General features: G+C 67.0%; 202 protein-coding genes, 9 tRNA genes, 1 other RNA gene, 9 pseudogenes and 2 riboswitches (2 of these 223 cut by a window edge). Of the genes and pseudogenes, 97 read left to right on the forward strand and 124 right to left on the reverse strand.

Annotated elements, in window-relative coordinates:
• Positions 1-352, reverse strand: the start of a protein-coding gene (locus KZ491_RS06300) for a 3-deoxy-D-manno-octulosonic acid kinase (RefSeq protein WP_222565011.1). 398 nt of this gene lie to the left of the window's left edge; 352 of the gene's 750 nt are visible here — the first part of the coding sequence; it begins with the start codon at positions 350-352; its stop codon lies off the left edge, out of view.
• A gap of 16 nt (positions 353-368) precedes the next feature.
• On the opposite strand from KZ491_RS06300, the gene KZ491_RS06305 reads away from it, so the two are divergent.
• A complete protein-coding gene (locus KZ491_RS06305) occupies positions 369-1,430 on the forward strand; it encodes a glycosyltransferase family 9 protein (RefSeq protein WP_343225588.1) in 1,062 nt (353 codons plus the stop codon).
• 49 nt (positions 1,431-1,479) lie between these two features.
• Here KZ491_RS06305 and KZ491_RS06310 read toward each other — a convergent pair whose 3' ends face one another.
• A complete protein-coding gene (locus tag KZ491_RS06310; RefSeq protein WP_222565012.1) occupies positions 1,480-1,887 on the reverse strand; it encodes a DUF6165 family protein in 408 nt (135 codons plus the stop codon).
• 137 nt (positions 1,888-2,024) lie between these two features.
• Here KZ491_RS06310 and KZ491_RS06315 point away from each other — a divergent pair.
• Together KZ491_RS06315 and KZ491_RS06320 are read left to right on the forward strand one after the other, a co-directional pair.
• Positions 2,025-2,115: transfer RNA gene (locus tag KZ491_RS06315), tRNA-Ser, on the forward strand.
• A gap of 136 nt (positions 2,116-2,251) precedes the next feature.
• Positions 2,252-2,956 carry a PP2C family protein-serine/threonine phosphatase gene (locus KZ491_RS06320; RefSeq protein WP_222565013.1) on the forward strand — a complete coding sequence of 235 codons (705 nt, stop codon included), beginning with the start codon at positions 2,252-2,254 and terminating at the stop codon, positions 2,954-2,956.
• 13 nt (positions 2,957-2,969) lie between these two features.
• Here KZ491_RS06320 and dnaQ read toward each other — a convergent pair whose 3' ends face one another.
• The 3 genes from dnaQ to KZ491_RS06335 are packed head-to-tail and all read right to left on the reverse strand — an operon-like array spanning position 2,970 to position 4,913.
• Positions 2,970-3,689 carry a DNA polymerase III subunit epsilon gene (gene dnaQ / locus KZ491_RS06325; protein ID WP_222565014.1) on the reverse strand — a complete coding sequence of 240 codons (720 nt, stop codon included), beginning with the start codon at positions 3,687-3,689 and terminating at the stop codon, positions 2,970-2,972.
• A gap of 5 nt (positions 3,690-3,694) precedes the next feature.
• A complete protein-coding gene (rnhA, locus tag KZ491_RS06330; protein WP_222565015.1) occupies positions 3,695-4,183 on the reverse strand; it encodes a ribonuclease HI in 489 nt (162 codons plus the stop codon).
• Between the two features lie 7 nt (positions 4,184-4,190).
• Positions 4,191-4,913, reverse strand: a complete 723-nt coding sequence (locus KZ491_RS06335; protein WP_222565016.1) for a methyltransferase domain-containing protein — start codon at positions 4,911-4,913, stop codon at positions 4,191-4,193.
• An 81-nt stretch (positions 4,914-4,994) separates the two neighbouring features.
• Here KZ491_RS06335 and gloB point away from each other — a divergent pair, with 81 nt between their 5' ends.
• The 3 genes from gloB (at position 4,995) to KZ491_RS06350 (ending at position 7,611) form a co-directional block, all read left to right on the forward strand.
• The gene (gene gloB, locus KZ491_RS06340; RefSeq protein WP_222565017.1) at positions 4,995-5,771 is read left to right on the forward strand and encodes a hydroxyacylglutathione hydrolase; all 777 of its coding nucleotides are present in this window, start codon (positions 4,995-4,997) and stop codon (positions 5,769-5,771) included.
• On the forward strand, positions 5,768-6,742 hold the full coding sequence (locus KZ491_RS06345) for a lytic transglycosylase domain-containing protein (protein ID WP_222565018.1): 975 nt from the start codon (positions 5,768-5,770) through the stop codon (positions 6,740-6,742). Before gloB ends, KZ491_RS06345 begins: the two co-directional genes overlap by 4 nt.
• A gap of 74 nt (positions 6,743-6,816) precedes the next feature.
• Positions 6,817-7,611 carry an enoyl-ACP reductase FabI gene (locus tag KZ491_RS06350; protein WP_222565019.1) on the forward strand — a complete coding sequence of 265 codons (795 nt, stop codon included), beginning with the start codon at positions 6,817-6,819 and terminating at the stop codon, positions 7,609-7,611.
• Between the two features lie 88 nt (positions 7,612-7,699).
• On the opposite strand, the gene KZ491_RS06355 is transcribed toward KZ491_RS06350, so the two are convergent.
• The 14 genes from KZ491_RS06355 to KZ491_RS06420 form a co-directional block, all read right to left on the reverse strand.
• The gene (locus KZ491_RS06355; protein ID WP_222565020.1) at positions 7,700-9,670 is read right to left on the reverse strand and encodes a SurA N-terminal domain-containing protein; all 1,971 of its coding nucleotides are present in this window, start codon (positions 9,668-9,670) and stop codon (positions 7,700-7,702) included.
• 187 nt (positions 9,671-9,857) lie between these two features.
• A tRNA-Asp gene (locus KZ491_RS06360) sits at positions 9,858-9,934 on the reverse strand.
• 99 nt (positions 9,935-10,033) lie between these two features.
• Positions 10,034-10,110: transfer RNA gene (locus KZ491_RS06365), tRNA-Asp, on the reverse strand.
• Between the two features lie 26 nt (positions 10,111-10,136).
• A tRNA-Val gene (locus KZ491_RS06370) sits at positions 10,137-10,211 on the reverse strand.
• A gap of 44 nt (positions 10,212-10,255) precedes the next feature.
• On the reverse strand, positions 10,256-10,528 hold the full coding sequence (locus KZ491_RS06375; protein ID WP_222565021.1) for an HU family DNA-binding protein: 273 nt from the start codon (positions 10,526-10,528) through the stop codon (positions 10,256-10,258).
• A 224-nt stretch (positions 10,529-10,752) separates the two neighbouring features.
• Positions 10,753-13,197 carry an endopeptidase La gene (lon, locus tag KZ491_RS06380; protein WP_222565022.1) on the reverse strand — a complete coding sequence of 815 codons (2,445 nt, stop codon included), beginning with the start codon at positions 13,195-13,197 and terminating at the stop codon, positions 10,753-10,755.
• Between the two features lie 230 nt (positions 13,198-13,427).
• Positions 13,428-14,720 carry an ATP-dependent Clp protease ATP-binding subunit ClpX gene (gene clpX, locus KZ491_RS06385; RefSeq protein WP_222565023.1) on the reverse strand — a complete coding sequence of 431 codons (1,293 nt, stop codon included), beginning with the start codon at positions 14,718-14,720 and terminating at the stop codon, positions 13,428-13,430.
• A gap of 188 nt (positions 14,721-14,908) precedes the next feature.
• Positions 14,909-15,535, reverse strand: a complete 627-nt coding sequence (clpP, locus tag KZ491_RS06390; RefSeq protein WP_222565024.1) for an ATP-dependent Clp endopeptidase proteolytic subunit ClpP — start codon at positions 15,533-15,535, stop codon at positions 14,909-14,911.
• Positions 15,536-15,652: 117 nt separating this feature from the next.
• Complete coding sequence (gene tig, locus KZ491_RS06395) at positions 15,653-16,951, reverse strand: trigger factor (RefSeq protein WP_222565025.1); 1,299 nt, start codon at positions 16,949-16,951, stop codon at positions 15,653-15,655.
• Between the two features lie 178 nt (positions 16,952-17,129).
• Positions 17,130-17,214 (reverse strand) — tRNA-Leu (locus KZ491_RS06400).
• A 99-nt stretch (positions 17,215-17,313) separates the two neighbouring features.
• Positions 17,314-17,389 (reverse strand) — tRNA-Lys (locus KZ491_RS06405).
• Positions 17,390-17,429: 40 nt separating this feature from the next.
• Positions 17,430-17,506, reverse strand: a tRNA-His gene (locus KZ491_RS06410).
• 46 nt (positions 17,507-17,552) lie between these two features.
• Positions 17,553-17,629, reverse strand: a tRNA-Arg gene (locus tag KZ491_RS06415).
• Positions 17,630-17,662: 33 nt separating this feature from the next.
• Positions 17,663-17,739: transfer RNA gene (locus KZ491_RS06420), tRNA-Pro, on the reverse strand.
• A 143-nt stretch (positions 17,740-17,882) separates the two neighbouring features.
• Here KZ491_RS06420 and KZ491_RS06425 point away from each other — a divergent pair.
• Positions 17,883-18,638: a Bax inhibitor-1/YccA family protein gene (locus KZ491_RS06425; protein WP_222565026.1), complete on the forward strand. Its 756-nt coding sequence runs from the start codon at positions 17,883-17,885 to the stop codon at positions 18,636-18,638.
• Positions 18,639-18,776: 138 nt separating this feature from the next.
• Here KZ491_RS06425 and KZ491_RS06430 read toward each other — a convergent pair whose 3' ends face one another.
• The 3 genes from KZ491_RS06430 to grxC all read right to left on the reverse strand — a co-directional run bounded on the left by KZ491_RS06430 (position 18,777) and on the right by grxC (position 20,571).
• Complete coding sequence (locus tag KZ491_RS06430; RefSeq protein WP_222565027.1) at positions 18,777-19,784, reverse strand: isocitrate dehydrogenase; 1,008 nt, start codon at positions 19,782-19,784, stop codon at positions 18,777-18,779.
• Between the two features lie 113 nt (positions 19,785-19,897).
• Entirely contained in the window at positions 19,898-20,233 is a 336-nt protein-coding gene (locus KZ491_RS06435; RefSeq protein WP_246606685.1) for a carboxymuconolactone decarboxylase family protein, read from the reverse strand.
• Positions 20,234-20,295: 62 nt separating this feature from the next.
• A complete protein-coding gene (grxC, locus tag KZ491_RS06440; RefSeq protein WP_246606594.1) occupies positions 20,296-20,571 on the reverse strand; it encodes a glutaredoxin 3 in 276 nt (91 codons plus the stop codon).
• Between the two features lie 266 nt (positions 20,572-20,837).
• Between grxC and KZ491_RS06445 the strand changes: the two genes are divergently transcribed.
• From KZ491_RS06445 to ppx, 5 genes are all read left to right on the forward strand, one after another.
• Entirely contained in the window at positions 20,838-22,409 is a 1,572-nt protein-coding gene (locus KZ491_RS06445; RefSeq protein WP_484549421.1) for a M48 family metalloprotease, read from the forward strand.
• A 133-nt stretch (positions 22,410-22,542) separates the two neighbouring features.
• Entirely contained in the window at positions 22,543-23,250 is a 708-nt protein-coding gene (gene phoB / locus KZ491_RS06450; protein ID WP_222565030.1) for a phosphate regulon transcriptional regulator PhoB, read from the forward strand.
• A gap of 29 nt (positions 23,251-23,279) precedes the next feature.
• Complete coding sequence (phoR, locus tag KZ491_RS06455) at positions 23,280-24,650, forward strand: phosphate regulon sensor histidine kinase PhoR (RefSeq protein WP_222565031.1); 1,371 nt, start codon at positions 23,280-23,282, stop codon at positions 24,648-24,650.
• Positions 24,651-24,709: 59 nt separating this feature from the next.
• Positions 24,710-26,818: a polyphosphate kinase 1 gene (ppk1, locus tag KZ491_RS06460; RefSeq protein ID WP_222565505.1), complete on the forward strand. Its 2,109-nt coding sequence runs from the start codon at positions 24,710-24,712 to the stop codon at positions 26,816-26,818.
• A gap of 14 nt (positions 26,819-26,832) precedes the next feature.
• Positions 26,833-28,359 carry an exopolyphosphatase gene (gene ppx, locus KZ491_RS06465; RefSeq protein WP_222565032.1) on the forward strand — a complete coding sequence of 509 codons (1,527 nt, stop codon included), beginning with the start codon at positions 26,833-26,835 and terminating at the stop codon, positions 28,357-28,359.
• Here the strand turns inward: ppx and mdoH are convergent.
• From mdoH to KZ491_RS06480, 3 genes are all read right to left on the reverse strand, one after another.
• The gene (mdoH, locus tag KZ491_RS06470) at positions 28,334-30,256 is read right to left on the reverse strand and encodes a glucans biosynthesis glucosyltransferase MdoH (protein WP_246606595.1); all 1,923 of its coding nucleotides are present in this window, start codon (positions 30,254-30,256) and stop codon (positions 28,334-28,336) included. The two genes, ppx and mdoH, sit on opposite strands and share 26 nt — an antisense overlap.
• An 83-nt stretch (positions 30,257-30,339) precedes the next feature.
• A complete protein-coding gene (locus KZ491_RS06475; protein ID WP_222565034.1) occupies positions 30,340-31,929 on the reverse strand; it encodes an OpgD/OpgG family glucan biosynthesis protein in 1,590 nt (529 codons plus the stop codon).
• A 166-nt stretch (positions 31,930-32,095) separates the two neighbouring features.
• On the reverse strand, positions 32,096-32,746 hold the full coding sequence (locus KZ491_RS06480; protein ID WP_222565035.1) for a GNAT family N-acetyltransferase: 651 nt from the start codon (positions 32,744-32,746) through the stop codon (positions 32,096-32,098).
• A gap of 170 nt (positions 32,747-32,916) precedes the next feature.
• On the opposite strand from KZ491_RS06480, the gene KZ491_RS06485 reads away from it, so the two are divergent.
• A complete protein-coding gene (locus KZ491_RS06485; RefSeq protein ID WP_222565036.1) occupies positions 32,917-33,774 on the forward strand; it encodes a 23S rRNA (adenine(2030)-N(6))-methyltransferase RlmJ in 858 nt (285 codons plus the stop codon).
• Between the two features lie 12 nt (positions 33,775-33,786).
• Here KZ491_RS06485 and KZ491_RS06490 read toward each other — a convergent pair whose 3' ends face one another.
• A complete protein-coding gene (locus tag KZ491_RS06490; RefSeq protein WP_222565037.1) occupies positions 33,787-34,707 on the reverse strand; it encodes a cation diffusion facilitator family transporter in 921 nt (306 codons plus the stop codon).
• A 141-nt stretch (positions 34,708-34,848) separates the two neighbouring features.
• Between KZ491_RS06490 and KZ491_RS06495 the strand changes: the two genes are divergently transcribed.
• The 3 genes from KZ491_RS06495 (at position 34,849) to KZ491_RS06505 (ending at position 39,595) form a co-directional block, all read left to right on the forward strand.
• On the forward strand, positions 34,849-35,400 hold the full coding sequence (locus KZ491_RS06495) for a GNAT family N-acetyltransferase (protein ID WP_222565038.1): 552 nt from the start codon (positions 34,849-34,851) through the stop codon (positions 35,398-35,400).
• 49 nt (positions 35,401-35,449) lie between these two features.
• Complete coding sequence (gene mfd, locus KZ491_RS06500) at positions 35,450-38,989, forward strand: transcription-repair coupling factor (RefSeq protein ID WP_222565039.1); 3,540 nt, start codon at positions 35,450-35,452, stop codon at positions 38,987-38,989.
• A gap of 153 nt (positions 38,990-39,142) precedes the next feature.
• Positions 39,143-39,595, forward strand: a complete 453-nt coding sequence (locus tag KZ491_RS06505; protein WP_222565040.1) for a hypothetical protein — start codon at positions 39,143-39,145, stop codon at positions 39,593-39,595.
• 36 nt (positions 39,596-39,631) lie between these two features.
• Here the strand turns inward: KZ491_RS06505 and KZ491_RS06510 are convergent, their stop codons facing one another.
• Positions 39,632-40,969, reverse strand: coding sequence for a formimidoylglutamate deiminase (locus KZ491_RS06510; protein WP_222565041.1), 1,338 nt, complete (start codon positions 40,967-40,969; stop codon positions 39,632-39,634).
• Between the two features lie 76 nt (positions 40,970-41,045).
• Between KZ491_RS06510 and hutI the strand changes: the two genes are divergently transcribed.
• Entirely contained in the window at positions 41,046-42,338 is a 1,293-nt protein-coding gene (gene hutI, locus KZ491_RS06515) for an imidazolonepropionase (protein ID WP_222565042.1), read from the forward strand.
• 78 nt (positions 42,339-42,416) lie between these two features.
• Positions 42,417-43,628 carry a dipeptidase gene (locus tag KZ491_RS06520; RefSeq protein ID WP_222565043.1) on the forward strand — a complete coding sequence of 404 codons (1,212 nt, stop codon included), beginning with the start codon at positions 42,417-42,419 and terminating at the stop codon, positions 43,626-43,628.
• A gap of 79 nt (positions 43,629-43,707) precedes the next feature.
• Here the strand turns inward: KZ491_RS06520 and KZ491_RS06525 are convergent, their stop codons facing one another.
• Positions 43,708-43,899: a 30S ribosomal protein THX gene (locus KZ491_RS06525; RefSeq protein ID WP_043957379.1), complete on the reverse strand. Its 192-nt coding sequence runs from the start codon at positions 43,897-43,899 to the stop codon at positions 43,708-43,710.
• 135 nt (positions 43,900-44,034) lie between these two features.
• Complete coding sequence (locus KZ491_RS06530; protein ID WP_222565044.1) at positions 44,035-44,442, reverse strand: MerC domain-containing protein; 408 nt, start codon at positions 44,440-44,442, stop codon at positions 44,035-44,037.
• Positions 44,443-44,559: 117 nt separating this feature from the next.
• On the opposite strand from KZ491_RS06530, the gene KZ491_RS06535 reads away from it, so the two are divergent.
• Positions 44,560-46,770 carry a TonB-dependent receptor gene (locus tag KZ491_RS06535; protein WP_246606597.1) on the forward strand — a complete coding sequence of 737 codons (2,211 nt, stop codon included), beginning with the start codon at positions 44,560-44,562 and terminating at the stop codon, positions 46,768-46,770.
• 7 nt (positions 46,771-46,777) lie between these two features.
• Here the strand turns inward: KZ491_RS06535 and KZ491_RS06540 are convergent, their stop codons facing one another.
• From KZ491_RS06540 to KZ491_RS06570, 7 genes are all read right to left on the reverse strand, one after another.
• Positions 46,778-47,269, reverse strand: coding sequence for a GNAT family N-acetyltransferase (locus KZ491_RS06540; RefSeq protein WP_222565045.1), 492 nt, complete (start codon positions 47,267-47,269; stop codon positions 46,778-46,780).
• Between the two features lie 19 nt (positions 47,270-47,288).
• Positions 47,289-47,780, reverse strand: a complete 492-nt coding sequence (locus tag KZ491_RS06545) for a transcriptional repressor (RefSeq protein ID WP_222565046.1) — start codon at positions 47,778-47,780, stop codon at positions 47,289-47,291.
• Between the two features lie 52 nt (positions 47,781-47,832).
• The gene (gene gltX, locus KZ491_RS06550; RefSeq protein ID WP_222565047.1) at positions 47,833-49,239 is read right to left on the reverse strand and encodes a glutamate--tRNA ligase; all 1,407 of its coding nucleotides are present in this window, start codon (positions 49,237-49,239) and stop codon (positions 47,833-47,835) included.
• A gap of 60 nt (positions 49,240-49,299) precedes the next feature.
• Entirely contained in the window at positions 49,300-50,694 is a 1,395-nt protein-coding gene (locus tag KZ491_RS06555; RefSeq protein ID WP_222565048.1) for a sensor histidine kinase, read from the reverse strand.
• Positions 50,681-51,364: a response regulator transcription factor gene (locus KZ491_RS06560; RefSeq protein WP_043957384.1), complete on the reverse strand. Its 684-nt coding sequence runs from the start codon at positions 51,362-51,364 to the stop codon at positions 50,681-50,683. Before KZ491_RS06560 ends, KZ491_RS06555 begins: the two co-directional genes overlap by 14 nt.
• A gap of 157 nt (positions 51,365-51,521) precedes the next feature.
• Positions 51,522-53,711, reverse strand: coding sequence for a bifunctional 23S rRNA (guanine(2069)-N(7))-methyltransferase RlmK/23S rRNA (guanine(2445)-N(2))-methyltransferase RlmL (rlmKL, locus tag KZ491_RS06565; RefSeq protein WP_222565049.1), 2,190 nt, complete (start codon positions 53,709-53,711; stop codon positions 51,522-51,524).
• Complete coding sequence (locus tag KZ491_RS06570) at positions 53,708-54,262, reverse strand: alpha/beta fold hydrolase (protein ID WP_222565050.1); 555 nt, start codon at positions 54,260-54,262, stop codon at positions 53,708-53,710. The genes rlmKL and KZ491_RS06570 overlap by 4 nt, the downstream gene beginning before the upstream one ends.
• 94 nt (positions 54,263-54,356) lie before the next feature.
• Between KZ491_RS06570 and KZ491_RS06575 the strand changes: the two genes are divergently transcribed.
• The 3 genes from KZ491_RS06575 (at position 54,357) to KZ491_RS06585 (ending at position 56,832) form a co-directional block, all read left to right on the forward strand.
• Positions 54,357-54,944: an N-acetylmuramoyl-L-alanine amidase gene (locus KZ491_RS06575; protein ID WP_222565051.1), complete on the forward strand. Its 588-nt coding sequence runs from the start codon at positions 54,357-54,359 to the stop codon at positions 54,942-54,944.
• A gap of 102 nt (positions 54,945-55,046) precedes the next feature.
• Positions 55,047-55,943, forward strand: coding sequence for an acyl-CoA thioesterase II (tesB, locus tag KZ491_RS06580; RefSeq protein ID WP_222565052.1), 897 nt, complete (start codon positions 55,047-55,049; stop codon positions 55,941-55,943).
• A 10-nt stretch (positions 55,944-55,953) separates the two neighbouring features.
• Entirely contained in the window at positions 55,954-56,832 is an 879-nt protein-coding gene (locus KZ491_RS06585) for a hypothetical protein (protein WP_222565053.1), read from the forward strand.
• A 6-nt stretch (positions 56,833-56,838) separates the two neighbouring features.
• Here KZ491_RS06585 and KZ491_RS06590 read toward each other — a convergent pair whose 3' ends face one another.
• Entirely contained in the window at positions 56,839-57,531 is a 693-nt protein-coding gene (locus KZ491_RS06590; protein WP_246606599.1) for an EF-hand domain-containing protein, read from the reverse strand.
• Positions 57,532-57,683: 152 nt separating this feature from the next.
• Here KZ491_RS06590 and KZ491_RS06595 point away from each other — a divergent pair, with 152 nt between their 5' ends.
• Complete coding sequence (locus KZ491_RS06595) at positions 57,684-58,448, forward strand: arginyltransferase (protein ID WP_246606600.1); 765 nt, start codon at positions 57,684-57,686, stop codon at positions 58,446-58,448.
• Entirely contained in the window at positions 58,445-59,728 is a 1,284-nt protein-coding gene (locus KZ491_RS06600) for an endonuclease/exonuclease/phosphatase family protein (protein ID WP_222565054.1), read from the forward strand. The genes KZ491_RS06595 and KZ491_RS06600 overlap by 4 nt, the downstream gene beginning before the upstream one ends.
• A gap of 19 nt (positions 59,729-59,747) precedes the next feature.
• On the opposite strand, the gene KZ491_RS06605 is transcribed toward KZ491_RS06600, so the two are convergent.
• Positions 59,748-60,185: a hypothetical protein gene (locus KZ491_RS06605; protein ID WP_222565055.1), complete on the reverse strand. Its 438-nt coding sequence runs from the start codon at positions 60,183-60,185 to the stop codon at positions 59,748-59,750.
• Positions 60,186-60,238: 53 nt separating this feature from the next.
• On the reverse strand, positions 60,239-61,468 hold the full coding sequence (purT, locus tag KZ491_RS06610) for a formate-dependent phosphoribosylglycinamide formyltransferase (RefSeq protein ID WP_222565056.1): 1,230 nt from the start codon (positions 61,466-61,468) through the stop codon (positions 60,239-60,241).
• A gap of 108 nt (positions 61,469-61,576) precedes the next feature.
• Between purT and KZ491_RS06615 the strand changes: the two genes are divergently transcribed.
• The 6 genes from KZ491_RS06615 to KZ491_RS06640 all read left to right on the forward strand — a co-directional run bounded on the left by KZ491_RS06615 (position 61,577) and on the right by KZ491_RS06640 (position 66,220).
• Positions 61,577-62,512 carry a hypothetical protein gene (locus KZ491_RS06615; protein ID WP_222565057.1) on the forward strand — a complete coding sequence of 312 codons (936 nt, stop codon included), beginning with the start codon at positions 61,577-61,579 and terminating at the stop codon, positions 62,510-62,512.
• Positions 62,513-62,684: 172 nt separating this feature from the next.
• Positions 62,685-63,548, forward strand: a complete 864-nt coding sequence (locus KZ491_RS06620; RefSeq protein ID WP_222565058.1) for an SPFH domain-containing protein — start codon at positions 62,685-62,687, stop codon at positions 63,546-63,548.
• A 6-nt stretch (positions 63,549-63,554) separates the two neighbouring features.
• Positions 63,555-63,731 (forward strand): type II toxin-antitoxin system antitoxin, encoded by a 177-nt coding sequence (locus KZ491_RS06625; protein ID WP_222565059.1) that lies wholly within the window; start codon positions 63,555-63,557, stop codon positions 63,729-63,731.
• A 5-nt stretch (positions 63,732-63,736) separates the two neighbouring features.
• Positions 63,737-63,916: a DUF4177 domain-containing protein gene (locus KZ491_RS06630; RefSeq protein WP_222565060.1), complete on the forward strand. Its 180-nt coding sequence runs from the start codon at positions 63,737-63,739 to the stop codon at positions 63,914-63,916.
• Between the two features lies 1 nt (position 63,917).
• Positions 63,918-65,303, forward strand: coding sequence for an alpha/beta hydrolase (locus KZ491_RS06635; RefSeq protein ID WP_246606603.1), 1,386 nt, complete (start codon positions 63,918-63,920; stop codon positions 65,301-65,303).
• Between the two features lie 59 nt (positions 65,304-65,362).
• The gene (locus KZ491_RS06640; protein WP_222565061.1) at positions 65,363-66,220 is read left to right on the forward strand and encodes a M15 family metallopeptidase; all 858 of its coding nucleotides are present in this window, start codon (positions 65,363-65,365) and stop codon (positions 66,218-66,220) included.
• On the opposite strand, the gene KZ491_RS06645 is transcribed toward KZ491_RS06640, so the two are convergent.
• The 4 genes from KZ491_RS06645 to KZ491_RS06660 form a co-directional block, all read right to left on the reverse strand.
• Positions 66,189-66,599: a DUF423 domain-containing protein gene (locus KZ491_RS06645; protein ID WP_222565062.1), complete on the reverse strand. Its 411-nt coding sequence runs from the start codon at positions 66,597-66,599 to the stop codon at positions 66,189-66,191. The genes KZ491_RS06640 and KZ491_RS06645 overlap by 32 nt on opposite strands.
• 115 nt (positions 66,600-66,714) lie before the next feature.
• Positions 66,715-67,884 (reverse strand): polyketide cyclase, encoded by a 1,170-nt coding sequence (locus KZ491_RS06650; RefSeq protein ID WP_222565063.1) that lies wholly within the window; start codon positions 67,882-67,884, stop codon positions 66,715-66,717.
• A gap of 119 nt (positions 67,885-68,003) precedes the next feature.
• Entirely contained in the window at positions 68,004-68,669 is a 666-nt protein-coding gene (locus tag KZ491_RS06655) for a response regulator (RefSeq protein ID WP_222565064.1), read from the reverse strand.
• The gene (locus KZ491_RS06660) at positions 68,666-69,865 is read right to left on the reverse strand and encodes a sensor histidine kinase (RefSeq protein WP_222565065.1); all 1,200 of its coding nucleotides are present in this window, start codon (positions 69,863-69,865) and stop codon (positions 68,666-68,668) included. Before KZ491_RS06660 ends, KZ491_RS06655 begins: the two co-directional genes overlap by 4 nt.
• 169 nt (positions 69,866-70,034) lie before the next feature.
• Here KZ491_RS06660 and KZ491_RS06665 point away from each other — a divergent pair, with 169 nt between their 5' ends.
• The 6 genes from KZ491_RS06665 to KZ491_RS06690 all read left to right on the forward strand — a co-directional run bounded on the left by KZ491_RS06665 (position 70,035) and on the right by KZ491_RS06690 (position 75,303).
• Complete coding sequence (locus tag KZ491_RS06665) at positions 70,035-70,640, forward strand: GNAT family N-acetyltransferase (RefSeq protein WP_222565066.1); 606 nt, start codon at positions 70,035-70,037, stop codon at positions 70,638-70,640.
• Positions 70,637-71,410: a septum site-determining protein MinC gene (gene minC / locus KZ491_RS06670; protein ID WP_222565067.1), complete on the forward strand. Its 774-nt coding sequence runs from the start codon at positions 70,637-70,639 to the stop codon at positions 71,408-71,410. The genes KZ491_RS06665 and minC overlap by 4 nt, the downstream gene beginning before the upstream one ends.
• Before the next feature lie 157 nt (positions 71,411-71,567).
• A complete protein-coding gene (minD, locus tag KZ491_RS06675) occupies positions 71,568-72,377 on the forward strand; it encodes a septum site-determining protein MinD (protein ID WP_222565068.1) in 810 nt (269 codons plus the stop codon).
• Between the two features lie 2 nt (positions 72,378-72,379).
• Positions 72,380-72,646, forward strand: coding sequence for a cell division topological specificity factor MinE (minE, locus tag KZ491_RS06680; RefSeq protein ID WP_043957401.1), 267 nt, complete (start codon positions 72,380-72,382; stop codon positions 72,644-72,646).
• Between the two features lie 104 nt (positions 72,647-72,750).
• A complete protein-coding gene (locus tag KZ491_RS06685; RefSeq protein WP_222565069.1) occupies positions 72,751-73,239 on the forward strand; it encodes a hypothetical protein in 489 nt (162 codons plus the stop codon).
• Between the two features lie 51 nt (positions 73,240-73,290).
• Positions 73,291-75,303: a M2 family metallopeptidase gene (locus tag KZ491_RS06690; protein ID WP_222565070.1), complete on the forward strand. Its 2,013-nt coding sequence runs from the start codon at positions 73,291-73,293 to the stop codon at positions 75,301-75,303.
• A gap of 113 nt (positions 75,304-75,416) precedes the next feature.
• On the opposite strand, the gene KZ491_RS06695 is transcribed toward KZ491_RS06690, so the two are convergent.
• Entirely contained in the window at positions 75,417-76,682 is a 1,266-nt protein-coding gene (locus KZ491_RS06695; protein WP_343225568.1) for a multidrug effflux MFS transporter, read from the reverse strand.
• Positions 76,683-76,803: 121 nt separating this feature from the next.
• Here KZ491_RS06695 and KZ491_RS06700 point away from each other — a divergent pair, with 121 nt between their 5' ends.
• Positions 76,804-78,669, forward strand: a complete 1,866-nt coding sequence (locus KZ491_RS06700) for an FUSC family protein (protein WP_222565072.1) — start codon at positions 76,804-76,806, stop codon at positions 78,667-78,669.
• A 123-nt stretch (positions 78,670-78,792) separates the two neighbouring features.
• Positions 78,793-78,902, forward strand: a riboswitch (glycine riboswitch).
• 117 nt (positions 78,903-79,019) lie between these two features.
• The gene (gene gcvP / locus KZ491_RS06705) at positions 79,020-81,917 is read left to right on the forward strand and encodes an aminomethyl-transferring glycine dehydrogenase (protein WP_222565073.1); all 2,898 of its coding nucleotides are present in this window, start codon (positions 79,020-79,022) and stop codon (positions 81,915-81,917) included.
• A gap of 128 nt (positions 81,918-82,045) precedes the next feature.
• Here the strand turns inward: gcvP and KZ491_RS06710 are convergent, their stop codons facing one another.
• The 3 genes and pseudogenes from KZ491_RS06710 to KZ491_RS06720 form a co-directional block, all read right to left on the reverse strand.
• A complete protein-coding gene (locus KZ491_RS06710) occupies positions 82,046-82,996 on the reverse strand; it encodes an aspartate carbamoyltransferase catalytic subunit (protein ID WP_222565074.1) in 951 nt (316 codons plus the stop codon).
• 83 nt (positions 82,997-83,079) lie between these two features.
• Positions 83,080-83,562, reverse strand: a pseudogene (ruvX, locus tag KZ491_RS06715) (Holliday junction resolvase RuvX); the annotation flags it as partial.
• Positions 83,559-84,125: a YqgE/AlgH family protein gene (locus tag KZ491_RS06720; protein WP_222565076.1), complete on the reverse strand. Its 567-nt coding sequence runs from the start codon at positions 84,123-84,125 to the stop codon at positions 83,559-83,561. The pseudogene ruvX and the gene KZ491_RS06720, both read right to left, overlap by 4 nt.
• Positions 84,126-84,127: 2 nt before the next feature.
• Between KZ491_RS06720 and KZ491_RS06725 the strand changes: the two genes are divergently transcribed.
• Positions 84,128-84,781, forward strand: a complete 654-nt coding sequence (locus tag KZ491_RS06725) for a DNA-3-methyladenine glycosylase I (RefSeq protein WP_222565077.1) — start codon at positions 84,128-84,130, stop codon at positions 84,779-84,781.
• A gap of 92 nt (positions 84,782-84,873) precedes the next feature.
• Here KZ491_RS06725 and KZ491_RS06730 read toward each other — a convergent pair whose 3' ends face one another.
• Together KZ491_RS06730 and KZ491_RS06735 are read right to left on the reverse strand one after the other, a co-directional pair.
• Entirely contained in the window at positions 84,874-86,028 is a 1,155-nt protein-coding gene (locus tag KZ491_RS06730) for a PilT/PilU family type 4a pilus ATPase (RefSeq protein WP_222565078.1), read from the reverse strand.
• 58 nt (positions 86,029-86,086) lie between these two features.
• Positions 86,087-87,124, reverse strand: a complete 1,038-nt coding sequence (locus tag KZ491_RS06735; RefSeq protein WP_222565079.1) for a type IV pilus twitching motility protein PilT — start codon at positions 87,122-87,124, stop codon at positions 86,087-86,089.
• 301 nt (positions 87,125-87,425) lie between these two features.
• On the opposite strand from KZ491_RS06735, the gene proC reads away from it, so the two are divergent.
• Genes proC through KZ491_RS06750 form a run of 3 tightly spaced genes read left to right on the forward strand, consistent with a single transcriptional unit; the run spans position 87,426 to position 89,603 of the window.
• Entirely contained in the window at positions 87,426-88,277 is an 852-nt protein-coding gene (proC, locus tag KZ491_RS06740; RefSeq protein WP_222565080.1) for a pyrroline-5-carboxylate reductase, read from the forward strand.
• Positions 88,278-88,320: 43 nt separating this feature from the next.
• Positions 88,321-88,797 (forward strand): DUF4426 domain-containing protein, encoded by a 477-nt coding sequence (locus tag KZ491_RS06745; RefSeq protein ID WP_222565081.1) that lies wholly within the window; start codon positions 88,321-88,323, stop codon positions 88,795-88,797.
• 11 nt (positions 88,798-88,808) lie between these two features.
• Entirely contained in the window at positions 88,809-89,603 is a 795-nt protein-coding gene (locus KZ491_RS06750; protein WP_222565510.1) for a cobalamin-binding protein, read from the forward strand.
• A gap of 28 nt (positions 89,604-89,631) precedes the next feature.
• On the opposite strand, the gene pdxH is transcribed toward KZ491_RS06750, so the two are convergent.
• Both pdxH and KZ491_RS06760 read right to left on the reverse strand, forming a co-directional pair.
• Positions 89,632-90,234, reverse strand: coding sequence for a pyridoxamine 5'-phosphate oxidase (gene pdxH, locus KZ491_RS06755; protein ID WP_222565082.1), 603 nt, complete (start codon positions 90,232-90,234; stop codon positions 89,632-89,634).
• A 52-nt stretch (positions 90,235-90,286) separates the two neighbouring features.
• Positions 90,287-90,490, reverse strand: a complete 204-nt coding sequence (locus KZ491_RS06760) for a dodecin family protein (RefSeq protein WP_222565083.1) — start codon at positions 90,488-90,490, stop codon at positions 90,287-90,289.
• 123 nt (positions 90,491-90,613) lie between these two features.
• Here KZ491_RS06760 and KZ491_RS06765 point away from each other — a divergent pair, with 123 nt between their 5' ends.
• The 4 genes from KZ491_RS06765 (at position 90,614) to hemE (ending at position 93,778) form a co-directional block, all read left to right on the forward strand.
• A complete protein-coding gene (locus KZ491_RS06765; RefSeq protein ID WP_222565084.1) occupies positions 90,614-91,165 on the forward strand; it encodes a shikimate kinase in 552 nt (183 codons plus the stop codon).
• Positions 91,162-92,283 carry a 3-dehydroquinate synthase gene (gene aroB, locus KZ491_RS06770; protein ID WP_222565085.1) on the forward strand — a complete coding sequence of 374 codons (1,122 nt, stop codon included), beginning with the start codon at positions 91,162-91,164 and terminating at the stop codon, positions 92,281-92,283. The genes KZ491_RS06765 and aroB overlap by 4 nt, the downstream gene beginning before the upstream one ends.
• A gap of 63 nt (positions 92,284-92,346) precedes the next feature.
• Positions 92,347-92,601 carry a WGR domain-containing protein gene (locus tag KZ491_RS06775; protein WP_222565086.1) on the forward strand — a complete coding sequence of 85 codons (255 nt, stop codon included), beginning with the start codon at positions 92,347-92,349 and terminating at the stop codon, positions 92,599-92,601.
• 109 nt (positions 92,602-92,710) lie between these two features.
• Positions 92,711-93,778, forward strand: a complete 1,068-nt coding sequence (gene hemE / locus KZ491_RS06780) for a uroporphyrinogen decarboxylase (RefSeq protein WP_425493122.1) — start codon at positions 92,711-92,713, stop codon at positions 93,776-93,778.
• A 178-nt stretch (positions 93,779-93,956) separates the two neighbouring features.
• Here hemE and KZ491_RS06785 read toward each other — a convergent pair whose 3' ends face one another.
• A complete protein-coding gene (locus tag KZ491_RS06785) occupies positions 93,957-97,529 on the reverse strand; it encodes a hybrid sensor histidine kinase/response regulator (protein WP_222565088.1) in 3,573 nt (1,190 codons plus the stop codon).
• 133 nt (positions 97,530-97,662) lie between these two features.
• Here KZ491_RS06785 and KZ491_RS06790 point away from each other — a divergent pair, with 133 nt between their 5' ends.
• The 5 genes from KZ491_RS06790 to KZ491_RS06810 all read left to right on the forward strand — a co-directional run bounded on the left by KZ491_RS06790 (position 97,663) and on the right by KZ491_RS06810 (position 101,782).
• Positions 97,663-98,421: a YceI family protein gene (locus tag KZ491_RS06790; protein WP_222565089.1), complete on the forward strand. Its 759-nt coding sequence runs from the start codon at positions 97,663-97,665 to the stop codon at positions 98,419-98,421.
• A complete protein-coding gene (locus KZ491_RS06795) occupies positions 98,418-99,002 on the forward strand; it encodes a cytochrome b (protein WP_222565090.1) in 585 nt (194 codons plus the stop codon). The genes KZ491_RS06790 and KZ491_RS06795 overlap by 4 nt, the downstream gene beginning before the upstream one ends.
• Positions 98,999-99,592 carry a YceI family protein gene (locus KZ491_RS06800; RefSeq protein ID WP_222565091.1) on the forward strand — a complete coding sequence of 198 codons (594 nt, stop codon included), beginning with the start codon at positions 98,999-99,001 and terminating at the stop codon, positions 99,590-99,592. Before KZ491_RS06795 ends, KZ491_RS06800 begins: the two co-directional genes overlap by 4 nt.
• Before the next feature lie 125 nt (positions 99,593-99,717).
• Complete coding sequence (locus KZ491_RS06805) at positions 99,718-101,307, forward strand: N-acetylmuramidase domain-containing protein (RefSeq protein WP_222565092.1); 1,590 nt, start codon at positions 99,718-99,720, stop codon at positions 101,305-101,307.
• A gap of 34 nt (positions 101,308-101,341) precedes the next feature.
• Positions 101,342-101,782 carry a hypothetical protein gene (locus tag KZ491_RS06810; protein ID WP_222565093.1) on the forward strand — a complete coding sequence of 147 codons (441 nt, stop codon included), beginning with the start codon at positions 101,342-101,344 and terminating at the stop codon, positions 101,780-101,782.
• Between the two features lie 57 nt (positions 101,783-101,839).
• Here KZ491_RS06810 and KZ491_RS06815 read toward each other — a convergent pair whose 3' ends face one another.
• Positions 101,840-102,073: a glutaredoxin family protein gene (locus KZ491_RS06815; RefSeq protein WP_222565511.1), complete on the reverse strand. Its 234-nt coding sequence runs from the start codon at positions 102,071-102,073 to the stop codon at positions 101,840-101,842.
• Between the two features lie 74 nt (positions 102,074-102,147).
• Here KZ491_RS06815 and KZ491_RS06820 point away from each other — a divergent pair, with 74 nt between their 5' ends.
• The 3 genes and pseudogenes from KZ491_RS06820 to KZ491_RS12940 form a co-directional block, all read left to right on the forward strand.
• A complete protein-coding gene (locus tag KZ491_RS06820) occupies positions 102,148-102,555 on the forward strand; it encodes a hypothetical protein (RefSeq protein ID WP_222565094.1) in 408 nt (135 codons plus the stop codon).
• A gap of 103 nt (positions 102,556-102,658) precedes the next feature.
• Positions 102,659-104,041: an L-serine ammonia-lyase gene (locus tag KZ491_RS06825; protein ID WP_222565095.1), complete on the forward strand. Its 1,383-nt coding sequence runs from the start codon at positions 102,659-102,661 to the stop codon at positions 104,039-104,041.
• Between the two features lie 81 nt (positions 104,042-104,122).
• Positions 104,123-104,206: pseudogene (locus tag KZ491_RS12940) on the forward strand (hypothetical protein); the annotation flags it as partial.
• A gap of 178 nt (positions 104,207-104,384) precedes the next feature.
• Here the strand turns inward: KZ491_RS12940 and KZ491_RS06835 are convergent.
• From KZ491_RS06835 to metX, 3 genes are all read right to left on the reverse strand, one after another.
• Positions 104,385-105,470, reverse strand: coding sequence for a homoserine dehydrogenase family protein (locus KZ491_RS06835; protein WP_425493124.1), 1,086 nt, complete (start codon positions 105,468-105,470; stop codon positions 104,385-104,387).
• Positions 105,471-105,565: 95 nt separating this feature from the next.
• On the reverse strand, positions 105,566-106,786 hold the full coding sequence (metB, locus tag KZ491_RS06840) for a cystathionine gamma-synthase (RefSeq protein ID WP_222565096.1): 1,221 nt from the start codon (positions 106,784-106,786) through the stop codon (positions 105,566-105,568).
• Positions 106,783-107,844 (reverse strand): homoserine O-succinyltransferase MetX, encoded by a 1,062-nt coding sequence (metX, locus tag KZ491_RS06845; RefSeq protein ID WP_222565097.1) that lies wholly within the window; start codon positions 107,842-107,844, stop codon positions 106,783-106,785. Before metX ends, metB begins: the two co-directional genes overlap by 4 nt.
• A 66-nt stretch (positions 107,845-107,910) precedes the next feature.
• Positions 107,911-108,032, reverse strand: a riboswitch (SAM riboswitch).
• A gap of 128 nt (positions 108,033-108,160) precedes the next feature.
• Here metX and KZ491_RS06850 point away from each other — a divergent pair.
• The 8 genes from KZ491_RS06850 to coaE all read left to right on the forward strand — a co-directional run bounded on the left by KZ491_RS06850 (position 108,161) and on the right by coaE (position 116,707).
• Positions 108,161-109,297 (forward strand): NHL repeat-containing protein, encoded by a 1,137-nt coding sequence (locus KZ491_RS06850; protein ID WP_222565098.1) that lies wholly within the window; start codon positions 108,161-108,163, stop codon positions 109,295-109,297.
• The gene (locus KZ491_RS06855; protein WP_222565099.1) at positions 109,279-110,160 is read left to right on the forward strand and encodes a M23 family metallopeptidase; all 882 of its coding nucleotides are present in this window, start codon (positions 109,279-109,281) and stop codon (positions 110,158-110,160) included. The genes KZ491_RS06850 and KZ491_RS06855 overlap by 19 nt, the downstream gene beginning before the upstream one ends.
• Positions 110,161-110,197: 37 nt before the next feature.
• Positions 110,198-111,055 (forward strand): hypothetical protein, encoded by an 858-nt coding sequence (locus tag KZ491_RS06860; protein ID WP_222565100.1) that lies wholly within the window; start codon positions 110,198-110,200, stop codon positions 111,053-111,055.
• Positions 111,056-111,287: 232 nt separating this feature from the next.
• Positions 111,288-111,737 carry a pilin gene (locus tag KZ491_RS06865; protein WP_222565101.1) on the forward strand — a complete coding sequence of 150 codons (450 nt, stop codon included), beginning with the start codon at positions 111,288-111,290 and terminating at the stop codon, positions 111,735-111,737.
• 197 nt (positions 111,738-111,934) lie between these two features.
• A complete protein-coding gene (pilB, locus tag KZ491_RS06870) occupies positions 111,935-113,665 on the forward strand; it encodes a type IV-A pilus assembly ATPase PilB (protein ID WP_222565102.1) in 1,731 nt (576 codons plus the stop codon).
• A gap of 197 nt (positions 113,666-113,862) precedes the next feature.
• A complete protein-coding gene (locus tag KZ491_RS06875; protein ID WP_222565103.1) occupies positions 113,863-115,122 on the forward strand; it encodes a type II secretion system F family protein in 1,260 nt (419 codons plus the stop codon).
• Positions 115,123-115,150: 28 nt separating this feature from the next.
• The gene (locus KZ491_RS06880) at positions 115,151-116,014 is read left to right on the forward strand and encodes a prepilin peptidase (RefSeq protein WP_222565104.1); all 864 of its coding nucleotides are present in this window, start codon (positions 115,151-115,153) and stop codon (positions 116,012-116,014) included.
• Positions 116,015-116,095: 81 nt separating this feature from the next.
• Complete coding sequence (coaE, locus tag KZ491_RS06885) at positions 116,096-116,707, forward strand: dephospho-CoA kinase (RefSeq protein ID WP_222565105.1); 612 nt, start codon at positions 116,096-116,098, stop codon at positions 116,705-116,707.
• Positions 116,708-116,725: 18 nt separating this feature from the next.
• Here coaE and KZ491_RS06890 read toward each other — a convergent pair whose 3' ends face one another.
• The 3 genes from KZ491_RS06890 to KZ491_RS06900 form a co-directional block, all read right to left on the reverse strand.
• Positions 116,726-117,718 (reverse strand): Nudix family hydrolase, encoded by a 993-nt coding sequence (locus tag KZ491_RS06890; protein ID WP_222565106.1) that lies wholly within the window; start codon positions 117,716-117,718, stop codon positions 116,726-116,728.
• A 75-nt stretch (positions 117,719-117,793) separates the two neighbouring features.
• Positions 117,794-120,538, reverse strand: a complete 2,745-nt coding sequence (secA, locus tag KZ491_RS06895) for a preprotein translocase subunit SecA (RefSeq protein ID WP_222565107.1) — start codon at positions 120,536-120,538, stop codon at positions 117,794-117,796.
• Between the two features lie 159 nt (positions 120,539-120,697).
• The gene (locus tag KZ491_RS06900) at positions 120,698-121,606 is read right to left on the reverse strand and encodes a M23 family metallopeptidase (RefSeq protein WP_222565108.1); all 909 of its coding nucleotides are present in this window, start codon (positions 121,604-121,606) and stop codon (positions 120,698-120,700) included.
• A gap of 7 nt (positions 121,607-121,613) precedes the next feature.
• Here KZ491_RS06900 and KZ491_RS06905 point away from each other — a divergent pair, with 7 nt between their 5' ends.
• Positions 121,614-122,072: a DciA family protein gene (locus KZ491_RS06905; RefSeq protein ID WP_222565109.1), complete on the forward strand. Its 459-nt coding sequence runs from the start codon at positions 121,614-121,616 to the stop codon at positions 122,070-122,072.
• Between the two features lie 190 nt (positions 122,073-122,262).
• Here the strand turns inward: KZ491_RS06905 and lpxC are convergent, their stop codons facing one another.
• From lpxC to rsmI, 17 genes are all read right to left on the reverse strand, one after another.
• Complete coding sequence (gene lpxC, locus KZ491_RS06910) at positions 122,263-123,180, reverse strand: UDP-3-O-acyl-N-acetylglucosamine deacetylase (protein ID WP_222565110.1); 918 nt, start codon at positions 123,178-123,180, stop codon at positions 122,263-122,265.
• A gap of 241 nt (positions 123,181-123,421) precedes the next feature.
• Positions 123,422-124,657 (reverse strand): cell division protein FtsZ, encoded by a 1,236-nt coding sequence (gene ftsZ / locus KZ491_RS06915; protein WP_222565111.1) that lies wholly within the window; start codon positions 124,655-124,657, stop codon positions 123,422-123,424.
• A gap of 111 nt (positions 124,658-124,768) precedes the next feature.
• Positions 124,769-126,019: a cell division protein FtsA gene (ftsA, locus tag KZ491_RS06920; RefSeq protein WP_222565112.1), complete on the reverse strand. Its 1,251-nt coding sequence runs from the start codon at positions 126,017-126,019 to the stop codon at positions 124,769-124,771.
• Entirely contained in the window at positions 126,003-126,725 is a 723-nt protein-coding gene (locus KZ491_RS06925) for a cell division protein FtsQ/DivIB (RefSeq protein WP_222565113.1), read from the reverse strand. Before KZ491_RS06925 ends, ftsA begins: the two co-directional genes overlap by 17 nt.
• A complete protein-coding gene (locus KZ491_RS06930; protein ID WP_343225569.1) occupies positions 126,722-127,711 on the reverse strand; it encodes a D-alanine--D-alanine ligase in 990 nt (329 codons plus the stop codon). Before KZ491_RS06930 ends, KZ491_RS06925 begins: the two co-directional genes overlap by 4 nt.
• Complete coding sequence (gene murC, locus KZ491_RS06935) at positions 127,708-129,150, reverse strand: UDP-N-acetylmuramate--L-alanine ligase (RefSeq protein WP_222565515.1); 1,443 nt, start codon at positions 129,148-129,150, stop codon at positions 127,708-127,710. The genes KZ491_RS06930 and murC overlap by 4 nt, the downstream gene beginning before the upstream one ends.
• An 8-nt stretch (positions 129,151-129,158) precedes the next feature.
• Entirely contained in the window at positions 129,159-130,295 is a 1,137-nt protein-coding gene (gene murG / locus KZ491_RS06940; RefSeq protein WP_222565114.1) for an undecaprenyldiphospho-muramoylpentapeptide beta-N-acetylglucosaminyltransferase, read from the reverse strand.
• Positions 130,292-131,647, reverse strand: a complete 1,356-nt coding sequence (gene ftsW / locus KZ491_RS06945) for a putative lipid II flippase FtsW (RefSeq protein ID WP_222565115.1) — start codon at positions 131,645-131,647, stop codon at positions 130,292-130,294. Before ftsW ends, murG begins: the two co-directional genes overlap by 4 nt.
• Positions 131,647-132,729 (reverse strand): phospho-N-acetylmuramoyl-pentapeptide-transferase, encoded by a 1,083-nt coding sequence (gene mraY / locus KZ491_RS06950; protein ID WP_222565116.1) that lies wholly within the window; start codon positions 132,727-132,729, stop codon positions 131,647-131,649. Before mraY ends, ftsW begins: the two co-directional genes overlap by 1 nt.
• A complete protein-coding gene (locus KZ491_RS06955; RefSeq protein ID WP_222565117.1) occupies positions 132,719-134,119 on the reverse strand; it encodes a UDP-N-acetylmuramoyl-tripeptide--D-alanyl-D-alanine ligase in 1,401 nt (466 codons plus the stop codon). The genes mraY and KZ491_RS06955 overlap by 11 nt, the downstream gene beginning before the upstream one ends.
• Positions 134,116-135,627, reverse strand: coding sequence for a UDP-N-acetylmuramoyl-L-alanyl-D-glutamate--2,6-diaminopimelate ligase (locus tag KZ491_RS06960; RefSeq protein WP_246606690.1), 1,512 nt, complete (start codon positions 135,625-135,627; stop codon positions 134,116-134,118). The genes KZ491_RS06955 and KZ491_RS06960 overlap by 4 nt, the downstream gene beginning before the upstream one ends.
• Before the next feature lie 5 nt (positions 135,628-135,632).
• Positions 135,633-137,492: a peptidoglycan D,D-transpeptidase FtsI family protein gene (locus KZ491_RS06965; protein WP_222565517.1), complete on the reverse strand. Its 1,860-nt coding sequence runs from the start codon at positions 137,490-137,492 to the stop codon at positions 135,633-135,635.
• Positions 137,493-137,569: 77 nt separating this feature from the next.
• The gene (ftsL, locus tag KZ491_RS06970; protein WP_043958208.1) at positions 137,570-137,833 is read right to left on the reverse strand and encodes a cell division protein FtsL; all 264 of its coding nucleotides are present in this window, start codon (positions 137,831-137,833) and stop codon (positions 137,570-137,572) included.
• Positions 137,833-138,807, reverse strand: coding sequence for a 16S rRNA (cytosine(1402)-N(4))-methyltransferase RsmH (gene rsmH / locus KZ491_RS06975; RefSeq protein WP_222565118.1), 975 nt, complete (start codon positions 138,805-138,807; stop codon positions 137,833-137,835). Before rsmH ends, ftsL begins: the two co-directional genes overlap by 1 nt.
• Positions 138,804-139,250, reverse strand: coding sequence for a division/cell wall cluster transcriptional repressor MraZ (gene mraZ, locus KZ491_RS06980; protein ID WP_043958198.1), 447 nt, complete (start codon positions 139,248-139,250; stop codon positions 138,804-138,806). The genes rsmH and mraZ overlap by 4 nt, the downstream gene beginning before the upstream one ends.
• 401 nt (positions 139,251-139,651) lie before the next feature.
• An RNA gene (gene rnpB / locus KZ491_RS06985) (RNase P RNA component class A) lies at positions 139,652-140,030 on the reverse strand.
• A 425-nt stretch (positions 140,031-140,455) separates the two neighbouring features.
• Positions 140,456-141,283 (reverse strand): 16S rRNA (cytidine(1402)-2'-O)-methyltransferase, encoded by an 828-nt coding sequence (gene rsmI / locus KZ491_RS06990; protein WP_222565119.1) that lies wholly within the window; start codon positions 141,281-141,283, stop codon positions 140,456-140,458.
• A 183-nt stretch (positions 141,284-141,466) separates the two neighbouring features.
• Here rsmI and KZ491_RS06995 point away from each other — a divergent pair, with 183 nt between their 5' ends.
• Genes KZ491_RS06995 through KZ491_RS07010 form a run of 4 tightly spaced genes read left to right on the forward strand, consistent with a single transcriptional unit; the run spans position 141,467 to position 145,232 of the window.
• Complete coding sequence (locus tag KZ491_RS06995; RefSeq protein ID WP_222565120.1) at positions 141,467-142,825, forward strand: penicillin-binding protein activator; 1,359 nt, start codon at positions 141,467-141,469, stop codon at positions 142,823-142,825.
• A complete protein-coding gene (locus KZ491_RS07000; RefSeq protein WP_222565121.1) occupies positions 142,812-143,189 on the forward strand; it encodes a YraN family protein in 378 nt (125 codons plus the stop codon). Before KZ491_RS06995 ends, KZ491_RS07000 begins: the two co-directional genes overlap by 14 nt.
• Before the next feature lie 19 nt (positions 143,190-143,208).
• Positions 143,209-144,588, forward strand: a complete 1,380-nt coding sequence (locus KZ491_RS07005) for an FAD-binding oxidoreductase (RefSeq protein WP_222565122.1) — start codon at positions 143,209-143,211, stop codon at positions 144,586-144,588.
• Positions 144,585-145,232 (forward strand): uracil-DNA glycosylase family protein, encoded by a 648-nt coding sequence (locus KZ491_RS07010; protein ID WP_343225570.1) that lies wholly within the window; start codon positions 144,585-144,587, stop codon positions 145,230-145,232. The genes KZ491_RS07005 and KZ491_RS07010 overlap by 4 nt, the downstream gene beginning before the upstream one ends.
• On the opposite strand, the gene KZ491_RS07015 is transcribed toward KZ491_RS07010, so the two are convergent.
• Positions 145,216-145,716, reverse strand: coding sequence for a hypothetical protein (locus KZ491_RS07015; protein ID WP_222565123.1), 501 nt, complete (start codon positions 145,714-145,716; stop codon positions 145,216-145,218). The two genes, KZ491_RS07010 and KZ491_RS07015, sit on opposite strands and share 17 nt — an antisense overlap.
• Before the next feature lie 73 nt (positions 145,717-145,789).
• The gene (sufT, locus tag KZ491_RS07020; RefSeq protein ID WP_222565124.1) at positions 145,790-146,347 is read right to left on the reverse strand and encodes a putative Fe-S cluster assembly protein SufT; all 558 of its coding nucleotides are present in this window, start codon (positions 146,345-146,347) and stop codon (positions 145,790-145,792) included.
• A gap of 97 nt (positions 146,348-146,444) precedes the next feature.
• On the opposite strand from sufT, the gene KZ491_RS07025 reads away from it, so the two are divergent.
• Positions 146,445-146,879: a hypothetical protein gene (locus KZ491_RS07025; protein ID WP_222565125.1), complete on the forward strand. Its 435-nt coding sequence runs from the start codon at positions 146,445-146,447 to the stop codon at positions 146,877-146,879.
• Between the two features lie 61 nt (positions 146,880-146,940).
• Here KZ491_RS07025 and KZ491_RS07030 read toward each other — a convergent pair whose 3' ends face one another.
• Positions 146,941-148,365: an NAD(P)(+) transhydrogenase (Re/Si-specific) subunit beta gene (locus KZ491_RS07030; protein ID WP_222565126.1), complete on the reverse strand. Its 1,425-nt coding sequence runs from the start codon at positions 148,363-148,365 to the stop codon at positions 146,941-146,943.
• A complete protein-coding gene (locus KZ491_RS07035) occupies positions 148,362-148,691 on the reverse strand; it encodes an NAD(P) transhydrogenase subunit alpha part 2 (protein WP_222565519.1) in 330 nt (109 codons plus the stop codon). Before KZ491_RS07035 ends, KZ491_RS07030 begins: the two co-directional genes overlap by 4 nt.
• A 207-nt stretch (positions 148,692-148,898) precedes the next feature.
• On the opposite strand from KZ491_RS07035, the gene KZ491_RS07040 reads away from it, so the two are divergent.
• From KZ491_RS07040 to KZ491_RS07050, 3 genes are read left to right on the forward strand one after another with little or no spacing between them, the layout of a single operon-like run.
• Positions 148,899-149,507, forward strand: a complete 609-nt coding sequence (locus tag KZ491_RS07040) for an RNA polymerase sigma factor (RefSeq protein ID WP_222565127.1) — start codon at positions 148,899-148,901, stop codon at positions 149,505-149,507.
• Complete coding sequence (locus KZ491_RS07045) at positions 149,504-149,953, forward strand: hypothetical protein (protein WP_222565128.1); 450 nt, start codon at positions 149,504-149,506, stop codon at positions 149,951-149,953. The genes KZ491_RS07040 and KZ491_RS07045 overlap by 4 nt, the downstream gene beginning before the upstream one ends.
• Positions 149,950-150,381: a DUF3106 domain-containing protein gene (locus KZ491_RS07050; RefSeq protein WP_222565129.1), complete on the forward strand. Its 432-nt coding sequence runs from the start codon at positions 149,950-149,952 to the stop codon at positions 150,379-150,381. Before KZ491_RS07045 ends, KZ491_RS07050 begins: the two co-directional genes overlap by 4 nt.
• 82 nt (positions 150,382-150,463) lie before the next feature.
• Here KZ491_RS07050 and KZ491_RS07055 read toward each other — a convergent pair whose 3' ends face one another.
• Both KZ491_RS07055 and KZ491_RS07060 read right to left on the reverse strand, forming a co-directional pair.
• Positions 150,464-151,627 (reverse strand): NAD(P) transhydrogenase subunit alpha, encoded by a 1,164-nt coding sequence (locus tag KZ491_RS07055; RefSeq protein ID WP_222565130.1) that lies wholly within the window; start codon positions 151,625-151,627, stop codon positions 150,464-150,466.
• Between the two features lie 107 nt (positions 151,628-151,734).
• Complete coding sequence (locus KZ491_RS07060) at positions 151,735-154,098, reverse strand: DUF1631 family protein (RefSeq protein ID WP_222565131.1); 2,364 nt, start codon at positions 154,096-154,098, stop codon at positions 151,735-151,737.
• A 106-nt stretch (positions 154,099-154,204) separates the two neighbouring features.
• On the opposite strand from KZ491_RS07060, the gene KZ491_RS07065 reads away from it, so the two are divergent.
• From KZ491_RS07065 to KZ491_RS07075, 3 genes are read left to right on the forward strand one after another with little or no spacing between them, the layout of a single operon-like run.
• The gene (locus tag KZ491_RS07065) at positions 154,205-154,825 is read left to right on the forward strand and encodes a nitroreductase family protein (protein WP_222565132.1); all 621 of its coding nucleotides are present in this window, start codon (positions 154,205-154,207) and stop codon (positions 154,823-154,825) included.
• Positions 154,822-155,763: a 5'-3' exonuclease gene (locus KZ491_RS07070; RefSeq protein ID WP_246606608.1), complete on the forward strand. Its 942-nt coding sequence runs from the start codon at positions 154,822-154,824 to the stop codon at positions 155,761-155,763. The genes KZ491_RS07065 and KZ491_RS07070 overlap by 4 nt, the downstream gene beginning before the upstream one ends.
• Positions 155,764-155,796: 33 nt before the next feature.
• On the forward strand, positions 155,797-156,351 hold the full coding sequence (locus KZ491_RS07075; RefSeq protein ID WP_222565134.1) for an NUDIX hydrolase: 555 nt from the start codon (positions 155,797-155,799) through the stop codon (positions 156,349-156,351).
• 37 nt (positions 156,352-156,388) lie between these two features.
• Here KZ491_RS07075 and pip read toward each other — a convergent pair whose 3' ends face one another.
• Both pip and prmC read right to left on the reverse strand, forming a co-directional pair.
• Complete coding sequence (pip, locus tag KZ491_RS07080; RefSeq protein WP_222565135.1) at positions 156,389-157,333, reverse strand: prolyl aminopeptidase; 945 nt, start codon at positions 157,331-157,333, stop codon at positions 156,389-156,391.
• A 72-nt stretch (positions 157,334-157,405) separates the two neighbouring features.
• Complete coding sequence (gene prmC, locus KZ491_RS07085) at positions 157,406-158,230, reverse strand: peptide chain release factor N(5)-glutamine methyltransferase (protein WP_222565136.1); 825 nt, start codon at positions 158,228-158,230, stop codon at positions 157,406-157,408.
• 313 nt (positions 158,231-158,543) lie between these two features.
• Here prmC and ahpC point away from each other — a divergent pair, with 313 nt between their 5' ends.
• The 3 genes from ahpC (at position 158,544) to oxyR (ending at position 162,020) form a co-directional block, all read left to right on the forward strand.
• On the forward strand, positions 158,544-159,107 hold the full coding sequence (gene ahpC, locus KZ491_RS07090; protein WP_222565137.1) for an alkyl hydroperoxide reductase subunit C: 564 nt from the start codon (positions 158,544-158,546) through the stop codon (positions 159,105-159,107).
• A 327-nt stretch (positions 159,108-159,434) separates the two neighbouring features.
• Positions 159,435-161,048: an alkyl hydroperoxide reductase subunit F gene (gene ahpF / locus KZ491_RS07095; RefSeq protein WP_222565138.1), complete on the forward strand. Its 1,614-nt coding sequence runs from the start codon at positions 159,435-159,437 to the stop codon at positions 161,046-161,048.
• 57 nt (positions 161,049-161,105) lie between these two features.
• Complete coding sequence (gene oxyR / locus KZ491_RS07100; protein WP_222565139.1) at positions 161,106-162,020, forward strand: DNA-binding transcriptional regulator OxyR; 915 nt, start codon at positions 161,106-161,108, stop codon at positions 162,018-162,020.
• Positions 162,021-162,048: 28 nt separating this feature from the next.
• Here oxyR and KZ491_RS07105 read toward each other — a convergent pair whose 3' ends face one another.
• On the reverse strand, positions 162,049-162,318 hold the full coding sequence (locus tag KZ491_RS07105) for a putative signal transducing protein (RefSeq protein ID WP_222565140.1): 270 nt from the start codon (positions 162,316-162,318) through the stop codon (positions 162,049-162,051).
• 130 nt (positions 162,319-162,448) lie between these two features.
• Here KZ491_RS07105 and KZ491_RS07110 point away from each other — a divergent pair, with 130 nt between their 5' ends.
• The 4 genes from KZ491_RS07110 (at position 162,449) to KZ491_RS07125 (ending at position 166,773) form a co-directional block, all read left to right on the forward strand.
• Entirely contained in the window at positions 162,449-164,203 is a 1,755-nt protein-coding gene (locus tag KZ491_RS07110) for a glutamine--tRNA ligase/YqeY domain fusion protein (protein WP_222565141.1), read from the forward strand.
• 50 nt (positions 164,204-164,253) lie between these two features.
• Positions 164,254-164,829 carry a nucleoside deaminase gene (locus KZ491_RS07115; RefSeq protein ID WP_222565520.1) on the forward strand — a complete coding sequence of 192 codons (576 nt, stop codon included), beginning with the start codon at positions 164,254-164,256 and terminating at the stop codon, positions 164,827-164,829.
• Positions 164,830-164,831: 2 nt separating this feature from the next.
• Positions 164,832-165,905: a 23S rRNA (cytidine(2498)-2'-O)-methyltransferase RlmM gene (gene rlmM, locus KZ491_RS07120; protein ID WP_043959343.1), complete on the forward strand. Its 1,074-nt coding sequence runs from the start codon at positions 164,832-164,834 to the stop codon at positions 165,903-165,905.
• A 115-nt stretch (positions 165,906-166,020) separates the two neighbouring features.
• Entirely contained in the window at positions 166,021-166,773 is a 753-nt protein-coding gene (locus tag KZ491_RS07125) for an EF-hand domain-containing protein (RefSeq protein WP_222565521.1), read from the forward strand.
• A 28-nt stretch (positions 166,774-166,801) separates the two neighbouring features.
• Here KZ491_RS07125 and KZ491_RS07130 read toward each other — a convergent pair whose 3' ends face one another.
• Together KZ491_RS07130 and ubiH are read right to left on the reverse strand one after the other, a co-directional pair.
• Positions 166,802-168,016, reverse strand: a complete 1,215-nt coding sequence (locus KZ491_RS07130) for an FAD-dependent oxidoreductase (RefSeq protein WP_222565142.1) — start codon at positions 168,014-168,016, stop codon at positions 166,802-166,804.
• Positions 168,013-169,341 carry a 2-octaprenyl-6-methoxyphenyl hydroxylase gene (ubiH, locus tag KZ491_RS07135; protein WP_222565143.1) on the reverse strand — a complete coding sequence of 443 codons (1,329 nt, stop codon included), beginning with the start codon at positions 169,339-169,341 and terminating at the stop codon, positions 168,013-168,015. Before ubiH ends, KZ491_RS07130 begins: the two co-directional genes overlap by 4 nt.
• 41 nt (positions 169,342-169,382) lie before the next feature.
• Here ubiH and KZ491_RS07140 point away from each other — a divergent pair, with 41 nt between their 5' ends.
• The 9 genes and pseudogenes from KZ491_RS07140 to KZ491_RS07180 all read left to right on the forward strand — a co-directional run bounded on the left by KZ491_RS07140 (position 169,383) and on the right by KZ491_RS07180 (position 178,489).
• The gene (locus tag KZ491_RS07140) at positions 169,383-169,958 is read left to right on the forward strand and encodes a DUF6580 family putative transport protein (protein ID WP_222565144.1); all 576 of its coding nucleotides are present in this window, start codon (positions 169,383-169,385) and stop codon (positions 169,956-169,958) included.
• 9 nt (positions 169,959-169,967) lie between these two features.
• A complete protein-coding gene (locus tag KZ491_RS07145; RefSeq protein WP_222565145.1) occupies positions 169,968-170,522 on the forward strand; it encodes a cob(I)yrinic acid a,c-diamide adenosyltransferase in 555 nt (184 codons plus the stop codon).
• Positions 170,523-170,548: 26 nt separating this feature from the next.
• Positions 170,549-171,472 (forward strand): histone deacetylase family protein, encoded by a 924-nt coding sequence (locus KZ491_RS07150; protein ID WP_222565522.1) that lies wholly within the window; start codon positions 170,549-170,551, stop codon positions 171,470-171,472.
• A gap of 109 nt (positions 171,473-171,581) precedes the next feature.
• A complete protein-coding gene (gene lptD / locus KZ491_RS07155) occupies positions 171,582-173,942 on the forward strand; it encodes an LPS assembly protein LptD (RefSeq protein ID WP_425493102.1) in 2,361 nt (786 codons plus the stop codon).
• A pseudogene (locus KZ491_RS07160) lies at positions 173,939-175,289 on the forward strand (peptidylprolyl isomerase). Before lptD ends, KZ491_RS07160 begins: the two are co-directional and overlap by 4 nt.
• Complete coding sequence (gene pdxA, locus KZ491_RS07165; RefSeq protein ID WP_222565148.1) at positions 175,286-176,272, forward strand: 4-hydroxythreonine-4-phosphate dehydrogenase PdxA; 987 nt, start codon at positions 175,286-175,288, stop codon at positions 176,270-176,272. Before KZ491_RS07160 ends, pdxA begins: the two are co-directional and overlap by 4 nt.
• 26 nt (positions 176,273-176,298) lie before the next feature.
• Positions 176,299-177,141 carry a 16S rRNA (adenine(1518)-N(6)/adenine(1519)-N(6))-dimethyltransferase RsmA gene (gene rsmA / locus KZ491_RS07170; protein ID WP_222565523.1) on the forward strand — a complete coding sequence of 281 codons (843 nt, stop codon included), beginning with the start codon at positions 176,299-176,301 and terminating at the stop codon, positions 177,139-177,141.
• 63 nt (positions 177,142-177,204) lie between these two features.
• Positions 177,205-177,588 (forward strand): Co2+/Mg2+ efflux protein ApaG, encoded by a 384-nt coding sequence (gene apaG, locus KZ491_RS07175; RefSeq protein ID WP_043957712.1) that lies wholly within the window; start codon positions 177,205-177,207, stop codon positions 177,586-177,588.
• 13 nt (positions 177,589-177,601) lie between these two features.
• Positions 177,602-178,489: a symmetrical bis(5'-nucleosyl)-tetraphosphatase gene (locus KZ491_RS07180; RefSeq protein ID WP_222565149.1), complete on the forward strand. Its 888-nt coding sequence runs from the start codon at positions 177,602-177,604 to the stop codon at positions 178,487-178,489.
• Positions 178,490-178,540: 51 nt separating this feature from the next.
• Here the strand turns inward: KZ491_RS07180 and KZ491_RS07185 are convergent, their stop codons facing one another.
• From KZ491_RS07185 to nudE, 18 genes are all read right to left on the reverse strand, one after another.
• The gene (locus KZ491_RS07185) at positions 178,541-179,032 is read right to left on the reverse strand and encodes a dihydrofolate reductase (RefSeq protein WP_222565524.1); all 492 of its coding nucleotides are present in this window, start codon (positions 179,030-179,032) and stop codon (positions 178,541-178,543) included.
• A gap of 8 nt (positions 179,033-179,040) precedes the next feature.
• Positions 179,041-179,835 carry a thymidylate synthase gene (locus KZ491_RS07190; protein ID WP_222565150.1) on the reverse strand — a complete coding sequence of 265 codons (795 nt, stop codon included), beginning with the start codon at positions 179,833-179,835 and terminating at the stop codon, positions 179,041-179,043.
• 1 nt (position 179,836) lies between these two features.
• Entirely contained in the window at positions 179,837-180,706 is an 870-nt protein-coding gene (gene lgt / locus KZ491_RS07195) for a prolipoprotein diacylglyceryl transferase (protein WP_222565151.1), read from the reverse strand.
• Between the two features lie 63 nt (positions 180,707-180,769).
• On the reverse strand, positions 180,770-181,258 hold the full coding sequence (locus KZ491_RS07200) for a TPM domain-containing protein (RefSeq protein WP_222565152.1): 489 nt from the start codon (positions 181,256-181,258) through the stop codon (positions 180,770-180,772).
• A 31-nt stretch (positions 181,259-181,289) separates the two neighbouring features.
• Positions 181,290-182,216 (reverse strand): TPM domain-containing protein, encoded by a 927-nt coding sequence (locus KZ491_RS07205; RefSeq protein WP_222565525.1) that lies wholly within the window; start codon positions 182,214-182,216, stop codon positions 181,290-181,292.
• 126 nt (positions 182,217-182,342) lie between these two features.
• Complete coding sequence (locus KZ491_RS07210) at positions 182,343-182,945, reverse strand: LemA family protein (protein WP_222565153.1); 603 nt, start codon at positions 182,943-182,945, stop codon at positions 182,343-182,345.
• A 119-nt stretch (positions 182,946-183,064) separates the two neighbouring features.
• Positions 183,065-183,790 (reverse strand): TerC family protein, encoded by a 726-nt coding sequence (locus KZ491_RS07215; protein WP_222565526.1) that lies wholly within the window; start codon positions 183,788-183,790, stop codon positions 183,065-183,067.
• Between the two features lie 90 nt (positions 183,791-183,880).
• Positions 183,881-184,273 (reverse strand): diacylglycerol kinase, encoded by a 393-nt coding sequence (locus KZ491_RS07220; RefSeq protein WP_222565154.1) that lies wholly within the window; start codon positions 184,271-184,273, stop codon positions 183,881-183,883.
• A gap of 177 nt (positions 184,274-184,450) precedes the next feature.
• A complete protein-coding gene (locus KZ491_RS07225; RefSeq protein ID WP_246606611.1) occupies positions 184,451-185,401 on the reverse strand; it encodes an isoaspartyl peptidase/L-asparaginase family protein in 951 nt (316 codons plus the stop codon).
• A 124-nt stretch (positions 185,402-185,525) separates the two neighbouring features.
• Positions 185,526-186,761 (reverse strand): ABC transporter permease, encoded by a 1,236-nt coding sequence (locus KZ491_RS07230; RefSeq protein WP_222565156.1) that lies wholly within the window; start codon positions 186,759-186,761, stop codon positions 185,526-185,528.
• Positions 186,758-187,456 carry an ABC transporter ATP-binding protein gene (locus KZ491_RS07235; RefSeq protein WP_222565157.1) on the reverse strand — a complete coding sequence of 233 codons (699 nt, stop codon included), beginning with the start codon at positions 187,454-187,456 and terminating at the stop codon, positions 186,758-186,760. The genes KZ491_RS07230 and KZ491_RS07235 overlap by 4 nt, the downstream gene beginning before the upstream one ends.
• Positions 187,453-188,964: an efflux RND transporter periplasmic adaptor subunit gene (locus KZ491_RS07240; protein WP_246606612.1), complete on the reverse strand. Its 1,512-nt coding sequence runs from the start codon at positions 188,962-188,964 to the stop codon at positions 187,453-187,455. Before KZ491_RS07240 ends, KZ491_RS07235 begins: the two co-directional genes overlap by 4 nt.
• Before the next feature lie 76 nt (positions 188,965-189,040).
• Positions 189,041-190,018 carry a sensor histidine kinase gene (locus KZ491_RS07245; RefSeq protein ID WP_222565158.1) on the reverse strand — a complete coding sequence of 326 codons (978 nt, stop codon included), beginning with the start codon at positions 190,016-190,018 and terminating at the stop codon, positions 189,041-189,043.
• 7 nt (positions 190,019-190,025) lie between these two features.
• The gene (locus KZ491_RS07250) at positions 190,026-190,358 is read right to left on the reverse strand and encodes a hypothetical protein (protein ID WP_222565159.1); all 333 of its coding nucleotides are present in this window, start codon (positions 190,356-190,358) and stop codon (positions 190,026-190,028) included.
• A 16-nt stretch (positions 190,359-190,374) separates the two neighbouring features.
• Positions 190,375-191,085: a response regulator transcription factor gene (locus tag KZ491_RS07255; RefSeq protein WP_043957701.1), complete on the reverse strand. Its 711-nt coding sequence runs from the start codon at positions 191,083-191,085 to the stop codon at positions 190,375-190,377.
• Positions 191,086-191,180: 95 nt separating this feature from the next.
• Positions 191,181-191,513: a MazG nucleotide pyrophosphohydrolase domain-containing protein gene (locus tag KZ491_RS12840; RefSeq protein WP_343225573.1), complete on the reverse strand. Its 333-nt coding sequence runs from the start codon at positions 191,511-191,513 to the stop codon at positions 191,181-191,183.
• A gap of 143 nt (positions 191,514-191,656) precedes the next feature.
• Entirely contained in the window at positions 191,657-192,454 is a 798-nt protein-coding gene (gene cysQ / locus KZ491_RS07265) for a 3'(2'),5'-bisphosphate nucleotidase CysQ (protein WP_222565161.1), read from the reverse strand.
• Between the two features lie 42 nt (positions 192,455-192,496).
• A complete protein-coding gene (gene nudE, locus KZ491_RS07270) occupies positions 192,497-193,045 on the reverse strand; it encodes an ADP compounds hydrolase NudE (RefSeq protein ID WP_222565162.1) in 549 nt (182 codons plus the stop codon).
• A 160-nt stretch (positions 193,046-193,205) separates the two neighbouring features.
• Here nudE and KZ491_RS07275 point away from each other — a divergent pair, with 160 nt between their 5' ends.
• Positions 193,206-194,000, forward strand: a complete 795-nt coding sequence (locus KZ491_RS07275) for a 16S rRNA (uracil(1498)-N(3))-methyltransferase (RefSeq protein WP_222565163.1) — start codon at positions 193,206-193,208, stop codon at positions 193,998-194,000.
• A gap of 26 nt (positions 194,001-194,026) precedes the next feature.
• Here KZ491_RS07275 and KZ491_RS07280 read toward each other — a convergent pair whose 3' ends face one another.
• The 5 genes and pseudogenes from KZ491_RS07280 to KZ491_RS12955 form a co-directional block, all read right to left on the reverse strand.
• Positions 194,027-194,548, reverse strand: coding sequence for a chemotaxis protein CheW (locus tag KZ491_RS07280; RefSeq protein ID WP_222565164.1), 522 nt, complete (start codon positions 194,546-194,548; stop codon positions 194,027-194,029).
• Between the two features lie 9 nt (positions 194,549-194,557).
• The gene (locus tag KZ491_RS07285; protein ID WP_222565165.1) at positions 194,558-196,039 is read right to left on the reverse strand and encodes a chemotaxis protein CheB; all 1,482 of its coding nucleotides are present in this window, start codon (positions 196,037-196,039) and stop codon (positions 194,558-194,560) included.
• Positions 196,029-197,936, reverse strand: a pseudogene (locus KZ491_RS12945) (response regulator); the annotation flags it as partial. The pseudogene KZ491_RS12945 and the gene KZ491_RS07285, both read right to left, overlap by 11 nt.
• A 315-nt stretch (positions 197,937-198,251) precedes the next feature.
• Positions 198,252-198,644 (reverse strand): annotated as a pseudogene (locus tag KZ491_RS12950) (Hpt domain-containing protein); the annotation flags it as partial.
• Positions 198,551-199,177 (reverse strand): pentapeptide repeat-containing protein, encoded by a 627-nt coding sequence (locus tag KZ491_RS12955; protein WP_425493125.1) that lies wholly within the window; start codon positions 199,175-199,177, stop codon positions 198,551-198,553. The gene KZ491_RS12955 and the pseudogene KZ491_RS12950, both read right to left, overlap by 94 nt.
• On the opposite strand from KZ491_RS12955, the pseudogene KZ491_RS12960 reads away from it, so the two are divergent.
• Positions 199,064-199,387 (forward strand): annotated as a pseudogene (locus KZ491_RS12960) (pentapeptide repeat-containing protein); the annotation flags it as partial. The gene KZ491_RS12955 and the pseudogene KZ491_RS12960 overlap by 114 nt on opposite strands.
• A 166-nt stretch (positions 199,388-199,553) precedes the next feature.
• On the opposite strand, the pseudogene KZ491_RS12965 reads toward KZ491_RS12960, so the two are convergent.
• From KZ491_RS12965 to pilG, 5 genes and pseudogenes are all read right to left on the reverse strand, one after another.
• Positions 199,554-202,364 (reverse strand): annotated as a pseudogene (locus KZ491_RS12965) (Hpt domain-containing protein); the annotation flags it as partial.
• Positions 202,365-202,440: 76 nt separating this feature from the next.
• On the reverse strand, positions 202,441-204,462 hold the full coding sequence (locus tag KZ491_RS07295; RefSeq protein ID WP_222565167.1) for a methyl-accepting chemotaxis protein: 2,022 nt from the start codon (positions 204,460-204,462) through the stop codon (positions 202,441-202,443).
• 67 nt (positions 204,463-204,529) lie between these two features.
• A pseudogene (locus KZ491_RS07300) lies at positions 204,530-205,087 on the reverse strand (chemotaxis protein CheW); the annotation flags it as partial.
• Positions 205,084-205,449 carry a response regulator gene (locus tag KZ491_RS07305; RefSeq protein ID WP_043957695.1) on the reverse strand — a complete coding sequence of 122 codons (366 nt, stop codon included), beginning with the start codon at positions 205,447-205,449 and terminating at the stop codon, positions 205,084-205,086. The pseudogene KZ491_RS07300 and the gene KZ491_RS07305, both read right to left, overlap by 4 nt.
• A gap of 18 nt (positions 205,450-205,467) precedes the next feature.
• Positions 205,468-205,866, reverse strand: a complete 399-nt coding sequence (pilG, locus tag KZ491_RS07310) for a twitching motility response regulator PilG (protein ID WP_222565168.1) — start codon at positions 205,864-205,866, stop codon at positions 205,468-205,470.
• 193 nt (positions 205,867-206,059) lie between these two features.
• On the opposite strand from pilG, the gene gshB reads away from it, so the two are divergent.
• Both gshB and KZ491_RS07320 read left to right on the forward strand, forming a co-directional pair.
• Positions 206,060-207,013 carry a glutathione synthase gene (gene gshB, locus KZ491_RS07315; RefSeq protein WP_222565169.1) on the forward strand — a complete coding sequence of 318 codons (954 nt, stop codon included), beginning with the start codon at positions 206,060-206,062 and terminating at the stop codon, positions 207,011-207,013.
• Positions 207,010-207,885, forward strand: coding sequence for an energy transducer TonB (locus KZ491_RS07320; RefSeq protein WP_222565170.1), 876 nt, complete (start codon positions 207,010-207,012; stop codon positions 207,883-207,885). The genes gshB and KZ491_RS07320 overlap by 4 nt, the downstream gene beginning before the upstream one ends.
• A gap of 98 nt (positions 207,886-207,983) precedes the next feature.
• Here the strand turns inward: KZ491_RS07320 and tsaB are convergent, their stop codons facing one another.
• Genes tsaB through mrcB form a run of 4 tightly spaced genes read right to left on the reverse strand, consistent with a single transcriptional unit; the run spans position 207,984 to position 213,790 of the window.
• Positions 207,984-208,712, reverse strand: coding sequence for a tRNA (adenosine(37)-N6)-threonylcarbamoyltransferase complex dimerization subunit type 1 TsaB (tsaB, locus tag KZ491_RS07325; protein ID WP_222565171.1), 729 nt, complete (start codon positions 208,710-208,712; stop codon positions 207,984-207,986).
• Positions 208,709-210,838, reverse strand: a complete 2,130-nt coding sequence (yoaA, locus tag KZ491_RS07330) for a DNA repair helicase YoaA (protein WP_222565172.1) — start codon at positions 210,836-210,838, stop codon at positions 208,709-208,711. The genes tsaB and yoaA overlap by 4 nt, the downstream gene beginning before the upstream one ends.
• A gap of 1 nt (position 210,839) precedes the next feature.
• The gene (locus tag KZ491_RS07335) at positions 210,840-211,361 is read right to left on the reverse strand and encodes a hypothetical protein (RefSeq protein ID WP_222565173.1); all 522 of its coding nucleotides are present in this window, start codon (positions 211,359-211,361) and stop codon (positions 210,840-210,842) included.
• A complete protein-coding gene (gene mrcB / locus KZ491_RS07340; protein WP_425493104.1) occupies positions 211,358-213,790 on the reverse strand; it encodes a penicillin-binding protein 1B in 2,433 nt (810 codons plus the stop codon). Before mrcB ends, KZ491_RS07335 begins: the two co-directional genes overlap by 4 nt.
• A gap of 143 nt (positions 213,791-213,933) precedes the next feature.
• Between mrcB and KZ491_RS07345 the strand changes: the two genes are divergently transcribed.
• Positions 213,934-216,036, forward strand: a complete 2,103-nt coding sequence (locus KZ491_RS07345; protein WP_222565174.1) for a glycosyltransferase — start codon at positions 213,934-213,936, stop codon at positions 216,034-216,036.
• A 6-nt stretch (positions 216,037-216,042) separates the two neighbouring features.
• Here KZ491_RS07345 and KZ491_RS07350 read toward each other — a convergent pair whose 3' ends face one another.
• Both KZ491_RS07350 and KZ491_RS07355 read right to left on the reverse strand, forming a co-directional pair.
• Positions 216,043-217,539 (reverse strand): tetratricopeptide repeat protein, encoded by a 1,497-nt coding sequence (locus KZ491_RS07350; protein ID WP_222565175.1) that lies wholly within the window; start codon positions 217,537-217,539, stop codon positions 216,043-216,045.
• Positions 217,523-219,733, reverse strand: a complete 2,211-nt coding sequence (locus KZ491_RS07355) for a RelA/SpoT family protein (protein WP_222565176.1) — start codon at positions 219,731-219,733, stop codon at positions 217,523-217,525. The genes KZ491_RS07350 and KZ491_RS07355 overlap by 17 nt, the downstream gene beginning before the upstream one ends.
• Positions 219,734-219,799: 66 nt before the next feature.
• Between KZ491_RS07355 and KZ491_RS07360 the strand changes: the two genes are divergently transcribed.
• Entirely contained in the window at positions 219,800-220,309 is a 510-nt protein-coding gene (locus tag KZ491_RS07360; RefSeq protein ID WP_246606613.1) for a hypothetical protein, read from the forward strand.
• Between the two features lie 3 nt (positions 220,310-220,312).
• On the opposite strand, the gene hrpA is transcribed toward KZ491_RS07360, so the two are convergent.
• A complete protein-coding gene (hrpA, locus tag KZ491_RS07365; protein WP_222565177.1) occupies positions 220,313-224,530 on the reverse strand; it encodes an ATP-dependent RNA helicase HrpA in 4,218 nt (1,405 codons plus the stop codon).
• A gap of 194 nt (positions 224,531-224,724) precedes the next feature.
• On the opposite strand from hrpA, the pseudogene KZ491_RS07370 reads away from it, so the two are divergent.
• Positions 224,725-225,204 (forward strand): annotated as a pseudogene (locus KZ491_RS07370) (Dps family protein); the annotation flags it as partial.
• 5 nt (positions 225,205-225,209) lie between these two features.
• Here the strand turns inward: KZ491_RS07370 and KZ491_RS07375 are convergent.
• Complete coding sequence (locus KZ491_RS07375; RefSeq protein WP_222565179.1) at positions 225,210-227,636, reverse strand: CshA/CshB family fibrillar adhesin-related protein; 2,427 nt, start codon at positions 227,634-227,636, stop codon at positions 225,210-225,212.
• Positions 227,633-227,799 carry the final stretch of a DUF11 domain-containing protein gene (locus KZ491_RS07380; RefSeq protein ID WP_222565180.1) on the reverse strand. 4,330 nt of this gene lie beyond the right edge of the window, so only the last 167 of its 4,497 coding nucleotides appear in the window; the start codon falls outside the window, past its right edge; the stop codon is at positions 227,633-227,635. The genes KZ491_RS07375 and KZ491_RS07380 overlap by 4 nt, the downstream gene beginning before the upstream one ends.

Raw genomic sequence — 227,799 nt, forward strand, 5'->3', positions numbered from 1 at the left:
CGATCGGCGGCGGTACCGGCACCCCGCGCTCGATCATCGCCCGCGACAGGCGGAACTCGGCGAAACTACGCGTACTCATTGCGCCGCGCCAGACGTAGCGGTCTCGGCTCAGATAGGCCACCAGCCCGCCGCGCAGGTAGCGTCGTAGCACCGCCTGGCCGAAGGGCGCATCCACGAACCAGGCTCCGCCGCGACCGCCGCTCTCGACCGGCCGCGCCTGTTGCTGCCACCAGGACGGGGTAAACCATTCCGGCTCGGCTTGCCGTATCCGGTTGGTGTCGAACAGAATCGCCCCGTAACCGCTGCCGTCGCGGAATGGCGTCAATCCTTCGGCAGAGTCGAACCCCGTCATTCCCCGGAGTCTAGCAATTAGCACGCCCCCTGCACCTGCTTCGATCTGCCTGCTGCGCTTGTCCGCACTGGGCGATGTCACCCATGTGGTCCCGCTGGTGCGAACGCTGCAGACGGCATGGCCGGAGACGCCGCTGAGCTGGATCATCGGCAAGGCCGAGCAGCGCCTGCTGGAAGGACTGCCCGGCGTGGAGTTCATCGAGTACGACAAAAAATCCGGATTCGCCGGCATGCGCGCGCTGCGCCGGCGGTTGAACGCTCGCCCCGATGGTAAATACGACGTGCTTCTGCAGATGCAGGTCGCGGCGCGCGCGAACCTGCTCTCGGCGGTGGTTCCCGCGCGCACCCGGGTTGGCTATGACCGCGCCCGATCGCGCGACGGCCACGGTTTGTTCATCAACCAGCGCATCCCTGCTCGCCAGGGCATGCACGTGCTGGATGCCATCGGCAGTTTCTGCGAACCGCTGGGCCTGCGCCAGAAGGAGGTCCGCTGGGACCTGCCCGTACCGGCGGACGCGCGCGACTGGGCGCGCGCGCAGTGGGACGCGGACCATGTCCCCACGCTGATGATCTCGCCCTGCTCCAGCCACGTCCTGCGCAACTGGCACGCAGAGCGCTACGCCGCGGTGGCGGACCACGCGATCGGGCGCGGCTGGCGGGTCGTGCTCTGCGGCGGACGCAGCGAGCTGGAACGGCAGACCACCGACGCTATCGTGCAGTCAATGCACGGCAGCGCGCTGGACCTGGTCGGCAAGGACACGCTGAAGCAGTTGCCCGCACTGCTGGAGCGGGCCGACCTGCTGATGACGCCGGACTCCGGACCGATGCATATCGCCAACGCGATGGGGACCAAGGTGCTCGGCCTGCACGCGGCCAGCAATCCGGCCCGCAGCGGCCCCTACAGCGACCGCCGCTACTGCGTGGACCGGTATGACGACGCCGCGCGACGTTATCGCGGCAAGCCCGCCGCCGAGTTGCGCTGGGGCGCCAAGATCGAGCAGCCCGGGGTGATGGATCTGGTGACCGTCGACGACGCCGTGGCGGCCTTCGAGCGTTTTGTCACCGACACCGCCGGTTGAGCTGCGACCTGCCTTCACGACGGCAGGTGGCGGAATCGCGTGCCAGCGCCTAAACCGGATCTGCGTTGCGGTAGTCCTGATAGGACTTCTCTTCGACGTAGCTTGAGCCCAGGGCGAGGTTGATCTCGCGCTTGAGGCGCGCACGCTCATCGTTCTCGAAATAGACGCTGCGGGCGAGGCGGATGAACTCCGCATCGAACTCGCCGGCCTTCTCCTTGAGCCGGATATCGTCCTCAATCACCCAAAGGCGCTCGTTGACCGCCTTCAACTCGGCGCGCAACTTGACCACGTCCTTGCCGGCGGCGGGATGCTCCATCCAGGTTTTCTGCAGCGCGCCCAGTTCCTTGTGGATGTTCTCCAGCTTGGCCGCATCGGTCATGCGCTCGGACTTGATGGACAGGATCGCGATCTTGTCGAGCAGTTCTCCAAAGGAGACGGGAACGAGGATTTCGGACATGGGGCACCCGCTGAGATGAAAGCGGACAGTCTACCGCCAGCCAGCTGACGGGCGCAGCTGTGAAACGCTTGTACGGCGCCCGCGGCCACCGTATCATTGCGCCCCCACGACCCCGGTCTCGATGTCGGCGGTTCACCGGAGAGGTGGCAGAGTGGTTGAATGTACCTGACTCGAAATCAGGCAGGCGTTTATAGCGCCTCGGGGGTTCGAATCCCCCCCTCTCCGCCATATTTGTATTCTGGAAAGGCTGCCGTCGCAGCCCTTTTGCATGCCCGTCCGTTCCGCTCCCTTGGCCGTATGTCCACGTGCGCAGCGTTAACGTATGTGAAGAATCCTTCGACTACGTCACCGGCGTGATTTCCTCATGATCGAATTTGGACACCTGACCCACGTCGGCCTGCGTCGCGAACTCAACGAGGACAGCTATTACGGCGACAGCGTCTTGGGCCTGTGGCTGGTCGCCGATGGGATGGGCGGGCACGATTACGGCGAAGTCGCCAGCGCCTTGGCTCGCGAAACGATCGCCCGGGAAATTCGCGACGGGACGCCGCTGGTGGACGCGATCCGCATTGCCGACGAGGAGATCATCCGGACCTCGCGCCAGCGACGCGACGCGCTGCCAATGGGGACCACCGTGGTCGCGGCCCGGGTCAACGGCAACCGGTTCGAGGCCGCCTGGGTCGGCGACAGCCGGGTGTATCTGTGGCGCGATGAGCAACTGGTGCAACTATCCAAGGACCACAGCTACGTGCAGGAACTGATCGCCAGCGGCGCGATCACCCGTGAGCAGGCGCGCAGCCATCCGCACCGCAACGTGGTCACACAGGCACTGGGTGTGACCGATCCGCGCAACCTCAACGTGGCCACGGTCGCCGGCGAGATGCTGCCGGGCATGCAACTACTGCTGTGCAGCGACGGGCTTACCGAGGAGGTCGAGGACGAGCAGATCGGCAAGGTGCTGGCCCTGCGCGACCGGAGCGCACAGGAATGCGTTGACACCCTGATTGCCGCGGCACTCGATGGCGGCGGCTCGGACAACGTCACCGTGGTGCTGATCCGAAGCCACTGAGTCCGCGCAGCCCCTAGGCGCCAGCCAGCTCCGCCAGCTCGTCCCACACCGCGCGTCCGGCCTTCTTGCGCAGGGTCTCCAGGCGCGCCTCGTGCGCAGCCAGCTCCCCGGCGAGAACCACCACCCGCGGTCGTTGCAGGCGAACGTCGGCGGTGTAGGAAGCCTTTGACTCTTCGCCCGCTTCCGGCCCTACTGCCGCGAATCCAATCTCTTCCTGACCCGAGGTCAGCGCGATGTACACCTCGGCCAGCAGCTGGGCGTCGAGCAGGGCGCCGTGCAACTGCCGGTGCGCGTTGTCCACGCCCAGGCGACGGCACAGCGCGTCCAGCGAATTGCGCTGGCCCGGGAAACGATGACGGGCCAGCAGCAGCGAATCCTCGATGCGGCAGCGATCGGCCAGGCAGCCGTACTTCGACCCTGCCAGGCGCAGCTCGTTGTCAAGGAAGCCGACGTCGAACGCGGCGTTGTGGATCACCAGTTCCGCGCCGTCGATGAACTCCAGGAACTCCTGCACCACGTCGGTGAACGCGGGCTTGTCGGCCAGGAACTCCAAGGTCAGCCCGGTGACTTCCTGCGCGCCGGGCTCGAATGCGCAATCGGGCTTGAGGTACTGGTGATACGTGCGACCCGTAGGGCGGCGCTCAACGAACTCCACGCAGCCGATCTCCACCACGCGGTTGCCCCGCTCCCAACTCAGGCCCGTGGTTTCGGTATCCAGGATGACCTGACGCATCGCCATCAGGTCCGCTGCGCCGAGGCGCCGTGTTTGAAACGAATGGCTTCATCGCGGGCGAGCACATCGACGCGCTCGTTGTCCGGATCACCGGAGTGTCCCTTGACCCAACGCCACTCAATCCGGTGGTTCCTGGTTGCCAGGTTCAGGCGCTCCCACAAGTCGCGGTTCTTCACTGGCGCGCCCCCCGCGGTCTTCCACCCACGACGGACCCAGTTCGCCATCCACGTGGTGATGCCCTGTCGGACGTACTGCGAGTCCGTGTGCAGGGTCACCGTGCAGCTTTCCGTCAGCGCCTCCAACGCACAGATGGTCGCCATCAGTTCCATGCGGTTGTTGGTGGTGTCGGCCTCTCCGCCCACCAGCTCGCGCTCGCGACCCTTGCAGCGCAGCAGCGCGGCCCAGCCGCCGGGGCCGGGGTTGCCCAGACAGGAACCGTCGGTGTGGATCTCAACAATGGTGGGGGGCTTGGTCGCGCCGGCGTCTTCAGTCATCGCGCCATTATCGCCGACCCGGCGCCTCCGGTCTCGCCTCGACCTGTCCAGTGGCCATCGGGAGCGGCCACCGGGCGGCCTGCCAGCGCAATTGCCGTAGCGCCGTCGGCGGAATCACCCCCTGCACCTGCTTGCCCGCGCTGAGCGCGAGAACGCTGCGGAAGCGGTCGGAGACGCCAATACCCGAATCCTCCACCCGTTGCTGCCATCTGGGACCCAGCCATTGCGCGCGCGTGGCGGCGGACGGGAATCCCGCCCGCCGCAGCGCCGACTGCCACGCGCCGGCACCCTTCGCCCGCAGACCCGCTCCCGTCCAGCGCGCGCGGTACGGGCTCCAGGGATTGAGCGTCGCCAGCCAGAGCCTCCCGCCAGGAGCGAGCAGACGCGCGCACTCATTCAGCATTTCCTGCACTTCGCGCCCGTCGTCCAAAGCGTGCTGCAGGAAGATCGCCCCGAAGCATTCGCTGGCAAGCGGCAATGGCAGCCCACAGCGCAGATCGCCGGAGAATCCGTCCCGGCCGCGATGCAGCCGGATGCCGCGTGGGGCCTGGGGCGCCACTGCGGCGGCGGCGCCAATCCAGAGCCACGGCAGGGCGGGACACATCGCCATCACCCGTCCCACAGCGGCCTCCTCGCTCGCCAGGATGGCGTTTCCCGCGGGTCCGTGGAACCACTCGAGCCCGGTTTCCGCCGGTACGCCGGGTTGACGGTGGTAGGTAAACGCGGGCATGGTCGCGGGTTATCGCTCGACGGGAAGCGGCGGAATCCCCGATTCTGCGGCAAGCCGCCAGCAATCCCAAGGAGTCTCCGTATGCAGTTGCAGGCCCTGAACGCATTCAGTGACAACTACATCTGGTGCGCCACCGGTGACGACGGGACGGCATTGGTGGTCGATCCCGGGGAGGCAGGTCCGGTGCTGGCGGCTGCCGATGCCGGTCTGCGCCCAAGCGCCATCCTGCTCACCCACCATCACAATGACCACGTCGGCGGGGTGGCGGAGTTGCTGCAGCGCTGGCCCGATCTGCGCGTGTTCGCGCCCGATGATGCGCGTATCACCACCACCACCGATGTGGTCGTCGACGGCGCACGCATCACGGCGACGGGATTCGAGCTGCAAGTCATCGCGGTTCCGGGGCACACATCCAGCCATGTGGCGTACTTCCACGACGCTCCGGATGGCGGCGCGCTGTTCAGCGGGGACACGCTGTTCAGCCTGGGTTGCGGACGACTTTTCGAAGGTAGTCCGTTGCAGATGCACCGGTCGCTAGCGCGCCTGGCCATTCTGCCCGCCTCCACCAAGCTGTATTGCGGGCACGAATACACCCTGTCCAACGCAGCGTTCGCGCGCGTGGTCGAGCCCGAAAATGCCGCGCTTGCGCGCCGCACCCAGGAAGCCAAACACATGCGTGACAATGCCCGCCCCACCTTGCCCACCACGCTGGAAAGCGAACTGGCCTGCAATCCGTTCCTGCGTTGTGGCCAGCCGGCCGTGAAGGACGCCGTCGCCACGCGCCTCGGTCGCGATCCCATCGATGAGGTCGAGGTATTCGCCGAACTTCGGCGGTGGAAAGACGGGTTCAGCGAATGAGTGCCCGCAGTCGGCCGCAGGCGCGATCCGGTCTCGGACGTCGTCTAGCGGTGCTGACCGCCGCGATACTGATCTCCTTACCGGTAGCTGCGCTGGCCAACGACACTGGCGCACCGGCCCCGGCGGTTACCACCGGCGCGGCCTCGTCCGCCACCCAGGCCCCGGCCGCGCCCCGTCGAGGTCTGGAGATCTACCGCCAGTTCCAGCAGGGTCGTGCCGACCAGGAGTGCAGCAGCGATGTCAGCCCGCGCTGGAGCAAGCACTTTGCAGCAGCGCCAAAGCGCCTGGCAACTCCCAGCGACGACACCCTTCTCCTGTTTGGCTATGTACTCGATGCGGTGCGCGCCGCCCATCTTCCCAGCGAGTACGCGCTGATCCCGTTCGTGGAGAGCGGCTACCGTCCCGACGCGCGCAGTCCGTCCGGACCGGTGGGCCTGTGGCAGATGATCGAGCGGACCGCCCGCAACCATAAGGTGCCGATCCGCAACGGTTACGACGGCCGCCTGTCTCCGGTGGATTCCACCCGCGCGGCGGTGCGTTACCTGAAGACCCTGCATGGCATGTTCGCCGGCGACTGGCGACTGGCCGCAATGGCATACAACGCCGGCGAATACCGGATCCTGGGCGCACTCAAGAGTGGCGGTCAGCAGGCCCGCAACGCCGACCCTGCCAGTCTGGCCGGAGTGCCGGCCACCACCCAGGCCTATGTGCGCAAGCTGCAGGCGCTGTCCTGTGTCCTGGGAGATGCCAAGCAGCAGGAATCCTGGATCCGGGCGATGGACCGTCCCGCCCCGCGGCTTGAGGCAATGACGGTGGACAAGCAAACCCGGCGCATCACCGATTGGGCGGACCGGCATGGCCAGGATCCGGCCCGGGTCGGCAGGCTGAACCCGGTCTTCGGCGAGGGTCGCATCGCAGCCAGCGGAGATATCCCGGTACGCCTGCTGGCCCCGGAATTGGGCATCAATTAGGCAGCCACCTCGCGGGTACAATACCCCGGTTGCCCGACCGCGCCGGTCGTGGCTCTGTTGAATGAGGAGCAACCATGGGTTTTCTGCAAGGCAAGCGTGCGCTGATCACGGGCATCGCCAGCGACCGTTCGATCGCCAGCGGCATCGCCGAAGCCATGCACCGCGAGGGTGCGGAGCTGGCATTCACCTATTTGAACGACAAGCTCAAGCCCCGTGTCGAAAAAGCCGCCGCGGCCCTGGGGAGCGACATCGTGTTGCCGCTGGACGTCTCCAGTGATGAACAGATCGCCGATTGCTTCGATCAGCTGGGCAAGCATTGGGATGGTTTCGACATCCTCGTCCACGCCATCGCCTACGCGCCGCGTGAGGCTATCGAGGGCGAGTTCCTGGACGGCCTGACGCGCGAGAACTGGGCCGTCGCCCACGACATCTCCGCCTATTCGCTGGCGGCCATCTCCAAGGCCGCACGGCCGCTGATGGCGGGCCGCGACGGTGCGATCCTGACCCTGAGCTACCTGGGTGCCGTCCGTGCCCTGCAGAACTACAACGTGATGGGCGTGGCCAAGGCCAGCCTGGAGGCGACGGTGCGCTATCTGGCACTGAATCTGGGTCCGGAGGGGACTCGGGTGAACGCGATCTCCGCCGGTCCGATCAAGACCCTCTCGGCAGCGGGCATTGCCAACTTCCGCAAGATGCTGGGCCAGTTCGAGAAGACCTCACCGCTGCGCCGCACCGTTACCATCGAGGATGTAGGCAACACCGCCGCGTTCCTGTGTTCCGATCTCGCCCGTGGCATCACCGGGGAGGTCACGTATGTCGACTCGGGCTACAACATCATGGGGATGAGCGGCGTCGGCAGCGACGACTGACGGCTCAACCGGCACCACCAAAAAAGCCCGGCGATGCCGGGCTTTTTTGTGGGCGTGAACCGGGCGTTGCCACCCGGCGCAAGCTGCCCTAGAGGTTCTGCTCCAGCACCCGGATCTTCATGCTCTTACGCAGGCTCGATATCAGGGCCTGCACATCGTCGATGCCGGCCGCTTGACCGAGCTGCTGCTGCAACATCTCGCGCTGTTCCTGCGGGAATTCGGCGCTGTTGCCGGGGATCACCTTGTCGACGGTGAACAGCACGATGCGACCGTCTTCCAGCACCTTGGTCCCGGCCGCCTTGCGGCCTTCCTTTACCTGCAGGGCAAACATCGCATCCGACACGCCCGGTGCGACCAGCGGCGCGCCACGCGGCACGGCCGTCAACACCTCGGGTTCGCCGAGCGACTCGGCGCCGGCCAGATCGGCAAGCGACGCGCCCTTCTCCAGCCGAGCCTGCAACGCGATTGCACGCTCCCGCGCCGCCTTCTGCATCCGGTCAGAACGGATGGCAGCCACGACCTGGTCGCGAACGGTCTCAAGCGGCTGGGCCTCGGCAGGGGTGTGCGACACCACCCGGATCCAGACGTTGTGGTCGGGGCCGACCTCGATGGGATCGCTGACCGTGCCGTCCTGGATCAGCACGTCGGAGAACGCCGCGCGCTTCACCGCCGGGCTCGCCGCGATCCCCTCAGTGGACCCAGCGTCGAAGGGACCCAGCTTCTGCACTGTCAGGTTGGCCGACTCCGCCGCAGAGGACAGGCCACTGGGGTTCTGCAGCACCGCATCCACGACACGGCTGGACAGGTCGTTGAACATGCTCTCGCGATCGGCCTGGGCCTGCTCACGTGCCAGTGCGTCGCGCACGGCTTCAAAGGGTTCGCGCTCACCGGCTTTCACCTCACGCAGTTTGATGACGTGCCAGCCAAACTCGGTCTTGACCGGGTCGCTGATGTCGCCGGGTGACATTGCAAACACCGCATCCTCCAACGCCCCGGGCATCATTCCGCGGCTGATCCAGCCCAGATCGCCGCCGGTGGACGCGGCGTCGTCACTGTTCTTCCCGGCAATCGCGGCAAAATCCGCACCCTCGGCGCGCGCCTGCTCGGCCAGCCCCGCAGCCTTGGCCTCGGCCGCCTGCACCGTTGCCGGATCGGCATCCGGATCGACCTCCACCAGGATGTGCGAGGCCAACCGCTCCTCCTGCTCGGCGACCTTGTCGGACTGCTGGTCATAGCGCTGACGCAGGGTCGCCTCGTCGGCCACCGGCGGCTCGGGCATATCGGCCGCGTCAAGCGAGATGTATTCGATGCTCACGCGCTCCGGGGCCCGGTAATCGGCCAGGTGGCTGTCGTACCAGGCCTGCACGTCGGCGTCGGCAATTGCATCGCCGCCGGGTTCGCTGCCCGGCACCACCAGCACCGAGACGTCGCGCTGCTCGCCCAGCAGCCGGATCAGGCGGTCCATCTCCGCATCGGTCACGAAATTGGTTTCCGCCAGGGCGGTCATCACCAGCCCCTGCTCCAGGCTTTCGCGCACCAGCTGATCGAACTGCGCGGGTGTCCTGGCAGGCACCTGTGAAGCAAGCGCGAGCTGGTAGCGCTGGGGATCAAAGCGTCCATCGACCTGGAAGGCAGGAATGCGCTGGATCTCATCGATCACCATCGAGTCACTCACCGTCACGCCGGCCGCCTGAGCCGCCATCGCCTGGATCTTCTGATCGATCAGGCTGTCCAGCACCGCGCGCTTGTTCTCCATTTCCTCGAAGGCGCGGGCGTCGAACGCGTCGCCCTGCTCGGCCCGCTGTTGCTGGCGCACCTGCTCGAAGCGGTTGCGGAATTCCTCCGTTCCCACTTCCTCGTGCCGCCACAGCACCGATGCGGGCCAGAACGACGGAGCCGACGACCACCAGGTGGGCGGCGCCTTGATCGAGGCGACCGTGCTGCTGCCACTCTGGACCAGGTACTGATCCAGACCGAACAACGCGAACGGAACGATCAGGATCCCCAGGATCGCCATCGCCACCCAGCCGGTGGTCTTTTCTCGGATTTTTCGCAGCATGATGCAATCTGGTCAGGACGGAAGCCGGACAGTTTACCGTGGATGGGCGGCGCGGGTCCGCCGCGGCAACAACCGGGCCACTACCATGATCGGCAGCAGCGGTGGACCGCCTATTCGGCGCGATACGCCAATGTCCTGAAAAGCAAAACGCCCGCAAATCATCGATTTGCAGGCGTTCTGGATTTACTGGCGGAGCGGACGGGACTCGAACCCGCGACCTCCGGCGTGACAGGCCAGCATTCTAACCAACTGAACTACCGCTCCGCGCTTTGAACTCTTCAAACTGGCAACGAAACCGGCATGCCGGAACAGCGCTGCAGTCTGGATCGGCCGCTTGTATTGCTCAGCAAGCCTGGATGGAACTGGCGGAGTGGACGGGACTCGAACCCGCGACCTCCGGCGTGACAGGCCAGCATTCTAACCAACTGAACTACCACTCCGCACTTTTAAACTTGTAACCCGGCGCTGGTGGGTGCTGAGGGTTTCGAACCCCCGACCCTCTCCGTGTAAAGGAGACGCTCTACCACTGAGCTAAGCACCCGAAATTCAGACCAGGGCAAATGACACTGCCCGGTGGGTAGCCGCTTAGTTTACAGCGTCCTTAAGGGCTTTGCCAGCCTTGAACGCAGGATTGTTCGACGCCTTGATCTGGATGGTTTCGCCGGTCTTCGGATTGCGGCCCTGGCGGGCGGCACGGTTGCGGACCTGGAACGTACCGAAGCCGACGAGCGTGACGGAGTCGCCCTTCTTCAGTGCATCGGTGATCACGCTGACCATCGCGTCGACCGCGTTGGATGCATCGGCCTTGGAAAGCTCCGCAGCCTCGGCGACGGCACTGACGAATTCAGACTTGTTCATTCAATTTGACTCCCTGAGCGGTTTCACCGCGTGTGCTTGAAATCGAAGGGCCAGCGTACATGACAGCCCTTCGATCGACTTTGCCGCTCCGCCCTGCCGCAGGACGACTTTCGCGAAACGGTTGCTGGCCGTTATACCAGTGGGGTTTTCACTGCGCAAGACTGAAACCCAGCAACGACGCGGGTTTCAGCGCTATTTTGCGTTTTCGCGTACGCGTGCGGCGCTCAATGCTTGACCCCGGCACGGGCGCTGCGCTCGCCCTTGCGAGGTGCGGGCAGGTCGGCCTGCCCGGCGGGCGCCAGCGGCGTCAGGGGGCGTTCCAAGGCGATATCGAGCACCTCGTCGATCCAGCGCGCGGGCACGATTTTCAAGCCATCCGTGACCGCCTTGGGCAGATCGACCAGATCCTTCTTGTTTTCCTCCGGGATGACCACCGTGGTGATGCCGCCGCGCAAGGCCGCGAGCAGCTTTTCCTTCAAACCGCCGATGGGAAGCACGCGCCCGCGCAGGGTGATTTCCCCGGTCATGGCGACCTCGGCGCGGACCGGGTTCTTGGTCAGGGTGGAAACCAGTGCGGTCACCATCGCAATTCCTGCGCTGGGTCCGTCCTTGGGCGTGGCGCCTTCAGGCACGTGGACGTGGACGTCATGCTTTTCCAGGAAGCCAAGATCGATGCCAAGCTGTTCCGTGCGCGCGCGCACCACTGACAGCGCCGCCGAGGCGGACTCCTTCATCACATCGCCCAGCTGACCGGTCAGCAGCAACTGGCCCTTGCCCGGCACCAGCGTTGACTCGACCTGCAGCAACTCGCCGCCCACTTCGGTCCAGGCCAGGCCGGTGACCAGACCGATTTCGTTTTGCTCCTCGGCACGACCGAAGTCGTAACGGCGCACGCCGAGATACTTGTCCAGGTTCTTGCTGTTGACCACCAGCGGAGTTTTGCGCGCCTTCGACTTGGGTCCGGCAAGCGCGATTTCCTTGACCACCTTGCGGCAGATCTTGGCGATTTCGCGCTCCAGGTTCCGCACGCCCGCCTCGCGGGTGTAATAGCGCACGATGTCGTGCACCGCCGCTTCGGCAATCGTCAGCTCCTCGGGCTTGAGCCCGTTGGCCGTGAGTTGCTTGGGCAACAGGTAGCGCATTGCGATGTTGACCTTCTCGTCCTCGGTGTAGCCGGGGATCCGGATCACTTCCATCCGGTCCAGCAATGGGCCGGGGATGTTGAGCGAGTTGGCGGTGGCGACGAACATCACCTCGCTCAGGTCCAGGTCGACCTCCAGGTAGTGGTCGTTGAAGGCATCGTTTTGCTCCGGGTCCAGCACCTCCAGCAGCGCTGACGACGGATCACCGCGGAAATCCATCGACATCTTGTCGATCTCGTCCAGCATGAACAGCGGATTGCGGGTGCCGGCCTTGGTCAGGTTCTGTACCACCCGGCCGGGCATCGAGCCCACGTAGGTGCGGCGGTGACCTCGGATCTCCGCCTCGTCACGCACGCCACCCAACGACATGCGCACAAACTTGCGGTTGGTCGCCTTTGCAATCGACTGCCCGAGCGAGGTCTTGCCCACGCCGGGCGGGCCGACCAGGCACAGGATGGCGCCCTTCATCTGCTTCACGCGGGTCTGCACGGCGAGGTACTCAAGGATGCGTTCCTTGACCTTCTCCAGCCCGTAGTGGTCTGCGTCGAGCACTTCCTGGGCCGCCTTGAGGTCCTTGCGCACCTTGCTGCGCTTCTTCCACGGCACACCAAGCAACCAGTCCAGATAGTTGCGCACCACCGCCGCCTCTGCGGACATTGGGGACATCTGCTTGAGCTTGTTCAGCTCGCTCTTGGCCTTCGCCTCGACCGGCTTGGGCATCCCGGCCTCGGCGATCTTGCGGGTCAGCTCCTCGATGTCATTGGGCATGTCATCGATTTCACCCAGCTCCTTCTGGATCGCCTTCATCTGCTCGTTGAGGTAGTACTCGCGCTGGCTCTTCTCCATCTGGCCCTTGACCCGGCCGCGGATCCGCTTCTCCAGTTGCTGGACGTCGATCTCGCCGTCCACCAGGCCGATCAACTGCTCCAGCCGGGCGCCGATGCCGTGGGTCTCCAGCAGGCGTTGCTTGTCGGAAATGCGCACGCCCAGATGCGCCGCCACCGTATCGGCCAGGCGGCCGGGCTCATCGATGCCGGACAAGGTCTGCATCAGCTCGGGCGGCAGCTTGCGGTTGGTCTTGATGTATTGCTCGAACAGGCTCATCAGCGAACGCATGATCGCCTCGATTTCGCGGTCCTCGCGGTCGACTTCGGCAGGGATCTCCTGCGCCCGTCCACGCAACGCGCCATCGGTCTCGACCACCTGGTCGACCTTGGCCCGCGACACACCTTCCACCAGCACCTTGATGGTGCCGTCGGGAAGCTTCAGCAGCTGCAGCACATGCGAGAGGGTACCGACATCGAACAGGTCATCGGCGCCGGGATCATCGGTCTCGGCAGCCTTCTGGGCGACCAGCAGGATCTGCTTGTCGCCTTCCATCGCCGCCTCGAGCGCACGGATGGATTTGTCGCGGCCGACAAACAGCGGGATCACCATGTGTGGGAACACGACGACATCGCGCAGCGGGAGCACCGGAAGGTCGAGTAGTTCCTCGCCGGCAGTCACGCGCTCTGTGGATTTGGTCATTTGGAACTCCGGTCGTTCATGCAGTCACCGCGCAAGACGGGCCGCGAAAAAAAGGAAGGTGCCGGGAACGCCGGCCATGCTTGGATTTATGGGGGCCGTGGCGCGGGGTTGCAAGCGGGTCGTTCATCTGGTGACCACAAACAACGACTGCTGAAACAAAATCAGCCACCTGCACGGGCAAGTGGCTGATCGGTATCGCTCAGGCAGGCCCAAACCGGGCGTGGCGTGACTCAGTCCCCCGAAGCCGCCTTCTGCGGCGCCGCGGAAGGCGCCTCGTAGATCAGGTAGGGCTCGGTCTTGTGCTCGATGACCGACTCGTCCACGACGACCTTGCTGACATTCTCCAGCGACGGGAGCTCATACATGGTGTCCAGCAGCACCGACTCCACGATCGTGCGCAGGCCACGGGCGCCCGTCTTGCGCTTGAGCGCCTTGCGGGCGATGGCGACCAGGGCGTCGGGACGGAACTCCAACTCGACGTCCTCCATCTCAAACAGCTTGCGGAACTGTTTGGTGATGGCGTTCTTGGGCTCGGTGAGGATGGTCACCAAAGCCTCTTCGTCCAGTTCCTCCAGCGTCGCAACCACCGGCAGCCGGCCGACAAACTCGGGGATCAGGCCGAACTTGACCAGATCCTCGGGCTCCACTTCGGCCAGCACGGTACCGATGTCGACCTTGCGGTCGCTGCTCTTCACCTTGGCGCCAAAGCCAATCCCTCCCGCCTCGGTGCTGCGCTGCTGGATGATCTTGTCCAGGCCGGCGAACGCCCCGCCGACGATGAACAGGATATTGCGGGTATCGACCTGCAGGAACTCCTGCTGCGGGTGCTTGCGGCCGCCCTGCGGGGGCACGCTGGCAACGGTGCCCTCGATCAGCTTGAGCAGCGCCTGCTGCACGCCTTCACCTGAAACGTCGCGGGTGATGGACGGGTTGTCGGACTTGCGCGAGATCTTGTCGATCTCATCGATGTAGACGATGCCCTGCTGCGCCTTCTCGACGTCGTAGTCGCACTTCTGCAGCAGCTTCTGGATGATGTTCTCCACGTCCTCACCGACGTAGCCGGCCTCGGTCAGTGTGGTCGCATCGGCCATCGTGAAGGGAACGTTCAGCATCCGCGCCAGCGTCTCGGCCAACAGCGTCTTGCCCGAACCGGTCGGACCGACCATCAGGATATTGGACTTCGCCAGCTCGACGTCGTCGCTCTTCTGGCGGCTTTCGATCCGCTTGTAGTGGTTGTAGACCGCAACGGCGAGGGTCTTCTTCGCCCGCGCCTGGCCGATCACGTACTCGTCGAGGACCGCAAGGATCTCGCGCGGCTTGGGCAGGTGGCTGCGCGCGGACTGCGCCTTCTCCTCCAGCTCCTCGCGGATGATGTCATTGCACAGCTCTACGCACTCATCACAGATGAATACGCTGGGACCGGCAATCAGCTTGCGCACCTCGTGCTGGCTCTTTCCGCAGAAGGAGCAGTAGAGGATCTTGTTGCTGTCGCCGCTGCTGCGGCCCTGTCGGTCATCGGTCATGCGCTTGCCTGGATCGTCTTGGCGGAAACACAGCGCCGGGCACGCCTGGCCGCGACGATGTGTTCCTGCGTGGTTTGGTTTGAGGGTAGCACAGCGAGCGGGTCCGGAAAGTCACGGACCCTTCGCTGAATACCGTTTAAAATCAGCGGCTTGCGCGAAATCGCTTGGAATCCACTGCGGCGTTGGCCTCAGCTCGCCTGGATCGACTCGTCGGGTCGGCGCTCAAGCACCTCGTCGACCAGACCGTAGTCGCGTGCCGCCTCGGCACCCTTGAAGTTGTCGCGGTCGGTATCGCGCGCAATGGTTTCCAGCGGCTGACCGGTGTGGCGCGACAACACCTCGTTGAGGCGCTGCTTCAAGGCAAGGATCTCGCGGGCGTGGATTTCGATATCGGTCGCCTGGCCCTGGAAGCCGCCCAGCGGCTGGTGGATCATCACCCGCGAGTTGGGGAGCGCGTAGCGCTTGCCCTTCGCGCCGGAAGCCAGCAACAGCGCCCCCATGGAGGCGGCCTGGCCGACGCAAATCGTGCTCACGTCCGGCCGGATGTACTGCATGGTGTCGTAGATCGCCATGCCGGCGGTGACCACGCCACCGGGCGAGTTGATATAGAGGCTGATGTCCTTCTCGGGGTTCTCCGCCTCGAGGAAAAGCATCTGCGCCACGATGACGTTGGCGACGTGGTCGTCGATCGGACCGACCAGGAAGATCACCCGCTCCTTGAGCAGGCGCGAGTAGATGTCGTACGCGCGCTCACCACGGCTGGTCTGTTCGACCACCATCGGCACGAGGTTCAGGGCTTTTGTTTGCTTATCCATCAAAACGGCACCTTGGCTGGCATTGCATGGGCTGACCCAATCAACGTGGGGTCGACCGGGCCACGACGCAAGGGCCGCCGGTGCCCGCGGGAGGCGGGAACCGGCAAGCCGGATCGACTACTGGCGGATCGCGTCGGCGAACTCGAGCGGCTGCTCGGTGTGCTCGGCGCGCTCAGCAATCCAGTCGATGACCTGCTCTTCCATGACGCGGCCCTGCAGGCCCCGCATCAGGCCCTGATCATTGCGGTAGAGCTCGATGACCTGCTCGGGCTCCTCGTAGGTCGAGGCAATCAGGTTCAGGGTCTCGTTGACACGCTTGGGATCCAGCTTGAGGTCGTTGCTGCGGGCCACTTCGCCCACCAGCAGGCCGACCAGCACGCGCTTGCGTGCGCTGTCCATGAACGGGAGATGGGCGTCCTCGGGAAGCTCGGCATTGCGACCCTGGCGACGGGCCTGCTCGACGGCCTGCGCGGCCATGTCACGCGCCTCGTTTTCGACCAGCTTCGGCGGCATTTCCACCTCGGCGTAGGCGGCGGCCAGCTGCTCGCTGACCTCGCGGCGCAGACGGCTCATCAGTGCGCCTTTGAGCTCGCGCTCCAGGTTGCTGCGGATCTCGGAACGGAACTGCTCGGCATCGCCGCTGCGAATGCCAAAGCTCTTGATGAACTCGGCGTCGACCTCGGGCAGGTGCGGCTCGGACACCTTGCCGACCTTCAGGTTCACGACGACCGTCTTGCCAGCCAGCGCGGGAACGCGCCAATCGGCCGGAAACTCGACATCGACGTCCTTCTCATCGCCGGCCTTCATGCCCTTCAGCTCGGCCTCGATCGCCGGCAGCATGCCGCCCGAGCCGATCACCGTGGTGCCGCGCTCGGCGCCTTCGGCCGGCATCCGCTCACCCTCGACCGTGGAGAAGGTCTCCAGCTCGACCGCGTCGCCGTCCTGGGCGCCGCGTTCGACTTCGTTCCAGCTGCGGCGCTGCAGCCGCAGGTTCTCGACCATGGTGTCGATGTCCGCGTCCTTCACCTCGGAAGTGTTGCGGACGATCTTCAGGCCGGACACATCGATGTCGCCGAAATCCGGCACGACCTCGAAGGTCGCCACGTAGGCCAGCTCGTCGGCGTTGTCGCTGGCCGGCTCGATCGCCGGGCTGCCGGCGATCTTCAGCGACTGCTCGCGCACCGCGTTGCCGAAGCTGTCCCGGACCAGGGCGTCAAGCACTTCGGCGCGCACCTGCTGGCCGAAGCGCTGCTCGATGACCTTGGGCGGGATCCGTCCGGGACGGAAACCCTTGATCCGCGCCGTGCGCGAGATCTCGCGCAGACGGCCACCGACTTCACTCTGGAAGCGGTCCGACGGGAGGTTGAAGGTCATGCGGCGTTCAAGGGCACCGAGCGATTCGACCGAAACTTGCATATCCACTCCTGCAACCGCGGCGAACACCGACGGCACGTTGATTTGATGTTGGGCCAGCGCTGGCCGCGGCGAGCGGGGCCCGGCGCGGGTCAACGCGATAGTCTGGCGGATTACGACCTTGGCTGCCAGTCTTTTCCCGACCGGGCCGTCGTCACCGCAGCGGCGATCGCGTCCGCGGTGGTGCGAAAGGGGGGACTCGAACCCCCACGCCTTGCGGCACTGGCACCTAAAGCCAGGGCGTCTACCAATTCCGCCACTTTCGCTTGTCGTGACCTGGACCCGGCGACCGCAGGATAGAAGCGAACGCGGGTGCCAGACAATAAAAAGGGCGCCGAGGACTGATCCCTGGCACCCGTTCTATCTGGTGGGCCGTGATGGATTCGAACCATCGACCTATTGATTAAGAGTCAACTGCTCTACCAACTGAGCTAACGGCCCGGAACACGCGGAATTGTACAGCACAATCCCAGAAAAAAAGTGGGGTGGAAGACGGGATTCGAACCCGCGACCCTCGGAATCACAATCCGATGCTCTAACCAACTGAGCTACATCCACCACAGGCAAAACGACAACACGATCATATCCAAAACATTCGGGTGACTGGCGCGCCCGGCAGGACTCGAACCTGCAACCACTGGCTTAGAAGGCTAGTGCTCTATCCGGTTGAGCTACGGGCGCCTGTGGAAATCATACCGACGCCGTGGAACTTGATGGTCGGGGCAGAGGGATTCGAACCCCCGACCCTCTGGTCCCAAACCAGATGCGCTACCAGACTGCGCTATGCCCCGATCCGGGCCTTCGTTGCACGCCAATGCCCCGAAAGGCCGACCATTCTGGCCCGCTGCCCCGGCGCTGTCAACGGTTCAGCGGCAAAGTGGAGAACGCGGTGTATCCTCGACTGCAGACATCCAATTCTGCCCAGGGGGCTTGCATGATTCGCAGCAGCAATCCGGCGTTGAAGGAGTCCAGCTTCCTGGACATCAACAGCGGCACCGTCGTGCGCGGTGGCAATGACGTGATGACCCTCAACGGCACGGTCAACAAGACTGGCATGCTGTTGTTGCTTTGCGTCCTCACCGCCGCGTTCGCCTGGGGCCAGGTATCCACGCCCGCCGGCGTCGTCGGTGCCGCTCCTTACATGTGGGGCGGGTTGATCGGCGGCCTGGTACTGGCGTTTGCCACCATCTTCAAGAAGGAATGGGCGCCGATCACCGCGCCGCTGTACGCACTGCTGGAAGGCTTCTTCCTTGGCGCGATCTCGGCAATGTTCAACCACATGTACGACGGCATCGTGATGCAGGCGGTGTTGCTCACCTTTGCCACGCTGTTCGCAATGCTGTTTGCGTACCGAAGCGGGATGATCAAGGTGACCGAGAAATTCAAACTCGGCGTCGTGGCCGCGACCGGCGGCATCTTCCTGGTCTATCTCGCCAGCATCGTGATGGGGTTCTTTGGCGTGAACATCCCGATGATTCACGAGTCGGGCTTGGTCGGCATCGGCTTCAGCCTGGTGGTGGTCGTGGTGGCGTCACTCAACCTGGTGCTGGACTTCGACTTCATCGAGAACGCGGTGGCGAAAGGCGCGCCCAAGCACATGGAGTGGTACGGCGCGTTCGGCCTGATGGTCACGCTGGTGTGGCTGTACATCGAGTTCCTGCGTCTGCTGTCGAAGTTGCAGTCGCGCTGAGGCTTATCGCTGGCAGCACCGACCAAAGGGCGCTTCGGCGCCCTTTTTTGTTGCGCCGACGTGGCCAAAAAAAACGGAGCGCCATTGGCGCTCCGTCGGGTCCGAAATGCAATCAGCGGACGTAAACAGTTCTGCGGCTCAGACCCGGCTGGCGATCGCCTGGGCAAAGCCCATCGTGGTACCGCTGCCGCCCAGGTCGCCGGTTAGGCTGTCCTTGGCTTCCAGCGTGGCCACGATCGCCTCGCGCAGGCGCGTCGCATCGTTGGGCTTGCCCAGGTGATCGAGCATCTGCGCGGCGCCCAGCAGCAGCGCGCACGGGTTGGCCTTGCCTTGGCCGGCAATGTCCGGAGCGGTTCCGTGGACGGCCTCGAAGATCGCCGCATCGGCGCCGATATTGGCACCCGGAATCAGGCCCAGACCACCGATCAGGCCCGCACACAGGTCAGAGATGATGTCGCCGAACAGGTTGGTGGTTACCAGCACGTCGAACTGCTCCGGGCGCATCACCAGCTGCATGCACGCGTTGTCGACGATCATCTCCTCGCACTCGATGTCCGGGTACTGCGCGGCAACTTCACGCGCGGTCTTCAGGAACAGGCCCGAGGTGGACTTGAGGATATTCGCCTTGTGGACCACCGTGACCTTCTTGCGCCCGGCCGCTCGCGCCAGGTCGAAGGCGTAGCGGACGATGCGCTCTGAACCCTTGCGCGTGGTGCGGGTGATGGAGATCGCGCTCTGGCCGTCGGCGGCGGTTTCCTGGCCTTCGGCGCTGTAGGCGCCTTCGGTGTTCTCGCGCACGGTGATCACGTCCACGTCGGCCGGGAATCGCGTAAGCGTATTGGGGAACGACTTTGCCGGGCGCACGTTGGCGTACAGGTCGAAGCGCTTGCGCAGCTCCACGTTGATCGAGGAAAAACCGCCGCCGACCGGGGTCGTGAGAGGGCTCTTCAGGGCGATCCGGTTCTTGCGGATGGAGTCCATCGTCGCGGCAGGAAGCAGCTCACCGGTCTTCTCCATCGCGACCATGCCGGCGTCGGCGAATTCATACTCCAGGTCGAGCTTCATCGCATCGAGCACGTGGAGCGTTGCATCCATGATTTCCGGGCCGATGCCGTCGCCATGGATGACCGTAATCGTCTGAGTCATGTGGGATTCTCTTCCAGCTGGGGGAGCGCGCTGCGTGCTGCGCGGCGCCGAAGGGTTAGCCCCGTAATTATGCCGGATCACCGGCCGGCCTGCAGGCCGGCGCGGGCGAGGTGTCAGTCGTGGTCGTGGGCCGGCGGCAGCGGGCCGGCGCCCTGCTCCAGCTGGTCGAGGAAGTCGACGGCGCGGCGCAGGTGCGGGATGACGATCGAGCCGCCGACCACCAGGCCGACCGAAAAGGTCTCGAACATTTCCTCGCGCGTGGCACCGGCCTCGTGGCACTGGCCGACGTGGTAGCTGATGCAGTCATCGCAGCGCAGGACCATCGAGGCGACCAGGCCGAGCAGTTCCTTGGTCTTCACGTCCAACGCGCCGGCCTTGTAGGTCTGCGTGTCGAGGGCGAAGAAACGCCGCACGACCTGGTTGGGCTCAGACAGGATGCGGTCGTTCATGCGCTGGCGGAAGCCGGCAAAATCCTCTGCCCCGCGGTTTCCAGGCCGGCCGCCGGACTCGCTCACTGCGCGCCTTCCAGCAACGGCTCGAACTTGCCGGCGCGATGCATGGCCATCATGTCGTCGAAGCCGCCGACGTGGGTGTCACCGACGAAGATCTGCGGCACGCTGGTGCGCTTGGCCAGGGCGACCATTTTCTCGCGCTCGGCCGGATCCAGGTCGACGCGGATCTCCCGCCACTGCAGGCCCTTGCTCTTCAGGAAGTTGGCCGCAGCGACGCAATACGGACAGGTCGCGCTGGTGTAGATCAGGATCTCGGGGGTAGCGGTGGAATTCAATTCGTCTCTCCTGCGGTGAACTCGGGGGGCGGTCGGCGGTCCAACACCAATGTTGACCGCGCGCCAGCGCATGCATGCCGCCTCCACGTGGGACGGCTGACCGCCTACATGGGTCCGCCGCGTGAAAGATTCCAGTCTAATGCGCGCAACACCGTTCCCGCGCTGCGCTGCAGGCGCGGTTAACCCGCAATTAACCCGCCGCGCCATCGCAGCGACCATCCTCAACGCACCGCACCACCCTGCAGCACCGGCACCAGGAGCCTCACTTGCGCCGCATCGTCTTGCTTACCGCCGCCCTCACCCTTTCCTTGGCAAGTGTCTCTGCTCCCGCGCAGGATTCGCTGCCCGACATCGGCTCGTCCGCAGGCGAACTGCTGACCCCGGGCCAGCAGGAGGAATACGGCGCGATGATGCTGGCCCAGCTGCGACATTACGACTACATCCTTGAAGATCCCCTGATCGACAGCTGGCTGGATTCGCTGGGCAGCCGGCTGGGTGCCAGCAGCGATCGCCCGACGCAGCCGTTCACCTTCTTCATGCTCCGCGAGCGCCAGATCAACGCCTTCGCCACCCTCGGCGGCTACATCGGCGTGAACGCGGGCCTGGTCCTGGCGGCCGACCGCGAGGACGAGGTGGCCGGCGTGCTTGCGCACGAGATCTCGCACGTCACCCAGCAGCACGTGCTGCGCGGCGCCGAGCGCGCCCAACGCGACCAGTTGCCGATCCTGCTGGGGATGCTGGGTGCGATCGTGGCAGCGCAATCGGCCGGTGGCAGCTCCTCGGGTGAGGCGACCCAGGCGGCGATCATGTCGGCGATGGGCCTGGCCCAACAGCGGCAGATCAACTACACCCGTTCCAACGAGCACGAGGCCGACCGCATCGGCCTGCAGACCCTCGCCCGTGCAGGCTACGACGCCGGTGCGATGGCGGAGTTCTTCCTCGTCATGCAGGCCCGCTCCCGGGCCAATGCGGCGGGCGCCTACGACATTCCGGACTACCTGATGACCCACCCGGTCACCACGACCCGTATCAGCGAGGCCAAGGAGCGGGCGGAGCGGCTGGGTGCGAGCGTTGGTTCCTTCCGGGTCGGCTCCATTGCGACCGACAACCCGCTGCTGCCCAACGGCTTGATGATCCAGGCCAGTGAAACGCAGGGCACCGGATATTTCGATCTGGCCCGCGAGCGCCTGCGTGTCTTCAGTGCCGAATCGCCGGCGGCGGCGATACGCGAGTACGAGCAGATCGCCAGTCGCGGCGAGCTCGACGAAGCGCAACGCTACGGGTTGGCGATCGCGCGCCTGCGCGCGGGCCAGGCGCCCGCTGCGGTGAAACTGTTGCAGGAGCTGATGAAGGATCGTCCGGCAGACCTGTGGATCAACCTCGGACTGGCGGAGGCGGAATCGCGAAGCGGACGGAAGGCGACCGCCGACACCCGCTTTGAGGCGCTGGTGCAGCGACTGCCGCGCAATCGCGCCGTGGTCCTGACCTACGCGTCCGCGCTGCTGGAGCGCGACGATGTGGAATCGGGAAAGCGCGCCCAGGCGGTGTTGCGGCCCTTGGCCGGCCAATCCGGGAATGACCCCGAGTTCCAGCGCAGTTTTGCGCGTGCCAGCGAAATTGCCGGCGAGCCGATCCGTGCCGGTGAGGCCTACGCCGAGGCGGCGTTCCTCAGCGGCCGGGCCGAACAGGCATTGGTCCAGTTGAACGTGTTGAAGAAGCGACCCGAGGTCGACTATTACGCGCGGGCCCGGATCGAGGCGCGGATCGCCCGGATAACCCCCACGGTACTGGAGCTGCATCGCCAGGGCATCCGCGACGAGGTGCTTGAACGGCGCTAGTCTGCGCGGCGGTCGTCAACGGCGTCGGCGCTGTCATCAAGCGGTCATGAAGCCGTGGTGTACTTCCGTGATCGGACGCTGCCGCATCGCGCGGCGGCTCCGACCCGACCCCTCCGAGGCATTCGAGCATTCCTTGCAAAAACGCATCCTGATTGTCGAAGACGAGCCCGCCATCCGCGACATGGTCGCCTTCGCCGTGTCGCGCAGCGACTACGAGCCGGTGACGGCTGGCGATGCACACGAGGCGGAGGTCGCAATTGCCGACCGCGTGCCCGACCTGATCCTGCTGGACTGGATGCTGCCCGGTACCAGCGGCATCGAACTGGCCCGGCGGTGGCGGCGGCAGACGCTGACCCGCGACATCCCGATCATCATGCTGACCGCGCGCGGCGAGGAGGACGACCGGGTCGGCGGCCTGGAAGCCGGCGTGGATGATTACGTGGTCAAGCCGTTCTCCGCCCGCGAGCTGCTGGCGCGGATTCGCGCGGTGCTGCGCCGCGCGCGCGATGACGATGAAGACGGCAGCATCCGGATCGGCGCCCTGCGCATGGATGGCGCCGCCCACCGGGTATTCGCCGGTGATCCGGGGAATGAGCAGCCGGTCGCGATCGGACCTGCCGAGTACCGCTTGCTGCATTTCTTCATGACACACGCAGACCGCGTGTACACCCGTGCGCAGTTGCTCGATCACGTCTGGGGAGGCAGCGTTTACGTGGAAGAGCGGACCGTGGACGTGCATGTGCGCAGGGTTCGACGGGCGTTGGAGCCGTTCGACCTCGACGGCATGATCCAGACCGTGCGCGGCGTGGGTTACCGCTTCTCCGCCGCCCCGACCACCTGATCCACGCGGGATCTGTTGGATACTGGGCCATGACTCCTGCCGCCCGCTCCGCCTGGCTGCGTACCCTTGGCTTGACCGTTGTTGGCCTGGCGATCACGGGCGTGCTCGGCGTTGCGGTCGGACAGTTCTGGCCCGTGCTGGCGCTGGGAGCTGTGGCCATGCTGGGATGGCAGCACTGGCGACTGGGCCGTGTACTGCACCGCCTCGGCGGACGACGCTGGCCGACACTGACTGCCAAACCCGGGGCCTGGAGCGAACTGGACCGGCTGCACGACCGCGACCAGCGCGAGCGTCGGGTGCGCAAGCGGCGCCTGCTGGAGATGCTGCGCGCCTACCGGGCAGCCGCCGCTGCGCTGCCCGATGCGGTCGTGGTGGTGGAGCGCAACAGCCAGCGAATCCGCTGGTTCAACCAGGCCGCCGCCACGCTGCTCGGGCTGCGTTATCCGGCCGATGTCGGCGCGCCGCTGGTGCCGCGTCTGCGGCCGTTGCCACTGGCGCAGTGGCTCGCCAGCGGCCGGCACGCCGATACCCTCGAGGTTGCGTCGCCGGTCAACCCGGCCACCCGCCTGAGCCTGCGCCTGATCCCCTACTCCGAGAACCTGTGGCTGCTGGTCGCACGTGACGTCACCCGCCTGCTGCAGCTGGAACAGATGCGCCGGGACTTCGTGGCCAACGTCTCCCACGAACTGCGCACGCCGCTGACGGTCATCCACGGTTATCTGGACATGATCGACCCCGACGAGCACAGCGGGCTGGCGCCTGTGCTGGGCGAGATGCAGCGTCAGTCGCAACGCATGGCCCGGCTGGTCGAGGACCTGCTGGCGTTGTCGCGACTGGAGGCCGCCGATGGCGCGCCATTGGAGGAGCGGGTGGCGATGGATGCGATGCTCGACACGCTGCGCCGTGAAGGCCTTGCGCTCGGTCAGGGCAGGCACCGGATCCGGGTGGAAAACACGGCGGACGTGGATCTGTGGGGATCGGGCACCGAGTTGCACAGCGCGTTCTCCAACCTCGTCGGCAACGCGGTACGCCATACGCCGGAGGGCGGCGAGGTGCTGATCCGGTTCCGCCGCGAGGACCCCCGCGGCGATGGGCAGGCCGGAGAACCGGGCGGTGTCGTGCTAGAGGTCATCGACAGCGGCATCGGCATCGCCGCCGAGCACCTGCCGCGAATCACCGAGCGTTTCTACCGCGTATCAAACAGCCGCTCACGCACCAGCGGCGGTACCGGGCTGGGCCTTGCCATCGTCAAACACGTGCTGCAACGGCACCACGCGCGTCTCGAGGTGCGCAGCCGGATCGGGGATGGCAGCATGTTCTCCTGTCACTTCACGGCTGCGCGGGTACGTCCACGTGAGCGCGGCGCCAGCCACACTGCTCCCAGCGAGGCCATGCCATGAATGCCCCCCAACGGCCGTCCTCACCGTCGCCGCCCGCCCTGCAGGTCGAGCTGGAGCAGATGCTGCCCGCCGACGCGCCGCTGGACGTCGGCCTGTACAGCGACAACAAGGCCGATGGCCCGCTGCACGATCCATCGCTGTACTTCAACCGCGAACTCTCGCAACTGGCCTTCAACGTGCGTGTCCTGGCGCAGGCGCAGGACCCCGAGGTACCACTGCTGGAGCGGCTGAAATTCCTCTGTATCAGCTGCACCAACCTGGACGAGTTTTTCGAGATCCGCGCCGGCGCCGCCCAGCACACCCTCGACGTCGGCGGTCCGCTTGCACCCGATGGACTGTCACCGGCCGCGCTGCTGAGCCGCATCCACGACGAGGCCGCTGCGCTGGTCGAGGCGCAATACGAATGCTGGAACACGGTGCTTCGCCCGGCGATGGCCGAGGCGGGAGTGCGCGTTCTGGCCCGCGGCAGCTGGAGCAAACGCCAGACCCGCTGGCTGCGCGCGTATTTCCGCGACGAGATCATGCCGGTGTTGTCGCCACTGGGGCTGGACCCCGCGCACCCGTTCCCGAAGATCCTCAACAAGTCGCTCAACATCGTCGTCGTGTTGAAGGGACGCGACGCGTTCGGTCGCAGCGGCGGGCTGGCGATCGTGCGGGCGCCGCGCTCACTGTCGCGCATCATCCAGGTTCCGGAGCGGGTCAGCGGCGGCCCCAGCGATTTCGTTTTCCTGTCCGCCGTGCTGTCGAGCTTTGTCGATGAGCTGTTTCCCGGGATGGAGGTCCAGGGCGCCTACCAGTTCCGGGTGACCCGCAACTCGGAGTTGTTCGTCGATGAGGAAGAAGTCGACAACATCGCTCTGGCACTGCGCGATGAACTGGCCGGTCGCGGCTACCTGCGCGCGGTCCGTCTGGAGATCGCAAACGCGTGTCCGGAACCGATCGTCAACCTGCTGCTGGAGAAGTTCGCCCTGGCCCCCGAGGCGGTGTACCGGATCAAGGGGCCGGTCAACCTGAACCGGGTCATCCAGGTCTATGACCTGGTCGATCGCCCGGATCTGAAGTTCCCGCCATTCCAGCCGCGGGTGCTGCCCGGCATGGACCGGATGTTCGAGACGATCGCCGCCGGCGACGTGCTGCTGCACCACCCCTTCGATGCCTTCACGCCGGTGCTGGAGCTGCTGCGCCAGGCCGCGGAGGACCCGGCGGTGCTGGCGATCAAGCAGACGCTGTACCGGTCGGGCAAGGACTCGGCGATCGTCGCGGCGCTGATCCACGCCGCCCGCAACGGCAAGGACGTCACCGCAGTGGTCGAGCTGCGCGCACGCTTCGACGAGGAGGCCAACCTGGGCTTCGCCGACCGCATGCAGGAGGCCGGGGTGCAGGTCGTCTACGGCGTGGTCGGCTACAAGACCCACGCCAAGATGATGCTGGTGGTGCGCCGCGAGGGGCGCAAGCTGCGTCGATACGTGCACATGGGCACCGGCAACTACCATGCCGGCACCGCGCGACTGTATACCGACCTGGGCCTGATGACGGCCCATCCGGAGATCGGCAACGACGTCCACCTGATCTTCCAGCAATTGTCCGGCCTGGCGCCATCGATGACGCTCAAGCGCCTGCTGCAATCGCCGTTCACCCTGCACGCGGGAATGCTCCGGCGGATCGACCGCGAACGGGCCCATGCCGAGGCCGGGCGCCCTGCACGGATCGTGGCACGGATGAATGCGCTCAACGAGCCGCAGGTGATCCGCGCGCTATACCGGGCTTCGCAGGCGGGCGTGGAGATCGACCTGATTGTGCGCGGCGCCTGTTCCCTGCGCCCGGGCGTGGCCGGGATCAGCGAGAATATCCGGGTGCGCTCCATCGTGGGCCGCTTCCTGGAGCACAGTCGCGCGTACTGGTTCGCCAACGACGGTGCCCCGGAACTGTTCTGCGCGAGTGCCGACTGGCTGGAGCGCAACCTGCTGCGCCGGGTCGAGACCTGCTTCCCGATCCTCGATCCCGCGGTGGCCAAGCGGGTGTTCGACGAGGCGTTGGGGAACTACCTGGACGACAATCTCAACGCGTGGGAACTGCAGCCCGGCGGCGAATACCGGATCGTTGAACGCACCGATGACGCCCTGCCCCATTCGGCCCAGGCGTCATTGTTGGCCAAACTGTGCGGATGATCGAAACTACCCCGATGACCGAACTCCACCCCGCCTCGCTGCCGTTGCAGGAGGGCGAAATGCTGGCCGCCATCGACCTGGGGTCCAACAGTTTCCACATGGTGGTGGCGCAGTACCTGCTCGGCCAGCTGCGGGTGGTGGACCGCCTGCGCGAGACCGTCCGTCTGGCCGACGGACTGGATGCACGCGGTGGGTTGTCGGCAGAGGCACGCCAACGTGCCTACGCGTGCCTGGCCCGATTTGGCCAGCGCATCCGCGACATTCCACCGCAACGGGTGCGTGCGATCGCCACCAACACGGTGCGCAAGCTGGCGTCCCCGCAGGCGTTCCTGATGCCGGCCGAAAGCGCGCTGGGCCATGCCATCGAAGTGGTCGCCGGCCGCGAGGAAGCGCGCTTGATCTACCTCGGCGTGGCCCACACGCAGCCGTCCAAACGCGGGCGCCTGCGGCTGGTGCTCGACATCGGCGGCGGATCGACCGAATGCATCATCGGCAGCGGATTGGAGACCATCGAGCGCGAGAGTATCCAGTTGGGGTGCGTGGCAACCACGCGCAGGTATTTCAGTGACGGCAAACTCAGCCGCAAACGCTGGAATGCCGCCCTGACCGACGTCGCCACCACGTTCCAGCCGTTCGCCGCGCGCTACCGGGAGTTGGGCTGGGACGATGCCATCGGTACCTCGGGCACCAACAAGGCCATCGGCGATGTCTGCGCAGCGATGAAACTGACCAAGGGCTCAGTGCTCGCCGACGCGCTGCCACAGGTGCGTGATCGTCTGCTGCGTGCCCGCAGCATCGACACCATCGACCTGCCCAGCCTGCCCGAGGATCGGCGGCCGGTCATCGCCGGCGGCCTGCTGGTGCTGGAGGCAGCCTTCCACGCGTTGGGTCTTGAGCGGATGGCAGTGAGCAAGGCGGCGCTACGCGAAGGCGTGCTCTACGACATGCTCGAGCGCGGCGGCGATGACGACCCGCGCGACAGCTCCGTCCTTGCCTTGATGAAGCGCTACGGGATCGACGCGCTGCAGGCCGACCGGGTGGAGGCGACCGCGTTGCGCCTGTTCGATCAGGTGGCCGGATCGTGGAATCTGGAAATCGACGACCGCCTGATGCTGAGCCGCGCGGCCCGGCTGCACGAACTCGGCCTCACCATCGCCCATAGCCAGTACCACGTGCACGGTGCCTACGTCGTCGAGCACAGCGACATCGCCGGTTTCTCGCGCCAGCAGCAGCAGTTCCTCGCCGCCGTGATCCGCACCCAGCGCCGCAAGATTCCCAAACACGTCTTCGACGCCCTGCCCGACCGCCTGCTGCCGGCGGCGCGGCATACCGCCGCGTTGTTGCGCCTGGCGGTGCTGATCCATCGCGCCCACGAAGCAGACCCTATACCGCGGCTCGACGCCCAGGTCGACGATGATCGACTTACGCTGACGCTCGACGAGCGCTGGTTCGACGCCCGTCCGCTATTGAAGGCCGACCTGGACGACGAGCCAGCCAAGATCGCTCCGCTGGGAATCAGCCTGCGGTTGCAGACGCGATAACGCCGTTACCGGCCTGGTGCTCGGGCTCGGCTGCCGGTCGCGCCAGGCCGCTGCGCAGGCCTTGCACGCGGGTCAGGATCGGTGGCGGCGACACTTCCTCGGGGGTGAGGAAGATGCCCCAGCGACGCAGCCGGCTGCCGGCTTCCGGGGCCGCCGTGAGTGCCACCACCGGCATCGACAGCACCAGACCCAGCAACACCGGCGACATCCAGAGCATCAGCGATGGCGACACCGCAAAGCTCCATGCGGCCACGACTACGCCGCACACGGTGACGCCGCCGTAGCGCTGCCACAGCTCGGCACGGGTCAGCGTGCCGTCATCGCGGCGCTGACTCTCCCAGCCCGAATCACGTCCGGCCAGCACCTCGATCACGCCGCGCGACTGCACGTACATCGTCACCGGCGCCATCAGCGTGGTCAGCAGCGTCTCGACGAGCACGCCGGCGGTCAGGCGCAGTGCACCACCGCAGCTCCGTCGCGCCCACGGATCGGTCAGGGCAAGAATGAAGCCCAGCAACTTCGGTCCCAGCAGCAAGGACATGGTGAGCATGAACACCCAGAAGAAGCGCTCCATGCCCTTGGGTCCGGTCCAATCCGACGCCGAGCCGAGGCCCGGAAACACCAGCGAGTCCCACTGCAGGCCCGAGCTGGCCATCGTCATCACCAGCCCGATCAGCATCAGCGCCCCCCAAAGCGGCGCGGTGATGTAGTGGCCAATCCCGGTAAGCAGGTGCCAACGGCTGACCCAGTGCAACCCCCTGGCCGGAATTACGCCGCCGTGCTGCAGGTTGCCCTGGCACCAGCGCCGGTCCCGAACCAGCATGTCGGTCAGCGACGGCGGGCCTTCCTCATAACTTCCGCCCAGCGCAGGCACCAGATGCACCTCCCAGCCGCCACGACGCAACAGGGCGGCCTCGACAAAATCGTGGCTGAGGATGCTGCCACCGAACGGGCGCGATCCCGGCAATTCGGGTAGTCCGGCGCAGGAGGCGAATGCGGCGGTGCGAATGATCGCGTTGTGGCCCCAGTAGTTGCCCTCGGTGCCATGCCACCACGCGTTGCCATGGGCCAGCACCGGACCGTACACACGGCCGGCGAACTGCTGCATGCGGCCGAAGACGGTGCTGCCATTGACCACCACCGGCAGGGTCTGGATCAGGCCGACTTCGGGATGCCGCTCCATGGCAGCGGCAAGCCGGTTGATCGCCTTGCCGGTCATCAGGCTGTCGGCGTCCAGAATCAGCATCTGGGGGTAGGCTGCGCCGAAGCGCCGCACCCATTCGGCGATATTGCCGGCCTTGCGATCGATGTTTTCCGGACGATGCCGGTAATACAGGCGCACGTGGCCACCGAGCACGTCCCGCAGGCGATGGAATGCGGCCAGTTCGCGCTGCTGCAACTCGGGTCGGGTGGTGTCGCTGAGCACGAAGAAGTCGTACGCGTCGGCGCGGCGGGTTTTCAGCACCGACTCGCAGATCGACTGCAACCCCGCCATCAGGCGCTCCGGATCCTCGTTGTAGGTGGGCATCAGCAGCGCGGTCCGGGTGGTCAGCGCGGGCAAGGGGCCGGCATCGACCACACCGAGCCGGCCGCGGCGGCGGTAGCCGTTGACGATCAACCCAAAGCCGGCGAGCGCGCTCATGAAGCCCTGCGCCACCCAGACGAACAGCGCCGCGAACAGCAACAGGCTCAGCCACTCCAAGCCGCTGTGGCCGCCCCCCCGCATGGCCCACCACAGCTGGTAGGTGGCGAGCAGGGTCAGCCCCGCGGTGCCCCCAAGCACGATAAGGCGGCGCCACACGATGTCCACCGGCGTGCCGGACAGACGCGCGGGCGCAGGGGCGGCCTCGTCGAAGGACTGCACGGGCATTTCCAGCGGGGCTTCCACAGGGAGCATCCCCGCGTCCGCGGAACCGGGACGGCGGTCGCCCGCCTCCTTTCGGGGCACGGTGTGCGGGTCTTTGCGGCAGTAAACCTTGCTCATGCGGTCCATCGATACAACCAGGTTTCAGAAAGCGGGGATCCGTCCGTGGCCAGCAAACGCGCGCGCAACTCGATAACCGGCTCGCTGCCGGGATCAAGCTCGAATGCGATGCGCCAGGTGCCGGCCACGGCGCCGGGCTGGGCCACGACGTTGGCGACGCGCCCAGCGCTGGCTTCCACTTCAGCGCGCGGCTCGCGCGCGCCCGCGGCATCCTGAAGGCTGCCGCCGCCAAGATCAATGACGAACCGACGCGCGCCGACTCCGGCGCCGGCAGCTGGCGGCAGCTCCGGCGCGGGCACCACGCCGCCGACCCGGGTGGCTTCCACCCGGGCCAGGGCCGGATTCCATGGATGCCGGTCGCACCAGTGCAGGCGGTAGTCGAAGCGATGCTCGCGACCGGCGTCCAGCGTCTGCCGCGGGCGCCAGAAGGCGACGATGTTGTCGTGGTATTCGTCAGCGGTGGGGATCTCAAACAGGTGCACGGCGCCTTCGCCCCAGTCGCCCTGCGGCTCCACCCACGCGCTGGGACGCAGGTCGTAGCGCGCTTCGCTGTCACCAAAATCGTTGAATGTGCGCTTGCGCTGCATCAGGCCGAACCCGCGGGGCTGGCGGTCCAGGAACAGGCTCTCCTGCACCGACGCCGGATTGCGCAGCGGTCGCCACAGCTGCTCGCCGGCACCGTTCAACAGGGCCAGGCCATCGGAGTCGTGCACCGCTGCCCGATAGTCGTCGATCCCCACCCGGTCGCCGGCGTCGAACTGGAACATGCTGGTCAGCGGCGCGATGCCGGCCTGGGCCAGGTCGACCCGCGGGTACAGCCGCATGCTGACGTCGAAGACCGAGTCGGCGCCCGGGTGGATGACAAAGGCGAATGCAGCCGCAGCGCTCGGACTGTCCATCAAGGCGTGGACACGGATCTGCGCGGCGCCCGGCGCCGGCCGTTCCAGCCAGAACGCCTTGAAGAACGGGAATTCCTCACCGGCCGGGTCGGCCGTGCGCAATGCCAGTCCGCGGGCGGACAGGCCGTAGCGTTGGCCACGCCCGACGGCACGGAAATAGCTCGCGCCAAGGAAGGCGCAGACCTCATCGAAGTAGTCGGGCCGGTTGATTGGCGCATGCAGGCGGAAGCCGGCAAAACCCAGGTCCGTTGCCGCGGGCTTCGCTGCTGCGCCAAAGGTGAACATGTCCGGGCTGTAGGCCAGGGGTCGGGCAACGCCGGCGACCACTTCGTTGATTTCCACACGTTGCGCGTGCAGGAACCCACGGTGGAAGAACTGAGCCTGGAACGGCCGTCCCTCGCCGCGCCACAGTGAATGCGACGGATCAAAGCGGATATCGCGGTACTCGTCGTAGGCAATGCGCCGCAGCGCCTCTGGCAAGTCGCCGGCAGGCGGGCGGAACCTCTGCGCCGCCAGCTCGCGCGCCAAGGCCGGTACGGTCTCGGCGCCGAACGCCGTGCCCGCCGATTGCGCAGCCGTCTGCACACCCTCGTCCAGCAGCAGGGACAAAGGCGATCCCAGCACCGGACGCCCGAGGGCAGCCAGCGGCAGCGACAAACCCGCGATCAGCAGTTCACGACGATCCACACAGATACCGGAAATGGGAAAAACGACCAGCCTAGGCGCTCCCCCATTAATGTTCGGCAACAAGGCGTCGAAGTGCTGGCAAAACAAGAGCCGGCCGACGCGGTTTCCCCAGTCCGGTTTTGAGTGAGTCCGCGTCTTGCACGCCGGACGAAACGCGTGGCTGGTACTAGTAGCCGCGCTCCAGCGGCCGCGTCCATGCGACCTGTCGCGCTGGCGGGAACTCCCCGCTTTCCGGCCCCGCTGGCGGGCCAAGTGGCAACGCCAGACTGCGTGTGTAGCCACGCCGCCGCCAGAACGCCTCGTTGCTGCGGCCGAACGGCGGCCGCCGGGGATCGATGTCGTCGCGCTCAGTCGATGCGAAAACGGTGGTCTCGAAGCCTCCAAGCGACCGCGCATGATTTTCGCGCTCGCTGAAGAAGCGATGCCCCAACTGCCTGCCGCGGTAGGCGGGCAGGAGAACCGAGCCGGCCAGCACGAACGCGGTCGCGGCATCGCGCCCGGCAAGATCAAAGGCCTGGCGGATCGCTCCGTGGTCGTCTTCCAGCGGCAGACCCAGGGCAGCGCCAACGATCTGGTCCCCATCCATCACCAGCACGGCGATGCTGCGCCACGCCCGCGCGCACGGTTCAAGCCGCGCCCGCTCGGCGGACGCGTCGCCATCGTGCAGGTCCGGCCAGGCCTGGAGCACCACCGCCCGCAATCGTGCAATGTCATGGAGCACCGCTGCAACGGCTGAGCCGGTGACGCAGCGCACCTCCAGCGCGCGCTGGCTGGGGTGGCCATCGTGGCGGGAGCGGGATTCCGTAAGTGGGGTCATGCCGGACATGCGGTCGTCCCCGCGGTTGATGGGCGATACCTGACGACGCCGAGTGTAGGTCACGAAAAGCGCTTTTGGTGCGGCGCCACCTGTTGTCCACGGAGCCCGGGTCCCGGCTCGCCAGGCAAAACCGCGCGCAGTCAGCACCGCCGCCGGGATACCCTGTGCGGATGAACTATCGCCACGCCTTCCATGCCGGCAACCATGCCGACGTCCTCAAACACATCACCACCCTGGCCGTGTGCGATGCGCTGCTCGCCAAACCATCGCCGCTGTTTGCCCTGGACACCCACGGCGGACGCGGCCTTTACGCGCTGGACAGCAACTCCGCCCAGCGCACCGGAGAAGCCGAGGCCGGCATTGGTCGCCTGATTGCCGAAGCACCGCGCCATCCGGCAATCAGCCGCTATCTGGCCGCGGTCAAGGCGTGCAGGGCGCAGCACGGCCCCACAAGTTATCCGGGCTCGCCGTGGCTGCTCGCGCACGCATTGCGCGAGGAAGACCGGATCGCGGTATGCGAGCTGTTGCCCGAGGAAGCCGCGCAACTGAAGACCAACTTTGCCGGCGATTCCCGTGTCGCTACCCACACCCGGGACGGCTACGGGGCGATGAAGGCCCTGTTGCCACCTCGTCTGGGCGAGCTGCGCTACAACCGCGGACTGGTGCTGATCGACCCTCCCTATGAAGCGCAACTGCAGGAGTTCGACACCATCATTGCCGCGCTGCGCGATGCGCTGGTGCGCTGGCCCAACGCCTGCTACGCGGTCTGGTATCCGATCAAGCTGCGGCGGTCGCTGAACCAGTTCTTCCGCCGCGCCGCCACGCTACCGGTGAAGTCATCGCTGCTGGCCGAGCTCATGATCCATCCGGACGACTCGCCACTGCGCATGAATGGGAGCGGCATGCTCATCGTCAACCCGCCGTGGCAGTTCGACACTACGATGCGCGAAGTGCTGCCGCTGCTGCAGAAAGCGCTGGCCGGAGGCGACGGGTCGTGGCGGGTGGAGTGGCTGAAACAGGCCGACTGAGGCCACCCGCGCTCATACCCCCGCGCGCACGTCGGGCTCGAAAAAGCTCCAGCGCACCTCGGGAAACGCCTCTTTCATGGCCTTCTCGATCGTGTTGATCTGATCCACCAGCAGCGGCACGTCCTTCTCTTCGCGCATCTGCGCCTGCACCGAGACCATCGCCTCGTTGCCCAGCTGCATGGTGATCAGGCTGATCACCCGGGTGATTTCCGGTCGGCCGTCGAGGAACTGGCGGATCTGGCGCTGACGCGCCGGATCCACGCTCTGGCCAATCAGCATCGCCTTGATCTCGATCGCCACCAGAACCGCAACCACGATCAGCAAGGCGCCAATCCCCAGCGTGCCGAGGGCATCCCACAGCGGGTTTCCGGTGATGATCGTCGCCAGTACTGCCAGCAAGGCAAACGCCAGTCCAACCAGCGCTGCCAGGTCCTCGCCGAAGATCACCACCAGTTCGGCCTGGCGGCTTTCCCGGAACCACCGCCACAGGCTGCGATGGCCGCGCGACTTGTTTACCTCCTGCAGGCAGGTCCGCAACGAAATGCCTTCGGCGATGATCGCGAATACCAGCACGGCCACTGCCCACCACAGGCTGCTCCCGGCTTCGGTTTCGCCGGCACGCAGTTTATGCACGCCCTCGTAAAGCGAAAACATTCCGCCCACCGTGAACAGCATGACCGCGACCAGAAACGACCAGAAGTAGACCTCGCGCCCGTGGCCAAGCGGATACTCCGGCGAGGGTGGCTGGCGGGCCTGTTTCATCCCCAGCAGCAGCAGCAGCTGGTTGCCGCAATCGGCGAGGGAGTGGATAGTCTCGGCCAGCATCGCGCTGGAGCCGGTGAAAAACGCGGCCGCCCCCTTGGCCACTGCGATGGCGAAATTCGCAGACAGGGCGAACAGGATCGCGCGGGTCGAGTCTCCACTTCCGGACATGGCGTCATTTCCCTTCAAGGACGGCGAGTCTAGCACCGGCAAATGCATGCTCAGCGTGGCTTTGCGCGCCTAACCCAGGGCCGGACGCCGAGGTCCGGGTGATGAATGCGGCGTTTACATGCGGTGTGCCACCATCTGCGTATGAGTAGCCGTGAACGACTCCCCCCGTGGCATGAACGCCAGCGCTTGCCCAACGGGCGCGAACTGCTGATCCGCCCGATCCGACCGGAGGATGCGGAGCCCCTGCGTGCGGGCTTCTCGTTGCTCCAGCCCAACGAAATACGCCAACGGTTCCTGCACTCCATGAAGGAGCTCTCGCAGGAGTCGGTGGAACGCTTCACCCGGATCCAGCCGAAAACCGAGTTTGCCCTGGTTGCCGCCGAACCCCTGCCACCCGGCGAGGCGCTGGTCGGCGCCGTGGCCCGGATCTCGATCGACCCCAACGGTCGTGACGCGGAGTTTGCGATCCTGGTCAGCCACTTCATCGCCGGCATGGGCCTGGGACGCTATCTGATGACCCGATTGGTGAAGTGGGCACGCGGCAAGCAAATTGAGCGCGTCTATGGCGACGTGTTCGAGCACAACCTTCCGATGCTCTCTTTGGCCGAGTCGCTGGGCTTCGTGCGCGAGTCCCAACAGGACGGGCTGGTCCGGGTCACCCTGCGACTGAACCCGGCGGACGGGGACCACTGACCTCCGAACCCGTACGCCAGCCGGCACCATCGTCTAAAATGGCCGGCTGATGCCTGCCTCCCCCTCTCCAACACCGCCGCTGCCGAAAGCGGGCCATCTGCGTGCCTGGTGGCGCGCGCCGGCTTCACTCTCGGCCCTCGCCTTCCATATCGCCCGCGCCGCCGCCGCCCATCCCGGGCCGCTGCTGGCAATCGTGCGCGACAACCAGTCCGCGCAGCAGCTGGAAGCGGATCTGCACACCTTGCTGGGTGCCGGCGCGTCGGCCGGCGACGCCGCGCCACCAGGCAGCGACGCGGCATCGCTGCCGGTGCTGCACTTCCCGGACTGGGAAACGCTGCCCTACGACCATTTCAGTCCGCACCCGGAAATCATCAGCCAGCGCCTGGCCACGCTGAACCGGTTGCCGCGGTTGCAGCGCGGCATTGTCGTCGTGCCGGTGCAGACGCTGCTGCAGCGCCTTGCGCCGCTGCGCCACGTCGTCGGCGGCAGTTTCGATGTCACTGTCGGCCAGCGCCTCGATCTGGATGCCGAGCAGCGCCGGCTGCAGTCGGCCGGATACCACCACGTGCCGCAGGTGCTCGACCCGGGCGACTTCGCAGTCCGCGGCGGCTTGCTGGACGTCTATCCAATGGGCGCATCGCGGCCGTTCCGGGTGGAGCTGCTGGATGACCAGATCGACACCATCCGCGGCTTTGACCCGGAGACCCAGCGCTCCGAGGACAAGATCGATGCTGTCAAGCTCCTGCCCGGCCGCGAACTGCCGCTGGACGAGGCCTCGCTGAAGCGGGCGCTGGACGCGCTGCGTGAACGCTTCGATCTGGATACCCGTCGCAGCGGCCTGTATCAGGACCTGAAGGCCGGCACGGCGCCTTCGGGCATCGAGTACTACCTGCCACTGTTCTTCGACCAGACCGCCACCCTGTTCGACTACCTGGATGAGGCGACGCTGCCGCTGCTGGGCGAAGGCGTCAACGAGGCCGCCGACGCGTTCTGGCGCCAGACCGGTGAGCGCTACGAGCAGCGCCGGCATGATCTGGAGCGGCCGCTGCTGCCGCCTGACGCGCTCTACCTGTCGCCGGACGCGCTGCGCGAACGGCTGAACCAGGTCGCGCGCATCGAGGTCTGCGGCGAGTCGCATCCGCAGAGTGCGCGCGCCGAAGTGCTGGCCAGCCAGCCAGCCCCCGCCCTGCCGATCAGTGCGCGTGACCAGGTCCCTGCCGGCGAGTTGAAATCCTTCCTCGACCACTATCCGGGCCGGGTCCTGATCGCCGCCGATTCGGCCGGACGCCGCGAGGCGCTGCTGGAGATCCTGCGCGCAGCGGAACTGGAGCCGGAGGTGCTGCCGGACTTCCAAGCCTTCCTGCGCAGCAATCAGATCACCGCCAACGCAACGACGGGCGCTGCCGGCGACACCCGGTTCGCCATCGCCGTCGCGCCGCTGGAGGACGGCTTCGCCCTGACCGCACCCGCGCTGGCGGTGCTGACGGAGCGGCAGCTGTTCCCCGAGCGCGCCACCCAGCCGCGTCGTCCCCGTCGTGCGGGACGTGAACCCGAAGCGATCGTCCGCGACCTGGGCGAGCTGTCCGAAGGCGCGCCGATCGTCCACGAAGATCACGGTGTGGGCCGCTACCGCGGGCTGGTCACGCTGGAGGCCGGTGGCGAGAAAAACGAATACCTGGAGATCGAGTACGCCAAGGGCGACCGCCTGTACGTGCCGGTCGGCCAGCTGCACCTGATCAACCGCTATTCCGGCGCATCGGTGGAAACCGCGCCACTGCACTCGCTGGGCGGTGAGCAGTGGAGCAAGGCCAAGCGCAAGGCGCAGGAAAAGGTCCGCGACGTCGCCGCCGAGCTGCTGGAGATCCAGGCCAAACGCCGGGCCCGCGCCGGACTGGCGATCGATTTGGACCGGGCGATGTACGAGCCGTTCGCGGCCGCGTTCCCGTTCGAGGAGACCCCCGACCAGCACGCCGCGATCGAGGCGGTGCTGCGCGACCTGCAATCCAGCCAGCCGATGGACCGGGTCGTGTGCGGCGACGTCGGCTTCGGCAAGACCGAGGTCGCTGTACGCGCAGCTTTTGCCACCGCCGCCGCCGGCAAGCAGGTCGCGGTGCTGGTACCGACCACGCTGCTTGCCGAGCAGCATTACCGCAACTTCAGTGACCGCTTTGCCGACTGGCCGTTGAAGGTGGAAGTGCTGTCGCGCTTCAAGACCCCCAAGCAGATCAAGGCTGAACTGGAAAAGGCGGCCGAGGGCACGATCGATGTCATCGTCGGCACCCACCGGCTGCTGCAGAAGGACGTGCGCTTCAAGGATCTGGGTCTGGTCATCGTGGACGAGGAACAGCGCTTCGGCGTGCGCCAGAAGGAGGCGCTGAAGGCCTTGCGCGCCAACGTGCACCTGCTCACCCTGACCGCCACGCCCATCCCGCGCACCCTCAACATGGCGATGGCGGGACTTCGCGACCTGTCGATCATCGCCACCGCGCCGGCCCACCGCATGGCGGTGCAGACCTTCGTGGTGCCGTGGGACGACAGCCAGCTGCGCGAGGCATTCCAGCGCGAGATCTCCCGCGGCGGCCAGGCCTATTTCCTGCACAACGACGTGGAAAGCATCGGCCGCATGCAACGCGAACTGGAAGCGCTGGTGCCGGAGGCGCGCATCGGCATCGCCCACGGCCAGATGCCCGAGCGCGAGCTGGAGCGGGTGATGCTCGACTTCCAGAAGCAGCGCTTCAACGTCCTGCTGTGCTCGACCATCATCGAGTCGGGGATCGACATCCCCAACGCCAATACCATCATCATCAACCGCGCCGACAAGTTCGGTCTGGCCCAGCTGCACCAGTTGCGCGGCCGCGTCGGCCGCTCGCACCACCGCGCCTACGCCTACCTGGTCGTGCCGGACACGCGCTCGATCAGCGCCGATGCGAAGAAACGCCTGGATGCGATCGCGGCGATGGACGAACTGGGCGCCGGTTTCACCCTGGCCACCCACGACCTGGAGATCCGCGGGGCCGGCGAATTGCTTGGCGAGGACCAGAGCGGGCAGATGGCCGAGGTCGGCTTCAGTCTGTACACCGAACTGCTGGAGCGGGCGGTGCGCAGTATCCGCCAGGGCAAGTTGCCCGATCTGGATGCACCCGAAGAACGCGGCGCGGAGGTCGAGCTGCACGTTCCCGCGCTGATCCCCGAGGACTACCTGCCCGACGTGCATACGCGCCTGACACTGTACAAGCGGATATCCGGCGCGCGCGACGCGCACGATCTGCGCGAGTTGCAGGTGGAGATGATCGACCGCTTCGGCCTGCTGCCGGATCCGGCAAAGCACCTGTTCGCAATCGCCGAGCTGAAGCTGCAGGCCACCGAACTGGGCGTGCGCAAACTGGACATCGGTCCCACCAGCGGTCGCTTGCAGTTCGTCGAGAAGCCCAAGGTCGACCCGATGGCGGTGATCCGCATGATCCAGGGCCAGCCGAACCTGTACCGCATGGACGGCCCTGACAAGCTGCGCCTCAGCCTGGAGCTGCCCGAGCCCTCGGCCCGCATTGCTGCGGCGCGCGCGCTGCTGATCGCACTGGCACCGTCGTGATCCGCAGGGCTAAATCACGCAATCGCAATCGCCGATGCAATTCCGCCGGCAATTGTCAATCCCCGCAGCGTGCTTTAAGGTCGGTTGAGCAGTGTGTTGTGATGCATTGCACGGTCCGACGCGGAGAGCTTTCCGCAATCAGGGGAAACACCAATGAACAAGACGGCATTCTTATTGCCGCTGTTGCTGGTCGCCGGTGGCGCTCACGCACAGCAGGCCAGTGGCTGCCCGCAGCTGGACGCGAGTACCGGCCTGACCTGGGAGTACCGCGGCGGCGATGGCGCGGATTTCTGCCGCGCGCTGCGCGCCGACGGCTCCGAAGCGTTTGGCATGTACATCAGCAAGAAGCCGACCTTCTCGCCGCAGCGCAGCAACCGGGTGGAGAACGGCAGCATCGGCGGCCGCGATGTCCAGTGGTACCGGGCTGAACTGGCCGGGCAGCCGGAAATCGAGGCACGCGAGACGCTGCTCAAACTCGACGATGGCCGCAGCGCGCATGTGTGGACGCAGGCACCCTCGAAGGACCAGCTGCAGGAGGTTTTCGAGCTGACCCGCGATATCGACTTCTCGACCCGTCACACCGCAAAGGTGATTGCCGGTCAATAGGCGCCGGCCCGCGTTCGGGATGCGCCTGTCCGTGGGCTAGCTGTCCTGCGCGAGCAACCCGGCAACCGCCTGGTGATAGCGCGCGGCGATCGGGTCGGCATCCACATGCCGGCCGCCATCGACCATGCAGCGACCGTCCACCCAGGTCTGTCGCACCAGCGAGCGGTTGCCACTGAAAATCCAGCGATCCACCGCGTCCGCGTCGGTAGCGCCCGCAAATTGCGGCGCGTCCCCGTCCAGCACGAGCACGTCAGCGCCGGCCGCATCGAGACGATGGCCGGTGGCGTCCGCGGCACTGGACAACACACCCCTCAGCAGGGTTTCGCCCACGCTCGACGTCTCGGCGCCCACCGCGATGTTGCGTCGTCGGGTGACCAGACGCTGTCCGTATTCAAGCCAGCGCAGCTCCTCCACCGGCGATACCGACGAATTGGAGTCCGAGCCCACGCCCCAGTGTCCACCGGCGTCGAGATAGTCGCGCAGCCGAAACAGGCCATCGCCGAGGTTGGCTTCCGTGGTCGGGCAGATCGCCACCGTGGCACCCGATCTGGCTACACCGGCAAGCTCCGCGTCGTCCAGATGGGTGGCGTGGACCAACGTCCACCGCTCATCGACATCCGCGTGGTCCAGCAACCACTGCACCGGCCGCACGCCGCGCAGAAGCAGGCATTCCTCCACCTCGGGAAGCTGCTCGGCGATGTGGATATGGACGCGACTGTCCGCAGGCAGCGCCGCAAGCACCTCGCGCATCGCCTCTGGCGGTACCGCGCGCAGGCTGTGCAGCGCGCAGCCGACGTGCAGGCGCCCGTTTTCTTTTTCCCGCAGCGTGTCCAGCAACCTGAGGTAGGCGTCCACGGTGTGGCCGAAACGTTGCTGGCGCGGCTCCAATGGCCGGCCATCGAAGCCACCGGTCATGTACAGCACCGGCAGCAGCGTCATCCGGATGCCCACGTCGGCCGCGGCGTCCACCAACGCCGTGGACATCGCCGCGGGGTTGGCCCACGACTTGCCGCCCGGGCCGTGATGCAGGTAGTGGAACTCGCACACCGTCGTGTAGCCGGCCTCCAGCATTTCGGCATAGAGCTGCGATGCGACCGCATGCAGCGATTCCGGAGTGAAGCGGTCGGCGAAGCGGTACATCGTCTCGCGCCAGGTCCAGAACGAATCCTCCGGATCGGTCTGCGACTCGGCCATGCCCGCCATCGCGCGCTGGAAGGCGTGCGAATGCAGGTTCGCGATTCCGGGCACCACACGTTGCGGCGTACGCGAACCACCGCGCGCTGGCAGCTGGTCCACGCGGTGGCCACTTTGCGGCAGCGGCCCATCGCGCCAACCATCGGGGTACCAGATCCTGGCGCTCGCATTGCTGTTCATCGCCCGATTGTCGCCTGCCTCGAGTGCGCTGGCGACCTGATCTGGCGGGCGCGTGCGTGTTCCCTACAATGACTCGATGACCATTTCCGCTGAAGCAAGCGACGGTGGCGCGAGGGCGCCTGCCTCCACCCGCTCTCCGGACGCCACCGGTGAGCCCTGGGATGGCCTGATCCTGGGTGCATCACTGGTGACGCTGGTCGGTCCCGAGGGCTACGGCGAAATCAGCGATGGCGCGCTGGGCTGGCGCGACGGCCTGCTCACCTATGCCGGTCCGCGCGAGGGCCTGCCGGGCAAGCCTGGGGCGCTGGCGCGCGATGTCATCACCACCGACGGCTGGATCACCCCCGGCCTGGTGGACTGCCACACCCACCTGGTGTTTGCCGGCGATCGCGCGCGGGAGTTCGAGTTGCGCCTGCAAGGCGCCAGCTACGAGGAAATTGCACGCGCCGGCGGCGGAATCCTGTCCACGGTGGAAGCGCTACGTGCCTGCGATGAGGACGAGTTGCTGCGCCAATCGCTGCCTCGCGCACGCGCCCTGTGCGCCGACGGCGCGACCACGCTGGAAATCAAGTCCGGCTATGGACTGGACTTCGAAGGCGAGCGGCGGATGCTGCGCGTGGCCCGCCGGATCGGCCGCGAGCTGGGCGTCGGCGTGTGCACCACGTATCTGGCAGCGCATGCCTTGCCGGTTGAATTCCAGGAACAGGCAGACGCCTACATCGACGAGGTGATCCAGTGGCTGCCCAGGCTCCACGCCGAAGGCCTGGTGGATGCGGTGGATGCCTTCTGCGAGGGCATCGGGTTCACGCCGGCGCAGACTCGGCGCGTATTTGAGGCCGCGCGCGCGCTGGACCTGCCCGTAAAGCTGCACGCCGACCAGCTCAGCGACTTGGGCGGAGCGGCCCTGGTGGCCGAATTCGGTGGTCTCTCGGCCGACCACGTCGAGCACACCAGCGAGGAAGGCGTGCGCGCGATGGCCGCTGCGGGCGTGGTCGCGGTGCTGCTGCCCGGCGCGTACCATGTGTTGCGCGAAACCCGGTTGCCGCCATTGGCCGCATTCCGGGAGCACGGCGTAGCCATGGCGGTCGCGACCGACTGCAACCCCGGTACATCACCGCTGCTGTCGCTGCGTCAGGGCATCCAACTGGCGTGCACCCATTTCCGCCTCACCCCGGATGAGGCCTTGCGCGGGGCGACCGTCAACGCGGCGCGTGCTCTGGGCCTGGGCGACCGCGGCGCACTGCGGGAGGGCCTGCGTGCCGACTTCGTTCGCTGGAAGATCCGCCATCCGGCCGAGCTGGGCTACTGGCTGGGCGGAGATCTGGCCGGCGGCGTGTGGATTGGCGGCCAGCGCGTGCATCCGCAGTAACGCCGGCGCGGTCGATTGCGGCACTATCGACCGGTCGAACCCCACGCCGCGCAGTCGCGCGGAACCCTTGGAGAGATCATGCACCGCACCCTGCCCTTCCTGCTGCTCGCACTCGTTCCCGCGCTCGGTTTCGCCCAGTCGCCGCCGCAGCCCAAGGCCACCGACGCCGCCCGGGCGCTGGCACAGGATGCGGTGATCGTGGATACCCACATCGACGCCCCCGGCATGCTGACCGATCGCTGGATGGACCTTGGCAGCGATGCACCGGGGCGCGAGTTCGACTATCCCAAGGCCCGCGCCGGCGGCCTGGACGTCGCTTTCATGTCGATCTACACCTCGGCCAAGCAGGACGAGGACGGCGTGGCCTGGCAGGTCGCCAACACCATGATCGATTCGGTCGAGGCACTGGTCCAGCGCCACCCCGACCGGTTCGCGCTCCTGCGATCGCCGGGTGATGTCGAGCGCCTGCGCAAGGGCGGGCGGGTGCTGCTGCCGTTGGGGATGGAAAACGGCGCGCCCATTGGTGATGACCTGGCCAACCTGAAGTTCTTCTTCGATCGCGGGGTGCGCTACATCACCCTGGCCCACAGTGCGGCGAACCGGATCGCCGATTCCTCCTATGCGATCGAGCGCAAATGGAACGGGCTGAGCCCCTTCGGGCGCGAGGTCGTGGCCGAGATGAACCGGCTCGGGATCATGATCGACGTCTCACACGTCTCCGACGAGTCGGCGCGCCAGGTCATCGCGCTGAGCACCGTGCCGGTGATCGCCAGCCACTCCGCGTTGCGTCATTTCACCCCGGACTTCGAGCGCAACATCAGCGATGAATTGGCCAAGGCGATTGCCGACAAGGGCGGCGTGGTCCAGATTCCCTTCGGTACGGCTTTTGTCGATCCTCAGGGTGCAGCGGACACCCAGGCGCACTTCCGCGCCATCAACGACTTCAACCGGCGCAACGCCGAACTCCGGGCGGCCGGCAAGCCGGAACTTGACCGGGAGACGTTCAACCGCGAATGGTCCGAGGCGCATCCGGCGCCGCAGACGCCGATCGACGCCGTGCTGGACCAGATCGACTATGCCGTGCAGCTGATCGGGATCGACCACGTGGGCATCGGCTCGGACTTTGATGGCGTGGACGGGGAGCTGGCCGATGGCCTGCGCAGCGTGGCCGACTTCCCCAACCTGATCAGTGGCCTGCAGTCGCGCGGTCATAGCGACGCGGATATCCGCAAGATCCTCGGCGGCAACCTGCTGCGTACGTGGGCCGCGATCGAGGCCGGCGCGCACTGACCTGCCGGGTCGCGCATCGCGCAAAAAGGAAAGCCCCGCATTTGCGGGGCCTCTGCTCACAACGGCATGACGCCGGTGTTTACTCCTTGGCGACGGTCTTCTTGGCCACGACCTTCTTGGTCGTCGCCTTGCTCGCGGCCTTGCTGGCGGCAGTCTTCTTTGCTACGGGCGCACTGGCGGTGCCGGCGGCCTTGGATACGGCCGAGCGGGAGTTGCCGTAGCTGGAGTTGAAGCGCTTGCCCTTGGCGGTCTTGCGGTCGCCTTTGCCCATGATTTTGCTCCCGGTTGGGTATTGATACGATTGAAAAACCCGCACCTCAGGGGTGGACACCGACTCGTTCTGCCAGTGCCACGCGTGGCGCGGGGAGCTTCAAATCTTAACATGGGCACTTGCCTGCCCGCGTGCCTAGTGGTGGCAGCAGGCGTCGTGCACGTGTCCGTGGTTCAGGCGCAGGTTGATCACATGCGCCACGCCCACCAGCGTGCCGCCAAACGTCATCGCGACGGCATGAGGGACCACGCTGGCGTGCAGCGGCTGATACAGAACCGCCATCCACAGCACACCCAGACCCGTCAATAACAGCCACAGCGCCCGCGCGACGCCGTGCCGCCGGTAACCCTGGAACAGACTGAAGACGCCCAGCAAAGTGGCAAACACCACGAAGGCCTGCTCGAAACGCTCGCTGCCCATGCTCATCAGACCGACCGCCGGCAGGAGCGCAATGGCCACCGGGAGCAGCGCACAGTGCACGGCGCAGATGATGGAACCCGAGGCGCCGAGACGGTCGAGCAATCGATGGGTAAGCGGTGACATCAGGACACCTTCAGTGGATGCATGACTTGTGGGGGACTTGCCGACGGATTGGAATAATATAACATTTCGGTCCCGTGTCACTATTTCTGCAGGCTGCCCGTGTCTCCAGCGTCTCTTTTGCGCCGTAAGTCCCTCTTCCTTGCTTTGCTTGCCGCCCTGGTGATCGCACCGTCCGCGTCTGCCGCCGACACGGCGGCGACGGCGCCGCAGGCGCACGACCCGGACCATGAGCCGGTCGACCTGAGCGCCGTCCAGGTCCGCGCCTCGGTCCTGCCAGGCACGGCCGAGGATCTGGCCCGCCCGGTCGAGATCCTTGCCGGCGAACGGCTGGACGCGGCCAAGGCCAGCTCTTTGGGCGAGACAGTCAACAAGCTGCCCGGCGTGCAGTCGTCCTATTTCGGTCCCGGCGTCGGCCGTCCGATCGTGCGGGGTTTTGACGGGGCGCGGGTCCAGGTGCTCAGCGATGGCCTGGGTTCGGGCGACGTCTCCACGGTCAGCGCCGACCACGCGGTCAGCATCGAGCCCTTCCTCGCCAACCAGATCGAGGTCCTGAAGGGACCGTCCACCCTGCTCTACGGCAGCGGCGCCATTGGCGGCGCGGTGAACGTGATCGACGGACGCATCCCCGAGACGGTCACCGCCGAGCCTTTGCAAGGAAGGGCGGAACTGCGCGGGGGCACGGTCAATGACGAGAAGACCGGGATGCTGCGGCTGGATGGGACGTCCGCCTCGGGCAATCTGGTGTTCCACTTCGATGCATTGCATCGGGAGACCGGCGATTACGCCATCCCGGGATTTGCCGAAAGCGCCCGCCAGTTGGCCGCCGAGGGTGAGATCCCGGAACCCGGAAGCTCGGGAACGCTGGCCAACAGCGCCCTGCGCACCGACAGCGCTGCACTGGGGCTGTCCTGGGTTGGAGGGCGTGGCTTCGCCGGCGTGGGCTACTCGTTGTTCAATACCCGCTACGGCGTGCCGGGCCATTCCCACGGGGACGGTGACGGCGATGGCCACGATGCCGACGATGACCACCACCATGGCGAGGACGCCGTCCACATCCTGATGGACCAGCGACGCACCGAGGTGCGCGCAGGGCTCGACGAGCTGGGGGCGTTCGAGACCCTGCGGATCAAGTTCGCCGACACCCGCTACACCCACACCGAGTTCGAAGGCGAGGCTATTGGCACGGTGTTCGACAACGCCAGCAAGGAAGCGCGACTGGAGCTGGTCCACCAGCCGTGGGCCGGCTGGCGGGGCGCATTCGGTGTGCAGTGGGCGAATCGCACGTTCGACGCCGTCGGCGAGGAGGCGTTCGTGCCCGGCACCGAAGGCAACGACACCGGCCTGTTCTGGATCGGCGAGCGCCGCAGCGGCGACTTCAAGTTCGAGCTGGGGGCGCGGCATGACCGCAACACCATTGACGCCGTCCCGCAGCCACTGGCGCCCCTGCGGTCCAACTCGCGCAAGTTCGAAGCCATCAGCGGGTCTGCGGCCGTCCAGTGGGAGCTCAATGACCGGTTCCACGCCTCCCTCGGGCTGGACCGTTCGCAGCGGGTGCCGACCGCCGAGGAGCTGTTCTCCAACGGTCTGCACGTCGCCACCGGAACCATGGAGATCGGCGACGACACGCTGGGCGTGGAAACCGCAAACCGGCTTGAGCTGGGAGTGCGCTGGCATGGCGAGCGCATCGATCTGGGCGCGGCGATCTACGGGATCCGCTATGCGGACTTCATCTACCAGGCCAGCCCGACGTCGCTGGACAATCCCGGCAATCCGCTAATGGACGATGGCGTGCCCGTGCGCCTGTGGAACCAGGCTGATGCCCGCTTCCACGGGATGGAGGCTGACGCGACCATCGCGCTGGTGGACAACGACCTCGGCGCCTGGGACCTGCGGGTGTTCGGCGATGTCGTGAGGGGCAAGCTCGCCGACGGCGTCGAGCGCGACGTCGACGTGGGAGTTTTTCACGGCGAGCACGTGCACCGGCACGCGGCGCGGATCAGCGAGCGAGGCAACCTGCCCCGACTGGCGCCGTCGCGGCTGGGCAGTGAACTGTCCTGGAGCAACGGGGCGTGGCGTGCATCGCTGGGTGCGGTGCGCTACCTGAAACAGGACCGGGTCGCGGCCAACGAAACCGTGACTCCCGGTTACACGCTCGTCGACGCCCATCTGGCCTGGCATCGTGACACCCCGTCGGGTAACGCATGGGAGGTGTTCCTCGACGGCAGCAACCTGCTCGACCGGGAGGCCCGTCCACACACCTCGTTCCTGAAGGACCTGGCACCGCTGCCGGGCCGTGGCATCGCGTTCGGCGTGCGCGCCTTCTTCTGAGCCAAGCCTAGAGCGCGCGCCCCATATACAGCGCGCCGTCGCCGTATTGCCGGACCTTGCGCGCCAGGTCCGGCGCCACATCCAGCGTCTGGAAGCCCATTCGCTTCCAGAATCCATCCGCTCCAGGCACCGCCACCAGCTCGGCACGCCGCAGCCCGCCGCGCCGGCCCGCCTCCAGGACGGCGTCCACCAACCGTCCGCCCAGCCCGGTTCCCTTGGCGCGGGCAGATACCGAAAGGTCGTGCACATAGAGGATCCGCGGCCCGTCGCCGCTAAGCGGCGACAGGACGGTATCGACGGCCGGCGGCTGCCGGCTGAGCCACGGATGGGCGAGGATATAGCCCACCGCCCGCTGATCGATCTCGGCGACCTGACTACACCCTTCAGCCAGCCGAAGGCGACTGGCAAATGCCTCCAGAGAGTCACGCAGCGCCGGCGGGTAGCTTTCGCCCTGCAACTCGAACAGGGCCGTCAGGTCCTCGCAGCGCGGGGCTCGCACCAACGCCCCCATACCAACCCTACCTGCTCGCTGCATCTGCGCAGGCGGCGCACAGGCCGTGTACTTCCAGGATCTGCGCCCGCGGGATGAAGCCCAGCCCGCGGGCGCGCAATTCCAGCGCCTCCACGATGGTGTCGTCTTCCAGTTCTGTCGCCGACTGGCAGCGATCGCAGATCAGGAACGGCACCGCATGCTGCTCGCCGCCAGGATGGTGACAGCCGACGAAGGCGTTGACCGAGGCCAGCTTGTGGATGAAACCGTGCTCAAGCAGGAAGTCCAGCGCGCGATACACCGTCGGCGGCGCGGCGGCGTCGTGGGTGGCCTTCATCCGGTCCAGCAGCTCGTAGGCCTTCAGCGGCCGCTCGGCATCGGCGATCAGGCGCAGGGCGTTGGAGCGGATCGGCGTCAGTCGTAATCCGCGTTGCGCACACAGGCGCTCCACCTCGAGCACGAAGGCGTCGCCATCGTGGACGTGGTGTTTGGGATCGGTGCAGTCGTGGACAGGGCTCATGTCGGCAGTGTGGCCTGCAACGGGCGCGCGTGAGCGCGCCGTTGCGACCGGTCTAATCCTCCAGCGGAATCCTGGCAAGCGCCGCGTCGATCCGGCGCAGCGCCTCGGCTTGGCCAGCCAGGTAAACGGTATGCGAAATGTCGGGGCTGATCTGGGTACCCGTCATGGCGACGCGCATCGGCTGGGCGACCTTGCCCATGCCAAGCTCCAGCGCGGCGGCGGTGTCGTGCAGCGCGCCGTTGATCGCCTCCACGTTCCAGTCGGCCAGTGCGGCCAAGCGCGCACGGGCATCCTCCAGCGGCGCCCTGGCGGCTGGCTTGAGGTGCTTGGCCACGGCGGCTTCGTCGTACTCCGTCAACGGCCCGAACCAGACCGCCGCGCGCTCGGCCATGTCCTTGAGCGTCTGCACGCGATCGCGCAACGCCAGCACGATGTCCACCGCTGCCGGGCCATTGGCAAGGTCGTAGCCCGCCTGCTGCAGGTGCCAATGCAGGTGTACGGCCACCGCGGCGGGGTCATCGGTCTTGAGGTACTGCTGGTTCAGCCAGCCCAGCTTGGCCATGTCCAGCCGCGATGCGCTGGCATGGACGTTCTTCAGGTCGAACAGGGCCTTCATTTCCTCGATCGAGAAGATCTCCTGATCGCCGTGCGACCAGCCCAGCCGCACCAGGTAGTTCAACAGGGCATGCGGCAAATAGCCGGCGTCACGGTATTCCATGACATCCGCTGCACCGGTCCGTTTGGAGAGCTTGGCGCCTTCCGGGTCCAGGATCATCGGCAGGTGGGCGAAGTGCGGCACCTCGACGCCCAGGGCGCGGTAGATGTTGATCTGGCGCGGGGTGTTGTTGACGTGGTCGTCGCCGCGGACGACATCGGTGATGCGCATGTCCATGTCATCGACCACCACCGCGAAGTTGTAGGTCGCGTAGCCATCGGAGCGGAAGATAACCAGGTCGTCCAGTTCGCTGTTGGCGATCTCGATCCGGCCCTTGACCTTGTCATCCCACGCGACCACGCCGTCGAGCGGATTGCGGAAGCGGATCACCCGGTTGGGGTCGTCGCGAAAACCCGCATTCCGGTCACGGTAGGCGCCGTTGTAGCGCGGCTTGGTGCCGGCCTTGATCGCCGCCTCACGCATCGCGTCCAGCTCGTCGCGGGTCTCGTAGGCGTAATACGCATGGCCGGCGGCCACCAGCTGTTCGGCGACCTCGCGGTAACGGTCCAGGCGATGGGTCTGGTAAACCGGGCCCTCGTCGTAGTCCAGGCCCAGCCAATCCATCGCCGCGAGGATGGCGTCGATCGCCGCCTGCGTGCTGCGCTCGCGGTCGGTGTCCTCGATGCGCAGGACGAACTCGCCGCCGCGGTGGCGCGCCTCCAGCCAGCAGTACAGGGCGGTGCGGGCGCCGCCGATATGCAGGTATCCGGTCGGGCTGGGTGCAAAACGGGTGCGGCAGGTCATGCGGTCGGGCTCGTGCGGGGTGGACCAAGGATGGTACCGCGCCCGCCACTGCCGGGCTGCTCAACTGGCGTTGAAATCCGGGGCGTCGCCAGCATCGGGTAGGTTCTGCGCGTCGAAGGAAAGCGTCGCGATCACCCCGAACTCGCGTCCCGGCTGGACCGAGACGCTCCAGCCGTACAGGGCGCACAGCCGGCGTACGATCGACAAACCGATGCCGCCGCCTTGCGTGTGCCCGGCGTGGGTACCGCGATAACCGCGCTGGAAGATGCCGGCGGCGTCCTCGGCGCTCAGTCCGGGGCCCGAATCGATCACCTGCACCGCGCCCTCCAGCATGCGCACGATGACCTCGCCTTCGGTGGTGTACTTCACCGCGTTGCCAATCAGGTTGCCCAGCGCGACGGCGACCGCCGCCTCGGGCGCATCCACCACCAATGGCCCGGCGTTGTCTTCCAGCCGCAGCACCAGCGGCTTGCCGGCCAGTTGGGTGCGATGGACGTCAAGCGATTGCGCCGCCAGTTTGGCCACGTCGGTGGAACCGTGGCCGCGCTCGTTGCGCGAGAGCAACAGCAGTGCGCTGATCAGGTCGGTGCATTGCTGCTCGGCGCGCTGGATGCGCATCAAACGGGTGCGCGTCTTCTCATCGAGCTGCGGGTTGGACAGCAGCAGCTCGACCGCGCCGCGGATGACCGCCAGCGGCGTGCGCAGCTCGTGACTGACGTCGGCGTTGAACTCGCGATCGCGCTGGACCACCTCGGTGAGGCGACCGGCGTAGTCATCCAGGGCCTCGGCAAGCTGGCCGACCTCGTCGTCAGGGAAATGGTCGGCCAGTGACTCCGAGGCGGCACTGCGCCCGGACTCCTTGAGTCGATTGGCCAGCTCCGACACCGGGCTCATCACCCGCGAGGCCGACCACCAGCCCAGCACCAGCGACAGCAGGGTGAACACCAGCACCGAGGCGTACAAGGCGTGGTTGAAGCGCTCCTCGCTGCGCATGGTCGGGGTCATGTCGTAGGCGAGGAAGAACCACGCCTGCGGCGTCTTGCGCACGGCCAGCTTGTAGGCGAACTCGGTGCCGTCCGGGTCGCTGCCAACCATGCCCGTGATCCCGTCCGACAACGCGTACCACTCCGGGCGGCTGATGCGCACCGACTCGAACTTGTCGGGTGTATAGACGTAGGCGCGGACCTGGTCGAAAGGGAATTCGCGGTTGTTGGGGTCCACCTCGAACTGGTGCGCCGCGTTGGCGAGGTTGCGGTTCATCACATCCTCGATCAACTGGTTCTCCACCCGCGCGCGGGTCCAGTTGGTCGCCCAGGCGAACAGCAGCGTCAGGCTGAAACCCAGCAACACGAACGACAGGATGATGCGGCTGCGCAGCCGCCGCCGGTAACGCATGCGCCGGTTGGGCGCTGGGCCGTTGGGTGCTGGCGCCCGGGGGACCTCAGCTTTCCGCATCGAGCTCGGCGATCCGGTAACCGATACCGTGGCGGGTGTGGATCAGCGAGGTCGGGAACGGCTTGTCGACCACCGCGCGCAAGCCGTGGATGTGGACGCGCAGGCTGTCGGAGTCCGGCAGTTCCTCGCCCCAGACACGCGTTTCCAGCTCCTGGCGCGTCACCACCGCGGGAGAGGACTCCATCAACGACTGCAGGATCTTCAACCCGGTCGGGTTGAGCTGGAGGAGCTTGCCCTGACGACGCACCTCCAGCGTGTCCAGGTTGTATTCCAGGTCGGCGGCGGTCAGCACACGGGTCTTGACGCCACGCCCGCGCCGCGCGAGCGCGTTCAGTCGGACCTCGACTTCCTGCAGCGCGAAGGGCTTGATCAGGTAGTCGTCGGCGCCGGAATCGAACCCGGCCAGCTTGTTGTCCAGGGTGTCGCGTGCGGTCAGCATCAGCACGGGGGTCTGCTTGCGCGCCTCGTTGCGCAGCTTGCGGCAGACCTCCAAACCATCGATGCCCGGCAGGTTGAGATCCAGCACGATCGCGTCGAAATCGTGCACGACCGCCAGATGCAGGCCGGTGATGCCGTCGGCGGCGAAGTCGACCGTGTGGCCGCGGTCTTCGAGGAAGTCGCCAAGGTTGGCGGCAATGTCCTGGTTGTCTTCAATGACGAGGATGCGCATGGAGTCTTCCTGTTTGGGGTGGACGCCGGCCGGGGCCGTGTCGGAACCGGACAGGCGGCATGGGACGCCCGGCGCGGTGGATCACCCGATTCTGCCAGACCGGGACGTTGGAGAATGTCACCGGCAGGCGCCGACGCGCGCGCCGTGCAGCGTTACTTCAGCGTCGCTGCACGCGCCAGCAGCGATGGATGCGGGTGTTGCGGGCGAAATCCGGCGGGATCGTCTGCGCGGTGATCTCTTCGAAGGAGGCAAATTCCGCCACCGCCGCCTCGTCCAGACGGAAGCGTCGGAAATTGTTGGAGAAGTACAGCACGCCGTCGCGGGCCAGCCGATCGACCGCCGCGCGCAGCAGCCGGACATGGCTGGCCTGGACGTCGAAATCGTCCGCGCGCTTGGAGTTGGAGAAGGTCGGCGGGTCGCAGAAGATCAGGTCGTATTCGGCCTGATCGGCCTCCAGCCAGGCCATCGCGTCGGCCTGGACCAGGCGGTGACGGGCGCCGCCCATGCCGTTCTCGGCCAGGTTGTCGGCGCACCATTGCAGGTAGGTCGGCGACAGGTCGACGGTGGTGGTCTGGCGCGCACGCCCGACCGCGGCGTGCATGGTGGCCGCGCCGGTGTAGCCGAACAGGTTCAGGAACCGGGTGTCCTCGGCCTCGGCCGCGATCCGCAGGCGCAGTGGCCGGTGGTCGAGGAACAGGCCGGTGTCGAGATAGTCGAACAGATTCACCCGCAGGCGGGCATCGCCTTCGCGCACGGTGAGGTACTCGCCGCGCTGGTCGAAGCGGCCGTACTTGGAGCCGCCCTTGCCCCGCGAACGGGTCTTCAGCGCGACCTGCTCACGCGGCACATCGAAGACCTCGCGGGCGGCGGCCAGCAACTCGTTCAGACGCCGGCGCTGGAGCGGCTCGGGAATATCGTCCGGCGCGGCGTATTCCTGCACGTGCAGGAAGGTCCGCGGCGTCATCTCGTCCGTCTGGTAGACGTCGATCGCCGCCGAGTATTCGGGCAGGTCGGCGTCATAGGCGCGGAAGCAGGTCACCGCCTCACGCTGGCGCCAGGTCTTCAACTTGCGCAGGTTCTTGCGCAGGCGGTTGGCGACCATCTGCGCCCCATCGGCCAGCGCGGGCGCTTCCTCGCCGGATTTGCGCTCGCGCTGCGGCGGTGCCACCGGATCGACCGTGATCAGGGTGCACTCGATTGCGCCGTTGAACATCTGGTACTTCTTCAGTGCGCGCAGGCCGGTGGCATGGGCCAGCTCGGCGTCGCCGCACAGCAGGCTGGCCCGCCAGTCGGGCACGGCGCGCTTGAGTGCGTCGCCGAGCGCGCGATAGAGCACTGGATCGGCGGCCAGCCGCAGGTCGTAGGGCGGATTGCAGACCACCAGTCCGCCCGGCGTGTCGCTCCCGGCGGGGGCTACCTCGGGCCGCGGCAGTACCGGGATCGACCCCAGACGCAGGCCTTCGACCGCGGCCGTTTCCCACTTGATCACGCCGGTCAGCCCGGCCAGCACTTCGTTCTCCTGCGCCGCGGCAATCGCCTGCGGATCACGGTCACGGCCGAAGAACACCGGGCGCAGCGCGGCGCGGCCGGCGACTTCGCGCTGGCGCGCGTCATCGAGCAGCGACTGCCAGTGCTCCTGGTCAAAGCCCTTCCAGCGGGTCGGCGCGAAACCACCGTGTCGCAGCAGGCCGGGCGCGACGTCGGCGGCCATCAGCGCACCCTCGATCAGCAGGGTGCCGCTGCCGCACATCGGGTCCAGCAGCCCGCCGCCGGCGGTATAGACCTGCGGCCAGCGGCCACGCATCAATACCCCGGCGGCAAGGTTTTCCTTCAACGGGGCCTCGCCCTGCTGCTGGCGCCAGCCGCGTCGATGCAGCGGTCCACCGCCCAGGTCAATGGAAACAATCGCGCGGTCCTTACGCACCACCAGGTTGACGCGGACATCGGGGGTTTCCACATCGACGCTCGGGCGCATGCCGGTGGCGTCGCGCATCACGTCGACGATCGCGTCCTTGACGCGCTGGGCGGCGAAACGGGCATGGGTCAGACCGGTTCCCGAGACGTGCGCATCGACCGCGATGGTGTCGCCCTCGCCGAGCTGAGACGGCCAGTCGATCGCGGCGACGCCGGCGTACAGCGCCTGCTCGTCAGTGCAGTCAAAATCGGCGATGGGCCACAGCACGCGGCTCGCCAGGCGCGACCACAGCACCGCGCGCTGCGCATCCAGCAGGCTGCCTTCCACGTTCACCCCGGCCATGGTCGCGGTCGCCCGGGCGCAACCCAGTGCGAGCATCTCGTCGGCCAACAGGTATTCCAGGCCCTTGCCGCAACTGGCGAAGAACTTCATTGCACGTCTCCGCGATCATTCGTCCGCTGCAGGCTCGACAGCAAACCCGCAAACGCGTCAGCACTGGCCTGCACGTGGCGCGAAAGCCGGTGATCGTCACGGACCATCAGCAGCCGGGCGCGGCGCTCTTGCGCCCAGGCGACGACATCGACGTAGGGGATGAGCTCATCGTCCCAGCCATGGATGATGCTCAGCGGCACATCCGCGGCATCGATCGGATGCGCGGCGTTCATGCGGATCGGCGGCGCCATCAGGAACAGGCCGGCCACCGGAACCTGCAGCGACGCGTGCGCGGAGATGAAGGCGCCCAGGCTGGACCCGGCCAGCACCACCGGTCCGCGTGCGGCGGCGGCGCGGGTCAATCCCAGCAGTCGCTGCAGGCGCTGCTGGACGTCGCCCAGAGGGCTGACGGCGGCACGGGCGTCCAGATCCGTGAAATCGGGACGCTCGCAGGTCCAGCCGAGCGCCACCGCGGCCTGCGCCAGCGCCGTGACCTTGGTCGCGTCGGGCCCGCTCTCGAAGCCGTGGGAAAGGATGCAGTGTCCGCGCATGGCAAATCCGGAAGAAGAAACGCACGGCGGCGGCGACGTGGCGGGCACGGCGCGCGCAGCGGTGTCTGGGGCCCGCGATGCTAGCATCCGGGCCATGCCCACCGAGCCTGACGCCGCTGCTGCCGGCCCCGACATTCACGCAGCTCCGCTGCCCTATCAGCAGCGGCTGGCCGCGCGCGCTCAGACCTCGATCGATCTGGTGGTGATCCACTGCACCGAGCTGCCCGACCTGGCGATGGCGCGCGAGTACGGCGAGCGCGTCCTTTATCCGGACTCCGGCACCGGCAACAGTGGCCACTACTACATCGACCGCGACGGCGCGATCCACCAGTACGTCGATCTGGACCGCGTCGCCCACCACGTGCGCGGCTACAACGAGCGGTCCATCGGCATCGAGCTGGTCAACCGCGGCCGCTACCCCGATTGGCTCGACTCCCGCCACCAGGCGATGGAGGAACCCTATCCCCAGCCCCAGGTCGATGCGCTGCTCGCGCTGCTGGACTGGCTGCGCCGTGCCCTGCCCTCGCTGCGCAATATCGCCGGCCACGAGGACCTGGACACGGAGCTTGCCGTAGCGAGCGACGATCCCGACCTGCAGGTGCCGCGCAAGCGCGATCCGGGGCCGCAGTTTCCATGGGCCGAGGTGCTGACCGCGACTTCGCTGGAACGGCTGCCCAACTGAGCCCAGTAAGGCGGCATCGCGCGACATCCACTACACGCATGTCCGGAACGGACGAGCGCTGCCGCCGGCTATAATTGCCGGTCACCCGCATTGGTCCGCCGCATGACGCCCCCCGTTTCCGAGCTGATCGACCTGCTCTCGCTGGAGCGCCTCGAGGACAACCTGTTCCGCGGCCAGAGCCGCGACATCGGCACCAAGTACGTGTTCGGCGGCCAGGTGCTCGGCCAGGCGCTGTCGGCGGCGCGCGCCACCATGGCAGATCCCCGCGGCGCCCATTCGCTGCACGCCTACTTCCTGCGCGCCGGTGACATCAAGGCGCCGATCGTCTACCAGATCGACCGCACCCGCGACGGCGGCAGCTTCTCGGTTCGCCGGGTGACCGCGATCCAGCATGGCCAAGTGATCTTCTTCATGGCGGCCTCCTTCCAGGCCGAGGAACCCGGGGCCCAGCACCAGTGCTCGATGCCTTCGGTGCCGATGCCCGAGGACATCGAACCCTCGCCCTCGGTTCCCGACAAGGTCATGGCGACGCTGCCCGACAAGATCCAGCGCTGGCTGTCACGCGAGGGTCCGTTCGAATTCCGCCACGTCTATCCGCGTGACGAGCTCAACCCGCCCAAGCGTCCGCCGCAGCAGCAGGTCTGGTTTCGCCTGACCGACCGCGTCGGCGATTCTCCTGACCTGCACCAGGCACTGCTGGCCTACGCCTCCGATTTCCAGCTGTTGGGCACCGCGACCTATCCGCACGGCATCAGCTACTACCAGCCCAACGTGCAGATGGCGTCGCTGGACCACGCGCTGTGGTTCCACCGCCCGTTCCGTGCCGATGACTGGTTGCTGTACTCCATCGACAGCCCCAGCGCGCAGAGCTCGCGTGGCCTGGCGCGCGGCCAGATCTATTCGCGCGAGGGCATCCTGATCGCCAGCACCGCACAGGAAGGCCTGATCCGCGTGGTTCCCGACGCCGACGCTGCGGCCCACGTCCCGGCGCGGAGCTGACCGCGCCACCATGCGCAAGGTATTCAGCAGCCACCGGCTGGAAAACACCGAAGGCGTCGCCGAGCTGCTGCAGCGGGCCGGGATCGAGGTGCGCATCCTCAATGGCCGCTCCTACAAGGGCAACCGCCGCCGCACCTTCAGCTATTCCGACCCTTCCGCCCCGGTGTCGGAAGTCTGGGTGGTGCGTTCCGACGACCAGCGCCTGGCCCGCGAGATCCTCCGCGACGCCGGTCTGATCGACACCACCCGGCCGACCGGGGGCTACACAACGCCGACGTTCCGCAGCGACGCCGAGTTGGCCCAGGCCCGCTCACCGGCGCGGAAACGGCTGCTGCGGGTCAAACTGGGGGTGCTTGCACTGATTGCGGCGGTGGTGGTGGCTGCTGCGATGCACACCCTCAACCAGCCGCCCGCACCGCTACCTGAGGCCCCGCCGCTGGTGGAAGCCCAGCTCGCCTCTCCGCCCTTTGACGGTTCGATCGCCGCGACGCTGGCGCCCGTCGCCCGTGCGGTGTTCGAGAAGACCCTGGCGGATGTCGACACCCCCGTGGCCTGCCTCGGTGTCGACGGTGGCGATGCGCCCATGGCGATGATCGGCACGTTGGCGACATCGCATCCCGATCTGGCATTGGTGCCGGCCACCGCATGCCAGGAGGTCGCCGACGAGGACAAAGGCAGCTTCGAGCGTGCCACCGGGCGACCGGCGACGATAGTCGACGTGCACGTGTTCCGGCCCGCCGGGCAGGAACACGGCACGGTCGAGGTAACCTCGTACCACCACCGCGGCTGGGCCACCTACCAGACGCTCCAGGTCGATCGAGTGGACGAGCGCTGGACGGTGACCCAGGTGATCAAGCGGGTGGAAAGCCGCGGCCTGCTGGGCTTTTAGCCCGGATCAGCGGGCGCGCTTGGGGGTGAGGTCGTCGCGGGTGAGGTAACCATCGCGATCCTCGTCCAGAAACGCGAACATCTTCGCCTTGCCGGGCCAGGCCGCCTCGTATTCGGCGCGACTCAGGCGGCCATCGCCATTGCGGTCGGCTTCCTTGAAGCGCTGGTCGAAGCGCTCGGCCGCCTTGCGCATGAATTCCGCCCGGCGACGCTCACCGTCGGCCTGCAGCTCGCTTCTCACCAGATAGCCGTCCTTGTTGGTGTCGATCTCGGCAAACCGCGTGGCCAGCGGCGAAGCGTCGGCTTCCAGCTTGCTGATCCGGCCATCACCGTCGGTGTCCAGCGCGACATAGCGAGCCATGCCACCATGACCACCCCAATGACCCATGCCGTTGGCGCGGTCGCCAGCATGGCCACCACGGCGCCCACGCTTGCCACGGGTTGGCTGCAACTCGCTGCGCTCCAGCTTGCCGTCGCTGTTGCGGTCCAGGCGGTCGAACATCTCGGCCAAACGGGGGTGCTTGGCCGCTTCGCTGCGATCGATCACGCCATCCTTGTTGGCATCCAGGGTGAGCCAGCGGTCATGGCGCGGGCTCTCGGCACCATCCTTCCCGGTTGCAGCCGGGGGCGCGGCCATAGCGGCGCCGGCCAGCAGCATTGCCACGGCGAGGGCGGACGTGCGGATCATTGGGTGCTTCATGCGGGTTCTCCTGCATCGGTGCCAGTGCGGCACGGTCGCAATGATCAACGTATCGACCGCGCCGCCGTTGACCTGCGGGCCGAACGGCAGATGAACGCCACGGCCACCCCGGACCTGCGCCGTGCACACGCCGACGGACGGAAAGCGGCGCTATGCTGACCGTCATGGGTAGCGACACCGGCCAGGACATCGACGATCTACGGCTGTTCCACACGGCCGAGCATCCCTGCGGGTATTGGCCCCATCGCATCGCCCGCGATCTGGTCATGGACCCGCGCGACCCGCAATTGGCGCGCTGGTATCCACAGGCGCTGCAATGGGGATTCCGCCGGTCCGGCGACATTGTCTACCGTCCGCATTGCCAGGGCTGCCGCGCCTGCGTGGCGGTGCGCATCCCGGTTCTGCGCTTCCGGCCGGACCGCAGCCAACGCCGGTGCCTGGCCCGCAACGCGCAGGTGGTGACGCGGGTGCTCCCGCCCGAACGCACGCCGGAGCAACTCGCGCTCTATCAGCGCTACCTGTCGGCACGCCATCGCGATGGCGGCATGGATGACCACGGACCGAGCGAATTCGACCAGTTCCTGACCGGGCGCTGGAGCAACGGCCGCTTCATCGAATTGCGCGATCCGTCGCCTTCCGGTCCGGGCCGCTTGCTGGCGGTCGCGGTCACCGATGTGGTGCCAGGGGCGCTGTCGGCGGTGTACACGTTCTTCGACCCCAATGAGCCCCGGCGCGGACTGGGTACGCTTGCCGTGCTGCGCCAACTGCGCTGGGCCGCGGAGCAAGGTTATCCGCACCTGTATCTGGGCTACTGGATCAAGGGCCACCCGAAGATGGACTACAAACGGCGCTTCCGCCCGCTGGAAGGCTTCAACGGTCGCAACTGGCGCGACATGGATCCTGGAGACTGCACATGACGCGACCGCGCAACCCCGATGGCTCGATCACTCGCCGCCGAATAGTCCATGGAGTCCGCTCTTTTGCTCTCCTTATGGTGGCGCTGCTGCTCGGCGGATGCGTGCTGGTATCGGTGCACGGAGACCGGCAGGCCTACGAGGAGGCAACTGCGCCGATGACCCACTTCACGCCACTGCTGGTGGCCACCTACAACGTCTCGCTGTACAGCGAGGAGACCGGTGGATTGATCCGCCAGCTCGAGGGTGATGACGCGCAGGCCGGCCAGATCGCCGCGGTTCTGCAGCAGGTGCGTCCGGATATCGTGCTTCTCAACGAGTTCGACTACGACCCCGCCGGGCGTGCCGCTGACCTCTTCCAGCAACGTTATCTGGCGCGGGCGCAACCCGGCGGGGGCGACCCGCTCGCCTATCCGTATCGATACCTTGCGCCGGTCAACACCGGCGTGCCCAGCGGGCTGGACCTGGATCGCAATGGCGAGGTTGGTGGCGACGGCCGCGACCGCGGCAACGATGCCTGGGGCTATGGTCTGCACCCCGGCCAGTACGGCATGCTGGTGCTCTCACGTTATCCCATCGATGCCGCCGCGGTTCGCACCTTCCAGCATCTGAAATGGAGCGCCATGCCCGGGGCGCGCGCGCCGCTGGATCCGGCAACCGGCGCGCCGTGGTACCCACCGCAGGTGTGGTCGCAGCTGCGGCTGTCCTCCAAGTCGCACTGGGACGTTCCAATCACTACGCCGCAGGGGATCGTGCACCTGCTGGCCGCCCACCCCACCCCGCCGGTGTTCGACGGACGGGAGGATCGCAACGGTCGCCGCAATGCCGACGAGATCCGGCTCTGGTCGGAGTACATCAGTCCCACCGGCGACCGGGAATGGCTGTGTGACGATCGCGGACGCTGCGGCGGACTCGCGGCCGATGCCGAATTCGTGGTCGTGGGCGACTACAACGCCGACCCGGTCGACGGCGACGGCGTGCCCGGTGCGATTGCGCAATTGCTCGACCATCCGCGGATCAACGCACGCTTTGTGCCACGCAGTACCGGCGCAGCGCCACGCGCGACCGAACGAGGCATACCGCGCCGCGGTGACCTGACAACCCACACCGGTGACTTCGGCGCGGAAGGCGGCACGCTGCGGCTGGATTACGTGCTTCCCTCGGACGGCCTGCGCGTCACCGACGGCGGCGTGTTCTGGCCTGCGAGCGGCGAGCCGGGCAGCGATATCGCCGACGCCAGCGATCACCATCTGGTGTGGCTGGACCTGGTGCAGGGCGACTGACCGGCAAAAAAGCGCGCGGCTACGCCTGTTTGCCGGCGCCCTTCGCGGCAGGTTTGGATTTCGGCTTCGGCTTCGGCTTCGGCTTTGCCGTCGCGTCCGGCTTTGGCTTGGATGTGGTCTTCGCCCCGGGTCCCGACGAGGCCACCGGCACCACGGCGGCCGCCTGCGCTGCCGGCACCAAGGAGGAGACCGCGATGCGCGGGCCAAATCCGAACGACTCCTCGATCCGCGCCGACACGATCAGCCGGACCATGCTGCCCGGGATCATCACCTCCAGCGCGACGGTGTCGCCGGAAGTGGTCTGACCATCAAGGTCCATCTTGAACATCGCGCCGCCAGTATCGATGGCGCGACACACCAAGTGGGTGCCCGCGGCTCCCTCGCGCAGGAACGGTTTGATCACCTCGCCCAATGCCTCCAGCGCCTGCGGGAAAAAGAACACCGCATAGCCGTTCATGTCCTCCATCCGACCTCCCGTTCTGATTTTGTTCGTGGCTATCGCGCTCACCGTCAGCGCAAAGTGACCTTGAGCTGCGCGGCGGAGCGGCGCGCCTTCGCGCGGGCCTGTTCCACGTCGTCTCCCAGCGCGAGGGTGACCGCCACCCGCCGCTGCCCGTCGACGCGCGGCTTGCCGAACAGACGCAGCTGGGTATCGGACTCGGCGAGGGCCGTATCCACGCCACTGAACTGGGGAATGCCGTGGCCTTGGGCCAACACCGCGCACGACGCCGATGCGGCGCGGGTACGGATCACCGGCACCGGCAGACCAAGAATCGCGCGGGCATGCAGGGCGAACTCGCTCAGATCCTGACCGGCGAGCGTCACCAGCCCGGTGTCGTGCGGTCGCGGCGAGACCTCGCTGAACCACACCTCGTCCCCCTTGACGAAGAACTCCATCCCGAACACGCCCCACCCGCCCAGATCGTCGCTGACCTTGCGCGCGATCGCCTGCGCGCGCTCGAGTGCCAGCGCCGACATCGGCTGCGGTTGCCAACTTTCGCGGTAATCACCCTCCACCTGGGTGTGGCCGATGGGTGCGCAGAAGGTGGTTCCGGCGGCATGGCGCACGGTCAGCAGGGTGATTTCGTAGTCGAAGTCCACGAATCCCTCGACGATCACCCGGCCCGCCCCGGTCCGCCCGCCGGTCTGCGCCACCTCCCAGGCCGGCTCGATGTCGGCCGCGGCGCGCACCAGAGACTGGCCCTTGCCCGATGACGACATGACCGGCTTGATCACGCACGGCAGCCCGATGACGGCGACGGCGGCGCGGTAGTCCTCCAGAGTGTCGACGAACCGGTAGGGCGACGTCGGAACACCCAGTGTCTCCGCGGCGAGCCGGCGGATGCCTTCGCGGTCCATGGTCAGCTGCGCGGCGCGTGCGGTGGGAATGACGCGCGACGCGCGACCTCCGGCGGCGAATTCGCGCTCCAGTTCAACCAGGGTCGCCGTGGCGATCGCCTCCAGCTCCGGGACGATCAGGTCGGGACGCTCGGCGGCCACCACGGCCCGGACCGCGGCGCCGTCCAGCATGTCGATGACGTGGCTGCGATGGGCCACCTGCATTGCCGGCGCATCGGCATAGCGGTCGACGGCAATCACCTCCACGCCAAAGCGCTGCAGCTCGATCGCGACCTCCTTGCCCAACTCGCCCGAGCCCAGCAGCAACACGCGGAACGCGCCCGGCGACAGGGGCGTGCCCAGGGTGACGGTGTCGGCAGTCGGCTCGGGGTTCTCGGTCATGGCGGCGATCAATCCAGTCAGGAAGACACGGCCCGACAGTCTAACTTCGGTGCCAACAATGGGCGCTTCATGCTTACCCCGATGCGGAGCGCGTGCGATCCTTCCCCGATGCCGCTCAACCCGCCCCCCATCCTGCGTTCGCTGCTTCTGATTGGTCTGATTGCTTCCCTGGCGCTGGGCTGCACAGGACGCACGGACGCGGTGGGCGACGCCGACACGCCGGAAGCACGTCTCTCGGGTGTTTTGCTGGACATGCAGATGGACGAGATCAGTGGTCTGGCCGCCTCGCACATCCATCCCGACGTCCTTTGGATGCACGACGACGGCGGCAATCCGGCGCGCCTGTTTGCGGTCAGCTCCAGCGGCCGGCGGCTGGCTACCTTCGGTATCGAGGACGTGGTCAAGACCGACTGGGAGGACATGGACGCGTTCGAGTTCAACGGCAAGCGCTACCTGCTGATCGCCGATACCGGCGACAACGGTGGCCTGCGGCGCACCCTGCAATTGCACGTGGTCGAGGAGCCGACGACCCTGACCAATGCCCGGCTGAAGCCCGCCTGGTCGATCGCCTTCCGTTGGCCCGATGGCGCGCGCGATTGCGAGGCCGTCGCCGTGGACGCCGAGCGCGGCGAGATCCTGCTGATCTCCAAGAAACGCGAGCCCCCGGAGCTGTTCGTCCTGCCGCTGCAACCACCCGACCGAGAGCTGTTGACCGCCACCCGGGTGGGTCATCTGGCAGGCATCCCCGAGCCCGACCCCGAAACCCTGCGCCGCAATCCCAAGCGAGCGCGGCTGGACGGCCAGGTCACCGCCGCTTCGGTATCGCCGGACCGGCGCACGCTGGCCGTAATGACCTACCGCTACCTGCTGCTCTATCCGCGCGGCGCGCAGCAGGATTGGGCCGACGCGGTCGCCGCAACGCCACGCGCCAGCGTGCTGCCTTGGCTTCCCCAGGCCGAGGCGCTGGGCTGGTCCGCCGACGGCAAGAGCCTGTATGCCACGGGCGAATTCATTCCGGCGCCGCTGTACCGCATCACGCCGTGAACCTCCTTCGGCGGTCCCTCGCCGCCGGCTACTGAATGCTGACTGCCCACTGCGGAGCCGGCCTCCTCACGCACTCCCCCACCACAAATCGGGTAGGCAGCCGACACGGAGATGGTTGCGCTTCTGATATCAATTTGATATCACTATTGCAGACCCAATTCCGAGAACCGCCATGAAAGAGAACCCGACCCGCTCGCTGCCCGGCATCCCCGTGGTACTGGTGCTGATCCCCCTGCTGCTCGTCATGGGCTGGCTGGCAATAAATGGCCTGCGCACCCTGCAGCTCTTCCATGTCGGCGTTGCGGCGGTGGTCGCGGCCGGGGCGATCACGATGCTGGTCGGCCTGTACATGGTCGAGCCGAACCAGGCGGCGGTGCTGAGCCTGTTCGGCCGCTACGTGGGCACGGTCAAGGACAGTGGCTTGCGCTGGAACAATCCCTTCTATTCCAAGCGCAAGGTGTCCCTGCGTGTGCGCAACTTCGAGAGCGGCAAGCTCAAGGTCAACGAGTTGGAAGGCAGCCCGATCGAGATCGCCGCGGTGATCGTGTGGGAGGTGGTCGATTCGGCCGAGGCGGTGTTCAACGTCGACGACTACGAGAGTTTCGTCCACATCCAATCCGAGGCCGCGCTGCGCGCGATGGCCACCAGCTATCCCTATGACAGCGATGACAACGGCCTGATCTCGCTGCGCAGCCATCCGGTGGAGATCTCGCACCACCTGCAAGAACAGCTGACCGAGCGCCTCAGCGCGGCCGGCGTCAAAGTGATCGAGGCGCGCATCAGCCACCTCGCCTACGCGCCGGAAATCGCCCAGGCGATGCTGCAGCGCCAGCAGGCCAGCGCGGTGATCGCCGCACGCACCCGGATCGTTGCCGGTGCGGTGGGCATGGTCGAGATGGCCCTGAGCGACCTGCAGAAGAACGGCGTGGTGGAGCTGGACGAGGAGCGCAAGGCATCGATGGTCAGCAACCTGCTGGTGGTGTTGTGCAGCGAGCGCGGTACGCAGCCGGTCGTGAACGCCGGTTCGCTGTACTAGGTCCCGATGGCACAGAAAAAAGGCTACGCACTACGGATCAATGCCGAGATCCTCGCGGCCACGCAGCGCTGGGCGGACGATGAGCTTCGCAGCGTGAACGCCCAGATCGAATATGTCCTGCGCGAGGCACTACGCAAGGCAGGACGGCTCCCCGACAAGTCCAAATCCACGAAAAAGGAGTGAGTGCGATGAGCGATCGCTGGAGCTACAAGGTGTTGGAGCTGAAGCCGAAGCTGTTGGGCGGCTCGGCGAGCGTGCGACTGGAAGACGAACTCAATCGGCTCGGCAAGCTGGGTTGGGAGCTGGTGTCGATGACCCATTCGCATTTTTTGGAGCCCATCCGTTGTGTCCTCAAGAAGGAGAGCTGACATGCACGTCCGATTCCTGCGCGCTGCCATTGCCGTCATGGTCTTCGCCGTTGCACCCGTTGCCGCGGCCAGTGACCCGCCATCGCCCAACCCGGCGGCCGCAGTCGCGCCGGCCGCCAGCGCGCCCGTGGCCATCGCGAACGGCCTGCTCGACCAGCTGGATGCGGGCGATTTCGCCGGCGCCGAAGCCCGCTTTGATGGCCCGATGGCCGCAGCCGTGCCAGCCGCCAAACTGAAGGAGCTGTGGGCTTCCCTGCCGGCCCAGGTGGGCGCTTCCAAGGGACGCGGCGAGGCGACGGTCAGCAACGCGGACGGCTTCCAAGTAGTCGTCATACCGCTGCATTACGAGAAAGCCGAGTTGTTGGCCCAGGTGGCGATCAACGCCAAGGGCGAGATCAGCGGGTTCCTGGTCAAACCGGCACCCGCCCCGCAAGCTGCGGCGCCGGCGGCGGACGCGGCTTTTACCGAGCAGCCATTCAAGGTCGGCACAGCGGAAACCGCCCTTCCGGCGACCTTGGCGCTGCCAAAGGGCACTCCCCCGGCGGCCGGTTGGCCCGCGGTCGTTCTGGTCCACGGCTCCGGACCGCATGACCGCGACGAGACGATCGGCCCCAACCGCCCGTTCCTCGATATCGCCCGGGGACTGGCCGCCCAAGGCATCGCCGTGCTTCGCTACGACAAGCGGACAATGGCGCGGCCGCAGGATTTCAGCGCTGGCGACTACACCGTCGATGACGAAACCACCGACGATGCCGTCGTCGCCGTGGCCGCACTGCGCGGCTCGCGGGACATCGACGCCGCGCGGATCTACGTGCTCGGCCACAGTCAGGGCGCGATGCTTGCGCCACGGATCGCCCGCAGGGTCGCGCAAGCCGGCGAGCCCGTTGCGGGCTTGGTGATGCTGGCCGCCCCCGCCCGCCCGCTGCTCGACATCCTGCCCGAGCAGAACCGGTACCTGTTCCAGGCCGACGGTGACCTGCTCCCCGCCGAGCAGGAGTTCCTGGATGACCTCGACGCGAAGATCGCCCGCGTACGCTCCGGTGCGGATATGGCCGACCGGGATACCCCGCTCGGCCTGCCCGTCGCCTACTGGCGGGACTTCGACGCCATCGATCCGGTTGCCGATGCACTGGCGGTCCCCGTGCCGATGTTGTTGCTGCAAGGTGGTCGTGACTTCCAGGTGGTCGATACCGATTGGCAGCTGTGGCGACGCGCTCTGGCGGGACGATCAAATGCAACGCTCAAGCACTACCCCGCGCTCAACCATCTGGGCATCGCCGGGAGCGGCCCCGGCAGCATGGCCGAGTACCAACAGGCCGGACACGTGGACGCCGCGTTGATCGCCGATATCGCCGCCTGGATCGGCCAACAGCAAGCACAGAAGTAAACCCGTACCGGGCGATCTGCACATTGGCTCCGCTGCCATCCCGGGGATAACCTGAGCGGATGCGCGGACAAATCCCGATCCTGATCAATACCCCCCTCATCAACACGCCCGACATCGAGGTGTGGCCGCACGGTCTGTTGCAGGCCCGCAGCAACCACGATGCCCGCCTGCTGGCACAGTCCCGTCACGTGTTGCGGCGCAAGCGCGATGGCCGTTATCTCGCCGCCGATACCACGACAGGATGGCAGTCATTGCTGCATGGCTGGAAGCGCGAGCCCGGCATCGACATCGCCATGGCGGCACTTTCCGCGCACCGCGCTCCACCGGCAGCCTTCGGATCGCCCGCAGTTGGACTCCCACTGGACCGGCTGCACCGGCTGCTGGACGCACTCGGCATCGACGACGGCTACGGCAGGAATACCGGCCTGCCGCTGGTTGCCGAGCCAGCAGAACTCGCCTTGGCCGGCTTTGACCGTTATGGGCGCGCGTTGTGGCTACGACACGGCGCTGCACTCGCGTGGTTACGCATGCAGTCGGCCGCACTGGGCGACGATGTCGTGCTGGAGGCGATCTCCGGCTACCGCAGCCACGATTACCAGTTCGGCATCTTCCAGCGAAAACTGGCACTTGGGCAGAGCGTCGCCGAAATCCTCAAGATCAACGCGGCGCCCGGCTACAGTGAGCACCACTCAGGCCATGCGTTGGATATCAGCGCACCCGGCGAACCGGCAGCCGAGGAAACCTTCGAGCAGACCGAAGCGTTTGCCTGGCTTAACGCCCACGCCGCCGATCATGGCTTCCACATGAGTTATCCGCGCGACAACACCCACGGCATCGTCTACGAGCCGTGGCACTGGTGCTGGACCACCGGAGTGGACGCCGGCCTTACCGATCGCCGGAGCCACGTCGGCGTCTGACCGAGGCCGCAGCCCAGAGCAGCCAGCCCAGCATCATCAAGCCACCACCTAAGGGTGCCGGTGCGGTCGGCGTGGCGAAGAAGTGCGCGCCGACGAGGCTCCCGGAAAACAGCAGCGTGCCGGTCGCCAGCGACAGCAGCGCGGCCAAGCCGGGCATGCCAACGGCGCGCGGCGCGAGCGCGGTGAGCGCAATCCCGTGGCCGAAGGCAAACCATGCCGCCGACTGCAGGCGCTCCTGGGCGGCCGGGTCCCCGGCATGAACGGCGTAGGCGGCCAAGGCCACCGACGAACCCGCCAACAGCGCGCCGACACAAGAGAGCACGCGCAAAACGGTGGCGGAATCGGAGCCGGACGAATCGCCAGCGCTTTCTGGCTTCATGGCAGTGATCCCCGAGGCAAAAGGAGCGCGACGATAGCAGTCGGCTCGCATACACAAAAAAACGCGCCGCGGGTAGCCGCGGCGCGTTTCCAGACTCAGACGTTACAGGAGCCGATCAACGCAGCATCCAGTACACCCGGAACTCGCCCTTGTCGATGAAGCCGTTCTCGATGCCAGCGTCCCACGCCTCGTACGGGCGGCCGGCGGTCTCCATGCCCTGGGTCAGGACCCAGGCACGCAGCGCGTCACGCACTTTGGGCAGGTTGGCCATGTGGCCACTGAACGGAACCACGGCCACCTGGGCGGATTCCTCGTAGACGTGCTCGACCGGGCCTTCCAGCTTGATCGACAACTTGCCAGCCGGAGCGGGCGCCTGGTCGGCGTCGGCGACCTTGTCCGCTTCGGTCTCCTCGACGCTCGTCGCAGCCGTGTCCTTGGCGTCAGGCTTGGCATCGGCGGCACCGGACTTCTTGCGCACCGGCTGGGCCAGGTCGAAGGAGTAGGTATCGGAGCCAAATTCGTTGGTGATAACCCGCACCGGGCCGTCAGCTTCGAGGTTGTTGGCCTTCATGACCTTCTCGATCCACTGCATGTTGTTCTTCATGGTGCGCTCGACGACGTCGTTGTTGCGCTCCACGGCAGTGCTCACCAACAGCAGGTTGGCGGCCGGACGCTCGACGACGCTCGGAGCCTTGGACGGGTCGTCCTTGCTCAGCTCGGTGTAGTCGAAGTTGGGCACGGCGGCCAGCAGGTTGCTCAGGCGGCCCAGACTCATCTTCATGCTGTCGCCCATCCCGCTGGCGACGTACATGCCGGCGTAACGGCCGAACAGGTTCATGCCGTAATCCACGTCGTAGGTCTGGGTGATGCGCACGTTGCGCTTCACCGAGCCACGGCCGGTGGGCTCCAGCTTGAAGGTGGAGACCTTGTTGGTGCCCGGCTCCTTGTTGGTGATCTCGTAGGTCACGCTCTTGCCGGGAACGCTGTCAACCAGCTTCCAGCTGCCGCTGCCCACCGAACGCTCCTTGGAGCTGAAGTCGAGCTGCGCGCCAGGGCCGGACTTGGGGCCGGAGATCTTGATGTCCATCGCCGGATCACGCAGCGGCAGGACATTCCATTGCTGGAAGCGGGCAAAGCTGTTGAGCGTGTCGTAAACGATCGTCATCTTGCGATTGGTTTCCACCGACTGCTCGATGTGCCGGTGCGAGGGCAGCATGAAACCAACGATGACGAACAGTGCGGCGACGATCGCCAACGAAATCAACACTTCAATCAGACGGGTCATACAGGTTCTCTCCAGGGCCGGACCCGGAACGGGACGAGGGCGCAGACCGGCAATCCTAACAAGGAAACGGCTCCGGCCGCAGCCCGCAGGGATGACTTAATCAGGTCTTTAGGCTTCAGTCACACCAACTGCAGTTCAAATGCCTTCAACACCGCGCGGGTGCGGTCACGCACACCCAGCTTGGACAGGATGTTGGAGACGTGGTTCTTGATAGTGCCCTCGGCCACGCCAAGCGAGTTGGCGATCTCCTTGTTGGAGAAGCCGCCGGCCATCAGGCGCAGGATCTCGGTTTCGCGTTCGGTCAGCGGATCAGGCTTGTCCAGACTGACAAACTCGTTGCGCATGTGCTCCAAGCCCGACAACAGGCGCTGGCTCATCGCCGGCTGCACCAGCGAGCCTCCGCCGGCGACCGTCTGGATCGCCCCGACCAGCTGCTCCAACGAGACGTCCTTGAGCATGTAGCCCTTGGCGCCCGCCTTGATGCCCGCCAGCACCATCTGGTCATCGTCGAAGGTGGTCAGGATGATCGTGGGCGGCAGCTCCCCGGTGCCGGCCAGCGCCTGCAGCGCCTCCAGGCCGGACATCACGGGCATGCGCATGTCCATCAGAACCACGTCCGGGCCGATCCTGGGGATCATCTCCACCGCCTGCCGGCCGTCGCTGGCTTCGGCCACGACCTCAATGCCCTCGGCCAGTGACAGCAACGAGCGCACGCCCTGGCGGACCAGGGTCTGGTCGTCGACAAGCAGGACCCGGATCGGGCCGTCCGCGCGGGTATTCTTCATGTGCCTGTTCCCTGGTTGGTGGCCGCGGCAGATATTGGCAATGCTACCTGCAGCCTGAAGCCGGCCTGGGGCCGGGTGTCGATGTCCAACTCACCGGCGAACTCCGACAGTCGCTCACGCATGCCACGCAATCCGTTGCCGATCACCACCCGGTCGGCGCCGCGACCGTCGTCGCGTGCGTCCATCAGGATACGCCCGCGCTCGCTCCACAGCCGGATCCACAGGTTCTGCGCATTGGCGTGCCGGGCCACATTGGTGATGATTTCCTGCGTGCAGCGCAGCAGGACCTGCGCGCGCTCGGGGTCATCCAGGCTCAGCGGGCGCTCGATGTCCATATGGATTTCCAGGCCGGGCACGTTCTCGGCCAACGGACGCAGGGCGACGCCGACATCGATTGCACCGCCGGTACGCAACTGGCTGACCGCCTCGCGCACGTCCGTCAGCAGCAGACGGGCCAACGTGTGGGCCTGGTTGACGTGCTCCAGCGCCCTGCCCTCGGTCAGGTGGCCTGCGACCTCCAGATTCAGGCTCAACGCGGTGAGGTGGTGGCCGAGCAGGTCGTGCAGCTCGCGGGAAATGCGGGTGCGCTCGTTGACCCGCGCGCTTTCGGCCAGAAGGAGCCGGGTCGCCTGCAGCTCGGCGTTCAACCGGCGCTGCTCTTCGCGTGCCTGCGCCTGTTGCATCGCCACCAGCGCGGTGACGAAGACGAAACTGGAAAAGCCCGCATACAGGAGCGATTGGAGGACGGCGATCAGTGGCGGGAAGTTCCACGGCGCCCCCACGAACACCGGAATAACGGCCATGTTGCTGGCCACCAGCCACGCAACGCCAACGCGCACGGGCAACAACCACGGCAGCAGACCGGCCACCACCATCAACAGCACGCTACCCAGTCCGGTGCCGGAGAAGTAGCTCACTCCGATCGCACATCCGGTCAACACCAGCAACAGGAGGTGATCCACCCAGTTGCGGCGTTGCTGGCCCAGCGACCGGGTGATCCACCAGTACACCCCACCGAAGGTCAGGTAGACCGCCAGCCAGCGCCCGATCACGAGGTTGAACGCCGGATCGTCCGGCCCGCCCTGCTGCAGTGTCGAGGGGTCGAACACGATCGTCACCAGCCAGAAGCCGAGGATCGCCCAGGTAAACAGTCCGGCGTAGCGCAACAGTCGGGTATGGTTAAGGCGTCTCAGCATTCCCGCATGCTACCGGCATCACCCGGCCGACGGGGCCGTCAGAAGTCACGCTAAACAGGGTTTTGAGCGTGTCGACGTCGCGTCCGAACAGTCGCCCGGGTCCCGGCCGCATGCGATAATCGGCCGGCTGAACACTGGCACTGACGCACCAACCTCCTGGAGTATCGGAATGTCGATCGTCGTCCGCGACGTGCAAGAGCACGAACTGGATTCCGTCCTCGCCCTGAACAACGCTGCCGGTCCGGCCATCCTGCCGCTGGACGCCGCGCGGCTGCGCTATTTCTTCGAAACCGCGGAGTATTTCCGCGTCGCCGAGCGCGATGGCACCCTCGCCGGCTTCCTGATCGGCATGGGCAGCCACGCCGATCACGACAGCAGCAACTTCCGCTGGTTCCGCGAGCGTCACCCGAACTTCTTCTATATCGACCGCATCGTCGTGGCCAGCCGCCGCCGTGGCGGTGGCGTGGGACGCGCGTTCTATGCCGATGCGCAGAGCTACGCCGAGCTGCGCTATCCGCACATCGCCTGCGAGGTGTTCCTGGAAGGCACCAATGACCCGGTCCTGCTGTTCCATGGCAGCTTCGGCTTCCGCGAGGTCGGCCAGCACGTGATGCCGGGCACCGGGATCCGCGCGGCGATGCTGATGAAGGAGCTGTGCAGCTACCCGTGGGTCAACGAAACCTACGGACACAACCTGCCCCACGTGCCTTGGGCCGCCGCGCGCGAGTTGCCGGTCCAGCAGCTGTCCGCACGCCCCACCGGTACCGGTCATTGAGTGCGGCATTGGATTACGAGCCGGCGGGTGAGCTGAAGATCGGCCAGGTAGGGATTGCCAACCTGCGCATCCGCAGCCTGGACGTCGAGCGCCTAGCCTCCGAGATGAAGGACCGCGTGCAGCGCGCTCCGAACCTGTTCTCGCGCGCGGCTGTGGTGCTCGACTTCGGCGGGCTGTCGCAGATGCCCGATGCCGCTACCGCGCGCACGCTCATCGATGGCCTGCGCGGGGCCGGCGTGCTGCCCGTCGCCCTGGCTTACGGCACCACGGAAACCGAGCGCCTGGCCGAAGCGTTGCAGCTTCCGCTGCTGGCGAAATTCCGTGCCCAGTACGAGCGCGCCGACGCGGCGGCCACCAGCGCGCCCGAGCCGTCGCCCGCTGCGCGGACGCCGGATCCAACGCCCGCACCAGCACCGCCGCGCGACGACGCCCACGGCCCGGGCTTGCTGCACCTGCCGCTGGTGCGTTCCGGGCAGCAGGTGTACGCCGACAATCGCGACCTGACCATATTGACCGGCGTCGGCGCCGGCGCGGAAGTGATCTCCGACGGCTCGGTGCACATCTACGGACCCTTGCGTGGCCGCGCCCTGGCCGGCGCCAAGGGCAACGAGCACGCGCGCATTTTCTGCCGCGAATTCCATGCCGAGCTGGTCGCCATCGCCGGCCATTACCGGGTTCTGGAAGACATTCCCGCGGAGTTGCGCGGCAGGCCCGTGCAGGTGTGGCTGCACGAAGGCCAGATCCATCTGGCCGCAATGGACGCCGCATGACCCGCGAACCGTGCATGCTGTCCCCCCACGCCACGTCACACACCGCCACAGGCGGCAGTGACGTGGGCTGCGCCGCCCCCGCGCGAGCAGTACCAGCCGGCCACCTGCCGGCGGCGTTTCCCCTTGCGCACCACCCCATCAATTGGAGGATTTGAACTTGGCCGAGATTATCGTTGTCACTTCGGGCAAGGGAGGCGTCGGCAAGACCACGACCAGCGCCAGCCTCGCCTGCGGCCTTGCGCGCCGCGGCCACAAGGTCGCGATCATCGATTTCGACGTCGGCCTGCGCAACCTGGACCTGATCATGGGTTGCGAGCGTCGCGTCGTTTACGACTTCGTAAACGTGGTCAATGGCGAGTCCAGCCTCAAGCAGTCGCTCATCAAGGACAAGCGCTTCGAGAACCTGTTCGTGCTGGCCGCATCGCAGACCCGCGACAAGGACGCGCTGACCCTGGAAGGCGTGGAGCGCGTGCTCAACGAGCTCGCCGCCGACGGCTTCGACTACATCATCTGCGACTCCCCGGCCGGTATCGAGAAGGGCGCTTACCTGTCGATGTACTTCGCCGACCAGGCCCTTGTGGTGGTCAACCCGGAAGTCTCCTCGGTGCGCGATTCCGACCGCATCCTGGGCCTGCTTGCGTCCAAGACGCGCCGCGCCGAGAAGGGCGAGAGGATCAAGGAGCACCTGCTGCTGACCCGCTACAGCCCCAAGCGGGTGGAGTCCGGGGAGATGCTGAGCATCACCGACGTGGAGGAGATCCTCGGTCTGAAGACAATCGGCGTGATTCCCGAGTCCAGCGACGTGCTCAACGCCTCCAACAAGGGCGAGCCGGTGATCCTGGACACCGAGTCCGACGCCGCCCAGGCCTACGACGATGCCGTGGCCCGGCTGCTGGGCGACACCCGCCCGATGCGTTTCATAAGCCCTGAGAAAAAGGGCTTCTTCAGCAAGATGTTCGGAGGATAGTCATGGGTCTGTTCGATTTCCTGCTGGTCAAGAAGCAGACCGCTTCGGTCGCCAAGGACCGGCTGCGGATCATCGTCGCCCACGAGCGCGCTACCCGCGGTGGTCCGGACTACCTGCCGATGCTGCAACGGGAGCTGCTCGAGGTCATCCGCAAGTACGTCAACGTGGATGCCGACGCGGTCAAGGTCGACCTGCTCGGCGAGGGCGACGACAAGGTGCTGGATATCTCGGTATCGCTGCCTGAAAGCGCGGCGGTCGCCAACAGCTGAACGGTGAGGCCGAATCCTTCCATTCCCGCGACGCCTTCATGGGGTCGCGGGAATTTGCGCGTGGCGCGTCAAACGCACCCGCGACAGCGCACGAAACCCGCGGCATGCTAACTCTGTCCGACATCGGATTCGAAGCGCCCGCCCGCCTCCTGGCGGGCTACGGTCTGCGTCTGGTCGAGGTAGCGGATGGCGAGCCAATCCCGGGCAGCTACTGGGGCGATGCGGAGGCCGGACTGATCGGCGAAACCGTGTATGCCCGCCGCGACACGCCTGTGCATTCGCTGCTGCACGAGGCCGGCCACCTGATCGTGCTGCCGCCGGCCGACCGGGCCCTGGTGCATACCGATGCAACCGATTCCATCGAGGAAGAGGACGCGGTATGCGTGTTGCAGGCGTTGTTGGGCGAGGCGCTGCCCGGCGTGGGCTCGGCGCGCATCCTGGCCGACATGGACGCCTGGGGGTACACATTCCGCCTCGGATCGGCGGCGGCCTATTTCCACCACGATGCCGACACCGCCTGGCAGTGGCTGGCCGCCCGAGGGCTGGTGGATCCGCTTACGCGCACGCTTGCGCCCCGCGCGCCCGCGACCTAGCCTTCCGGGATTGGCGTCATCGCGGCGCTCCGACCCCAGAGGTGAGATTCGATGAAGCCCATCCGCGCCGTGCTCGCGCTGAGCATCGCCATTGCCGTTCTCGGCCTGGCCGCCTGCGAGAAATCGCCCACACCCGACTCTTCGACGCCGGCGACCACCGCCACCGCCAACGAGAACGCCGACCAGTTCATCGCCCGCATCAACAGCGAGTGGAAGGCGATGCAGCCGGAGCTGACCAAGCCGCAGTGGCTCTCCAACACCTATATCAACGACGACACCGAGTTCCTCGCGGCCAAGTCCAACGAGCGTTACCTCTCGCAGCTGAACGACTGGATCGAGCAGGCCAAGGGTTTTGAGGGCCAGCAGATGACGCCGGAGACAGCGCGCGCGATCCAGTTGCTCAAGTTGTCCACCTCGATGCCTGCGCCCAGCGACCCCGCCAAGCTGGCCGAACTGGCCGGCATCGCCAGCAAGATGGAAGGCGCCTACGGATCCGGCGAGTATTGCAAGGGCGAGGGCGAGACGCGCAACTGCCGCCAGCTGGGCGAACTGGAAGACGTCCTGCGCACCAGCCGGGACTATGACGCCCAGCTCGACGCCTGGCGCGGCTGGCACACGATTTCCCAGCCGATGCGCAAGGATTACGTGCGCTTCGTCGAGCTGGTCAACGAAGGCGCCGGTGACATGGGCTTCGCCGATGCCGGCGAGATGTGGCGTTCGGGCTACGACATGAGCCCGGTGGAGCTGGCCGCCGAAACCGACCGCCTGTGGGGCCAGGTCAAGCCGCTCTACGAGCAGCTGCACTGCTATACCCGCACCCGACTGGACGCGAAGTACGGCAAGGACAAGGGCGAGGTCGCCGGCGGCCTGCTGCCCGCGCACCTGCTGGGCAACATGTGGCAGCAGGACTGGGGCAACCTGTGGGACGTGCTGGTCCCCTACGAGAACGCCGGTTCAATGGATATCACCGGCGCCCTGCAGGCGCGCTACGAGGAGATCCATCGGCAGAAACTTGCCCAGAACGCGACCGCCCGCAGTGCCGCGCAGCTTGCCCAGCTGGAGGTGGACGCAAGGGACGCCTCAGCGCGCCAGATGACCAAGCGGGCGGAGGACTTCTACCTCTCCCTGGGGATGGCCAAACTGCCCGACAGCTACTGGCAGCACACCCAGTTCATCAAGCCCCGCGACCGCAACGTGGTCTGCCACGCCAGCGCGTGGGACATGGACATGAAGGGCGACGTGCGCACCAAGATGTGCATCAAGCCCAACGAGGAAGAGTTCACCACCATCTACCACGAGCTGGGGCACGTGTATTACTACATAGCCTACAACGACCAGCCGCCACTGTTCCAGACCGGCGCCCACGATGGCTTCCACGAAGCCATCGGCGACACCATCGTGCTGGCCATGACCCCGAAATACCTGGAGTCGATCGGTCTGGCCAGCGCCCAGCAGCAGAGCGAGGAAGCGCTGATCAACGCGCAGATGCGCATGGCCCTAGCCAAGGTGGCTTTCCTGCCCTTCGGCCTGATGATCGACCGCTGGCGCTGGGGCGTGTTTGACGGCTCGATCCAGCCCGACAAGTACAACAAGGCGTGGTGGGACCTGAAGGCCAAGTACCAGGGCGTGGCACCGGTAGAGGCGCGCGGTGAGGAGTTCTTCGACCCGGGTGCCAAGTACCACGTGCCGGGCAACACGCCATACACCCGCTACTTCCTGTCGCACGTGCTGCAGTTCCAGTTCTACAAGTCGCTGTGCGATGCGGCCGGCTATACCGGGCCGCTCAACGAGTGCAGCTTCTACGGCAACAAGGCCGCCGGCGAGAAATTGCAGGCGATGCTGGCCAAGGGCGCGAGCCAGCCCTGGCAGCAGACGATGAAGGAGCTGACCGGCACGGAGCGCATGGATGCCAGCGCGGTGCTGGAGTACTTCGCTCCGCTGCAGGAGTGGCTGCAGCAGCAGAACGAAGGCCAGACCTGCGGCTGGCAGGCGAGCGCGGCAGCCGCCACTCCCGCGCCAGCGCCTAGCAAGCTGGCCCCCGCCCAGGCCAACGTCAAGGGCTGAGCCTGCGCGCCACGGGATGGGTTGCAACATCCGGCCTGGACGCCGTCCAGGCCGAGCCGCTCACGCAGGGGCGGTCAGGCCCTCTGTGGCTCCGGCTCGGAAGGCCCGGCCGCTCAGATCGAATCGCCCGGCACGCGCGTTCCGCTACTGGACCGGCCAGTGAGCGGTCGCGATAAGACCGACTCCCACAGCCAGAACAGCCAGCCGATCAGGACCAGCGCGGCGGCGGCAATCGCCAGGGACAGCGCACTGCCACTGAGCCACGGCGAGATGATGCCGGCGACCACGGCGTTCAGCACCAGCGAGGTGAACGCCTGCAACGACGACGCGGCGCCGCGCATGCGCGGGTACATCTCCAGGATCGCCAGGGTCACGATCGGGAACACCAGGGCGATGCCAAACGCGTTCAGGCTGATCGGGATCATCGCCCAAGGAATCTGCGGGGCGTCGGTCAGCAGGTTGAAGATCAGCCCCAGGGTGACCGCGAAGCCGGATACCGCGAAACCGATCGCCACCAGGGTCGAGCCGCGGATGCGTCCGGCGGCGCGGCCGGACGTGAACGCACCCAGCACCATGCCGCCGATCATCGGGATGAAGAACCAGCCAAAGTCGCCCGGACCCATCGGCTCGCCATTGCGCTGCAGCAGATCCAGCACGAACGCAGGCGCCGATGCGATGAACAGGAACAGCGCAGAGAAGTTGAATGCGGCGCAGGCGGCCAGGCGCTGAAAACGAGGGTTGATCAGGATCGCCTTGTAGTCGCGCAGCAGCCGCGAGGGCACCAGTGGCAGCCGTGCCTCGACCGGATGGGTCTCCGGCAACAGTCGCCAGGTGACCGCCAGCAACACCGTCGAGAACGCCACCAGGAACCAGAAAATCGTCGACCAGTGGCTCCAGCCAAGGATCCAGCCACCGATGATTGGCGCAATCGCCGGGGCAATGCCGAAGATCATCGACACGTGGCTCATCAAGCGCTGTGCGTCGTCACCCTGCAGCACATCGCGGATCACTGCCCGGCCGACGATCAGACCGGTGCCCGCCGACAGCCCCTGCAGCGCGCGGAACACCAGCAAGGTATCCAGTCGGGTGGACATCGCACATCCGACCGAGGCCAGGGTGAAGATCGCCAGCCCACCCAGGATCACCCGTCGACGTCCCCACGCGTCCGAGAGCGGGCCGTGCAGGATGCTGGTGACCGCATAGGCCACCAGATAGACGCTGATGGTCTGCTGCATGGCCAGCTTGTCGGCACCGAACTCCGCACCCATGACCGGGAACGCGGGGAAGATGGTGTCGATGGCGAAGGGGCCGAACATCGACAGTCCGGCCAGGATCAGGGTGAGCCGGGCCAGGCTCACCGGCTTTTGCGATGTGTCCACGAAAATCCAGCGCTGAAACAATGCGCCATGGTAAGGCCTGCACCGTTCGGGTTCGCTCTCCGGCTTCCAGATGCAGAAACCAAGGGGTGCAGTGCACGGCGGCGCAGGCAAGAATCGCTTCATGACTGAAGCGTCCTACTCGTTGCGCGCGACCGCACGCCAACTCTTCCAGCTGCGGCCCGCCACGCCCGGCCGCTGGCGCACGGCGTTGCGCAGCGCCGTGTGCATGGGCATGCCGATCTTCGTCGGCTGGATGGCCGGCGACACGCCGGCGGGATTGATGGCCGCCATCGGCGGCTTCACCAGCATGTACGGCGGCGGACGCCCGTATCTCAGCCGCGCCCGTTTGTTGGCCGTGGTAGCACTGATGCTTGGCGCTGCGCTCAGCGTTGGGCTGCTCGTCGGCGGCCACCCGGCGCTGGTCGTGCTCAGCGTGGCGCTGACCGCGATGCTCGCCACCTGGCTCAGCAACGCCCTGCAGATCGGTGCGCCCGGCGCCTACATGTTCGTGCTGGCGATCGCCACGGGCACCGCCCTGCCCGCCGAGCATCTGAGCTGGCAGCACGCCGGCGCGCTGGTGTTCGCCGGCGGCGCGTTCTCGTGGCTGGTGCACATGTCCGGCGCGCTGTTCCGGCCGCGCAGTCCGGAGAAGAACGCGGTCGTTGCCGCGGCCGACGCGGTGGCCGACTACCTCGCCGCTGCCGGCTCCGAAGAGTCCAGCCGCACACGCCGCCAGGCGGCATTCGCGCTGCACCAGGCCTGGGCGGCGCTGGTCAGCCAGCAGCCCCTGCCCGCCCGCCCCGGCAGCGTGCTGGTCCGGCTGCGCGAGATCAACCGCGAGCTGCACCTGCGCTTCGCCGACGCCATGGCGAAGGAGATCCGCGGGCAGGCGCTGCCGGATGCCTGGCTGGACGAGGTCCGCGCCATGGGCGAGCGGGCGCGCAACCCCGGCCGCGATGAAGTCCCCGACGGCGATTCCAGTGTGGTGCCGCTCGGCCATCCCGGAGCCTTGGCGGCGATCGTGGATGCGCTTCAACCCGGCGCCCATCCGCGACGTGTGATCGTGCGCGTTGGCGTCGCGGCAGTCGTGGCCGGCGGTCTGGGAACGATCTTCCAGCTGGACCGCGCGTATTGGGTGGTTGCCGCAGCCGTGTTGATGCTGCACCAGGGCTTGGACTGGCAACGGATGTTCCAGCGCAGCATCGAGCGCACCGTGGGCACGTGGGTGGGATTGCTGGTGGCCGGTCTGGTGGTGGTGCTGCATCCGCAGGGCCCGTGGCTGGCACTGACGGTGGCGGCGCTGCAGTTCACCATCCAGATGCTGGTGTGGCGCAACTACGCCATCGCCGTGGTCTTCATCACCGGCCTTGCCATGACCATCGCCAGCGGGGGGCAGGCGCTGGATGACCCCGCCGGCTACCTCATCGCGCGTGGCGTGGACACCCTGGCCGGCTGCGTGATCGCATTGCTGGTCTACCGCCTGGTGCCGCCGCGTGCGGCGCGTGCCGCCTTGCCCGACCAGCTGGCCATCACCCTGCGCGCGGTGGCGGCGACCGTCCCCTTCATTGCCGCCGGTGAGGTCACGACGCCTGCCGCCAAGGACGCACGCCGGCATCTTCTTCGCTCCACATTCACCCTGAAGGAGACTTACGACATGGCCGTCGCCTCATCGCGGCGGCAACGCCTCTCCGCCGACCGCGCCTGGCCGGCGATCGCCGCCACGGAACGGCTCGCCTACAGGACGCTGTCGGTGTGCTGGTCGCTGCAGCGACTGGGCAAACCGGCCTCCCTCCAGTCGGCGCAGTCGATGTTTGGTGCGACGGGCGAGCACGACCTGCAGAGCGCACTGGAATTGCTGGTCGCGGCGACCCACGGCAACGAGCCCTGCCCGGTCCTCCCACCCCTGCCCGCCGTTCTGGAGGCCGAGGTGCTGGACGTGCGTGAATGCCTGTGCGGCGAGGCCACCGTCACGGCGAACGCGGGGTGATCCATCGCCTATAATCCACGCAGGTAAATACATCCGGTGGGAGAAGCGGATCGCGCCCTGACAGGCCGTACCGCTGCCGAAGACGCAACGCCCGTAATCGTTCAGGCTCCCGTACCACCGGCTGTGAACCACTCTGGAGAGACCGGTTGAATCCGGCGCCGAAGGGGCACGAAGCGCGGACGCTCTCACGGTCGGCTTTTAAAACTCTCAGGCAAAAGGACAGAGGGGCGCGCGGGGATGTCGAGTGGCGCAAGCCACCAGCCCGCAAGCGCCCGTTGGCCTTGAGGCCGGCGGGTAGGAATGCCCTTCCCCCGATCTTGTACCGCACGCAGCCAACGGACGCCCCTGACATGAGCCACGACACCCCCCTCACCCTGCGCGAGCTTGAGCATCACGATGCCTTCGTTGCGCGCCACATCGGCCCCAACGATGACGAGATCGCGCACATGCTGCGCGTGGTCGGTCACGATTCGCTGGACGCCTTCACCGATGCGATCGTTCCCGCTTCGATCCGCTCGACCGGACCGCTGGCGCTGCCTGCGGCAGTGACCGAGGTGGACGCGCTGGCAAAGATCCGCGAGATCGCCGAGCGCAACCGGGTCTTCCGCAGCTTCATCGGCCAAGGTTACTACGGCACCCACACGCCTAACGTCATCTTGCGCAACATCCTCGAGAACCCGGGCTGGTACACGGCGTACACGCCCTATCAGGCGGAGATCTCGCAGGGCCGGATGGAAGCACTGATCAACTTCCAGACCATGTGCATGGACCTGACCGGCATGGAGATCGCCAACGCGTCCCTGCTGGACGAGGCCACCGCGGCGGCCGAGGCAATGACCCTGGCGCGCCGTTCCAGCCGCGCCAAGACCAACGTGTTCTTCGTCTCCCGCGGCGTGCACCCGCAGACCATCGAGGTCATGCGCACCCGCGCCGAGCCACTGGAGATCGAGCTGGTGATCGGCGATGACGCCGACGCAGCCAACACCGATGCCTTTGGCGTGCTGCTGCAGTACCCGGACACCTTCGGACGCGCCAACGATTACGCCGAACTGGCCGAGGCGGTGCACGCACGCGGCGGCCTGGTTGCCGTCGCCGTCGACCTGCTCGCCCTGACCCTGCTCAAGGCGCCAGGTGAGTGGGGCGCGGATATAGTGGTCGGCAATACCCAGCGCTTTGGCGTGCCGTTCGGCTTCGGCGGGCCGCATGCCGCGTTCATGGCCTGCCGCGACGCCTACAAGCGCTCGATGCCGGGCCGCCTGATCGGCGTCTCGGTGGATGCCGAAGGCAACCCGGCCTATCGCCTGACCCTGCAGACCCGCGAGCAGCACATCCGCCGTGAGAAAGCGACCAGCAACATCTGCACCGCGCAGGTGCTGTTGGCGGTGATGGCCGCGATGTACGCCGTCTACCACGGTCCCGACGGGCTGATCCGAATCGCGCGCCGCACCCACCGCCTGGCGGGCATCCTTGCCGGCATCCTGCGCAATGCCGGGGTGGCGGTTGGCGACAACTTCTTCGACACCCTGCACCTGACCGGCGTGGACGCGGCCGACATGCACCACCGCGCGGCGCAGGCGCACATGAACCTGCGCGTGATTGATGCCGACAGCGTGGGCATCAGCCTTGACGAGACCACCACCCGAGAGGACGTGATCGCGCTGGCCGGCCTGTTCGGCGTGCAGATCGACCTGGACCGCATCGACGAGCTCGACGCCGATACCGTCGACGCCCTGCCGGCCGGGCTGCTGCGCGAATCGAAATTCATGACCCACCCGGTGTTCAACACCCACCACAGCGAGCACGAGATGCTGCGCTACATCCGCTCGCTGGCGGACAAGGACCTGGCGCTGGATCGCACCATGATCCCGCTGGGCAGCTGCACGATGAAACTCAACGCCACCGCCGAGATGATCCCGATCACCTGGCCGGAGTTCGCCAACATCCATCCGCTGGCGCCCGCCGACCAGGCGTTGGGTTACAAGGAGCTGATCGACGGCCTGGAGGCGATGCTGGCGGAGATCACCGGCTATGACGCGGTCAGCCTGCAGCCCAACTCGGGCGCCCAGGGCGAATACGCCGGACTGCTCGCGATCCGCGCCTGGCACCGCGCCAATGGTCAGGGCCAGCGCGACATCTGCCTGATCCCAGAATCCGCCCACGGCACCAACCCGGCGTCCGCCCAGCTGTGCGGCCTGAAGGTCGTGGTGACCAAGTGCGACGCCAATGGCAACGTCGATGTCGAGGACATCCGCGCCAACGCCGAGAAGTATTCCGACCGGCTGGCCGCGCTGATGATCACCTACCCCTCCACCCACGGCGTGTTCGAGGAAGGCGTGGTGGAGATCTGCGAGATCGTCCACGCCCACGGCGGCCAGGTCTACACCGACGGCGCCAACATGAACGCCATCGTCGGCCTCGCCCAGCCGGGCAAATGGGGCTCGGATGTCTCCCACCTCAACCTGCACAAGACCTTCTGCATCCCCCACGGCGGCGGCGGTCCTGGCGTGGGCCCATGTGCGGTGAAGTCGCACCTGGCGCCCTACCTGCCACGCGCGTTCGGCGGCCAGGGCGATGTCGGCATGGTCAGCGCCGCGACCTTCGGGTCCGCCTCGATCCTGCCCATCAGCTGGATGTACATCACCCTGATGGGCCGCGACGGGCTGCGCCGGGCGAGCGAGATCGCCATGCTCAACGCCAACTACGTGGCCAAGCGGCTGGAGCCGCACTACCCGACGCTGTACACCGGCCGCAACGGTCTGGTCGCGCACGAGTGCATCCTGGACCTGCGTCCGCTTGAGAAGGCCACCGAAGTCAGCGCCGAGGACGTGGCCAAGCGGCTGGTCGATTTCGGATTCCACGCCCCGACCCTGAGCTTCCCGGTCGCCGGGACACTGATGGTCGAGCCGACCGAAAGCGAGTCGCTGCACGAACTGGACCGATTCATCGACGCGATGATCCAGATCCGCGAGGAGATCCGGGCCATCGAGAACGGGTCTTTGGACCGCAAGGACAATCCGCTCAAGCACGCCCCGCACACGGCGGCGCAGGTCAGCGCGAGCGAGTGGGCGCGCGCCTACCCGCGCGAGCTGGCGGCATTCCCGCTGCCCTCGCTGCGGCAGCAGAAGTACTGGCCGCCGATTGCCCGCGTGGACAACATCTACGGCGACAAGAACGTGTTTTGCGCCTGCGTGCCGATCAACGAGTACGAAGGCGAGATCGAGGCCTTCAGCGAGCCGATGGTGTCCTGATCGCGTTGGTTTTTACCGGCGCTTGACCGGCTTCCAGTCCAAAAAAAGCCCCGCATCTGCGGGGCTTTTTCTCAGGCTGCATCAGGTGAGGGCCGACCGCATCGCATGGATGCTCGTTTTGTTCAGCGTCAACACGGACGCGCGGGGCCGCCGAGCAGGGTTTCCAGCACCGCCATTCGCGTTGCCACGCCATTGCGGACCTGGCGCAGTACCAGCGATTGCGGGCCGTCGGCCACCTCGTCAGTGATCTCCACCCCCCGGTTGATCGGTCCAGGGTGCATGACCACCGCATCCGGCGCCGCGCGGCGCAGGCGGCTGGCGGTCAGGCCGAAGTCGCGGTGATAGCCCTCCAACGAGGTCACCAGCCCTTCCTCCATACGCTCGCGCTGCAGGCGCAGCATCATCAGCACGTCCACGCCCTCCAGAGCGGCGTCCAGGTCGTGGCTGACGGTGCACCCGGCCAGGGTGTTGTCGCCCGGCAACAGCGAGGGCGGAGCACACACGCGTATTTCCCCGGTGCCGAGCGTACGCAGGGCATGCAGGTCGGAGCGGGCGACGCGGGAATGCTTGACGTCACCGACGATCAGCACTTTCAGGCCGCTGAAGTCGGTCCCCTTTGCCTGGCGCAGGGTCAGCATGTCGAGCAGGCCCTGCGTGGGGTGGTCGCTGCGCCCATCGCCGGCATTGACCAGCGCGGTGCCCGGTCCGGCCGCAGAAGCCAGGGCCGCCACGCTGCCGTCCTCGTTGTCGCGCACCACGAACCCGCGCACGCCCATCGCCTCGATGGTGCGCAGCGTGTCGCGGGCGGTTTCGCCCTTGCGGGTGGATGAGGTGGAGACATCGAAGTTGAGCACGTCTGCCCCGAGCCGCTGCGCGGCCAGCTGGAAGCTGAGGCGGGTGCGGGTGGAAGCCTCGAAAAACAGGGTGCAGATTGCGATCCCGGCCAGCGCGGCCCGGTCCCCTTCGCCGTCGGCATGGGCCTGGGCGCGGTCCAACAGGGCGATCAGTTGCGCACGTGGCAGGTGTTGCAGGCTGAGCAGGTGACGCAAAGGCGCGGGCACTTGGGTCGCTGTGTTCATTCGTTCGTTCCCGGGTCGGGGGCGGCGCTGCTGGAGGCTGTGGAGTGGGTGTCGATGGTGGGCGCGACCTCGCGGATGTCGATGGCATCGCCCGGCGCGCCCATCCAGCGGTCCACGATCACTGCCGCCGCCATGGCGTCCAGGGCCACGGCATCGCGGCGGCGTTTCTGGCCCTGCGCGCGCGCGCGGGCGAAACGCTGCGCCGCTTCCATCGAGCTGGAGCGCTCGTCCACCAGCAGCACCTGCCGGCAGTAACGCAGCTGCAGCTGCCGCGCAAACTCGTGCGCCCGCTCACGCGCGGGCTGGCCGCCGCCGTCGAGGGTCAGCGGGTCGCCGACGATGAAGCCATCGGGCCGCCATTCGCGATACAGGCGCTCGATCGCGGCCCAGTCCGGGCCGGCGCCGTGCACGTCGATCACCGCCAGTGCGCGCGCCTGCCCCGCCAGCGGCGTGCCCAGCGCGACACCGATTCGCCGCGAGCCGACATCGAAACCGAGCACGCTGCCATCGGGCCGGATCGCAGGCAGCGCGTCTGCGGGACGAGCCGGCTCGTCGCTACCGCTCATGCGCGGCCGGAGTAGCCGGCAAGGTGGGCGAAATCCACGCCGATGCGACCGGCCGCGGCCTCCCAGCGCGCTTCCAGCGGCACCTCGAACAGCAGTTCCGCGTCGGCGGGGGCGGTAAGCCAGTCGTTGTTGGTCAACTCCTGCTCCAGCTGGCCGGCACCCCAGCCCGCGCAGCCCAGCGCCACGACGGCGTTGGCCGGTCCCTCACCGCTGGCCATCGCTTCCAGGATGTCGCGCGAGGTGGTGAGCGAGAGCCCATCCGCGATGGGCAGGGTCGAGTCCCAGCGGCTGCCACCGTCGTGCAGGACGAAGCCACGCTCGGGATGGACCGGACCGCCGGCGAGAACCACCCGCGAACGCAGTTCATCGCTGCCGCCGCTGATGCTCATCTGGCCGAGCACTTCGCCCAGCGTGTACTCCGAGGCTCGGTTCATCACGATGCCCATGGCGCCGTCCTCGTCGTGCTGGCAGATCAGCGCGACCGAACGTGCGAACGCGCCCTCCTCCAGCGCCGGCAGGGCGATCAGCAATTGATTGGCAAGGGGTGTGGGGCCAGAATCCATCCATGCATTCTAGCCCGCAGCCCGTGCCTGCCGCGCCACCAAGCTACTGCGACAGCGCACCGGGTCATCCGTTGCACGGCCCTTACCACGACGATGAATACGGCTTCCTCCAGCGCGACGAGGCCGTCCTGTTCGAACGCCTGGTCCTGGAAATCAACCAGGCCGGCCTCAGCTGGCTGACCATCCTGGGCAAGCGCGAGGCGTTCCAGCGCGCCTACGGGGGATTCGATGTCGATCGCGTCGCGGCGTATGGCGATGCTGATCGCGAGCGCCTGCTGGGCGATGCGAGGATCATCCGCAACAAACTGAAGATCAACGCAGCGATCCACAACGCGCAGGTGATCCAGCGCCTGCGCGCGAGCCACGGCGGTTTCAGCCACTGGCTGGATGCGCACCTGACCGACGCCGACGACCGCCGCGACAAGGCCGGGTGGGTACAGCTGTTCAGGCAGACCTTCCGCTTCACGGGCCCGGAGATAACCGGCGAGTTCCTGATGAGCCTGGGATACCTGCCGGGCGCGCATCGCAGCGATTGCCCGGTCCACGCGCGCACGCTGGCGGCCGGCGCCCCGTGGGCCCGGGAACTGCCATCCACATCCCGTTGCAACTCGACTTCACCGACAATCGGCTGTCCCTCAGCAACACCTGCAACCTGATCAACGGCGGCTACCGGCTGGACGATGGAACGCTGAATCTCGAGCCGTGCTCTCCAGACCCGGTGCGCCGAGCCCGCACCGGGTGGCTTCTGCTAGTCGCGCATCTCGGCGACTTCCACCCCGTCCATGCCCGCGGCCAGGGTCTGCGCATTCCCGCCCTGGGCGAGCTTGATGCGCAGGCGCACCTCGTTCTGCGAGTCGGCGAAGCGCAAGGCGTCCTCGTAGGTGATCTCGCCCGCCTGGAACAGCTCGAATAAGGCCTGATCGAAGGTCTTCATGCCCAGCTGGGTGGATTCCTTCATCACTTCCTTGAGCTTGTGGATCTCGCCGTCGCGGATGTAGTCCTGGACCAGCGGCGTCCCCAGCAGGATTTCCATCGCGACCCGACGCGACTTGCCGTCCGGGGTCGGGATCAGCTGCTGCGCGATCACACCCTTAAGGTTCAGCGACAGGTCCATCAGCAGCTGGTTGCGCCGGTCCTCGGGAAAGAAGTTGATCATCCGATCCATCGCCTGGTTGGCGTTGTTGGCGTGCAGGGTGCACAGCACCAGATGGCCGGTTTCGGCGAAGGCGATCGCGTGGTCCATGCCCTCCCGGGTACGCACCTCGCCAATCATGATCACGTCGGGCGCCTGGCGCAGCGTGTTCTTGAGCGCATTTTCCCAGCTGTCGGTGTCGATGCCGACCTCGCGCTGGGTGATGATGCAGCCCTCGTGCTTGTGCACGAACTCGATCGGGTCCTCGATGGTGATGATGTGGCCGGTCGAGTTCTGGTTGCGGTAGCCGATCATCGCCGCCAGCGAGGTGGACTTGCCGGTACCGGTGGCGCCGACGAACAGGATGATCCCGCGCTTGGTCATCGCCAGCGTCTTGAGCACCGGCGGCAGGTTCAGCTCGTCGATGGTCGGGATCCTGGTCTCGATCCGGCGCAACACCATGCCGACCTGGTTGCGCTGGTAGAAGCAGCTGACGCGGAAGCGGCCGACATTGGCCAGCCCGATCGCGAAGTTCGCCTCATGGGTCTTCTCGAACTCCTCGCGCTGCGAGGGGTTCATTACGTTGAGCACCAGGTCGCGGCTTTGCTGCGGTGTCAGCGGGTTCTTGGTGATCGGCTGCAGGACGCCGTTGATCTTCATCGACGGCGGCATGCCGGCGGTGATGAACAGATCGGAGGCCTTCTGGTGCGCCATCAGCTTGAGGAACGACGTGAAGTCGATGGTCTCGTTCGTGCTCTGGGTCGTGTTCATTGCGATATCCCCCGTCCGCAGGCACCCGGCCTGGCGGCGCATTCAGTGGATCGGCCGGTCAATCGAACAACCGCTTGTCTTTGGCGTATTCGCGCGCCTGCGGACGCAGGATCAGCCCGCGTTTCACCAGGTCCTGGAGGTGCTGGTCCAAGGTCATCATTCCGGCGTTCTGGCCGGTCTGGATCGCCGAATACATCTGCGCGACCTTGTCCTCGCGGATCAGGTTCCGGATCGCCGGCGTGCCGACCATGATTTCCCATGCCGCGGTCCGGCCGCCGCCGACCTTCTTCAGCAGCGCCTGGCTGATCACCGCGCGCAGTGATTCGGACAGCATCGAGCGCACCATCGGCTTCTCGCCCGCCGGGAACACGTCGATGATGCGGTCGATCGTCTTGGCCGCCGAGCTGGTATGCACTGTGGCGAAGACCAGATGCCCGGTTTCCGCCGCGGTCAGCGCCAGCCGGATGGTTTCCAGGTCGCGCAACTCGCCGACCAGAATGTAGTCGGGATCCTCACGCAAGGCCGAGCGCAGGGCCTCGTTGAATCCGTGCGTGTCGCGGTGCACTTCGCGCTGGTTGATCAGGCACTTCTGCGAGGTGTGCACAAACTCGATCGGGTCCTCGACCGACAGGATATGGCCGTACTCGGTCTTGTTGATGTGGTCGATCATCGCCGCCAGGGTGGTCGACTTGCCCGAGCCGGTCGGGCCGGTCACCAGGATCAGGCCCTGCGGCTGGTCGATCAGGTCCTTGAAGATCCGGGGTGTCGCCAGGTCCTCCAAGGTCAGCACCTCGGAGGGAATGGTGCGGAAGACCGCGCCGGCGCCACGGTTCTGGTTGAAAGCGTTGACGCGGAAACGGGCCAGCCCCGGAATCTCGAACGAGAAATCGGTCTCGAGGAATTCCTCGAAGTCGCGGCGCTGCTTGTCCGACATGATGTCGTACACCAGCGCGTGGACCGTCTTGTGGTCCAGCGCCGGGATGTTGATCCGGCGGACATCGCCATCAACGCGGATCATCGGCGGCATGCCGGCCGACAGATGCAGATCGGATGCTTTGTTCTTGACTGAAAACGCCAGCAGCTCGGCGATATCCATGCATGTTCCCCTGAACCGTGGATTTCGGAAATCCGCGCCCCGCTCCGCCCGCAGCCGCCGACGGCGCGCAGGCAAATGGTGATACGGATGGCCCCAGCCCGGAGTATAGCCCCCGACAGGTGCCGTCAATCCAGTACCCGATCACAGCCTTCGTCGCCCGCTGCGGGGCCGCCGGCCCGCCTCGCTCAACGCGCTTCCAACCATGCTCCTGGTGCGCGGGAGGCACGCGATGGCCCACCCTCTTACACTGGTCGATCCCGATGCCCTGGCAGGCAATCACCGCAAACCACAGGCAGGTTCCATGAGCGACACAACCCCCTCGACCTCCCCATCCGCCCCGGTCGTCGCCTTTATCGGTGGCGGCAACATGGCCCGCAGCCTGATCGGCGGCATGATCGCGCGCGGCGCCGACCCGACCCGCGTCCGCGTGGCCGATCCAGTGGCCGCCGTGCGCGAGGCTCTGTTCGCCGACTTCGGCGTGCAGGTGTTTGCCAGCGCGAGCGAGGCCGTTGATCAGGCCAGCGTGTGGGTGCTGGCGGTGAAGCCGCAGGTGATGCGCACCGTATGCGCCGAGGTGGTGGATATCGCCCGCACGGCCCGGCCACTGGCGATCTCCATCGCCGCCGGCCTGTCCAGCGACCAGCTGTCGACTTGGCTGGGCGGTGATGCGGCAGTGATCCGGGCGATGCCCAACACACCGTCGCTGATCGGCGCCGGCATGACCGGCCTGTTCGCCAACGCGCAGGTGGACCCGACCCAGCGCGGGCAGGCCGAGCGCCTGCTGGACGCGGTTGGCCCGACCGTCTGGATCGACGATGAAGCGCAAATGGACGCGGTGACGGCGGTGTCGGGCAGTGGCCCGGCGTACGTGTTCCTGTTCTCGGAGGCCCTGCAGGCGGCGGGCATACATCAGGGTCTGTCGCCGGAAACCGCGCGCCTGCTCGCCAACCAGACATTGCTGGGCGCCGCACGGATGCTGACCGAGCGCGACGAGGCGGCCGAGGACTTGCGTCGCAACGTGACATCGCCCGGCGGGACGACGCACGCGGCGGTGGAGACGTTCGAGAACGGCGGCCTGCGTCAGCTGGTCGATCGCGCCGTGGCCGCCGCGGCCGCACGCGGCCGCGAACTGTCCGCCGCCAACGATGACTGACCGCGTGCCGCGGCCCCGACACCCGACTTCCAGGAGCACGACATTGCGAACCCCCTTTTTTTCCATGGTGCTCGGCATGGGCCTGCTGTCCGCGTGCAGCGGTGAACCGGCCGCCCCGGTCCCGGCCGCGACGATGGCCGAATCGCAGGACACGATTGTCACTATCGGTGACGTCACCGCGCGGGCAACGGTGATGCCCACGGCGACGCTTGGCAGCCTGGTTGCCGAGAAGTACGGCATCCGGCGCGCCGATGACCAGGTGATGCTGCTGGTGGGCCTGCGGCGCGGCGAGGGGAGCGCGGAAGTCTCGGTCCCGGCGCGCATCGTGGCGACCGCGAGCGACCTGCGCGGCGGACGGCGACCCATCGAGTTGCGCGAGCTGAGCAGCGGCGACCTGATGGACTACGTCGGCACCCTGCAGGTGAGCCTGCCGGACACGTTGAAGTTCGAGGTCGACATCACCCTGGAGGATGGCGCCCGCAAGACCATGCAGTTCACCCGCGACTTCCAGCCCCAGTGAGCTCGCTGGCCATGGGTCCGCAGCGCATCGTCTGCATGACCGAGGAACCGACCGAGACGCTGTACCTGCTCGGCGAGCAACACAGGATAGTCGGCATCAGCGGGTTCACCGTGCGCCCGTCCCGCGCGCGCCGCGAGAAACCCAAGGTCAGCGCTTTCACCAGCGCCAGGATTGACCGGATCCTGGCCCTCAAGCCCGACATGGTGATTGGCTTCTCCGACATCCAGGCCGATATCGCGGCCGACCTGATCCGCGCCGGAGTGGAGGTCTGGATCAGCAATCACCGCGACGTGGCGGGGATCATCGACTACATCCGGCGCCTGGGTGCGCTGGTGGGCGCAGGCGATCGCGCGGCAGGGTTGGCAGCGACCTTGGAGACCCGTCTGGAGGAGATCCGCAGTCGCGCGGCAACGCTGTCACGCCGGCCGAGAGTCTATTTTGAGGAATGGGATGAGCCGCAGATCTCGGCGATCCAGTGGGTGTCCGAGCTGGTCGGTATTGCCGGTGGCGACGACATCTTTCCCGAGCGCGCGGCGATGTCGCTGGGCCGCGACCGTATCCTCGCCGACCCGCTGGAGGTGGTGCGTCGCCAGCCCGACATCATCATCGGCAGCTGGTGCGGGAAGAAATTCCGCCCCGCGCACGTCGTCGCGCGTCCGGGATGGGAGGAGGTGCCGGCGGTGCGCAACGGCGAGCTGCACGAGGTCAAATCGCCGTTGATCCTGCAGCCGGGCCCGGCCGCGCTCACCGATGGCATCGATGCGCTTGAGGCCATCATCCAGGGCTGGGCGCAGCGCCAGGCGTAAGCACCGCGGCCCATTCCCAGCACGCGGTCTAGGGGTAGAGCATGCGCTTGGTCCAGTTGCCGGCAGGGTCGCACTCGTAAAGGCAACGCTCGTGCAGGCGGAAGTTGCCGCCGTACCAGAACTCGATCGACATTGGCCGTACCCGAAGACCGGTCCACCGCGGCGGGCGCGGGACATCGCGCCCGGCAAATTCCAGCTCGACCTGCGCCACGCGTTCGTGGAACGTCGCCGGCTCATCCAGGGTCTCCGATTGCAGCGACGCCCAGGCGCCGATCTGGCTGCCGCGCGGGCGCGAGGCGAAGTACGCATCGGCTTCCTCGTCGGCAACGATCGACACCCCGCCTTCGACGCGCACCTGCACCCCGTTCTTGACCCGCGGCCAATGGAACAGCAGCGCGGCGCACGGGTTGTCCTGCAACTCCCTGCCCTTGCGCCCATCAAGGTGGGTGTAGAACACAAACCCACGTTCGTCATGCTGCTTGAGCAGCACCATGCGGGTGGAGGGGCGGGCGCCTAGGGTGGCGGTCGCCACGCTCATCGCGGTGGGATCGGGTTCGCCGGCCTGCCGCGCCTGTTCGAACAGCGCGGCAAAGGTGGCGTTGGCTTCGGACAACAGGTCGATGGTAGTCATGCGCCTATTGTGGGCCGGATGCGGCGCTAACCGCACCCGTCCGTGACGCAGGCTACTGGACGATGAAGTTGACCTTCATGTTGACCCGCCATTCGTTGATGTTGCCTGCGTCGTCGGTCACCACCTTGATTTCGTTGACCCAGGCGCCCTTGATGTTCTTGACCGACTCGGCGGCTTTCTTCAGACCACGCTGGACCGCGTCTTCCATGCTCTTGTCCGAGGCGGCGTTGAGTTCGATGACTTTTGCGACTGACATGGTTGATTCTCCTTTGCACCGGTTTGGCGTTATGCGACCGGAAGCTCCAACCCTAGCCAGCGCCCTGTGAAAGACGCGCAACAGGCCAAGACCGCCGGCCATTGGCGTCCTACAATCGGCGTCATGACCGAGCCAGCCCGCGAACCCACCAACATCATCCTCGTCGGCCCCATGGCCGCCGGAAAGTCGCGGATCGGACGCGAGCTGGCCGAGCGCTGCGGCCTGCGCCTGGTGGATGCGGATGCGGAAATCGAGCGCGAGGCCGGCGCCAGCATCGCACTCATTTTCGAACGCGAAGGCGAGGCGGGGTTCCGCAAGCGGGAGCGCGCGATGCTGGCCGGCCTGCTGACACAGGACGGCATGGTGCTTGCCACCGGCGGCGGCGCCGTGCTCGATGCCGGCACCCGCGCACTGCTCTCCGATCGCGGTTTCGTGGTCCATCTGCACGCCAGTCCGGCGACCCAGCTCGCACGCGCGGCGGGGGATACCGGGCGCCCGCTGCTGCAACACCCCGATCCCGCAACGGTCCTGCAAACACTGGCGATCCAGCGTGATCCGCTGTACGCAGCCGTCTCCGCCATGCGCATCGATACCGATGGCCTTGCGCCGTCGCAGGTCTGCTCGCGGATCGTGGCGGGACTGCCGACCTGCCTGGGCATCGGAGCCGACGCATGAGCGCGATCCTCAAGGTCGCCGTCGACGGCGCTCATCCGTACACGATCTCCATTGGCGCGGGCCTGCTGGACGACGGCGCGTTGCTCGCCGATACGATCCGCGGCCGCCATGCCCTGATTGTCAGCGACAGCAATGTGGCCCCGCTGTATGCCGACCGCGTGCAGGCCGCGCTTCAGGACGCCCGCCCCGGTCTGGCGATCGCGCGGCTGGTCATTCCCCCCGGCGAGCACGAGAAGACCCTGGGGCGGTTCGGCGAGGTGCTGGACGCGCTCGCCGCGCTTGGCGCCACCCGCGACGCGGCGGTGATCGCCCTGGGCGGCGGCGTGATCGGCGACCTGGCCGGTTTCGCCGGCGCGTGCTGGATGCGCGGCATCGACGTTGTCCAGGTGCCGACGACGCTGCTGGCGATGGTCGACTCCTCGGTGGGCGGCAAGACCGCCGTGGACCTGCCGGCGGGCAAGAACCTGGTCGGCGCGTTCCACCCGCCGCGAGCAGTGATCGCCGATACCTCGGTGCTGCACACGTTGCCGGACCGGGAGCTGCGCGCCGGATTGGCCGAAGTGGTCAAGTACGGCGCGACAGCCGTCTCGCTGGACCCCGCCGACGCCGGGTTTCTGGAGTGGCTGGAAGCACACGCCGAGGCGCTGCTCGCGCGCGAGCCGGCGATCATCGCCGAGGCCATCGCGCGCTGCTGCCGATTCAAGGCTGCCGTCGTGGGCCGCGACCTGCTCGAGCACGGCGACCGCGCCCTGCTCAACTTCGGCCATACCTTCGGCCACGCCATCGAGGTTGAGCAGGGCTACGCCGGTACCCACGGCGGGGGCCTCAACCACGGGGAAGCGGTGGCGGTCGGAATGGTTCTGGCGATGCGACTGTCCGCGGCACTGGGGCTCGCCCCGGCCAGCGCCGGTGACCGCCTGCAGCGATTGTTGCAGCGTCTCGAACTGCCCACGACGATCCCCATAGGCCTGGCGGCAGATGCGCTGCTGGCCCGGATGCGCTTGGACAAGAAAGCCGACGCCGCCGGCATCCGCTTCATCCTCGCCGACGGCGCGGGCAGCGCCCGGGTCGTGCCCGGGGTCGACGAGGCCACGGTGCTCGCCGTGCTGGCTGACTGAACAGGCCGGGCCAGCGCCCCGGCATCACCGGCTCCCGGCAGCCCAAGCCCGTACAATCAGGGCATGCGCCTGCTCCTGCAACAACGACCCGACGACGCCGAGGCGCCCCGCTTCGTGCAGCTGATGTTGCAGCCCGACCTGCTCGGCGGCTGGACGCTGGTCCGCGAGACCGGCGTGATGGGAGGTCGCAGCCAGGTCCGCCGCGAGCAGTTTCTGGACCATGACAGCGCGATCGCCGCCCTTGAACGGGCTCGAGACCAACAGCTCAAGCGCGGCTTCCAGCTGATGTTTACCCAGGGAGCCGCGGCGCCCCGCTGAACCACACCACTCCTGCATCGGGTGCCGTCCGATCCATTGCGGCACCACCCTGCCGCTTCACCGAGCCCTGCACCGGGCGACGACTTTTCGAGGAACTACAGCCTTGTCCATCCAGCCCCAGAACGACCGTTTCCTGCGCGCCCTGCGTCGCGAGCCCGTTGACCACACGCCGGTCTGGCTGATGCGCCAGGCCGGGCGCTACCTGCCCGAGTACCGCGCCACCCGCGCCCAAGCCGGCAGCTTCATGGGCCTGGCGACGAACCCCGACCTGGCCTGCGAAGTGACCCTACAGCCGCTGCGCCGGTTCCCGCTGGACGCGGCGATCCTGTTCTCCGACATCCTCACCATTCCCGACGCGATGGGCCTGGGCCTGCATTTCGTCGAGGGCGAAGGTCCGAAGTTCGAACGCCCGGTCCGCACTGCCGCCGACATCGCCAAGCTCGGCGTGCCGGACATGGAGAGCGACCTGGGCTATGTGATGGAGGCGATCCGCACCATCCGTCGTGAACTGGACAACAAGGTGCCGCTGATCGGCTTCTCCGGCAGTCCGTGGACGCTGGCCTGCTACATGGTGGAAGGCAGCGGCAGCAAGGACTTTGCCCGGGTGAAGTCGCTGGCGATGAACGATCCGGCCGCCATGCACCAGCTGCTGGACGTCACCACGACCGCGGTCATCGCCTACCTGTCGGCGCAGCGCGCCGCTGGTGCGCAGGCGCTGCAACTGTTCGACACCTGGGGCGGGGTGTTGTCGCCATCGATGTACCGCGAGTTCTCGCTGCGTTACATGCAGCGCATCGCCGCCGAACTGGAGCGTGGTGAGGGCGCGGACCGCACTCCGCTGATCCTGTTCGGCAAGGGCAACGGCGCCTACGTCAGTGAGCTGGCCGACACCGGCGCCGAAGGCGTGGGCGTGGACTGGACGATCGACCTTGGGGATGCCGTGCGCCGCACCGGCGGCAAGGTGGCGATCCAGGGCAACCTGGACCCGGTCACCCTGTACGCCGATCCGGATGCGATCCGCCAGCACGTCGGCCGTGCGCTGGACAGCTACCGCGACGGCAACGGCGGCTCGCGCGAAGGGCACGTCTTCAACCTCGGCCATGGCATGTCCCCGGACATGAAGCCCGAGCATGTCGCCGTGATGGTCGAGGCCGTCCACGAGCTCAGCGCGCGCTGAGTTGGTGGGGGCGGGAACGAACGCCCTTGGATGTGAATGTCCCCCGGCACCGATGAGGCCGGTGCCTCCTCCTTTACTTCACACCCAAGGGCATTCGCACCCGTCGGTCCACCGTCGCGTTCGCTCCAACATCGAAGTGCCCTGCATGCGTTACCTGCGGGCCCATCGCGCGTACCGATCAGCGCGCCGCGGCGAGGGCCTCGCGCAGCATTGCCCCGGTCACCGGCTTGCGCAGGAAGCGATCGAAACCCGCGGCCAGTGCCAGCGGCTCGGCATCCGTGTCGGCACGCGCTGTCACCGCAATCAGCGGTTGGCTGAAGCCCTGCGCCCGCAACTGGCGCGCGAGCGACAGGCCGTCGAGACCTGGCAGGTCAAGATCCAGCAACGCCGCGTCGAAGCGGGTCACGCTCGACTCGGCCAGCGCCGCCAGCCCGTGGCCGGCGTGAACCACCGCATGCCCCTGGCCACGCAGCAGGCCGGCAATCACTTCAGCGACGATGGGATCGTCTTCCACCAGAAGCAGCGACAGGCCGGACGCTTCTTCTGATGCCAGGGTGCCGGTTTGCGCAGACGTCATTTTGGGCGTTGCAAGTGCAGGCGAGTCGGCCGCTTCGCGCAGCGGCTCTTCCGCGATGACCTCCAGCGGGAGGCGGACTTCAAAACTTGCGCCTTCGCCGGGGGCGCTGGTGACCTCGATCGTGCCGCCCATGGCTGCCGCCAGCTCCTGGCAGATCGCCAGGCCCAAGCCGCTGCCGCCGTAGCGTGCTGCGGTGCGCAAGCCGTCGGCCTGCTCGAAACGACGGAACAAGCGCGAGACCTGCTCCTCGTTGAGGCCCGGCCCAGTGTCGCTGACGCACAGGACCACCCCGCCCGCGTCGGCGGGTGCGATTCCCAGCCGGATGGAGCCACGCTCGGTGAACTTCACCGCGTTGCCGATCAGGTTCAGCAGGATCTGCCGGATCCGCACGGCGTCGCCGCGCACCCGGCGCGGGGTCGCAGGATCGCGGTCCACCACGAACTTCAGGCCACGGGCCTCCACCAGGGGCGCGCTCATCTCTGCCAGCTCGTCCATCAGGGCGTGCAGATCAAACTCGTCGGTCGCCAGCTCCAGCTTGCCCGACTCGATCCTGGCCAGATCCAGCGCATCGTTGACCAGTCGCAACAGGTGCTCGCCGGCGCGGTGGATGGAGGTCGCGTAGCTGCGCTGCCGGGTGTCCAGGTCGGTTCCGAGCAGCAGCTCGCTCATGCCCAGCACGCCGGTCATCGGGGTCCGCACCTCATGGCCGAGGGTGGCCAGGAAACGGGTCTTGGCCAGCGACGCCTCATGGGCGACCTCGCGCTCGTGGTCGGCGCGCTTCCACGCCTGCCGCCGCTCGATCCGTCGACGCGACTCCAGCATCACCCACCACGCCATCAGCAGCAGCAGGCAAACCAGCGCAATCCGCGCCTGACCCGTCTGCCACCACGGCGGCTGGACCCGGAAGTGCAGCACCTGTTCCGCCGCCTGGTTGCCGACCGCGTCCTGCGCGCGGGCACGCAGGGTGTACTGGCCTGGCGCCAGGCCGGCAAAGATCCGCTCACCCTGGGCGCCGTGGTCCACCCAGTCGTGGTCATAGCCGTCCAGCATCGTTACATAGGCATTGGCCTTGGGCTTGTCGTAGGCGAGCAGGCGAAGCTGCACGCGCAGTTCGCGATCGCCCGGCGCCAGCGCCAGAGGTCCCTGCAGATCCATCGGCACCCAACGGCCGTCACGCCGCACCTCGAACCCGTCCCAATGCAGTGGCGAGCGGATCGGCGGCAGGTCGTCGGCAAGACTGTCGACCATCACCACACCGCCGTCGGCCAGGGCCGAAACCATCACCCCATCCGGCGTCTGCACCAGCGTGCGATTGACGAACTCCTGGCTGCGCAGGCCATCGAAGAGGCCGAAGTGACGGGTCTGCCCGGTGCCCGGGTCCCAGCGATACAGGCCGCGCGGGGTCGAAAGCCAGACCCGACCCTGCTGGTCGACCTGCAAGCCGGCTCCCTCGACGGGCGGGATGCCCTGCCTCGCGCCGACAGTGTCCACGGCGAACCAGCCGTCACCGCCGCGCCGATAGTGCTCAAGCCCGGAAAGCCGCTGCAACCACAGGTCATCGGCGCCAGCAAACCCCAGCGCAAATACCCGCCCGTCGCCGCCTATACCAGGCACCGGGTTGAAGCGACCTTCTTCCGCGCTCCATCGCAGCACTCCATCGGCGCCAGCAAACCATGGCGCGCCACCGGCGTCGAACGCCATCGCGTGATGGTCTCCCACCCCCAGCCCGTGCGCGGCCCCCGGAGGCACAGTCAGCAAAACCCGTCCCGTGGTCAGCTCACGCTGCTGTACACCGGCGCCGGCGAATGACATCCACAACGTCCCGTCGGGCGCCAGATCCATCAACGTCAATGGACCGGGCAGGGATGCGTCGGGCGAACCGTCCTGCCCCCAGCGCCGGACTGCGCCTTGCCTGTCGACCCGCACCAGTTCGCGACGCTGGCCGATCCACAGACGGCCGGCGGGATCTTCGCAAAGTGCGTATGAGCCCATGCCCTGCAACGCTGCGACGGTTTCGGGCTCTGCCGGTATCAGAAGCCCGTCCCGGTCCAGGCGCTCCAGTTCGGCACGCACTCCCCCCAGCCAGACCCCGCCGTCCCGGGCCGGTGCAATGGCGCTGTACAGGTCGGCCGACAGGTCATCCTGGTCACGGCTGAACTGGGCGATCCGGCGCCAGTCCGGCGGCAGGTAGCCCAGCCCGACCCCCGGCACCGGAATCCAGATCGCGCCGCTGTCCTGCTTGACCATCTCGCCGATCGCAATCGCCGGCCCCTTGGCACCGATCGGCACAGGCACCGGCACCTGACCTTCAACCACGCGCCACACTTGTCGCTGGCTCGAGATCCACAGCTCACCGTCCTCGCCCGGCAGCATGTTCAGGATCGCGTTGGGCTGCTCGAACATCGCCGACCAGAGCGGCTGCTCCCATCCGCCGTCACCGGTGCGACGGAAAACCCCCTCTGCCGCCCCCACCCACAGCCCGCCGTCAAATGCCGTCAGCGAATAGATCAACGGGGTCGCGTGCCCCCCGGGCAGCGCCACGCGCTCGAAATCGGTTCCCGTCCACCGCGCCAACCCCTTGGTGGTCCCTGCCCAGAGCACGCCCTGCTCGTCCACCACCAGCGTCAGGACGATGTCGGCCGGCAGGCTGCGCGGGTTTTCCCCGCTCGCCGTGAATCGGGTGATGGTCCCGTCCGCGGCCATCCGCGATACCCCACCGCCGTAGCCACCCATCCAGAGCGCGCCCTCATGGCTCGCCAACGCCCAGATGTCGTCGCTGCCGATTTCCGGATGAGTGGCCAGGCGGTAGTGGCGGAAGCTTTCATGGGCGCGGTCGAGCACGCTCAGGCCGTGGCCTTCCGGGGCCACCCAGATGCGGCCCTCGGGATCGACGTGGACGAGGGTCACGTAGTTGGCCGAAAGCGAGGCGGGATCGGCCGGATCGTGGCGCCATACCTGCATGCCGACACCGTCATAGCGCGCCAGACCGTCGGTGGTGGCGAGCCAGAGAAAGCCGTCGTCGTCGAACTTCAGGCTCTTGACGGTGCTCGATGGGAGGCCGGCGGCCACGTCGATATGGCGCAGACGCGGAATCTCGGGCACCCGTGCCCCGGCCTCTGATACCGGCAGCAGCCAACATGCGGCCAACAGCAGCCACGCAATGATGTGTCGCATCCATCCCTCCAGTGCGGCGCGCGCGAGCCCCCGCGCCGTGCGTCCCTTCCCCGGACGCACATTCAATGATTGTGGGCGCCGGGGCAAGTCGCGGCCCACCACTGCGACGCGCGACCTGTCTAGAATCGGTCGCATGCACGGCAAACCGCCCACGCCAGACCGCATCGACCCGCGTGTGTCCATCAGCGGCGCGCGGGTTTGGCATGCGCGCACCCTGGCGATTGCGCTGGGGCTCTGCAGCACGCTGACGGTGGCGATTCCGGCAAGCGCGAAGGACGCCCCGAGCTGGGTGCTCGATCCGGTCCACACCCGGGTGATGTTCGCCGTCTCCCATGCCGGCTTCTCGCAGGCACTGGGCACCGTATCGGGCAGCACCGGCACCCTTGTGTTCGATCCCGACGACTGGGGTCTCACCCGGCTGGACGCCACGGTTCCCCTGGAGCGCGTGGATCTGGGTGACCCGTCGTGGAATCGCGCAGTACTTGCGCCACGCCTGCTGGATGTCCAGTCATACCCGATGGCCAGGTTCACGTCCGAAAGCGCGTTCCCGAGCGACGACGGTAACGTCCACGTGTGCGGCCAACTGACGCTGCACGGCGTTACCAGACCGCTGTGCATGGACGTCACCGTCAATGCGGTCAAGCGGCATCCGATGCCACCGTTCCGACGCACCGCCGGCTTTTCGGCCACCGCCGTACTGAGCCGAAGCGACTTCGGCATCACCGCCTGGCCGTCGGTCATTGGCGATGACGTGACCCTCCGGATCGAGGCGGAAGCCGTGCGCTCCCGCGTCGCCGGCGAACCTGTTCACGACGAGGGTGGTGATTCCGGACCGGAGACGGATGCCGAGGTCGAACCCACACCAGAACCCGAACCCGGAGCTGCGCTATGAGCCTGAAAAACCCCGTCGACCGCTGGGGTCCAGTGAGCCAGTTCCTGCACTGGACCATCGTGGTGGTGTTCCTTGTCATGGCCGCCATCGGCCTTTCGCTGGACAGCCTGCCAAAGTCACCGAGCTACTTCTGGGTGTTCAACCTGCACAAGTCCCTCGGCCTGACCCTTCTCACGCTGGTGGTGATCCGTCTGGCGTGGCGGCTGTATGCCGGTGCGCCAATCCCGATCGCAAGCATCCCCGCGTGGCAACGGATGCTCGCGCGCGTCACCCATTGGTTGCTGTACGCGCTGATCATCGCGATGCCACTCTCCGGCTGGCTCTTCGACTCCGCCAGCGGGCTGCGTCCGCTGCGCTGGTTCAACCTGTTCCAGGTTCCCAAACTCATCGCACCCAATACCGGTGTGCGCGAAATCGCCCGCGACGCCCACGGCTGGATCTTCTGGGTGCTGGTGCTGTTGATCCTCATGCACGCCGGCGCGGCGCTCTACCACCACTACTTTGTCGGCGACGCCACGCTGCGGCGGATGCTGCCCGGCCGCCGCACGCCTCCCGCCTCTTCCCAGCGGACTTCCCGATGATCACCGCTTCGGGCCCGAACCGTTCCCGCCGTCGTCCCGGCTTCCTGCAGGTGCTGGCGGCCGGACTGGCCTTCGCCAGCAGCGTCGTACTGGCTGCCGACGATTACGTGCAGGCGCCGGGATCGACGCTGACCTTTGCCTCCAGCTTTGAAGGCGAAGTTTTCACCGGCTATTTCGCCAGCTTCACCACCACCATGCGCTTCGACCCGCAGCAGCTGGAGCAGGCGCGGTTGGAGGTGACCATCCCTTTGGCCAGCGCGACCACGGCCAATCCCGAGCGCGACGAGACCCTGCAGGGCAGTGATTTCTTCAGCAGCAAGCTGTTCCCGCAGGCGCGCTTTGTCGCCACCCGGTTCCGCCACCTCGGCGAGGACCGCTACGCCGCCGACGGCGCGCTGAGCCTGCGGGACGCCAGTCATCCGGTGACCCTGACGTTCACCTGGAAGGACGGCGCGGCGCCGGTGCTCACCGGGCGCGCAAGCGTGGATCGACTGGCATTCGGCGTCGGCGGCGGTGACTGGGCCGACCCGGGCATGATTCCGGCAAAAGTTGCGGTCAGCACGCGGGTCAACCTGATGCCCGCCCCCTGACATCCCTCGACCTCGGGTAAACCCCAGCTGGGGGACGCCCCGAGTGACCGCGACCGGGCGCAGTGTTGGAATGCGCCCATGACCCGCGGTTCGTGGGTTACTGCCCAACTTGCGAGGATCAGGGAATGACTGTTCTCAGTGCAATCTCAGCGGCGCAGCTGCAACGCATCGACGCCGGCCACGGCCGCCAGCACACCGTCCAGCATGGCGACACGCTGTCGGGGATCGCGAAGCAATACGGCGTCAGCCTCTCCGCGTTGCGTTCGGCCAATCCGCAGGTCCTGAATCCCAACGTCATCTATCCCGGCGACCGCATCACGGTGCCTGGCGGCCAGACGCAAGCCGGTTCCGGCCCCGCGCCCGTGCCGGCTGACACCTCCGCGGGAGGCAGTACCGGCGCCAAGGCCGGCTCCACCCAGCTGACGATGGCCGACTATCAGCGCGCGGCCAACGCCCTCGGCGTCGATGTCGCCACCGTGCGCGCCGTGGCCGAAGTCGAGTCCTCCGGCGGTGGCTTCCTCGCCGACGGTCGCCCCAAGATCCTGTTCGAGCGGCACATCTTTGCCCGCGAAACCGGCGGCCGCTTCAACGGTTCCCATCCGGGAATCAGCGGCCCGGCAGGTGGTTACGGCGCCGGCGGTGCACACCAGTACACACGCTTCGAACAGGCATTCGCTCTGGATCCGGTCGCGGCAATGAAGTCGGCCTCCTGGGGCGAGTTCCAGATCATGGGCTTCAACCACAAGATGGTTGGCTACGACAGCGTGGGCAAGTTCGTCGACGCCATGCGCAGTTCGGCCGGCAGCCAGCTGGACGCGTTTGTCAGCTTCATCGAGTCGGCCGGGCTGAAGGGCAAGCTGCAGAACAAGGACTGGGCCGGCTTTGCGCGCGGCTACAACGGTCCGGGCTACGCGAAGAACAATTACGACGGCAAGATGGCGGCCGCCTATGCCAAGTACGCCGGCAGCAATCCGCCGCCGGTGGCCAGCGGCGGAACCAAGCCAGCCACTGCTCCCGCACCGACGGCGCCTGCACCGACCGCGCCGGAGTCCGGCACCGGCACCTATTCGGTGCGCTCGGGCGATACGCTCAGCGGCATCGCGCAGAAGCACGGCGTCTCGCTGTCGGCGCTGGCCGCGGCCAATCCACAGATCCGCAACATCGACCTGATCTTCCCGAACCAGGTGGTCAAGATTCCCGGCGGCGGCAGCACCGGCAATGCGCCCAGGGTCGGCGGCGACAGCAGGATCGACGCCCCGGCTCCCGTGGGCGGCAGCAGCTCCGATGCCGCGAAGATCGCCGAGAAGTACCTTGGCTGGTGGGCCGGCGACCTGAAGGTCAGCGGCCACCTGCCGATGGACCCCAGCGTCCCCAACACGGTCAACTGCGCGAACTTTGTGTCCGCCGTGCTGCAGAAGGCCGGCTTGATCAACTTCCACACCAACCTGGTCACCGGCTCCAACAGCGGCAATCCCCAGGCGCTGGGCACGATGCTGAAGGCCGCAGGCTGGACCGTGGTTCCCGCGTCCCAGGCACGGCCGGGCGACGTAGCGATCGTCAACAACGGCGGTCACGTCGAGTTGGTACACAGCAACAACAACGGCAAGATCACCCTGATCGGTTCCAACAACACCGGTGGCGGATCAGGTCCGCAGAAGGTCAGCTACGGCAACCCGTTCGGCAACGCCTGGTACCTGACCCCGCCACGCAAGTGATAGACCGGTCGCACCGGTCCGTCAGGAGACGCGCATGCGAACCCTGTCATTCTTGATGCTCCTACTGATGGGTTTTGCCTGCATGCCAACCAACCACGCCCAGACACCCGCGTTGCATATTCCCAATCCCGGTTCCCCCGAGCGCGCTGCGATTCTCGACAGCGCGCGGGCGTCCATCGACGGTGAGATCGGCCGCACCGTGCAGTTTGTGGTCGAGCGCCTGGCGATCCAGGGCGAGTGGGCATTCCTGTACGCCCACATGCAGGCCAGCGACGGCGGGCCGGTAGACTACGCGCGCACCCCAATGGCGGAGGCGGCCGAGGCCGGTTTCGTCTCCCAGGTCTATGCCGGCCTGCTGGAGAAGGAAAAAGACCAATGGGTGGTTCGCGCCCAGGCCATCGGTCCGACCGACATGGCGTGGCAGCCGTGGGCCGCGGACTATGGCGCGCCGGAGGCGCTGTTCAAGCTGGATTGAACGGGCGGTTTGGCCGGGCTCGCGCAGCGCCCCGGCCAGGTCCGGCCGGAACGCGCATCACCCGCCTGTGGCCAGCCAGCGCCGGGCGGCGTCCGCGTCGAACGGCCACGCCAGTTCGCGCATCGTGGCCAGGTCGAGCAGCACCGGGACCCGCGCGCCGTAGCACTTCTCCAGATCCGCATCGTCGTCGATGAACACGCTTTCAAAGTCCGGCACCGCGGCCTGTGCCAGCTCCAGCAGTGCGAGGTCGCACAGGTGGCAATCATCACGCTGGTAAAGGATCAGCTGCATCTTCTCGGAGCGCCTCTGCAATGGCCCGGGGGCGGCGGCTATCATAGGCGTTCACTCCGGAGGGCTCCGCAGCCGTGACCAGGTTTCTTCTTTCCGCCGCGCTGATGTTGTCACTGGCTGCCTGCAGTCCCGAGCAAGCAGCCGCCACGGGCGCGCAGGTGGCTGCCTGTGAGGTTGCCGAAACCACCCTGGCCGGCGACTGGCAGCGCACCGGCGAGGCCGGGACCTTCGAGCAGTTTTCACTAGCCATGGAAAACGGCGAACGCCGCTTCGACTCGTGGCTGCACGAACGACCGGAAGTCAGCGGGGGTTCGTGGACCTACCAGCCCGACGACTGCCGTCTCGCCCTCAACGGCGCGGACAGCAACCTGCAGTGGCACTTCAAGGTGTCCGCCGACGAGGCCGGCAACCGGCTCACGCTGAGTCCGCTGGATGCCGGCAGCGGCACGGTTGACGGAACCTACCAGCGCCTCGCCGACTGACCGGCGCACTCGCCGCTGAGCGATCACCCTTGCGCGCCCGATCAACGATCGCCGCAGCTCGAAGCACACCTCCACCCACCGCCGTTTCCAGTACTGGATCTCCATGTCCGTCAGCTGTTTCGACCTGTTCAAGATCGGCATCGGGCCGAGTTCCTCGCACACCGTGGGACCGATGCGTGCCGCCGCACGATTCATCGAGCGCTGGATCGTCGACAACGGCGACCTTGAGCGCACCGCGCGCGTGCGCGCCGAAGTGTTCGGCTCGCTGGCGATGACCGGCCGTGGCCACGGTACCGACAAGGCGCTGATGATGGGGCTGGAAGGCCACTGGCCCGACAAAATCGACCCGGACATCATCCCGGCGACGCTGGAGCGCATCCGCGGCGAGAAACGCATCCGTTTGCAGGGTCGCCATGAGATCGGCTTCGACGAGAAGCACGATCTGATCATGAACAAGCGCCAGAAGCTGCCGTTCCACACCAATGGCATGCGCTTCACCGCCTACGACGCGGCCGGCGACGTGATCGCCACGCGCGACTACTACTCCGTCGGTGGCGGCTTCGTGGTAAACGAGGACGAGGCGGCGGAGGACAGGATCGTCGCCGACACCAGCGTCGTGCCGTACCCGTTCGCCTCCGGCGACGAGCTGCTGCTGCGCGCGCGCGACAGCGGCCTGTCCATCGCCCAGATGATCTACGCCAACGAGCAGGTCTGGCGCAGCACCGACGAGATCGACGCCGGCCTGGACCAGCTCTGGGAGGCGATGAAGTCCTGCGTGGAACGCGGCATCCGCTCTTCGGGCACATTGCCCGGCGGCCTGCGGGTCACCCGCCGCGCACCCGCGCTGCATGCCGACCTGCAATCACGGCCCGATGCCGGCCTGGACGATCCGCTGACGATGCTCGACTGGGTCAATCTGTTCGCACTGGCGGTGAATGAGGAAAATGCCGCCGGCGGTCGCGTGGTCACCGCGCCGACCAATGGCGCCGCCGGGATCATCCCGGCAGTGCTGCACTACTACGATCGCTTCATTCCCGGCGCCAACATCGAGGGCGTGCGGACCTTCCTGTTGACCGCCGCGGCGGTGGGCATCCTCTACAAGGAGAACGCCAGCATCTCCGGCGCGGAAGTCGGCTGCCAGGGCGAGGTTGGCGTGGCCTGTTCGATGGCCGCCGCCGGCCTGACCGCAGCGCTGGGCGGCAGTCCGGAAAAGGTCGAGAACGCCGCCGAGATCGGCATGGAGCACAACCTGGGCCTGACCTGCGACCCGATCGGCGGTCTGGTCCAGATCCCCTGCATCGAGCGCAACGCCATGGGTTCGGTGAAGGCGATCAACGCCTCCCGCCTGGCCATGCGCGGCGACGGCTCGCAGAAAGTCAGCCTGGACAAGGTCATCAAGACGATGCGCGACACCGGCCGCGACATGCAGGACAAGTACAAGGAAACCAGCCGGGGCGGGCTGGCGGTGAACGTCATCGAGTGCTGACGGGTTAGAAGGGTCGCGGCTGCGCAGTCTGCGCGGTCTTGGAGCACGGGAGCGGGTGCCCTTGGGTGCGAATGTCCCCCGGCACCGGTGAAGCCGGTGCCTCCTCCTGTACTTCGCTCCCAACGGCACCCACTCCCGTCGGTGGGGCATCGCGGTGTTCGATAAAGCACAAAGCCGGCCGCCCCGCACACGGCGGGAATAGGCTGACAGACGTGATCTGCAGGGCTTCCGGGCGAAATAAAGGAGGAGGCCTGCGCCGCAGGCGTGGGCCGGGGGACATTCGCCGGGAAGCCCTGCAGGTCGCGTCCTACTCCCCAGACATCGGCGAAGGGCCGGCTTTTCTTCAGTCAGGGGTTGAGCGTGCGATCCGCAGCGCGTCGTCGAGCAAGCCGGCTGCGGTGACTTCCGCGCCCGCGCCCGGCCCCTGGATCACCAGCGGCTGGTCGCAGTAACGGTCCGACCAGATCGCAACCCGATTGTCGGTCCCGGCGCCGCCGGCCAACGGATGCCCGCTCGCCAGACTCTCCAACCCGACACTGGCGCGCCCGTCCTGCAGGCGGGCGATGAATCCCAGTCGGGCGCCGGCGGCCGAGGCGGCCTCGAAGCGCTCGGCCATCGGCGCGTCCAGGCCTTCCAGATCCCCATCAGCTGACGCGCCATCCGCAGCCAGCTCAAGCAGCGACTCGACCTCCACCTCGTCACTGGCCAACGGCACGCCGGCAGCGCGGGCGAGGATCAGGATCTTGCGACGCACATCATCGCCGGACAGGTCCTCGCGCGGGTCCGGCTCGGTATAGCCGGCGTCCTTGGCCTGCAGCACCAGTTTCGAGAAGGGCTGCTGGCCGTCGTAGTGGTTGAACAGCCACGCGAGCGAACCCGACAGCACCCCCGCAATCGAATGGATGGTGTCGCCGCCGGCCTGCAGGTCGCGGATGTTGCGCAGCAGGGGCAGCCCGGCGCCGACGGTCGCGCTGTCGCCGTAGCGCGCACTGCCGCGTGCTACGGCGTCGTTGATCGCCTGCCAGCGCTCCAGCGTCGTTCCCAATCCCAGCTTGCACGCGGTCACCACATGGATGCCCTGCTCCAGCCAATGCGCGTGATGGTCGGCCACCTCGCCGCTGGCGGTCGCGTCGATGACGATGCGATGGCCCGGACCATGGCGGGAGAGCGCCTCCGCGACGCCGGACAGGCAGGCCAGCCCCGGATCGCCCTGCCATGGACTGCCATCCGACAGGTGGCGTTGGATCGCCGCGGGGCAAAGCCGCTCAGCCCGGAGCGCGCCACGGGAATTGCCCGCATGCACCAGCACCAACGAGTCACCGCGCGGCGTTCCTGCCCAGGACGCCAGCCGGGACAACACCGCCGTGCCGACATTGCCGGTGCCCAGCAGGGCGACGCGGGCCGGAGAGGTCACGCGCATACCGCTCACGCGCGGACCGTCCTGCGATCCCGCCGAAGTGTCGGCATCACCGCCCGAGCGCACGAATGCGTCGCGGGTGGACGCCAGAGCGGACACCTGCCCACTCATTGCGCAGCACACGGCGCCAGCTGCGCACGCTTCACACGATCCAGCGCCGCACCAATGTCGGCCAGCAGGTCTTCCACGTGCTCGATGCCAACGGACAGGCGCAGCAGTCCGTCGCCAATGCCGGCCTCCGCCCGCGCCTCGGGCGACATGGCCGAGTGGGTCATCGTCGCCGGATGCGCAATCAGGCTTTCCACCCCACCCAGCGACTCGGCCAGGGTGAAGTACTCCAGGCCGTCGAGGAATGCGCGCACTGCGGCCTCGCCGCCGGCGCCACTGTCCTCCAGCTCCAGCGAGACCATCGCGCCGAAGCCGTCCTGCTGGCGCGCGGCAACCGCGTGCCCGGGATGGCTTTCCAGCCCGGGGTAATGCACGGCGCGCACCGCCGGATGCCGGTCGAGAAGGTCCACCAGTGCCGCCGTATTGCGCTCGTGCACGCGCAGGCGCGCATCCAGCGTGCGCAGGCCGCGCAGGGTGAGGAAACTGTCGAATGGCGAGCCGGTGATGCCCAGACAATTGGCCCACCAGGCCAGGTTGTCGTGCTGGTCCTGCTCCCGCGCAATCACCGCGCCGCCGACCACGTCGCTGTGGCCGTTGATGTACTTGGTGGTGGAATGCACCACCACATCGGCACCGAACGCGATCGGCTGTTGCAGCGCCGGCGAGAGGAAGGTGTTGTCGACCACGACCAGCGCGCCGGCCGCGTGCGCGGCTTCGGTCACGAAACGCAGGTCGGTCACGCGCAGCAGCGGATTCGATGGCGTCTCGATCCAGACCACTGCCGGCCCCAGTGCCAAGGCGTCGGCCAGCGCGCGGGGCGAGGTCAGGTCCACCGTGGTCAGTTCGAACGCGCCCTTCTCGGCCAGCGCGTTGAACAAGCGCCAGCTGCCGCCATACGCATCGTGCGGCACCACCAGCCGGTCACCGGGCTTGAGCAAGGCGTTCAGCACCAGCGCGATCGCGGCCATGCCGGTCGCCGTGACCACCGCGCCGGCGCCACCTTCCAGCTCGGCCAGCGCCTCGGCCAGCAGGTCGCGGGTCGGATTGCCGCTGCGGGTGTAGTCGTAGGTGCGTTTGTCGTTGAAGCCGGCAAAGCTGAAGTTGGACGACAGCACCAGCGGCGGGGTCACCGCGCCGAAGGCCTCGTCGCGGTCGATGCCCGCGCGCACAGCGGTGGTACAGCGACGGGCGGGGCGAGCCCCGGCGTGCTGCGCACTCATGCCAGCGCCTCGGCGTCCGCGTCGGCGGCAATGTCGAGAAGCGCCTCGCGCAGGATGCCGTCGATGGCGCGGGATTCCTTCAAAAACGCGTCATGGCCGAAGCGGGAATGGATGACGTGCAGCCGGGTCTCCCCGCGCAGGCGCTGGACCAGGTCATAGGCATCGGCCAGCGGGACCAGCAGGTCCTCCGCCACGGCCACCACGGTGACCGGCACATGGACGGTTTCGGGATCAACGGCCTGCAGGTCAATGGACTCCGACAGGCGCACGAACGCCTGCGCGGATACGCGGTCGGCGAAACGCTGGCCGCAGTGGTCCAGGTAGTCCTCGGCGGCGACCTGGACACGGCCGTTGACGACCTTGGCGGCGCCGAAGCGGCTGTCGAACTCGTCCGCGGTGCGGTAGCTGAGCATCGCCAGCTGGCGGGCCAGTGCCACGCCCTGGCTGTCGTCGCACTGCAACGCCCCCAGCGCGACCGCACGACGCTGCAGCGCACGCCAGGCGCTGGCGTAGGGATGGGCACGGTGGAAGCCGCTGATCGCGACCAGCCGGCCCACGCGACGCGGATGCAGGGCGGCCAAGTGCAGGCCGACCATCGCCCCGTAGGAGTTGCCGATGAAGGCGCTCAGGCGCGGGATGCCCAGCGCATCCAGCAATGCAACCACCGCCGTCGCCTGGTCCACAGGATCGATCACGGCGTCCAGCGTGCCATCGCCGCCGACCCAGTCGAACGAGAGGATGCAGTGCTGGCTCGGGTCCAGCGCACGGCCGGGGCCGGACTGTTCCTGCCACCAGCCGGCATCGCTGAACTGGTCGCTGGCACCGACGTGGCGGTTCGCGGAAATCCCGCCGACCACGAACAGCACCGGCAAGCTGGGATCGCCGACGCGCTCGTAGCGCAGCGTCACCGACTGGTTGCCGCAGTGGCGCATCGCCAGTTCGACCTCGATCTCGCCGCGCACCGCCATCTTCCGCGCCGCGGCCGGGAACCGCGATACGGCAACGTGGCGAGGCTGGAAAAGGGTTTCGGTAGTGCGGGAAGCGAGTTGCAGGCTCATGACGGCTATCCAAAGTGGCGGGGAGCCATCGAGGGATGGCTGCCAACGCACACTGGACCGTGCCGGCAACCATCTTCCGGCCACCGCTGGAGCGCGGCGCCGCAGGATTTGGCACCCGTTCGCGGCTTGCGCTGCGATGGGTTGCCCCGGCTTCAAAGGGCCTGTCCCTCTGCCGGTCTCGATGGGTGGCAGGCAGTGTGCACACGCTTTTCGAAGATGTCAATCGCTGTATCCGCATAAAGCGATGCCTTGCGGGATCCGGTCGTTCCGCGATGCAGCCGGCTGGCGTGAGCGGGCAGGCACTAGACTGCGCGGCATGACCCTTTGCCGATTCCTCACCGCGACCGGCGTGATCCTCGCCTTGACCGGCTGCGCCACCGCCCTGCAACGCAACAGCGACATCGCCCGCGGGGTTGATGCGAATGCTGCGTCCTTCCCCGTTGATGAGCGGGTGGTGCCCGAGCGCTACGTATCGCCCGCCCACTCCGGCGTGGAACTGGATTCACTCGCCACTTGGCCCGCGCCGGACGGGCGCACCTGGCTGATCGCCAGCGCCAAGACCGCGCACACCCTGATGGTGTTCGACGCCGACACCGGCGAGTGGCTGCAGACCGTGGGCGGCACGGATGACGCCGCGCGCACATTCAAGCGCCCAAATGGCCTGGCCGTCCACGGCGACCGCCTGTTCGTCGCCGAGCGCGACAACCACCGCGTGCAGGTGCTCGCCCTGCCGGGCTTCGCCCCGCTCGGCACGTTCGGCGAAGAGCAGCTGCGCAGCCCGTATGGCCTGTGGATCAACGAGGTCTCGCCGGGCGGGCTGGATGTGTATGTCACCGACAGCTTTATGTACGGCAAGCGCTTCGAGATCGTGCCGCCGCTTGCGGAGCTCGACCAGCGCGTGCGCCGCTTCCACGTCGAGCTGGATGACGATGGCTTCAGCGCCCGCTACCTGGGGTCGTTCGGTGACACCGCCGAGCCCGGCGCGCTGCGGGTGGTGGAATCCATCGCCGGCGACCCGGCCTTTGACCGCCTGATGATCGCCGACGAGCGCTTCCCCGGCAGCTCCGGACGCAACGCATCGACGCTGCGCGAATACACCCTGGCCGGCAGGTACGCCGGTCGCAGCCTGCCCGAGGACACCTTCGCCACCGAAGCCGAAGGCGTCGCCCTGTGGGCCTGCAGCCCGGACACGGGCTACTGGGTCGCGGTTGACCAGCGCGAGACACGCACCGCCTTCTACCTGTTCAACCGCAGCGACCTCGCCCCCGCCGGCAGCTTCCGTGGCACCACCACTGCGATGTCCGACGGCATCGCCCTACACGCCGCCAGCACAGCCGCGTTCCCCGACGGCGCGTTGTTTGCGGTGCACAACGACGAATCGGTGAGCGCGTTCGACCTGGCCGATATCGCCCGCGGCCTGAAGCTCGCAGCGGAATGCACCGGCGCACGCTGAGCCGCAGCTGGCCGCTGCGGGTGGGCATGTGGGCCGTTGCGCTTGCGATCGTCGCCGCCATTGCGCCCGCCGAAGCCGCCACGCCTGCGGCAGACTTCGCCGATAGCGGAGCGGCGCGCGTACGCATCGAGGCCACCGACGACGGCTATCACGCCTGGGCCGACAATCCGCAGCCCGGCCCGATCGAGGTGAGGCTGCGTTACCGCCAGCGCCACAACACCGTGGCCTCACCGGCGCTGCCCGCGCGTGCCACCGTTCCGGCCGGCGGCAGCACAGTCGTCGCCGCTTTCCGTGCCGCCGACCCCGCGCGCGCAGTCGACTTCGATCTGATCCTGGACAGCGTGCCCGGCAACCCGAGCGCGCAGCCGCGCGACGTGACCTATCTACTACCGCTGACAAAAGACACGCCAGTCATGGTCGATCAGGGCTTCGCCGGCAGTTTCAGTCACGACGACGAGGAAAACCGCTACGCCATCGACTTCGCCGTAACGGTCGGCACCGCTGTGCTGGCGGCGCGCGACGGCGTGGTGATGCAGGTGATCGATCGCTACCCCGATGCGGGACGCAGCAACGCAAACCGACGCCCCGACCCCTCATCCGCCGACACTCTCCTGCGCACCGCCAACCTTGTCCGCGTCCTGCATGAGGACGGCAGCATGGCCGTGTATGCGCACCTGCAACAGGGCGGCGCCGTTGTCGCGCCAGGGCAGCGGGTGCGGACCGGCCAGCACATCGGCTGGTCGGGCAACACCGGCTTCAGCACCGCCCCGCACCTGCACTTTGCCGTGCAGGTTAATCGCGGCATGCGTCTGGTGTCGCTGCCGTTCCGGATGGAAGGGGTAGGCGAAACCGCGGCAAACTAGAAGCGAGGAAGCGCGACATCAACCAAGGAGAGGTCCAATGCAGCCTGAAAGCACACCCGAGTCAAACCTTTTCCAGCTCAGTGAGCGTGCACTGGGACAAAAGCCCACAACCGAGGAAGTGACTGGATTCACCACCCTGCTCTGCGCGCAGCAGTTGTTCGTCCGTGGCGTACGCGACCCGGCCGACCCCGACGCATTGCACCTCGGGGTACTCGACCTGGAGGACGGCGACGAGTCCTTTCTCTATCTCGCCACCAGCCGCGATCTGGCTGACTCGCTTCCCGGCGATCCGGACGATGAGGGCTACGAGTTGATCAGCATCACCGGTGAGGTGCTGCTCGGGTTGGCCGCGCAGCGCCGCAACAACGTCGTGATCATCACCAGCGACTCCGAAGATGAGAACATCATCATTCCCCACGGCTCGTTGGAACTGCTCGCCAAGCTCGCCGTGTTGACCGGCGACTGCGCTCCCCAGAACCGGCCCAGCGACGAGGCGATCCGCGCCGCATATCCAACTGCATTCGCGCACTGGCTGTATGAGTACTGTCGCGCCCACTCCGACATCCGCGAAGCCCGCCTGGCCTTAGCGCGCCTCGGCGTCAGCTCCCAGCCGGATGTGGTGGTAGGGCTTGAGGCGGGCGCCGCCTACAGCCATATGGACCGGATCAGTGCCGAATCGCGCCGCCTGCTGAAGCCCGGGCAGGTCTTCTACACGGAAGACCAGATCACCGGAATGGGCCAAGGTGGCTCGTTGGCCGAAGATCTCCGGCGACATCCGCCGCTCTACCGCAAGAACAACCCACAGGGTTGGTGGAGCCGACTGATGCGAAGGCTCAAGCCAGCGCCATTGGTGTACATCAACGTGGAACTGCTCGATGAGGCGCCGCAGCGGTGACCATTTCCGTCACATCGCACGCCAAAACAGACCAATTGCGTCACCTGAAGGATCGAAGTCACCGGCCAAACGTGACTGGCGGTTCAGTTTCGACACCCAAACCACAAAAAACCACACTTGGCACGGGAAATGCGTAGCTTACCGTGCACGTGCCAACCAGCACGGCTGCCCGAGGACCGGAACGCCCGGCTCAGACGGCACGTGAATACTGACCACTCCTAGGGGAAACACCATGAAGAACGTACAGAAAGGCTTTACGCTCATCGAACTGATGATCGTTGTTGCGATCATCGCAATCCTGGCTGCGATTGCGCTGCCGGCTTATCAGGATTACACCATCCGCTCGAAGGTTACCGAGGCATTTAGCTTGGCGTCCGGCGCTAAGCTGGCCGTAGCCGAAACGCAAGCATCCACAGGCACAGCTCCCATTACCAACAGTGCGGCGGGCCTTGCTGCCGCGGCCGATATCAAGGGTAAGAACGTCACTTCTGTCACCGTTGGTGCCGGTGGCGCAATTACGATTCTCCTGAGCAACAACTTAGGTGGTTCCCCTACGATGAATGGTCAGACCATCGTGCTGACGCCAGCTTTTAATGCTGGGTCGGTGGAGTGGACTTGCACAATTGGCGCTGCGGGAGATGCAACTCGAAACAAGTACGTCCCGGCCGAGTGCCGCGCATAACGGCTGGCTCAGTCTCGCTGAGGGATTTTGTTAGACCTTGGCTTTGACTGAACAGAGGCCCCTCTCATGAGGGGCCTTTTTTTCAGCGGAGCAAGTAACAGCAGGGTAAATAACAGCAACAGTACAAAATTATTCCGCGGAAACCAGTTTTAGGCTCGTGTGAAGTAACTTAAAAAATGTATCTGGCAGGATATACGATGAATGCAGCGCAGAACGCGAACCTAGTCGGGATCACCGGCATCGCCCGCCGCCTTGTGCAAGATGGCGCACTCTCCGAATCCGCCGCACGCGAAGCCATGGCCGCCGCCACTGAGCAGCGCAAGCCACTGGCCGCCTACATCATCGAGAAACGACTGGTCGCACCTGCGCACCTGGCTGCCGCCAACTCGGTCGAGTTCGGCGTGCCGCTGTTCGATGCAGCCGCGATGGACCCCGAGCAATCAGCGATCAAGCTGGTCAACGAGGACCTGCTGCGTAAGCACACGGTGCTGCCGCTGTTCAAGCGCGGCAACCGGCTGTTCGTCGGCATCGCCGAGCCGACCAACACGCATGCGTTGGCGGAGATCAAGTTCCAGACCAACTTCACCGTCGAGGCGATCCTCGTCGATGAGGAGAGCATCAAGCGCCATCTGGACCGCTGGCTGGAAAGCGCCGATTCGCTCGGCGATGTCATGGGTGAGGACGATGACGGGCTGGAGAATCTGGAAATCGGCGGTGGTGACGACGACCTGTCCACTGATTCCGGGGTCGACGCCAAGACCGATGACACACCGGTGGTCAAGTTCATCAACAAGGTGCTGGTGGACGCGATCCGCCGCGGCGCCTCGGACATCCACTTTGAGCCCTACGAGACCGAGTACCGCGTGCGCCTGCGTATCGACGGGCTGCTGAAGCAGTCGGCCAAGGTGCCGGTCAAGCTGCAGCCGCGCATCTCAGCGCGCCTGAAGGTGATGGCGCAGCTGGATATCGCCGAGCGGCGGGTACCGCAGGACGGCCGCATCAAGCTCAACCTGAGCAAGACCAAGCAAATCGACTTCCGTGTAAGCACCTTGCCGACCCTGTTCGGCGAGAAGATCGTGCTGCGTATCCTCGACGGCAGCGCCGCCAAGCTGGGCATCGAGAAGCTCGGCTACGAAGACGACCAGCGCGATATCTTCCTCGCAGCGGTCAAGCGCCCCTACGGGATGGTGCTGGTGACCGGCCCGACCGGCTCCGGCAAGACGGTCTCGCTGTACACCGCGCTGAACATCCTCAACGACGAGACCCGCAACATCTCCACGGTGGAGGACCCGGTCGAGATCCGCGTACCGGGCATCAACCAGGTCCAGATGAACGTCAAGCGCGGCATGACATTCGCCGCCGCGCTGCGCAGCTTCCTCCGCCAGGATCCGGACGTGATCATGGTCGGCGAGATCCGCGATCTGGAAACCGCCGAGATCGGCATCAAGGCCGCACAGACCGGCCACATGGTGCTGTCCACGCTGCACACCAACGACGCGCCGCAAACCATTGCGCGACTGATGAACATGGGCGTGGCGCCGTTCAACATCACCTCATCGGTAACGCTGGTGATCGCCCAGCGTCTGGCGCGCCGCCTGCACGACTGCAAACGACCGGTGGAACTGCCCGAACACGCCTTGTTGGCGGAGGGATTCACGGCCGAAGAGATCGCGGCCGACGACTTCAAGATCTACGAGGCGGTTGGCTGCGCCGACTGCACGGAAGGTTACAAAGGTCGTACCGGTATCTACCAGGTGATGCCGATGACCGATGAGATCCAGAGCATCGTGCTCGCTGGCGGCAATGCCATGCAGATCGCTGACGCGGCGCAGCGATCCGGCGTGCGCGACCTGCGCCAATCGGCGCTGATGAAGGTCCGCAACGGCGTCACCAGCCTGGCCGAGATCAACCGGGTGACCAAGGACTGATCAGGCGTCTGTGACCGGCGTTGCTATCGCGACGCACCGGGTCAGGATATGCTGGCGCACGGCATGTCCCGTGGGTTGTTGCGGGCACATGCTGGTGATCCGTAGCCCGGGGACGGCGGCGGATCGTCCGGGGAGGGCGGGCCGAGGCCGGCGCGCCGCGCTGCAGTAATCACCAAGTGACACTGGGGAAACACGCTATGTCTGTCAGCCGCACTGCCGCCAAGAAACCCATCGTGGCTCCGCGCCGCGCCGAAGCGACGCCGCTCTTCGTGTGGGAAGGCACCGACAAGCGCGGCGTCACCATGAAGGGCGAGCAGACCGCGAAGAACGCCAACTTCGTGCGCGCCGAACTGCGCCGGATGGGGATTACGCCCAAGGTCGTCAAGGTCAAACCCAAGCCGCTGTTCAGTGCTGGCAAACGTGTAACGCCGCAGGATATTGCTATTTTTGCGCGTCAGGTGGCCACCATGATGAAAGCCGGCGTGCCGATCGTCGGCGCGCTGGAAATCATCGCCAGTGGCAACAAGAACCCGAAAATGCAGGCTCTGGTCAACTCGATCCGCTCGGAAGTCGAGAGCGGCTCGTCCCTTAGCGAAGCGCTGGGCAAGCACCCGGTCGAGTTTGATCTGCTGTTCCGGAACCTGGTGGCTGCGGGCGAGTCGGCCGGTGTGCTGGAAACCGTGCTGGACACGGTCGCCACATACAAGGAAAACACCGAGGCCCTTAAGGGCAAGATCAAGAAGGCGATGTTCTACCCGGCCGCGGTGGTCGCCGTGGCTTTGATCGTCAGCGCGATCCTGCTGGTGTTCGTGGTGCCGATGTTCGAGGACGTGTTTGCCAGCTTCGGCGCCGAATTGCCGGCGTTTACGATGATGATCATCAAGCTGAGCCGTTTCATGGTCGCCTGGTGGTGGCTGATCCTGATCCTCGCAGTGGCTGCCGTGGTCGCTTTCATCATGGTCAAGAACCGCTCGATCGCGTTCCAGTTCTTCCTCGACCGGATGATCCTGAAGGTGCCGGTGGTCGGCCAGATCATCCACAATTCGGCCATCGCGCGTTTCGCGCGTACGCTGGCAGTCACCTTCAAGGCCGGCGTACCTCTGGTCGAAGGCCTGGACACGGTAGGCGGCGCCACCGGCAACATCGTCTATGAGAAGGCGGTGCACCGAATCCGCGACGACGTGGCCGTGGGCTACTCGGTCAACATGGCGATGAAGCAGGTCAACCTGTTCCCGCACATGGTGGTGCAGATGGTCGCCATCGGTGAGGAAGCAGGTGCGCTGGACACGATGCTGTTCAAGGTCGCCGAGTTCTACGAGCAGGAAGTCGACAATGCGGTGGACGCGCTGTCCAGCCTGCTGGAGCCGATGATCATGGTGTTCCTGGGCGTGGTGGTGGGTGGCATGGTGATTGCCATGTACCTGCCGATCTTCAAGCTCGGCGCCGTGGTGGGTTGAGGCAAAATAGCGCATGGCGAGCACCTGAATGGCATTTCTCGATCAGAACCCCGCAATCGGCTACCCACTGGTCGCCGGTTTCGGCCTGCTGCTGGGCAGTTTCATCAATGTGGTGATCCTGCGCATGCCGCGCCGGATGGAGTGGCAGTGGCAGCGCGACAGCCGCGAGATCCTCGGTGAGCCGGAGGCCTACGATCCGCCGCCGCCCGGCATCGTTGTGGAACGCTCGCACTGTCCGCACTGCAAGCATCAGCTGTCCTGGTACGAGAACATCCCGGTTTTCAGCTGGCTCGCCCTACGCGGGCGCTGCCGCAGTTGCAAGGCGAAAATCTCGGCCCAGTACCCGCTGGTGGAGCTGCTGACCGCGGTGCTGATGGTCGCCTGCGTCGCCCGCTTCGGCTTCGGCTGGCAGGGCTTCGGCGCGATGGTGTTCACCTGCTTCCTGATCGCGCTGTCCGGCATCGACCTGCGGACCCAATTGCTGCCCGACCAGTTGACCCTGCCGCTGATGTGGCTGGGGTTGATCGCTGCGGTGGACAACCTCTACATCGCCGCCAAACCGGCGGTGATCGGCGCGGTGGTCGGATACCTGAGCCTGTGGGTGGTGTGGTGGCTGTTCAAGCAGATCACCGGCAAGGAAGGCATGGGCCACGGCGACTTCAAGCTGCTGGCCGCGATTGGTGCGTGGACCGGCCTGGCGGGCATCCTGCCAACGGTGCTGCTGTCCTCGCTGGTGGGCGCCATCATCGGCTCGATCTGGCTGGCCGCGAAAGGTCGCGACAAGGCCACGCCGATCCCATTCGGGCCGTATCTCGCCGTCGCGGGCTGGATCATCTTCTTTTGGGGCGAGCAGTTGATCGGCGGCTACATGCGGATCTCGGGGCTGGCCTGACGCCGATCGAAGCGGACGGCGTGGCTCCTTTTCCGCTCGCGCCTTGACCCATGAATCCCGCGCCATGACATCCTGCCCCGCATGAGCAACTACATCATCGGAGTCACCGGCGGCGTCGCCGCGGGAAAGAGCGAGGTCACGCGGCGCTTCGAGGCGCTGGGCGTGGTCGTCGCCGATGCCGACGTCGCCGCGCGCGAGGCGGTTGCCCGCGGCTCGGACGGACTGGCCGAGTTGGTCGACGCATTCGGACCTGGAATCCTCACCGCCGACGGTGACCTGGACCGTGCCGCGATGCGCGAGCGGGTCTTCACCGACACCGATGAGCGCAAGCGCCTGGAAGCCATCGTGCATCCGCGCATCCGCACCAAGGTGCGCGCGATGTGCGAGCAGGCGCCCGGCATCTACGCCATTGCGGCAGTTCCGCTGCTGGCCGAGGGCGGCGGACGCACGGCCTATCCGTGGCTGGGGCGCATCCTGGTGGTCGATGTGCCGGTGGCGGTGCAGCACGCCCGCCTGATGCGCCGCGACGGCGTGGACGCTGCGCTCGCCGATGCCATGATCGCCGCCCAAGCCACCCGCGCGCAGCGGCTGGCTATCGCGGACGACATCATCGTCAACGACGGTGGTTTGGAGTCGCTGGATGCGCACATCGCGGCGCTGGACCGGAGCTATCGGGCACTCGCACGTGGATGACGCGGCTTCCGCAGTGCGTCAGTCGGCCCAAAGACCGCGTATCGCCGCAATCCCCTGCGCACCGTGCAGGCGCGCTTGGTCCATCTGCTGGATGCCCAGACCGCCAATCGCGTAGATCGGCATGGACACGTGCTCGCGCATCGCCGCAAACGCCTCCCAGCCAATACCCTTCCTGCCGGGGTGCGTAGCGGTGGGAAGCACGTTGCCGAGCACCACGAAGTTGCAACCCAGCCGCTCAGCCGCGCGTAGGTCGTCCACCGTGTGGCACGAGGCCGCCAGGGGTAGGCCGGGATCGACCGGTCGGTCCCGGTGGGCGCCGAGTTGATCCGAGCGCAGGTGCACACCCGCGCCCAGCCGCGCGGCCAGCTCCAGATCGCCATTGACCAGCACTTCGGCTGAAATGCGCTGGCACAGCTCGACGGCCGACGCGGCAAGGCGCGCCCAGCGCTGCGGATCCGCACTCGGCGCCCGCAACTGGACCCGACTGATCCCCGTAGCCAGCGCCCGCTCGAGCGCATCAAGCCAGGACTGCTCAGCGACCTCGAGTTCCGCACCGGTCAACCCGGCCGTCAGAGGCCCCACATCCGGCGTAACCAGATACCGGTCTGGCTGCTGCAAGGCGGCGACCACCGGCCGATCGGCAGGCGGCATCCGGTAGCGCGCGAGCTTGCGAGGCGGGACCCACAGCAGCGCCTGCCCTTCCCGTCCGCGCGGGTTGCCCTGCCATCGGGTCACGTGGCGAACGTCCAGGGTCAGGCGTTTGTCCGGGTACATCTGGGGCACGGTGATGACCGCCTCGCCGACCTCGGCTTGGATGCCCAGCTCCTCGTCCAGCTCCCGCGCCAGCGCGTGCTCGGGGCTCTCGCCGGGGTCGATCTTGCCGCCGGGAAACTCCCACAGGCCACCCAGGTCGCTGGCGCCGGTGCGCTGGGCCAGCAGGATGCGGCCGCGCGCATCGCATATCACTCCGGCAACCACGCGCACGAAGCGCGTTGGCGGTGTTTCGGTCATCTTCGATGCACCGCCGGGACGTTCATCGTGGCGGATGCAGGTTGCATCCGCGACGTGCTGCGACTGGGGCTCGGCTCAGACCAGCTGACCATGGCAATGCTTGTATTTCTTGCCGCTGCCGCACGGGCACGGCTCGTTGCGGCCGACCCGGGTGACTTCGGCATTTGCCGCGCCACGGGCCAGAGCTTCCTGGGCTTCCGCAGCTTCCTCGTCGGCGCTGTAGCCGCCCGAGCTGGCGTGCTGGAACTGCATCTGCTTGGCCTGCGACTCGGCCTGCGCGCGCTCCTGTGCCTCCAGCGCGGCGACCTCTTCCTCGCTGCGGATGCGCACGCGCGCCAGCAGGCTGATGACGTCGTGCTTGACCTTCTCCAGCATGTTTGAGAACAGCAGGTAGGCCTCCTGCTTGTACTCCTGCTTGGGCTGCTTCTGCGCGTAGCCGCGCAGGTGGATGCCCTGCCGCAGGTAGTCCATCTGGGCCAGGTGCTCCTTCCAGCTCTGGTCGAGCACGTTGAGCATGAAGTGCTTCTCGAGCATGCGCATGGTTTCCGCGCCCAGCTGGCGTTCGCGCTCGGCGACCTGGCGGTTCACCTCTTCCACTACGAACTCGGTCACCGCCTCGTCATCGATCTCCTCGCGGCCACTGACGAAGCCCTGCACGTCGATCTGCATGTTGAAGTCCGAGGCCATCAGGGCCTCCAGACCGGGCAGGTCCCATTGCTCGTCGATCGAGTTCGGCGGCACGAAGCGGGCGATCGCGGCATTGATGACGTCCTCTCGGATGCCCTCGATGTTGTCCTGGATGCTGTCGGCCTCCAGCAGTTCGTTGCGCTGGCCGTAGATCACCTTGCGCTGGTCGTTGTTGACGTCGTCGAAGTCGAGCAGGTTCTTCCGGATGTCGAAGTTGTGGGCCTCGACCTTGCGCTGCGCGTTGGCGATCTGCTTGGACACCAGCGGGCTTTCAATGATGTCGTCTTCCTTCAGACCCATCCGCGCCATCACCTTCTGCACCCAGTCGGCGGCGAAGATGCGCATCAGGTTGTCTTCCAGCGACAAATAGAAGCGCGAGGAACCCGGGTCGCCCTGGCGCCCGGCACGGCCGCGCAGCTGGTTGTCGATGCGGCGGCTCTCGTGGCGTTCGGTGCCGACGATGTGGAGGCCGCCGGCGGCCTTGACCGCCTCGTGGCGCTCCAGCCACTCCGCCTTCAGGCGCGCACGGGTGGCCTCGTCAACCGGCTCGCCGGTCTCGGCCTCCAGCATCGCGATCTCGTTGTCCACCGAACCGCCCAGCACGATGTCGGTACCGCGACCGGCCATGTTGGTGGCGATGGTGATCGCGCCGGGACGACCCGCCTGGGCCACGATGGTCGCCTCGCGCTCGTGCTGCTTGGCGTTGAGCACCTCGTGGTCGATGCCCTCGGCGGTCAATTGCTGGCTGAGCATCTCGGAGACCTCGATGGAGGTCGTGCCGACCAGCACCGGCTGGCCTTTGGCGTGCGCTTCCTTGATCTCGGCGGCCACCGCGCGGTACTTGCCGGCGCGGTTCAGGAACACCGCATCCGGGGCGTCGATGCGCTTGACCGGCCGGTTGGTCGGGATCACCACCACTTCCAGGCCATAGATGCTCTGGAACTCGAACGCTTCGGTGTCGGCCGTACCGGTCATGCCGGCCAGCTTTTTGTACATCCGGAACAGGTTCTGGAAGGTGATCGACGCCAGCGTCTGGTTCTCGCGCTGGACCGGAACGCCCTCCTTCGCCTCAACCGCCTGGTGCAGGCCGTCCGACCAGCGCCGGCCGGCCAGGGTACGGCCGGTGAATTCATCGACGATGACGATCTCGCCGTCGCGGATGATGTAGTCCACGTCTTTCTGGTAGATCGCATGCGCGCGCATCGCAGCGTTGAGGTGATGCACGACGGCCAGGTTCTGCGGCGAGTAGAGGCCTTCATCCTCGTCCGGGCCGAGGATGCCGGCGTCGCGCAGCAGTTGCTCGGCGTGCTCCTGGCCTTCCTCGGACAGGTGGACCTGCTTGCCCTTCTCATCGACCCAGTAGTCGCCCTCGCCTTCCTCGGTCTCCTGCCGGACCAGCGACGGCACAATGCGGTTCACCTTGATGTACAGCTCCGGGGAATCCTCGGCCGGGCCGGAGATGATCAGCGGCGTGCGCGCCTCGTCGATCAGGATCGAGTCGACCTCATCGATGATCGCGAAGTTCAGGCCGCGCTGGTGGCGGTCTTCCTTCGACAGCGCCATGTTGTCGCGCAGGTAGTCAAAGCCGAACTCGTTGTTGGTGCCGTAGGTGATGTCGGCGGCGTAGGCCTCGGCCTTGTCGCCGTGCGGCATGTTGGGATAGACCACGCCCACGCTCAGCCCGAGCCAGTTGTAGAGCTTGCCCATCCACGCCGAGTCACGCCGCGCGAGGTAGTCGTTGACGGTGACCAGGTGCACGCCGTCGCCGGTCAGCGCGTTGAGGTAGACCGGCAGCGTACCGACCAGTGTCTTGCCCTCACCGGTTCGCATCTCGGCGATCTTGCCCATATGCAGGACCATGCCGCCGATCAGCTGCACGTCGTACGGACGCATGCCCAGCACGCGGCGCGATGCTTCGCGGCAGACCGCAAACGCCTCGGGCAGGAGGTCGTCGAGCTTGGCGCCGTCCTTCAGCCGCTGCTTGAACTCCGGCGTCTTGGCCTGCAGCTCGGCGTCGCTGAGCTTCTCCATCTCCGGCTCGAGCGCGTTGATCTTGACGACCGTGCGCTGCAGCTGGCGGAGCAAACGATCATTGCGGCTGCCAAAGACGCGGGTAAGCATGTTGTTGAGCATGGATGGTTCCAGTCGGATGTCATGACGGCGCAAACAAAAACAGGGCGCGGTGCACCCTGTCTTGGCAAACGCCTATTCTAGCGTGGGGGCGGGCGGGCGCCTATCAAGCCCGCCGGGTTTGCGTCCCACGAGCGCAAACTTCCTGTGCGCGCGACCGGGTCAGCCGTGTAGCGGCGACTGCTGGTTGAGGAATTTCTTCGGGTTGACGGCCTGGCCGTTCTGCCACACCTCGAAATGCACATGGGCACCGGTGGAACGACCGCTGGAGCCGGCCTTGGCGACTTCCTCGCCGGCGCGGACCAGGCCGCCGACCTTCAGGCTCAACCGCGAATTGTGCGCGTAACGGGTGACGTAGCCGTTGCCGTGGTCGATCTCGATGGTGTTGCCGTAGCCACTGCGCACGCCGGAGAAGCTGACCACACCGTCGGCCACAGCCATCACCGGATCGCCCACCTGAGCCTTGAAATCAATGCCCTTGTGGAAGGCGCGACCGCCGCGGAACGGGTCGGCGCGATGGCCGAAATTGGACGTGATGTAGCTCTCGATCGGCTCGCGCGACGGCACCGCGTTCATGTCCAACTGGCGGTTGAACAGCAGCGATTCGAGTACCGAGAGCTGCTCACCGGAGGCGCGGAACTGCTCGCCCAGTTCGGACAGGCCCTGGTCCAGTTCGCCCTTGGGCATATCTTCCACCGGACCGACGCCACCCACGCCGACGGGCTCGTTGAAGTCGAACTCGCCGTCCTGCAGCTGGCCGATGCGGGTCAGGCGCTTGCCCAACGCGTTGAGCCGGTTGGCTTCGGCCTGCAGCTCGCCCAGACGTGCAGCCAGGGCATTGATTTCCCGTTGGGCGTCGGCCTGGGCCGAGTTGATCTGCACCTGCTGTTGGGCGACCTGGTCGCGCAAGCTGTGGTTGGCCGCGTAGCCTGTACCCAGGCCAAGCATCAGTCCGCCGCCCAGAAGTACCGCGCCGGCGCCCAGAGGGCGCTGCATGGCGGCCTGAAGCGCGCGGTGGGCGAGTGATGCCCAGGTGCCACGCGATTTATTTAGGATGTCTTGATAGGTCATAAGTCCGATGTCTGAATTCCAACCCAAACCGGCCAGGTCAACGCGCCTTCCTTCGACTCCGACCGCGGCGCTGGATGCGCTGCTGGCGGTGCCTGCGGGTAACACGCTCCGCCGCGCCCTGTGGCTCGACGAACTGGACCGCCGGTTAAGGCCACTCCTGCCGTTCCCGCTGTCCGCGCATGCGCGGCTGGCGAATCACGAGCACGGCAGGCTCGTCTATCTGGTGGATTCCCCGGTGTGGCGGGCCAAACTGCGCCTGCTCGCTCCGGAACTGTTGTCAGGTGCCCGTTCCCTGGGTCTGGACGCGGCGAAGCTCGTCATCAAGACAAGTCTCCCTTCGCGTGCACCGGCCCCTCCGGCACCCGCGAAAACCGTGACCATGTCCGCGGCCGCGAAAAAATCGCTCGAGGCTGCGCTGGCGTCCCTCAACTCCACCGACCCCGATGGGACGGATGACGCCGGATGAACCCTTGGAACGTCGTAGCGCGTTAATCGCCGTGACGAGCAAGTGAACATCGACGGAGCATCCTAAAGCGCAAAAACCCCGGACTTGTTAAAAATCCAGGGTCATCTCGTGTAAAAAACGTTAATTCAGCGTGAAGCAGTCACATTCGTGATGCATGCACGGCTGCCAGGAATCGGGCAGCAGAAGGATCTCAGATCGTCGCCAGACGCCCAAAGGCGGTGGTGATGGCGTGCGGGTCCTCGTCTTCGGTGTAGCTGACGATTTCCCACGCCGACTCTTCGGCCAGCAGCGCCCGCACCAGTTTGTTGTTGAGCGCATGGCCGGACTTGAAGCCTTCGTAGGCGCCAATGACCGCGTCTCCGGCCAGATACAGGTCACCGATGGCATCAAGAATTTTGTGCCGTACGAATTCGTCGGCGTAGCGCAGGCCGTCCTCGTTGAGGACACGGAATTCGTCGAGCACGATGGCGTTGTCCATCGACCCGCCCAGACCGAGGTTGCGCTCGCGCATGTATTCCAGATCGCGCATGAAACCGAACGTCCGCGCGCGGCTGACTTCCTTGATGTAGTTGATGGTCGAGAACTCGACCTCTGCACGCGACTGCGAATCGGGAATCGCCGGATGCTTGAACACCACGGTAAAGCCGACCCGGAAGCCGTCATACGGCTCGAACCGCGCGAACTTGTCGCCGTCACGCACCTCGACCGGGTGCAGGATGCGGATGAAGCGTTTGGCGGCGTCCTGCTCCACGATGCCTGCCGACTGCAGCAGGAACACAAACGGGCCCGCCGAGCCATCCATGATCGGCACTTCCGCCGCGGACAGGTCGATATAGGCGTTGTCGATGCCCAATCCCGCCAGCGCGGACATCAGGTGCTCGACCGTCTGCACGTTGGCAGGGCCCACACTGAGGCCGGTGCACAGCGTGGTCTCGGTGACCAGATCGGCGCGCGCCGGGATGTCGACCACCGGATCCAGGTCGATACGACGGAAAACGATACCTGCGTCAATTGGCGCCGGACGCATGGTGAGGAAGACCTTTTCGCCGCTGTGCAGCCCTACGCCGGTGGCGCGGATCACGTTCTTGAGGGTGCGCTGACGCAGCATGGGAATAGGTGTGCCTGAAGAGGGAAAAACCGGGTAAAGGTACCACGCAGCCGAGTGGCGGCAGATCAATCGGCCCTGAACGGCGTCTCCGCCAGCGCAGGCGGAAAATGACCGGTCGTCGCGCCTGGTGGCGGACGACCGGCCCAAATGCCCCGCGAGGACACCCGCGGGACCAAGACCAAACGGACTACGGCATTACTGCATCACGCCTTGCGGCAGATATTCCAAGCGCACCAGACGATCAGTCCGCCTGGCGACGCAGGAACGCCGGGATGTCGAGGTAGCTGTCGGGACCGAAGTCCGCCGCGCCCGACGCCGTAGCGGGTTCGGATTTGGTGGACTCACCGCGCAGGCTGCTGCTGAAGCTCGGCACCGAGGGTGCGCGCGACTCGGACGACGAGGTCGCCGATGACGAGACCGCGTCCACCGGGAATTCCGGCTGGCCGGTGGTGGCGTTGCGGACCAGCTGGATCGGCGCACGGTTGCCCTCGCCGGTCTTGATCTTGCTGCCCGCACCGCGGTTCAGGCCGGTCGCAACGACGGTCACGCGGACCTCATCCTGCATGTCCGGATCCAGCACGGTACCGATGACGATGGTCGCGTCCTCGGAGGCAAACGCCTCCACGGTGCGGCCTACCTCGTCGAACTCGGCCATGGTGAAGTCGGGGCCGGCGGTGATGTTGACCAGGATGCCGTTGGCGCCCTGCAGGTTGACGTCATCCAGCAGCGGGTTGAGCACGGCGGCCTCGGCGGCGGCCTGCGCACGGTCGTCGCCCTTGGCCGCACCGCTGCCCATCATCGCCAGGCCCATCTCGGACATGACGGTACGCACGTCGGCGAAGTCGACGTTGATCAGGCCGGGACGCACGATCAGGTCGGCGATGCCCTGCACGGCGCCCAGCAGCACGTCATTGGCGGCGCGGAACGCCTGCACCATCGTCGCGTTGCGGCCGAGCACGGTGATCAGCTTCTCGTTGGGGATGGTGATCAGCGAGTCGCAGTGGTGGCTCAGCTCCTCAATGCCCTTGAGCGCGACCTGCATGCGGCGGCGACCCTCGAACGGGAACGGCTTGGTGACCACAGCGACGGTCAGGATGCCCATCTCCTTGGCCAGCTGGGCCACGACGGGCGCGGCGCCGGTACCGGTGCCGCCGCCCATGCCGGCGGTGATGAACACCATGTCGGCGCCTTCCAGTGCATCCATCAGGCGCTCGCGGTCTTCCAGCGCCGCCTGGCGACCGACCTCGGGGTTGGCGCCTGCGCCCAGGCCCTTGGTGACGTTGTTGCCCAGCTGCAGCTGCAGCTTTGCGCCGCAGTTCTTGATTGCCTGCGAGTCGGTGTTGGCGGTGATGAACTCCACCCCGTCAACGTTGTTGCTGACCATGTGGGCGACCGCATTGCCGCCTCCGCCGCCGACGCCGATCACCTTGATGATCGCGTTGGGAGCCATGTTTTCCACCAGTTCAAAATGTGCCATGTCCGTGTCCTCGTTGGTCTAGTTTTGGTTGCTGCCGTGGTCTTTCGTGTTGCTTGCCGCGTTTGTTGTGTTGCCTGTCGTCTCTCGCCTGCCGCTGTCGTGCACCGCTGCTCAGAAGTGGTCGCTGTACCAGCTCTTGAGCTTGTTGAAGAGCGAACCTGCGCGGCCGGTGTTGATCACCGGGCGGCGCGGATTCTCGAATTGACTGCCCATCAGCAGCAGCCCCACGCCGGTGGCGTGGACCGGATTGCCCACCACCTCGCCCAGGCCGGTGACGTGCTGCGGGATGCCCACGCGCACCGGCATCTGCAGCATTTCCTCGGCCAGTTCCACTACCCCTTCCATCTTTGATGCCCCGCCGGTGAGCACCATTCCGGCGCGCACGTGCTGCTCGAAGCCGCTGCGGCGCAACTCGGCCTGGACCATCTCGAAGATTTCCTCGTAACGGGCCTGGACGGCCTGCGCCAGGGAGGCGCGCGGCATCCGGCGCGGCGCGCGGTCACCGACCGACGGCACCTGGATGGATTCCTCGGCGGTGGCCATCTGCGCCAGCGCGCAGGCGTAGCGGACCTTGATCTGCTCGGCCTCCGGCGTCGGGGTGCGCAGCATGTGGGCGATGTCCTCGGTGACCTTGTCGCCGGCAATGCCGAGGCTGGCCGAGTGGGCGATCGCGCCCTGCACGAAGACCGCGATGTCGGTCGTGCCCGCGCCGATGTCGACCAGCACCACGCCCAGCTCGCGCTCGTCGCTGGTCAGCACCGCGTTGGCCGAGGCGAGTACCCCCAGGATCAGGCTGTCGACCTGCAGGCCGCAGCGCTGCACGCACTTGCTCACGTTGGCGGCGGCCGATTGTGCGCAGACCACCAGGTGGGCGTGCACTTCCAGACGCACGCCGGTCATCCCGATCGGGTTGCGGATGCCTTCCTGCGAGTGGTCCAGGACGTAGTCGCGCGGGATCGCGTGGAGGATCTTCTGGTCGGCCGGGATCGCCACCGCCTTGGCCGCGTCCAGTACCCGGTCCAGGTCAGCCAGGCTGACCTCGCCGTCTCGGATCGGGGCGATGCCCTGCGAGTTGCGGCACTGCACGTGGCTGCCGGAGATGGAGGCGTAGACCGAGCGGATCTCGCAGCCGGCCATCAGCTCGGCCTCCTCGATGGCGCGCTGGATGGACTGCACGGTGGATTCGATGTCGACCACCACGCCCCGGCGCAGGCCGCGCGACTCGTGGCTGCCGATGCCGATGACCTCGATCGGGTTGTCCGGGCCGGTGTCGCCGGGGCTGTACTCACCCACCAGCGCCACCACCTTGGAGGTACCGATGTCGAGGCCGACGATCAGATGTTTGTCACCCTTGCGATTCATGGTTTTCCCTGCTGTCGGCCCACACGAGTGCGAAACCGTTGGTGTAGCGAAGATCGGCGCGCGCCAGTACCTGTGCCTGCTGGGCCAGCAGTTGCGGCAACAGGCGCACGAAGCGGTTGAGGCGACCGCGCGCCTCGTGGCGGCCGACGATGACCTCGGCCCCGTTGTCGAGTCGAAGTGTCCAGCTGCCGCGCGGGTCCAGGCGGGCTTCGCGCACTTCCAGCCCGAGCGGAGCGAACATGGCCCGCGTCTCGTTGTAGAGCTCCACCACCTCGTCGATGCGGGTCTCCGGTCCGCCCAGCAAGGGCAGCTCGGCGGGGATATCGATGTTGGCGGCGGGGAACAGCCGACCCTGCTCGGACAGCAGCTGGTTGTCGTCCCAGCGCGCGAACGGGACGTGCTCGGCCAGGTGGACTTCCAGCACGTCGGGCCAGCGCTTGCGGACCTCGGCGTGCTCGACCCAAGGCAGTGCGGCCACCGCCGCGCGCGCCGCGTCAAGGTCAACCGCGAAATAGCCCTGGCGTGCAAACGGCATCAGGGTGTCGCGCAGCAGGGTCTCGTCCACGCGCTGGAATTGCGCGGTCGCGCGCAACTTGCTCAGCGGCCAGTGCTCGGCACCGACCCAGCCGTTGAGCAGACCGACCACCGGCAGGACGACCAGCGCCACCGCAAGCAGCCAACCCAGCAGGCGCAGAAGTGCGTTCACCGGCCGGCCACCTCCGCGAGGGTTCCTTCCAGAACGCGCCAGCACAGCTCCTCGAAGCCGATGCCGAGTTGGGCGGCGGCCTTGGGCACCAGCGAATGGCTGGTCATGCCGGGCGCGGTGTTCACCTCGAGCAGGTGGAAGGCGCCGGTTGCGCGGTCGCGCATGACGTCCACCCGGCCCCATCCGCGGCATTCAACGGCCTCGAATGCGGCCAGGGCGATGCGCTGCAACTCGACCTCGGCGGCGTCTTCCACGCCGGGGCAGAGATACTGGGTGTCGTCGGCCATGTACTTGGCGTTGTAGTCGTACCACTCGCCCTTGGGCACGATCCGTATCGAAGGCAGCGCGCGCGGGCCGGTGCCGTCGTCGAGCACGCCTACGGTCAGTTCGTCGCCGACGATCATCTGCTCCATCAGCAGCTCGCCGTCGTAATCGGCGGCAAACGCCTGCGCGGGGGCGAGATCGGCCTCCTCCAGGATCCGGAACGCGCCGACGCTGGAGCCCTCGCAGGACGGCTTGACGAACACCGGCAGGCCGAGTGATCGCGCCGCGGCGTGCATGTCATCCCCGGCGGTCAGCCGCACGAAGCGTGGCGTCGGCAGGCCGCAGCTGATCCACACCTGCTTGGTCCGGATCTTGTCCATCGACAGGGCCGAACCGAGCACGCCGGAACCGGTGTATGGCACGCCCAGCGCTTCCAGCAGACCTTGGAGTACGCCGTCCTCGCCCCCGCCCTTGTTGCCGTGGAGGATGTTGAAGACGCGATCCACCCCGCCCTCGCGGACGAGGTCGACCAGCGCCGGGATGCCGTCGACGGCAAACGCGTCCACGCCTCGCGCCTGCAGTGCTTCGAGCACGTTGCGGCCGGAGTCCAGCGACACCTCGCGCTCGGCGCTGGTGCCGCCCACCAGCACCGCCACCCGGCCGAAGCGGGCCGGATCGGTGATGCGTTGTGGGGCGATATGCGATGCAGTAGGCGTGCTCACGCGTCACCTTCCTGGGTTGTGGGGAGTCCATCGAGCGCGATCTGTTGCGCGGCGTGGCCGATATCGCCGGCGCCCATCAGCAGCAACAGGTCGCCGTCCTCGAGCACATCGGCGAGGACCTCGGCCAGCTCGCCGACCGGCCCGATCACGACCGGATCGATGCGGCCGCGGGCACGGATGGCGCGGGCCAGTGCGCGTTCGTCGGCGCCGGCGATGGGCGCCTCGCCAGCGGCGTAGACCTCGGTCAGGATCAGCGCATCGACGTCCGACAGGACGGCGGCGAAATCGTCAAACAGGTCGCGGGTACGGCTGTAGCGGTGCGGCTGGAAGGCGACCACCAGGCGACGCTCGGGCCAACCGCCGCGGGCGGCCTGGAACACCGCGGCCAGTTCGTTGGGGTGGTGGCCGTAGTCGTCGACCACGGTGGCCGTGCCGCCCTTGGGCAAGGCGATGTCGGCGAGAACGTTGAAGCGGCGGCCGATACCGGCGAATGCCTCCAGCGCGCGGGCGATGGCGGCGGGCTCGACGCCCAGCTGCCAGCCCACCGCAGCCGCAGCCAGGGCGTTAAGCACGTTGTGCCCGCCGGGGAGCGCGAGGGTGACCGGGCAGCGCTCGCCGCCGGGCAGGCACAGGGTGAAGTGCATCCGCGCACCGGTCTGGGTGACGTCCTCGGCGCGCACGTCGGCCTCTGCCGACAGGCCGTAGGTCATCACGTGGCGTGGCGTGCGCTCAGCCAGCGCGGCGACTTCCGGATCGTCGATGCACAGCACCGCCAGCCCGTAGAACGGCAGCCGCAGCATGAACTCGCCGAACGCCGCCTGGACGTTGGCGAAGTCGCCGCCGTAGTTCTCCAGGTGATCGGCATCGATATTGGTGACCACGGCGATCTGCGGGCTCAGGCGCAGGAAGCTGCCATCGCTCTCGTCGGCCTCGGCCACCAGCCAGTCGCCCCCGCCGAGCTTGGCGTTGGCGCCGGCGGCCAGCAGCTGGCCACCGATCACGAAGGTCGGATCAATGCCGCCCTCGGCCAGCACGCTGGCGGTGAGCGACGTGGTCGTGGTCTTGCCGTGGGTACCGGCGACCGCGATGCCGCGCTTGAAGCGCATCAACTCGGCCAGCATCTCCGCGCGCGGCACCACCGGAATGCGCTGCGCGCGCGCCTCCATCACTTCCGGGTTGTCGGCCTTGATCGCGCTGGAGACGACCACGCAGTCGGTGCCCAGCACGTTGGAGGCGGTGTGGTCGTGGTGCACGGTGACGCCCAGGCGCGTCAGGCGCCGGGTAACCGCGTTGTCGGCGCGATCGGAGCCCGACACCTGGTAGCCCAGCGTGCACATCACCTCGGCAATGCCGCTCATGCCGGTCCCGCCGATACCGATGAAATGGACGCGCGGGAAGGCTTTGGCCAGATCGCCATCGTGTTGCAGCCGGCGGCGCACGGTACTGCTCATGCAGCGGGCTCCTGGGAAGAGGGGTGGGAAGAAGGGCGGTCGCCGCCGGCCGAGCCGGCCAGCACGATGTCGGCGACGCGCTTGGCGGCATCGGGCAGCGCTAGCGCACGCGCTGCGGTGGCCAGGCGAAGCAGGTCGTCGCGCGCGGAGATGCTTTCCACCGCCTCGACCATGCGCACCGCAAGGTCCTCGGCAGGCGCCTGCGGCAGCAACAGGGCGGCGCCACGGTCGACCAGGTAACGCGCATTGCGGGTCTGGTGGTCGTCGACCGCGAGCGGGAAGGGAACCAGCACGCTGCCCACGCCCACTGCGCACAGTTCGGCCAGGGTCAGGGCGCCGGCGCGGCAGACCACCAGGTCCGCCCACGCATAGGCGTCGGCCATGTCGGCGATGAACGGCTCGATGTTGGCCGGCACGCCGGCTTCGGCGTAGCGGCGCTCGGCGTCCTCGACCTGCGCCTGGCCGCACTGGTGGCGCACCTCAAGCGGTCCGATGCGCTCGCGCAGCTGCGACACCGCCTGCGGTACGGCGGTGTTCAGGGCGCGCGCGCCCTGGCTGCCGCCCAGCACCAGCAGGCGCAGCGGTCCTTGGCGGCCGGCGAAGCGCTGTGTCGGCGTGGCGACCTGGAGGATCTCCTCGCGCACCGGATTGCCGACCACTTCCTCATTGGCAAAGGTGTCCGGGAAACCGGTCAACACGCGCTGCGCGAGACGGGCCAGCACGCGGTTGGTCATGCCTGCCGCGCGGTTCTGCTCGTGCACGAACAACGGAATCCGGGCCAGCCGCGCAGCCAGGCCACCGGGGCCCGCCGCGTAGCCGCCGAAGCTGATCACCGCGCGAGGCCGCCGCGAGCGCAGCACCGCCGCCGCGTGCCGCACCGCCGACACCAGCTTGACCGGCGCGGCCAGCAAGGTAGTGAGGCCCTTGCCGCGCACGCCGCGCACCGCGACGGTGTCGATCGGAATTCCCTGCGGGGGCACCAGACGCGTCTCCATGCCGCCCTCGGCGCCCAGCCACGTCACCGGTACACCGCGGGCCGTCAGCTGCCGGGCCACCGCCAGGCCGGGAAAGATGTGCCCGCCCGTGCCGCCAGCGAGGATCATCACCGGACGCGGATCGACGGCGGCGTTCATGCCATCCCTCCAAGCGTCGGTTCGATGCGCTGCTGCAGCCGGCTGGTGCCCCGCCCCGCATCGGCACGCGTGCGGGCAAATGCCGGCGCCGCGGTCGGGCGACTGGGCGCACTCGTGGATGCCGGCCCGGCGACGTGATGTGGTTTGCTGCCCGCGCTGACGGTCGCGTCCGCGTGCAGGTCATCGCGTCCCGCGTCACCACGCAGCCGCGCCATCTGGCGCTTGGCCCGCTCCAGTTCGTAGGACACCCGCAGCAGCAGTCCCATCGCTGCGCAGGTCATCAGCACGCTGGAGCCGCCCGAGGAAATCAGTGGCAGGGTCAACCCCTTGGTCGGCAGCAGGCCAAGGTTCACCCCGATCGAGACGAAACTCTGCAGGCCGATCCACAACGCGATGCCGAATGCCAGATAGGCCGAAAAGTGGCGGCGCATCTCCACGCACTGCAGGCCGATCCAGAACGCGCGCCCCACCAGCAGCGTGTACAGGCCGATCACCACGCACACGCCCACGAAACCGAGTTCCTCGGCGATCACCGCAAGGATGAAGTCGGTGTGCGCTTCGGGCAGGTATGAGAGTTTCTGGATCGAACTGCCCAGTCCGACACCAAACCACTCGCCGCGGCCTGCCGCCATCAGCGCGTTGGTCAGCTGGTAGCCGGAATTGAATGGGTCCGCCCACGGATCCATGAACGAGGTCAGCCGGCGCATGCGGTACGGCTCAAGCACGGCGATGAAGGCCAGCACCGGCAGCCCGACCAGCACCGGCAGGAACATCCGCGGCATGTTGACGCCGCCCAGCACCAGCAGGCCGGCCGTGATCGCCAGCAGCAGCGAGGAAGAACCGAAATCCGGTTGCAGCAGCAGCAGGGCGACCAGTGCCGCCACAACCAGCAGCGGCTTGAGCATCGCGACCCAGGTCGCATTGACCTCGTCGCGGAAGCGCACCAGGTAGCTGGCCAGCCAGATGATGAAGAGGACCTTGACTGCCTCCACCACCTGGAAGTTCGATACCCCGACGTTGATCCAGCGGTGCGCACCCTTGACGCTGACGCCCAGGCCGGGCACGAACACCATCAGCAGCAGGACGAAACAGCCCAGCAGCATCAGTTGGTTGTAGCGCTCCACCGTGCGCAGCTCGACCCGCGTCGCCCACACCGCCAGCACCAGGCCTCCGGCAAGGAACACCAGGTGCCGGGTCAGGTAGTGGAAGGGATCGGGGTGCTGGGAGATCGAGCTGGAGCCGACCATCACCAGCCCCAGCGACGACAGGGCCAGCACCACCGCCAGCAGCCACGGGTCAAAGCGACCCTGGATGTCGTCGATGCGGGTGGCCTGGCGCGCGAAATCGTTCATCAGCGCACCTTCAAGGTAGCCAGGCCGACCAGGACCAGCACTACGGAAATGATCCAGAAGCGCACGATCACGCGCGGCTCCGGCCAGCCCTTGAGCTCGAAGTGGTGATGGATCGGCGCCATCCGGAACACACGCTTGCCGGTGAGCTTGAACGAGGCGACCTGGATCATCACCGAGAGCGTCTCGATGACGAATACCCCGCCCATGATCACCAGCACCAGCTCCTGGCGGACGATCACCGCGATGGCGCCCAGCACCGCGCCCAGCGCCAGTGCGCCGATGTCGCCCATGAAAACCATCGCCGGGTAGGTGTTGAACCAGAGGAAACCCAGTCCGGCGCCCGCGATCGCCGCGCAGATGATCACCAGTTCGCCCGCGCCCGGGACCGGCGGGATCTGCAGGTACTCGGAAAACACCGAGTTGCCGGAGGCGTAGGCGAACACACCCAGCGCGCACGCCACCAGCACCGTGGGCATGATCGCCAGCCCGTCCAGCCCGTCGGTGAGATTGACCGCGTTGGAGAAGCCGACGATCCAGAAGTAGGCGACGACGATCAGGCCCGCGCCCATCGGGAATGCGAGCGACTTGAACATCGGGATGTAGAACGTGGTGGCCGCCGGCACATCAGCAGTCATGTACAGCACCACGCCGGCGGCGAGCCCGAAGATCGACTGCAGCAGGTACTTCCAGCGCGACTTGAGCCCGTTGGGATCGCGATGGACGATCTTGATCCAGTCGTCGTACCAGCCGATGGCACCAAACGCGACCATCACCGCCAGCACCAACCAGACGTACTTGTTGCGCAGGTCACCCCACAGCAGCACCGAGGCCAGCACGGTCAGCAGGATCAGCCCGCCGCCCATGGTCGGGGTGCCGGCCTTGGAGAAATGGCTTTCCGGACCGTCACTGCGGATCGGCTGCCCGCCCTTGTACTGGGCCAGCTTGCGGATCGCCGCAGGCCCCCACCACAACGACAGGGCGAGCGCGGTCAACGCGCTGAGGATGCCGCGGAATGTCAGGTAGTTGAACAGACCGAACAGGCTGTCCAGTTGCTCGAGCCAACGCGCCAGTTCAAGCAGCATCGGTATCGTCCTCCGGCCCCGTGGGGCGTTGCGTGGACAGCAATGCCGTCACGACCTTGTCCATCGCGCTGCCGCGAGAACCCTTCACCAGCACGTTCACCGACGTGCCCTGTACCTGCGCCAGCGCTGTGGCCAGCGCGTCGGCCAATGCCGCGTGGTCGGGATGCACCGTGGCGCCGTCACCGAACGCCGCGGCCGCCGCAGCACTCAGGCTTCCCAGCGCGAACAGCCGCTGCAGGCCTGCGGCCTTGGCCTGGCGTCCGGCCTGGGCATGCATGGCCTCGGCATCGGCGCCCAGCTCACGCATGTCGCCCATCACCAGCCATCCCTCGCCCGGCAGCGCCGCAAGCGTGTCGATCGCGGCCGCCAGCGAACCGGGATTGGCGTTGTAGCTGTCGTCGATCAAGGTGGCGCCGCGGCCCAACGGCTGGGCGACCATGCGGCCATCGACCGGCACTGCCGCCTGCAACCCTTCGGCAATCGCCTCCAGCGATACGCCCAGGCCAACAGCCAGCGACGCGGCCGCCAGCGCATTGCGGACGTTGTGACGCCCTCGCAGCGCAAGCGTCACCGGGACGGTGCCATCCGGCGTGACCAGAGTGAAACGGGACCCGTCCACCCCGGCAACGACATCGCGTGCGGTCACATCCGCGCTGGCATCCAGGCCGAACCGGACCAGCCGGCGGCCGTGTGCACGTTCGGCAAAATAGGGCGCGAAGGCATCATCGGCATTGATCACGGCCACGCCCTGCGGCGGCAGCGCGTCGTAGATCGCCGCCTTGGTGTCGGCAACGCCCAGCAGGCTGCCCATCCGCTCCAGATGGGCCGGCGCGATGTTGTTGACGAGGACCACGTCCGGGCGCGCGATCGCCGCCAGGTAGGCGATGTCGCCGGGCTTGCCCGCACCCATCTCATACACCGAGAAGCGCGCGTCTTCGGGCGCGGCCAACACCGACAGCGGCAGGCCGATCTCGTTGTTGAAATTGCCCGGGTTGGCGTAGGCGGGGGCGACGCGCTCAAGGATCGCGAGCAACATCGACTTCACGCTGGTCTTGCCGTTGCTGCCGGTGATCGCGACGACGTGGCCGGTGCGCTGGCGCTGCACGGCCGCGGCGAAGTCGCCCAGCGCGCGCTCGGTATCGGGCACCAGCACCTGCGGCACGGACACGTCCAGCAGGCGCGACACCAGCACCGCAGCTATGCCGCCCTGCACCGCCGCTTCGATATGCTCGTGGCCGTCGAAGTTTTCGCCCTTCAGCGCGACGAACAACGCGCTTCCAGTGCTCGGCAATGCGCGGGTGTCGGTCGCGATCGCATCGACCGGCACATCCGCGCCGTGCAGGCGGCCGCCGACCATGCGGGTGATTTCAGAAAGTTGCAGCGGCTTCATGTCCGTCGCTCCAGTGCCACGCGGGCGACCTGCGTGTCGTCAAAAGGGTGTTTGACGCCGGCAATGTCCTGGTCGGGCTCGTGGCCCTTTCCGGCGATCAGCACGATGTCGTCCGCCGCGGCGTGGCTGATCGCATGGGCAATCGCGGCGGCCCGGTCGCGCAGCACGACCACGCCCGATGGGTCAGCAAAACCGGCAAGAATGTCGGCAACGATCGCATCGCCGTCTTCGTGGCGCGGGTTGTCATCGGTCACCACGACCGCGTCGGCGCCGGCCTGGGCGATGGCCGCCATTTGCGGTCGTTTACCGCGGTCGCGCTCACCGCCGCAGCCGAAAACACACCAGAGGCGGCCGGTGGCGTGGTCGCGCAGCGACGCGAGCGCCTGTTCCAGCGCATCCGGCGTGTGGGCGAAGTCCACCACCACCAGCGGCGTGCCGTGCGTGCCGCCGAGGCGGTTCATGCGACCGTGGATCGGGCGCAACTGGCTGAGTGTCGCGGCGATGTCCCGCGGCTCGACCTCCAAGCCGAGAAGGGCACCGGCGACGGCCAGCAGATTGTCCACATTGAACCGCCCCAGCAGCGCCGAGCGCACCGCGTACCGCTGCTCGCCCTGCTGCGTACGGAACACGAGCTCGAATGTGGCGCCGTGGCTGTCCAGTCGCACGTCTGCGGCGTGGATGGCCGCGGACGCATTGCCGCGCGAACTCACGCCGATTCCGTGGACGGTCGCGGGCAACCCCGAGTGCATCGCCAGTCCGTGCGCATCGTCGAGATTGACCACCGCCGCCTGCAGTCCCGGCCACGCCAACAGGCGCGCCTTGGCCGCCGCGTAAGTCTCCATGTCGCCGTGGTAATCGAGGTGGTCGCGGCTGAGATTGGTGAACACCCCGACGTCGAAATGGACGCCATCGACGCGACCCTGATCGAGTGCGTGTGAGCTGACTTCCATCGCGACCGCGGTGGCGCCGCCGTCGCGCAGGCCGGCCAGCAGCTCGTGCACCTTGAGCACCAGCGGCGTGGTGAAGCCGGTGGGGACCAGCGAACCGTCGAAGCCGACACCCAGGGTGCCGATGCTGGCGCCGCGCACACCCAGCAGTTGCCAGGACTGGGCCAGCAACTGGACCGTGGAGGTCTTGCCGTTGGTGCCGGTGACGCCGACCACGCGCATCGCCGCGCTGGGTCGGTCGTGGAAGCGATCGGCCATCGCGCCCATGCGCGAGCGCAGGCCCGGCACCGCGATCGCATCCGCGGGCGCCGGGGTGTCGGCGGTAGCCGGGGGCTCATACAGAATGGCGGCCGCGTTCGCGGCTCGCGCCTGGTCCACAAACTTCAGGCCGTGGGTCCCGAATCCGCCAATGGCAACGAAGGCGTCGCCGGCGCGGATTTCGCGGCTGTCCTGGACCAGGCCGGAAATTTCCAGCGAGACCGGAATCCCGGCGACATCCGGCAGCAGCTCGGCCAGCGGCATCCGGCGCGGATGTGCCTGCGGCAGGCGCGGCTTCGGCATGCCACTCATGGCGCGCCACCGGTACTGACCGGCGCGGGCAGCGCAACCGGCTCGAAAACCGGAGGCTCGGGCTCCTGCGACACCTGCGGCAGCACGGGGACCCCCGCCAGCGGCTTGCCGCCATTGGCACGGATCCGCTTGTCGCGTGCCTCCGCCTGCGCCGCCAGCCAGGTCTCGATATCGTCCGGCTGCACGTCCATCAGGCGCAGGGTGCCTTCCATCACGCTTTTGAATACGGGCGCGGCGACCGCACCGCCGCCGTAGCCCTGACCCTTGCTGGCGTCGGGATCGTCGATCACCACGGCCATCGCAAAGCGCGGGTTCTCCACCGGCACCACGCCGGCGAACAGGGCGATGTACTGACGCGAATAACCGCCGGTGCCGCTGAACTTGCGCGAGGTGCCGGTCTTGCCGGCCACGTGGTAGCCCAGAATCGCCGCACGGGTCGCGGTACCGCCGGTTTCGGTGACCGTCTGCATCGCCGTCAGCACTTGGCGCGCGACTTCCGGGCTCATCGCCTGGGTGGATTCGTTGCGCTGGCCCTTGACGAAGGTCGGCGCGATGACGCGGCCGCCGTTGGCAATGGCCGCGTAGGCGACGGCAATTTGCAACGGGGTGGCCGACAGCCCGTAGCCATACGACATGGTGGCCTTGGTCGTGCCGCTCCACTGGCCCGGCGCGGCGAGCAGCCCGGACGCTTCGCCGGGGAACCCGCTACCGGGCTTGTTGCCGTAGCCGAAGCCGTGGATGAACTCGTGGAAATAGGTGTCCGGCAGCGCCAAGGCCAGCTTGGCGGCGCCGACGTTGGAGCTCTTGGTCAGCACGCCGGTGACGGTGAGCGCGCCGTAGTTGCGGAAGTCGCTGATGGTGTAGCGGCCGTTGCGCATGGTGCCGGGGTTGGTGTCGATCACGGTGTCCAGGCTGACCTTGCCGGCGGTCAGAGCGGCGCCGACGGTGATCGGCTTCATGGTCGAGCCCGGCTCCACCACATCGGTGACGGCGCGGTTGCGGCGGGTGTCGCCACCGCCACCATCCAACTGGTTGGGGTTGTAGCTGGGCAGGTTGGCCATCGCCAGCACCTCGCCGGTGTCCACGTCCAGCACCACTGCGGAGCCCGCCGAGGCCTTGGCTTCGTGCAGTGCGTGGCGCAGCTCGCGGAACGCCAGATACTGCACCCGCCGGTCGATGGTCAGGGTGAGGTCGTGGCCAGGCTCAGCCGGGCGGATCAGGTCGACGTTCTCGATGATCCGGCCCTGGCCGTCGCGGATCACCCGCTTGGCGCCCGGAACACCGCTGAGCCAGCTGTCGAAGGCCAATTCCAAGCCTTCCTGGCCGCGGTCGTCGATGTTGGTGAAGCCGAGCACGTGGGCAATCGCCTCGCCCTGCGGGTAGAACCGGCGGAACTCGCGCTGGCTGAACACGCCCGGCACGCCGAGATCGAGAACCTGTTTGGCGCGCTCGGGATTCATCCGCCGGGCCAGGTACATGAACTCCTTGTCGGCGCGTTGGCTGAGCCTGCGCGCCAGCTCATCGGGCGCGACGCCCAACGCCTGCGCCAGCTCGGGAATCCGGTCCGGATGCTTGAGCAGTTGCGGCGGGTTCGCCCACAACGAATCCACCGGGGTGGAGACGGCCAGCGGCTCGCCGTTGCGGTCGGTGATCATGCCGCGCGAGGTCGGGATCGGCAGTTCGCGCAGCGAGCGCGCATCGCCCTGGCGCACGTAGAAATCGTTGTTGAGCACCTGCACGTCCAGCGCGCGCGCCACCAGCGCCACCGAGCAGACGGACAGCGCGCCGCCGACCAGGGCCATGCGATGGCGGATGCTGTAGTTGCTGCGACCGCGCAGCCGTGTCTTGGCTCCCATTCCCAGGCGCTCGCGCATACGAGCCCAGGCCGACGACCCGGGATCGCCGCTGCGGGGACGCTTGCCCGACTGCACACTCATGGGCGGATCACCACGGTTTCCTCACCTTCGGGGAACTTCATCCCGAGGCGATCGCGTGCGACCTGGTCGATGCGGTTGCTTTCCGACCAGGTGGCCTGTTCCAGCTGCAGCCGGCCGAAATCGATGTCCAGCTCATCGCGCGCCTTGTCCAGCTGGTTGAGCTCGACAAACAGCACCCGGTGGCGATGGCGCGCATGCACGACACCCAGCGCGGTGACCAGGTTGGCCACCACCAGCACCGTCAGCAGCAGGCGCAGGATCATGCGGCCTCCGGCTCGGCGAGCTTTTCGGCAACCCGCAATACCGCCGAGCGCGACCGCGGATTGACCGAGGTCTCCGCGTAGTCGGCCTTTTGCGCACCGCCGATCGCCGCCAGCAGCGGGGTGAACTCGATCTCCACCGGCAACCGCCGATTCGAGGGCGGCGCCTTGGCATGACGGTTGATGAACTGCTTGACGATGCGATCTTCCAGGGAGTGGAAGCTGATCACCACGAGCCGGCCGCCGACCTTCAGGCACGCCAGTGCGGCGTCCAGACCTGCTTCCAGGTCGGCCAGCTCGCGGTTGATGAAGATACGGATCGCCTGGAAGCTGCGGGTGGCCGGGTGGATCCGGCTCTTGTCGGACCCCGGCTTGCCGCGCGGCATCACCGCGGCGATCAGCTCGGCCAGTTGCGCCGTGCGCAGCAATGGCTGTTCCTCGCGACGGGCGACGATGGCGCGGGCGATGCGCCGGGACTGGCGCTCCTCGCCATACGTCCACAGCACGTCGGCGATTTCCTGGTCATCGGCACTGGCGAGCCAGTCCGCAGCGCTCTGCCCGCTGTCGGGGTCCATGCGCATGTCCAGCGGTCCGTCCTTGCTGAAACTGAAGCCTCGCTCGGCCACGTCCAGTTGCGGCGAAGACACGCCCAGGTCAAGGAACACGCCATCCAGTCCGGCGCTGGCCGCCTCCCAGCTGCCCATCGCCGCGAAGCTGCCACGGAAGATCGACACCCGAGGGTCGGCACCAAAGTCGCGCTCGGCCACCGCGATCGCATCCGGATCCTTGTCCATCAGCAGCAGGCGGCCATCGGGACCGAGCAGATCGAGCACACCGCGCGCATGGCCGCCGCGACCGAAGGTACCGTCCAGATAGGTGCCCTTCCCGCTGACCTGCAAACCGTCCAGGGACTGCCGGTACATCACGGGGAGGTGGCCGGAGGGCGCTGCTCGCTCCACGCCACCGGCCGTCATAGCTGCAGGTCGAGAAGGTCCTCGCTCAGATCCTCGTCGGACACCGTCTGACGGATCTGCGCGTGGTGGGCCTGCTCGCTCCAGAGTTCGAATTTCTCGCCCATGCCCAGCAGCACGGCCTTGCGCTCGATCCCCACCGCAGCGCGGTGGCTGGAGGGAATCGTCAGGCGGCCGTTGCCGTCCAGTTCGACGAATGCCGCCGCACCCACCAGCTTGAGCTGCATGGCGCGGTTCACACGCTTCGCCTTGGGCAGCTTGTTGACCTGGTCGCGGACGCGCTCCCACGCCTCAACCGGATACAGGTACAGCGAACCGACCTCGAACGGGTTGTAGGTGATCACCAGGCGGTTGCCACAGTCACGCGCGACGTCGTCGCGGAAGGCGGTGGGCACCGCCATCCGGCCTTTCTCGTCGATCGTGATGGCGGTTTCGCCTTGGAACATTGCGCACCCTGGTTTTGGCCCGCCTCTGAGGGCGGTTTACCGGTCGGGCAACCGGGCATTCCCGGCTGCAGCCAAGGAAAACCACTAATAACCCGGCTTTCCCACTGATCACCACCTTAGGGAGAGCCCCGGGCGATGTCAACGACTTTCAGGGGCAAATTCACCAACGGGATCAATGGCTTGCAGAACACTTGAGAGTTCAATTCAAGACTTGGCCACTAAGCGTTGTTTCGTCTCATATTTTGAGACGCAGCGCACTGGACAAGTGAACAAAGCGCAAACTTCGTCTTCACGCAGCCTTAATGCTGCGCTGCAGAAATCTGCGCTGAATGAACAGGGCGGACTCACGCGCACGGCATCGCCGGCGCGATTCCCGGCCGGCGGGAGAAGCAAAGAAAAAGTGGCGGAGCCGGCCGATAAGCCGGGTTCTGTCGTGGACAGTCATTCCTCTAGGCGCATCGTCGCCGATACGCTCAAGCAACCTACCCGGACCCGACGCGGGCCGCGCCATGAGTCCCTATTTGGTCTTGCTCCCGGTGGGGTTTGCCATGCCGGTCTGTTGCCAGACTCGCGGTGCGCTCTTACCGCACCGTTTCACCCTTGCCACGCATCGCGCATTCTTGCGAACACCCGACCGTTCGGCGGTCTGCTCTCTGTTGCACTTTCCGTCGGCTCGCGCCGCCCAGGCGTTACCTGGCACCGTGCCCTGTGGAGCCCGGACTTTCCTCGGCACCGCAACGGATTGCTCCGCTGCGATGACGCGACTGTCTGGCCGACTCCGCCGCGGGCAGTTTACCGGTTGCGGGTGCGCTTCGGTGGCTTGTGCCGTTAAGTACGCACCGGGAGTTCAGCGAGAACTGATGGAAGGCTGGGTGGTTTGCGCGAGCCGACGTCTCGGAATGCGTCTGCTGGGTGCCTTAATCCGCGCTTGGGGGATGTGGCGGAGGCGTTTGATGGCGGCGGGGCGGCGGGGCGGCGCGGAGGAGCTTCATGGATGCGTAGGCGGCGCCTGCCGCGAATCCCGCTCAGCCGCTCCACGATATTCGCTTGGTGAGCGGGACTCCCGACAGGCGCTCTGCTGGATATCGGTTGAGGGAGTCTGTTGATCGGTGATCGGAGTCTATTAAAGGCAACACGGGAAAAGCCGTGCGATTGCCGCGCAGCGGTGATCGGCGGGCACGTGCATGACCGGCAGCGTGCATGCCTCAGCTTTCGCCGCCATACAGTGCTTTGCGCGGGGCGCCGCTGAGCTCAGCGGCGAGCTTGGCGGCGGCCGAAGGCGGCAGGTGCGCAGAAAGCTTCGCGTACAGGCGGCGGCCTTCGATCAGCTGCGACTCTGACTCGTCGGCGACGCCTTCGACCACCAGCACGAACTCGCCCTTGCGCTGGTTGGGGTCGGCCTGCACGCGGGACAGCAATTCGGCGAGGCCGCCATCGAGGACGGTCTCGAACAGCTTGGTCAGCTCGCGTGCCAGAACGGCGCGCCGATCAGGACCGAATGCCGCGGCCATGTCGGTAAGCGACTCTTCGATGCGGTGGGCAGACTCATAGAACACCAGGGTGCGCGGCTCCGCGGCCAAGCGGGCCAGGCGTTCGCGACGCGCACCGGCCTTGGCGGGCAGGAAGCCTTCGAAGGCGAAGCGGTCCGAGGCGATGCCGGCCACGCTGAGTGCGGCGATCGCGGCGCATGCGCCGGGTACGGGCGAGACCCGGATGCCAGCCGCACGCGCGGCGCGCACCAGTCGGAAACCCGGGTCGCTGACCAGTGGCGTTCCAGCATCGGATACGAGCGCCAGCGAGTCGCCTGCCTGCAGGCGTGCGACCAGCTGGCCGGCCTGCGCCTCCTCGTTGTGCTGATGCAAGGCCAGCAATGGCCGTTCCATGGCGAAGTGGGCGAGCAGCTGGCGGGTGTGCCGGGTGTCCTCGGCGCAGATGGCATCGACACTGCCCAGCACCTCCAGCGCGCGCGCGGAGATGTCACCCAGGTTGCCAATGGGCGTAGCGACGATGTAAAGGGTGCCGGGCTTGTCCATCGCACCGATGGTAGGGACGCGCGGGGCAGATGTCGCCCTGGATGACCTCACTCGGGCTCATGCCGCGCACGTTTCAGCCGGGGCCGGACACCCGACGCGAGCCGGAGGCATTCTCCGGTCGCGTCGACAGGTAGAATCGGCCCAACTCCACAGTAAACGCCGCCCCGCGGCGAGCGCTCGCCGATGAACCTTCCTACTCGACGTCACCTGCACGCCTGGCTGCTTGGGCTTGCCACCGCGGCCCTGCTGGTCGGCGGCTGCACCACGATGGAGCCGATTCGCGCTCCGTCCGTGTCGCGCATGGATCCGGTTGTCAGCCAAGCCGCCGCATTGCTGGCAAGCGGTGCGGACCCGGAGCAGGTGGCCGCACTGTTGGGTCAGCTGGACGACGCAACGCTGGCCGCGCAGGCGGCGGCGCTGCCGGCGGGCGACCCGCTCTACAACCACATGGCGCGTGCGCTGCTGGCGCGGGGTTTGCCGTTGCCGCGGCCGATGGACCGCGCCGCATGGGGTTTTGACGCTGGCGGCCGCCCACCGGCGGACCGCGACGGCTACCGGCCCCCGGTCAAGCTGGGCGTGCTGCTGCCGCTGAGCGGCGACATGGCGGCGCCCGCCGCCGCGGTGCGCGATGGCTTCCTCACCGCTTACTACGCCGAGTCACGGCGCCGCCCGGACATCGCGTTCTATGACACCCATGGCACTGCCGGGGGTGCGTTGGGCGCCTACGACCAGGCGGCCAGCGCCGGCAATGATTTCATCGTCGGCCCCCTCTCGCGCGAAGGCGTGGACGCGCTGTTCCGTCGAGGCTCGCTGTCGGTACCGATGCTCGCGCTGAACCAGGGCAACGTCGCTCCACCGGCGGGCAATGTCAGCTTCGCGCTGTCGCCGGAAGAGGAAGGCGTGGCGGCGGCAGACCTGCTCGCCGAGCGCGGCGCGCGCCGGGTGATGGTGGTCAACGCCGGCGACGACAATGCCCGCCGCTCCACCGATGCCCTGCGTGCCCGTCTGGCCGAACTGGGTGGTGTTGTCACCGACGTGGTCGGCGCAGGCATCGCCGATCTGACGCCGTTCGCGCAGAAAGAGGGCGGAGTGGATGCGATTTACCTGGCCATGCGCGGGCCTGCCGCGCGCGAGCTGATGCCGCGCTTGGCGATGGCCGGGCTGTCCGGCAAGCCGCTGGTGGCGACCTCGCAGCTGCTTTCCGGTACCGGCGACGCCGAAGAGGACCGGGTGTTGGACGGCATCGCCTTTCCGGCCGAAAGCTGGACCAGTGGACGCAACGTGCCCGGCCTGCCGTCATCGGCAAGCGTCAGCCCCGGCCTCCCCACAGCGCGCGGCGCGGCCGCACGGTTGTTCGCATTCGGCCACGACGCCTGGCTGCTGACCGCCTACCTCGAGCGACTGGCCCAGTCCCCGGATGCCCACGTCGCCGGGGCTACCGGCGGGCTGGCCATCGATTCCTCCGGCAAGGTCCTGCGCACGCCCGCATGGTCCACCTTTCGCGGCGGGTACGCGTCTCCGCTGACCAGTGCCGGCAACTGACCGCCGCAGTCTCGGCTCGGCGGTCGAGGCCGCCGCGCGCGACCATCTGATCGCTGCGGGACTGCGTCCCGTCGCGGCCAATGCCAACTACCGCCTGGGCGAGCTGGACCTGGTGATGCTCGATGGCGACACCCTCTTGTTTATCGAGGTGCGCTACCGCCGCGACAACCGCTTCGGGGGTGGTGCTGCCTCGGTGGATGTGCGCAAGCAGCGCAAGCTGGTGCGGGCGGCGCAGCTGTTCCTGCAGCGCCATCCGCGCTACGCCAACGGGCCGTGCCGGTTCGACGTGGTCGAAGCCGACGGCGACCCGGCGGCCCCCCACCTGAACTGGCTGCGCGACGCCTTTCGCGCCGACGACTGCTGATGTCCCCGCGGAGCGCGTGATGCCACTGCCTGCCGCACTCCAGCGCGAGATGTCGAGTCTGCTCGGCGACGCTTGGCGGGTCGATGACAGCGAACGGCTCGCCTACGCGTACGACAACTCACGCAGGCTTGCACTCCCCGACGCGGTGGCACTGCCGACCACTGCCGGGCAGGTCCAGGCGCTGGTGCGCGCGTGCCGAAGCCATCGGGTTCCGGTGATCGCTCGCGGCCGTGGCACCAACACCACCGGCGCCGCCGTGCCCATACAGGCCGGCGTCGTGGTGTCGTTCGAACGCATGGACCGGATCATCGACATCGCACCGGGTGACCGCTGCGCCGTCGTCCAGCCCGGAGTGATCAACGGCGACCTGCAAACCGCCCTGGCACCGCACGGCCTGTTCTGGCCGCCGGATCCGACCAGTGCCGGGTTCAGCACCATCGGCGGCAACCTGGCCTGCAACGCCGGCGGCCCTCGGGCGGTCAAGTACGGCGCCAGCCGCGACAACGTACTGGCGCTGACGGCGGTCACCGGCGCGGGCGAGCTGATCCATTGCGGAACGCGCACGACCAAGGGCTCCACCGGCTACGACCTGCAGCGGCTGCTGGTTGGCAGTGAAGGCACGCTGGCCCTGATTGTCGAGGCCTCTCTGCGGTTGACCCCGACACCGGTTTCGCGGCGCGCGCTGCGGGCGATCTATCGCGATGTCGACAGTGCCGCGCAGGCCGTGGCCCGGCTGATGGCCCAACCGGTCACGCCCTCGATGCTCGAGTTCATGGACGCCAGCGCGGTGCGCCTGGCTCGCGAGGTCGGCGGCGCGGACCTTCCCGAATCCGCCGGGGCGCTGCTGATGATCGAGGCGGACGGCGACCCCGCGCACCTGGGCGATGACATCGGCGCGTTGCGACGGGCCGCATCCGGCGACGGCCTCGTTGCGCTGGACGATGCTGCTGACGACGCCGCCCGCGCGCAGCTGTGGGTTGCGCGCAAAGCGCTCTCCCCGGCCCTGCGCACCCTCGCACCGGGCAAGATCAACGAGGACGTCGTCGTGCCGGTCTCGCGCATTCCGGAGCTCGTGCAGGGCGTGCAGCAGTTGTCGGTCGAATGCAGGCTGCCGATCGTCTGCTTCGGCCACGCCGGCAACGGCAACCTGCACGTCAACCTGATGTACGACCCGGCCGACGGTGATCAGGCGGCGCGCGCGGCAGCGACGATGACCCGGGTGTTCGCGCTCGCGGTGGCGCTCGGCGGGACCCTGTCGGGGGAGCACGGCATCGGCCTGGCCAAGCGCGACTTCATGCCCACGGCGATCACGGCACCCACCCTGGCGCTGATGCGGCAGATCAAGACCGCATTCGATCCGGACGCAATCCTCAATCCCGGCAAGTTGCTGCCGCCGTGAACCGTCGCCGCACCGAACCGCGGGCACCGCCTCCCACGACGACGGAAACGACGCTGGAAGAGCTGCTGGTGGACATCCGCGCCTGCCGGATCTGCGAGGCGCACCTGCCATTGGGACCGCGCCCGATACTGACCGCCGCACGCGGGGCGCGCCTGCTGATCGCCGGCCAGGCCCCGGGCCGCAAGGTGCATATGAGCGGGGTACCGTGGGATGACGCCAGTGGTGTGCGCCTGCGCGACTGGCTGGGAATCGACAGCGAAACGTTTTACGACCCGTCCCAGGTCGCGATCGTGCCGATGGGCTTCTGTTACCCCGGCAAGGCGGGGTCCGGCGACGCACCGCCGCGGCCGGAATGCCGCGCCACCTGGCACCCGCGACTTCTGCCGCTGCTGCCGGAGATCCGGCTAAACATCCTGATCGGCCAATACGCGCAGGCCTACTTCCTCGGTCCAAGTCGACCGGGAAATCTCACCGCTACGATGCGCCAGTGGCGCGATTTCCTGCCACGTTACCTGCCCCTGCCACACCCCAGTCCACGCAACGTGGCGTGGTTCAAGGCCAATCCGTGGTTCGAGGGCGAGGTATTGCCGGAGCTTCGCGAGCAGGTGCGCCAGCTGCTGGGCATCCCTACTTCAGCGGCTTGACCGGCGGCACGTCGACTCCGGTGCGGATCGTCATGACCCCATCGACCTCGATGTACTCCACGTCCGGATCAGCCGAGAACCGATCCATCAGTTCGGCCGCGGCCTCGCGGTCCAGCGGCAGGTCGGTCTTGAACACATCCGCCTCCACGCCAAGGCGCCGCAACCATTCCAGCTGCACGCCGGTCAGGCTTTGCATGGCGCCCAGGCGTTCACGGGCGGCGCCAGCGTCCCTGCCCGGGGCGGTCCCGTCCCGGTACTTGACGATGAAACGCTGGAACTGGCTGTCCGCGGGGAGCTGGTCGTAGTGACCCGAGCTGGGGCGTGCACCCGACGCGACCGGCGCGGCGGCCGTTTCCGTGCCTGTGGGCGCCGTGCCGGAGGTGTTGTTGCCGGCGGCCGCGCAACCGATCATGGCGACCACCGCAGCGAAGGCGAGCCATGCGGCGAATCGCCGGTTCGGGAAATTGGTGGGCGTGGCATGCATCCTCTCCTCCAGTCCTTGCAGCGGGTCAAGGACCGATCATGCCCGACGGGAAGTGAACGTCGGTGGGCGTTCCTCAGAACATCCCCACCTCGAGCCGTGCCGCCTCCGACATCATGTGCTGGGTCCAAGGCGGTTCGAACACCAGTTCCACATCGGTATCCACCACCGTCGGGATCAGCTTGAGCTTGTCGCTGACATCGGACACCAGCACCTCGCCCATGCCGCAGCCCGGCGCCGTCAGCGTCATCCGCACCTCGACCAGGCGCTGCCCGGGCTGCTCGGGGTGGGGCAGGACCTTGGCTTCGTAGATCAGGCCCAGATCGACCACGTTGATCGGAATTTCCGGATCGAAACACGTTCGCAACTGGTGCCAGACCAGCTCCTCGACCGCTTCATCGTCGGCCCCTTCGGGCAGCACCAATGGCGGGGTGGGCTCCTTGCCGATCGCGTCGGCGTCCTGACCGGCGATGCGGAACAGATTGCCGTCCACGAATACGGTGAAGCTGCCGCCCAGACCCTGGGTGATGTAACCCACCGAGCCGGCGGGGAGTTCGACCTCGTCGCCCTGCGGGACGAGAACGGCGGGACAATCACGTTCGAAACGGACAGGTTCGCTGCTGCGGGAATACATGCGTTCTGGCTGCTGGTTGAAGTCGTACCATTCTAGTCCAATATGCCGACCGGCGCGCACCCGTTATGCTGGGCAGCTGCCTGAGCCGATTGTTTCAATGACCCCTTCCATGCCTTCCACCGGGCGCGCACGCCGCGCGCCTGCCCGTGTGTTTTCCTTTGTTCTGCTGGCGCTGGGCGTTTTCGGCTTTGCCGCGGCCTGGGTGCTGGTTGCCCTGTCCAGTGGCCACCTGAGCAGCTGGATGGCCGTTCTGGGCGCACTGGACGTGGTGATCGTGCTCCGACTGGGTGGCTGGCGCCCGGGCCCAGCCCGCGCCCTGCTTGCCGCCGCTGCCACGGCGTGCATCGCGGTGTTGGCCAACTGGTGGATCATCGCCGCGCACCTGGGCGCAATGCTTGGCCTCACCCCGTGGGGATCAGCGGTCCGGCTGGGCTTCCATCACGCCTGGACGCTCGCGGGCATCGCGATCGGACCGCTGGACCTGTTCTGGATGGCGGCTGCGGTGCTGCTGGCAGGCATTGCCAGCCGCTGAACGCCCCGCAGCGCCACCGCACGCCGCCCGCCCGCGCTGTCGATCCAAACGACCGCCAGCCTCAGGCATCCAGCGCCTTGAGCTCGGACACCAGCGCACCGACGGCTTCCGCGCCGTCGCCGTAAAGCATGCGGGTGTTGTCGGCGTAGAACAGCGCGTTCTCGATCCCCGCAAAGCCGGTGCCCTTGCCGCGCTTGATCACCACCGTGTTGCGCGCATTCACCACATCCAGGATCGGCATGCCGTAGATCGGGCTGGCCGGATCGGTCTTCGCGACCGGGTTCACCACATCGTTGGCACCGATCACCAGCGCGACATCGGTCTGCGGGAACTCGGGGTTGATGTCGTCCATGTCGACGATCAGGTCGTAGGGCACGCCCGCCTCGGCCAGCAGGACGTTCATGTGGCCCGGCATGCGCCCGGCCACCGGGTGGATCGCGAACTTGACCTTGACCCCACGATCGATCAGCCGCTGCGCCAGTTCCCACACCTTGTGCTGGGCCTGGGCGACGGCCATGCCATAGCCGGGCACGATCACCACGCGCTCGGCGAAGGCCATCATCGAGGCGACGTCGCCGGCCTCGATGGGCTTCTGCGAGCCACTGATCTCCTGCGCCTCACCACCGCCACCGAAGTGCGAGAACAGCACCCCGCTGATCGGCCGGTTCATCGCCTTGGCCATGAGTCGGGTCAGCAGCATGCCGGCCGCGCCGACCATGGTGCCGGCGATGATCAGCGCCTCGTTGCCGAGCACGAAGCCCTCGAACGCGACCGCCAGGCCGGTGAGTGCGTTGTACAGCGAGATCACCACCGGCATGTCCGCGCCGCCGATCGGCAGCGTCATCAGCACGCCCAACAGGAGGGCGAGGACGAAGAACGCGATGATGGCCGGTAACTGCAACGTGGCCACCGCCCAGCCGCCGGCCAGCAGCATCGCCAGGAACACCAGCCCGTTGAGCAACTGTTGCGCCGGGAACACGACACGCCGGTCCAGGCGCCCGTCCAGCTTGGCCCAGGCGATCACCGAGCCCGACAGCGACACCGCACCGATCGCCGCGCCTAGTACCGCCAAACTCAGGGTGAAGGTGGACAGGGTGGGTGCAGTTGCGGCCGTTGCGGTCGAAGCAACGCCGACGATCGAAGCGGCGCGCAACAGCTCTACCGCACCGATGGCCGCAGCGGCACCGCCGCCCATGCCGTTGTAGAGCGCGACCATCTGCGGCATGTCGGTGATGGCGACCTTCTTGCCCGATACCCAGGCCGCCACCGTGCCGATCACCAACGCGGTGACGATCAACCCCAGGTTGTGCAGGTCCGGCAGGAGGAACGTGGCGGCGGTGGCCACCAGCATGCCCGCGCCCGCCCAGCGGATCCCGCTGCGCGCGGTTTTCGGTGATGCCATCCGCTGCAGGCCAAGCAGGAACAACGTGGCGGCGATGAAGTAGCTGGTCGCGGCGACCAGTGACTGCAGTTCGGGCGCGCTCATGGCTGGCTGTCCGGTGCTTTCGACGCATCGTCAGCCGGTCCGCGCTTCACGCTGGGTTTGAACATGTCCAGCATGCGTTCGGTGACCACATAGCCGCCGGCGGCATTGCCCGCGCCCATCAACACAGCGACGAAACCGATCGCTTTTTCCAGCGTCGTGTCGGCGTGTCCGAGCACCACCATCGCACCGATCAGCACGATCCCGTGGATGAAGTTGGAACCCGACATCAGCGGCGTGTGCAGGATCACCGGCACCCGCGAAATGATCACATGCCCGGCGATTGCCGCCAGCATGAAGATGTAAAGCATTGCAAACGCCTGCACCATCAGTCCTTCGCCCATTGTTCCTTCCCCGCGCGGTGGTTCTCCATCATAACCATGCATTCAGTCGCGCCCGCAAAACGATTCGCGATTTGCCGGCGATTGCGTGCGGCATGTCAACCGGCGCCCGCCACGCGCGTTTCCATAGCTGCAGCAACCGCTGCGACCCGACCCGCGACCCGATTGTCGCGAGCGACCGGATGCCGGCCGTATATGCTTGATTTCGTGACCCATGACGCTATCGCACCCACACCGCAGACCGCCGTCGAGCCCTATCCAACGCACGCTGGCGACGCGCCGCCTTTGCGCGAGCCAAAGACGCTGGACGAGTTCCTCGCCCGGCTTGGAACCCGCGCGTTCCGGTTCGCCGAAATCGGACTGCGCCAGCGCGAGGATGCGCTGGACGCGGTGCAGGACGCGATGATGAAGATGATGAACTACCAGGACCGGCCGCCCGCGGAATGGACGCCGCTGTTCTGGAGCATCCTGCGCAGCCGGATCATCGACATCCAGCGCCGGCGGACGTTCCGCATGCGCTGGATGGCACCAGCGATCGAGCGCGACGACGGCAGCACGCCGGACTGGCCCGATCACGGGCCCGATCCCGCGCGCAATCACGAAGGGCGCGAGGGGTACGCGCGGTTGGTCGACGCGCTGCAGCAGTTGCCGCGTCGCCAACGCGAAGCTTTCAGCCTGCGCATCCTGGGAGAGCTCGATGTGGCAACCACCGCCAAGGCGATGGGCTGCAGCGAGGGCTCGGTGAAAACCCATTTATCCCGTGCACGCACGGCGCTGCAGCTGCAGCTGGAGGACTGGAAGTGAACCGTTACCCATCACCGCCGACGCAGGACCCGCGGACCAGTCCGGAGAGCCGCTTCGACGCCCACGCCCGGGCACTTCACGACGACGCGCTGGCGCACGTCTCGCCGCTCGTCCGCAGGCGGCTGCAGCAGGCACGCAACGCCGCGACGCTGGGCGCTGCCAGAAAGCAAAGCCGCCTGTGGGCATGGGCGGGCAGCGCGGCCGTACTGGCGCTCGCGCTGGGCGCGGGCATGCAACTCCAGCGCTCGCCGGACCCGTCGCCGGGCGGCAGCCTCCCGATGGCCGGCACGTCACAACTGCCGGAAGGACAGACCTTGGCCGTGGGGGACGAGGTTGACAGTGAGGTGAGTGGCCTGCTCGCCGCGCTCGACGAAAACCCCGACTTCTATCTCTGGCTGGCCGCCAACGACAGCGCCTTGTCGGCACCCACGGAGCGATACCCATGAACCGTCCAATACGCCTGACCTTTCTCACCCTTCTGGCTGCCGCGTTGTGTGCTCCGGCGCTGGCCTCCGAGCCCGCCATGCCCGAATGGGACCAGCTCAGCGCGGAGACCCGCGCGACCCTCATCGCGCCGATCCGGGATCGCTGGAACAGTCAGCCGGCAGGGCGGGAGCGCATGCTGCAGCGTGCGCAGCGCTGGAGTGAGATGAGTCCGGAACAGCGGGGCAATGCACATCACGGCATGGACCGCTGGCAGCACATGTCGCCGGCCCAGCGCACTGAGGCCCGTGCGCTCTACAGCAAAATGCGCGGAATGGATCCGGGGGCGCGCAAGGCATTGCGCGATCAGTGGCGCGCCATGACGCCGGATCAGCGCAAGGCCTGGGTGCAAGCCAACCCCGCACCTGAAGACGGGGATCGGCCGCACTGACTTGACGCGCTTGGGCCGGCATCTCCCGCGGCTGCCAGCGGGGCGTCCGCCGGAGTGACCGGACCCGCTCGATTGACCGTGGCTAGGCGCTGGTTGGTCGCCCGGTTCCGGGAGCTTGGGGTGGCGTCGCGGGCTCGGGCGTCGCGGACTCTGCAACGGGACGCGCAGGCCACACGGTCTTCGCGAGCAACTCGTCGGTCCAGTCAAAATCGATGGCCCCGTCGCGAACGAACAGGCTGACAAAATTGAGGACGTTGCGGGCAAACATCTCACTGGCGTGGGTGGCGCCGCTGCTGGGCAGGTTCAGCGGTCCTGCCACCGTGACGCCGCCTACCGCTACCGTCTCGCCGGGGCGGGTGGATTCGCAGTTGCCGCCGGTCTCCGCGGCCAGATCGACGATAACGCTGCCCGGCCGCATCCCCGCCACCATCGCGGCGGTGAGGATCTTGGGCGCCGGCCTGCCCGGTACCGCAGCCGTGGTCACCACCACGTCGACGAGCTTGAGATGTTCACCCAGCCTGCGCTGCTGCTCGGCGCGCTCCTCTTCGGTGAGCTGGCGCGCGTAACCGCCCTCCCCCGCCGCGCTAACCCCCAGGTCGAGGAACTTTCCACCCAGCGACTCGATCTGCTCGCGGGTCTCCGGGCGCACGTCGAAACCCTCGACCTGTGCACCCAGTCGCTTCGCGGTCGCGACTGCCTGGAGGCCGGCAACGCCGGCACCGATCACCAATACACGCGAGGGACGGATGGTGCCTGCCGCGGTCGTCAGCATCGGAAAGAACCGGGGGGACAACTGGGCGCCCAGCAACACGGCCTTGTAGCCGGCCATGCCGGCTTGGGAACTGAGTACGTCCATCGCCTGCGCACGCGTGGTGCGCGGCAAGCGCTCCAGAGGAAAGGCGAGCAGCTGCCGTGCGGTGATCGTCTCACCCCGGGCGGCGTCGGCCTCGGGCGCCAACTGCCCTACCAGCACGGTCCCCGAGCGCAACGTCTGCAGCACCGGCGTTGGTGGGCTCTGCACGCACAGCACGATGTCCGCACCGGTGAGCGCGCTGGCGGCATCAGCGACCAGTTCGACCCCGGCGGCGGCATAGGCCTCGTCGGTGAAGCCCGCCGCGCTGCCGGCGCCACGCTCCATGCGCAGCTGCGCACCCAGCGCGCCAAGCTTCTTTGCTGTTTCGGGAACCAGGGAAACGCGACGCTCGCCGGCCGCGGTTTCGCGGGCGACGCCGATGGTGATCGTCATCAGGCATTCCTTTTGGGGGTTCAGAACATCCTAGCGAATGCCCCGGTGCTTGTGCGACCTGGGGTAGAGCCCAGTCGTGCGGAGTGTCAGCAATCGGTGGGTGTGGATCAGCGCGCGGGGGCGCTGGCGGCGCGGTCAAGCTGCTCGCGTACGTGCTGCATCGCCTGCTCGAACGGGGTGGGCTCGCAGCCGACCTTCAGGCGGCCGGAGGCCGCCATGACCGCCAGCTCCTCCACCGTGGCCACAAGAACGCGCAGACCCCGGCGGTTGACCAGCAGCCGGCGATCGCTCAACGGGCTGACCCAGGCGATCTTCGCGGCGAGCGATTCGCCCTTCAGGTCGCTGATCTGCAGCCACGATCCAGCTTCCAGTGCGCGCAGCTCCTCGACCTGGGCCGGCGTGGCGCGCGCTGCGCCGCGCGGGTCCAGCCACAGGCTGCGCTCGTCGTCATCGTCCTGCTCCTCCCGCGGCGGCGGGGGATACAGATCACGCGGTGTGTGCGGATAGACCAGGCCCTTCACCAGCAGCGCCAACGCATGTTCGGCGGCGGTCTGGTCCAGGCCGGAGCTGGCCAGGCACTCGGCGATGCGCGGCTCCAATGCCAGCAGGTGATCGGCCAGTTCGGCGCCGCGGCCCTCGGCGGCGAGGCGGTCCGCGGCAACCAGGGCGTCGCCGAGGGACACCGCGTCGACCAGACGCTCGCGATCGTCGCCGTCGCGCAACCAGGTCTGGACCAGGTGATGGCGCCAGGACCCGCGCAGGAACTCGGCGATGGCCGGACTCAGCGGCGGTGCCGAAAGGCGCCTGGCGAGCACGGTATCTGCCTGCTCGCGGGCGTGGTTCAGCCGTTCGCGTCCGTTGGTTGCCTTCGCTGCACGCTCTTCCTGCAGCTCGATCCGGCGGCGCTGCTGCTGCAGCAGGGCGTCCAGCTCGCGGTGCGCGGTCTCGAAGATCACCAGATCCTCGGTGTATTCGGCGACCACGCGCTGGGAGATGGAAGTCGCCCGGTCCAGCAATTCGCGCTCCTGCGGGGTGTTGCCGGCGTTGCCCGCCACGGCCTCGGTGATGGCATCGAAGAGGCGCCGTGCCGGGTGGGTCGGGCTGACAAACAGCTGCTGGTCGGTCAGCGCGACCTTGACGTAAGGCAGCACGAGACGCGCGTACATCCGTCGTGCGCGGTCCTGCAGTTGCTGGCTGGCGAACAGCGCGTCGAACAACAGGCCGACCAGGTCGATCGCGTCCTCGTCCTCGGCGCTGAAACTGATTTGTTCCGGATCCAGGCCGAGACGGCGCGAACCGGTATTGAGCTGCTCGCGGATCGCGCCCGCCAAGCTGCCGGAGCCGGCCAGGGCGCGGGCGAACACGTCCGCCGGCTCGGCTTGCATGAGTGATGCAACGTTGACGAGCTCATCCAGGCGCAATTGCCGTCGACCTCCGGACTCCGTCGGCGAGGCACCTTGCATGGGGGCGGAAGCTGCTCCGCGACGGCCTTCGCGCCAGGCGTGCAACATGCTGCGCAGCTCGCTCAGCTCCGCCGGCGTCGGGTTTTCGGCGCCAGACGATCCCGCCCCGCCGCCGCCCCAACCGCCCTGACCTGGAACCGATCCACCGTGACCATGTCCATGCCCGGCGTGCCCCGGCGCACCCGTTCCGCCAATGGAAGCCCCGCCCTGACCCGAACCGTAATGCTCCGCGCCAGCGCCCCAGCCGCCCGCGCCTGCCTCGTTGCCACCTGACGGCGTCGGCCCAGCCCCACGGCCTGCACCCACCGATTGGACGGCGTTCGCGGATGAACCTGCTGCCGCGGGAGCATCGGGGGCGGCTGGCAGCCCATATCCGCCACGCGCAAGTACCGTATTGGCGGCGTCGTAGAGTTCGCCGAGGACACTCTCCAGCGCCCTGGCGTAATGCTCGAACAGCAGCGTCCGGAGCAGTTCCGGGATCTGCTCGTCTTCAAAGGTGTCAACAAAGGCCATCGCCAGCCGGGTCGGGCCCAGCGGATTCATGGATGGCTCCGCGCCCAGCGCGCCGGCGAGGATATCCAGCCGCGCACCCATCATGTCCAGGCTCGCGCTGTGGCGATGATCCAGACTGGCGGCCAAGGCCTGCCCCGCCAGATGGAAGTCGATCTGGCCCTCGTCGATCAGCCCAAGTGGTACATCCACGCTGTCACGGGCGTGCAGCAGGCGGAAATCGTCAAACCCCTGCGCAATGCGCTGCCGAAAGCGCATTACGTGCGCGGCGTGGTGTTGGCGCAGTACCCACAGTGCGGATTGGCTCTGATAGACCAGCTGCGGTAAGTGCGTGCCATCGCCGCCCACCGCGATCGCGCCCAGGGCCACATCGATCGCGGGATAGAATTCGCCCGGCAAACCCGCCAGCCGCTCCAGCACCAGGCGCTTGATCTCTTCAAGCACCCGTGTGGGATCCACCGGAGTTGAATGGAAGCCGCGAACGGATGGGATAGACACGTGTGCTCCAGAGCCGGGGTGACGCAGAGTGCCGTCCATAAACCTGTATAGGAGCATAGTGGCAATATGGGTCAGGTTTTCCCGCCCAATGTTTGAACTGTGACTTATGACCCCCAAACCTGATGTACCGCAGCAACTTGCGGCGCCCGGTCACGCGCTGGACGCCGCCCTGGCCCACCTCGATACCCGGCGCTCGGTGCCTTTCATGCGCCTGCAGGAACCCGCACCGGACTCGGCGACACTGCTGCGGCTGCTGGCCAGCGCGACGAGGGTACCCGACCACGGCATCCGCGAACCTTTCCGTTTCGTGACCTTGCGGGGCGATGCGCGCCGGGTGTTCGGCGAGCGTCTGGCGGCGCGCCACCGCGAGGCCGATGCCGACGCCAGCGAAAGCGTCATCGCCAAGGACCTTGACCGCTACCTGCATGCGCCGTTGATCGTGGTGCTGGTGGCACAGCTCGGCCCGGACCCGAAGATTCCTGAGCAGGAGCGCCTTCTCAGCGCCGGTTGCACCGGTTTTGCACTGCTCCAGGCGGCCCAGGCCGCTGGGTTCGGTGGCTGCTGGCTGACCGGCTGGGCGGCCTACGACCGCGGGGTCGCTTCCATGCTCGGCCTGGAGGCCCACGAGCACGTCATCGGCTTCATCCATCTGGGCACCCCGTCACAGGACATTCCGGGGCGTCGTCGCCCGGACCCGGCGACGTTGCTGTCCGAGTGGACGCCTTGAACCAATCCGTCCCGGCGACGCCACCCGCGTCGACGCCGACCCTCTACCTGGTCGATGCCAGCCTGTACGTGTTCCGCGCCTGGCACTCGATGCCCGATGATTTCCGCGGTGCGGACGGCTCGCCGACCAATGCCGTACACGGATTTGCCCGTTTCCTGCTGGAACTGCTCGATCGTGCACGACCGCAGCACATCGCGGTGGCGTTTGATGAGGCGCTCGACTCGTGCTTCCGCAATACGATCTACCCGGCCTACAAGGCCAACCGCGAACCGGCTCCGGAAGCCCTGAAACAGCAATTCGTGCACTGCCGCGAACTGTGCGCCGCGCTGGGACTGAGCGTGCTCTCGCATCGCGAGTACGAGGCGGACGACCTGATCGGCAGTGCCTGCATGAGCGCCCGCGCGCACCGGTTCCGCTCGGTCATCGTCTCGGCCGACAAGGACCTCTCGCAGTTGCTGGGCGATCACGACGAGCAGTGGGACTTCGCCCGCGGCCAGCGCTGGGGTGCGAGCGGCGTGCCTGCCCGGCATGGCGTCGAGGCTGCCCAGATGGCCGATTACCTGGCGCTGACCGGCGATGCGGTCGACAACATTCCCGGGGTGCCGGGCATCGGTGCAAAGACCGCGGCCGCCCTGCTGGCCCATTTCGGCAGCCTGGACGCGCTGCTGGATCGCATCGACGAGGTGCCCTATCTGCGCCTGCGCGGCGCGGCGTCCTGTGCGGCCCGATTGCGCGAGCATCGCGACCTTGCGCTGCTGTGCCGCCAACTTTCCACGGTGGCCTGCGACGTGGCCCTGGACGATGCCGACAGCCACTTTGTGCGCCGGTCCGCCGAGCCGGGCCGCCTGCACGCGCTGTGCGAGCGCGTCCGGTTCGGTCCGATGACCCGGCGCCGGCTGTATGGCGTGGCAGGCCTGGAGTTCAATCCCGGCGCGTGAACAAGGCCGCCGAGAAGGTTTAGCATCGGGCCCATGGACGATCACGAAAAACCCGTTGAAACAATCTACGACGGCAAGTGGCTGCGGATGTTGCGCCGCGGCCGCTGGGAATACGTCGAGCGGACCCACGGCAAGGGCATGGCGGTGATCATCATCGCCGTGACCCCGGCCGACGAGGTTTTGTTCGTGGAGCAGTTCCGGGTGCCACTGGGTGCGCGCACCATCGAGATGCCGGCCGGTCTGGTCGGCGATGACGACACATCCGACACGCTGGTCGCCGCAGCGCATCGCGAGCTGATCGAGGAAACCGGATGGGAGCCCCGCAGGCTTGAGGTGCTGCTGGTCGGCCCGACTTCGTCGGGAATGAGCAACGAGCGCATCGCCTATGTGCGCGCCCGCGACCTGGTCAAGGTCGGCGAAGGCGGCGGCGTGGGCAATGAGGACATCACCGTCCACCACGTACCGCGTGAGCGCGCGCCTGCCTGGCTGATGCAGAAGCAGCGCGAAGGGTTCGAGCTGGACCTGAAGCTGTGGGGCGGACTGTGGATGATCGACCGCGACCCGGACGGATCGCCCGTCGCGCCCTGACGGTCAGTGACCGCCGGACGCGGCAGGCACAGCGGCCTCAGCCGGCGAACCCGTCGGTGGCGCGCACCAGCGAGTCGACGTTCTCAGCCTCGAAGGCCGAATGCCCCGAAGCCGGCGAGATGGCCAGCGTCGCCTTCGGCCAGGCCTTGTGCAGGTCCCAGGCGTTCTGCACCGGGCACACCACGTCGTAACGTCCATGCACGATCACTCCGGGAATGTCCGCAATGGCACCCGCGTCGCGCAGCAACTGGTCGTCGACTTCAAGAAAGCCGCCATTGACGAAGTAATGATTCTCGATGCGCGCGAACGCCAGCGCGAACTTCGGATCCTCGTGGCTGGTGGTGAATTCGTCGTCGATATGCAGGAAGCTGGTCGCACCCTCCCAGACACTCCAGGCCTTCGCCGCAGCGAGCTGGGTGGCCTCGTCCTTGCTGGTCAGGCGGCGATGATAGGCACTGATCATGTCGTGGCGTTCGGTGACCGGGATCGCCTCCAGGTAGTGCTCCCAAGGCTCCGGGAACAGACGGCTGGCACCTTCCTGGTAGAACCACTCCAGCTCCCAGCGGCGCAGCATGAAAATGCCGCGCAGGACCAGTTCGGTCACGCGCTTGGGGTGCTTCTGCGCATAGGCCAATGCCAGGGTTGAACCCCAGCTGCCGCCGAAGACCTGCCATTTGTCGATATCCAGCTTGACCCGCAGCTTCTCGATGTCCTCCACCAGGTGCCAGGTGGTGTTGGCGACGAGGTCGGCATGGGGGGTGGAACGGCCGCTGCCGCGCTGGTCAAACAGGATGATGCGGTAGCGCGCAGGGTCATGGAACCGGCGCATCTTAGCGCTGCAGCCCCCGCCCGGGCCACCATGCAACAGCACCACAGGCTTGCCGTCAGGGTTGCCGCACTGCTCGTAATACAGCGTGTGCCGCTCGTCTACATCCAGCGTGCCGGTGTCGTAGGGCTGGATCTCGGGATACAGGGTGCGCATGGCGACTCCGCCGCAGGGTGGGTGGGCAATTCTACCCAGCGCCGTCCGCAGTCGCAGCGCAGCGGGTCGACGTCATTCAGCGACTCGACCCACGCTCACCCGGTCGCGCTGCTCCAGATCCACCACGGTTTCCACCTCGCCCAGGCCCGCCTCGACCATCAGGGCACGCACCGCACTGCCTTGGTCCAGCCCGTGCTCCAGCAGCAGCCAGCCACCGGCCACCAGCAGCTCCGGTGCGCCGTCGACGATGCTGCGAATGTCATCCAGACCGTCGGCACCCGCGGCCAGCGCACTGCGCGGCTCGAAGCGCAAATCGCCCTGGGCCAGATGCGCGTCCTCCTCGGCGATGTAGGGCGGATTGCTGAGAATCATGTCGAAACGGTCGCCCGCCAGTGGCTTCAGCCAGTCACCGTGGCGGAACTCCACGTTTTCCAGACCCAGCGTCCGGGCGTTGCCGGCTGCCACGTCCAGCGCGCTTTCGCTGGCATCGGTGGCGATCACCCGGGCCAGCGGACGCTCCATCGCCACGGCGAGCGCGACCGCGCCACTGCCCGTGCCCAGATCAACCACCCGCAGTGCTTTCTCCTGCGGCAGGCGGTCCAGCGCCTGCTCCACCAGCAGCTCGGTTTCCGCACGCGGGATCAGCGTCGCCGGGGTTACCCGCAGGTCGAAGCGCCAGAAACCCCGCTGGCCGGTCAGGTAAGCGATCGGCTCGCCGGCACGCCGGCGCTCGAGCAGCAAGCTGAAACGCTGCACTGCGACCTGGTCGAGGTCCTCGTCGCCATGCGCGTACAGCCACGTGCGCGAGCGGCCAAGCGTGTGGGCCAGCAGCAACTCCGCATCGCCCGGCTGCGTGCCGCGGCGCGCCTCGCGCAGGATTGAATCGATTCGCGCCATATGCCCTACCGAGCGTTGGGAAGCCGCGAGCGCCTGATCCGCCCCCCGCCCGTGGATGACCATGATAAGGCAGCCCACTTCGCCGCCATCAGGATGCTACAGGGCCGGTCATCGAGGGTTGATAAGCGTCACCCGAGCCGCGATGTCATAAGGATCGCCGTCACCAGGCGATGTTTGTTCGCTCAATCCACCGCTCGACCGATAGGGCTTGACTATTGAATAAATCACATCAATCGATTTGATTAATAAGATAGGCGGCACTAAGCTTTGAGTCGTAGCTTCTTCTCCCCATCCACTGCAAGAGGATCCAGCGATGTCCCTGATCAATACCGAAGTCAAACCGTTCAAGGCCCAGGCGTTCAAGAACGGCGAATTCAAGGAAATCACCGAGGCCGACCTGAAGGGCAAGTGGTCGGTGTTCTTCTTCTACCCGGCCAACTTCACCTTCGTCTGCCCGACCGAGCTGGAAGACCTGGCCGACAAGTACGAGGAGTTCCAGAAGCTCGGCGTCGAGATCTACAGCGTCTCCACCGACACCCACTTCTCGCACAAGGCGTGGCACGACACGTCCGACTCGATCAAGAAGATCAAGTACACGATGGTCGGCGACCCGACCGGCGCGATCACCCGCAACTTCGAGGTGATGATCGAGGAAGCCGGCTTGGCCGACCGCGGCACCTTCGTGATCGACACCGAGGGCAAGATCCAGATCGTCGAGATCAACGCCGGTGGCATCGGCCGTGACGCCAGCGAGCTGCTGCGCAAGGTCAAGGCCGCCCAGTACGTCGCCGCGCACCCCAACGAGGTCTGCCCGGCCAAGTGGAAGGAAGGCGAGAAGACCCTTGCGCCTTCGCTGGACCTGGTTGGCAAGATCTAAGCCGTTGTTACGGCGACGTTGCAACGTCGCCACCGAGTCAGCCCGGGCGCTGTGCGCGCCCGGGTGCACCATGGGGGTCCCGGGTGCACGCCACCCGGGGTCTCTGAAGCGATCGGTTCTCCCGATCGTCCACCTCACTCGCCACCGTGGCGGGTGTGCGTTCTGCGTCCCAGTGGTTGCTTGCACAAGCGGCCTGGGCTGAGCCGGATGCTGGTTTTACGGATATTTTTACGGATATTCACCGCCCCCCCCGGCCCCTCCCCCGGCCCAGGCCGCTCCTGCAAGCATCTCCACGCCTTCCCCCCAAATTTCACTGGAGCCGTTGCCATGCTCGATGACAGCCTCAAGACCCAGTTGCAGTCCTACCTTGAAAACGTGACCCAGCCGATCGAGTTGGTTGCTTGTCTGGACGACGGCGCCAAATCGCAGGAGCTCCACGCCCTGCTGACCGAGATCGCCGCGATGTCCGACAAGATCACGCTGCGCCGCGATGATGACTCGCAGTCGCGCAAGCCGTCGTTCGCGATCAACCGCGTGGGCACCGATATCGGGATTTCCTTCGCGGCCATTCCGATGGGCCATGAGTTCACCTCCCTGGTGCTGGCCCTGCTTCAGGTCGGCGGCCACCCCGGCAAGATCAGCGACGAGCTGGCCACGCAGGTCCGCGAGCTGGAGGGCGAATTCAATTTCGAGACCTTCATGTCGCTGTCCTGCCAGAGCTGCCCGGACACGGTTCAGGCGCTGAACCTGATGAGCGTGCTGAACCCCGCCATCCGCCACGTTGCCATTGATGGCGCGCTGTTCCAGGACGAGGTGGAAACCCGCGAGATCATGTCGGTGCCGACCGTCCTGCTCAACGGCGAGGCCTTCGATACGGGTCGGATGACGGTTGAGCAGATCGTTGCCCGGCTCGACACCGGTGCGGAGAAGCGCATGGCCGAGGAGATCAAGACCAAGGCGCCCTTCGAGGTGCTGGTGATCGGCGGCGGCCCGGCCGGGGCGGCTTCGGCCATCTACGCGGCACGCAAGGGCATCCGTACCGGTGTGGTGGCCGAGCGCTTCGGCGGCCAGGTGCTGGACACGATGTCGATCGAGAACTTCATCTCCGTGCCGCACACCGAGGGCCCCAAGTTCGCGGTGGCCATGGAGCAGCACGTTCGCGAATACGACGTGGACATCATGAACCTGCAGCAGGCGACCAAGCTGGTTCCGGCGAGCGAGCCCGGCGGTCTGGTTGAGGTGCAACTGGCCAATGGCGCGTCGCTCAAGTCGCGCAGCGTGGTCCTCGCCACCGGCGCGCGCTGGCGCCAGATGGGTGTGCCCGGCGAGGAGGAATACCGCAACAAGGGCGTGGCGTACTGCCCGCATTGCGACGGTCCGCTGTACAAGGGCAAGGACGTGGCGGTGATCGGCGGCGGCAACTCGGGCGTCGAGGCCGCGATCGACCTGGCCGGCGTCGTCAACCACGTCACCCTGATCGAGTTCGACAGCCAGCTGCGTGCCGACGAGGTGCTCCAGCGCAAACTGCGCAGCCTGCCCAACGTCACCATCATCGTCAGTGCCCAGAGCACCGAAGTGCTGGGTGATGGCAAGAAGGTCACCGGACTGGTCTACAAGGATCGCGAGGGCGGCGATATCCACCGCGTGGCATTGGACGGCATCTTCGTCCAGATCGGCCTGTTGCCCAATACCGAATGGTTGAAGGGCGACCTGGACCTGTCACCGCGCGGCGAGATCATCATCGATGACCGGGGCGCGACCTCGATGCCGGGCGTGTTTGCCGCCGGCGATGCCACCACCGTCGCCTACAAGCAGATCGTGATCGCCATGGGCGCCGGCTCGACCGCAGCGCTGAGCGCGTTCGACTACCTGATCCGCACGCCGGTACCGGCCGATGCCGCAGCAGCCCTGGCTGCGGCCGCGGACACCGCCGCGGCCTGACGGCCGACCGTTGCCGCCGCGCCCATCGGCCGGCGGCAGCGGACCTGGAATCCCTCGATGAACCTTCGCGACCTCAAGTACCTTGTCGCCCTGGCCGAGCACCGCCACTTCGGCCGGGCGGCCGCGGCCAGCTTCGTCAGCCAGCCGACCCTGTCCACGCAGATCCGCAAACTGGAAGAGGAGCTCGGGGTGACGCTGGTGGAGCGCGCGCCGCGCAAGGTGATGCTGACCCCGGTCGGACGCGACATCGTCGAGCGCGCTCGGCGGGTGCTGGCTGACGTCGACCAGATGGCCGAGATCGCACGGCGCAGTCAGGACCCCGATGCCGGCTCGATCCGGCTGGGCATGTTCCCTACGCTGGGGCCCTACCTGCTGCCACACGTGCTGCCGGGGCTGAGGGAGAAGTTCCCCCGCCTGGAGATGCTGCTGGTGGAGGAGAAGACCGACGCCCTGCTGGAGCGCCTGCGCGAAGGCCGGCTGGACGCGGCGCTACTGGCGCTGCCGATCCACGATGACCAGCTGCACATCGAGACCCTGTTTGAGGAATCTTTTCTGCTCGCCGTGCCGCGGCAACATCGCCTGGCGGAACGCACATCGCTGGCCATGGACGACCTCGACCAGGTTCCGCTGCTGCTGCTGGAGGAAGGCCATTGCCTTCGCGACCAGGCGCTCGACGTGTGCCGGCTGGCCGGCGCGGGCGAGCGCGACGGTTTCCGCGCGACCAGCCTGGAAACCCTGCGGCAGATGGTCGCCGCCGGTGTCGGATTGACCCTCTTGCCCGCGCTGTCGGTGCAGCCACCGGTGCCGCCGTCGCCGGACATCGCGCTGTTGCCGTTCGTGGGCGAGTCGCCGCACCGCACGATTGCGATGGTCTGGCGCAAGAGCTCGGCGATGGCATCGTTGCTGGAGCGCATTGCCAGCCAGCTGCGTGAGCTGCCACCAAGCCTGCTGCAGGCGCCGGCGGAGTTCTAGAAGCCCGGATCACTGGGCGGGAACACAGTCATACCGCCGGGGCGGTCCCACCAAGCCAGCCGTCCTGATCGTCCTCCAGCGCGACCGGATTGCCGAGTCCCAGCGCCTCGACCACGTCCCGCGCCTGCGTCCACGCCGCCTCGGGCACGCACACTTGCACCAGGCCGAACATCGGCAACTCGCCCATGCCCCCCAGCAGGGCCTCGCCCTTGACGAATACCGGGATGTCGGCCGCTTCCAGCGCATGGCGCACCAGGTGGGCATCGATGATCCCGGCGGCTTCATAGACCACTCGCATTATCGGCGTGCTCCGGGGCGGGAAGAAAGATGGCTTTGCATCCATCCACCATACGCGGCCGCGTGTGAGGTGCCAGCAGATCAGCGACACCGGCTAGACTGGTTGCTTCCCAACGCCGATCCTGCGCCGCATGTCCGACTCGACCGCCTCTGCATCCATCCCTTCGGCCGACGCGCCGATCAAGCAGGACTTCGTCCGCCAGATCGTCCGCGACGACATCGCCAGCGGCAAGCACACGGCGATCAAGACCCGCTTCCCGCCCGAGCCCAATGGCTACCTGCACATCGGCCACGCCAAGGCGATCTGTCTGGACTTCGGCATCGCCGAAGAATTCGGCGGTGTGTGCAACCTGCGCATGGACGACACCAACCCCTCGCGCGAGGACATGGAGTACGTCACCGCCATCCAGGAGGACGTGCGCTGGCTGGGCTATGAGTGGAACGAGCTGCGTCATTCCTCGGACTACTTCGAGGTCTTCTACCTGGGCGCCGAGAAGCTGATCCAGCAGGGCGACGCGTTTGTCTGCGACCTCACCGCCGAGCAGGTGCGCGAGTACCGCGGCACCCTGACCGAGCCGGGCCGCGAATCGCCGTGGCGCAACCGCAGCGTCGAGGAAAACCTCGACCTGTTCCGGCGCATGCGCGCCGGCGAGTTCGCCGAAGGCGCGCACACGCTGCGGGCAAAGATCGACATGGCCAGCGGCAACATCAACCTGCGCGATCCGGCGATCTACCGCATCCGCCACATGGCCCACCAGAACACCGGCGACGCCTGGTGCATCTACCCGATGTACGACTACGCCCACGCGTTGGGCGACGCCGTGGAAGGCATCACCCACTCGTTGTGCACGCTGGAGTTCGAAGACCATCGGCCGCTGTACGACTGGTGCGTGGACAAGGTCGACCTCGCCGGCAACCCCGCGCTGCTGCAGCCGCTGGCCGCGAAGGGCATGCCGCTGGAGGCGGCCAAGCCGCGCCAGATCGAGTTCTCGCGGCTCAACATCAACTACACCGTGATGAGCAAGCGCAAGTTGATGGCGCTGGTGCAGTCAGGTCTGGTGGACGGCTGGGACGATCCGCGCATGCCCACGCTGCTGGGTCTGCGCCGCCGCGGCTACACGCCCGCATCGCTGCGCCTGTTCGTTGATCGCCTGGGCGTCAGCAAAGTGAACTCGGTGATTGATTTCTCGGTACTGGAAGGCTGCCTGCGCGAGGACCTGGACGTCAGTGCTGCGCGCCGCATGGCGGTAATCGACCCGCTGAAGGTGACGCTCACCAATCTGGAGGCCGGTCACAGCGAATCGCTGGAGTTCCCCAACCATCCCAAGGACGAGTCCTTCGGCAGGCGCCAGGTGCCCTTCTCCAATGGCCTGTGGATCGAGCGCGACGATTTCGCCGAGGTGCCGCCGAAGGGTTTCAAGCGCCTGGTTCCCGGTGGCGAAGTTCGCCTGCGCGGCGCCGGCATCATGCGTTGCGAGGAAGTCATCAAGGACGCGGACGGCAACGTCAGCGAGCTGCGTTGCACGCTCGACCCGGAATCGCGCCCGGGCATGGAAGGCGCCAACCGCAAGATCAAGGGCACCATCCACTGGGTCAGCGCCGAGCACGCCGTGGCCACCGAGTTCCGCCTGTACGATCGCCTTTTCTCGGTCGCCGATCCCGACGACGACAGCGACGGCAAGTCCTACGAGGACCACCTCAATCCCGAATCGCGCCGCACCGTCAGCGGGTATATCGAACCGGCCGCAGCGGATGCGAAGCCCGAGCAGTCCTGGCAGTTCGAACGCCTGGGTTATTTCATCGCCGATCGCCACGACCACACGCCGGCGCGCCCGGTGTTCAACCGTAGCGTCACCTTGCGCGACATCTGGGCGGCCAAGGCGTGACCGATTCACGGCTGCAGCACCCTGCGCAGCCTTCCAAGGAGACCCAGCCAATGCTGTACGCCCAGGTGCACCTGACCTTGCCCGCGTGGATCCACGAGGGCATCGACACCACTGCCCCCTATCCGGGGGACGAGGCGAAGGTGGCCCTGGCAATCGAGCTGTCGGCACGCAACATTGAAGCGCGCAGCGGCGGCCCGTTCGGCGCGGCGGTGTTCGGCCCGGATGACCGCATCATCTCCGTCGGCGTCAACCGGGTAATCCCGCAAACCTGCTCGCTGGCCCATGCCGAGACCATGGCCTACATGCTGGCCCAGCAACGCACCCAGCGCAGCCGCCTGAACGAGATCGAACCCGGCGTCAGCGCCGGACCTGTGACCCTGGCGACGTCCGCCCAGCCGTGTTGCCAATGCTATGGCGCGACCATCTGGGCGGGCGTGGACCGGCTGCTGATCGGTGCCCGCAGTGAAGACGTGGAAGCGTTTACCGAGTTCGACGAAGGTCCGTTGCCGGACGACTGGACTGGCGAATTGGCCAAGCGCGGGATTGACGTCGTGCGCGACCTGCACCGCGACGCGGCGTGTGCAGTACTGAAGGACTATGCGCGATCCGGCGGGGCGGGCTACTGACGATGACCGATGCCCTGTTTTGCTGGTGCCGCGCCGGCTTTGAACCCGAACTGGCGGCCGAACTCACCGAACGCGCCGCCCTGGCAGGCCACCCGGGCTATGCGCGCGCCGAACGCGGCAACGGCTACGTCGAATTCATCGCCTCCGAAGCGCGTGCGCTGGCGACGGCGTTGCCGCTGGAGCGGATCGTATTCGCCCGCCAGAAGCTGCTGCGACTGGCCGACCTGCCCGGCTTGAACCCGAGCGACCGCATTACCCCCATCATGCAGGCGCTGGATGCGCTGCACGAGCAGGGCGAAGTGGCTCCGGGCATGTTCGGTGAGCTGTGGGTGGAGCACCCCGATTCCGACGACGGCAAGACCCTGGCCGGACTGGCCCGCAGCTTCGGCAACGCGCTGCGGCCCAACCTGCGCAAGGGCGGCTGGTTGAGCGCGAAGGACGACCCGCGCAGGCCGCGGCTGCATGTCGCCTTCCTCGGCGGGCATCACGTCGTGTTGGCCACCAGCGATCCGCGCGACAGCTCACCCTGGCCGCTGGGCATTCCGCGCCTGCGCATGCACGCCGAGGCGCCAAGCCGTTCCGCGCTGAAACTCGAGGAAGCGTTCATGACCCTGCTGGACGAGCGCGAACGCGGAATCCTGCTGCGCGACAACATGCAGGCGGCCGATCTGGGCGCCGCGCCCGGGGGCTGGAGCTGGGTGCTGATGCGCCACGGCATGCTGGTCACCGCAGTGGACAACGGCCCGATGCGTGAGCAGCTGCTCGACAGCGGGCGGGTGGAGCACGTCAGGGCGGACGGCTTCCAGTGGCAACCGCGGCGTCCGGTCGACTGGATGGTCTGCGACATGGTCGAGCAGCCGCGCAAGGTCGCCGACCGTATGGCGACCTGGTTTCGTGAGGGCTGGTGCAAACAGGCGGTGTTCAACCTGAAGCTGCCGATGAAGAAGCGCTGGGAGGAAACGCGCATCTGCCTGGAGGCCTTCGAGCTGCAGACTCACCGGCCGATGACCATCCGCGCGCGCCAGCTGTACCACGACCGCGAGGAAATCACGGTGCTGGCGATGCCATCGCGCTGACGAGCGGTACCACCCGTCGCTGGGTTGGTTCAGGGAAGCCGGCTGTTTATTGACGTCGGATTAACCGGCGTCGCCGCACGCTTTCCGCCTTACCCGCAGACTGTGAGGTGGCACCATGAAGATGCAAGCGACCCTGCTCGGCTTGGCGCTCGTGGCGGCACTGGGCGCCTTCGCCACCGCCACCGCAGATGCGCAGGATGCCAGGCTTGACCCCCAATCCAAGGTCGACGCTGCCAATGCAGCGGAACAGGCGGTCGACGACGCACACGCAGCCAAGGAGGCGGCTGAGGTTGCGCGCGACGCCGCGCGCGAAGCCAGGTTCATGGAAGCCGGCGCACTCACCGCGGAAGGCGCGGCGATTGCCGCCGATGCAGCCTCGGTCGCCGACCAGTCGGCCATCGAGGCGCGCCAGACGTCCAACGCGGCCGGCAACGCTGCGAACGAGGCGTTGGGAGCCAAGACCGCCGCGGAGCTCGGCAACCAGCCCGATCGTGCAGTCGCCGAGGCACGTGATGCGGCGACCACGGCCGAGCTCGCAGGCAACCTCTCTGCCGATGCGGCCGCCAATGCGTCCGCTGCCGTCGCCGCGGCCGAGGATGCCGCAGCCATGTCTGCGGCGCCGCCGGAATCGGAGGTCCTTGTGGTTACCGAAGTCGTCAAACCGGAGGTGACCATCGTCTCCAAGCACCCCGATTCAATCGTGGGTGACTACCACGTCGACTTTGCTGCCCTCGACACGAACAAGGATGGCGTGATCGACACCAGCGAAGCCTCGACCAACCCGACCCTGACCGCGGAGTACAAGGCGGTCGATGCCAACCACGACGGCAAGCTCAGCAAAACCGAGCTGGAAGGCTGGACTCAGTGACGACTCTGGCGCACCGCTCCCGGGAAACTTAGAGCCCGGCCGCGTGACGCCACAGGGCACGGGTCATCGATGGCGTCCGACCCGCCAGCCCCAGCAAGTGGCCGCGCATCAGGGTCGGCACCACCGCATCATTGGAAAACACCCGGTTGATCGCCTCGAACGCGTAGGCCGATACGGCAGCATCGCTCCGGCGCTGGCGGTTCCAGCGCTTCAACCGGTGCGATGCGCCGACATCGTCATCCCGTCGCGCGCCATCGCGTGGGCCGGATTGCGATAGGGTCGCGAGCAATGCATTGATGTCGCGCAGCCCCAGATTGACCCCCTGCCCCGCCAAGGGGTGGACGGCGTGGGCAGCATCGCCAACCAGGACCATGCGGCCGCTGAGCTGGGTCGCCGCCAGCTGCCGGCGCAACGGAAACGCGGCCCTGCGCGATACGCCGGTCAGTTCGCCCAGTGGCCCGTCGAATGCGCGCGCCAATTCGGCCAGGAACGCATCGTCATCGACCGCCAACAGGCGTTCGGCGTCCTTGTCCGGCAAGCTCCAGACAATCGAACTGCGTGGGCTTCCGTCATCCGCATCGGCAAATGGCAGGAACGCCAACGGACCGCCGGGGAGAAAGCGCTGCCAGCAGGTGGATTGGTGCGATCGGCTGTGGCGGATGAAGCCGACCAGGCCGCGCTGGCCATACTCGTGGCGTGGGGCGTCGATTCCGGCCATCTGCCGCAGAGGGGAGTCGGCGCCGTCGGCCGCCACCACCAGCCGGGCGCGCAACCGCTCTCCCGATGCCAGCGTCAGGACCTCACTGCGTCCGTCTTCGCTGACCTCCCGCGCGATGAGTTTGTCGGGGCAATGCAGCTCCACCCCGGCGCCCAGCGCGGCCTTCCAGAGCCGATCGATCAACAGCCCGTTCTCGACGATCCAGCCCAGCTCGCGCCGACCCAGACGGTCCGCGTCGAAAACGAGCTCGCCGCCGCCCGCCGCATCCCACACCCGCATGTTTCGATACGGCTGGGCCCGGGCACTGAGGATCGCCTCCCATACCCCCAGCCGTTCCAGCAGGGCGATGTTGTCAGGGGCAACGGCGAACACGCGCAGATCCGGCACGTCGTGGCGCCACGACGACGGCTCGCGGCCCTCGACCAGCGCGACCTGCAAACCCTGCCGCGCAAGGCCAAGCGCCGCCGCGGTACCCACTACCCCGGCGCCTACTACCACCGCATCCAGTACGCCTCGCCGGCTCATGGCCGCATCCCTTCCGGACGGCACAGGGCAGGCACATTGGCCCGGTAGCCCAGTGCTCCAGCCACCACCTCGGCCTGCAACGACGGCACGCGGTCAATCGCCAGGAGGCCGATACTCCGAAGCGGCCGCAGCAGCTCGGCGGGGTTGGCGGTCAAACGCGCCAGCCCGTCCGAGAACGCCAACGTTCGGCGCCGGTCGTCCGCGCGCGCGGTGACATACGCGGACAGCAGATCCGCGTCACCGCAATCGACGTGGGCAGATCCGTCGCCGGAGGCACTGATCTTTTCGGCAAGGGTCAACGCATCGCGCAGGCCAAGGTTGAAGCCCTGCGCGCCCAGCGGATGGATGGTCTGGGCGGCGTTCCCGACCAGCACGGCGCGCTCGGCGACCAGTCGATCGGCCAGCACGCGCACCAGCGGGTAGGCCACCCGCGGACCGCAGGACAGGAACCGGCCTGCGCGCCACCCGAACGCCTCTTGGACACGCCGCAGAAAGCCGGCTTCATCCAGCGCTGCGACGGCCTCGGCCTCTTCACGCGCAACGGCGTGGACAAGCCCGTAATGGCGGTCGCCGCGGGGCAGCAATGCGGTTGGACCGTCATCGCCCAGGCGCTCGAAGGCAGTGCCATCGGGAGCGCGATCGGTTCGCAGCCGGGTGACAAAAAGCGTTTGCCGGTAGTCGTGCTCGTTGGTGCCGATGCCCAGTGCGGCACGCACCGCACTTCGGGTGCCGTCGGCGCCAACGACCAGGCGAGCCAACACGGTTCGCTCACCGTCCGCGTCGGCCAGCTTCACGGCCCGGCAGTCGGAGTTTGGCGTGTCGGCGAATCCCAGAAACCGCGCCGGGCGGTACCGGTGTAGCCGCTCCAGGTCGGCCAGCCGTTTCTCCAGCGCATCTCCGAAGTCCCGCGCGACCACCACCCGGCCGAATTCGCTGCGACCGTGGTCGCCCGCTTTCAACACGCTGCGGCCGAAGTCGCCCCGACGACTGACATGGATCCGCTTGATTGCTCCGCCCGGCGAGGCAAGCTTCTGCATCACGCGCAGCGCGGTCAGGGCGTTCACGGTCGCCTCGGCAAAGCTGAGGTTGCGCTGGTCGAACACGCTGGCATCGGACGGACCGGGAGCTACCGCTTCCACCAGCCCGACATTGAGCCCCAGCGGCTCCAGGGCGATGGCCAGGCTGGACCCCACCAGCCCGCCGCCGATGATCAGCACGTCATGGATGACCGGCTCGGAGGACGTCGCCACAGCGACGTCGCCGGAACTATCCGCAGCGTCGCCGGGAAGGGGTGCGGATTCGAGGGATCGGGACGATGCGGCCATTGCGCTATGCTAACGGCTCCGTCGTTCCACACCCAGTCACGATGAAAAATTCCGCTTCCCGCTCCCTGCTGACCGCCGGCCCGCTGGTGCTCGTTGCACTGATCGTGCTCGCCGCGCTGACCCGGGTACTGCCACACCCGCCGAACTTCTCACCGATCACCGCGATCGCACTCTTCGGTGGCGCGTATTTCGCCAACCGCAGTTGGGCGTTGCTGATGCCCTTGATCGGGCTGTTCGTCTCAGATCTGGTGCTCGCAGGCGTCAACGGCGGCCTCTACGCCAGCTGGTTCAGCGGCATCGGCATCTGGATCGTCTACGGCTGCATCGTGCTGACAACGGTGATGGGTTTCGGCATGCGCGGAAAGGTCAGCAGCGGCTCGGTCCTGGGCTACTCGCTGGCAGGGTCGGTCCTGTTCTTCCTGGTCACCAACTTCAGCGTGTTCGCCTTCGATGCGATGTACCCGAAGACCGCGGCTGGATTGGCCGCCGCGTACGTCGCCGGCATTCCGTTTTTCAAGTGGAGCGTGCTGGGAACGCTGTTCTACTCAGCGGTCCTGTTTGGCGGCTTTGAGCTGCTGCGCTCGCGCGTGCCTTCCCTGCGCCCGCAAACGGTCTGAGCCGGCGCCATGGGCAACCGCCTTTCCCGGATCTACACGCGTACCGGTGACGATGGCAGTACCGGCCTGGGTGACGGCAGCCGCACCGACAAGGATTCGGCCCGGGTCAACGCCTACGGCACGATTGACGAGGCCAATTCGACCATCGGCCTTTTGCTTGCGGTGGAGCTTCCCGACGCCATCCGCGACCTGTTGATCTCGATCCAGCACCAGCTCTTCGATCTGGGTGGGGAGCTGTGCATCCCCGGCCATGCGGCGATCACCGCCGCCGATGTGGACCGGCTCGAGCACCATCTGGACGCGTTCAACGAGGATCTGCCGCCGCTGAAGGAGTTCATCCTCCCCGGTGGTGGCGAGGCCGGCGCACGTTGCCATATCGCGCGCACCGTGGTCCGGCGCGCCGAGCGCGAGGCGGTCACCCTTGCGCGTCAGGAAGTCGTCCGCCCCGAAGCGATCCGCTACCTGAACCGACTGTCGGACCTGCTTTTCGTCTTGGCGCGAGTGCTTGCCCGCAGCAGCGGCCACGGCGAAGTGGTCTGGAATCACGAGCGCCGGAAAGGCTGATCGACGTGAGCACAAGCGCACCGCTGTTGCGCCTGTACACCCACCCAGCCTGTCTGGAGCATCGCCCCGGTCCCGGCAATCCCGAGAGCCCCGCCCGCCTTGAGGCGGTGGTGGAAGCGATTTCCGCGCGGTGGCCCGATCAGCGTTGGGAACACCCGCGTGCCGCGACCCGCGCTGAGCTGATGCGCGTGCATCGAGCCGACCTGGTCGCTTTGATACTCGACAGCCGGTTCGACGATGCCGACGACACGCTCCACATCGACGCCGAGACGGTCCTCAGCGCCGGTTCCGCGGAAGCGGCGCTGCATGCCGCCGGCGCCGGTATCCACGCAGTGGATGCGGTGCTTGGCGGTCAGGTCCGGCGTGTGTTCTGTGCGGTTCGTCCGCCGGGACACCACGCGACGGCTTCGGAGGCGATGGGTTTCTGCCTGTTCAACAACCTTGCCGTGGCCGCTGCCCACGCCATTGACATGCACGGCCTGACCCGGGTCGCCATCATCGACTTCGACGTCCATCACGGCAACGGCACCGAGGCGATCTTCGCCTCCGATGCGCGCGTGCTTTATCTGTCCACCCACCAATCGCCGTTGTTCCCCGGAACCGGGGCGGCCAGCGATGTCGGCATAGGCAACGTGATCAACCGTCCCATGGCGCCGCACACGGGCAGTGGGGCGTTTCGCGGGCTCTGGTCGGGCGACCTGCTACCCGCACTCAACGCGTTCCGGCCACAGATCCTGCTGCTGTCGGCGGGGTTTGATGGCCACCGGCGCGATCCGATGGCCGACCTGCAGCTGGATGCCGACGATTTCGGCTGGCTGACCGGCGAGCTCGGCGCGATCGCGGACCGCCACGCCAGCGGACGCATCGTCTCCATGCTGGAAGGTGGTTACGACCTGAACGCCCTGCGGGAGTCGGCCATCGCCCATGTTGAAGCACTGCTGCGGAGCTGACGGCGGCTCGAACATGAACGGTGCGCCGTCGCCCGCCTGCAACGCGTCGTTGCCGCGCTCCGGTCGATGCGGCAAGCTAGCGGCCGTTCCATGCCTATCGGATCGCCGCGTGCGCAATCGCTTCCCCCTCCTCCGTTTATCGATGTGCATCGCCTTGGCGCTCCCGGCTTTCTCCGCGCGGGCGTCGGAGGACTGGAGCCTGTGTCCGCTGGAAGACGCGGTGCCCGCGTTCGACGATGCCCCGCAACCCACCGGGATGGACGGTGATCGCGTCGACCAGCCCACCGACATCTCCGGTGACGCGCTCAACGCCAGCGAGACCGACAACACCGTCTTTCAAGGCAACGTCGCGCTGCGCCGCGGTGACCAGTTCCTGGGGACGGACAGGCTCAGCTACCGCAGCGATGACGGCACCTATGTGGCCGACGGCAGCGTCCGCTACCAGGATTCGGGCATGCGCATCGTCGCCGAACGCGCCCATGGCGACCAGGATGCCGACACGCACACCATCGAAGACCTGCGCTACCAGTTGATCGAGCAGCGCGGCAATGGCGGCGCGGAACGCATCGATATCCAGGGTGACAATGGCTCGCTGGTGGGCTCGACCTACTCCACCTGCCCGCCTTCGCAGCGCAGCTGGGAATTGCAGGCCAAGCGGATCGACTTCGATACCGAGGAAGGTACCGGCGTCGCACGCAATGCGGTGGTCCGGGTCGGCCGGGTGCCGATCCTCTATGTGCCGTGGCTGATGTTCCCGATCGATGACCGCCGCCGGACCGGGCTCCTCTACCCGGCGGTGAAGCTGTCGGGACGCAACGGCTTCGATTGGCGCCAGCCGATCTACCTGAACCTCGCACCGAACTACGACGCCACCCTCAACCCACGCTGGATGAGCAAGCGCGGCGTCCAGCTGGGCGGCGAATTCCGCTGGCTGTACAAGGGGGGCAGCGGCGAATTGTCGGGCGATTGGATGCCCAAGGATCGCCTGCCGGAAAACCAGCCGTATCGTTACCTGCAGGACTCATTCGGAAATCCGATTCCTGGCGCCACCCTGCCCGTAGATAATCGAGGCCAGTTCCAATTTCACGGACAACACAGCCTTGGCGGCGGCTGGCGCGCCCAGGCCAACCTCGGTTGGGTCAGCGACACCCATTATCTCGAAGACTTCAGCAATACCCTTTACGGTCTGTCCACTTGGCAGATCGTCAGTACCTTGGGGATCTACGGCATCGGTCGACACTGGGATGCCGGTCTGATGGCGGATAACGCGCAGCTGGCCGACTACACCCTAAGCGAGGCCAACTTGACGTACGACCGCCTTCCGCGAGCTTTCCTCAATTGGTCTCAGCCCGTTGGAAACTGGTTCGAAGTAGGCATTAACGCCGAGGCCGTGCGCTTTCGTCACAAGGTCAGGGATGAAGGCAGTCGAATCGACCTGAAACCCTATGTGAGCATGCCGCTGGAGGGTTCCAGCTGGTATGCAACGCCGAAGATCGCGTGGCGCCACACCACCTACGACCTCGACGACGCGTTGGCTGCAGCCAACGGCGGCGACGCAACTCCGAGCCGCAGCCTGCCGATCGCCTCGCTCGACGCCGGTATGTTCTTCGACCGCAAGGTCAGCTTTGGCAGGGATACCTACACGCAGACGCTGGAACCGCGGATCTACTACCTCAACGTGCCCTATCGCGACCAGAACGGCCTGCCGCGATTTGACACCAACCCGATGACGTTCAGCTGGGGCCAGTTGTTCCGCGACAACCGCTACACCGGGCCGGACCGGCAGATCGACGCCAACCAGTTGACCACCGCGATCACCACCCGTTTCATCAACGATGCCAATGGCCGCGAGCGCCTCTCTGCCAGCCTCGGCCAGATCCAGTATTTCGACGACAGCCGCGTGGTCGTGCCCGGCGAGACCGCGGTCGAGCAAGGCAAGTCGGCTTGGGTGGCTGATGTGGGGATCTCACCCACCAAGCGCTGGAGCATCAACATGGCGTACCAGTGGGATCCCAAGTACCGCCGCCAGGATCTCGCCAGTATCCGCACGCGCTACCTGATCGGCGACAAGGGCGTGGTCAACCTGGGCTACCGCTACCGCCGCGACCTCACCGAGCAGGCGGATTTCTCGTTCCTGTACCCGATCAACCAGAACTGGAGCGTGGTCGGCCGCTACTACTACGCGATCGACGACCGCAAACTGCTGGAATCCATCGCCGGCGTGCAGTGGGAAAGCTGCTGCATGGCGGTGCGCTTCATTGCCCGCCGCTACGTGCGCGAGCGCAATGGCGCCCTGGACGACTCGTTGCGGGTGGAGTTCGAACTCAAGGGCCTGGGCTCGGCGGGCCAGAAAACGGAGTCGATTTTGAGCCGTGCTATCCTCGGCTACGATCGTGATGATCTCTATCTTGTGCCGCCTTCCTCTCTGGAAGACGACGATTTCGACCACTCCCTCGATCAAATTCCATGAAGAAATTACTCGCGTCTTTCCTTGCCGGCGCGCTCCTGCTTGCGCCCGCGTTTGCGCAGGTTGCTCCCATCGACGGCATCGCGGTGGTGGTTGACGAGGACGTCATACTGCAAAGCGAGCTGGACCGGGCCGTGGCCAACATCCGCGCCCAGTACGCCGGGCGCACCGAGCAGCTGCCGCCGCCGGAAGTGCTGGAGCGTCAGGTGGCCGAGCGGCTCGTGCTGCTGAAGCTGCAGATCGCCCGTGCAAACAGCACCGGGGTGAAAGTCACCAGCCAGGAAGTCGACCAGACCATCAACGCCATTGCGGCGCAGAACCAGGTGAATGTCGATCAGCTCGCTGCGCAACTCGCGCGCGACGGGACCTCCTTACCGCAGTTCCGTGACTCCATCCGCGACGAGCTGCTGGTGCAGCGCCTGCGCCAGCGTCTGGCCCAGTCGCAGATTTCGGTCAGCGATGCCGAAGTGGATGCCGCGCTGGCGGCCCAGCAGGGCTCGGGCATGCAGTACCACCTCGCCCACATCCTGGTGGCCGTGCCCGAGGGCGCCACCCCGGAGCAGATCGCGACGGCCCAGTCCAAGATCGAAGGCGTGCAGGGGTTGATCCGGCGCGGCGAGATGGACTTCGCGGCTGCCGCGGTGCGTTACTCGGACAGTCCCAACGCCCTGGAAGGCGGCGATCTGGGCTGGCGCAGCAGCGACGAGATCCCATCCGCGTTCGCCGACCTGGTGCGCAATATGAGTCCGGGCCAGGTCACCGAGCCGATCCGCGGTCCGAGCGGTTTCCAGATGCTGCAGGTGGTTGAGAGCCGCGATGCGTCGCAGGCCGCTCCGACCCTGGTCACCCAGTACCAGGCCAGCCACATCCTGATCCGCGTCGACGAGAACACCGGCGCGGCGGAGGCGAAAGCCAAGGCCGACACCCTGCATGCCCGTCTGGTGGGCGGTGCGGATTTTGCCGCGCTCGCCCGCGAAGAGTCGCAGGACCCCAGCTCTCAGGCCCGCGGCGGTGATCTGGGCTGGTTTGCCCGCGACCAGTTCGGCCCCGACTTCGGCGCCGAAGTGGCCAAGCTCGACGACGGCGCCATCTCCGCTCCGTTCCGCACCCAGGCGGGTTGGCACATCGTCAAGCGCGCCGGGTCGCGCCAGAGCGACGTCGGCGACACGTCCCAGCGTGACCAGGTCCGCGAGACGATCGGCCGGCGCAAGCTGGAAGACGAATGGAACCGGTTCCTGCGCGAAATGCGCGGCGAGGCCTTCGTGGACTTCCGCAACGTCGCCGGTCCGGGCGATGCGGACGGCGACACCGGCGAAACCGTCCCGACCGACGCCAGCGGCAGCTGATTGAACCGGCTCCGGCTCGCGCTGGTTCCGGGCGAACCGGCCGGCGTCGGTCCGGAGCTTTGCGTGCGGCTGGTGCAATCAGCACGCGACCACCGTCTGACCGCCTTCGGCGATCCCGAAGCGCTGCAGGATGCGGCCCGCGTGCTCGATCTTCCGTTGCACCTCGTCGCCCCTGATGACGACCACGGCCGCGCCGGCGAGCTCGCCGTGCATGCCATTCCCAATGCGGTCCGCGTCGCCTTCGGCCAGCCCGATCGCGCCAATGCGCCGGCGGTCATCGACGCGCTGGAGACCGCCGCGCAGGGCTGTCTGCGAGGCGATTTCCAAGGTCTGGTGACTGGCCCGGTGCACAAGGCGGTGATCAACCAGGGCGGTATTCCCTATACGGGCACTACCGAGCTGCTGGCCAAGCAGGCGCGATGCAGCGTGGTGATGATGCTGGCCAATGAGACGATGCGGGTCGCGCTGGCCACCACCCACCTGCCGCTGCGCGAGGTTCCGGACGCGATAACGCCAGCCTCGCTGGTCGCGACCTTGCGCACGGTGCATGCGGCACTGCGAACCGACTTCGGCATCCAACACCCGCGCATCGCCGTGCTGGGCCTGAATCCACATGCCGGTGAAGCAGGTCATCTTGGTCTCGAGGAAATCGAGGTCATCGAACCGGTGCTCGCCGGACTGCGCAGCGAGGGCATGACGCTGGAAGGCCCCCTGCCGGCGGACACCGCGTTCCTGCCCGCCCGGCTCCAGGGCTTCGACGCACTGCTGGCGATGTACCACGACCAGGGTTTGCCGGTATTGAAGTTCAGCGGCTTCGAGCAGGCGGTCAATATCACCCTGGGGCTGCCGTACCCGCGCGTGGCCGTCGACCACGGCACCGCCCTGGACCTGGCGGGCAAAGGCACCGCGGACCCGTCCAGCCTGATCGCCGCGATGGCCACCTGTGCACGCATGGCGCGCGCCCGCAGCGCCATAATGGCGCGATGAGTTCCCACAAAAGTACTGCCCGCCCGTTGGGCTCTGCCTTCTCGATTCCGGCCAAGAAGCACCTCGGCCAGAACTTCCTCCACGACCGCTCGGTCATCGACAAGATCGTGCAGGCGGTAAACCCCAAACCGGGCGACCGCCTGGTCGAAATCGGACCGGGCCAGGGCGCTCTGACTTTTCCGCTGCTTGACCGCCACGGCCAGCTGACCGTCATCGAGTTCGATCGCGACCTGGTCGGCCCGCTGACGGAGATGGCCAGGCAGCACGGTCGACTCGATGTCATCCATCGCGACGTGCTTCAGGTCGACTTCACCGCGTTGGCGGCCAGCGGCGCGTCCAGCGGCAATCCTGACGCCCCAGCCACGAGCGTGGACGCTCGGATCCGCCTGGTCGGCAACCTGCCCTACAACCTGTCCTCACCCATCCTGTTCCACGCGCTGGACCATGCAGCCGCGATCCGTGACATGGTCTTCATGCTGCAAAAGGAAGTGGTTGACCGAATGGCCGCCGGGCCTGGAAGCAAGGTCTACGGCCGGCTCAGCGTGATGTTGCAGGCCTATTGCACGGTCAGCCCGCTGTTCGTGGTGCCGCCGGGGGCCTTCCATCCCGTACCCAAGGTGGACTCGGCCGTGGTGCGCCTGGTGCCCCGGCCTGCCACGGAAGTCGCGGTGGTCGATCGCGCGCTGTTCGCCAACGTGGTGCGTGACGCCTTCGGTCAGCGCCGCAAGACCCTGCGCAACGCGCTGTCTCGCATCTGCGACCCGGCGGCGATGGAGTCGGCGGGCATCTCCCCGCAGGCACGCGCCGAGCAGATTCCGGTGGCGGATTTCGTCCGCCTGGCCAACTCGCTGGCCGATCCTGCCGGCTGAACCTGGCGGTGAACGCGCCGCATCCGCTCCCTTAAGCCGCGGCCAGCCTCTACACTGTCAGACATGAAACACCGTACCGGCCCCGCCTTCACCATCGATGTGACCACGCGCTACCTGGATGAGCAGTCCGAGCCTGCGAACGGCCATTTCCTGTTCGCCTATACGATCCGGATCGGCAACGCCGGTGATGAATCGGCCCAGCTCGTCTCGCGCCGCTGGATAATCACCGACGCCAACGGAAAGGTCGATCGGGTCGAAGGCGAAGGCGTGGTGGGTGAACAGCCGTGGCTGCACCCCGGCGAGGGCTTCGAGTACACCTCCGGGGCGATGCTGGACACCGACCTGGGCACGATGGAAGGCAGCTACACGATGGTCACCGAAGATGGCACCCGCTTCGAAGTGCCGATCCCCCCGTTTACCCTGACCGTGCCGCGCACCCTTCACTGATGGCGGTTCCGGAATGAGTGTTTGGGCAATTGGCGACCTGCAGGGCTGTTACGATGAACTGCAGCGCCTGCTCGAGCGCATCGCCTTCGATCCGGCCAGCGATCGCCTGTGGTTCTGCGGCGACCTGGTGAATCGCGGCGGGAAATCGCTGGAAACGCTGCGCCTGGTCCATTCCCTGCGCGCCAACTCCAGCGTCGTGCTGGGTAACCACGACCTGTCCCTGCTCGCAATCGGCGAACGCCGCGAAGAAGACCAGCGCAAAGTCAACGCCGACCTGCAGCGGGTGGTGTTCGCGCCCGATCGCGACGAGCTGCTGACGTGGTTGCGGATGCAGGAGATGGTCCACGTCGACCGCGAACTGGGCTGGATGATGGTCCACGCCGGTCTCGCACCGAAATGGACCACGCAACTGGCGGAAAAGCACGGCCGCGAGGTCGAGGCCGCCCTGCGTGGCGACCAGTACAGGCAGCTGCTCAGGCACATGTACGGCGACGGTCCGGGGTGGAACCCGCGCTTGGGCGGCATCGACCGCCACCGCGCGATCATCAACCTGCTCACCCGCATGCGCTACTGCTCACCCAAGGGCAGGATCGCCTACGAGGAGAAGGGCGTGCCCGGTACTCAGCCGCCCGGCTTGTACCCCTGGTATGAGGTTCCCGGCCGCGTCGAGCGCGACCTCAAGATCGTCTGCGGGCACTGGTCGGCGCTGGACCTGTTCATCGGCCATGGCGTCCATGCGATCGACACCGGCGCCGTCTGGGGCGGCAAGCTGACCGCCCTGCAGCTGGACACCGAGGAGTTGCGGGTCGTGCAGGTGGCCGGACGCGACAAGCCCGCGCCGCCGCCCCGGCCCCGTCATCGCTCACGTCCGAGCCGGCCGGCGCAGGCAGCGCAGAAGTAAGCCGGGCGGCGATCGCACGTCCCCGCTTCGGTCCGCCGCGATATCTTCGTGTCAGCGCTTGCGGTCGTATTCGACGAATTCAAACCCGAACCGGTGACGCTCATCGGCCGGATGAGACTCACGCGAGCAAATCGTCCAGTTGCTGGGGTCGAACTTCGGGAAGAACGCATCCGCGCCTTCCACTGCGGTGTCCACGTGGGTCAGCTGCAGGCGCGTCGCGATCGGCAGGCACAGGGCATAAACCTCGCCGCCGCCGATCACGCACAGCTGATCCGACTGGCCGCTTCGCGCGGCGGCGAGTGCCTCATCCACGCTGCCCACCGCCTCCATTTTCTGGAACGGCACCCGGCCGCTGCGGGTCAATACCAGGTTGCGCCGCCCCGGCAGCGCCCTGCCCAGGGACTCGGCGGTTTTACGGCCCATCAACAGGGTTTTGCCGAGCGTCAGCGCCTTGAAACGTTTCAGATCGTCCGGCAGTCGCCACGGCAGATCATTGTCGCGCCCGATCGCGCCGTTGCGGTCCAGCGCGGTGATCAGCACCACCGTCGGATTCACACCGCCACCGGCGCCTTGATGGCGGGCAGCGGATCGTAGTCCTCGATGGTGATGTCATCGATGGTGAAGTCGAATATGCCGGCGACCGTGGGGTTGAGCGTCAGCCGCGGCAGCGCGCGCGGCTCACGCGACAGTTGTTCGCGCGCCTGCTGGAAATGGTTGGAGTAGAGGTGCGCATCGCCGAGGGTGTAGACGAAGTCGCCAACTTCCAGCCCGCACACCTGCGCGACCATGTGGGTCAGCAGCGCGTAGCTGGCGATGTTGAAGGGCACGCCCAGGAAGATGTCGCCGCTGCGCTGGTAGAGCTGGCAGCTGAGCCGACCGTTGACCACGTAGAACTGAAACAGCGTGTGGCAGGGCATCAACGCCATCTGCGGCAACTCGGCGACGTTCCACGCCGACACGATCAGGCGCCGCGAATCCGGATTGCGCTGGATTTCATCGATCACCCACTGGATCTGGTCGACCTCGACGCCATCGGCTCCCGCCCAGCGCCGCCATTGCTTGCCGTACACGGGCCCGAGCTCACCGGCCTCATCGGCCCACTCGTCCCAGATGCGGACCCGGTTCTCGCGCAGGTAGGCGATATTGGTATCGCCCTGCAGGAACCACAGAAGCTCATGGATGATCGAGCGCAGGTGCAGTTTCTTGGTCGTGACCAGCGGAAACCCGCGGGCAAGATCAAAGCGCATCTGCCAGCCGAAGACGCTGCGAGTGCCGGTACCCGTGCGGTCGGACTTTTCATCGCCGTGCTCGAGCACATGCCGCATCAAATCCAGGTACTGACGCATCTCAGGCTCCCGAGGCGGCCGGCTGGACCGTTGGCGAACGCCGGGAGAGCCAAAGGCCGAACAGGCCCAGCACGATCAGCGGCAGACTCAGTACCTGGCCCATCGTCAGCCAGCCAAACGCCAGGTAGCCCAGTTGCACGTCCGGCACGCGCACGAACTCGACCAGAAAGCGGAAGCTGCCGTACAGGAGCAGAAACAGCCCGGATACCGCGTAGCGCGGCCGCGGCTTGCGCGAGAACCACCACACCAGACAGAACGTGACCAGCCCCTCGAGGAGCGCCTGATAGAGCTGGGACGGGTGCCTGGCGAACCGGTCCAGTGCCCCGCTGGCGAATTGCGCTTGCAACTGCTCTGCGCTCCAGCCGGCGAATTCCGGCGCGCGCGGAAACACCACGCCACAGTCCGCGCCGGTGGGCTTGCCCCACAACTCGCCGCCGATGTAATTGCCCAGCCGGCCCAGGCCCAAGCCGGCCGGCACCAGCGGCACGACAAAGTCGGCCACATCGAAGAAATGCTGGTTCTGCTTGCGCGACCACCAGAGCCCCGCGGCCGCGACGCCGAGCAGACCGCCGTGGAAACTCATGCCGCCTTCCCATATCCGCAGCAGCATCAGCGGATCCTTCACCAGATCGGCAAACCCGTAGAACAACACGTAGCCGATGCGACCGCCCAGGACGACGCCCAGCATTCCGTAAAACAACAGGTCGCCAAACGCCTGCTCGGTCACTCCCGGCAGGCGTCCGGCGCGGATCCGCCGTACTCCCAGCCACCATGCAATGGCAAAGCCCAGCAGGTACATCACGCCATACCAGTGGATATGGAGCGGCCCCAGGCTGAGGGCAATCGGGTCGATTTGATGCAGGATGATCATGTGGCACTGATGTCCGGTGGAAATGGGCTGTCGCCCGCCTATTGTCGCCGCTGGCAGCGGTATTTACAGGCGATGGGGCTCATTGGGCAGCTCGTTTTCGCCGCGCTGCCCCGGAATCGAGGGGAAGGCGCCAGCCATCAGGGTCGAAATTGCTTCGATTCCCCGGGTGATGGCGGCCTCCGGATCGCCCGCCTGCAGGTGCTGTTCAATCACCCGGCATGCTTCGCGCCACTGGGCGGGCTCAACCCTGCCGTCAAATCCGCGATCGGCAATCAGCTCGATGCGGTGCTCCGCCAGCAGCAAGTAGAGGAGCACGCCGTTATTGTTTTTTGTGTCCCACACACCCAACTGCGCGAACAGCTCGCGCGCGCGGTCACGCGCACTCGCGCCCGCAAGAACCGCACGCAAGCGCAGAGCCGGCTCGACCGCAAAGCACAGCTCACCACTGTGCCGCTGCTCGCCTGCCGCGATCGCCGCGGCAATGCGCTGCATGAGCGAGTCGGGAAACCAGCGCCGACTGGAGGGTGGGAACAGGTGCCGTAACCAACGCATCAGCCAAGCCCTGTGTTCTGGAATGAATGCATCACCAGCTGCCCGAGGCGCCACCGCCTCCGCTCATGCCGCCACCGCCGCTCCATCCACCACCTCCGCCCATGCCGCCACCACCCCACCCACCGCCGCCACCGCCCCAGCCGCCCCCACCCAAGCCACCGAATCCGCCCCGGCGGGCGAAGCCACCACCGCCGGAACCGGCGAGAGCGAGCACCAGCCCCATCACGGCGCCGATGCCGCCGATCACCAGCAACGAGGACAGCAGCCATGCGACGCCGCCTGCTGCGGCCGCTCCGGCCACGCCGCGTATGGGCTTGGGCGCACGGCCGAACATTCCCGCCACGACCCGCGCCACGATGAAGGCGGCCATCAGCGCAAACAGCCAGTTCCCGTCTCCCGTCTCCGGACGGTTGTCGGCCATCGGTGCCGGCAGGGGTTCGCCGTCGATCAGGTTGGCCAGTGCAGCAGTCGCCTCGACGATGCCGCCGGCATAGTCGTCGCGCCGGAAGTGCGGCACCAGGTATTCCTGGATCACGCGGCTCGCGGTGGCATCCGGGATCGCTCCCTCCAGGCCATAACCCACTTCGATCCGCGCCCGGCGGTCGTCCTTGGCCACGATCAGCAACACACCGTCGTCAACCTTGCCGCGGCCCAGCTGCCACTCGTCGTACACGCGAGTGGCGTACTGGGCGATGTCCTCCGGCGAGGTCGTGGGCACAACCAGCACCTGCAGCTGGCTGCCCTTGCGATCACGCAGAGCCACCGCCTGTGCTTCCAGTTGCTGCCTTGTCCCCGCGTCGATGGTTCCGGTGGTATCGACCACTGGCGAGTCCAGCGTCGGAATTGGTGCGAACGACTGCGCGTGCAGCACCCCAGCCGCGAAAAACAGCGCCAGCAGACACGCCCACCACGGCAGCGAGCGAAAATATCGTCGCCCAGCCGCGCCTGCACATCGCATGCCGCCGCGCGCTTCCAACGGCCCGGTATCCGCTATGCCGCCCGCCTCAACGCGATCGCTTGGCGCAGCGCGATTCATGCAAGCGGCGCGCAATGCGGCAGCTGAGAAAGAAGGAAGAAGGCGCTATCAGCCATTGGCTGGCGCGGGAGCCGGCGCGGGCTGGCCGAAGTCGACCTGCGGCGGACGCTGGATTTCCTGCACGTTCTCGACCGTGAAGTTCGGCTTTGGCTTGTAGCCGAACACCTTCGCCGTCAGGTTGGTCGGAAACTGGCGGATGAACGTGTTGTAGTCCTGCACCGTCTGGATGTAACGCTGACGCTCGACGGTGATCCGGTTCTCGGTGCCTTCCAGCTGCGCCTGCAGCTGCAGGAAGCTCTGGTCCGCTTTCAGGTCGGGGTAGTTCTCGCTGACCATCAACAGTCGGCCGATGGCACTTTGCAACTGGCCCTGGGCCTGCTGGAACTGCTCCAGCGAAGCCGGGTCGTCGGCATCGACGTTGATGCTGCCCACCCGGGCGCGCGCCTCGGTGACCTGGGTCAGCACCTGCTGTTCGTGGCTGGCATAGCCCTTCACCGTCGCAACCAGGTTGGGCACGAGGTCGGCGCGTCGCTGGTAGACGTTCAGCACCTGCGACCACGCGGCAACCACCGCTTCGTCCTTCTGCTGGATGGTGTTGTAACCGCAACCACTGAGCAACGTCGCCAGCAAGAGCAGAAGCAGGATGCGCATGAGAGTACTCCGTTCAGGTCATTACCGGCATTGCACCACCGGCTCGAGGCTGGGGCAATGGACGGGATGTGAAGCAGCGGCATTGCGATGGCGCGCGCATGAGTTGCGCAGTGCGTGCACTACTCGCCGAGCTCGCGCAAGACGGCCCGCCGCTTCGCCCACAGGTTGAGCCCTTCCACCAGCGCCGAGAAGCCCATCGAGCCGTAGATGTAACCCTTGGGGATGTGGATGCCGAGGCCGTCCAGCAGCAGGTAGGCGCCGATCAGGACGATGAAGGCCAGCGCCAGCATCTTCACCGTGGGGTTGCGATCAATGAAGCGGCCCAGCGGGGTCGCCGCGAACAGCATCACCACCACGGCCAGCAGGATCGCAGCGACCATGATCCAGGTGTGGTTCGCCATGCCCACCGCGGCGATCACCGAGTCCAGCGAGAACACGATATCGATCACTGCGATCTGCGCCATGACCATGCCAAACGTCGCCACCGGCTTGGCCGGCAAGCCATCGGACTCCCCCCCGCCAACGATGGAGTCACGGATCTCCATCGTGCCCTTCACCAGCAGGAATATGCCGCCCACGATCAGCACCAGGTCGCGAACCGAGATGCCTTCACCGAACAGCTCGAACAGCGGTGTCTTCAGTCCCGCCAGCCAGGCCAACGCCAACAGGAGCAGGACGCGGCTCACGCACGCCACCGCGATTCCCAGCTTGCGCGCCTTCTCCCGGATCTCCACCGGCAGGCGGCTCACGGCGATCGAAATGAAGACGAGGTTGTCGATGCCCAGCACGATCTCGATCGCGCTCAGGGTCATCAGGGTGATCCAGACGTGCGGATCCAGCAGCATTTCAATCACGGGAATTTCCTAGGTTCAGCAGGGAACGTGGCGCAAGGGTAATAACTGAGGGTACCCACCGAACTATCAACCCCCGAATGGTCAGCCCTCGCTGGCAAAAAGCCGCGGCAACAGGATCAGCGACCAGGTCATCAGCGCGTTCATCAGCAACACGAACACGGCGGCAGAGCCCATGTCCTTGGCCCGGCCGATCAGCTCATGGTGCTGGTTGCCAAAGCGCTCGATCACCGCTTCGATGGCGGAGTTCAGCAGCTCGGCCGCCAGGACCAGCAGAATCGAGCCGACCAGCAGGACCCTTTCGATCCCACTGGCGCCGAGCCAGAGGGCAATCGGTGCCAGCAGCAGGAATGCGCAGGCTTCCAGGCGGAACGAAGACTCGTGCAGCCAGGCCGCTTTCAGCCCCTGGATCGACCACTGGCCAGCTTTGAGGACGCCGCGCGGTCCCCGTGGGACATGGCCGTACCGGTCAGCCACCTTCAGCGCACCACGTGGACGACAAGGAGGTCAACGGGAAAGCATCGCCAAAGCGTGAACATCGAGCTCATCATCCGAACCGGGACGCGGCCGTGACCGCAGCAAGCGCAGAATTTTGCCATATCCACCCTTCCCGCGCCTGTCGGACCGCAGCGGCCCTGCGTTGGCGACGGCACGCTAGTCCTCGAATATCGCCACGCCGCGGCTGCCGTCGGGCCTGATCCAGCCGCGGTACATCGTCCCGCTGTTGAAAGGCATGGCGATGTTGCCGTCACGATCCAGGGCAATCGCGCCGCCGTCGCCGCCAGCGGCAGGAACAATCGTGTTGACCACTTCTTCGGCGGCGTCCCGCAGCGAATCCCCGCGGTAGGCCACGCGCGCACAGATATCGTGGGCCACGGCATTGCGGATGTAGAACTCGCCCCAGCCGGTACCCGACACGCCGCAGCGGTCATCGGCCCAGGTGCCCGCACCAATGATCGGCGCATCACCGACCCGGCCCCACTTCTTGTTGGTCATGCCGCCGGTGCTGGTCGCCGCGGCGATGTGGCCGTGCTGGTCCAGTGCGACCGCGCCCACGGTGCCGAAGTACCGGCCCGGCTCACCCGCCGTGTCCGCCCGTGCCTGCGCCTTGCTCTGCGCCGCTTCAAGCTGCCGCCGGCGCTTGTCCGTATCAAACCACTGATTGGGAACGCGCTCGATCTCGGGCCGTGTATCGGCAAATGCCTCCGCGCCACCGCCTGCGAGCATCACGTGCGGGGAATGCTCCATCACCGCGCGAGCGAGCGCGATCGGACTGCGCACGGTGGTGACTCCGGCCACGGCACCGGCGCGGCGCGTGTGGCCTGCAATGATCGACGCGTCCAGTTCGTGTCCACCTTCGGCGTTGAACACCGCACCCTTGCCGGCATTGAATCGCGGCGATTCCTCCAGCACCTGGACGGCGGCTTCCACCGCGTCCAGCGCGGTTCCGCCGCTGGAGAGGATCGCGTTGCCTGCATCCAGGGCAGCGTCCAGATCCGCGCGCGCGGCGTTCTCGTCCTCCATGCTCAAGGCGTCGCGGGCCACGTAACCCGCCCCGCCGTGGATCACCAGTGCGGTGATCGGAGTGGCCGGAGTGGGGCTCATTGACCGCTGCTGTGCTTGCGTCGCCGGCGCAGTGAGTCCCAACACCAAAGCTGGCACCACCAGGTAGCTTCGCATCGCGTGACCTCCGCTAAAGAGAGCGATGAGGATAGCGCGGGCCATCGCCCTACTGTTGCCGCAGGGCCTCGATCGGGTCCAGCAGGGAGGCTTTACGCGCCGGGTAGTAGCCGAAAAACAACCCCGTCGCGATGGAGAACCCGGCCGCCAACACGATCACCTGCGCGTTGAGCGCCACCGGCAGCGAACCGAAACGGCCGACCAGAAGCGCGCCGACAATTCCGATCGCGATCCCCAAGGCACCGCCGATCAGCGAGATCAGCATCGCCTCGGCGAGGAACTGGGAGCGGATATCCGACGGTCCGGCGCCGACCGCCATGCGCAGGCCAATCTCACGGATCCGCTCGGTTACCGACACCAGCATGATGTTCATGATCCCGATGCCGCCGACGATGAGCGAGATGGTCGCTACAGCCGCCAGCAGCAGTGACATCAGGCGCGTGGTCTGGCTGCGCGCCTCCACGATCTCGGCGATGTTGCGGACGCGGAAGTCATCATCCGCGCCGGGCTGCAGTTTGTGCCGCTGGCGCAGCAGCGATTCGATCTGCTCCTGCGCCCAGGCCAGGTCATCCGCGCGCGCGACGCCGACCGCGATCTGTTGCACCGCACCCGGCGGCAGGCCCATCGATCCCATGAGGCGCCGCCGACCGGTTTCCAGCGGCACCAGCATCACGTCGTCCTGGTCCTGACCGAAGCCGCCCTGCCCCTTGGGCGCCAGTACGCCAACAACGGTGAAGGGAACCCGTCCGACCCGCACGCTCTGCCCCACCGGGTCCTCGTCACCGAACAGGGAGCGGCGCACGGTCTCGCCAAGGATCACCGGCTTGCTGCCACCGCCGTACTCGCGCGCGTCGAACACCTCGCCCAGTGCCATCGTCCAGCTTTCCAGGGCGAAATAATCGGGCTGCACGCCGTACCAGCTGGTGGCCCAGTTGTTCTCGGCAAACACGACCTGGGTGCTGCCCCGCAGCGTGCCGGCGACATACTGCACCTCGGGCACCTCCTCGCGAATCGCGTCCACATCACCGGTAGTGAGGGTGTAGGCGCTGCCGGCACTGATCCGAACCCCACCGGCGCCACGTCCGGAGTTGGAGCTGATATCGAGCCGATTGGAGCCCAACCCCGACACCAGCTTGTCGATCTCGGCCTGGGTGCCCTGACCCACGGACACCATGACGATCACCGCGGCGATTCCAATGATCACGCCCAGCGAAGTCAGGGCACTGCGCAACCAGTTGCCGCGCAGGGCGAATATCGCGGTCCGCAGAACCTCGCTGAAGTTCATGCCGGCGCCCCCTGCTCGTGCAGTTCACCGTCATGCATGACGAAGGTGCGGTCCGCGTGCGCGGCAACCTCGGGATCGTGGGTGATCAGGATCACCGTGTGGTCGTCATCGCGAAGCTGCTTGAACAGCGCCAGGATCTCCTCGCCGGTCTTGCTGTCCAGGGCGCCGGTGGGCTCGTCGGCGAGCAGGATCGGCGGCCGGTTGATCAGGGCGCGGGCGATCGCCACGCGCTGCTGCTGGCCTCCGGAGAGTTCGCTGGGCCGGTGCTGCTCGCGACTGCCCAACCCGACCGCAGCGAGCGCCTCATGGGCGCGTTGCGCGCGCTCGGCGGCCGGCACGTTGGCGTAGCCCATCGGCATGGCGACGTTTTCCAACGCACTCATGCGGGGCAGCAGGTTGAAGCCCTGGAAGACGAAACCGATCTTGTCACGGCGCAGGATGGCGCGCTCTTCGGCATCCAGGGTGGCGACGTCCACGCCATCGCAGTGGTAGGTACCCGTGCTCGGACTGTCCAGGCAGCCCAGCAGGTTCATCAGGGTCGACTTTCCGGAGCCGGACGGGCCCATGATGGCGACGAATTCGCCGCGCTCGATCCGCAGATCGACGTCGCGAAGCGCGACCACCTCGGCTTGGGTGCCCGGCGAGTAGACCTTGCCCAGTCCGCGGGTCTGGATCACCGAGACGGGAGCGCTCATCGTGCCGGGCGCCCGCTGCCGATGATCACCTGATCGCCCTCGGTGATCTCCCCCGACACCTCGGTCCAGCTGCCGTCGCTGACGCCGATGCGGACCATGATCGGTTTCGGCTTGCCAGCCACCAGCAGGTACAGGGGAGCGCGCCGGGCTGCGAGGAGGGAGGCCAGCTCGCCATCCCAACGGGCCTTTTTCTCATCCGGGAGGGTCTCGCGGAAGGCGGCGAACTGCTGGTTGAAGCGCTCCTGCATGCGTTGGCGCATCGCCCCGCTGTTGCCGGCGCCGGCAACAGCTGAGCCGCGACGGGGGCCCATCATCGCCGACCCTGCCGCGGGTGCGGGGGCCGCCGCCGGTACGCGGGCGGCAGCGCGCTCGCGCATGCTGCCCAGCGCCTCATCGAACGCCGCCTGCTGGTTGGCGTCCAGCTCCAGCGCCGCGGCAATCCGCGGCAACTCCTCGGTCGGACTCGTCCGTGCGGCCCCAGTCGCGACCGGCGCATCACCTTCGGCAGGCTTGTAGCGCAGCGCCGCGTTGGGCACCCGCAGCACGTCGTCGCGCCGGCTCACCTCGATCTCCGCGTTTGCGGTCATTCCCGGCAGCAGGATCTGGTCGGGGTTGTCGACCGCCACCACGACAGGATAGGTGATCACGTTGTTGGTATTGGTGGCCGAAAGCCGCACCTGCTGGACGCTGCCGCGGAACTGGCGATCAGGAAATGCGTCCACCCCGAACGACACCCCCTGGCCGGTCTTGACCTGGCCGATGTCGGCCTCGTCGATGGCCAGCACGATCTCCATCTTCGAGAGGTCCTCGGCGATCTGGAACAGCACCGGCGCCTGCAGGCTGGCAGCCACCGTCTGACCGGGCTCGACGGTGCGGGTCAGCACCACGCCGTCCACCGGCGAACGGATCTCGGTGCGCTCCAGATTGAGCTGCGAGGTGCGGGTGGACGCGCGCTGCTGGGCGATCTGTGCCTGCGCCGAATTGACCTGGGCTCGCGCCTGGTCGCGCGCGGCCCGCGCCAGATCGATATCGCTGGTCGCCACCAGCTGGCGTTCGCCCAGTTCGGACTTGCGGCGGAAATCGGCCTCGGCGTTGATCGCCGCCGCGCGGGCGGTCGCCAGGCTGGCCTGCGCCGCCTGCACTGCGGCATTACCCTGCGCGATCTGGGCATCGAAGGTGCTTGGATCGATCCGGGCAATGACCTGCCCCTCGCTCACCGTGTCGTTGAAATCGGCGAGGACCTCGGTGACCAGCCCTGAGATCTGGCTGCCAACATCGACCGTGGAGATCGCGCCCAAGGTTCCTGTGGCAGAGATGCTCACCCGGATGTCGCCGCGCTCGGCGGTGGCCGTGCGGTAGCCCCCCTCCCCCGCTGCGACTCCCCGCTGCTGCCAGAGATACACGCCTGCCGCCGCGACAGCAAGCACCACAACCCCAAGCAGCAGTCGCCCCCGCCACTTCGGGGAGCGGCGCGGGGCAGGCGTCTTGTTGGTGGTGGCAGTCATCATTGGCGTCGTCAATCCGGGGAATGGGTTCATCAACGCGCCAGCGAGTAATCGGTTGACCGGAGGGGCGACGCGTTTGTCAGCGCACCAGGCGGATCGTCGCCGTGGTGCCCTTGCCTGGCTGGCTGCGCAGGCTGACTGGCCAACCCACGCGGGCGCCGAGCCGGTGTGTGATTGCCAGACCCATGCCCTTGCGGTCCTCATGCGCGATGTCGGCACGATAGAACGGCATGAACGCCTTCGCCAAGGTTTCCGAGTCCATGCCGATGCCGCTGTCCCGCACCTCGATTTCGTCGGCCGTCATACGCACCTGGATGCGGCCCAGGTCGGTGAAGTGCGCCGCGTTGCTCAACAGATTGCCGACCATGACGGCGAGTACTTGCGGAGATCCGACCACGGCAGGTGCGCCTTCATCGATCAACTCGATCGACACCGGTTTGTCGGCCAGTAGTGGCTGCATACGCTCCACTTGATCGCGTACCACCTCACCCACGTCGAATTCCCGGTCCTGCGGGCCGACATCGGCTTCGCGGGCCAGGATCAGGAATGCGTCGATCACCGCCTCCATGTCGCGACCCGCACGCTGCACGCGCGCCAGCGAGCGACTGGTGGCGGGCAAGGTGTTCGGATCGGCCAGCATCATGTCGGTGGCCATCCGGATCACGGTCAGCGGAGTGCGCAACTCGTGGCTGGCGTCACGGGTGAAGTCGCGCTCGCGCTGCACGAACTCGGCAACGCGGTCCGTCAGACCCACCAACGCCTCGGCGAGCTGCTGCACCTCCACCCCGGCATCGCGCGGCAGGCTGCCGGCCTTGATGGCAGTAACGTCCGATTCGCGCGGATCCCAGCGCGAGACCACTCCGGCCAACCAGCTGACCGGCGCGACCAGACGTTTGGACGTCCGATAGGTCAGCCATGTCACCAGATACGTGGCCAGCAGCGACAACAGCAGCGACACCAGACCGGTCAGGCCAATCGCCCGGTCGATGTGGCCGGACTCGAAGCTGAGGTAGAACGTGTCCGGCCCCCGCGTCTCCACCAGCACGACCTCATCCATAGAGCGCTCACGCCGAACGCGATCGGGCCGTGGCGCGGCCGGGGGGGGTGACACGATGGCGCCCGACAGACAGCCCCCGCATGTACTCCGGCAACGCCCGGTGGCCCTCCCCGGCCGGCACGATGTAGCCGGTGAGCGTCGCGGTTTTCGGCAACGGGTAAGAAGGATCGACCGCGCGACCGGCCCAGAAGGTGGCCGCCTCGGCATCCAGGCGCTCACTGATGACGCTGTCGCGCACGATCAGACCCGTCACCAGCACGCCACCGGTGATCACGACGCTGGCGAGCGCCGCCTGCATGATGAACGCCAGCTTGATCCGCCGCGGCAGTCCGGGACTCATTGACGCAACCGCAGAATCATTCCTGCGGCTGCGAGATGTCCGCCACGCGGTAGCCGGCCGATTGCACGGTATGCAGCAACTGCTTGTCGAACGGCTTGTCGATCGTTTTGCGCAGGTTGTAGAGATGACTGCGCAGGGTGTCGGAATCGGGCAGGCCGTTGCCCCAGATTTCGCGTTCGATCTCCTGACGGCTGACCACCCGTGGCGACTCACGCATCAGGATGGTGAGCAGGCGCAGGCCAATGGGCGAGAGCTGCAGCTCACTGCCCCCGCGGGTGACCCGCAGACTGGCCGGATCCAGCACGAGGTCGGCCACCTTGAGCACCTCGCCGCCCACCTGGCGGCGCTCACGCCGGATCAGTGCGCGAAGACGCGCCTCCAACTCCTGGATGGCGAAAGGCTTGGTCAGGTAGTCATCGGCTCCCGCCGACAAGCCGGTGAGCTTCTCGTCGAGCGTGTCGCGGGAGGTCAGCATCAGCACCGGGGTGGACTTCCGCGCTTCCTCACGCAACCGCTTGCACACTTCCAGGCCGTCCAGGCGCGGCAGCATCAGGTCCAGCACGATCACGTCGTAGCTGTTCTCCGCAGCGAGGCGATAGCCATCAAGCCCGTCGGCCGCGAAGTCCACCTCGAAACCCTTGCTCTCAAGGTATTCGCCGACCATCTCGGAAATATTGCGGTTGTCTTCAATGATGAGGACCAAGCCGCCATCTTGCGTGTTTTGCATCTATGTCCCCTTGGCTTCAGTTTTGTGAAGGCTGACGCCATTCGGGTCTACGCGGCGTGAAGACACGGCAGATCAGCGTCTCGGCATCCCGTGGACTATCGGCCTTCGCCCCCACCGCCTCGTTCGTTGGCTTTGGCTTGAGCCCAATACGCTTCTTGTTGCTGCAGGGACGCGTCTTCCAGCGCTTGGCCGTCGGATTTGGCCAGCGCTTCCATGAGGCGGTAGCGGCGCTCGAATTTAGCGTTTGCCCGGAGCATTGCACGCTCGGTATCGACGTTCGCGTGCCTTGCCAGATTGGCAGCAACGAACAGCAGGTCGCCGATCTCGTCCTCGATCCGGTCCCGCGCTGCCGTATCGTCGGGATCGTGCGCCAAGGCCTCGAACTCGGCCAGGACCTCGTCGACTTCCTCGTTCAGCTTGGTGACCACCGCTGCCGGATCGGGCCAATCGAAACCTCGCTCCGCAGCGCGCGACTGGAGCACTCGCGCCCGCTCCCACACACTCAGGTCATCGTCAATCCCATCCAACCCGGACTCGCCCACTGTTGCCGCACCACGTCGGTTGCCCCCGATCACGCAGCGCCCCAGTCCCGCCACGGCAGCGCGGTATCACCGAGGGCCACGAATCCGCCGTTGAGAAGGCTCGTGCGCTGGTTGTAGCGGAACGGGCGCCCTTGCGGGTCATACAGACCGCCGCCGGCGCCTTCAAGCACAGCCTGGCCGGCTGCCGTGTCCCATTCGCTGGTCGGTCCAAAACGCGGGTACACGTCCAGTTCGCCCTCGGCAAGAAGGCAGAACTTCAGCGAGGAACCCATACCCAGGGGCTGCGTGTGACCCATGCGTGCGATGAAGTCCGTGCTGCGTTGATCGTGGTGGGAGCGGCTGGCCGCAACCCGTAGTGGCGCGGTAGCCGGTGCGCGCACGTGGATGGCTCGCTCCCGGCCGGCGCGCTCGCGGCGGAATGCACCCACTCCGGCACCTCCGTGCCACAGCACCCCGGTTACCGGCGCCTGGATCACGCCCCATGTCGCGATGCCGCTTTCGATCAGGGCGATATTGACCGTGAACTCGCCGTTGCGTTTGATGAACTCGCGCGTGCCGTCCAGCGGATCGACCAGCCACAAGCGCGACCACTGGCAGCGCTCGGCAATCTCGAGTTCCGAGGACTCCTCCGACAGCACCGGGATGGCAGGCGTCAGACGCGCCAGGCCGTCGACGATGCAGCGGTGCGCGGCCAGATCCGCAGCGGTTACAGGCGACCGGTCGTCCTTATGCACGATGTCGAACGCGTCCTCATACACCGTCAGTATTTCCGCGGCAGCCTGATGGGCAATGCGGATCACGCCTTCGCGCAGGGCCGGTTCGATCATGCCGTCGGTCGCACGGCGCACAGGGACACAGGTGCGTGCGGGTCAGCCATGCATGCGCAACCATTCACGTACGATGAACAACGCCGCCAGGCTCCGGCCTTCGGAAAAGTCCTCGCGCAGGATCAACTCGTGCAGCGCGTCCAGGCGCCACGGCACCACTTCCAGCGGTTCAGGCTCATCGCCCGGCAGCCGCTCCTCGTACAGGTCGCGGGCGAGGATCACGTGGGCGGAGTGACTCATATAGGACGGAGCCAGGGTCAGCTCGCGCAGGTCGAGCAGGGAGTGTGCGCCATAGCCTGCTTCCTCCTTCAGCTCACGATTGCCCGCCTCCACGGGCGACTCCCCCGCATCAATGCGGCCCTTGACCAGACCCAACTCGTGGCGATGGACGCCCGCGGCATATTCGCGCACCAGCAGGACGGTCTCTGCATCCAGCATCGGCACCACCACCACCGCGCCGTGCCCGCGCCCGTGCATGCGCTGGAACCTGCGCCGCTCACCGTTGCTGAACTCCAGGTCGAGGTCTTCGACCCGGTATGGCCCCACATCGCTCTCGACGATGCGGTGGATGATGGGCAGCTTGCGCGTCATCGAGGCCACCCCTTGAACGGGGCAGGACCGCGCGGAACGGCGATAATGGAAGGATGATGAATAACGATCACGATCCGATGATGCTAGCAGAGGCAGACGGCTCGCCCCTCGCCCGAGGCGTCCCCGACTGCGTGCAACGCGCCGGCGTTGCGGTTCTGGCATGCGCCTGACCCGGGTCCATGTGGATCTGCCGCTGGCGGCGGGCGCCGAGCTGGCCCTTCCTGAAGGTCCGGCGGCCCACCTCGCCAGAGTGTTGCGTTTGGCGGTCGGCGATCACTGCGTGCTGTTCAACGGCGACGGCCAGGACTACCCGGCTATGGTGACTGCGGCGGCGAAGCGCGAGCTGCGTGTGCGGCTGGAGGCACCGGTTGCGGTGGAGATGGAATCGCCGCTCCGCATCGTCCTGCTGCAGGGGATTGCGCGCGGCGAGAAGATGGACCTGATCCTGCAGAAGGCCACCGAGCTGGGCGTTGCGGACGTCCGGCCACTGGTCTCCCAGCGAAGCGAGGTGAAGCTCGACGCGGCGCGTGCGGCGCGCCGACTCGCTCACTGGCGGGGGGTCGTCGTCGCTGCCTGCGAACAATGCGGCCGCGCGCGTGTGCCTGCGGTGTCGGCCCCGATGCCGCTGACAACGGTGCTGACCCAACTCGATCCGGTCGCTCCAGATGCCTCATCACCGGGTGTGCAGAACGCCCGCCGATCTGGAGCGCCTCCGCTGCGACTGCTGCTCGACCCGGAAGGGGATATGGCGCTCCATTCCCTGCCGATACCCTCCACCCAGGCCGAGGTCTTTCTTGCGGTAGGCCCAGAGGGCGGCTGGTCGCCGGAGGACCGCGGACACCTGCATGCCGCCGGTTTCAGGGGCCTGCGCCTGGGTCCGCGGATCCTGCGCACGGAGACTGCGGGGCTGGCGGCAATCGCTGCGTTGCAAGCGGGCTTCGGCGACCTGAGATGACAAACACTCGCGCCGACCCTGTCAGGTCACGCTGCGGCGGATAGTGTCTCGACGATCAGCGTCTCGACCGACACCAGGTCCGGCACGTAGGCGTCGTCCTCATTCAGGCGCACCGCGGCGAGCACCATCGAGGGCAGCTCGCCGGGGTCGCCCGTCGTTTCCAGAGTCGCCCGCGACACGGTCACCAACCGGGGAAACCCCTGGCTGAGGATCGCGAAATACGGCGCCTTCGTATCACCGGCCAGTGCCTTCAGCACCAAGACCTTGCTGTTCATGGTGCCTTGTTCGTCGGCGATCCCGGCGAGCCGGGCGAAGCCGATCAAGGGGACCTGCCAGCCACGCCAGCGGGTCAGGCCGAGCAGCCAGTCCGGCGCCCCGGCCACCGATTCAGGCGGCGCAAACGACATCACCTCGGCCACCGTGGCGTTGGGTAACAACAGACGTGCGCCCGCGACCTGGATAAGCACGCCGCGGATGTCCTGCCCGGGGCCGTCCGCCGGCGCAGACCCGTTGCGGTCGTGAAGTGCTGTTGCGGAATCATTCGACATCGTTCTTCCTCAGTCAGGCCAGCGTTCGGCCAGTCGCTGCGCCAATTCCGCGGGGGTCGCGGTTTCACCACCGCGCGAGGCCAAGGATGCGGATGCGGTGGCGTCGTAGCAGCCATCGGCGGACTGACCGGCGACCAGCGCGCCCGCCCAGCCAAGCCGCAGGCTTGCATCCACCACCGACGGGTCGGTGCCACTGAGCAACAGCACTGCACTGTCACTGGCCGGCAACGCGGCGACCAGCTCGCTACCAGCGTGAAAGCGGATTCCGGCATCGCTGACATCGATGCCCAGACCATCGGCCAGGATGTAGACCGTGCCGGCCATCGCGTACTGGTCGGCTTCGGCAAGCCGCACCGGCAGCTCGGTGGCGCGCTGCATCTGCGCCACGAGCCGGTCATGACGCCCACCGTCCAGGCGCTGCTGGATCAGGATCGGGCGCGGGAACTCCGCCGGCAATGCCGCGACGAGTTGTCGAACCGCATCCGGACCACCAAGACCGGCGAGCACAAGGACCGCGCCACGCGCAGTCTCGGGCTCCTTTTTGGGTGAGTCGTCCACCAGGCTCAAGCCGGCGATTCGCTCCTCAAGCTCGTCGATATCACGGGCGAAACGCGCGTCGGCACCCGCCGACTCACTGGCCGCCAGCGGGGTGGAGCCGTCGTCCAGGCTAAGCACGCCAAAGCGCCCTGATGAGCCGGGGTCCTGTTCGAACGCCGTGCCATCCACGGGCGTCTGCGCGATGGTGGACATGTCCGGCTCGTAGCCGGCTTCCAGCGGCGGAACCGCCGGATCGGGCTCTGCTGCGGATGAGGGCTGCCCACCGGTGCCCGCGGCCAAAGTGACCTCGACGTCAGCCGGATCCTCGTACTCGACCATCGGATCCAGGCTCAGGCTCAGATCCAGTCCGTCGGCGACGTCGCCTGGCGCGAAGGCAGGAACCTGGGCCGACTCGTCCTCCGCGGTTTCCGCGAACACGGGATCAAACGGATTGATCGTGTCCACGGCCTCGGAGGCGACCGTCTCAATGGGCTGGGATGGCGAGGCCGACCAGGCGTCCGCTTGAACCTCGGCGCTGCCCGGTTCGGCGGCAACCCCGACGGGACGCGGCGGGCTCGACGTCTCTGGTGCTTCCTGCTCGGTTCCGGGCGGTAGCACGTCGCCATGGCGCTGCATCTTGGCCACCAGATGCCGCTGCCAGCGCGCCATGTCCCAGCCCTCGCGCGCCACGGCCAGGCTGGCCTCCTCGTAGATAACCTCCAGTTCGGGGTTCGCCAGCATCTCGTCGAACGCTTCCAGCGCGTCCTCGGTCTGCGGGTCCAGCGCCACCAGCACGACTTTCGCGCCGCTCGCCATGACGTCGGCCGGATCGATGTCCTGCGGGTCCGACTCCAGCGCACATTGCGCGCCTGCCGCGTCGATCACCTCGCGCAGCCGAGCGCGTGCCGCACCCTCGCGCGCCAGCAGGGCGACCTTCAAGGGATCACTGCGCATGGCGGTTTTCAAGGGCGAGAAGCTCGTAGACGTTGCGCATCAATTCGGGTTCCTGATACGGCTTGCCGAGGTAGCGATCCACCCCGATCTCCATCGCACGCTGGCGATGCTTGTCCCCGGTCCGCGAAGTGATCATCACGATCGGAACGTCGCGCAGACGTGGTTCGCCCTTCATCCGGGTCGCTAGCTCATAGCCGTCCATGCGTGGCATTTCGATGTCGAGCAGCATCAGGTCCGGAACCATGTCCGCCATCCGCTCCCACGCATCCAGTCCATCGCGTGCGGTGACGACCTCGAAGTTGTGCCGCTCCAAAATCCGGCCCGTGACCTTGCGCATGGTCACCGAATCATCGACCACCATGACAAGCGGAACCGGACGCGACTCGATCGCGGCGACGGGCGCAATCGCCGCGGACAACGGCATCGACACCATGCGCCGCACCAGCGGAGCCACGTCGAGGATCACCACGACCCGGCCATCACCCATGATGGTCGCGCCGAAGATACCCGGCATCGATGCCACCTGCGGGCCGACCGGCTTGACCACGATCTCACGGTTGCCGATGACCTGATCAACCGTCACCGCGGCGTGCAGGTCTCCGGAGCGGATCAGCAGCACGGGCATCTGCAGCTGGCCTTCGGCCTTCGCCGGAGCCTGGCCGACCAGCTGACCAAGGTCGTACACCGTGTACTCGTCACCACCGTAGCGGTAGCTGGCCTCGCGGGGCTGGCCGTGCTCGTCGACCAGTTCCTCCCGGGCGATGCGGCCGACACCGCGGACCGAGGCAATCGGCACGGCAAAGGTGGTCTCGCCGATCTTGACGAACACCGCCTGGGTGACTGCCAGCGTCTGCGGCAGCCGCAGCACGAACGTGGTGCCCTGGCCCGGGCGGGACTGGATGTCCAACGAGCCGCCGAGTTGGCGAACCTCGCTTGCGACCACGTCCATGCCCACGCCGCGTCCGGCCAGGCGACTGACCGAATCGGCCGTGGAGAAGCCCGCCTGGAGGATCAGCGAGTGCAGCGCGAAATCGCTCAACACCGCGTCGGCCGCGATCAGGCCGCGCTCCCCGGCGCGGCGACGGATCGCCGCACTGTCGAGTCCGCGACCGTCGTCGCTGACCTCGAGTACCACTTCGGAGCCTTCACGCCGGATGGCGATTCGGACCGTACCTTCCTCGGGCTTGCCTGCGTTGCGTCGCTGCTCGGGCGTCTCCACGCCGTGCGCGATGGCGTTGCGGAGCATGTGCTCCAACGGCGCCGTCATGCGCTCGAGCACGTTGCGGTCCAACTCGCCCTGCGCGCCATCGAGTTTCAACGCGACCTGCTTGTCCAACTCGCCGGAGGCCTGGCGGATGACCCGACGCAGGCGCGGCAACAGGCCATCGAACGGCACCATGCGGGTTCGCATGAGGCCTTCCTGGAGGTCGGAACTGACCCGCGACTGCTGCAGCAGCAAGGTCTCGTACTGGCGGGTCAGATCGTCCAGGGTGACCTGCAGGCTACTCTGGTCGGCGGCTGATTCGGACAGGCCGCGCGAGAGCTGTTGCAGGTTGGAGAAGCGGTCCAGTTCCAGCGGATCGAAGGTCTGCTCGGCGTCCTCACCTTCGCGCTGATAACGCGCGACGATCTGGGCTTCGGTCTCCATCTCCAGACGGCGCAACTGGTCACGCATGCGCTCGTTGGTGGCCGCCATTTCCCCGATCGCGCCGCGGAATGCACCCAGCTGTTGCTCCAAGCGCGCGCGATAGATCGCGACTTCACCGGCGTAGTTGACCAGCCGGTCGAGAAGGTCTGCACGGATGCGCACCTGTTCCTGCGGCGCGCGGATGCCGATCTCGTCGTCGTCATCCTGCTGCTCGACGATCGGCGCGGAAAGCGGGCCGAGGTCGATGGTTTTGTGGATCACCTGCGCAACCGGGACCGCGCTGTCGACGTCGTCGGGGGCGTCCTCGGATACCGACGTCTCCGGCAACTCGGGCGAGTCGGTTTCCTCCGACGGCGCCGGGTCTGCCACCTCGCTGGTCACCGGGGAATCCTGTATCCATTCGGCAGCGACAGGCGCCACTGCTTCGGACCCCAGCTTTCCAAGCGCCTCCACCGAGGACTCGACGGGTTCTGGAAGCGTCGCTTCGCCGCTGGCGCGCGCTTCAAACTCGTTGATCAGCGCAGCCGGCATCGCGATCGCGCGGCGATCACCGACACGCGTCAGCATGGCGTGCAGGCGGTCGAATCCACGTTCAAGCAACGGCACGCCGTCGCTGCCGAGCTCCGACGTCTGTCCGACCACCGCTTCCAGCAGCGACTCCATGACGTGGCCGAGTTCGCCGACTTCCATGATCCCGCACATGCGGGCGCCGCCCTTGAGTGTATGCAGGTCGCGCTGCAGACCTACCAGGAGTTCGTCGTCGCCGGGGCTCTCGCGGAGCTGGGCCAGCAGCGAGTCGGAGTGGTCCAGCAGGTCGCTGCCCTCCTCCACGAAGATGTCGATCAGCTCCGGGTCCAGGTCGCTCAGATCGAGCGGCTCATCGGGATCCTCGACCGTCGCGAACGCGGCGGACGCAGCTGCAACGATCGGCTCTGCGCTTGCGAGAACTTCCGCCAGCCCGTGATCCGAATCGGCCTCGGCCGGCGACTCGGAGGCCGATGCGATTTCCGGCATTGGCTGCGGTGCAGACGACTCTGCGTCGGCGCTGGGTTCGTCTGCTTCCGCAACCTCGGCACCGGAGCCTTGGGCGTGGTCTTGGAGCGCAGTCCGCTCAGCCTCGTACTGCGCCTCAAGGCGTGCATATTCGGCGGCGTCTTCGGCTTCGATCCGCTCAGCTTCGAGCCGCTCAGCTTCGATGCGCTCGGCTTCGAGCCGCTCGGCTTCGATCCGCTCGGCCTCGATCCGCTCAGCTTCGATTCGCTCGGCCTCGACCCGCTCAGCCTCGACCCGCTCAGCTTCGATCCGCTCAGCTTCGACCCGCTCAGCTTCGACCCGCTCAGCTTCGATCCGCTCAGCTTCGATCCGCTCGGCTTCGATCCGCTCGGCTTCGATCCGCTCGGCTTCGATCCGCTCGGCTTCGATCCGCTCGGCCTCGATCCGCTCGGCCTCGATCCGCTCGGCCTCGATCCGCTCAGCTTCGATCCGCTCAGCTTCGATCCGCTCAGCCTCAATGCGCTCAGCCTCGAGCCGTTCGGCTTCGATCCGCTCGGCCTCGACCCGCTCAGCTTCGACTTGCTCAGCCTCGATCCGCTCCGCTTCGAGCCGCTCGGCCTCATTCCGCTCGGCCTCGACCCGCTCTGCGGCCGTCTCTTCCACAGTGGCTTCCGCACCTTCCTCTTCCGGCGCGACGTACGGAGTGAGGTTGACCACGGAGGGGCCAACAGTCGGCTTGCCGGGCAGCGGCACTTCCGGATCGGCCACGTGCTGCGTGCGGACATCCGGAAGACTGTCGCGCAGTGCCACCAGCTGCTCGGCAACCCCGGCAAATGCCGGAATCCGCGGATGGCTGGACTGCAGGGCCGTCAAGGTTTGCTCGACCGCCGCACAGACCGCCGCGATGCCGGCAACGCCCTCGGCACTGGCGGGTTCTCCGGCGGCCAGCAAGCGGCGTACGTACGCTTCGGCGGGGGTGGTGATGTCGGTGATTACCGGCACTTCGGTCATCGCGAAGGCGCCGTTGAGCGTGTGGATGGCGCGTTGCAGGCGATCGTCCGCGGGCTGCGGCATCAGGCGAGCCTCGTTCAGCCACTGATGCATGGTCTCCAGATGGCCGGCAACCTCGCTGCCCAGGATCTCCAGCAGCACGGCGTCGACCGATGCCGGAATACCCTGCTCCAGCCCCACCTCTGCGTCCACGGCCGCCGGCTCCGAAGCGATGTCATCAGCCGCAGGTTCGGCAACTTCGGGCACAACCGCTTCTTCTGCGGGCGCGGTATAGAACGCTTCCTGGCCTTCGGCGATCCGGTCGGCGACCGCTTCCAGACCCGCAAGGTCGGCGGTAACGGTACCGGTGCCCGCCAGCGCCGCGTGCAATTGCGGCAGGGCAGCGTGCGCGTGCTCTACCAGCGCCACCACGGCGGGACTGGCCAATCGGGTTCCGCCGAGCACGCCGTTGAGCATGCTCTCGACTTTCCAGCTGAATTCACCCAGGGTCCTGGCGCCGACCAGTCGGCCGCTGCCTTTAAGCGTGTGGAACACGCGGCGGATGCCGCGCAGCTGCTCCATGTTTTCCGGGGCGTGGCGCCACTGCTCGAGCATCCTGCCGAGATTGGTGATTTCCTCGTCGAGTTCTTCCAGGAAGACTTCACGGATTTCGTCGTCGATGTCGTCGCTTTGCGCGAAACCGTCGGTGCCGTCCAGCGCTGCGACAGTGGTCACCGCTTCGCTGTGCGCGTCAGACGACGGGATGGAGGATGCCTCCGCGGCCTCCTGCGAAAGAACCTCATCTGCGCTTCCGGAAACCGGCGGTGAGATCGATGCCGAGGCCTCCAACGGGACCTCGCTCCGGCGCGGCGCATCCATCTGGCGCGCCTTGGCGGCCCACTGGTCGAGAGCGGCGGCAGCATTCTCTTCGTCTTCCTCCGACACCGGCGAGGACGGCTGCTCCATCTCGGCCTGCTCGCCGGGCACGGGCCAATAGCCCAGTGCCTCCAGGCTGTAGCGCGCGATTTCAAGGATGCGATCGCGGTTGGGGCGCTGCTCGCGCAGCGCCTCCAGGTAGTACTCGACGCTGGCGAGGGCGTCAGCCAGGGTGTCGAGCTGCTTGCCGTGCGGAACCCGATTGCGGCCGATCAGCTCGACTTCGATGTAGCGTTTAACCCCGTGCAGGTAATCCGCCGGCAGGTGGAGATCGAGGATGCGCAGTGCGCCGCAGACCTCATCGAGCAGGCGCGGGATTTCCACCAGTTCGGCGTGATCCCAGTTGGTTTCAACGAAGGCGACGAAGGATTGGCGGGCGTCACCGAAGTTGCCGATCGCCTCGCGCACCACCACTTCAAGCACCTTGCGCGACTCGCTCTCGAGCAGGTCCTTGTCGGCGCGCTCATCCGACAGGCCCAGGCGTGCAACCTGGTCGTCCAGCGAGGTCTCCACGTACAACAACGCGCCGGCCACATCCAGCAAGGCCGATTCGTCGGCGGCGCGGTTGCCGGCGACGATCTCGTGCATCGCGTCGCGCTGCTGCATCACCACGCCGCGCGCGACGCCCAGTCCCATCATTCCCAGGGTGTCGCTGACCCGACCGAGGGCATCGACCTGCGGGCGCAGGTCCTCGACTCCCGTCTGGCCAGTGCGCAGGTGGAGGTCGAGGGCATCCTTGACCCGCAGCAGGTCTTCCTTGATCGCCGCCGACACGGTGTCCAGCAACGCCCGGTTGCGGCCGCTCAGGCTGCCGCGGGCGTGATCCAGCTCCGATTCCGACGGCAGCTGGCTGTCCAGTTCGAAGGTCTTGCGCAGGCTGTCCAGAGCCGGATGCCCGCCGTCGCTGTGGGCCACGTGATAGAGCAATTGGCGCGTCGGCTCGGCGTTGGGCTCGATGCCGGGAACGGTGAAATCATCACGCATCAATTGGCGCGCTTCGCGCTCAACCCCGCCGAATGCTTGGCGCAGGGCGCGGGTCGCGGGCAAGGCACCGTCGCGCAGCGCGCCGGCCACCGAGGAGGCCACCCACAGCATCCGCCGCAGCGGCTCCACCGAGACTTCCGCCAACAGGCCATCCACCACTTCCGCCAGTCGGGCCGGATCGGCAGGCTCGCCGCCCTCCGGCCACTGCGCCATTGCCTCGCGCAAGCCCGTCAGGTTGGCGCTCAGCGGCTGCACACCGGTGCGGATGGTCGGAGATTCCTCGACGACCGGCGCCGGCAGGTCGCCGGGCAGCGGGCGGTCGAGGTTGGGCGCGAACAGGACGCTTTCGTTCAAACCCGCCTCGCCGCGCGTGGCGCGAAGCTCGTTGAGCAGCGGCAGCAGGACGATGGGAATGTCGCGGTGCCCACCCTGCAGGCGCTCCAGGTAGTCGGGCAGCTGGACGGCACCGCGCATCAGGATCGTGCACGCGACGTCGCGGTTGGCGATCTCGCCGTGCAGCAATCCCAGAGCGAGCCGCTCCATTTCCTCGGCGACCATCGCCGGCGCGTACAGCTCCACCATGCGCAAGGTGCCGTGCACCTGGTGCAGGTGACTGGCACACACGCGCATCGCCTCGCCATCATCGGGCGATTCGGCGTAGGCCTCGATCTGCTCGCGCGCCTGGCGCAGGGTCTCGTCCAGCTCCGGCTTGATCCAGCCCAGCGTGGTGGTGTCGATTGCATCGCGCATCACCGTCATGGCGCGATGCTCCATTGCGCTGCGCACTTACGCAGCGGGTGCAGGCGTCGGCCGGCGGTCATGCTGTTCATCCTTCGATCCAATGCGGGGCTCAGGCAGGAAGCGTGAAGTCGGCGACCGAACGACGCAGGTCGGAGGCCATCTGCGCAAGGTTGCCAATCGACTGCGCGGTCTGGTTGGCACCCTGCGTGGTCTGCGAGGTGATCTGCTGGATCGTGTTCATGGTCTGGGTGATGTTGGCCGCCGCACCGGACTGCTGCTGCGACGCCAGCGAGATGCCCTGGATGAGTCCGGACAGGTCGGAGGAGACCTTCTCGATCTCGCCCAGCGCGGTGCCGGCGTCCTCGGCCAGGCGCGCACCGGCGACCACCTCGGTCGTGGTCTGCTCCATCGAGCTGACCGCCTCGTTGGTATCGGCCTGAATGGCCTGCACCAGCGACTCGATCCGCTTGGTCGCGTTGGACGAGCGTTCCGCCAGCCGCTGCACTTCGTCGGCCACCACCGCGAACCCGCGGCCGGCCTCACCGGCGGATGCCGCCTGGATCGCCGCGTTGAGTGCCAGGATGTTGGTCTGCTCGGAGATGTCGTTGATCAGTTCAACGATCGAGCCGATTTCCTGCGAGCTCTCGCCCAGCCGCTTGATGCGCTTGGACGTTTCCTGGATCTGGTCGCGGATCGAGTCCATGCCCTGGATGGTCTGGCGGACCACGCCCGCGCCGGCGGTCGCGATCTGCACCGAGCGCTGCGCCACGTCGGCGGACTCGGCGGAGTTGCGTGAGACCTGGTCGATGCTGGTCGCGATCTCGCTGATGCGGCTGGAGGCGGAAGTGATCTCCTGCGCCTGGTGCTCGGCGGCCTCGGCCAGGTGCATGGCGGTGGCCTGCGTTTCCTGTGCGCTGGACGCGACCTGCACCGAGGTGTCGGTAATCGTCTGCACCAGGGTGCGCAGCTGCTCGATGGCGAAGTTGATGGAGTCGGCAATCGCGCCGGTCATGTCCTCGGTCACCGTCGCCTTAACCGTCAGGTCGCCTTCCGCCAGCGAGCCCATTTCATCCAGCAGGCGCATGATCGCCTCCTGGTTGCGGTCGTTGAGTTCCTTGGTGGTGGTGTACCGGTCGCGCTGCGCTTTGCTCAGCGAGAACAGCAGACCAACGATCGCGGCCAGGGCGAATGCACCGGCAATGATGGACACCCACAGGTTGCCCAGCAGGCTGGGGTCCTTCAAGGTGCCGAGCGCGTTGAACGCGTTGAACAGCGACTCGCTGTCGGCCAGCAGCTTGTCGGAGCCTGTCGTGATCGCGTCAGCCGCCGCCTGGGCCGCAAACAGGTCCTGGGAGGTCGCCAAAATCGCGTCCAGGTCGGTCTTCATGGTTTTCCACAGCGCTTCGGCCTGGGCCAGCGCAGCTACCGCGCCCGCGTTCGCCAGCGGGGTGATACCGGTCGCCTCGTCGCCGTTGCGCAGGCCGGCCAACACGTTGCCGAACACCGCCGCGTCACGCGCCAGACCTTCGCCCGCCGCTTCCGCGTTGCGCCCGCCGGCGCGGATCTCGGTCACGCGGCGGGCCATGGTGCCCGACAGCACCACCTGGCGCAGCGCGTAATAGACCTGCGAAGACGGCGAGCCGCTGGCAGACATCGCCCGCACCAGCTCATCCAGGCGCGCCTGCAGGTCGGGGACCTGCTGCTCGAAGCTGTTGGCGTTGGTCGCCAGGCCCAGTACCGCCTTCTCGCTGGCGATCAGTTGCTCGGCGCTCTTGTCCAGCGGCGCCCAGGTCTTGGTGACGGTCGCGATGGGACCCGACACTCCGGGGGTGTCGCCGAAGGTGGCGTTGAGCTCGTCAATGTCGGAAACCACCTCGCCCTTGGTGGTCTTGAATGCGGCGTAGGCGGCCTCATCACCGCTGACCGCCTCGCGTCCCTGCACCGCCAGACGCTGCGAGGCCACCTGCAGGCTGCTGGCCGACGATCCGGCGCCACTGAGCAAGCTGGCCTTGTAGGTGGCGTAGCCCACGTTGAGCGCAAGGACGAGTACGGAAATGCCCAGCACCACGAGCCAGGTGTTGGAGCCAACGGTACGGCCCTTGCCGGCGACGGAATTCATCTCAGTGCTCATGATCGACCTCAATTTCGGTGCTGGCGTGGTTTTCGGTAGCGGACTGCTCGACCCGTGGGGTATCGAGCGCTGCGTGTCGGAACTCGGGGGTGCGTGCCAGCCGGTCCAGGCTGAAAACGCCCCAGGTGTGCTCGCCCAGACGGTAGGCCCGGTCGATGAAGTACGAATAGCGACCCTCACCCAGACCCGACGCGCGGACGGCCTCGGGGTCGAGCTGTGACTCGTTGAAACTGCGCTGGCCGAACAACTCGTCGATCAGGACCGCCACGTCACCGCCGGGCTGGCGGACCAGCAGCATCCGCTGGCCTTCGTGGAGGACCGTCCGCTCGCCTTCCAGGAAATGCTTGAGGTCGACCACGGGCAGCAGGTTTCCGCGCACATTGGCCAGGCCCAGCAGCCAGGGCTGGGCACCGGGCACAGGCGTGGCCTGCGGCAACGGCAGGATTTCCAGCACTTCGTCGAAGCTCGACGCCAGACGACGCGAGCCCACGCGGTAGCCCACCCCGCGCCACATCCCGGGAGCATCCAGCTGCTCGGGCAGGCCGGCGACGTGGTCCAGGCTGCGACGCTCGTAGTCGTGAAGGATGGCGAACGGGTCAACCCGCTCGATGCCCGATGGACTCACGGGCCGAGCAACTCGTTGATGCGCGCAACCAGTTCGTCCTCGCGCGGCGGTTTGACGATGTAGTCGCGAGCGCCCTGGCGAAGGCCCCAGGCCTTGTCGGTCTCCATCCCCTTGGTGCTGACGATCAGCACGGGAATGGTGCTGGTCTTCTCGTCACGCGACAGCGCGCGGGTCGCCTGGAAACCGTTCATGCCGGGCAGGATCACGTCCATCAACACCAGGTCGGGCTGCTCGCGGCGGCAGATCTCGATGCCGTCCTCCGCATTCCCCGACACCAGTACGTCGTGTCCGTTGCGCTCCAGCAATTGGGTCAGGACCGCCGTATCCGTCGGCGAATCCTCGATCAGCAGAATGCGTGCCATATATGCCCTACCCCCCGGTCAGGCGTTGACGTGTGTTCGTATGGCGTCGAGGAGTTCCCCGCGCGTGAATGGTTTGGTCAGGTACTGCTCGGAGCCGACGATGCGGCCCCGCGCCTTGTCGAACAGGCCGTCCTTGGAGGACAGCATGATCACCGGGGTGCTTTTGAACACCTGGTTGTTCTTGATCAACGCGCAGGTTTGATAGCCATCCAGGCGCGGCATCATGATGTCGACAAAGATGATCTGTGGCTTCTGGTCCGCGATCTTGGCCAGTGCCTCGAAGCCGTCGGTGGCGGTCACCACTTCGCAGCCTTCGCGCTTGAGCAATGTTTCAGCGGTTCGCCGGATGGTCTTGGAGTCATCGATCACCATGACTCGCAACCCATCGAGGCGGCCGCTGCGGACCTCGTCTTGCATGTTCCCTTTTCCCCAGTATTGCGGAGCGCGCGCGAATTCCCCGTCGCGCCAGCTAGGGTCCCTTTATTCCAAGCCGTACGCAAGGTGTCAAGTGCGTTTCCGGGATCGATCCCTTGCTGAATGCGCGCGGTCCGGACGCTGGCCGGCAGCCTGCCTGCTACCATCCACGCGATCCCTGCCAAGGCCACCTGCCATGCCGCTTGATATCGTCGTCGTGATGGATCCGATCGAATCCATCACGATCGCCAAGGACTCTACATTCGCCATGCTGCTGGAGGCGCAGCGTCGCTCGCACAGGCTCTGGTACGTGATGCCAGGACGCCTCGGACTCCGCGACGGAAAGGCGGTCGCATCGATGGCGCCATTAACCGTTCGCGACGATCCGGACGGATGGTTCGATCTGGGCTCCACATCACAGATTGACCTGGGTCGCGGCCACGTCGTGCTGATGCGGCGCGACCCGCCGGTCGACAACGACTACATCCATGACACGCAGATCCTCAGCCTGGCCCAGCTTGCCGGCGCGATTGTGATCAACGATCCGCAGGGCCTGCGTGATTACAACGAGAAGCTCGCCGCCCTGCTGTTCCCGCACTGCTGCCCGCCGACGGTGGTGAGCCGGGATGCTGCGGTTCTGAAGGCCTTCGTCGCCGAACATGGGGAAGCGGTGCTCAAGCCCTTGGACGGGATGGGCGGCCGCTCGATTTTCCGCGTGACCCACGGCGATTCCAACACCAATGTCATCCTGGAAACGCTGGTCGGCGAAGGCAGCTTGGCGATGGCGCAGCGCTACCTGCCGGAGATCAGCGAGGGCGACAAACGCATCCTTCTGGTCGATGGCGAGGTGGTGGATTACACCCTGGCGCGCATTCCTCAGGGCGATGAGTTCCGCGGCAATCTTGCCGCAGGCGGGCGTGGGGAAGGACGCCCGTTGAGCGATCGCGACCGCTGGATCGCCGCGCAGGTGGGGCCCGAGATGAAGCGGCGCGGCATGCTCTTCGTCGGCCTGGATGTGATCGGCGATTACCTCACCGAAGTCAACGTCACCAGCCCGACCTGCATCCGTGAGCTGGATGCCCAGTTCGGCCTGAATATCTCCGCGGGCCTGTTTGACGCCATCGAAGCGCGGGCTGCCGCCTCGGCATGAGCGTGGCCGCGGCATCCATGACCGGCACGGACGAGCGCCACCGTCTGGGCGCGACAATGGTGTTGTCGTTGATCCTGCATGCGGTGCTTCTGCTTGGCGTGGGTTTCAGCATGGAACTCGCCGCCCCGGTGGTGCCAACGCTGGACGTCATACTCACCCGTACCACCAGCGCCCTCACTCCCAAGCAGGCCGACTTTCTCGCCCAGGCCAACAATGACGGCGGCGGGGAAAGCGAGCGCGCGGTGCGCCCGCGGGACAACCAGTCCGGGCCGTTGCCGCAGGATGCCGACGGCCAGGCCCCACGGGAACTTCGCGCGCAGTCGCCGACACAGCAGCCACCGCCGCAGGCGCGGATTATCGCCAGCACCCGTGGCGAGGATACGGTTGCCAGCGCACAGGAGACCCCGGAGCCGGCCGAGCGCGCACTGCCGCCGGGACAGGAGAAAATCGACCGCGACATGGCGATGGCCCGGCTGGCCGCGGAGATCCACCTGCGGTCGGAGCGCTATGCCAAGCGGCCCAAGCGCAAGTTCGTGTCCGCCAGCACGACGGAATACGCGTGGGCGGGGTATCTGCGCGAGTGGGTCGACCGGGTCGAGCGGGTCGGCAACCTCAACTACCCTGATGAAGCGCGGCGGCGTCGCCTCGCGGGCCAGGTCGTGATCAGCATTGCGATCCGACGCGATGGCAGTGTGGAGAACTCCCAGATCGTGCTGAGCAGCGGGATTCCGCTGCTGGATGCCTCGGCGCTGCGGATCGCCCGGCTCGCCGAGCCCTACCCGCCGCTGCCGCAGACCGACGACAACCCGGACATCCTGCATGTGACGCGCACCTGGGCCTTCCTCGCCGGCGGGGAGCTGGTGGATCGCTGAGCAGCGGTTGTGGCCTGCCGCGCCTCACGCCGGCTCGACGGAACAGACTCGCCAGCCGCACAGCGGGCGCGGGCGACGTCGCGCCGGGGCGCTCGCACTCAGTTCCGCTCTTTTTGCGCGCGCAGCGCTTTCTGCTCGGCGATCGTCAGCGCAACCTGGTTGCGCAGGTAGGCCGGTTCGACCCTTTCGGGCGCAGACGCCTCGCCGCGCAGCGACATCTTTGCCGCCAGCCTCGCAACATCTCCGGCGCGTGGCAGGGCTTCGGCATCGACCCGCGCCAGCTGTGCCGCCAGGTGCTCACGCAGCGCGCCGGCGGCGGCGGCGAAGCCGGTACCGGCAGCCAGCCAGCCCGCGTCCCTGTCGGGCAGCACGACAGCATCGGGTGTCAGCACGGCCTCACGGCCGATCAGGGTTGCATCACCGTCGTGCACGCGAAACGCCCCCACGTAAACCTCACCCATGCGCGCATCGATGGACGCCAGCACGCGCTGCTCCTGCTGCGCGTCATCGCCCGCCGGCACGGCGGCGAGCGCCAGCGCCGCGAGCGTCGACACCGCGAAGATCGGCCGGTCCAGGGCCAGGGTGATGCCCTGCCCGATCGCGATCGCCAGCCGCACCCCGGTGAATGCCCCTGGGCCCCGCCCCACGGCGATGGCGTCCAGTTGTGCGCGGGCGATACCCGCCTCGGCCAACATCGCATCCGCCCATGGCAGCGCGAGCTCGGCATGGCGACGCGGCGCGATCTCAAAACGCTCATGCACCTCGCCGTCGATCCACACCGCGACCGAGCACGCTTCGGTGGCCAGTTCAAACGCCAGCAATTTCACAGCAGCACCCCTGTCTCTCGCGCCGCAGCCGGCTCTGTCCCAGCTTCGCCAAGCTGGCTGTCGCGGAAAAACGCCTGCACATCGGCGATGTGCCGCGTGCGCGGCAATGGCGGCAGGGAATCGAGAAACACCTTGCCGTAGCTTTTCGCCACCAGTCGCGGGTCACACAGGACCAGTACACCGCGATCGGTTTCGCTGCGGATCAGGCGCCCGGCACCCTGCTTGAGCGCGATCACCGCCTGCGGCAATTGCTCGTCGCGGAACGGGTTGCCGCCGGCGCGGCGGATCGCCTCCAGCCGGGCCTCGAACACCGGATCATCCGGCGCGCCGAAGGGCAGCTTGTCGATGACCACCACGCTGAGCGTATCCCCGGCGACATCAACGCCCTCGCGGAAGCTGGCCGCACCGAGCAACACGCCGTTGCCGGAGGCACGGAAGCGCTCCAGCAAAGTGGAACGCGGCGCTTCGCCCTGGACGAACAGCGGCCATGGCCCGTCGCGCAGGAGCCCCGCCACCTCGCGCAGCGCACGATGCGAGGCAAACAGCACGAAGGCACGCCCGCCGGAGGCTTCCAGCACGGGCCGTATCGCCGACACTATGGATTCGGTGTAGTGCCGGGCCGACGGTTCAGGCAAGCCCGGCGGCAGGTAGCACAGCGCCTGCTGCGCCCAGTCGAAGGGGCTGGGAGCGAGAAGCGTTGTCGGTTCGCGCAGGCCGAGCTTGATGGCGTAATGCTCGAAGCGTCCGCCGATCGCCAGCGTCGCGGAGGTGAAAACCCACGCCGCATGCGAGCGTGCGCGGTGCTGGGCCAGCGGACCAGCCACGTCCAGCGGCGTCCGGCTGAGGCGGAAGCCGCGTGCGGTCAGCTCGTACCACAGCACGCTGGGAGCATTATCGGCAGTCAACGGGGCCCGGTCGTCGGCATCGGCAGGAACGACACCGTCCTCGCCTTGATTCGCGGGCGGCCCTGGGTTCGCCTCCTCGAAGGGGTCGCTGTCCGCATCCGGCACGGGGTGCGGATCGCTCGCCGCATCGGTCCCGTCGCGCCAGCGCAACAGCCGCATCTCGAACTCGCGCGCGCGCGCCGTGCAGCTGTCAAAACCCGGTGCGGCTTCACGCAACGGCAGCAGCGCCGCGTGCAAAGCGCGCAGCGACTCCAGCAAGGCATCGAGACCGGCCTCGGCGACCGGATCTTCGGCGGCACGAAGGCGGGTACCGCGCACCGGCAAATCATCCATGGCCGCACGCAGGCCGCGGACCGCCTGTTCCAGCGCACGCGCCGGCTCCTGCAGCACCGCCAAGGCAGCGGGAACCTGCTTGCATTCGGCCAATGCGTCACGGGCCAGCTCGACCAGCGGGCGTGCACTGAGCGCGTCACCGAAAAACTGGGCGGCCAGCTCGGGCAACTGGTGGGCCTCATCGACTACGAACGCCTGGGCGCCGGGCAGGATCTCGCCGAAGCCCTCCTGTTTCAGCGCCAGATCAGCCAGCAGCAAGTGGTGGTTGACCACCACCAGATCCGCCGCCTGCGCACGCTGGCGCGCCTGGACGACGAAGCATTCGGAGAAAAACGGGCACTCGCTGCCCAGGCAGTTGTCGGCGGTCGAGGTGACCTGCGGCACCAGCGGGGAGTCATCGGGCAGGGTTTCCAGCTCGGCCAGATCGCCCATCCGGGTCCGCCCGGCCCAGGCGACGATGCGCTGGAACTGCGCGGCGGTCTCACGGTTCGCGAACCGGCCTTCGCCCTTGGCCAGCTCCAGCCGGTAATGGCACAGGTAGTTGGAGCGCCCTTTCAGCAGCGCGGTTTTCAGACCGATCCCCAGCGCCTCGCGCACGCGCGGCAGATCCCGGTGATAGAGCTGGTCCTGCAGCGCGCGCGTGCCGGTGGAGACGATGGTCTTCTGCCCCGACAGGATTGCCGGCACCAGGTAGGCGAAGGTCTTGCCGGTGCCGGTGCCCGCCTCCGCCAACAGCACGCCACGGGTGTCGAACGCGTGCGCAATCGCGGTGGCGAGGTCCTGTTGCGCCTCACGCGGGACGAATGCGGGGATGTTGCCGGCCAGGTCTCCACCTTCGCTGAGCGCGGCGCGGGCGGCCTGGGCCAGGCGGCTGGAGGCGACGCTCATTTCAATACCTTGGCGGTGCGGCAACGGTGCATGCATCCAGGCTGGCCTTGGCAGTGGCCAGCGCATCGCCATCGGCGCCGCGCGCCTGGAGGACCTGGACCACGGTTTCCCAGTGGCGCCGGCAATGCGGGCCTGCCTGGGCGCCTGCGGCGGCGGCGCGACGTGCCATTCGCTCCGCGGTGGCCAGGTCACGCTGCAGGATCGCGTTCTCGGCACGGGACTGCAGCAGTTCGGCGTCGTCGGGGTGGGATTCCAGCGCGCGGTCCAGCTGCTGACCCGTTTCCAGCAAGCGTTCCGGCGCGCGCACGTCACCGAGATCCTCCTTGACGCCGGCGATCCGGCCGTCCGTGAGTGGACGCACCACCAGTTCACGGCTGTCGGCAACGCCGGCCTGGTCGATGGCAGCCATCATCGCCGCCGGATCGAAGGCTGCGGCGACCGGAAGCGGGTCGGGCGGCGCCGAAGCGCACGCGGACAGCATCAACACGAGCGCCATCGCGGCGGCTGATCCAGAACGGGTCATGGGGATTCCTGTGGCTGCGCACTGGTGTTTTGCGAGTCGTTGCGTCGGTCACGACCGAAGCCGAACCACTCCCGCCATCCACCGCGGTTACCCGATTCGTCATCGGGAGCTGGCGCTCCAACCGGGAGTTCCGGTTCTGGCGGCCGGCAGGGCATGTACGCGGGCGCGTAACCATCTGCGAAGGCGAAGCGGGTGGCGCCGGGGCAACTGGCATCGCTCACATTGCTGCCGCTGACCCACTGCCAGTCGATGCCTTCATCGCCCACTTTGAGCGGCGCACTGGGCAGGAGCTTGAACAAGTTGGACCACACCCGCATGCCGCCGGTGGCACCAAACAAGCCTGTGGCCTCGTTCTGGTCGTTGCCGACCCAGACCACTGCGAGGTGATCGCCGGTGTAGCCGGCGAACCAGCTGTCGCGGCCGTCGTTGCTGGTGCCCGTCTTGCCCGCGGCATTGAGGTGGCCCAGGCCGTCCGCCACCAGTTGCCGACCGGTGCCAGCGGTGATCGCCTTCTGCAATGCGATGGTGACCAGCCGGGCGAAGACCATGTCCCCTTCCTGGGCGGCGTCGGGACGATCGTCATAGCGGTTGAGCGCCTTCCCTTCGGTGTCCAGTACGCCGCGTACCGAGTGCAAGGGCTGGATCTCGCCGCCCGACGCCAGGAACTGGTAGAGCTGGGCCATCGCGTAAGGGCTCTGGTCAAGGGAGCCAAGGATCAATGCCGGATTCGGCTCGGCGGTAATGCCGGCAAGCGTGTGCACCAGTTCGGCGATGCGTGCCGGAGCGACCTGCATGCCGACGCGGACGGTCGCCTGGTTGTAGGAACGCGCAAGCGCATCGATCAGGCGCACGGTGCCGTGGCTGCGGCCATCCGAGTTGCCCGGAGTCCAACGCTTCCCGTTGCCCAGGGTCACGGTGACCGGTGAGTCGTCGACCCAGCTGGCCAGCGACCATTGCTGCGGACTGGCCAGGGCCAGCAGATAGACAAACGGCTTGATCAACGAACCGACCGGACGCTGGGCTTCGATCGCCCGGTTGAAGCCGGGCTGTGCGGGGGTACCGCTGCCAACCACCGCAATCACGTCGCCGTGCTCGACATCCGTCACTACCACGCCGGCCTGCAACGCCGGTCGATTCTTCGCCTCCAGGCCTTTCAGGGTCTTGATCACCGCACCTTCGGCGTACGCCTGCGCGGACGGCGCCATCGCGGTCATCACGCTCAGGCCTGCGCCGGCAAGCGACTCGGAGGAATAGTCACGGGCGAGCTGGCGCCTGACCAGATCGACGTAGGCGGGGAACCGGTTGGCCGAGGTGCGGCCTGGATCGGTGCTGATCCCCAGCGGCGCCTCGCGGGCGCGCTCGTGTTCGGCGGCATCGATCAGGGTTGATTCCAGCATCTTGTCGAGGACGAAATTGCGCCGCTCGGTCGCCCGCTCCGGGTTGCGCCGCGGGTCGTAGTACGACGGTCCGCGCACGATCCCGATCAGCAGCGCGATCTGCTCGGTATTGAGGTCGGCCAGGTCGCGGCCAAACCAGAACTCCGACGCGGCTGCCATGCCGTGGATGGCCTGGGCGCCGCGCTGCCCCATGTAGACCTGGTTGAAGTAGGCCTCCAGGATCAACCGCTTGTCGTAGCGCGCCTCCATCAGCAGCGCGTAGATGATCTCGTTGAACTTGCGGGCATAGGTCTGTTCGCGGCCGATGCCGAGCAGGCCGCTCCGGGCCAACTGCTGGGTGAGCGTGCTCGCGCCCTGGCGCGCTTCACCCGAGCGCATGTTGATCCACGCGGCGCGAATGATGCCTGACAGGTCGATGCCGTGGTGGCTGGCGAAGTCGCGATCCTCCACCGCCTGCAGGCCGGTGACCAGCAACTCGGGCACCTCGTCCAACTGCACCAGCCGGCGCTCTTCCTGCTTCTGCCCGTACAGCGTGGCAATGCGGGCGGGATCCAGACGCAGCCGGGGCGGCGCGTCCTTGCCGCCGGTGGCCTCCAGCTTCGCCACCCGTCCGCGGCCCAGGGTGAGCTGGGCCATCCGCGGGGCGACCGGCCCGTCGACGTCGTTGAAGCCGCGACTGGAAATTTTCCACTCCGCGTCATCCCGCAAGTAGGTGCCCGGGCGCACGCCATCGCCGGCGTGATAGCCCGAGGCGCGGAGTTCGACTTCCAGCGTGTCGGCATCCATCGCCACGCCCGGGGCCAGTTCCAGCGGGCGGCCATACACGCGGGTCGGCAATTGCCAGCGCAACTGGTCAAAGCGCTGCCCGACCTCGTGATTGAGGTAGAGCGAATAGGGAATCAGGAAGCCCAGGCCAAGGCCAATGGTGGCCAGGACCGCCGTCGACAGCAGGCGCGGCCAGCGCGGCCCGGGCAAATCACCCTGTTCAACATCGTCTTCGTCGTAATCGATTCGGGCCACGGCATGGGACAATGACAGGGCTGCGCCCTCACAAACCCGAGTCTAACGCAGCCGCAGCAGGCGACCCTGCGGGTCGGCATTGGCCGATTTGATGCAGGTTCAGCGCCCAGCCGGACGATGGGTGCCGGGTGGATCCTCACAAACGGAGTTGCAAGATGCCGATATCGCGGGCCGAACTGCGGTTCCTGTTCGACCGTGCCAGCGGCCTGCTCCAGCGCGGCCTGACGAGCCTGCGCACGCGGGGCGTGCGGGCATCCGTCCGCCGGGCGATCACGCAGCTAAAACCCGTAGCGCAGGCGCAAATGGCTTCCTTGTACCTGCCCGAAGCGTCCGGCGCGGCACCCACGCGTGTCCCGTCGAGCGCCGACCCTCGCGCGAGCATCATCATCCCGGTCTTCAACCAGCTCGAGCACACCCTGGGATGCCTGCGCGCGTTGGCGGCCCATCCGCCGCGCGCGGCGATAGAGATCATCGTTGTCGACGACGGCAGCAGCGACGGCAGCGGGACTGTTTTGCCGGCGATCGAGGGACTGCGCTACCACAGGCGCGCGGACAACCAAGGCTTCATCGCTGCCTGCAATGACGGCGCGTCGCTTGCCAGGGGCGAGTTCGTCGTATTTCTCAACAACGACACCATTCCGCAGCCCGGGTGGCTCGACCGGCTGCTGGATACCTTCGGTCGATTTCCCGACACCGGCCTGGCCGGCGCTCAGCTCGTCTATCCCGATGGCCGCCTGCAGGAAGCCGGAGGCATCGTGTTCGCCGATGGCAGTGGCTGGAACTACGGACGCTTTGAGGCCCCGGATGCGCCCCGGCACGCCTTTGTGCGCGAAGCGGACTATTGCTCCGGCGCTGCGATCGCCATCCGTCGTTCACTGTTCGCAGAACTGGGCGGTTTCGACTCACGCTACTCGCCGGCCTACTTCGAAGACACGGACCTGGCATTTGCAGTGCGCGCTGCTGGCCTGAAAGTCCGCTACCAGCCGGCAGCGCGAGTCGTCCACCTGGAGGGCGCCACCGCGGGGACTGATGTGCGCCACGGCCCGAAGGCGTACCAGATACGCAACCAGGAGACGTTTGCGGACAAGTGGCAGGCGGCACTGACGGCGCAGCCCGCGCCCGGCACCGATGCCGATCGCGCGGCGCTCTACCGCGGCAAGCAGAATGTTCTGGTCATCGATGCCTTCAGCCCGCGTCCGGACCGCGACTCGGCGTCGCTGCGGCTGCTCAACCTGATGCTGATGCTGCGCGAAGAAGGGGCGCATGTCGTATTCCTCCCCGCCGACCGCGGCCACGCCGGCGACTACACCCGCGAGATGCAGCAGCTGGGAATCGAAGTCTGGTACGCCCCGTTCGCGCAGCCGCTGCCCACATGGCTGCGCAAGCACGGGCCGCGCTTTGACAGCGTGCTGGTATGCCGCCATTACGTGATGCGCGAGGTGCTGCCCCTGCTGCGCCGGCATGCACCGCAGGCGCGGGTGATCCTGGACACGGTCGATCTGCACTACCTGCGCGAGCAGCGCGGTGCGGAACTGGCCAAGGACCCGGCACGGGCCCGTGCGGCGTTGCGCACCCGGCGCAGCGAGCTGGACGTAATCGCCCGCAGCGATGCCACCTTCGTGGTCAGCGAGGTCGAGCGTGACCTGTTGGCCCGGGAGTTGCCCGACAGCCGCGTCGAGGTGCTGTCCAACCTGCACCGGATGGGCGGCGAAGGCTTGCCGTATGAGCAGCGCCGCGACGTGATGTTTGTCGGTGGTTTCCGCCACCCGCCCAACGTCGATGCGGCTTGCTGGTTCGTCGAGAAAGTGTGGCCGTTGCTGCGCGCGCAGGAGCCGGCGCTGCAATTCCATTGCATCGGCGGCGATGTACCGCCCGAGGTCCAGGCGTTGTCAGCGCAGCCGGGGGTGATCGTGCACGGCCATGTGCCGGACCTGACACCGTTGCTGGCGGGGGTGCGCTTGACGGTTGCCCCCCTGCGCTACGGCGCCGGAGTCAAGGGCAAGGTGAACCAGCCCATGGCCCATGGCCAGCCGGTGGTCGCGACCGCCTGCGCGATCGAGGGGATGCACCTGCGACACGGCGAGGACGTGCTGGTGGCCGACGATGCCGCGGGGTTCGCCGCCGCGGTACTTCGTGTCTACCGCGAGCCGGACCTGTGGCATCAGCTGGCCCGCAACGGGCGGGAGAATATCCAGCGCCATTTCTCGCTGGATGCCGGACGCGCGGTGGTCCGGCGGGTACTGCTCGGGCGCGGATGAGCCGTTTCAGTCCTCGCGCGGCGGCAACGAGGCACGTTCCAGACGGCGGGAAAATGCCTCGAGTCCGTCGGCGGACGGGTCGAGCGAGCGCGCCATGGCCAACGCGCGCCGCGCCAACTGCACGTCACCGGCGCCGAGGCGCTCGTCGCCCACCGCTATCCAGCGCAGCGCCAGCTGACGACGCGAGGCCCGCACGCTGTGCTCCTCGCCCTCCAGCAACGCATAGGCATCCAGGCATCCGCCCGCGGTGGCCAACTGGTTGCGCCGCAGGGCCGTCACGAAGCACTCGTGAGCGGCGGGACGCAAGCGCCGCGTCATCGCTATGACGCCCGGGTCATCGCCGGCAATCGCGCGGGCGATGCGCAGCTTGTCGTAGGCGCTGTCACCGGGTGGCGACAGCAGGTCGCCGCGCGCCTCGGCGGTCGCAGCGGCGTCGAGCAACTCGCTTACCCGTTTCCGTCGTTGCGCCGGAGGCAGGTCACTTTGCAGCCCAGCCTGCAGCAAGCGGGTTTGCGCGAGGTGCTCGTTGGCCTCGATCACCGCGGGTGCATCCGGCGCGATGGCGGCGGCCGCGCCCAGCTCCTGTTGCGCCTCGCGGATCCGGAAATCCGCGGCGTGGCGTCGGCTCAGCGCTGCGTGGGCAGTGGCGACCCGCAGTCGGCCGCGCGCGGCGGCCTCATTGCCGGGCTGGACGGCGGCAACCATGTCGTAGCCTTCCTGAGCGCGCTCCAGGCGTCCCCGGGCGAGGTCCGCGTCGGCTTCCTGCAGGCGCTGGTCGGTCCGGCTGGCGAGCAGCGAGACCACCCGCGGCAGGTCGATGTGGCCCGGATCGACCTCGCGTGCGCGCTCCACCAGGGTCGCCGCGGCAGGCAGGTCGCCGGTGTCACTGACTCGGGTGGCTTTCTGCAGAAGGTCCGACAGCGCGTCCTCGCGCCCTTCCAGGGCACCAACGTGGTTGGGCTGCAGGGCGAGCGCCTGCTGGTACAGCGGCAGTGCCGCGTCGCCGTCGCCATCGAGGCGGCCCGCGGCGCGCGCGGCGTCGGCACGGCGAATGAGTCGCTCGACATTGCCCGTGCTGTCGCGGGTGCGCTCAAGCCGGGCGGCGACTTCTTCGGTCGCGGCTCGCGGCATGGCCAGTTCGCGTGCCAGCTGGAGTGACAAGCGCGCCTCGTCCAGTCGGCCGCCGTCGATCTGTGCGTTGGCACGCGCCAACGCCGCCTCGCCCACCTGCATCAATCCGTCGCGGGTGTCGCCACGATCGGGGTCCAGGGCCAACGCGGCTTCGTAGAGCTCGCGTGCGCCGCGGCCGTCCGGCCGGCTCAGCTCGCCGGCCTGGAGCGCACGGGCGGCGTCGGATTGCATTTGCTGGACACGGGTATCGGGCCAGATCGCCTCGGAGATCGGCCGGTGCCACCACAGCAGCGCCGCGGCGAGAAGAACGCCGAGGGCCAAGCTGCCCCAGCGTCGTGTGCCACTTACGCGCGGGTCAGCAGCGGCGCGCATGCTCCACTCCCGGCACGGCACCCAGCTTCCCCAGCAACTGTGACAGTTGATCGAAATCCTCGACCTTGACGCGCATCCGGATGCGCATCCGGTGGTGTTGCGAATCGCTGCGAATGCCGCCCATGTTGACGTTGGCCTGGGCGATGACGTTGGTCACCTCCTTCAACAGCCACTTGCGGTCCACCGCCAGCACTTCGATGTCGACCTCGTAGCCGCTGCTTGCGCCCCACTCCACCGTGAGCATGCGGTCGGGGTCCTTGTCCGCCAGACGCTGCAGCGTGGCGCATCCATGCCGATGCACGGTCACCCCGCGCCCGCGGGTGAGGTAACCGGCAATCGGCTCGCCAGGCAGGGGCTGGCAGCAGCGCGCCGGCTGCACCAGCAGGTTGCCCAAGCCCTGCACCGTGAAGTCGCGGGCCTTGCTCGCCGAACGCCGCCGCGTGCGCACCGGCGCAGGCGCAGGTTCAGCCGCCGCCGGCGCACTCTGGGCCCGCTGATGGTCCTGCAGCAAACGTCCCACCTGATGCGGCCCGATGTCGCCCAGCGCCACCAGCACATACAGCTCGCCGTCGCTGGCCAGGCTGAAACGCTCGCGCGCAGGCGCCAGGTCCGCCCCCAGCAGGCCCATTCGGCGCAGCTCCTTCTCCAGCAGCTCCTTGCCGGCCGTTTCATTGCGTTCGCGGTCGAGGCGATGGAACCAGTTGCGGACCTTCTCCCGCGAGCGGCTGCTGGCGAGAAAGCCGTTGGATTCAATCAGCCAGTCGCGCCTCGGCTCACCCGTCTTGGCGGTCATGATCTCGACCCGGTCGCCGCTGTGCAGGCGATGGTCGAGCGGCACGATCCGCCCATCCACCTTGGCGCCACGGCAACGGTGGCCGACCTCGGTGTGCACCCGGTAGGCGAAATCCAGCGGCGTGGAGCCGGCGGGAAGATCGATCACCTCGCCCTTGGGCGTCAGCACGTAGACCCGGTCCTCAACCAGCTCGGTATCCAGCTCGCGCGCCAGGGCCGCATCGTCGGCGCCGCCCTCATCGGCCTGCTCCAGCAGCTTGCGCATCCACGCGATCTTGCGGTCAAACGCCGCGTCGCCGCCGGAACCCTCCTTGTAGCGCCAATGGGCGGCCACACCAAGTTCGGCCTGGCGGTGCATTTCCACGGTGCGGATTTGCACTTCCAGGGTCTTGCCTTCCGGCCCGATCACCGCCGTATGCAGGGAGCGGTAATCGTTGCGCTTGGGGCGGGCGATGTAGTCGTCGAACTCGCTGGGGATCGGGGTCCAAGTGGCGTGGACGACGCCCAGGGCGGCGTAGCAGGCGGCCACGTCGTCCACCAGGATGCGTACCGCGCGCAGGTCGTAGAGCTCGCTGATCGGTGCCTGCTTGCGCTGCATCTTCTTCCAGATGCTGTAGATGTGCTTGGGCCGGCCGGCAATGTCGGCCTCGAGTCCCTGCGCGTCCAGTGCCTCGCGCAGGGTCTGCTGGACTTCCTCGATGTAGCGTTCGCGGTCGCCGCGCTTCTCGTCCAGCAGCCGGGCGATCTGACGGTAGGTGTCGGGATGCAGATAGCGGAAGGCGAGGTCTTCCAGCTCCCACTTCAGTTGCCAGATCCCGAGCCGGTTGGCCAGCGGTGCGTGGATGTCGCGGGCCAGGGTCGCCAGCGCAAGGCGGCGATCCTCGGGCAGGCTGGCGGCCTGCTGCATGCGCGCCAGCTGGCGTGCCAGCAGGATCGGCACCACCCGCATGTCACGGACTATGGCCAGCAACAGCCGGCGCAAGCCCTCGCTGCCACTCCGGCCCTGCTGCTCGGCGTGCAATACCCATACCTGGGCGGAGGCGCGCTGGCCGTCCAACAAGGTCGCGATGGACGGATTTTCTGCCTCGAACTTCGGTCCCAGCGCCGCCAGCAGCCGCGGGTAGGTGTGCAGGATTGCGGCAGCCAGGCTATCGCTGTCGGCGTCCAGTCGCTGCAACGCGCGCAGCATCCCGCGTACGACATCCGCCGGGTCGCGCGGGTCATCGGCGGCGGTGGGCGTAGTGGCTGCACCGTCCCGCAAGCGCGCCAGCAGCGGGGCTGAGATGGCATCGGCCGGTGGCTGTTCCAGCAGCGCGCGCAACGCATCGACCGGGCCGGCATGCGGCCCGATAGCTGCCGTCGGACCGGCGATGGCCGGGGAAGGGCGCGCGGGCGGCTTCATCGCAGTGTTTCATATCGACCTGGAGGACTGACTACACTAGCGACCAACCGTCTGCAGGAACAGCCCATGTACGCCATCCCTCGCGCTCCACGCCGCCTTGTTCCCCTGGTTTTTGCCACTGCGATGCTCATGGCCGCCGCCGGCATGGCGCAGGAGCCGACACGTATCGAACAGCAGATGACACCCGAGCAGTTCCGCGCGGCGGGCCTGGACCGGCTGGACGCCGCGCAGCTGGCCAACCTCAACGACTGGCTGAACCGCACCATGGACATCGAGGTGACCAAGGCCGCCAAAGCCGCAGAGGAGAAGGTCAACCGCTGGAACCTCGGATTTGGCGGCAGCGCCGCGCGTGAGCCGGTGGAGGCCCGGTTGCAGGGCGCGTTCAACGGATTCGGTAAAGGGCGCAGCTTCACCCTCGACAACGGCCAGGTCTGGCGCCAGACCGACGACTCGACGCTGTACGGGGTAAAGCTCGACAACCCGCAGATCCGGATCACCCCGAGTCTGATCGGCACCGCCTGGTATCTGCAGGTGGAGGGCTACGGCAGCCGGGCCAAGGTCGAGCGCACCAAGTAAGCCTCAGCTGCGCAGCCGGGCCAGCTGCGCGGCCAGTTTCTTGGCCGATACCCCACGCGTGCCCAGCTCCTGGGCGAACAGCGACACGCGCAACTCCTCGAGTTGCCAGCGCAGCTCCTGCCAGCCCGGTTGCTGGAGTTCTCCGCGCGTGGCGGCCTCCGCCAGCGCATCACTGAACGGCGTCAGCTCCAGCATCCGCGCCTGGTCGCGGGTGGGATCGCGCAACGCACGCTCGCCGCGCAAAGCCAGAGCCTTAAGATAGCGCGGGTATTCCTTCAGCACATCGGCAGGAACGTCGCGCAGGAAGCCCGCTGGCGTCAACGCGGCCAGTTGCGCGCGCATATCGTCCAGATTGCCGCTGGCCCAGCCTATCAGCGGCGATTCCAGGCTGGCACGGGCGTGCGACACCGCGGTCAGGATCTCCTCGGCCTGCTGCAGGCGCTGCATGGACTGGCCGAACAATGCCTTGGCCACCTCGGCCCGCCGCGCCTCGAATGCACCCGGATCGCGGATGTCGGCAACGTCATTGGCCACCAGAGAGGCGAAGGCGCCATCGACGAGATCGGCTCGCAGTCGGTCGCCTTCCGGCGGCGCTTGCGTGCGTGGTGCGGCCGCCTCGATCGCGGCGTATAGCAGGCCGAGCTTTGCCGACACGGGCAGTTGCTTGCGCGCCTGTTTGCGCGCGTCCGCCAGTGCCAGCCACAAGAGCCTGCGCACCCCGCCGGGATGCGCGCGCTCAGCCTTGGCGCGGTCGGCGTGCACCCGCAGTGAGGCGCTGTCGCCGTCATCGTGCAAGGCCGGGAACGCCGGCATCCCTGCCACCCCGGGAACACTGGCGGGGATCGCTTCATCGGGAAAGCGCACCAGACCGCGCTGGCCCATGCCCTTGGCTGCACGGGCCGCAAATGCCTTGGCCGCGCGCTCGCCGAAGCGCGTACGGAGCTCTTGCAGGTCGCGCGACTCGGCCAGCACGATGTCGGCACTCCGTTGGCGCTCGTCCGCCGCCCCCAGCAGGCGCAGGTTGACCCGGAGATGAGGCTCCAGGACCGACTCGTCGAATTCTCCCGCGTCCAATGCACTGCCGGTCACCTTGCCCAGAAAGCGCGCAAGCACCTCCGTCAGCGGCGCATCCTGTGGCTCCGGAAAAGCTTCGTGGAAAGCGCGGGCAAAGTCCGGAGCCGGCACGTAGTTGCGCCGCTGCGCCTTGGGTAGGCCGCGGATCAGCGCGGTGGCCTTGTCTTCCACCAGCCCCGGGACCAGCCATCCCAGCCGCACAGTATCCAGCGCATTGAGCAGGTGCAGCGGTACGGAGACGGTCATGCCGTCGTCGACTGCGCCGGGTTCGAAGCGGTAGCTGACCGGCAGCTGCACGTTACCCAGCGCGATCGATGACGGGAAGCGTTGGCCGTCGGTGCTGTCCCCCACCATCAGCTCATCCAGTGACCACTCCAGCGCGGCCTTCTGCGGGGCCGGCAGTCGGGCATACCAGGCATCCAGCGCCTGCGTGTTGTGGACGTCGGCCGGCAGGCGCTGCAGATACCACTCGACCATCCACTCCTCATCCACCACCAGGCCGGCGCGACGCTGCTTGGCTTCCTCCTCCAGCGCCTTCTCCAGGGTCGCCAGGTTGCGCTTCAAGAACACGCTGCGGGTGTTGATCTCGCCGGTGACCAGGGCGTCACGGGCGAAGATCACCCTGCTTTCCTCCGGGTAGAGCGCTCCGTAGTGGACGGGGCGTTTGGGTGCCAGCACCAGCCCGAACAGGCTGATCTGCTCGCTGCCGACCACCTTGCCTTGCGAGCGCGCCCAACGCGGATCGTGATGGCGGCGGGCGAGCAGGTGCGGCAACTCGTCAATGACCCAGTCCGGCTCGATCGCGGCGTTGGTCATCGCCCACAATTGGGCGGTATCCAGCAGCGTCGCCGACAACACCCACGGCGGCGGTCGCCGTGCCAGCGCGGATCCGGGAAACAGCTGGAAGCGGCGACCGCGCGGGCCTTCGTACCCACCCGCCTTGCGATCCATGACCTTGCGCTCGGCGGGCTTGATCGCCGCCGGGGGCTGGGGCGCGTCGGCCGGTTTGATGCGGTGGCCAATCTGGGTCGGCAGCCCCGCGATCAGGGCGCGATGCAGGAGAGCATAGGCGCCGCGGCCAAGGCGCTCGGTCTCACTCTCACCTGCCACCGCTGCGGCACGGTTGCCGGCTGGCGCGGACTGGTCGTTCTTCGTTCGACCACCACGCCGACGGCGTCGCGCGGGCGGCGCGGATGTGGGCGATGGCGTTGGCGCAGCGGCGGCCTTTTCCTTCGCTGCGGGACCGCTCACGGCGACGGCTGAAGCTCCCGGATCCCAGCCCAGCTCGACCGCCATCAGCTTCAGCTGGCGGTGCAGTTCGCGCCACTCGCGCATGCGCAAAAATCCGAGGAAGTGCTTCTCGCACCAGCGTCGAAGCTGCGACTGGGTGAACTCCTCATGCGCGTCCTGGTAGGCGTCCCAGAGCTTGAGGATGCCGGCGAACTCCGATGCCGGATCGGCGAAAAGTGCATGCGCGTTGTCCGCCGCCGCACGCTGGTCAGCCGGGCGCTCGCGCGGGTCCTGGATGCCCAGGAACGAAGCGATCGCGAGCATCTCGCGCACGCAGCGGTGCGCATTGGCGGCCACCAGCATCCGCGCCAGCTTCACATCCACCGGCATGCGCGCCATCAGCCGGCCGACCGCGGTCAGCTTGCGGCTGTCATCGACCGCGCCCAGTTCCGCCAGTTGCTGCCAGCCGTCGGCAATGGCCCGGCTGTCGGGCGGCTCAAGAAACGGGAACTGCTCGATGTCGCCCAGACCCAGCGACAGCATGCGCAGGATCACCCCGGCGAGCGCGGCGCGGTGGATCTCCGGATCGGTGTACTCCGGGCGCGACTCGAAATCCGCCTCGCTGTACAGGCGGTAACAGGTGCCATCGGACACCCGCCCGCAGCGCCCCTTGCGCTGGTTGGCGCTGGCCTGGCTGATCGGCTCGATGTGGAGACGGTCCAGCTTGCTACGCGGGCTGTAACGCTTGACCCGGGCCAGGCCCGGATCCACCACGTAGCCAATCCGGGGCACGGTCAGCGAGGTCTCGGCGACGTTGGTCGCCAGTACGATGCGGCGCTGGGTCCCGGGCTTGAACACCCGGTCCTGGTCGCGCACCGACAGGCGTGCGTACAGCGGCAACACCTCGGTGTGGCGGTATTTGCGTGCCTCCAGTGCACGATGGGCGTCGCGGATCTCGCGCTCGCCGGGCAGGAACACCAGCACATCACCGCGCGGATCCTCGCGGCTGATCTCATCGCAGGCGGCGACGATACCGTCGTTGATCGTGCGCTCGCCCTCACGCGCTGCCGTGCCATCCGTACCCTCGGCGTCTCCTTCCAGCGGGCGGTAGCGCACCGACACCGGATAGCCGCGGCCTTCCACATCGACCACCGGCGCGTTGTCGAAATGCGCCGAGAACCGCGCGGTATCGATTGTTGCCGAGGTCACGATGACCTTCAGGTCGGGCCGCTTGCGCAGCAGCTGCTTCAGATAACCCAGCAGGAAGTCGATGTTGAGGCTGCGCTCGTGTGCCTCGTCGACCAGGATGGTGTCGTAGCGCGACAGCCAGCGATCCGACTGGATCTCCGCCAGCAGGATGCCGTCGGTCATGAACTTGATCGCCGTATCCTCGCCGACGTTCTCGCTGAAGCGGACCTGGAAGCCGACCGTGGTTCCCAGCGGCGTATTGAGCTCTTCGGCGACGCGCTTCGCCACTGCGCGCGCGGCAATCCGACGCGGCTGGGTGCAGCCGATCATGCCCGCCGCACCGCGGCCGGCTGCCAGGCACAGCTTGGGCAGCTGGGTGGTCTTGCCCGAGCCCGTCTCGCCGGCGACCACGATCACCTGATGCTTGCCGATCAACTCGACAATGCGGTCGGCTTGGCTGGCGATCGGCAGGGACGGATCGACCGGCGCCGGCGGCAGCGCTGCGGCCCGCACCTCACGGCGGGCGATCGACTGCTTCAGCGCATCCTCGAAAAGCGCCTGCAGCGTTGCATCGGCCGGTGCATTTCGCCAGCGCGACCACAGACCGTGCAGCCGCCCGCGATCACGGCTCAGCGCGGCGTCGATGCTTCGTCGCCCGACCTCCAGCCCGGCGACGGCCGTGCTGCGGGGTCGTGACGCGGCGTTGTCATGGGAGTTGCTACGGTTCATCAGGTTGATTCAACGAAACAGCGCAATGGTGGGTCACGCGACGAACCATTGTCATCGCACTTGTCGATCAAAGGAGAACCTCAATGGCTAAGCCAGCACCGGCCGCAACGAAAAAGACCACCGATTCCAGCGCCAAGACGAAGGGCAGCGGCACGCGCCCCAGCCCGGTCGCATCGCCGGCCAAGGGTTCCGGGGCCCCGCCAGTGGATATCGGGATGAGCAGCACCGATCGCAAGAACGTCGCCGACGGCCTGTCCCACTTCCTCGCCGACGCCTACACGCTGTACCTGAAGACGCACAACTTCCACTGGAACGTCACCGGCCCGATGTTCAATACGCTGCACGTGATGTTCGAGACCCAGTACGCCGAGCAGTGGGTCGCCCTGGACGAGATCGCAGAGCGCATTCGCGCACTTGGTTTCAATGCGCCGGGTTCCTACAGCGAGTTCATGAAGCTCTCTTCCATCCGCGAAGAGCCCGGCCTGGCCGATACCGCCGACTGGCGGGAGATGGTGCGCCAGCTCACGGTCGGCAACGAGGCGGTCTGCCGCACTGCCCGCTCGGTGCTCACCACCGCCGATGACGCCAGCGACGACCCCACCGTGGACCTGCTGACCCAGCGCCTGCACACCCACGAGAAGTACGCCTGGATGCTGCGCTCGCTGCTGCAGTAACGCGATTACTTCACGCGCACGCGGAAACCCATCTCCACGGTCTTGCCCGGGGCAAACGTGCCCCGGGGCTTCAGCCGGATATCGGTCACGGCGGCATCTACGCCATTGGCGTCGGCGATCGGCACATGGGTCCAGGTGGCACCGCCGTCGCTTGAGAAATCCACGTCGTCGGTGAGGTCAGCCAAGGTGTTGAAGTTCAGCGACAGCGTGCTGCTGCCGGGGGTGAAGAACACCGGAGAGATCCCGGCGATGTCAGGCAGGTCGTTGACGAACAAAACCGTGTTGAGCGGGATCGGATCGCTCACCACCATTGAGTTGGCGTCCGTGATCGTTCCGGACGGACTGGTCACGGTGATTCGGTAAGTGACCAGTGCACCGGGAATGGCCTTGGGATTTACAAGCTTGTTGATCGGATCCCAGTAGACCGTAGACGTTTTGGCGATGGTCAGCGGCGCGGCAGCCACCTGGAAGCCGACGTTCCTGGTGTGGGTGACGGTACCCTCGGTGCCTTCCCTTCCGGTGACGCTGGCAATCCAGCTGCCCGCTTTGGCACCCGCCGGCAGCGTGTAGCTGTATTGATAGGTTTTGCTGGCGGCCGTCGCCGCCCCAACAATTTCAGTCATTTGAGCCGCGGCTACCTGAGCCGTACCCGCGGGATCGGTCAGCCGGATGCTGGCGCCGCTTACATCAAAGGCGCCAAACGGATCGCTGATCACGGCACGAACATATACCGTATTGCCGGCGACGAAGCTCGGTTGCGTCGTGGTAGCCGGGTACGGGGCCGAATACACCACAACACTGTCTACGTTGATGACGGTCGGTGTGTCGAAGGTCAGGACACTGGCGCCTTGACCGGCGGTTTTCTGGTACACGGATATGTTCCGGTTGGTACCGCTTGTCGCATTGTTGTATACGCGCAAGACCAAGTAGTCACCTGCCGCCAGGGTGGTTTGTGGCGTTGCCACAGTGAAATCCACGGCCTCGGCGCCAGAGTTAATGTTCTTCGTACCGGAGGCCCCGAGGATCACGCCGCTGCTGGTGCGCAGTTCAACTTTGACCGCGCGGTTGCTGGAGGTGCTGTCGCCCGTCGCAGCGAGGACAAGGCGTGCGAGCACGTTCTGCGCAGTCAGGGTGAGGGTCCTGCCGACGGGGACCGCAGGTGCCATTATCCAGTCACTGGAGGCACCGCGCGCGATCTGCTCGACCGGAACCGTGGAATTGGCCGCTTGCGGCGTCCGCGTCAAGCGTCGGTTGTCGTACACATACAGGATCTTGTTGCCCTTGGCGGGCTCAGGCGTTCCGACAATCACGGTCGGGTCCAGGCTGTCGTTGTTCGCCGGGTTGTAGTCAAACATCGGGTTCGAGACCGACACACTGTTCTCGACGCTCGCCGGCGCATTGAACGCCACACTCACATTGAGCGTTATGGCCGGGAGGCTTCCGCCATTGGCCAGGGACATCGGATTGGTACAGGTCACCACCTGGCCCACCGCACTGCATGTCCACCCCGCCCCGCTGGCGGACACGTAAGTCAGCCCGGCAGGGAGAGTGTCTACAACTTTGGTTATGCCTGTGGTCGCGTTGGTGCCGTTGTTACGAACGACGATGTTGTAGCTGCCACTGCCACCGGCACTGAAGCTGCCGGTGTGTGACTTGGTGATCGAAAGGTCGGCCGACGGGAACTTCACCCCGAACAACACGCCCTGCAAGCCGCCGGCCACCATTTCGGCGGTCACATTGCGCACGTTGCCGGTGGTCGCGAACGCGTAGCTGCCGACGGCGCCGGCCACGCCGACCTGTTTCACGGTGTTGGTGCCGACGCCCGTCAAGTCGGGATAGGCCGCTGCCGTCCCATAGGCGATCTGCGCCAACAGCGACCAGGGGTCGCCATCGGTGGTGAAACGCAGCGATTCGCCGTTATTGGTGGACTCCGCATCGGCGGCCACAAACACAAACGGGACCCCGCTGCCTCCACTGGTGGTGACCGTAATGCCCGACAGCGACGCCGTGACCGTGGAGCCATTGTTCCGCGTGTAAAGCACGGGCTTTCCGCTGATACCCAGGAACGCGGAATTGCCGAACGCGCCGCCCGTCCATGTCGGCACCGCACGTGCGTCCAATGCAATTGCATTTGCATTTGCATTGCCGGAGACTTTCAAGGTGAAACTCAACGTGGCGCCGCCTGGCAAGCTCACCACGAAGGGCTGTCCCCCCGCGCCGCGCGCAGTCCCGTCGTTGTAGCCCGACATGTCAAACCAGCAATAGGTCGCGTAGTCCGCCGGGGCCGTGCCCTGGGTGGTCGACGCGGAGCAGGTGGTGGTGGCCGCGAAAGCCGGGGCGGCAGACAACCAGCCGAGCAAAACGAACGCCAGCACCACCCAGATCCGGCGGGCGGTCGAGTGCGACGAGCGCTTTACCTGTTCCCGGATCATCGCGCGCGCCCCACCGAGTCCAGAACTCCGCTCAACGCCGGCGTGGACTGGTCGAACTTGAAGCGCATCATCAGGTAGGCACCCTGCCTGGTGTAATGGGCGGAATCAAAATCACGATCTTCGAACCCGACCACGTTGTAGCCCACGCTGAACCACGCATTGG

Source organism: Novilysobacter antarcticus (genome assembly GCF_019802285.1).
In the GTDB taxonomy this organism is placed as follows: Bacteria; Pseudomonadota; Gammaproteobacteria; order Xanthomonadales; family Xanthomonadaceae; genus Novilysobacter; species Novilysobacter antarcticus.

Bases quoted from the DNA above. Each gene is read 5' to 3' on its own strand.
- KZ491_RS06310 (WP_222565012.1), bottom strand. From the start codon at position 1,887: ATGTCCGAAATCCTCGTTCCCGTCTCCTTTGGAGAACTGCTCGACAAG.
- KZ491_RS06320 (WP_222565013.1), top strand. From the start codon at position 2,252: ATGATCGAATTTGGACACCTGACCCACGTCGGCCTGCGTCGCGAACTC.
- dnaQ (WP_222565014.1), bottom strand. From the start codon at position 3,689: ATGCGTCAGGTCATCCTGGATACCGAAACCACGGGCCTGAGTTGGGAG.
- rnhA (WP_222565015.1), bottom strand. From the start codon at position 4,183: ATGACTGAAGACGCCGGCGCGACCAAGCCCCCCACCATTGTTGAGATC.
- KZ491_RS06335 (WP_222565016.1), bottom strand. From the start codon at position 4,913: ATGCCCGCGTTTACCTACCACCGTCAACCCGGCGTACCGGCGGAAACC.
- gloB (WP_222565017.1), top strand. From the start codon at position 4,995: ATGCAGTTGCAGGCCCTGAACGCATTCAGTGACAACTACATCTGGTGC.
- KZ491_RS06345 (WP_222565018.1), top strand. From the start codon at position 5,768: ATGAGTGCCCGCAGTCGGCCGCAGGCGCGATCCGGTCTCGGACGTCGT.
- KZ491_RS06350 (WP_222565019.1), top strand. From the start codon at position 6,817: ATGGGTTTTCTGCAAGGCAAGCGTGCGCTGATCACGGGCATCGCCAGC.
- KZ491_RS06355 (WP_222565020.1), bottom strand. From the start codon at position 9,670: ATGCTGCGAAAAATCCGAGAAAAGACCACCGGCTGGGTGGCGATGGCG.
- KZ491_RS06375 (WP_222565021.1), bottom strand. From the start codon at position 10,528: ATGAACAAGTCTGAATTCGTCAGTGCCGTCGCCGAGGCTGCGGAGCTT.
- lon (WP_222565022.1), bottom strand. From the start codon at position 13,197: ATGACCAAATCCACAGAGCGCGTGACTGCCGGCGAGGAACTACTCGAC.
- clpX (WP_222565023.1), bottom strand. From the start codon at position 14,720: ATGACCGATGACCGACAGGGCCGCAGCAGCGGCGACAGCAACAAGATC.
- clpP (WP_222565024.1), bottom strand. From the start codon at position 15,535: ATGGATAAGCAAACAAAAGCCCTGAACCTCGTGCCGATGGTGGTCGAA.
- tig (WP_222565025.1), bottom strand. From the start codon at position 16,951: ATGCAAGTTTCGGTCGAATCGCTCGGTGCCCTTGAACGCCGCATGACC.
- KZ491_RS06425 (WP_222565026.1), top strand. From the start codon at position 17,883: ATGATTCGCAGCAGCAATCCGGCGTTGAAGGAGTCCAGCTTCCTGGAC.
- KZ491_RS06430 (WP_222565027.1), bottom strand. From the start codon at position 19,784: ATGACTCAGACGATTACGGTCATCCATGGCGACGGCATCGGCCCGGAA.
- KZ491_RS06435 (WP_246606685.1), bottom strand. From the start codon at position 20,233: ATGAACGACCGCATCCTGTCTGAGCCCAACCAGGTCGTGCGGCGTTTC.
- phoR (WP_222565031.1), top strand. From the start codon at position 23,280: ATGACTCCTGCCGCCCGCTCCGCCTGGCTGCGTACCCTTGGCTTGACC.
- ppk1 (WP_222565505.1), top strand. From the start codon at position 24,710: ATGCTGCCCGCCGACGCGCCGCTGGACGTCGGCCTGTACAGCGACAAC.
- ppx (WP_222565032.1), top strand. From the start codon at position 26,833: ATGACCGAACTCCACCCCGCCTCGCTGCCGTTGCAGGAGGGCGAAATG.
- mdoH (WP_246606595.1), bottom strand. From the start codon at position 30,256: ATGCTCCCTGTGGAAGCCCCGCTGGAAATGCCCGTGCAGTCCTTCGAC.
- KZ491_RS06480 (WP_222565035.1), bottom strand. From the start codon at position 32,746: ATGACCCCACTTACGGAATCCCGCTCCCGCCACGATGGCCACCCCAGC.
- KZ491_RS06485 (WP_222565036.1), top strand. From the start codon at position 32,917: ATGAACTATCGCCACGCCTTCCATGCCGGCAACCATGCCGACGTCCTC.
- KZ491_RS06490 (WP_222565037.1), bottom strand. From the start codon at position 34,707: ATGTCCGGAAGTGGAGACTCGACCCGCGCGATCCTGTTCGCCCTGTCT.
- KZ491_RS06495 (WP_222565038.1), top strand. From the start codon at position 34,849: ATGAGTAGCCGTGAACGACTCCCCCCGTGGCATGAACGCCAGCGCTTG.
- mfd (WP_222565039.1), top strand. From the start codon at position 35,450: ATGCCTGCCTCCCCCTCTCCAACACCGCCGCTGCCGAAAGCGGGCCAT.
- KZ491_RS06505 (WP_222565040.1), top strand. From the start codon at position 39,143: ATGAACAAGACGGCATTCTTATTGCCGCTGTTGCTGGTCGCCGGTGGC.
- KZ491_RS06510 (WP_222565041.1), bottom strand. From the start codon at position 40,969: ATGAACAGCAATGCGAGCGCCAGGATCTGGTACCCCGATGGTTGGCGC.
- hutI (WP_222565042.1), top strand. From the start codon at position 41,046: ATGACCATTTCCGCTGAAGCAAGCGACGGTGGCGCGAGGGCGCCTGCC.
- KZ491_RS06520 (WP_222565043.1), top strand. From the start codon at position 42,417: ATGCACCGCACCCTGCCCTTCCTGCTGCTCGCACTCGTTCCCGCGCTC.
- KZ491_RS06525 (WP_043957379.1), bottom strand. From the start codon at position 43,899: ATGGGCAAAGGCGACCGCAAGACCGCCAAGGGCAAGCGCTTCAACTCC.
- KZ491_RS06530 (WP_222565044.1), bottom strand. From the start codon at position 44,442: ATGTCACCGCTTACCCATCGATTGCTCGACCGTCTCGGCGCCTCGGGT.
- KZ491_RS06545 (WP_222565046.1), bottom strand. From the start codon at position 47,780: ATGAGCCCTGTCCACGACTGCACCGATCCCAAACACCACGTCCACGAT.
- gltX (WP_222565047.1), bottom strand. From the start codon at position 49,239: ATGACCTGCCGCACCCGTTTTGCACCCAGCCCGACCGGATACCTGCAT.
- KZ491_RS06555 (WP_222565048.1), bottom strand. From the start codon at position 50,694: ATGCGGAAAGCTGAGGTCCCCCGGGCGCCAGCACCCAACGGCCCAGCG.
- KZ491_RS06560 (WP_043957384.1), bottom strand. From the start codon at position 51,364: ATGCGCATCCTCGTCATTGAAGACAACCAGGACATTGCCGCCAACCTT.
- rlmKL (WP_222565049.1), bottom strand. From the start codon at position 53,711: ATGAAGTTCTTCGCCAGTTGCGGCAAGGGCCTGGAATACCTGTTGGCC.
- KZ491_RS06570 (WP_222565050.1), bottom strand. From the start codon at position 54,262: ATGCGCGGACACTGCATCCTTTCCCACGGCTTCGAGAGCGGGCCCGAC.
- KZ491_RS06575 (WP_222565051.1), top strand. From the start codon at position 54,357: ATGCCCACCGAGCCTGACGCCGCTGCTGCCGGCCCCGACATTCACGCA.
- tesB (WP_222565052.1), top strand. From the start codon at position 55,047: ATGACGCCCCCCGTTTCCGAGCTGATCGACCTGCTCTCGCTGGAGCGC.
- KZ491_RS06585 (WP_222565053.1), top strand. From the start codon at position 55,954: ATGCGCAAGGTATTCAGCAGCCACCGGCTGGAAAACACCGAAGGCGTC.
- KZ491_RS06590 (WP_246606599.1), bottom strand. From the start codon at position 57,531: ATGAAGCACCCAATGATCCGCACGTCCGCCCTCGCCGTGGCAATGCTG.
- KZ491_RS06595 (WP_246606600.1), top strand. From the start codon at position 57,684: ATGCTGACCGTCATGGGTAGCGACACCGGCCAGGACATCGACGATCTA.
- KZ491_RS06600 (WP_222565054.1), top strand. From the start codon at position 58,445: ATGACGCGACCGCGCAACCCCGATGGCTCGATCACTCGCCGCCGAATA.
- KZ491_RS06605 (WP_222565055.1), bottom strand. From the start codon at position 60,185: ATGAACGGCTATGCGGTGTTCTTTTTCCCGCAGGCGCTGGAGGCATTG.
- purT (WP_222565056.1), bottom strand. From the start codon at position 61,468: ATGACCGAGAACCCCGAGCCGACTGCCGACACCGTCACCCTGGGCACG.
- KZ491_RS06615 (WP_222565057.1), top strand. From the start codon at position 61,577: ATGCCGCTCAACCCGCCCCCCATCCTGCGTTCGCTGCTTCTGATTGGT.
- KZ491_RS06620 (WP_222565058.1), top strand. From the start codon at position 62,685: ATGAAAGAGAACCCGACCCGCTCGCTGCCCGGCATCCCCGTGGTACTG.
- KZ491_RS06625 (WP_222565059.1), top strand. From the start codon at position 63,555: ATGGCACAGAAAAAAGGCTACGCACTACGGATCAATGCCGAGATCCTC.
- KZ491_RS06630 (WP_222565060.1), top strand. From the start codon at position 63,737: ATGAGCGATCGCTGGAGCTACAAGGTGTTGGAGCTGAAGCCGAAGCTG.
- KZ491_RS06635 (WP_246606603.1), top strand. From the start codon at position 63,918: ATGCACGTCCGATTCCTGCGCGCTGCCATTGCCGTCATGGTCTTCGCC.
- KZ491_RS06640 (WP_222565061.1), top strand. From the start codon at position 65,363: ATGCGCGGACAAATCCCGATCCTGATCAATACCCCCCTCATCAACACG.
- KZ491_RS06645 (WP_222565062.1), bottom strand. From the start codon at position 66,599: ATGAAGCCAGAAAGCGCTGGCGATTCGTCCGGCTCCGATTCCGCCACC.
- KZ491_RS06650 (WP_222565063.1), bottom strand. From the start codon at position 67,884: ATGACCCGTCTGATTGAAGTGTTGATTTCGTTGGCGATCGTCGCCGCA.
- KZ491_RS06655 (WP_222565064.1), bottom strand. From the start codon at position 68,669: ATGAAGAATACCCGCGCGGACGGCCCGATCCGGGTCCTGCTTGTCGAC.
- KZ491_RS06660 (WP_222565065.1), bottom strand. From the start codon at position 69,865: ATGCTGAGACGCCTTAACCATACCCGACTGTTGCGCTACGCCGGACTG.
- KZ491_RS06665 (WP_222565066.1), top strand. From the start codon at position 70,035: ATGTCGATCGTCGTCCGCGACGTGCAAGAGCACGAACTGGATTCCGTC.
- minE (WP_043957401.1), top strand. From the start codon at position 72,380: ATGGGTCTGTTCGATTTCCTGCTGGTCAAGAAGCAGACCGCTTCGGTC.
- KZ491_RS06685 (WP_222565069.1), top strand. From the start codon at position 72,751: ATGCTAACTCTGTCCGACATCGGATTCGAAGCGCCCGCCCGCCTCCTG.
- KZ491_RS06690 (WP_222565070.1), top strand. From the start codon at position 73,291: ATGAAGCCCATCCGCGCCGTGCTCGCGCTGAGCATCGCCATTGCCGTT.
- KZ491_RS06700 (WP_222565072.1), top strand. From the start codon at position 76,804: ATGACTGAAGCGTCCTACTCGTTGCGCGCGACCGCACGCCAACTCTTC.
- gcvP (WP_222565073.1), top strand. From the start codon at position 79,020: ATGAGCCACGACACCCCCCTCACCCTGCGCGAGCTTGAGCATCACGAT.
- KZ491_RS06710 (WP_222565074.1), bottom strand. From the start codon at position 82,996: ATGAACACAGCGACCCAAGTGCCCGCGCCTTTGCGTCACCTGCTCAGC.
- KZ491_RS06720 (WP_222565076.1), bottom strand. From the start codon at position 84,125: ATGGATTCTGGCCCCACACCCCTTGCCAATCAATTGCTGATCGCCCTG.
- KZ491_RS06725 (WP_222565077.1), top strand. From the start codon at position 84,128: ATGCATTCTAGCCCGCAGCCCGTGCCTGCCGCGCCACCAAGCTACTGC.
- KZ491_RS06730 (WP_222565078.1), bottom strand. From the start codon at position 86,028: ATGAACACGACCCAGAGCACGAACGAGACCATCGACTTCACGTCGTTC.
- KZ491_RS06735 (WP_222565079.1), bottom strand. From the start codon at position 87,124: ATGGATATCGCCGAGCTGCTGGCGTTTTCAGTCAAGAACAAAGCATCC.
- proC (WP_222565080.1), top strand. From the start codon at position 87,426: ATGAGCGACACAACCCCCTCGACCTCCCCATCCGCCCCGGTCGTCGCC.
- KZ491_RS06750 (WP_222565510.1), top strand. From the start codon at position 88,809: ATGGGTCCGCAGCGCATCGTCTGCATGACCGAGGAACCGACCGAGACG.
- pdxH (WP_222565082.1), bottom strand. From the start codon at position 90,234: ATGACTACCATCGACCTGTTGTCCGAAGCCAACGCCACCTTTGCCGCG.
- KZ491_RS06760 (WP_222565083.1), bottom strand. From the start codon at position 90,490: ATGTCAGTCGCAAAAGTCATCGAACTCAACGCCGCCTCGGACAAGAGC.
- KZ491_RS06765 (WP_222565084.1), top strand. From the start codon at position 90,614: ATGACCGAGCCAGCCCGCGAACCCACCAACATCATCCTCGTCGGCCCC.
- aroB (WP_222565085.1), top strand. From the start codon at position 91,162: ATGAGCGCGATCCTCAAGGTCGCCGTCGACGGCGCTCATCCGTACACG.
- KZ491_RS06775 (WP_222565086.1), top strand. From the start codon at position 92,347: ATGCGCCTGCTCCTGCAACAACGACCCGACGACGCCGAGGCGCCCCGC.
- KZ491_RS06785 (WP_222565088.1), bottom strand. From the start codon at position 97,529: ATGCGACACATCATTGCGTGGCTGCTGTTGGCCGCATGTTGGCTGCTG.
- KZ491_RS06790 (WP_222565089.1), top strand. From the start codon at position 97,663: ATGCACGGCAAACCGCCCACGCCAGACCGCATCGACCCGCGTGTGTCC.
- KZ491_RS06795 (WP_222565090.1), top strand. From the start codon at position 98,418: ATGAGCCTGAAAAACCCCGTCGACCGCTGGGGTCCAGTGAGCCAGTTC.
- KZ491_RS06800 (WP_222565091.1), top strand. From the start codon at position 98,999: ATGATCACCGCTTCGGGCCCGAACCGTTCCCGCCGTCGTCCCGGCTTC.
- KZ491_RS06805 (WP_222565092.1), top strand. From the start codon at position 99,718: ATGACTGTTCTCAGTGCAATCTCAGCGGCGCAGCTGCAACGCATCGAC.
- KZ491_RS06810 (WP_222565093.1), top strand. From the start codon at position 101,342: ATGCGAACCCTGTCATTCTTGATGCTCCTACTGATGGGTTTTGCCTGC.
- KZ491_RS06815 (WP_222565511.1), bottom strand. From the start codon at position 102,073: ATGCAGCTGATCCTTTACCAGCGTGATGATTGCCACCTGTGCGACCTC.
- KZ491_RS06825 (WP_222565095.1), top strand. From the start codon at position 102,659: ATGTCCGTCAGCTGTTTCGACCTGTTCAAGATCGGCATCGGGCCGAGT.
- metB (WP_222565096.1), bottom strand. From the start codon at position 106,786: ATGAGTGCGCAGCACGCCGGGGCTCGCCCCGCCCGTCGCTGTACCACC.
- metX (WP_222565097.1), bottom strand. From the start codon at position 107,844: ATGAGCCTGCAACTCGCTTCCCGCACTACCGAAACCCTTTTCCAGCCT.
- KZ491_RS06850 (WP_222565098.1), top strand. From the start codon at position 108,161: ATGACCCTTTGCCGATTCCTCACCGCGACCGGCGTGATCCTCGCCTTG.
- KZ491_RS06855 (WP_222565099.1), top strand. From the start codon at position 109,279: ATGCACCGGCGCACGCTGAGCCGCAGCTGGCCGCTGCGGGTGGGCATG.
- KZ491_RS06860 (WP_222565100.1), top strand. From the start codon at position 110,198: ATGCAGCCTGAAAGCACACCCGAGTCAAACCTTTTCCAGCTCAGTGAG.
- KZ491_RS06865 (WP_222565101.1), top strand. From the start codon at position 111,288: ATGAAGAACGTACAGAAAGGCTTTACGCTCATCGAACTGATGATCGTT.
- pilB (WP_222565102.1), top strand. From the start codon at position 111,935: ATGAATGCAGCGCAGAACGCGAACCTAGTCGGGATCACCGGCATCGCC.
- KZ491_RS06875 (WP_222565103.1), top strand. From the start codon at position 113,863: ATGTCTGTCAGCCGCACTGCCGCCAAGAAACCCATCGTGGCTCCGCGC.
- KZ491_RS06880 (WP_222565104.1), top strand. From the start codon at position 115,151: ATGGCATTTCTCGATCAGAACCCCGCAATCGGCTACCCACTGGTCGCC.
- coaE (WP_222565105.1), top strand. From the start codon at position 116,096: ATGAGCAACTACATCATCGGAGTCACCGGCGGCGTCGCCGCGGGAAAG.
- KZ491_RS06890 (WP_222565106.1), bottom strand. From the start codon at position 117,718: ATGACCGAAACACCGCCAACGCGCTTCGTGCGCGTGGTTGCCGGAGTG.
- secA (WP_222565107.1), bottom strand. From the start codon at position 120,538: ATGCTCAACAACATGCTTACCCGCGTCTTTGGCAGCCGCAATGATCGT.
- KZ491_RS06900 (WP_222565108.1), bottom strand. From the start codon at position 121,606: ATGACCTATCAAGACATCCTAAATAAATCGCGTGGCACCTGGGCATCA.
- KZ491_RS06905 (WP_222565109.1), top strand. From the start codon at position 121,614: ATGTCTGAATTCCAACCCAAACCGGCCAGGTCAACGCGCCTTCCTTCG.
- lpxC (WP_222565110.1), bottom strand. From the start codon at position 123,180: ATGCTGCGTCAGCGCACCCTCAAGAACGTGATCCGCGCCACCGGCGTA.
- ftsZ (WP_222565111.1), bottom strand. From the start codon at position 124,657: ATGGCACATTTTGAACTGGTGGAAAACATGGCTCCCAACGCGATCATC.
- ftsA (WP_222565112.1), bottom strand. From the start codon at position 126,019: ATGAATCGCAAGGGTGACAAACATCTGATCGTCGGCCTCGACATCGGT.
- murG (WP_222565114.1), bottom strand. From the start codon at position 130,295: ATGAACGCCGCCGTCGATCCGCGTCCGGTGATGATCCTCGCTGGCGGC.
- ftsW (WP_222565115.1), bottom strand. From the start codon at position 131,647: ATGAACGATTTCGCGCGCCAGGCCACCCGCATCGACGACATCCAGGGT.
- mraY (WP_222565116.1), bottom strand. From the start codon at position 132,729: ATGCTGCTTGAACTGGCGCGTTGGCTCGAGCAACTGGACAGCCTGTTC.
- KZ491_RS06955 (WP_222565117.1), bottom strand. From the start codon at position 134,119: ATGAAGCCGCTGCAACTTTCTGAAATCACCCGCATGGTCGGCGGCCGC.
- KZ491_RS06960 (WP_246606690.1), bottom strand. From the start codon at position 135,627: ATGCCGAAGCCGCGCCTGCCGCAGGCACATCCGCGCCGGATGCCGCTG.
- KZ491_RS06965 (WP_222565517.1), bottom strand. From the start codon at position 137,492: ATGGGAGCCAAGACACGGCTGCGCGGTCGCAGCAACTACAGCATCCGC.
- rsmH (WP_222565118.1), bottom strand. From the start codon at position 138,807: ATGACGGCCGGTGGCGTGGAGCGAGCAGCGCCCTCCGGCCACCTCCCC.
- mraZ (WP_043958198.1), bottom strand. From the start codon at position 139,250: ATGTTCCAAGGCGAAACCGCCATCACGATCGACGAGAAAGGCCGGATG.
- rsmI (WP_222565119.1), bottom strand. From the start codon at position 141,283: ATGGACAAGCCCGGCACCCTTTACATCGTCGCTACGCCCATTGGCAAC.
- KZ491_RS06995 (WP_222565120.1), top strand. From the start codon at position 141,467: ATGAACCTTCCTACTCGACGTCACCTGCACGCCTGGCTGCTTGGGCTT.
- KZ491_RS07005 (WP_222565122.1), top strand. From the start codon at position 143,209: ATGCCACTGCCTGCCGCACTCCAGCGCGAGATGTCGAGTCTGCTCGGC.
- KZ491_RS07015 (WP_222565123.1), bottom strand. From the start codon at position 145,716: ATGCATGCCACGCCCACCAATTTCCCGAACCGGCGATTCGCCGCATGG.
- sufT (WP_222565124.1), bottom strand. From the start codon at position 146,347: ATGTATTCCCGCAGCAGCGAACCTGTCCGTTTCGAACGTGATTGTCCC.
- KZ491_RS07025 (WP_222565125.1), top strand. From the start codon at position 146,445: ATGACCCCTTCCATGCCTTCCACCGGGCGCGCACGCCGCGCGCCTGCC.
- KZ491_RS07030 (WP_222565126.1), bottom strand. From the start codon at position 148,365: ATGAGCGCGCCCGAACTGCAGTCACTGGTCGCCGCGACCAGCTACTTC.
- KZ491_RS07035 (WP_222565519.1), bottom strand. From the start codon at position 148,691: ATGGTGCAGGCGTTTGCAATGCTTTACATCTTCATGCTGGCGGCAATC.
- KZ491_RS07040 (WP_222565127.1), top strand. From the start codon at position 148,899: ATGCTTGATTTCGTGACCCATGACGCTATCGCACCCACACCGCAGACC.
- KZ491_RS07050 (WP_222565129.1), top strand. From the start codon at position 149,950: ATGAACCGTCCAATACGCCTGACCTTTCTCACCCTTCTGGCTGCCGCG.
- KZ491_RS07055 (WP_222565130.1), bottom strand. From the start codon at position 151,627: ATGACGATCACCATCGGCGTCGCCCGCGAAACCGCGGCCGGCGAGCGT.
- KZ491_RS07065 (WP_222565132.1), top strand. From the start codon at position 154,205: ATGACCCCCAAACCTGATGTACCGCAGCAACTTGCGGCGCCCGGTCAC.
- KZ491_RS07075 (WP_222565134.1), top strand. From the start codon at position 155,797: ATGGACGATCACGAAAAACCCGTTGAAACAATCTACGACGGCAAGTGG.
- pip (WP_222565135.1), bottom strand. From the start codon at position 157,333: ATGCGCACCCTGTATCCCGAGATCCAGCCCTACGACACCGGCACGCTG.
- prmC (WP_222565136.1), bottom strand. From the start codon at position 158,230: ATGGCGCGAATCGATTCAATCCTGCGCGAGGCGCGCCGCGGCACGCAG.
- ahpC (WP_222565137.1), top strand. From the start codon at position 158,544: ATGTCCCTGATCAATACCGAAGTCAAACCGTTCAAGGCCCAGGCGTTC.
- ahpF (WP_222565138.1), top strand. From the start codon at position 159,435: ATGCTCGATGACAGCCTCAAGACCCAGTTGCAGTCCTACCTTGAAAAC.
- oxyR (WP_222565139.1), top strand. From the start codon at position 161,106: ATGAACCTTCGCGACCTCAAGTACCTTGTCGCCCTGGCCGAGCACCGC.
- KZ491_RS07105 (WP_222565140.1), bottom strand. From the start codon at position 162,318: ATGCGAGTGGTCTATGAAGCCGCCGGGATCATCGATGCCCACCTGGTG.
- KZ491_RS07110 (WP_222565141.1), top strand. From the start codon at position 162,449: ATGTCCGACTCGACCGCCTCTGCATCCATCCCTTCGGCCGACGCGCCG.
- KZ491_RS07115 (WP_222565520.1), top strand. From the start codon at position 164,254: ATGCTGTACGCCCAGGTGCACCTGACCTTGCCCGCGTGGATCCACGAG.
- rlmM (WP_043959343.1), top strand. From the start codon at position 164,832: ATGACCGATGCCCTGTTTTGCTGGTGCCGCGCCGGCTTTGAACCCGAA.
- KZ491_RS07125 (WP_222565521.1), top strand. From the start codon at position 166,021: ATGAAGATGCAAGCGACCCTGCTCGGCTTGGCGCTCGTGGCGGCACTG.
- KZ491_RS07130 (WP_222565142.1), bottom strand. From the start codon at position 168,016: ATGAGCCGGCGAGGCGTACTGGATGCGGTGGTAGTAGGCGCCGGGGTA.
- ubiH (WP_222565143.1), bottom strand. From the start codon at position 169,341: ATGGCCGCATCGTCCCGATCCCTCGAATCCGCACCCCTTCCCGGCGAC.
- KZ491_RS07140 (WP_222565144.1), top strand. From the start codon at position 169,383: ATGAAAAATTCCGCTTCCCGCTCCCTGCTGACCGCCGGCCCGCTGGTG.
- KZ491_RS07145 (WP_222565145.1), top strand. From the start codon at position 169,968: ATGGGCAACCGCCTTTCCCGGATCTACACGCGTACCGGTGACGATGGC.
- apaG (WP_043957712.1), top strand. From the start codon at position 177,205: ATGAAACACCGTACCGGCCCCGCCTTCACCATCGATGTGACCACGCGC.
- KZ491_RS07180 (WP_222565149.1), top strand. From the start codon at position 177,602: ATGAGTGTTTGGGCAATTGGCGACCTGCAGGGCTGTTACGATGAACTG.
- KZ491_RS07190 (WP_222565150.1), bottom strand. From the start codon at position 179,835: ATGCGTCAGTACCTGGATTTGATGCGGCATGTGCTCGAGCACGGCGAT.
- lgt (WP_222565151.1), bottom strand. From the start codon at position 180,706: ATGATCATCCTGCATCAAATCGACCCGATTGCCCTCAGCCTGGGGCCG.
- KZ491_RS07200 (WP_222565152.1), bottom strand. From the start codon at position 181,258: ATGCGTTGGTTACGGCACCTGTTCCCACCCTCCAGTCGGCGCTGGTTT.
- KZ491_RS07205 (WP_222565525.1), bottom strand. From the start codon at position 182,216: ATGCGATGTGCAGGCGCGGCTGGGCGACGATATTTTCGCTCGCTGCCG.
- KZ491_RS07210 (WP_222565153.1), bottom strand. From the start codon at position 182,945: ATGCGCATCCTGCTTCTGCTCTTGCTGGCGACGTTGCTCAGTGGTTGC.
- KZ491_RS07215 (WP_222565526.1), bottom strand. From the start codon at position 183,790: ATGCTGCTGGATCCGCACGTCTGGATCACCCTGATGACCCTGAGCGCG.
- KZ491_RS07225 (WP_246606611.1), bottom strand. From the start codon at position 185,401: ATGAGCCCCACTCCGGCCACTCCGATCACCGCACTGGTGATCCACGGC.
- KZ491_RS07230 (WP_222565156.1), bottom strand. From the start codon at position 186,761: ATGAACTTCAGCGAGGTTCTGCGGACCGCGATATTCGCCCTGCGCGGC.
- KZ491_RS07235 (WP_222565157.1), bottom strand. From the start codon at position 187,456: ATGAGCGCTCCCGTCTCGGTGATCCAGACCCGCGGACTGGGCAAGGTC.
- KZ491_RS07240 (WP_246606612.1), bottom strand. From the start codon at position 188,964: ATGATGACTGCCACCACCAACAAGACGCCTGCCCCGCGCCGCTCCCCG.
- KZ491_RS07245 (WP_222565158.1), bottom strand. From the start codon at position 190,018: ATGGATGAGGTCGTGCTGGTGGAGACGCGGGGGCCGGACACGTTCTAC.
- KZ491_RS07250 (WP_222565159.1), bottom strand. From the start codon at position 190,358: ATGAGTCCCGGACTGCCGCGGCGGATCAAGCTGGCGTTCATCATGCAG.
- KZ491_RS07255 (WP_043957701.1), bottom strand. From the start codon at position 191,085: ATGCAAAACACGCAAGATGGCGGCTTGGTCCTCATCATTGAAGACAAC.
- cysQ (WP_222565161.1), bottom strand. From the start codon at position 192,454: ATGATCGAACCGGCCCTGCGCGAAGGCGTGATCCGCATTGCCCATCAG.
- nudE (WP_222565162.1), bottom strand. From the start codon at position 193,045: ATGACGCGCAAGCTGCCCATCATCCACCGCATCGTCGAGAGCGATGTG.
- KZ491_RS07275 (WP_222565163.1), top strand. From the start codon at position 193,206: ATGCGCCTGACCCGGGTCCATGTGGATCTGCCGCTGGCGGCGGGCGCC.
- KZ491_RS07280 (WP_222565164.1), bottom strand. From the start codon at position 194,548: ATGTCGAATGATTCCGCAACAGCACTTCACGACCGCAACGGGTCTGCG.
- KZ491_RS07285 (WP_222565165.1), bottom strand. From the start codon at position 196,039: ATGCGCAGTGATCCCTTGAAGGTCGCCCTGCTGGCGCGCGAGGGTGCG.
- KZ491_RS07295 (WP_222565167.1), bottom strand. From the start codon at position 204,462: ATGAGCACTGAGATGAATTCCGTCGCCGGCAAGGGCCGTACCGTTGGC.
- KZ491_RS07305 (WP_043957695.1), bottom strand. From the start codon at position 205,449: ATGGCACGCATTCTGCTGATCGAGGATTCGCCGACGGATACGGCGGTC.
- pilG (WP_222565168.1), bottom strand. From the start codon at position 205,866: ATGCAAGACGAGGTCCGCAGCGGCCGCCTCGATGGGTTGCGAGTCATG.
- gshB (WP_222565169.1), top strand. From the start codon at position 206,060: ATGCCGCTTGATATCGTCGTCGTGATGGATCCGATCGAATCCATCACG.
- KZ491_RS07320 (WP_222565170.1), top strand. From the start codon at position 207,010: ATGAGCGTGGCCGCGGCATCCATGACCGGCACGGACGAGCGCCACCGT.
- yoaA (WP_222565172.1), bottom strand. From the start codon at position 210,838: ATGAGCGTCGCCTCCAGCCGCCTGGCCCAGGCCGCCCGCGCCGCGCTC.
- KZ491_RS07335 (WP_222565173.1), bottom strand. From the start codon at position 211,361: ATGACCCGTTCTGGATCAGCCGCCGCGATGGCGCTCGTGTTGATGCTG.
- KZ491_RS07345 (WP_222565174.1), top strand. From the start codon at position 213,934: ATGCCGATATCGCGGGCCGAACTGCGGTTCCTGTTCGACCGTGCCAGC.
- KZ491_RS07350 (WP_222565175.1), bottom strand. From the start codon at position 217,539: ATGCGCGCCGCTGCTGACCCGCGCGTAAGTGGCACACGACGCTGGGGC.
- KZ491_RS07355 (WP_222565176.1), bottom strand. From the start codon at position 219,733: ATGAAGCCGCCCGCGCGCCCTTCCCCGGCCATCGCCGGTCCGACGGCA.
- KZ491_RS07360 (WP_246606613.1), top strand. From the start codon at position 219,800: ATGTACGCCATCCCTCGCGCTCCACGCCGCCTTGTTCCCCTGGTTTTT.
- hrpA (WP_222565177.1), bottom strand. From the start codon at position 224,530: ATGAACCGTAGCAACTCCCATGACAACGCCGCGTCACGACCCCGCAGC.
- KZ491_RS07375 (WP_222565179.1), bottom strand. From the start codon at position 227,636: ATGATCCGGGAACAGGTAAAGCGCTCGTCGCACTCGACCGCCCGCCGG.